Annotated in this window: 215 protein-coding genes, 1 other RNA gene, 2 pseudogenes and 1 riboswitch (2 of these 219 running past the window's edge); of the genes and pseudogenes, 36 read left to right on the top strand and 182 right to left on the bottom strand. The window is 39.8% G+C overall.

Features of this window, described 5'->3' with window-relative positions:
• Window positions 1-470, top strand: the end of a protein-coding gene (locus MPH60_RS07530; protein WP_241590319.1) for a S8 family serine peptidase. It extends 988 nt beyond the left edge of the window; the window shows 470 of its 1,458 coding nt (coding positions 989-1,458); its start codon lies off the left edge, out of view; it ends in the stop codon at window positions 468-470.
• 480 nt (window positions 471-950) lie between these two features.
• Here MPH60_RS07530 and MPH60_RS07525 read toward each other — a convergent pair whose 3' ends face one another.
• On the bottom strand, window positions 951-1,496 hold the full coding sequence (locus MPH60_RS07525) for a TetR/AcrR family transcriptional regulator (RefSeq protein ID WP_241590400.1): 546 nt from the start codon (window positions 1,494-1,496) through the stop codon (window positions 951-953).
• A gap of 184 nt (window positions 1,497-1,680) precedes the next feature.
• Between MPH60_RS07525 and MPH60_RS07520 the strand changes: the two genes are divergently transcribed.
• The 3 genes from MPH60_RS07520 (at window position 1,681) to MPH60_RS07510 (ending at window position 4,733) form a co-directional block, all read left to right on the top strand.
• A complete protein-coding gene (locus MPH60_RS07520; protein ID WP_241590318.1) occupies window positions 1,681-2,427 on the top strand; it encodes an SDR family oxidoreductase in 747 nt (248 codons plus the stop codon).
• 290 nt (window positions 2,428-2,717) lie between these two features.
• Window positions 2,718-3,890 (top strand): MFS transporter, encoded by a 1,173-nt coding sequence (locus MPH60_RS07515; RefSeq protein WP_241590317.1) that lies wholly within the window; start codon window positions 2,718-2,720, stop codon window positions 3,888-3,890.
• 135 nt (window positions 3,891-4,025) lie between these two features.
• Window positions 4,026-4,733: an SDR family oxidoreductase gene (locus MPH60_RS07510; RefSeq protein WP_241590316.1), complete on the top strand. Its 708-nt coding sequence runs from the start codon at window positions 4,026-4,028 to the stop codon at window positions 4,731-4,733.
• Between the two features lie 256 nt (window positions 4,734-4,989).
• Here MPH60_RS07510 and MPH60_RS07505 read toward each other — a convergent pair whose 3' ends face one another.
• Together MPH60_RS07505 and MPH60_RS07500 are read right to left on the bottom strand one after the other, a co-directional pair.
• The gene (locus MPH60_RS07505) at window positions 4,990-5,217 is read right to left on the bottom strand and encodes a hypothetical protein (RefSeq protein ID WP_241590315.1); all 228 of its coding nucleotides are present in this window, start codon (window positions 5,215-5,217) and stop codon (window positions 4,990-4,992) included.
• 412 nt (window positions 5,218-5,629) lie between these two features.
• Complete coding sequence (locus MPH60_RS07500) at window positions 5,630-6,574, bottom strand: sporulation protein (protein WP_241590314.1); 945 nt, start codon at window positions 6,572-6,574, stop codon at window positions 5,630-5,632.
• A gap of 196 nt (window positions 6,575-6,770) precedes the next feature.
• Here MPH60_RS07500 and MPH60_RS07495 point away from each other — a divergent pair, with 196 nt between their 5' ends.
• Window positions 6,771-6,932: a hypothetical protein gene (locus MPH60_RS07495; protein WP_241590313.1), complete on the top strand. Its 162-nt coding sequence runs from the start codon at window positions 6,771-6,773 to the stop codon at window positions 6,930-6,932.
• Between the two features lie 498 nt (window positions 6,933-7,430).
• On the opposite strand, the gene MPH60_RS07490 is transcribed toward MPH60_RS07495, so the two are convergent.
• From MPH60_RS07490 to MPH60_RS07480, 3 genes are all read right to left on the bottom strand, one after another.
• Window positions 7,431-7,859 (bottom strand): MarR family winged helix-turn-helix transcriptional regulator, encoded by a 429-nt coding sequence (locus MPH60_RS07490; RefSeq protein ID WP_241590312.1) that lies wholly within the window; start codon window positions 7,857-7,859, stop codon window positions 7,431-7,433.
• A 246-nt stretch (window positions 7,860-8,105) separates the two neighbouring features.
• Window positions 8,106-8,732 carry a fumarylacetoacetate hydrolase family protein gene (locus tag MPH60_RS07485; RefSeq protein WP_241590311.1) on the bottom strand — a complete coding sequence of 209 codons (627 nt, stop codon included), beginning with the start codon at window positions 8,730-8,732 and terminating at the stop codon, window positions 8,106-8,108.
• Between the two features lie 337 nt (window positions 8,733-9,069).
• The gene (locus tag MPH60_RS07480; RefSeq protein ID WP_241590310.1) at window positions 9,070-9,495 is read right to left on the bottom strand and encodes an Lrp/AsnC family transcriptional regulator; all 426 of its coding nucleotides are present in this window, start codon (window positions 9,493-9,495) and stop codon (window positions 9,070-9,072) included.
• 117 nt (window positions 9,496-9,612) lie between these two features.
• Here MPH60_RS07480 and MPH60_RS07475 point away from each other — a divergent pair, with 117 nt between their 5' ends.
• The gene (locus tag MPH60_RS07475; RefSeq protein WP_241590309.1) at window positions 9,613-10,374 is read left to right on the top strand and encodes an MBL fold metallo-hydrolase; all 762 of its coding nucleotides are present in this window, start codon (window positions 9,613-9,615) and stop codon (window positions 10,372-10,374) included.
• Window positions 10,375-10,695: 321 nt separating this feature from the next.
• On the opposite strand, the gene MPH60_RS07470 is transcribed toward MPH60_RS07475, so the two are convergent.
• A complete protein-coding gene (locus MPH60_RS07470) occupies window positions 10,696-11,331 on the bottom strand; it encodes an FMN-dependent NADH-azoreductase (protein WP_241590308.1) in 636 nt (211 codons plus the stop codon).
• Between the two features lie 186 nt (window positions 11,332-11,517).
• Between MPH60_RS07470 and MPH60_RS07465 the strand changes: the two genes are divergently transcribed.
• Together MPH60_RS07465 and MPH60_RS07460 are read left to right on the top strand one after the other, a co-directional pair.
• The gene (locus MPH60_RS07465) at window positions 11,518-12,336 is read left to right on the top strand and encodes a histidinol-phosphatase (RefSeq protein WP_241590399.1); all 819 of its coding nucleotides are present in this window, start codon (window positions 11,518-11,520) and stop codon (window positions 12,334-12,336) included.
• A 384-nt stretch (window positions 12,337-12,720) separates the two neighbouring features.
• Entirely contained in the window at window positions 12,721-12,888 is a 168-nt protein-coding gene (locus MPH60_RS07460) for a hypothetical protein (RefSeq protein WP_241590307.1), read from the top strand.
• A 207-nt stretch (window positions 12,889-13,095) separates the two neighbouring features.
• Here the strand turns inward: MPH60_RS07460 and MPH60_RS07455 are convergent, their stop codons facing one another.
• The 16 genes from MPH60_RS07455 to MPH60_RS27710 form a co-directional block, all read right to left on the bottom strand.
• Complete coding sequence (locus tag MPH60_RS07455) at window positions 13,096-17,028, bottom strand: TIM-barrel domain-containing protein (RefSeq protein WP_241590306.1); 3,933 nt, start codon at window positions 17,026-17,028, stop codon at window positions 13,096-13,098.
• Between the two features lie 287 nt (window positions 17,029-17,315).
• A complete protein-coding gene (gene nagA / locus MPH60_RS07450; protein ID WP_241590305.1) occupies window positions 17,316-18,464 on the bottom strand; it encodes an N-acetylglucosamine-6-phosphate deacetylase in 1,149 nt (382 codons plus the stop codon).
• A gap of 25 nt (window positions 18,465-18,489) precedes the next feature.
• A complete protein-coding gene (locus MPH60_RS07445) occupies window positions 18,490-18,906 on the bottom strand; it encodes a PTS sugar transporter subunit IIA (RefSeq protein WP_241590304.1) in 417 nt (138 codons plus the stop codon).
• A 45-nt stretch (window positions 18,907-18,951) separates the two neighbouring features.
• Window positions 18,952-19,767 carry a PTS system mannose/fructose/sorbose family transporter subunit IID gene (locus tag MPH60_RS07440; RefSeq protein ID WP_241590303.1) on the bottom strand — a complete coding sequence of 272 codons (816 nt, stop codon included), beginning with the start codon at window positions 19,765-19,767 and terminating at the stop codon, window positions 18,952-18,954.
• Window positions 19,757-20,533 (bottom strand): PTS N-acetylgalactosamine transporter subunit IIC, encoded by a 777-nt coding sequence (gene agaW / locus MPH60_RS07435; RefSeq protein WP_241590302.1) that lies wholly within the window; start codon window positions 20,531-20,533, stop codon window positions 19,757-19,759. Before agaW ends, MPH60_RS07440 begins: the two co-directional genes overlap by 11 nt.
• Window positions 20,534-20,574: 41 nt before the next feature.
• Window positions 20,575-21,054, bottom strand: a complete 480-nt coding sequence (gene agaV / locus MPH60_RS07430; RefSeq protein WP_241590301.1) for a PTS N-acetylgalactosamine transporter subunit IIB — start codon at window positions 21,052-21,054, stop codon at window positions 20,575-20,577.
• A gap of 829 nt (window positions 21,055-21,883) precedes the next feature.
• Complete coding sequence (gene lacD, locus MPH60_RS07425; protein WP_241590300.1) at window positions 21,884-22,870, bottom strand: tagatose-bisphosphate aldolase; 987 nt, start codon at window positions 22,868-22,870, stop codon at window positions 21,884-21,886.
• Between the two features lie 13 nt (window positions 22,871-22,883).
• A complete protein-coding gene (gene lacC / locus MPH60_RS07420) occupies window positions 22,884-23,819 on the bottom strand; it encodes a tagatose-6-phosphate kinase (RefSeq protein WP_241590299.1) in 936 nt (311 codons plus the stop codon).
• Window positions 23,820-24,135: 316 nt separating this feature from the next.
• Window positions 24,136-25,302: an SIS domain-containing protein gene (locus tag MPH60_RS07415; RefSeq protein ID WP_241590298.1), complete on the bottom strand. Its 1,167-nt coding sequence runs from the start codon at window positions 25,300-25,302 to the stop codon at window positions 24,136-24,138.
• A gap of 19 nt (window positions 25,303-25,321) precedes the next feature.
• The gene (locus MPH60_RS07410; RefSeq protein ID WP_241590297.1) at window positions 25,322-26,224 is read right to left on the bottom strand and encodes an ROK family protein; all 903 of its coding nucleotides are present in this window, start codon (window positions 26,222-26,224) and stop codon (window positions 25,322-25,324) included.
• Window positions 26,225-26,595: 371 nt separating this feature from the next.
• Complete coding sequence (locus MPH60_RS07405) at window positions 26,596-27,354, bottom strand: carbohydrate ABC transporter permease (protein ID WP_241590398.1); 759 nt, start codon at window positions 27,352-27,354, stop codon at window positions 26,596-26,598.
• An 89-nt stretch (window positions 27,355-27,443) separates the two neighbouring features.
• Window positions 27,444-28,391, bottom strand: coding sequence for a carbohydrate ABC transporter permease (locus MPH60_RS07400; RefSeq protein ID WP_241590296.1), 948 nt, complete (start codon window positions 28,389-28,391; stop codon window positions 27,444-27,446).
• A 57-nt stretch (window positions 28,392-28,448) separates the two neighbouring features.
• On the bottom strand, window positions 28,449-29,693 hold the full coding sequence (locus MPH60_RS07395; RefSeq protein WP_241590295.1) for an ABC transporter substrate-binding protein: 1,245 nt from the start codon (window positions 29,691-29,693) through the stop codon (window positions 28,449-28,451).
• Between the two features lie 279 nt (window positions 29,694-29,972).
• Window positions 29,973-31,250, bottom strand: coding sequence for a Gfo/Idh/MocA family protein (locus MPH60_RS07390; protein WP_241590294.1), 1,278 nt, complete (start codon window positions 31,248-31,250; stop codon window positions 29,973-29,975).
• 85 nt (window positions 31,251-31,335) lie between these two features.
• Window positions 31,336-32,385 carry a LacI family DNA-binding transcriptional regulator gene (locus MPH60_RS07385; RefSeq protein ID WP_241590293.1) on the bottom strand — a complete coding sequence of 350 codons (1,050 nt, stop codon included), beginning with the start codon at window positions 32,383-32,385 and terminating at the stop codon, window positions 31,336-31,338.
• Window positions 32,386-32,800: 415 nt separating this feature from the next.
• The gene (locus tag MPH60_RS27710) at window positions 32,801-33,532 is read right to left on the bottom strand and encodes a GntR family transcriptional regulator (RefSeq protein WP_272492808.1); all 732 of its coding nucleotides are present in this window, start codon (window positions 33,530-33,532) and stop codon (window positions 32,801-32,803) included.
• A 525-nt stretch (window positions 33,533-34,057) separates the two neighbouring features.
• Here MPH60_RS27710 and MPH60_RS07370 point away from each other — a divergent pair.
• Complete coding sequence (locus MPH60_RS07370) at window positions 34,058-34,219, top strand: hypothetical protein (RefSeq protein ID WP_241590292.1); 162 nt, start codon at window positions 34,058-34,060, stop codon at window positions 34,217-34,219.
• A 226-nt stretch (window positions 34,220-34,445) separates the two neighbouring features.
• Window positions 34,446-35,066 carry an NAD(P)-dependent oxidoreductase gene (locus MPH60_RS07365; protein WP_241590291.1) on the top strand — a complete coding sequence of 207 codons (621 nt, stop codon included), beginning with the start codon at window positions 34,446-34,448 and terminating at the stop codon, window positions 35,064-35,066.
• Between the two features lie 200 nt (window positions 35,067-35,266).
• Here MPH60_RS07365 and MPH60_RS07360 read toward each other — a convergent pair whose 3' ends face one another.
• The gene (locus MPH60_RS07360) at window positions 35,267-36,007 is read right to left on the bottom strand and encodes a VCBS repeat-containing protein (protein WP_241590396.1); all 741 of its coding nucleotides are present in this window, start codon (window positions 36,005-36,007) and stop codon (window positions 35,267-35,269) included.
• 426 nt (window positions 36,008-36,433) lie between these two features.
• Here MPH60_RS07360 and MPH60_RS07355 point away from each other — a divergent pair, with 426 nt between their 5' ends.
• Both MPH60_RS07355 and MPH60_RS07350 read left to right on the top strand, forming a co-directional pair.
• On the top strand, window positions 36,434-37,015 hold the full coding sequence (locus tag MPH60_RS07355; RefSeq protein ID WP_241590290.1) for a TetR/AcrR family transcriptional regulator: 582 nt from the start codon (window positions 36,434-36,436) through the stop codon (window positions 37,013-37,015).
• 25 nt (window positions 37,016-37,040) lie between these two features.
• Window positions 37,041-38,243 (top strand): MFS transporter, encoded by a 1,203-nt coding sequence (locus tag MPH60_RS07350; protein WP_241590289.1) that lies wholly within the window; start codon window positions 37,041-37,043, stop codon window positions 38,241-38,243.
• Window positions 38,244-38,408: 165 nt separating this feature from the next.
• On the opposite strand, the gene MPH60_RS07345 is transcribed toward MPH60_RS07350, so the two are convergent.
• The 10 genes from MPH60_RS07345 to murQ all read right to left on the bottom strand — a co-directional run bounded on the left by MPH60_RS07345 (window position 38,409) and on the right by murQ (window position 46,910).
• Window positions 38,409-39,137, bottom strand: a complete 729-nt coding sequence (locus MPH60_RS07345) for a GntR family transcriptional regulator (RefSeq protein WP_241590288.1) — start codon at window positions 39,135-39,137, stop codon at window positions 38,409-38,411.
• A gap of 115 nt (window positions 39,138-39,252) precedes the next feature.
• Complete coding sequence (locus MPH60_RS07340) at window positions 39,253-40,119, bottom strand: MurR/RpiR family transcriptional regulator (protein WP_241590287.1); 867 nt, start codon at window positions 40,117-40,119, stop codon at window positions 39,253-39,255.
• Between the two features lie 25 nt (window positions 40,120-40,144).
• Window positions 40,145-41,041, bottom strand: coding sequence for an N-acetylglucosamine kinase (locus MPH60_RS07335; protein ID WP_241590286.1), 897 nt, complete (start codon window positions 41,039-41,041; stop codon window positions 40,145-40,147).
• A gap of 51 nt (window positions 41,042-41,092) precedes the next feature.
• A complete protein-coding gene (locus MPH60_RS07330; protein ID WP_241590285.1) occupies window positions 41,093-42,178 on the bottom strand; it encodes a DUF871 domain-containing protein in 1,086 nt (361 codons plus the stop codon).
• Between the two features lie 15 nt (window positions 42,179-42,193).
• Complete coding sequence (locus tag MPH60_RS07325) at window positions 42,194-42,523, bottom strand: PTS lactose/cellobiose transporter subunit IIA (RefSeq protein WP_241590284.1); 330 nt, start codon at window positions 42,521-42,523, stop codon at window positions 42,194-42,196.
• Window positions 42,524-42,603: 80 nt separating this feature from the next.
• Complete coding sequence (locus MPH60_RS07320) at window positions 42,604-43,950, bottom strand: 6-phospho-beta-glucosidase (protein ID WP_272492807.1); 1,347 nt, start codon at window positions 43,948-43,950, stop codon at window positions 42,604-42,606.
• A 35-nt stretch (window positions 43,951-43,985) separates the two neighbouring features.
• The gene (locus tag MPH60_RS07315; RefSeq protein WP_241590282.1) at window positions 43,986-44,270 is read right to left on the bottom strand and encodes a hypothetical protein; all 285 of its coding nucleotides are present in this window, start codon (window positions 44,268-44,270) and stop codon (window positions 43,986-43,988) included.
• A gap of 70 nt (window positions 44,271-44,340) precedes the next feature.
• On the bottom strand, window positions 44,341-45,630 hold the full coding sequence (locus MPH60_RS07310) for a PTS sugar transporter subunit IIC (protein ID WP_241590281.1): 1,290 nt from the start codon (window positions 45,628-45,630) through the stop codon (window positions 44,341-44,343).
• Window positions 45,631-45,679: 49 nt separating this feature from the next.
• On the bottom strand, window positions 45,680-45,985 hold the full coding sequence (locus MPH60_RS07305; protein ID WP_241590280.1) for a PTS sugar transporter subunit IIB: 306 nt from the start codon (window positions 45,983-45,985) through the stop codon (window positions 45,680-45,682).
• Window positions 45,986-46,025: 40 nt separating this feature from the next.
• Window positions 46,026-46,910 carry an N-acetylmuramic acid 6-phosphate etherase gene (murQ, locus tag MPH60_RS07300; protein ID WP_241590279.1) on the bottom strand — a complete coding sequence of 295 codons (885 nt, stop codon included), beginning with the start codon at window positions 46,908-46,910 and terminating at the stop codon, window positions 46,026-46,028.
• Between the two features lie 336 nt (window positions 46,911-47,246).
• On the opposite strand from murQ, the gene MPH60_RS07295 reads away from it, so the two are divergent.
• Window positions 47,247-48,857 (top strand): glycoside hydrolase family 10 protein, encoded by a 1,611-nt coding sequence (locus tag MPH60_RS07295; protein ID WP_405389557.1) that lies wholly within the window; start codon window positions 47,247-47,249, stop codon window positions 48,855-48,857.
• Between the two features lie 116 nt (window positions 48,858-48,973).
• Window positions 48,974-50,146 (top strand): anhydro-N-acetylmuramic acid kinase AnmK, encoded by a 1,173-nt coding sequence (anmK, locus tag MPH60_RS07290; RefSeq protein ID WP_241590278.1) that lies wholly within the window; start codon window positions 48,974-48,976, stop codon window positions 50,144-50,146.
• A 94-nt stretch (window positions 50,147-50,240) separates the two neighbouring features.
• On the opposite strand, the gene MPH60_RS07285 is transcribed toward anmK, so the two are convergent.
• From MPH60_RS07285 to MPH60_RS07240, 10 genes are all read right to left on the bottom strand, one after another.
• Complete coding sequence (locus MPH60_RS07285; protein ID WP_241590277.1) at window positions 50,241-51,680, bottom strand: NAD-dependent succinate-semialdehyde dehydrogenase; 1,440 nt, start codon at window positions 51,678-51,680, stop codon at window positions 50,241-50,243.
• Window positions 51,677-53,065 (bottom strand): DUF3360 domain-containing protein, encoded by a 1,389-nt coding sequence (locus MPH60_RS07280; RefSeq protein ID WP_241590276.1) that lies wholly within the window; start codon window positions 53,063-53,065, stop codon window positions 51,677-51,679. The genes MPH60_RS07285 and MPH60_RS07280 overlap by 4 nt, the downstream gene beginning before the upstream one ends.
• A 14-nt stretch (window positions 53,066-53,079) precedes the next feature.
• Window positions 53,080-54,231, bottom strand: coding sequence for an iron-containing alcohol dehydrogenase (locus tag MPH60_RS07275; RefSeq protein ID WP_241590275.1), 1,152 nt, complete (start codon window positions 54,229-54,231; stop codon window positions 53,080-53,082).
• A 133-nt stretch (window positions 54,232-54,364) separates the two neighbouring features.
• Window positions 54,365-55,969 (bottom strand): sigma-54 interaction domain-containing protein, encoded by a 1,605-nt coding sequence (locus tag MPH60_RS07270; RefSeq protein WP_241590274.1) that lies wholly within the window; start codon window positions 55,967-55,969, stop codon window positions 54,365-54,367.
• A gap of 688 nt (window positions 55,970-56,657) precedes the next feature.
• Complete coding sequence (locus MPH60_RS07265) at window positions 56,658-58,151, bottom strand: aldehyde dehydrogenase family protein (RefSeq protein ID WP_241590273.1); 1,494 nt, start codon at window positions 58,149-58,151, stop codon at window positions 56,658-56,660.
• Between the two features lie 51 nt (window positions 58,152-58,202).
• Complete coding sequence (locus tag MPH60_RS07260) at window positions 58,203-59,168, bottom strand: PDR/VanB family oxidoreductase (protein ID WP_241590272.1); 966 nt, start codon at window positions 59,166-59,168, stop codon at window positions 58,203-58,205.
• A 5-nt stretch (window positions 59,169-59,173) separates the two neighbouring features.
• A complete protein-coding gene (locus MPH60_RS07255; protein WP_241590271.1) occupies window positions 59,174-59,692 on the bottom strand; it encodes a hypothetical protein in 519 nt (172 codons plus the stop codon).
• Window positions 59,693-59,703: 11 nt separating this feature from the next.
• Complete coding sequence (locus MPH60_RS07250; RefSeq protein ID WP_241590270.1) at window positions 59,704-60,693, bottom strand: heme-dependent oxidative N-demethylase family protein; 990 nt, start codon at window positions 60,691-60,693, stop codon at window positions 59,704-59,706.
• 47 nt (window positions 60,694-60,740) lie between these two features.
• Window positions 60,741-62,153, bottom strand: coding sequence for a purine-cytosine permease family protein (locus MPH60_RS07245; protein ID WP_241590269.1), 1,413 nt, complete (start codon window positions 62,151-62,153; stop codon window positions 60,741-60,743).
• An 82-nt stretch (window positions 62,154-62,235) separates the two neighbouring features.
• Window positions 62,236-62,466, bottom strand: coding sequence for a hypothetical protein (locus MPH60_RS07240; protein ID WP_241590268.1), 231 nt, complete (start codon window positions 62,464-62,466; stop codon window positions 62,236-62,238).
• A gap of 169 nt (window positions 62,467-62,635) precedes the next feature.
• Between MPH60_RS07240 and MPH60_RS07235 the strand changes: the two genes are divergently transcribed.
• Window positions 62,636-64,471 (top strand): sigma 54-interacting transcriptional regulator, encoded by a 1,836-nt coding sequence (locus MPH60_RS07235; protein ID WP_241590267.1) that lies wholly within the window; start codon window positions 62,636-62,638, stop codon window positions 64,469-64,471.
• 147 nt (window positions 64,472-64,618) lie between these two features.
• Here MPH60_RS07235 and MPH60_RS07230 read toward each other — a convergent pair whose 3' ends face one another.
• The 7 genes and pseudogenes from MPH60_RS07230 to MPH60_RS07200 form a co-directional block, all read right to left on the bottom strand.
• On the bottom strand, window positions 64,619-64,957 hold the full coding sequence (locus MPH60_RS07230; protein WP_241590266.1) for a VOC family protein: 339 nt from the start codon (window positions 64,955-64,957) through the stop codon (window positions 64,619-64,621).
• Window positions 64,958-65,183: 226 nt separating this feature from the next.
• Window positions 65,184-66,599 carry an amino acid permease gene (locus MPH60_RS07225; RefSeq protein WP_241590265.1) on the bottom strand — a complete coding sequence of 472 codons (1,416 nt, stop codon included), beginning with the start codon at window positions 66,597-66,599 and terminating at the stop codon, window positions 65,184-65,186.
• Window positions 66,600-66,650: 51 nt separating this feature from the next.
• Window positions 66,651-67,412: a dimethylarginine dimethylaminohydrolase family protein gene (locus MPH60_RS07220; protein ID WP_241590264.1), complete on the bottom strand. Its 762-nt coding sequence runs from the start codon at window positions 67,410-67,412 to the stop codon at window positions 66,651-66,653.
• Window positions 67,413-67,589: 177 nt separating this feature from the next.
• A complete protein-coding gene (locus MPH60_RS07215; RefSeq protein WP_241590263.1) occupies window positions 67,590-68,777 on the bottom strand; it encodes an amidohydrolase in 1,188 nt (395 codons plus the stop codon).
• A 38-nt stretch (window positions 68,778-68,815) separates the two neighbouring features.
• The gene (locus MPH60_RS07210) at window positions 68,816-70,159 is read right to left on the bottom strand and encodes a YfcC family protein (RefSeq protein WP_241590394.1); all 1,344 of its coding nucleotides are present in this window, start codon (window positions 70,157-70,159) and stop codon (window positions 68,816-68,818) included.
• Between the two features lie 163 nt (window positions 70,160-70,322).
• Window positions 70,323-71,938, bottom strand: a pseudogene (locus MPH60_RS07205) (M20/M25/M40 family metallo-hydrolase).
• A gap of 256 nt (window positions 71,939-72,194) precedes the next feature.
• Complete coding sequence (locus tag MPH60_RS07200; protein WP_241590393.1) at window positions 72,195-73,058, bottom strand: dimethylarginine dimethylaminohydrolase family protein; 864 nt, start codon at window positions 73,056-73,058, stop codon at window positions 72,195-72,197.
• Between the two features lie 175 nt (window positions 73,059-73,233).
• On the opposite strand from MPH60_RS07200, the gene MPH60_RS07195 reads away from it, so the two are divergent.
• Window positions 73,234-73,974, top strand: coding sequence for an IclR family transcriptional regulator (locus MPH60_RS07195; RefSeq protein ID WP_241590262.1), 741 nt, complete (start codon window positions 73,234-73,236; stop codon window positions 73,972-73,974).
• Window positions 73,975-74,049: 75 nt separating this feature from the next.
• Here MPH60_RS07195 and MPH60_RS07190 read toward each other — a convergent pair whose 3' ends face one another.
• From MPH60_RS07190 to MPH60_RS07175, 4 genes are all read right to left on the bottom strand, one after another.
• Window positions 74,050-74,298 carry a hypothetical protein gene (locus tag MPH60_RS07190; RefSeq protein WP_241590261.1) on the bottom strand — a complete coding sequence of 83 codons (249 nt, stop codon included), beginning with the start codon at window positions 74,296-74,298 and terminating at the stop codon, window positions 74,050-74,052.
• Between the two features lie 17 nt (window positions 74,299-74,315).
• A complete protein-coding gene (locus MPH60_RS07185) occupies window positions 74,316-74,606 on the bottom strand; it encodes an SAV0927 family protein (protein WP_137019970.1) in 291 nt (96 codons plus the stop codon).
• Window positions 74,607-74,640: 34 nt separating this feature from the next.
• Window positions 74,641-75,918 carry a Glu/Leu/Phe/Val family dehydrogenase gene (locus tag MPH60_RS07180; protein ID WP_241590260.1) on the bottom strand — a complete coding sequence of 426 codons (1,278 nt, stop codon included), beginning with the start codon at window positions 75,916-75,918 and terminating at the stop codon, window positions 74,641-74,643.
• A 351-nt stretch (window positions 75,919-76,269) separates the two neighbouring features.
• Window positions 76,270-77,616 carry an APC family permease gene (locus tag MPH60_RS07175; RefSeq protein ID WP_336275392.1) on the bottom strand — a complete coding sequence of 449 codons (1,347 nt, stop codon included), beginning with the start codon at window positions 77,614-77,616 and terminating at the stop codon, window positions 76,270-76,272.
• A gap of 422 nt (window positions 77,617-78,038) precedes the next feature.
• Here MPH60_RS07175 and speB point away from each other — a divergent pair, with 422 nt between their 5' ends.
• The gene (gene speB / locus MPH60_RS07170) at window positions 78,039-79,007 is read left to right on the top strand and encodes an agmatinase (protein WP_241590259.1); all 969 of its coding nucleotides are present in this window, start codon (window positions 78,039-78,041) and stop codon (window positions 79,005-79,007) included.
• A gap of 230 nt (window positions 79,008-79,237) precedes the next feature.
• Here speB and MPH60_RS07165 read toward each other — a convergent pair whose 3' ends face one another.
• Window positions 79,238-80,302 (bottom strand): M14 family zinc carboxypeptidase, encoded by a 1,065-nt coding sequence (locus MPH60_RS07165; RefSeq protein WP_241590258.1) that lies wholly within the window; start codon window positions 80,300-80,302, stop codon window positions 79,238-79,240.
• 244 nt (window positions 80,303-80,546) lie between these two features.
• Window positions 80,547-81,740, bottom strand: a complete 1,194-nt coding sequence (locus MPH60_RS07160; RefSeq protein WP_241590257.1) for a M14 family zinc carboxypeptidase — start codon at window positions 81,738-81,740, stop codon at window positions 80,547-80,549.
• Between the two features lie 250 nt (window positions 81,741-81,990).
• On the opposite strand from MPH60_RS07160, the gene MPH60_RS07155 reads away from it, so the two are divergent.
• A complete protein-coding gene (locus MPH60_RS07155; RefSeq protein WP_241590256.1) occupies window positions 81,991-82,749 on the top strand; it encodes a GntR family transcriptional regulator in 759 nt (252 codons plus the stop codon).
• A 42-nt stretch (window positions 82,750-82,791) separates the two neighbouring features.
• Here MPH60_RS07155 and MPH60_RS07150 read toward each other — a convergent pair whose 3' ends face one another.
• The 10 genes from MPH60_RS07150 to MPH60_RS07105 all read right to left on the bottom strand — a co-directional run bounded on the left by MPH60_RS07150 (window position 82,792) and on the right by MPH60_RS07105 (window position 93,353).
• Window positions 82,792-83,628 (bottom strand): PfkB family carbohydrate kinase, encoded by an 837-nt coding sequence (locus tag MPH60_RS07150; RefSeq protein WP_241590255.1) that lies wholly within the window; start codon window positions 83,626-83,628, stop codon window positions 82,792-82,794.
• 17 nt (window positions 83,629-83,645) lie between these two features.
• Complete coding sequence (locus tag MPH60_RS07145) at window positions 83,646-84,452, bottom strand: carbohydrate ABC transporter permease (RefSeq protein WP_241590391.1); 807 nt, start codon at window positions 84,450-84,452, stop codon at window positions 83,646-83,648.
• 86 nt (window positions 84,453-84,538) lie between these two features.
• Entirely contained in the window at window positions 84,539-85,417 is an 879-nt protein-coding gene (locus tag MPH60_RS07140) for a carbohydrate ABC transporter permease (RefSeq protein WP_241590254.1), read from the bottom strand.
• 41 nt (window positions 85,418-85,458) lie between these two features.
• Window positions 85,459-86,745: an ABC transporter substrate-binding protein gene (locus MPH60_RS07135; RefSeq protein ID WP_241590253.1), complete on the bottom strand. Its 1,287-nt coding sequence runs from the start codon at window positions 86,743-86,745 to the stop codon at window positions 85,459-85,461.
• A 116-nt stretch (window positions 86,746-86,861) separates the two neighbouring features.
• Window positions 86,862-87,848: an SIS domain-containing protein gene (locus tag MPH60_RS07130; RefSeq protein WP_241590252.1), complete on the bottom strand. Its 987-nt coding sequence runs from the start codon at window positions 87,846-87,848 to the stop codon at window positions 86,862-86,864.
• Between the two features lie 221 nt (window positions 87,849-88,069).
• Complete coding sequence (locus tag MPH60_RS07125) at window positions 88,070-89,155, bottom strand: GerAB/ArcD/ProY family transporter (RefSeq protein ID WP_241590251.1); 1,086 nt, start codon at window positions 89,153-89,155, stop codon at window positions 88,070-88,072.
• 13 nt (window positions 89,156-89,168) lie between these two features.
• Window positions 89,169-89,402, bottom strand: coding sequence for a hypothetical protein (locus MPH60_RS07120; RefSeq protein ID WP_241590250.1), 234 nt, complete (start codon window positions 89,400-89,402; stop codon window positions 89,169-89,171).
• A gap of 6 nt (window positions 89,403-89,408) precedes the next feature.
• Window positions 89,409-90,596, bottom strand: a complete 1,188-nt coding sequence (locus MPH60_RS07115) for a Ger(x)C family spore germination protein (RefSeq protein WP_241590249.1) — start codon at window positions 90,594-90,596, stop codon at window positions 89,409-89,411.
• A gap of 25 nt (window positions 90,597-90,621) precedes the next feature.
• Window positions 90,622-92,310, bottom strand: coding sequence for a spore germination protein (locus MPH60_RS07110; protein ID WP_241590248.1), 1,689 nt, complete (start codon window positions 92,308-92,310; stop codon window positions 90,622-90,624).
• 689 nt (window positions 92,311-92,999) lie between these two features.
• Entirely contained in the window at window positions 93,000-93,353 is a 354-nt protein-coding gene (locus MPH60_RS07105) for a GNAT family N-acetyltransferase (protein WP_241590247.1), read from the bottom strand.
• Between the two features lie 1,111 nt (window positions 93,354-94,464).
• On the opposite strand from MPH60_RS07105, the pseudogene MPH60_RS07100 reads away from it, so the two are divergent.
• The 3 genes and pseudogenes from MPH60_RS07100 to MPH60_RS07090 all read left to right on the top strand — a co-directional run.
• A pseudogene (locus MPH60_RS07100) lies at window positions 94,465-94,788 on the top strand (GerAB/ArcD/ProY family transporter); the annotation flags it as partial.
• 93 nt (window positions 94,789-94,881) lie between these two features.
• Window positions 94,882-95,448, top strand: a complete 567-nt coding sequence (locus tag MPH60_RS07095) for a membrane-spanning protein (RefSeq protein ID WP_241590245.1) — start codon at window positions 94,882-94,884, stop codon at window positions 95,446-95,448.
• Between the two features lie 17 nt (window positions 95,449-95,465).
• Entirely contained in the window at window positions 95,466-96,041 is a 576-nt protein-coding gene (locus MPH60_RS07090; RefSeq protein ID WP_241590244.1) for a hypothetical protein, read from the top strand.
• 293 nt (window positions 96,042-96,334) lie between these two features.
• Here the strand turns inward: MPH60_RS07090 and MPH60_RS07085 are convergent, their stop codons facing one another.
• Both MPH60_RS07085 and MPH60_RS07080 read right to left on the bottom strand, forming a co-directional pair.
• Entirely contained in the window at window positions 96,335-96,805 is a 471-nt protein-coding gene (locus MPH60_RS07085; protein WP_241590243.1) for a hypothetical protein, read from the bottom strand.
• Window positions 96,795-97,175 carry a hypothetical protein gene (locus tag MPH60_RS07080; protein ID WP_241590242.1) on the bottom strand — a complete coding sequence of 127 codons (381 nt, stop codon included), beginning with the start codon at window positions 97,173-97,175 and terminating at the stop codon, window positions 96,795-96,797. Before MPH60_RS07080 ends, MPH60_RS07085 begins: the two co-directional genes overlap by 11 nt.
• Window positions 97,176-97,635: 460 nt before the next feature.
• On the opposite strand from MPH60_RS07080, the gene MPH60_RS07075 reads away from it, so the two are divergent.
• Complete coding sequence (locus MPH60_RS07075) at window positions 97,636-98,082, top strand: DUF5392 family protein (RefSeq protein WP_241590241.1); 447 nt, start codon at window positions 97,636-97,638, stop codon at window positions 98,080-98,082.
• A 162-nt stretch (window positions 98,083-98,244) separates the two neighbouring features.
• Here MPH60_RS07075 and MPH60_RS07070 read toward each other — a convergent pair whose 3' ends face one another.
• From MPH60_RS07070 to hmpA, 13 genes are all read right to left on the bottom strand, one after another.
• The gene (locus tag MPH60_RS07070) at window positions 98,245-99,276 is read right to left on the bottom strand and encodes an aromatic ring-hydroxylating oxygenase subunit alpha (protein WP_241590240.1); all 1,032 of its coding nucleotides are present in this window, start codon (window positions 99,274-99,276) and stop codon (window positions 98,245-98,247) included.
• Between the two features lie 63 nt (window positions 99,277-99,339).
• On the bottom strand, window positions 99,340-100,782 hold the full coding sequence (locus tag MPH60_RS07065) for an aldehyde dehydrogenase family protein (RefSeq protein ID WP_241590239.1): 1,443 nt from the start codon (window positions 100,780-100,782) through the stop codon (window positions 99,340-99,342).
• 135 nt (window positions 100,783-100,917) lie between these two features.
• Window positions 100,918-102,348 carry an amino acid permease gene (locus MPH60_RS07060; protein ID WP_241590238.1) on the bottom strand — a complete coding sequence of 477 codons (1,431 nt, stop codon included), beginning with the start codon at window positions 102,346-102,348 and terminating at the stop codon, window positions 100,918-100,920.
• 69 nt (window positions 102,349-102,417) lie between these two features.
• Entirely contained in the window at window positions 102,418-103,587 is a 1,170-nt protein-coding gene (locus MPH60_RS07055) for a Glu/Leu/Phe/Val family dehydrogenase (protein ID WP_241590237.1), read from the bottom strand.
• A gap of 55 nt (window positions 103,588-103,642) precedes the next feature.
• Window positions 103,643-105,307, bottom strand: coding sequence for a thiamine pyrophosphate-dependent enzyme (locus MPH60_RS07050; RefSeq protein WP_241590236.1), 1,665 nt, complete (start codon window positions 105,305-105,307; stop codon window positions 103,643-103,645).
• Window positions 105,308-105,386: 79 nt separating this feature from the next.
• A complete protein-coding gene (locus tag MPH60_RS07045; RefSeq protein WP_241590235.1) occupies window positions 105,387-106,880 on the bottom strand; it encodes a sodium:solute symporter family protein in 1,494 nt (497 codons plus the stop codon).
• The gene (locus MPH60_RS07040) at window positions 106,880-107,071 is read right to left on the bottom strand and encodes a DUF3311 domain-containing protein (protein ID WP_034307824.1); all 192 of its coding nucleotides are present in this window, start codon (window positions 107,069-107,071) and stop codon (window positions 106,880-106,882) included. Before MPH60_RS07040 ends, MPH60_RS07045 begins: the two co-directional genes overlap by 1 nt.
• An 86-nt stretch (window positions 107,072-107,157) precedes the next feature.
• The gene (locus tag MPH60_RS07035; RefSeq protein ID WP_241590234.1) at window positions 107,158-108,132 is read right to left on the bottom strand and encodes a hydroxyacid dehydrogenase; all 975 of its coding nucleotides are present in this window, start codon (window positions 108,130-108,132) and stop codon (window positions 107,158-107,160) included.
• Window positions 108,133-108,318: 186 nt separating this feature from the next.
• Window positions 108,319-110,253 (bottom strand): sigma 54-interacting transcriptional regulator, encoded by a 1,935-nt coding sequence (locus MPH60_RS07030; RefSeq protein WP_241590233.1) that lies wholly within the window; start codon window positions 110,251-110,253, stop codon window positions 108,319-108,321.
• Window positions 110,254-110,928: 675 nt separating this feature from the next.
• On the bottom strand, window positions 110,929-111,363 hold the full coding sequence (locus MPH60_RS07025) for a general stress protein (RefSeq protein ID WP_241590232.1): 435 nt from the start codon (window positions 111,361-111,363) through the stop codon (window positions 110,929-110,931).
• Window positions 111,364-111,443: 80 nt separating this feature from the next.
• A complete protein-coding gene (locus tag MPH60_RS07020) occupies window positions 111,444-112,691 on the bottom strand; it encodes a glutamate-5-semialdehyde dehydrogenase (RefSeq protein ID WP_241590231.1) in 1,248 nt (415 codons plus the stop codon).
• 37 nt (window positions 112,692-112,728) lie between these two features.
• On the bottom strand, window positions 112,729-113,817 hold the full coding sequence (proB, locus tag MPH60_RS07015; RefSeq protein WP_241590230.1) for a glutamate 5-kinase: 1,089 nt from the start codon (window positions 113,815-113,817) through the stop codon (window positions 112,729-112,731).
• Window positions 113,818-114,151: 334 nt separating this feature from the next.
• Window positions 114,152-115,360 (bottom strand): NO-inducible flavohemoprotein, encoded by a 1,209-nt coding sequence (gene hmpA / locus MPH60_RS07010; protein WP_241590229.1) that lies wholly within the window; start codon window positions 115,358-115,360, stop codon window positions 114,152-114,154.
• A gap of 170 nt (window positions 115,361-115,530) precedes the next feature.
• Between hmpA and MPH60_RS07005 the strand changes: the two genes are divergently transcribed.
• Window positions 115,531-115,995 (top strand): RrF2 family transcriptional regulator, encoded by a 465-nt coding sequence (locus MPH60_RS07005; protein ID WP_241590228.1) that lies wholly within the window; start codon window positions 115,531-115,533, stop codon window positions 115,993-115,995.
• Between the two features lie 15 nt (window positions 115,996-116,010).
• Here MPH60_RS07005 and MPH60_RS07000 read toward each other — a convergent pair whose 3' ends face one another.
• The 3 genes from MPH60_RS07000 to MPH60_RS06990 form a co-directional block, all read right to left on the bottom strand.
• Window positions 116,011-116,988, bottom strand: a complete 978-nt coding sequence (locus MPH60_RS07000; RefSeq protein ID WP_241590227.1) for an HD-GYP domain-containing protein — start codon at window positions 116,986-116,988, stop codon at window positions 116,011-116,013.
• Between the two features lie 85 nt (window positions 116,989-117,073).
• On the bottom strand, window positions 117,074-117,259 hold the full coding sequence (locus MPH60_RS06995; protein ID WP_241590226.1) for a zinc-finger domain-containing protein: 186 nt from the start codon (window positions 117,257-117,259) through the stop codon (window positions 117,074-117,076).
• A 5-nt stretch (window positions 117,260-117,264) separates the two neighbouring features.
• Window positions 117,265-117,936, bottom strand: a complete 672-nt coding sequence (locus tag MPH60_RS06990; RefSeq protein WP_241590225.1) for a reverse transcriptase-like protein — start codon at window positions 117,934-117,936, stop codon at window positions 117,265-117,267.
• 220 nt (window positions 117,937-118,156) lie between these two features.
• On the opposite strand from MPH60_RS06990, the gene MPH60_RS06985 reads away from it, so the two are divergent.
• Both MPH60_RS06985 and MPH60_RS06980 read left to right on the top strand, forming a co-directional pair.
• Window positions 118,157-118,570: a reverse transcriptase-like protein gene (locus MPH60_RS06985; RefSeq protein WP_230176921.1), complete on the top strand. Its 414-nt coding sequence runs from the start codon at window positions 118,157-118,159 to the stop codon at window positions 118,568-118,570.
• Window positions 118,554-119,462: a DMT family transporter gene (locus MPH60_RS06980; RefSeq protein ID WP_241590224.1), complete on the top strand. Its 909-nt coding sequence runs from the start codon at window positions 118,554-118,556 to the stop codon at window positions 119,460-119,462. The genes MPH60_RS06985 and MPH60_RS06980 overlap by 17 nt, the downstream gene beginning before the upstream one ends.
• Window positions 119,463-119,506: 44 nt before the next feature.
• Here the strand turns inward: MPH60_RS06980 and MPH60_RS06975 are convergent, their stop codons facing one another.
• The 8 genes from MPH60_RS06975 to MPH60_RS06940 all read right to left on the bottom strand — a co-directional run bounded on the left by MPH60_RS06975 (window position 119,507) and on the right by MPH60_RS06940 (window position 128,968).
• The gene (locus MPH60_RS06975; RefSeq protein WP_228467451.1) at window positions 119,507-119,788 is read right to left on the bottom strand and encodes a DUF6123 family protein; all 282 of its coding nucleotides are present in this window, start codon (window positions 119,786-119,788) and stop codon (window positions 119,507-119,509) included.
• 769 nt (window positions 119,789-120,557) lie between these two features.
• Complete coding sequence (locus MPH60_RS06970) at window positions 120,558-121,433, bottom strand: 5'-3' exonuclease (RefSeq protein WP_241590390.1); 876 nt, start codon at window positions 121,431-121,433, stop codon at window positions 120,558-120,560.
• A gap of 85 nt (window positions 121,434-121,518) precedes the next feature.
• Window positions 121,519-122,346: a sulfurtransferase gene (locus MPH60_RS06965; protein ID WP_241590223.1), complete on the bottom strand. Its 828-nt coding sequence runs from the start codon at window positions 122,344-122,346 to the stop codon at window positions 121,519-121,521.
• Between the two features lie 12 nt (window positions 122,347-122,358).
• Window positions 122,359-123,120, bottom strand: coding sequence for a DNA polymerase beta superfamily protein (locus tag MPH60_RS06960; RefSeq protein ID WP_241590222.1), 762 nt, complete (start codon window positions 123,118-123,120; stop codon window positions 122,359-122,361).
• A gap of 15 nt (window positions 123,121-123,135) precedes the next feature.
• Complete coding sequence (locus MPH60_RS06955; RefSeq protein ID WP_241590221.1) at window positions 123,136-126,849, bottom strand: dynamin family protein; 3,714 nt, start codon at window positions 126,847-126,849, stop codon at window positions 123,136-123,138.
• A gap of 192 nt (window positions 126,850-127,041) precedes the next feature.
• Window positions 127,042-127,200 carry a hypothetical protein gene (locus MPH60_RS06950; protein ID WP_241590220.1) on the bottom strand — a complete coding sequence of 53 codons (159 nt, stop codon included), beginning with the start codon at window positions 127,198-127,200 and terminating at the stop codon, window positions 127,042-127,044.
• A 149-nt stretch (window positions 127,201-127,349) separates the two neighbouring features.
• A complete protein-coding gene (locus MPH60_RS06945; protein ID WP_241590219.1) occupies window positions 127,350-127,880 on the bottom strand; it encodes an isoprenylcysteine carboxyl methyltransferase family protein in 531 nt (176 codons plus the stop codon).
• Window positions 127,880-128,968, bottom strand: coding sequence for a type III polyketide synthase (locus MPH60_RS06940; RefSeq protein ID WP_241590218.1), 1,089 nt, complete (start codon window positions 128,966-128,968; stop codon window positions 127,880-127,882). Before MPH60_RS06940 ends, MPH60_RS06945 begins: the two co-directional genes overlap by 1 nt.
• 325 nt (window positions 128,969-129,293) lie before the next feature.
• Between MPH60_RS06940 and MPH60_RS06935 the strand changes: the two genes are divergently transcribed.
• Entirely contained in the window at window positions 129,294-129,575 is a 282-nt protein-coding gene (locus MPH60_RS06935; protein ID WP_241590389.1) for a chemotaxis protein CheC, read from the top strand.
• A gap of 377 nt (window positions 129,576-129,952) precedes the next feature.
• Here the strand turns inward: MPH60_RS06935 and MPH60_RS06930 are convergent, their stop codons facing one another.
• The 13 genes from MPH60_RS06930 to MPH60_RS06870 all read right to left on the bottom strand — a co-directional run bounded on the left by MPH60_RS06930 (window position 129,953) and on the right by MPH60_RS06870 (window position 145,314).
• The gene (locus MPH60_RS06930; protein ID WP_241590217.1) at window positions 129,953-131,266 is read right to left on the bottom strand and encodes a nucleobase:cation symporter-2 family protein; all 1,314 of its coding nucleotides are present in this window, start codon (window positions 131,264-131,266) and stop codon (window positions 129,953-129,955) included.
• Window positions 131,259-131,858, bottom strand: a complete 600-nt coding sequence (locus MPH60_RS06925; protein WP_241590216.1) for a xanthine phosphoribosyltransferase — start codon at window positions 131,856-131,858, stop codon at window positions 131,259-131,261. Before MPH60_RS06925 ends, MPH60_RS06930 begins: the two co-directional genes overlap by 8 nt.
• A 162-nt stretch (window positions 131,859-132,020) precedes the next feature.
• Window positions 132,021-132,122, bottom strand: a riboswitch (purine riboswitch).
• Between the two features lie 248 nt (window positions 132,123-132,370).
• Window positions 132,371-133,888 (bottom strand): carboxypeptidase M32, encoded by a 1,518-nt coding sequence (locus tag MPH60_RS06920; protein ID WP_241590215.1) that lies wholly within the window; start codon window positions 133,886-133,888, stop codon window positions 132,371-132,373.
• Window positions 133,889-134,021: 133 nt separating this feature from the next.
• Window positions 134,022-135,938 carry an ATP-dependent DNA helicase gene (locus MPH60_RS06915; protein ID WP_405389533.1) on the bottom strand — a complete coding sequence of 639 codons (1,917 nt, stop codon included), beginning with the start codon at window positions 135,936-135,938 and terminating at the stop codon, window positions 134,022-134,024.
• Between the two features lie 211 nt (window positions 135,939-136,149).
• Window positions 136,150-136,350, bottom strand: coding sequence for a cold-shock protein (locus MPH60_RS06910; protein WP_034307871.1), 201 nt, complete (start codon window positions 136,348-136,350; stop codon window positions 136,150-136,152).
• Window positions 136,351-136,543: 193 nt separating this feature from the next.
• On the bottom strand, window positions 136,544-137,692 hold the full coding sequence (locus tag MPH60_RS06905; RefSeq protein WP_101222366.1) for a THUMP domain-containing class I SAM-dependent RNA methyltransferase: 1,149 nt from the start codon (window positions 137,690-137,692) through the stop codon (window positions 136,544-136,546).
• A gap of 559 nt (window positions 137,693-138,251) precedes the next feature.
• Window positions 138,252-138,641: RNase P RNA component class B (gene rnpB / locus MPH60_RS06900), an RNA gene on the bottom strand.
• An 81-nt stretch (window positions 138,642-138,722) separates the two neighbouring features.
• Entirely contained in the window at window positions 138,723-139,034 is a 312-nt protein-coding gene (gene gpsB, locus MPH60_RS06895) for a cell division regulator GpsB (RefSeq protein ID WP_061463822.1), read from the bottom strand.
• Window positions 139,035-139,237: 203 nt separating this feature from the next.
• Entirely contained in the window at window positions 139,238-139,789 is a 552-nt protein-coding gene (locus MPH60_RS06890; protein ID WP_241590213.1) for a DUF1273 domain-containing protein, read from the bottom strand.
• A gap of 65 nt (window positions 139,790-139,854) precedes the next feature.
• Window positions 139,855-140,406, bottom strand: a complete 552-nt coding sequence (locus MPH60_RS06885) for a CotD family spore coat protein (protein WP_241590212.1) — start codon at window positions 140,404-140,406, stop codon at window positions 139,855-139,857.
• A gap of 429 nt (window positions 140,407-140,835) precedes the next feature.
• A complete protein-coding gene (locus MPH60_RS06880; RefSeq protein WP_241590211.1) occupies window positions 140,836-142,116 on the bottom strand; it encodes a ribonuclease H-like domain-containing protein in 1,281 nt (426 codons plus the stop codon).
• A gap of 36 nt (window positions 142,117-142,152) precedes the next feature.
• Window positions 142,153-144,429, bottom strand: a complete 2,277-nt coding sequence (locus MPH60_RS06875; protein ID WP_241590210.1) for a DEAD/DEAH box helicase — start codon at window positions 144,427-144,429, stop codon at window positions 142,153-142,155.
• Between the two features lie 120 nt (window positions 144,430-144,549).
• Window positions 144,550-145,314 (bottom strand): alpha/beta fold hydrolase, encoded by a 765-nt coding sequence (locus MPH60_RS06870; protein WP_241590209.1) that lies wholly within the window; start codon window positions 145,312-145,314, stop codon window positions 144,550-144,552.
• A gap of 141 nt (window positions 145,315-145,455) precedes the next feature.
• Here MPH60_RS06870 and MPH60_RS06865 point away from each other — a divergent pair, with 141 nt between their 5' ends.
• On the top strand, window positions 145,456-145,905 hold the full coding sequence (locus MPH60_RS06865; protein ID WP_241590208.1) for an Hsp20/alpha crystallin family protein: 450 nt from the start codon (window positions 145,456-145,458) through the stop codon (window positions 145,903-145,905).
• A 69-nt stretch (window positions 145,906-145,974) separates the two neighbouring features.
• On the opposite strand, the gene MPH60_RS06860 is transcribed toward MPH60_RS06865, so the two are convergent.
• The 4 genes from MPH60_RS06860 to MPH60_RS06845 all read right to left on the bottom strand — a co-directional run bounded on the left by MPH60_RS06860 (window position 145,975) and on the right by MPH60_RS06845 (window position 148,654).
• Window positions 145,975-146,559, bottom strand: coding sequence for a YppG family protein (locus MPH60_RS06860; protein ID WP_241590207.1), 585 nt, complete (start codon window positions 146,557-146,559; stop codon window positions 145,975-145,977).
• Window positions 146,560-146,636: 77 nt separating this feature from the next.
• Window positions 146,637-147,005 (bottom strand): YppE family protein, encoded by a 369-nt coding sequence (locus MPH60_RS06855; RefSeq protein ID WP_241590206.1) that lies wholly within the window; start codon window positions 147,003-147,005, stop codon window positions 146,637-146,639.
• A 69-nt stretch (window positions 147,006-147,074) separates the two neighbouring features.
• Entirely contained in the window at window positions 147,075-147,350 is a 276-nt protein-coding gene (locus tag MPH60_RS06850) for a hypothetical protein (protein ID WP_241590205.1), read from the bottom strand.
• Window positions 147,351-147,706: 356 nt separating this feature from the next.
• Window positions 147,707-148,654: a DUF2515 family protein gene (locus MPH60_RS06845; protein WP_241590204.1), complete on the bottom strand. Its 948-nt coding sequence runs from the start codon at window positions 148,652-148,654 to the stop codon at window positions 147,707-147,709.
• Window positions 148,655-148,796: 142 nt separating this feature from the next.
• Here MPH60_RS06845 and recU point away from each other — a divergent pair, with 142 nt between their 5' ends.
• Together recU and MPH60_RS06835 are read left to right on the top strand one after the other, a co-directional pair.
• The gene (recU, locus tag MPH60_RS06840) at window positions 148,797-149,408 is read left to right on the top strand and encodes a Holliday junction resolvase RecU (protein ID WP_241590203.1); all 612 of its coding nucleotides are present in this window, start codon (window positions 148,797-148,799) and stop codon (window positions 149,406-149,408) included.
• 27 nt (window positions 149,409-149,435) lie between these two features.
• On the top strand, window positions 149,436-152,174 hold the full coding sequence (locus MPH60_RS06835; protein ID WP_241590202.1) for a PBP1A family penicillin-binding protein: 2,739 nt from the start codon (window positions 149,436-149,438) through the stop codon (window positions 152,172-152,174).
• Window positions 152,175-152,212: 38 nt separating this feature from the next.
• Here MPH60_RS06835 and MPH60_RS06830 read toward each other — a convergent pair whose 3' ends face one another.
• From MPH60_RS06830 to MPH60_RS06805, 6 genes are all read right to left on the bottom strand, one after another.
• The gene (locus MPH60_RS06830; RefSeq protein WP_241590201.1) at window positions 152,213-152,752 is read right to left on the bottom strand and encodes a YpoC family protein; all 540 of its coding nucleotides are present in this window, start codon (window positions 152,750-152,752) and stop codon (window positions 152,213-152,215) included.
• Complete coding sequence (gene nth / locus MPH60_RS06825) at window positions 152,749-153,405, bottom strand: endonuclease III (RefSeq protein WP_241590200.1); 657 nt, start codon at window positions 153,403-153,405, stop codon at window positions 152,749-152,751. Before nth ends, MPH60_RS06830 begins: the two co-directional genes overlap by 4 nt.
• Window positions 153,406-153,427: 22 nt before the next feature.
• Window positions 153,428-154,123 carry a DnaD domain-containing protein gene (locus MPH60_RS06820; RefSeq protein ID WP_241590199.1) on the bottom strand — a complete coding sequence of 232 codons (696 nt, stop codon included), beginning with the start codon at window positions 154,121-154,123 and terminating at the stop codon, window positions 153,428-153,430.
• 116 nt (window positions 154,124-154,239) lie between these two features.
• Window positions 154,240-155,532 carry an asparagine--tRNA ligase gene (asnS, locus tag MPH60_RS06815; protein ID WP_241590198.1) on the bottom strand — a complete coding sequence of 431 codons (1,293 nt, stop codon included), beginning with the start codon at window positions 155,530-155,532 and terminating at the stop codon, window positions 154,240-154,242.
• 248 nt (window positions 155,533-155,780) lie between these two features.
• A complete protein-coding gene (locus tag MPH60_RS06810) occupies window positions 155,781-157,640 on the bottom strand; it encodes a XylR N-terminal domain-containing protein (protein WP_241590197.1) in 1,860 nt (619 codons plus the stop codon).
• Between the two features lie 152 nt (window positions 157,641-157,792).
• Window positions 157,793-159,325 carry a 4-hydroxyphenylacetate 3-hydroxylase family protein gene (locus MPH60_RS06805; RefSeq protein ID WP_241590196.1) on the bottom strand — a complete coding sequence of 511 codons (1,533 nt, stop codon included), beginning with the start codon at window positions 159,323-159,325 and terminating at the stop codon, window positions 157,793-157,795.
• A gap of 204 nt (window positions 159,326-159,529) precedes the next feature.
• Between MPH60_RS06805 and MPH60_RS06800 the strand changes: the two genes are divergently transcribed.
• From MPH60_RS06800 to MPH60_RS06790, 3 genes are read left to right on the top strand one after another with little or no spacing between them, the layout of a single operon-like run.
• Window positions 159,530-160,318 carry a fumarylacetoacetate hydrolase family protein gene (locus tag MPH60_RS06800; protein WP_241590195.1) on the top strand — a complete coding sequence of 263 codons (789 nt, stop codon included), beginning with the start codon at window positions 159,530-159,532 and terminating at the stop codon, window positions 160,316-160,318.
• Window positions 160,315-161,115, top strand: a complete 801-nt coding sequence (locus tag MPH60_RS06795; RefSeq protein WP_241590194.1) for a fumarylacetoacetate hydrolase family protein — start codon at window positions 160,315-160,317, stop codon at window positions 161,113-161,115. The genes MPH60_RS06800 and MPH60_RS06795 overlap by 4 nt, the downstream gene beginning before the upstream one ends.
• 4 nt (window positions 161,116-161,119) lie before the next feature.
• Window positions 161,120-161,506, top strand: coding sequence for a 5-carboxymethyl-2-hydroxymuconate Delta-isomerase (locus MPH60_RS06790; protein ID WP_241590193.1), 387 nt, complete (start codon window positions 161,120-161,122; stop codon window positions 161,504-161,506).
• Between the two features lie 77 nt (window positions 161,507-161,583).
• Here the strand turns inward: MPH60_RS06790 and hpaB are convergent, their stop codons facing one another.
• A complete protein-coding gene (gene hpaB, locus MPH60_RS06785) occupies window positions 161,584-163,056 on the bottom strand; it encodes a 4-hydroxyphenylacetate 3-monooxygenase, oxygenase component (protein WP_241590192.1) in 1,473 nt (490 codons plus the stop codon).
• A gap of 162 nt (window positions 163,057-163,218) precedes the next feature.
• On the opposite strand from hpaB, the gene MPH60_RS06780 reads away from it, so the two are divergent.
• Entirely contained in the window at window positions 163,219-164,088 is an 870-nt protein-coding gene (locus tag MPH60_RS06780; protein WP_241590191.1) for a LysR family transcriptional regulator, read from the top strand.
• A gap of 152 nt (window positions 164,089-164,240) precedes the next feature.
• Here the strand turns inward: MPH60_RS06780 and MPH60_RS06775 are convergent, their stop codons facing one another.
• The 20 genes from MPH60_RS06775 to MPH60_RS06680 form a co-directional block, all read right to left on the bottom strand.
• A complete protein-coding gene (locus MPH60_RS06775) occupies window positions 164,241-165,806 on the bottom strand; it encodes a solute symporter family protein (RefSeq protein ID WP_241590190.1) in 1,566 nt (521 codons plus the stop codon).
• A 3-nt stretch (window positions 165,807-165,809) separates the two neighbouring features.
• A complete protein-coding gene (locus tag MPH60_RS06770) occupies window positions 165,810-166,148 on the bottom strand; it encodes a DUF485 domain-containing protein (protein ID WP_241590189.1) in 339 nt (112 codons plus the stop codon).
• A 459-nt stretch (window positions 166,149-166,607) separates the two neighbouring features.
• Complete coding sequence (gene hpaD / locus MPH60_RS06765; RefSeq protein ID WP_241590188.1) at window positions 166,608-167,591, bottom strand: 3,4-dihydroxyphenylacetate 2,3-dioxygenase; 984 nt, start codon at window positions 167,589-167,591, stop codon at window positions 166,608-166,610.
• A gap of 30 nt (window positions 167,592-167,621) precedes the next feature.
• A complete protein-coding gene (gene hpaE, locus MPH60_RS06760; RefSeq protein WP_241590187.1) occupies window positions 167,622-169,136 on the bottom strand; it encodes a 5-carboxymethyl-2-hydroxymuconate semialdehyde dehydrogenase in 1,515 nt (504 codons plus the stop codon).
• A 79-nt stretch (window positions 169,137-169,215) separates the two neighbouring features.
• Window positions 169,216-170,133: a 2,4-dihydroxyhept-2-ene-1,7-dioic acid aldolase gene (gene hpaI, locus MPH60_RS06755; protein WP_241590186.1), complete on the bottom strand. Its 918-nt coding sequence runs from the start codon at window positions 170,131-170,133 to the stop codon at window positions 169,216-169,218.
• 108 nt (window positions 170,134-170,241) lie between these two features.
• The gene (locus MPH60_RS06750) at window positions 170,242-170,919 is read right to left on the bottom strand and encodes a GntR family transcriptional regulator (protein ID WP_241590185.1); all 678 of its coding nucleotides are present in this window, start codon (window positions 170,917-170,919) and stop codon (window positions 170,242-170,244) included.
• A gap of 252 nt (window positions 170,920-171,171) precedes the next feature.
• Entirely contained in the window at window positions 171,172-172,356 is a 1,185-nt protein-coding gene (locus tag MPH60_RS06745) for a pyridoxal phosphate-dependent aminotransferase (protein WP_241590184.1), read from the bottom strand.
• A gap of 18 nt (window positions 172,357-172,374) precedes the next feature.
• Window positions 172,375-172,851: a cell wall elongation regulator TseB-like domain-containing protein gene (locus tag MPH60_RS06740; protein ID WP_241590183.1), complete on the bottom strand. Its 477-nt coding sequence runs from the start codon at window positions 172,849-172,851 to the stop codon at window positions 172,375-172,377.
• Between the two features lie 18 nt (window positions 172,852-172,869).
• A complete protein-coding gene (locus MPH60_RS06735) occupies window positions 172,870-173,040 on the bottom strand; it encodes a YpmA family protein (RefSeq protein WP_064505144.1) in 171 nt (56 codons plus the stop codon).
• Between the two features lie 156 nt (window positions 173,041-173,196).
• Window positions 173,197-175,977, bottom strand: coding sequence for an ATP-dependent DNA helicase DinG (gene dinG / locus MPH60_RS06730; RefSeq protein ID WP_241590182.1), 2,781 nt, complete (start codon window positions 175,975-175,977; stop codon window positions 173,197-173,199).
• 161 nt (window positions 175,978-176,138) lie between these two features.
• On the bottom strand, window positions 176,139-176,522 hold the full coding sequence (gene panD / locus MPH60_RS06725) for an aspartate 1-decarboxylase (protein WP_241590181.1): 384 nt from the start codon (window positions 176,520-176,522) through the stop codon (window positions 176,139-176,141).
• A 25-nt stretch (window positions 176,523-176,547) separates the two neighbouring features.
• Window positions 176,548-177,396: a pantoate--beta-alanine ligase gene (gene panC / locus MPH60_RS06720; protein ID WP_241590180.1), complete on the bottom strand. Its 849-nt coding sequence runs from the start codon at window positions 177,394-177,396 to the stop codon at window positions 176,548-176,550.
• Window positions 177,393-178,229, bottom strand: coding sequence for a 3-methyl-2-oxobutanoate hydroxymethyltransferase (panB, locus tag MPH60_RS06715; RefSeq protein ID WP_241590179.1), 837 nt, complete (start codon window positions 178,227-178,229; stop codon window positions 177,393-177,395). The genes panC and panB overlap by 4 nt, the downstream gene beginning before the upstream one ends.
• 343 nt (window positions 178,230-178,572) lie before the next feature.
• Window positions 178,573-179,553 carry a biotin--[acetyl-CoA-carboxylase] ligase gene (locus MPH60_RS06710; protein ID WP_241590178.1) on the bottom strand — a complete coding sequence of 327 codons (981 nt, stop codon included), beginning with the start codon at window positions 179,551-179,553 and terminating at the stop codon, window positions 178,573-178,575.
• Window positions 179,538-180,722 carry a CCA tRNA nucleotidyltransferase gene (locus tag MPH60_RS06705; protein ID WP_241590177.1) on the bottom strand — a complete coding sequence of 395 codons (1,185 nt, stop codon included), beginning with the start codon at window positions 180,720-180,722 and terminating at the stop codon, window positions 179,538-179,540. Before MPH60_RS06705 ends, MPH60_RS06710 begins: the two co-directional genes overlap by 16 nt.
• Before the next feature lie 13 nt (window positions 180,723-180,735).
• Window positions 180,736-181,875, bottom strand: coding sequence for an N-acetyl-alpha-D-glucosaminyl L-malate synthase BshA (gene bshA / locus MPH60_RS06700; RefSeq protein WP_241590176.1), 1,140 nt, complete (start codon window positions 181,873-181,875; stop codon window positions 180,736-180,738).
• A gap of 4 nt (window positions 181,876-181,879) precedes the next feature.
• Entirely contained in the window at window positions 181,880-182,593 is a 714-nt protein-coding gene (bshB1, locus tag MPH60_RS06695) for a bacillithiol biosynthesis deacetylase BshB1 (RefSeq protein WP_241590175.1), read from the bottom strand.
• Window positions 182,577-183,002 carry a methylglyoxal synthase gene (locus MPH60_RS06690; RefSeq protein ID WP_137015992.1) on the bottom strand — a complete coding sequence of 142 codons (426 nt, stop codon included), beginning with the start codon at window positions 183,000-183,002 and terminating at the stop codon, window positions 182,577-182,579. The genes bshB1 and MPH60_RS06690 overlap by 17 nt, the downstream gene beginning before the upstream one ends.
• Before the next feature lie 18 nt (window positions 183,003-183,020).
• Entirely contained in the window at window positions 183,021-183,821 is an 801-nt protein-coding gene (gene dapB / locus MPH60_RS06685; protein WP_137015994.1) for a 4-hydroxy-tetrahydrodipicolinate reductase, read from the bottom strand.
• A complete protein-coding gene (locus tag MPH60_RS06680; RefSeq protein ID WP_241590388.1) occupies window positions 183,814-184,173 on the bottom strand; it encodes a nucleotide pyrophosphohydrolase in 360 nt (119 codons plus the stop codon). Before MPH60_RS06680 ends, dapB begins: the two co-directional genes overlap by 8 nt.
• A gap of 166 nt (window positions 184,174-184,339) precedes the next feature.
• Between MPH60_RS06680 and MPH60_RS06675 the strand changes: the two genes are divergently transcribed.
• Window positions 184,340-185,212, top strand: a complete 873-nt coding sequence (locus MPH60_RS06675) for a YitT family protein (RefSeq protein WP_241590174.1) — start codon at window positions 184,340-184,342, stop codon at window positions 185,210-185,212.
• Window positions 185,213-185,319: 107 nt separating this feature from the next.
• On the opposite strand, the gene MPH60_RS06670 is transcribed toward MPH60_RS06675, so the two are convergent.
• The 28 genes from MPH60_RS06670 to MPH60_RS06535 form a co-directional block, all read right to left on the bottom strand.
• Window positions 185,320-185,994, bottom strand: a complete 675-nt coding sequence (locus tag MPH60_RS06670) for a zinc metallopeptidase (RefSeq protein ID WP_241590173.1) — start codon at window positions 185,992-185,994, stop codon at window positions 185,320-185,322.
• An 85-nt stretch (window positions 185,995-186,079) separates the two neighbouring features.
• Window positions 186,080-186,865, bottom strand: a complete 786-nt coding sequence (ypjB, locus tag MPH60_RS06665; protein ID WP_241590172.1) for a sporulation protein YpjB — start codon at window positions 186,863-186,865, stop codon at window positions 186,080-186,082.
• A gap of 118 nt (window positions 186,866-186,983) precedes the next feature.
• Window positions 186,984-187,580, bottom strand: coding sequence for a DUF1405 domain-containing protein (locus MPH60_RS06660; protein ID WP_241590171.1), 597 nt, complete (start codon window positions 187,578-187,580; stop codon window positions 186,984-186,986).
• 176 nt (window positions 187,581-187,756) lie between these two features.
• Complete coding sequence (locus MPH60_RS06655; RefSeq protein ID WP_241590170.1) at window positions 187,757-188,524, bottom strand: menaquinol-cytochrome c reductase cytochrome b/c subunit; 768 nt, start codon at window positions 188,522-188,524, stop codon at window positions 187,757-187,759.
• A 56-nt stretch (window positions 188,525-188,580) separates the two neighbouring features.
• Window positions 188,581-189,255: a menaquinol-cytochrome c reductase cytochrome b subunit gene (gene qcrB / locus MPH60_RS06650; RefSeq protein WP_034307974.1), complete on the bottom strand. Its 675-nt coding sequence runs from the start codon at window positions 189,253-189,255 to the stop codon at window positions 188,581-188,583.
• A gap of 3 nt (window positions 189,256-189,258) precedes the next feature.
• The gene (locus MPH60_RS06645) at window positions 189,259-189,765 is read right to left on the bottom strand and encodes a ubiquinol-cytochrome c reductase iron-sulfur subunit (protein ID WP_057276295.1); all 507 of its coding nucleotides are present in this window, start codon (window positions 189,763-189,765) and stop codon (window positions 189,259-189,261) included.
• 160 nt (window positions 189,766-189,925) lie between these two features.
• Entirely contained in the window at window positions 189,926-190,387 is a 462-nt protein-coding gene (locus MPH60_RS06640; RefSeq protein ID WP_241590169.1) for a YpiF family protein, read from the bottom strand.
• A gap of 162 nt (window positions 190,388-190,549) precedes the next feature.
• Window positions 190,550-191,101, bottom strand: coding sequence for a ReoY family proteolytic degradation factor (locus MPH60_RS06635; protein ID WP_241590168.1), 552 nt, complete (start codon window positions 191,099-191,101; stop codon window positions 190,550-190,552).
• Window positions 191,102-191,142: 41 nt separating this feature from the next.
• Window positions 191,143-192,414: a tetratricopeptide repeat protein gene (locus MPH60_RS06630; protein WP_241590167.1), complete on the bottom strand. Its 1,272-nt coding sequence runs from the start codon at window positions 192,412-192,414 to the stop codon at window positions 191,143-191,145.
• Between the two features lie 369 nt (window positions 192,415-192,783).
• Entirely contained in the window at window positions 192,784-194,070 is a 1,287-nt protein-coding gene (aroA, locus tag MPH60_RS06625; protein WP_241615811.1) for a 3-phosphoshikimate 1-carboxyvinyltransferase, read from the bottom strand.
• A 23-nt stretch (window positions 194,071-194,093) separates the two neighbouring features.
• The gene (locus MPH60_RS06620) at window positions 194,094-195,197 is read right to left on the bottom strand and encodes a prephenate dehydrogenase (protein WP_241592121.1); all 1,104 of its coding nucleotides are present in this window, start codon (window positions 195,195-195,197) and stop codon (window positions 194,094-194,096) included.
• 47 nt (window positions 195,198-195,244) lie between these two features.
• Window positions 195,245-196,357, bottom strand: coding sequence for a histidinol-phosphate transaminase (gene hisC, locus MPH60_RS06615; protein ID WP_241592123.1), 1,113 nt, complete (start codon window positions 196,355-196,357; stop codon window positions 195,245-195,247).
• A gap of 81 nt (window positions 196,358-196,438) precedes the next feature.
• Complete coding sequence (gene aroH / locus MPH60_RS06610) at window positions 196,439-196,807, bottom strand: chorismate mutase (protein WP_241592125.1); 369 nt, start codon at window positions 196,805-196,807, stop codon at window positions 196,439-196,441.
• A 25-nt stretch (window positions 196,808-196,832) separates the two neighbouring features.
• Window positions 196,833-197,912: a 3-dehydroquinate synthase gene (gene aroB, locus MPH60_RS06605; protein ID WP_241592134.1), complete on the bottom strand. Its 1,080-nt coding sequence runs from the start codon at window positions 197,910-197,912 to the stop codon at window positions 196,833-196,835.
• 3 nt (window positions 197,913-197,915) lie between these two features.
• Entirely contained in the window at window positions 197,916-199,088 is a 1,173-nt protein-coding gene (aroC, locus tag MPH60_RS06600; protein WP_241592135.1) for a chorismate synthase, read from the bottom strand.
• Window positions 199,089-199,342: 254 nt separating this feature from the next.
• On the bottom strand, window positions 199,343-200,116 hold the full coding sequence (locus MPH60_RS06595) for a CheR family methyltransferase (protein ID WP_241592137.1): 774 nt from the start codon (window positions 200,114-200,116) through the stop codon (window positions 199,343-199,345).
• A 188-nt stretch (window positions 200,117-200,304) separates the two neighbouring features.
• A complete protein-coding gene (gene ndk, locus MPH60_RS06590) occupies window positions 200,305-200,751 on the bottom strand; it encodes a nucleoside-diphosphate kinase (protein ID WP_034308008.1) in 447 nt (148 codons plus the stop codon).
• A 96-nt stretch (window positions 200,752-200,847) separates the two neighbouring features.
• The gene (hepT, locus tag MPH60_RS06585) at window positions 200,848-201,810 is read right to left on the bottom strand and encodes a heptaprenyl diphosphate synthase component II (protein WP_241592139.1); all 963 of its coding nucleotides are present in this window, start codon (window positions 201,808-201,810) and stop codon (window positions 200,848-200,850) included.
• A 34-nt stretch (window positions 201,811-201,844) separates the two neighbouring features.
• Entirely contained in the window at window positions 201,845-202,555 is a 711-nt protein-coding gene (locus MPH60_RS06580) for a demethylmenaquinone methyltransferase (RefSeq protein ID WP_241592141.1), read from the bottom strand.
• 3 nt (window positions 202,556-202,558) lie between these two features.
• Window positions 202,559-203,389, bottom strand: a complete 831-nt coding sequence (locus MPH60_RS06575; RefSeq protein WP_241592143.1) for a heptaprenyl diphosphate synthase component 1 — start codon at window positions 203,387-203,389, stop codon at window positions 202,559-202,561.
• Window positions 203,390-203,637: 248 nt separating this feature from the next.
• Window positions 203,638-203,886, bottom strand: coding sequence for a trp RNA-binding attenuation protein MtrB (gene mtrB, locus MPH60_RS06570; RefSeq protein ID WP_137016024.1), 249 nt, complete (start codon window positions 203,884-203,886; stop codon window positions 203,638-203,640).
• A 20-nt stretch (window positions 203,887-203,906) separates the two neighbouring features.
• Entirely contained in the window at window positions 203,907-204,473 is a 567-nt protein-coding gene (gene folE, locus MPH60_RS06565) for a GTP cyclohydrolase I FolE (RefSeq protein WP_063233209.1), read from the bottom strand.
• Between the two features lie 299 nt (window positions 204,474-204,772).
• On the bottom strand, window positions 204,773-205,045 hold the full coding sequence (locus MPH60_RS06560) for an HU family DNA-binding protein (protein WP_034308023.1): 273 nt from the start codon (window positions 205,043-205,045) through the stop codon (window positions 204,773-204,775).
• Window positions 205,046-205,547: 502 nt separating this feature from the next.
• Window positions 205,548-207,026, bottom strand: coding sequence for a stage IV sporulation protein A (gene spoIVA / locus MPH60_RS06555; RefSeq protein WP_101222423.1), 1,479 nt, complete (start codon window positions 207,024-207,026; stop codon window positions 205,548-205,550).
• A gap of 232 nt (window positions 207,027-207,258) precedes the next feature.
• Complete coding sequence (locus tag MPH60_RS06550; protein WP_387545586.1) at window positions 207,259-207,984, bottom strand: hypothetical protein; 726 nt, start codon at window positions 207,982-207,984, stop codon at window positions 207,259-207,261.
• A 13-nt stretch (window positions 207,985-207,997) separates the two neighbouring features.
• Complete coding sequence (locus MPH60_RS06545; protein WP_101222425.1) at window positions 207,998-208,195, bottom strand: DUF2768 domain-containing protein; 198 nt, start codon at window positions 208,193-208,195, stop codon at window positions 207,998-208,000.
• Window positions 208,196-208,773: 578 nt separating this feature from the next.
• Window positions 208,774-210,147 carry a putrescine aminotransferase gene (locus MPH60_RS06540; protein ID WP_241592145.1) on the bottom strand — a complete coding sequence of 458 codons (1,374 nt, stop codon included), beginning with the start codon at window positions 210,145-210,147 and terminating at the stop codon, window positions 208,774-208,776.
• Between the two features lie 301 nt (window positions 210,148-210,448).
• Window positions 210,449-212,554 carry a sigma 54-interacting transcriptional regulator gene (locus MPH60_RS06535; RefSeq protein ID WP_241592146.1) on the bottom strand — a complete coding sequence of 702 codons (2,106 nt, stop codon included), beginning with the start codon at window positions 212,552-212,554 and terminating at the stop codon, window positions 210,449-210,451.
• A gap of 224 nt (window positions 212,555-212,778) precedes the next feature.
• Here MPH60_RS06535 and MPH60_RS06530 point away from each other — a divergent pair, with 224 nt between their 5' ends.
• Entirely contained in the window at window positions 212,779-212,934 is a 156-nt protein-coding gene (locus MPH60_RS06530; RefSeq protein ID WP_241592148.1) for a hypothetical protein, read from the top strand.
• 128 nt (window positions 212,935-213,062) lie between these two features.
• Here the strand turns inward: MPH60_RS06530 and MPH60_RS06525 are convergent, their stop codons facing one another.
• The 4 genes from MPH60_RS06525 to MPH60_RS06510 form a co-directional block, all read right to left on the bottom strand.
• Window positions 213,063-214,400 (bottom strand): APC family permease, encoded by a 1,338-nt coding sequence (locus MPH60_RS06525; RefSeq protein WP_241592150.1) that lies wholly within the window; start codon window positions 214,398-214,400, stop codon window positions 213,063-213,065.
• 379 nt (window positions 214,401-214,779) lie between these two features.
• Entirely contained in the window at window positions 214,780-215,832 is a 1,053-nt protein-coding gene (locus MPH60_RS06520) for an NAD(P)H-dependent glycerol-3-phosphate dehydrogenase (RefSeq protein ID WP_241592152.1), read from the bottom strand.
• A 16-nt stretch (window positions 215,833-215,848) separates the two neighbouring features.
• Window positions 215,849-217,159 carry a ribosome biogenesis GTPase Der gene (gene der / locus MPH60_RS06515; RefSeq protein WP_241592154.1) on the bottom strand — a complete coding sequence of 437 codons (1,311 nt, stop codon included), beginning with the start codon at window positions 217,157-217,159 and terminating at the stop codon, window positions 215,849-215,851.
• Between the two features lie 470 nt (window positions 217,160-217,629).
• Window positions 217,630-218,241: a YphA family membrane protein gene (locus tag MPH60_RS06510; RefSeq protein ID WP_241592156.1), complete on the bottom strand. Its 612-nt coding sequence runs from the start codon at window positions 218,239-218,241 to the stop codon at window positions 217,630-217,632.
• 110 nt (window positions 218,242-218,351) lie between these two features.
• Between MPH60_RS06510 and MPH60_RS06505 the strand changes: the two genes are divergently transcribed.
• Entirely contained in the window at window positions 218,352-218,483 is a 132-nt protein-coding gene (locus MPH60_RS06505) for a YpzI family protein (RefSeq protein ID WP_101222431.1), read from the top strand.
• Between the two features lie 65 nt (window positions 218,484-218,548).
• Here the strand turns inward: MPH60_RS06505 and fni are convergent, their stop codons facing one another.
• The 13 genes from fni to MPH60_RS06440 form a co-directional block, all read right to left on the bottom strand.
• Window positions 218,549-219,595, bottom strand: a complete 1,047-nt coding sequence (fni, locus tag MPH60_RS06500; RefSeq protein WP_241592158.1) for a type 2 isopentenyl-diphosphate Delta-isomerase — start codon at window positions 219,593-219,595, stop codon at window positions 218,549-218,551.
• Between the two features lie 19 nt (window positions 219,596-219,614).
• The gene (gene rpsA, locus MPH60_RS06495; protein WP_241592167.1) at window positions 219,615-220,754 is read right to left on the bottom strand and encodes a 30S ribosomal protein S1; all 1,140 of its coding nucleotides are present in this window, start codon (window positions 220,752-220,754) and stop codon (window positions 219,615-219,617) included.
• A 214-nt stretch (window positions 220,755-220,968) separates the two neighbouring features.
• Window positions 220,969-221,556 (bottom strand): lysophospholipid acyltransferase family protein, encoded by a 588-nt coding sequence (locus tag MPH60_RS06490; RefSeq protein ID WP_241592169.1) that lies wholly within the window; start codon window positions 221,554-221,556, stop codon window positions 220,969-220,971.
• Window positions 221,553-222,227, bottom strand: a complete 675-nt coding sequence (gene cmk / locus MPH60_RS06485) for a (d)CMP kinase (RefSeq protein ID WP_241592171.1) — start codon at window positions 222,225-222,227, stop codon at window positions 221,553-221,555. Before cmk ends, MPH60_RS06490 begins: the two co-directional genes overlap by 4 nt.
• 334 nt (window positions 222,228-222,561) lie before the next feature.
• Window positions 222,562-222,747 carry a YpfB family protein gene (locus MPH60_RS06480; protein WP_241592172.1) on the bottom strand — a complete coding sequence of 62 codons (186 nt, stop codon included), beginning with the start codon at window positions 222,745-222,747 and terminating at the stop codon, window positions 222,562-222,564.
• A gap of 66 nt (window positions 222,748-222,813) precedes the next feature.
• Window positions 222,814-223,473, bottom strand: a complete 660-nt coding sequence (locus MPH60_RS06475) for a flagellar brake protein (protein WP_241592174.1) — start codon at window positions 223,471-223,473, stop codon at window positions 222,814-222,816.
• A gap of 161 nt (window positions 223,474-223,634) precedes the next feature.
• Window positions 223,635-224,990, bottom strand: a complete 1,356-nt coding sequence (gene ypeB, locus MPH60_RS06470) for a germination protein YpeB (RefSeq protein WP_241592176.1) — start codon at window positions 224,988-224,990, stop codon at window positions 223,635-223,637.
• Between the two features lie 14 nt (window positions 224,991-225,004).
• Window positions 225,005-225,844 carry a spore cortex-lytic enzyme gene (gene sleB, locus MPH60_RS06465; RefSeq protein WP_241592178.1) on the bottom strand — a complete coding sequence of 280 codons (840 nt, stop codon included), beginning with the start codon at window positions 225,842-225,844 and terminating at the stop codon, window positions 225,005-225,007.
• A 125-nt stretch (window positions 225,845-225,969) separates the two neighbouring features.
• Window positions 225,970-226,656, bottom strand: a complete 687-nt coding sequence (gene prsW / locus MPH60_RS06460; RefSeq protein ID WP_241592185.1) for a glutamic-type intramembrane protease PrsW — start codon at window positions 226,654-226,656, stop codon at window positions 225,970-225,972.
• Between the two features lie 97 nt (window positions 226,657-226,753).
• Window positions 226,754-227,719 (bottom strand): asparaginase, encoded by a 966-nt coding sequence (locus MPH60_RS06455; RefSeq protein ID WP_241592187.1) that lies wholly within the window; start codon window positions 227,717-227,719, stop codon window positions 226,754-226,756.
• A gap of 26 nt (window positions 227,720-227,745) precedes the next feature.
• The gene (locus tag MPH60_RS06450; protein WP_241592196.1) at window positions 227,746-228,714 is read right to left on the bottom strand and encodes a YpdA family putative bacillithiol disulfide reductase; all 969 of its coding nucleotides are present in this window, start codon (window positions 228,712-228,714) and stop codon (window positions 227,746-227,748) included.
• Window positions 228,715-228,866: 152 nt separating this feature from the next.
• Window positions 228,867-230,144, bottom strand: coding sequence for a Glu/Leu/Phe/Val family dehydrogenase (locus MPH60_RS06445; RefSeq protein ID WP_048681753.1), 1,278 nt, complete (start codon window positions 230,142-230,144; stop codon window positions 228,867-228,869).
• Window positions 230,145-230,410: 266 nt separating this feature from the next.
• Window positions 230,411-230,686 carry the final stretch of a genetic competence negative regulator gene (locus MPH60_RS06440; RefSeq protein WP_241592198.1) on the bottom strand. The gene runs 300 nt beyond the window's last position, so 276 of the gene's 576 nt are visible here — the last part of the coding sequence; the start codon falls outside the window, past its right edge; the stop codon is at window positions 230,411-230,413.

Below are 230,686 nucleotides of genomic sequence, written 5' to 3'. Positions count from 1 at the left end.
TGTATGAACCATATGGAATGAGCGTGAAAGGGCCTGCAACTGTGGTTCCAGCACAAATGCCAGGAGTTATTAATGTGTCTGCCTCCACAAAATGGTCCACCCAACAGCTTGCTTTCTACTCTAATTATGGAAACAGTGCCATTGACGTGGCAGCACCTGGAGGAGATTACGGGCCTAAATATGCAGAAACCAATGATCCTGCGGCAGCTGATCCTAGTAACTTAATCCTAAGTACTTGGCCTACCTATTTAGGTACTTCATATGAGTTTAATGCTGGCACTTCTATGGCCACTCCTCAAGTAGCTGGAATTGCAGGAGTTATTAAGGCAGCTCATCCGGAGTATAAACCTGCCCAAGTAACAGCACGTATTAAGCAAACAGCTCTTGACTATGGAAAGAATGGACAAGATGCTTTATTTGGTTCAGGAGAAGCAAATGCTTATAGAGCATTAGAAAATATAAAGAAGTAGCTTATGTTTCTAAATAAAATGAAATATTAAAAGTACTAGGAAAGATCTTGATTAGAATCTGCAACACGAACAGTAATTGGGAAAAATATATTCATAACAAATAAAGGCTTCTTTGCGCACCAAAAAAACGATATGCCCTAAATATAAAAAAACAGAAGCACATAAAATGCGTGACGCCATATTCTAATTAACACAACTCACCAGTTAAATTTCATCCCTACTTAATTGTTGGGATTTTTTTGTTTTATCTTCATTACAATTTTTAGTCCACGTACAAAAACATTTTCCAATTTGTGTTATGGAACGATCCTGCCCGATCGTTCCATAAGAAAAAGCTGCCTTAAAGACAGCTCTGATCTAAAGCTAACGCATCGGTTAGTTTAAGTGCAACCCTAAACATACAACTATATTTGAAGAGCGAAGGAGACATTATCCTTCTTCTTCCTTAATAAATAAGAGAGAGTTTTCATGCAATAGAATCTATAAAATCCTCTCTAATAAATCCCCCACTTTTTCTGCCATTTGCTCTGGTGGATAAGGCATGCCATTTTTTAGCCACCATTCCACTACACCTACGTAAGCATTTGCAACAAATTCGACAACTATATCTTCGCTTTGACCAAAATTTTTTCCTTTTGTTATATCGACGTCTTTTTTGAACTCTTCGATATTATGCTGAACAAACCGGCTGCGAAAGTACGGAGCTCCTTCACTCGCCAACATCGTCGAAAAAAATAAATAATTACTTTCAAGATATTCCATGCAGTGTACAGTCGATTCAATCCAATCCATTTCAGCTTCCGACTCACAAAGGTTAACCATGTTATTGATATGTTCTTCTATGATCTTATCCAATAGATCAAATTTATCCAAGTAATGAAGATAAACAGTTGCACGGTTAATATTTGCCCTGTCAGCAATATCCTGAATGGTAATGCTATCGAAATTTTTTTCTGACATCAATTCAAGAAATGCTTTTTTAATTGCATCTTGAGTTCTAACAATTCTTCTATCCACTTTTGCCATGTTATTAACACCATACTTTCCCTGAGATAGTCGACAATTTTTGTTGATTTGTTGTTTAAACATCAAAACTGCTTAAATTAACGATTTATATGCCTTGTTTTGTTTATATTTATATTTTAAATTATAGACAGATGTCGAGAAAACATCAATTGTAGTTTTATTTTACATGAAAGGATGAAACGAAATGACAATTGAAAACAAAGTAGTTATAATCACTGGCGCTTCTTCTGGAATTGGTGAAGCAACTGCAAAATTATTGGCCAGTAAAGGTGCTAAAGTTGTTTTGGGCGCTCGTCGCGAAGACAAATTAAAAGCATTGACTGAGGAAATTCAAAAAGCTGGCGGACAAGCAGCTTATCGCGTCACAGATGTTGTTAATCCAGATGATAGTCAGCAGCTAGTTCAACAAGCTAAAGACACTTTTGGTGGTGTCGATGTAATCTTCTTGAACGCTGGAATAATGCCTAATTCACCGCTTTCCGAATTAAAAACTGACGAATGGAACAGTATGGTTGACGTTAATATTAAAGGTGTATTGAATGGTATCGCAGCAGTATTGCCAACATTCACATCGCAAAAGTCTGGACATATCATCACTACTTCATCAGTAGCTGGGCTTAAAGCCTACCCAGGCGGTGCAGTTTATGGCGCAACAAAGTGGGCTGTTCGTGATTTAATGGAAGTTTTGCGTATGGAATCTGCCCAAGAAGGTACTAACATCCGCACAGCAACTATTTATCCAGCAGCGATCCACACCGAATTGTTGGATACGATTACTGATAAGAATATTTCAGAAGGTATGACTGCGTTGTATGAACAATATGGTATTGCACCTGATCGAGTTGCCAATATTGTGGCATTCGCTATCGATCAGCCAGAAGATACGAACATTAATGAGTTTACACTTGGACCAACAAGTCAACCTTGGTAATAATAACAAGATGAGATAAAACTAAGAGCTATTCATTTTCTAAAGCTTAGGCTGTCGAGTTGAACTCGACAGCTTGGCACATATACTTTGAAATTTATTCAGAGACAGAACAAAGTGGAATTCAAAAAATTATAGTTTAAAAGGGCTGGATATTAATGGAGAAAAAAGCTAAATGGATACTGTTATCGCTCATTGAAAAAGTTATTTAAATGATATAGGTAAAAGTCTTAAATAGCTCCCCTTTACACAACTATAAAATGACACTGTACTGAAAGAAGGAGATCCATTTTATGACTAAACGAAATAACTTGCTGATTTTCATATTGACCATAGGAGTTTTCGGCATCATAAACACCGAAATGGGAGTTATTGGGTTAATGCCTTCCATTTCCGATCACTTCAATGTCAGCATAGCAAAAGCAGGATTGCTTGTGAGTCTTTTTGCTCTTACTATTGCTGTATCTGGTCCTACGATGCCGTTATTATTTTCCGGAATAAATCGTAAGAAGGTCATGTTACTTGTATTAGGAGTTTTCGTTATTGGAAACATTGTATCCATATTTACATCTAATTTTACCATTCTATTAATTGCTCGTATTATTCCAGCCTTTTTTCATCCAATTTATTGTTCTTTGGCATTTACAGTAGCTGCTTCCTCAGTAAGTAAAGAAGAAGCTCCAAAAGCTGTTTCTAAAGTATTTATAGGAGTATCTGCAGGTATGGTAGCCGGCGTACCGATCGCAAATTTTATTGATAGTTCCGTTTCGTATGAAATGGCGATGGCATTCTTTGCTATTGTTAATGCTATTGTATTCATTGCTACATTGATTTTTGTACCATCTATGCCTGTTAAAGAAAGACTTTCTTATGGTACACAACTTTCCGTATTAAAAAAACCTATAATATGGCTTTCCATCGTGACTGTCATTTTATTAAACTCCGCTATATTTGGGGTTTATAGTTATTTTGCTGAATATCTGAAAATAGTAACGAATATGTCCCCGAATACCATAAGTTTAACGTTACTTGTCTTCGGTGGGGCCAGTATTATCGGAAACATTGTCGCAGGAAATTTACTTACTCATAATGCCATGAAGTCTGTAGTATCTTTTCCTTTGTTATTGGGTGCTGTTTACATCATTTTATTCTTCACAGGACAGTTTACCGTACCTATGGAAATTATAACTTTATTTTGGGGAATATTAGCTGGAGGAATAATGGCAAATATAAATCAATATTTGATTGCGTCTTCAGCTCCCGAAGCGCCTGATTTCGCCAATGGCTTATTTATATCATCCTGTAACGTAGGAACAACAATTGGTGCAGCTGCAGGCGGGTTATTTATATCAGAACTGGGTACACAATATGTCGTATTAGTAGGAATCCTATCATTGATACTAAGTTTGGTAACTATCTTACTTAGAAACTTCATGTTTACTCCTGCACAACAACTATCTAGATAAAAAGTAAATTTATAAGAGTTCTATGTTCATTATTGCTTTATTTTCCCTGCCCTTCTTTCTTTTATTAAATTTCTAGGGTGTAGAAAAATTCTACTCTGGCCCAAGATTAATAGCCGAAAAAAAGGAGGATATTTAATGTCTAAGAATATAAAAGTTACACTTGTCACTGGCGGGAACCGAGGAATTGGATATGAGCTGGTCAAACAATTGGCCATGAATGGTTTTAAGGTCATTTTGACATGCCGGGATCCAGAAATGGGTCATGATAGTACGCAAAAACTTAAGGAGTCAAATCTTGACGTGTCGTTTCTGGTTATGGATGTAGACAATCAAGAAAGCATCCATCAAGCTGCGGTAACTGTAAATGAGCAATATGGAAGAATAGACGTATTGATTAATAATGCTGGCGTGTATTTGGATGAGAATAAAGATTTAGTGTCTATGGACGCTTCCATCCTGGAGAAAACAATGGAAACCAATTTCTTTGGAGTTTACCATGTGATCCGTTCCTTTATTCCCCTCATGGAAAAGCAAGGATATGGGAGAATTATTAATGTTTCCTCAGAATACGGGGCGATGAGCGAAATGTCATATCCAGGAGTAGGCGCTTATAAAATGTCTAAATTTGCCCTGAATGGATTGACACGATTGGTAGCTGCAGAAATCAAAGGTGATATCAAAATAAATGCGGTCGATCCGGGATGGGTAAGTACAGATATGGGTGGATCATCTGCTCCAAGAACACCCAAGCAAGCAGCTGAGTCTATCCTGTGGTTAGCAACTATTGGACCTGAAGGACCTAATGGTGGTTTTTTTAGAGATGGAAAACGAATCGATTGGTAACATTACAAGTATAAACATATTATTCTTTGTTTAAGTGTCGTTGATACAATAAATACCTTCTTCGCTATGCTACCCCGTTAGTTGCATAAAGAAAAAGCTGCCCTAAAGACAGCTCCGGACTTGAGCTAACTCTATAGCTATATCATCAAGTTCATTGTTCGTTATATCAGGAATTATTCTTTGTACCAATTTATCTCTAATGTAGGCAATAATTTGTTCATTTAGAAAATGACCAAAAAAGATCTAGTACAAATGACTAGATTCTTTTTTTAATTTCTTCCCTTAATGATTCAATGATAGTACCTGATAAATTTGCTGGAAGAGATGAATTATCCTCAAAAACCCATGTATTAATTACTTCAAAATCATCTTTTTTAAAAGTAATGCTATAATCTTTATGTTTGTGAGTAAAATCAGCTGTAACCGATTCTTCACCATCAAACTCGTCATCAATAATCATATTTTTTATTTCATATGGCTTCACGATGTAATCTCCTTTTTATCATTCTTGTATATAGAATTGGCCTTATATGATTGTTTATTCATTTTTTTTATGCCAAATCAAAAACCGAAGGGGGATATTCAGGAGATGATCGCTTTACTACGGTGAAGAATGGAGATTTCAAGCTGTTGATAAAACCTGTCTTAATATAGGACTATTAATAGGCAAAAAAACTACGGTTTAGAGGAAAATCGGAGCATATGTAAAAAGAAGCAAGTTGCACTAGTAAATGTGCCCTCCTGGCAAAACAACATTAAAACAAGCGTTACTTACTGATCAAAGTAAATAACGCTTGTCTACCAATCCTTACCTAAGTAATGATTAGTGGGTACTTTTTCTTTTCTACAAAAAAACAAACTAATAATTGTTAACACTGGACTATCTAATGGCTTACTTAGGATTCCCCATCCTCACTATCAAAAAATGAATCAAATCCTCCATCAAAATCTTCTGCTGCTTCTTCAAACATTTCCCCAACATCAAAACCATCCATCATCTCAGTAAATAACATCGAACCTAAAACACCTACTGCTAATCCACCAACCATTCCAGGTATAGCGTTTCCTAATTGGGAAGCGCGACCATGATGATGGTTTGTGGAATAAGAGAACGGCTGTGTAAAAGCATAAGGCTGATCTATAGTTTCCGATATATACTTTCCAAGTAGTTTATGAAGATCGGCTTCATGCTCGAGAACATCCTGATTTAAATAAAACTCACGTTTTGCTTCAATTTCCTTATAGCCGCTTTTACAGTCAACTTCCATCCAGACCCGGATACCTGATTCTTCATTGGCAAACCTCATTTCAACTTCATTTACTTGTCCCATGAAATGTTGAGTGGGAAAAAAAGCGAATTCCTGTCCATATTGGTCGAGTTTACCCGAGTTTGCTGTCTCGCGGAAACCTAATTGAGACATTGCATTAAAAATGGATGAGATAGATTTCTGGGATTGGATGACCAGCCGGTCTACATCTTTACGATCAACTCCGCCCTCAATATCAAGATGTGTATCCAGATAGTATGAAACAGTTCCTCTTGAAATAGGTATATCCGTAGGCAGTACGTAATGAAACGGAATGACCTTACGCTCTTTGGGGTGAATACAATCTCGATTAGCTAATGGTATATGGGCAACTTCCTTAGAAACGCTTCCTTGTTTTAATACGACATTCATCATCAACCGGATAGTCAATTGATTGATTTTCTGTTCCACTTCACCACCTTGAATGACTACCTCCCCTTGGATGCTTTCTCCAGCTTGATAATTACGATTATCATATTGTAAATCTACACTTGCTGCGCCTTTTCCTAAGCTTGCTAATATTTTTTTGAACATGCTTCCTCTTCCCTTCGTAAAACCTCTATTAGTATTTATATGTAAAATGGGGCGTAATAAGAAAGAACAAGAAATCTATTTGGATTTCATGAGATTTCTTAATTATCCCTGATAGTATTACGTCGAAAAATGAAATTGGTTTCAAATGATTTTATCGCAGTAGGTGATCTACATATGATAATGGAGTACATTATCTTTGTTCAGAAGCTGGGGTGATGGACGATTGGACTTTACTTTTCATGAATTAGATGATGAACCAAAGGATGTTCCACTGACCGAATACAGCAAGTTAGGGTCACCCATTGAAAGACTGTTGTATAATGGATTGGTGATGAAGGGCTATTATTTACAAACATAAGTGAAATTTGGTTCTTATCGAATTAGCCTTTGATAAACCTTTTATCGATTGAATGTGGTGGAATGGTGTATCACTCTTCACCAGCGCAAAAAAGGGACATGTGAAAGAAAGTACTTATTTGAGGAACAAGGATATAAAGTGGGGCGACATTTTATAGATTATTGTTTATTTAGGTGAAATCCAGCAACTGTACGACGAAGCATATATAGAGAGGGTTTAATTTTCACTCAAAAAAATGCAAGGGGCTAGCTATTTTGAAATGGTCAAATTCCCGATTCCCCATTACTTTATAGCCATGGCCTCTAATTTATCCTCGCTGGTCAAACAAACCCCTTTTATCCCCTTTAATGCATGCGCTTACATTCAACTTCGGATAAACACCTCTCTATTTCTCATCAGATCCGATTTTAATTACCTTACTGGGCTAAAGGGATATTCCTATCCAAGATATATAGAAATAACCGACTTCCCTTATTACTTAATAGATATGAACCCATATTATAATTTCTGGATTAATGATTGTAATTCCTCTTGAAGGTTTCCTTTTGAAAGAGCAGAGTGCAGAATTTCGTGAACAGTATGTAAGGAAATTTGTAGTTTTTCTTCTCCTACTGTAGTTAAACGTGTGTAGATACCTCTACGATCATCTTCACATATATGCCTTTGTAATACGCCGCAGCTTTTTGCTTCCAGCCTGCCTACCAGCCTTGATATAGCACTTTGGCTTAATCCTACCATCTCCTGTAATTGTTGTAGCCTCAATTGTTTATCGCTTGTTTTCGATAAAAAGTAAAGAACGTAAAACTCTTTTAACGACAGGTTATGATTTTTTTGCAAAGCACTTTCCAGCTCATTCGTAATGCTCATTTGAATACTAGTAAGAGATAGCCAATTATCTAAGTACTTCTTTTCTTGGTTGTTTTTCATGCATTCCACCCTGTTCTATCCTATATAATTAAAATATGGCATTTAATTGATTTTCATAAGTGTTCTAAAATACTTCAAAACCGGAATTCGATGGTCAAGCTCATTTGAAAGAGTGCTTGCCATATCGGCCGTTCCATATATGTTATCCATATATGTTATATGGTTCTTCTCATTTTAGACGAGTTTCTTCTTTTTGTCTAAGTTTGAGTTATTCCATAAAAAAAACAGTCAAATGACTGCTTTTATTTAGCGCATTGTAACTGAACAGGATCCTATTTCATTTCCACCCCAGTTAAGTGAAAGCTTGTCTTGATCGGAAAGAGGACCGACGCCGCTTGGAGTACCGGTAAAAATGATATCTCCTTTTCCAAGCCCAAAATGCTCTGCTGTAAATTCTATAATGGTTTGCAAATCAAAAAGTAAGTCTTTAATATTTCCGACTTGTACACGCTCACCATTTTTTAAAAGGGAAAAATCTGATTGTTCACATTCTTCAACACCTGGAAACGGAATAAAATCACTTACAACTGCCGAATTTTTGAATCCTTTAGCCAAAAGCCAAGGATGCTGTTTTTGTTTTAACTGTGATTGAACATCTCTAAGTGTTAAATCCAACCCAATGGCCATGGCATCTACTATTTCATCTACTTTCATGCCTGACTCGTACTGTTTTGCGATATGTATGACAAGTTCAGTTTCAAAATGAACGGAACCCTGATTACTCGGCAACGTGATGGACTGTCCATTAGCTTCCACAAGCGAATGAGTCGGTTTTGAAAATAAAAAAGGGGAAGTTGGTATTTCATTATTCAACTCTTTTGCATGCAAGGCATAGTTTCGACCTACACAATAGATATTTTTAATGTCTTTCATTATTAAACTCACTCTCTTCTTAATAAATTTAATGCTTCGAAAAATAGATGTTTTAATAGTCTCCCAAATTACATTTTGTAAATAAAAAAAACTCTAATTTAAATACAGTTTATATTTTTCTGAGTTTTTATACAACCGTTATACTTATAATAAAGAAATCCAGCCCCACTTATTTTCCTGTTCGTAAAATAAGTGGGGCTGGATTTTTTAAACCTTTGATGGAACATACTATTTGTGGTGACTTCCCTTCTTTCTCCTTTATTTAGTTTTTAAACTTTGTTTTCTTAAAACACACAAAACACCGTCCTATTATTCGGGCGGTGTTCAAAATCGTTGTTTAAGTATTAATAGATGCCCTATTGATTACAATCGATAATTTGTAATTCGCATGCTTGTTTAAGTTCCCCAAAAATTCATCTAATGCTTCATTAGACGGAAATTTACATTCGAGAAGGTAACAACCATCTCCACTGATTTTGTAGTTATTTATTATGTATTGTTTCTGTGCTTTTAAGAACGTCAGATAAGGTTGATGATAAGTGCTTTGTATGATGATTGTAATAAAAGCATGTATGAAACATCCTAATTTAACTTGATTAACTTGAATGGTATACCCCTCAATCACTCCATTTTCCTCTAATTTAGCAACTCTAGATGCAGCTGCTTGACCAGTCAAATGGACTTTCTCCCCCAATTCTTTCATCGTGATTCGACTGTTTTTGGATAGTTCATTTAAGATACCCGCATCCGTATTATCTATCATTTATTCAAATCCTTTCAATTATCAAGTCAAATGGCCAAAAGACTTGATTTTATATATGTATTTGGTAATTGGCCATAGTATAAACTATATGCAGATCAAAGAAAAGGAGAGATAAAGATGAATGTAAAACAAATTAGAAATGCCACACTCGTTGTTGAATATGCAGGCAAAAAGTTTTTAATAGATCCGATGTTAGCTGAAAAAGGTACATACCCACCTTTCCCAAATTCATCAAGACAAGATCAATATAATCCTTTAGTTAGTTTACCAACATCAATAGAAAATATCATTCATGATATTGATGTCGTCATTGTCACTCACCTGCATTTAGACCACTTTGATGATGTGGCTAAAGAAGTATTGCCGAAAGATATCAAAATGTTTGTCCAAAACGAAGAAGATGCCACAGAAGTTGAAAAAGCTGGTTTCAAAAATGTTGAAGTATTACATGAAGATACTGCCCTTGAAGGCATTCAATTAATAAAAACAAAAGGCGAGCATGGAAGAGGAGAAATATTAAAACTTGCTGGTTTAGTATGTGGGGTGGTCTTCAAGCACTCAAATGAAAAAACGTTATATATAGCAGGAGATACGGTATGGTATGACGCAATCCAAGAAGTCATAGATTTACACAAACCTGACATCATTGTTGTAAACGGTGGAAATAATCAATTCTTTGAAGGCGGTTCTCTCGTCATGGGAAAAGAGGATATCTATGAAGTGTACAAGGCAGCCCCTAACGCAAAAATTATTGTAGTCCATATGGAAGCCGTCAACCACTGGGAATTATCAAGAGAAGAATTAAAACGCTTTATAGATGAAAAAGAAATTTCTTCTACTATTTCAGTACCAGATGATGGTGAATCTTACACATTATAATTGTTCGTTGTTGTAAGAGAGCTTCATGGGACCCTTTAATGGGTCTTTTTTAGTTTCTTCTTATATCTAAGTATTGATCTATTTTTTCATAATAGTGGAAAATCCTATAATCTCTCCCTTTCTATCATTGACACTACCCTACCAGCTATTTTCATTAAAAAGAAATTCATTAGGGATCACAAAAGTAACATTTTGAGCACAATATTTATTACGAAGGCACCGCTTTAACAACTGGCCGGCTAATTAAAACCGATTGTTGAAGTAAGTATTAATCCACATATAACCATTTAAAAAGAGCCAACAAATAGTTGGCCCTTTGATTTAAAAAGTAGAAGCTAAATCTTTTGATCGTGCTATTGCATTTTCTTTTATTTCTTGTGCTTTGTCAGGCATTGCTGCATGCCCTTCAACGAATATACCTTCAAAGGAAGGCACTCCGAAGAATTGCATAATGATATTTAGATAACGGTGACCCATTTCCAATTCAGCTGCCGGTCCTTCTGAATAAATACCGCCACGAGCTTGAATATGCAGGGCTTTCTTATCAGTTAAAAGACCAACTGGGCCTTGTTCGGTGTATTTGAATGATTTACCTGCAACAGCTACGGAATCAATATATGCTTTTAATACTGGCGGGAATGAAAAATTCCATAAAGGTGTTACAAATATATATTTATCGGCAGCTATAAATTGCTCACATAACTCTGAAAGTCGACTTACTTTTGCTTTCTCTTCCGACGAGAGTTCTTCAAAGCCCTTCCCAGATTGAAGTTTCCCCCAACCGCTGAAAACATCCACATCAATTTCAGGAATATTTTCTTTATAAAGGTCAATATTCACAATTTCATGACTAGGATTTACTTCTTTATACGTGTCAATAAATGCTTTTCCAACAGCCATACTGTAAGATTGTTTATCATCATGAGGATGAGCCGTGATGTACAATACCTTTGTCATTTTATATCTTCCCTTTCTTTTTAACATAATTAATCATTCTAGTTTGTCTAGGGAATTCAACATATATACAACTACTCGGGGCATTTTTATTTAAGGTATAAATCTTCTTTCAATTCGTGGGAAAGAGTGTGATTTTTGGATATGATAAAACAAGAATATCTGATTCATTTTAGGAGGCCTAAGGAAATGACGAATTCAATAAAATTTGATCTGCACACTCACCATCAACGCTGTGGACATGCTATCGGCACAATTGAGGACTATGTAAAGCAAGCCATTGAGTACGGGTTGCAATATATTGGGATTTCTGATCATTCTCCATATTTCTACAGCGAAGACGACCATCTCTACCCAACTATTGCAATGGCAAAAAGTGAACTTGTCCCCTATATTGAAGAAGTACTTCGCTTAAAAGAGAAATATGAAGGTAACATTCATGTGTTATTAGGAATGGAAAGTGATTTTTTCCCTGATCACATTGAAGTCTACCGTAATCAATATCTTTTACACCCTTTTGACTACATAATTGGATCTGTTCATTATGTTCAAGACATTAGCATTTTTAAAAGAGGGCGTTGGAATGGTTTGACCTCTAAAGAACAGTCAAGAATAAAGGATGAATACTATGATTTAATCCAGAAATCTGCCAAAAGCGGAGTGTTTCAAATCTTAGGCCATATTGATGCAATGAAAGGGTTTTATCCAGCCTTTTCATCCATTGAAACAGACAGTATTGAAAAAACGTTAAAAATCATTAGTCAAGAAGATATCGCCATTGAAATCAATACCTCTGGTAAAACAAAAGATTGCGGCGGGTGGTACCCAGCAGATGACATTTTAGAACGAGCTCTTTTCTATAATGTGAAGGTAACATTTGGATCAGATTCACATACACCTGAGCGTATTTGCGATGAATTTGAACAAGTTCAAAAAAGACTAAAGGAAATTGGCTTTTCTGAGTGGGCTTACTTTGTTAACAAGCAAAGGATTCTCACACCACTTTGATCTTCTTAGCCAATAGGAATAGAACTTGTCCAATCGCTTGAGTATCCAGTAACTATGTGTATCGTAGGAATGGATGTTCAACCCTTTTGCTACTAAGAAGGGCGATGCACAAAAAATTCGTGTACAGGTATCGGTTATGATCCTGCTTCGAATCTCATTACACCCCCTCATCTGATCAAAGAATCGGTACCAATCTTTTTTATGAACATAAAATAATCATTAAGCATTCTGTAATAAAAATTTCAGCGCGATTGCTTACAAGTTCTTACCCGTTCATTTCAACTAATCCCAGTCATCATCATATTTTTTTAGCATAAAATCAAAATATTTAGGGAATTATTAACTTACCATTCGTTAATCTTATAAAAAGGAGTTGATTTGGGTATGATTGATAACCCATTGCAAAAAGAGAATGACGAAAATTCTGTAGAGTCAGTTGAACGTAAGGATGTTTTCAACTCTTCAATAGGGCGATCCGAAGCCCCTCCAATAACTCCGTCAAAAGATCCTGAATTCGATCTTTTTGGCACAGTATTAAACGGGTATCTTTGACTTATACTTCCTTATTCAATATACCTTCATCAGAACATGTGAATGATATTAAAGCATTAGACTTCAAGACCTACAACATTATAAATCCCTATAAAAAGGCACATATTAGTCACGTCTAATATGTGCTCTCCTTATATTAAATTCAAGTGCCCTTTTCTCGATTTAGGCTAGTGTACCTAAATAATAATAATTCATTGGCCTCTTCGGTTAGTCTATCTCACCTGGTTCTTCACCTGGAATTAACACTTCTCCAATTTTATCAATTGAGTCAAAAGCTGTATTAACCAGTAAGGACCTTGTTATTGGCATATCAAAATCAATATCTTTTTTAGCCTTGAGCCTAATGGTGGCTAATGTATTTTTACCCTCTAATGTTTGTTGAGATCCTTTATGGGAAAATGCCGCCATAATCCGTTGCTCTGTATTTCCTATACCTGCAAGTATTGAGTAATTTAACATACCTTTAGTTACATTGGTTGGTTGAACAATACTTGAATCACATGTACCATCTGGTTGGCATTCCTTGACCAATTCATACTTATTCGGATCTAACTTCAGCTCTAAATTAAAGGCATTGATATCCTTTAATCCGACTCCAATTATTTCCACTGAAAATTCTTCTCCTGCCTTTAACTGTTGTTTATTAGGTCTAATATCTAGTAAACCAGCAATTGGCCTACCAGTTGGTATAAGTGGTGTTTTTCCTAGTTGTCCTGCTACATACATTAAATCATAAGCATCTATTACCCCATTGTAATTAATATCAACCTTTGATACTTGATCCCATGCTGTATCTGTTGTATCAACACCCATGTAGCTAGCAAAGAATAGTAAATCTTCATCATCAAGTGCACCATTTGGTATATTTTCACCTACAACCGTTCCTACTGTTTTATCTTTTTTATATGGTCTAAATTCTTGAGCGGAACCAAATTTTCCTACAGCATCAGTAATTGTCAACTTGATGTATCTAGCTGTCACGTTATCGTCAAAGGAAATGGTTTTAACATCTTTATTTCTTTCAAATGTTCCATTAGTGACAATATTTTTATATGCTTTACCATCTAAACTGACATCTAAATTATATTTTAAGATAGTTCCATTTCCAGCATCAGGTCTAGGAAGATACTCTAACTTATCTAATTGGAAAGCTAACTTCATATCAATTTCATAGGTATGAGGCAATACATTGCCATTAGACCATTCAGTATGCCATAAAGTATTATCGTCACCATCTACAGCTTTAGACCCTTCACTGCCCGGTTGTTCACTACTTGCTTTTGCTGTCATATTCTTAGGTACGTTTCGATACCGATCAAGCTTTGTTCTAGCCTTAACTTCATCACTCCAATTTGATACTCCCTTTGAGTTTGCTGCCCTAACTCTGTAAGAATATTCTGTATCAGCTGTTAATCCTGAATGAATATAGAAAGGTACTTGTTCACTATCGGTTGCCTTAAACACATTTGTATAGATTACACCATTAATCAATAAATCATAAGTATTCTTACCATCAACTTCATCCCAATTTAATTTGATACTTTTATCCGTAATATTTTCATCTGTTGCTCCCAGGCCTGTCGGAACATTTGGTACAGCTTCATCCACTACATCCTTAACTTGGGTATTATTGAAACCTTCTACCATCAATTTAATGGCATTAGCTGAAACATTGGTTTTCTGAACCTTAACATAAAGTTTAGGTGATGTAGTTATCTTCGTTTTTTCAAATTCTGAACCCTTTGTGGAATATTTATTAAAGGATGGATTTTCATTAAAGAAATACACATTATCAGAACTTTTGTATTCTTCTTCAGTTGTGACTTTTCTTAATACAACATCTTTACCTCCAACTTTAACAGATACTTTCTTTGGATTTTTACGTGTATTTACAATGAATTCTGTACCTCTATTCCTAACTATGCCAGTATATCCTTTTCCTTTTGCCTTCCCAACAGTAATAACAGCCCTTTCACCTTTAACATCTGAGGTGATATTGGTTCTAGTGTTTTTATCCTTTTTATATTCATTGGTTTTCCCATCATCTTCATATAATGTGAATTTTGATTTACCAGATGGGTATACGTCAAATATTCTATTATCAGAGCCATCCAATTGATTAATAGAATTGTTTTCAGGAGACATTGGAATAATAGCACCAGCCTTAACAAATACAGGGGTCTTCCATAATGGAGCACTAACATTATTGATGACTGAACCACCCTTGTACTGATCACCTGAAAAATAATCGATCCAAGTTTGTTTCTCATCAGGAAGATAAATTCCGTTTCTTACACCGGCTGTATGATCATTTTCATTATATACTGGTGCCACTAATAAATTGGGTCCCCACATATATTGATATTGTGTTTCTGTACCATACGTATATGGATCATTAGGATATTCTAACATCATCCCTCTAATCATAGGCATGGATTTTGATGTTGATTCTTCTGCAATCGTATATATATACGGCATCATTTGCGCTTTCAATTTTAGATACATTCTATTAATGGAAGCATATGGTTCACCATAATTCCAAGGATTTTTCGATTTACTATAATCGTCACCTGAAGATGCCCATCCATCCATATCTATTTGAATAGGAGTGAATGCCTTCCATTGGTAATCTCGTGTCTGGATGACTTTATCTCCCCCAAATATACCATCCATATCCGAACCTACATTTGGATTTCCTGATAAGCCTGCTCCAATGTAAGTTGGGATATGCATTCTTATATATTCCCAATCTCCGCCATATTGGTCACCAGACCATAATGATGCATAACGTTGCGTACCTGCCCATCCATCAAGAGAAATTACGAAAGGACGTGCTCCTTGAGAGTTTTCAGCTTTTTGTATTCCTTCTGCCGCTTGACGTGTTGCATTTAAAGCCATAGAATATCCTTGTCCAACCCATGCAACATCAGTCTTTATTGCTCTTACACCAGCTTGAACTTCTCCGTCAAGGTCTCTGCGTAAAGGGCTATCCTCTGGTAAACTAGGATCTGGATATAGATTACTTTGTGTCCATAAGCCTACCTCAACATCTTTCGCATTAGCTTCTTCGACAAAACTCTTTAGATTGTCTATTCCGCCATAACCGCAACCATACCCATCATTTGGTAAAAACCAACCTAGAGGCATATCATTATTACCATATTCATTTAGATTATTTAGTCCATTATTTAATAGTGTTCTTTGGTCCTTATGACCATTATGAGTTCCATTAAAACAATCCGCCTTCCCTAAATAAAACCCATATTTCGGCATAAGAGCAGCTTTACCGGTTAATTCAGTATATTCACCAATGATTTCTGGAATCGAATCTTCTACAAAATAATAAGCATCAAATCTTTTTTCATTATGAGAAAAGCTGGCTGTCTTAGAAAAATTATAAACTCCTGGCTTAAACGTATTACGCATCACACCATATCCTTCAGTACTTAAATAAAATGGAACTGGACTAGAAGCAGCACCTGCATCCCATCCACCACCAATCGCAATATTTATTGAAGTGTTTCGATGTGAATAGTATCCATTTTGTTGTCCGCCACCATAAAAATATTCATTATCTTTCGTTGCAAGAGTTTGTAATGTTTTTTCATCATTATATTTAAGCGGCTCTTTTTCACTCCAAAGAACTTTGGATTTAGTTTTATCATATAAGCTCATCTTTGAAGTTGCTATTTCAATTCTTAACTCTAAAGATTTTGTAGAAATCTTATAAAAATTAGCATCGTTTTTATTAACCTTGATATTTATTTTTCCGTATTCTTTATTGTAATCGCTCACATTTTTGTCAATTATCCTTGTGACGTGATCAGGTTTATTCGGAGTCGGATATTCTGGAAAGTCTCCTGCTGGGTCCAAGTGCAATCTAAATAAGTTATCCTTAAGGAAACTTATTTTTATTTTTTCACCTGTTGAAAAATCAAGATATACATCATTTCCGTCTTTTATGATTTTCGTTACTTTGCCAATTTTTTTAAACGTTTCATTAGCTGCAGTCGAACTATTTACGCTAATATCGTCCGAGGCCTTACCTGTTAAAGGAACTATTATTAACCCTATAATGACTATTAAAAACAAGCTTGCGATTTTTTTATAATTATTAATATTCTTCATTTTTCTTTTCAACAAAATATACCTCCCTTACAAATATTAATTAATCTCTTATGTTTTGCTTTTTTACGACTAACTGCTAAACCTTCAAAGTCAGGTTCGGTAATGGTCCATTTCCGGTGAAAAACTAGAAACCAACAAAAAAGGTATTACCCCACGAACATTTAATAATAGTATCTTATTAAATATTTACCATAATGGTAGTCATTGCTTGTTAAATCTCCCCCCCATTAAAATCCAGTCGCTGCAATACCTTCTTCCGGTTAAACCGCAGCGTATTTTTTAATAGCATCTTCTTCATTTCAACTTCTTCTATACCTCACTACACCATCAACAGCTGTGGCTTGAACATCTAACTTCTCATTCAGGACTACGTAATCAGCTATTTTCCCGCTTGATAGGCTACCGAACTTCTTATCTTTTCCTATGCTTGCTGCTGGTGATAATGAAGCACTGTGCCATATTTTGTACAGCGGTTCACTGCTCCAACTTTTTAAATTTTTCACGCCATCTATTAGTTTCAAAGTGCTGCCAGCCAATGATCCTGTTTCTGTGCGAGCTATGCCATCTTTCATTACAACAGTGAATTCACCTAGTTGATATTCTCCATCAGGCATTAACCCTGCACGCATACAGTCCGTAATTAGTACAAGCTTGTCCCCTTTAACGCGTAATGCCAATGTTGCAATGTCAGGATGTACATGAAAACCATCACAAATTAATTCAGCAAATGTGTTAGGATTCATTAATGCCGCTCCTACCGCACCTGGGTTACGATGATGTAATCCTGACATGCCATTAAATAAATGGACAAAGGTTTGGGCACCCGCATTAATAGCCCTCTTACAGCAATCATGACTTGCGGCCGTATGTGCTATGCAGACAAATACACCTTCTTTACTAACATTACTAATAAACTCTAATGTGTTGTCCCGTTCAGGAGCCAGGGCAATTTTTACAATAGTTCCTTCTGAAAGCCTCTTATATTCTTGAAATTCCTCATAATCTGGATCCCGAAAATAAATGGAATTTTGTGCCCCTTTATGTTGTTCAGAAAAATAGGGGCCTTCCAAAAAAATACCTTCTGATTGTGCACCAGGCAGTCCTTGTCTGACCGCTTCCGTTATCGCTACAATAGCTTGATTCAAATCTCTTTTAGACGATGTCAATGTTGTTGGTAAGAAACGCGTAACACCAAGTTGTAAAATTGCTTTAGAGATTTCCTGAACTGCTTCCGTAGTTCCGTCCATTATGTCATAACCTTTGATTCCATGAATATGAGTGTCAAATAAACCCGGCGCAATTATATATCCGCTCCAATCGACCACATCGGAATCTGAGGGAACCGTTTCTGAAAATCCACCAAATAATCCATTACTTACTTGCAAATATCCACCTAGCTTTTCTTCATTCTCCATTAAATATCGTTCTGCTTTGATATAATATTTCACTTTGTATCCGCTTCCTTTTTTACATTTATATTCCGGCTACATCCTCTTCTATTTGTTTCTGTATTTTTTTAAATTCCATTATATTTTCTTTACCATCTTTTAGCATTTTTTCGATAAATGCTTCAAGGCTGAGTTCTCGGTGAAATAGTCCGCTCAACAACATAGGTAAGTTTGTTCCAGCTATTACTCGAATATTATCTTTACATGATGCAATTGTAGAGCACACATTAAATGGAGTTCCACCCGCCAAGTCTGTAAAACATACAACTCCTGCTCCTGTTTCTACATTGTCAATAGCTTTTGAAACAGCTTGCTCTAATATTGATACATCTTCTTCAAACGGAATAACCTCTACTTGCTTTACCTCTCCCGCAATTAACTGAACCGACTCCAACATTCCAGTTGGAAAAGAACCATGTCCTGTCAGCACAATTCCAATCATATATTTCATCCTCTCTTTTCAGTAGTTTGTGTTAAGATATTAAAATTATAAAATATTAAAGTATGATCCTATTAAACCGACTACGACTGTTAGGCCAATTAACATTAACGGAGAACGCCCCTTTTTAAGTAACCAGTACATTAGTATCGTATATACTAACGGCAGCATTGCTGGCATGATCATATCTAATACATCTGTTTGGATATTTAATTTTGCTTCTCCAGATTTCCAAACATATTCAACTTTAAATGCAACATAAGTGGCAATTAATCCACCAACAACTGTCAAACCTACAATTGATGCAGCACGGGAAACGAATTTTGTACCATCCTTTAATTTCACAATTGCTTTAACACCTGTTTTATATCCATAGTTCATTAATCCGAATCTGACACCAAAGTGAATAATATTAAATGAGATTAAAAATACGATTGGTCCAAGGGGGTTCCCCTCTACCGCTAATGAAGCACCAATACCCGCTGTAATCGGTAGTAAAGTAAGGTAAAACAATGCATCCCCTATACCACCAAGTGGCCCCATCATTGCAACACGAATGCCACGAATAGCCTCTCTATCTTCTTTCTTTTGTTCCATTGCTAAAATCACACCCATAATAAATGTTACTAAAAACGGATGTGTATTAAAGAATTCCATATGGTCTTTCATTGATTTACTTAAATCTTTTTTATTTTTATGGATATGCCTTAGACCTGGTAAAATGGAGTAAAGCCATCCAGCCGACTGCATACGTTCGTAGTTGAAAGATGCTTGTAATAGTAAAGAGCGCCATACTAAGTTTCGTAATTGCTTTTGTTGTAAATCCTGAGCTTCAGTTACATCTTCATATTTATTAGATGCCATCAGTGATTTCCTCCTCACTAGGCTGAAATTTATCTGGACCTTGCTTTTCTTTGTTTTGGTAAAAATCATACAATGCGATTGCCAAACCAATTAATGCAATTGCCAGAATTGGCATTTTTAAATAAGCTGCTGCAACAAACCCTATAATAAAGAACATGATATATTCGACTTTCATCATAATTTTCAATAACATTGCAAATCCAATTGCTGGCATAATCCCTCCAGCAATGGACAATCCTCCAATAATCCATTGTGGCACTGTTTCAACAAACCCTGATGCTTTTTCTGCTCCAAAGTAAATGGGTAAAAACGCAATAACTGCATAGAATGTAAACAGAATTAACAAGCCTAAATAGTTTATCCGTTCAATACCTTTATAATTTGCTTCTAGTGCATATTGATCGGCTTTGTGCATCATTGGTGCAAATACTGTGAAAAATAAGGTAATTAACCCTTGTACAGCTACAGCAAACGGAATGGCCACCCCAACTGCAACTTTTGGGTCCTGACCAGCGATAATACCAAAAGCTGTCCCAATTACTCCTCCTATAACAACATTCGGCGGTTGTGCACCAGCAAGTGGCACCATCCCCATCCAAATTAACTCCAAAGTTCCTCCAACTATCAAACCAGTCTGAACATCCCCTAAAATTAGACCAACTACAAGCCCCGTAACGACCGGACGGTGAATATGGGTTAATCCATTAAATAGATCGACACCGATAATCCCTGCCCATAAAGCAATTAATAATGCTTCAAATAACATAGGTTATCCCCCCAATGAATTTACGTTCGTCCATTATTTTTTTAAAATAAATCTAATATATTTAGTCCCTTTTCGCTTGGCACTCTTCTTAAATCTAACTTCACACCTAATTCGCCCAGACGTTTAAAAGCAGCGATATCTTTTTCATCAACAGATACAGTAGATGAAATCTGTTTTTTCCCTTCTTCATAATGCATATTTCCAATATTCAACTGATCCATTGGGACCCCGCCTTCCTTTAGCGCCAATGCATCGTGCACATCTTTAACAACTAAGAATATTTTTTGACGAGGAGAGGCTTTATGAATGACGTCAATCGTTTTTTGTAATGAAAAATAGCGTGATTGAATAACATCAGGCAATACCATATCCATTAAATTTTGTTGAATTTCATCTGTGGATACCTTGTCGTTCGCAACGACAATTAAGTTTGCCCCCAAATGATTGACCCATGTAACCCCCACTTGTCCATGTATTAAACGATTATCAATTCTGGTTAATAAAATATTAGGAGCTGACATTAAGCTTCTTCCTCTCATAAATGGAATTTTTTTCAACATTTTAAGTTTATTTGGAGAAAACCGATTTGCCTTGACTTTTTCTTAGGTAGTGCTTTAAGGAAATAATACAAAACAGCGCAATGTGAAAATCACTTTGAAAATGTATAGGTTCCTCATAATCTCTTTGTATAAGTAACCCGTGGCATAAATAATTCATTTAAAATTGATTTCGGACCATTACGAAAGCCTAGTGATGAACCATGAATCGTGACAACTTGACCAGCATTTAGTTCAAGCATCTTCAATGCTGCTTCGTATGTAAGCTGCCCTAGTATATGCCCAGTCCTAAATAATACGAGCTAAGGCAAAGTCTAAAATTTCCTCAATACTGCCTGTTATAGAATCGATAAAACGCCCAGCGGTACAAAAAATTATCCTTATCTTCCGAAAGCGTTTCCACAGAAACTAAATAAAAGTCAGCCAATGAAAAAGAAAGGCTGGGTGGTGCAGACCCCGGATTTTGTTGAGGTTTTCATAAAAAACTGTTTAACTGAATAAGGAATGGTTGCCAGACCGTTCACAATTTTGCTTGAATAAATTTCTTTTTCATCAAAATTACCTTCTATAATCCCTGAGCACACGCAGTTTCAATCATTTCCTTGAGTAACTCAGGGATTTCACGGTAAGCCCTTCTGGCAGCTTCCACTTCGTCAATCTACATGCAGACAACAGGGTTTGATTTGAGGGCATTGGACCTTACCACTCAATTAATTGTTGAACCAGTGATGAATCACTTTTTTCACCTCTAATTCCTGTCTTCATTAAACGTCACGATGCTTAAATCGAAGTATTATTGTACTTTCTCGAACCAGGAACTGGCTGTCTCTTTTAATACTACATTCAGTTCTTCAATATTTCTTTTACCTGTATCTTGTAACCAGGCACGTCCTGCTTGTTCTCCACTTTTAGCAAATGATGCCACACCATCTTTCCAGGTTGCCCGGCCGCATAACACACCATTAAAGGTTGAACCGGATTTTTTGGCAAATTTCAATGTTTCTTGGAAAAGTTTTGCACTTACTCCTGCACTTAAGAAGATAAACGGCAGTTCTGTTGCTTCACTCTGTTCATTGAAAAGAAAGGCAGCTTCTTCTTTACTGTAAACAATTTCGCCTTCTGCATAACCTTCCACAAAGTTCATATCTACCGGAACTTCAACTTTCAACACATCAACTTGATATTGAGGTTTGGAGAACTCCTTCATGGCCCTTATCACTTTATTCGGTTTCACTTTTGCGTACTCTTTACTTTTCACATCATTATTTCCAGCATCATAAGTGACAATTTCCAAGAAAAATGGAAGATCTTCAGACGCACACTCGGATCCAACACGTTCCATATAGACATGCTTATAGTTATTGATTTTCTCTTCTTCATCTACATCATAATAAAGTAAGAATTTGATAGCATCAGCACCGGACTCCTTTAGACGTTTTACTGAATATTCAGGTAATAAATCAGGCAACCGGCCCACTTCTGACGCATCGTAACCGGTTTTTTCATAGGCCACTAATAAACCTGCGTTCTTATCACGGACCTTTGCTGCCGGCAGACCATATTCTGGGTCCAAAAGAATAGCGGTTGCAAACGGTGTTAATTCCTTAGAAACCAATTCTTTAAAACGGATAATACCTTCGTCTACCACTTGATTTGCTTCGCCAGACGCAATCATTTTTTTCAATGAGCCACGTTGATCGATGGCTAATGCTCCAATCACGCCATTTTCATCTGATAAACGTTTAAGAGCTTCTAACTTATTTTTGGTGAAATCTAACATTTGCATTCTCCTATCAATCTATTTTTTCAACTTTTACTAAATCAAAGTACTGTTTAAATTTGTTTAAATTAATAAAACCGGTTACGGCTTCCATTGTATTTAACATTCCTGTGGTCATAGCCGTTTTCAGTACAGACTCCACCGTTTGATTTCGGTTCAATGCCACAGCTAACCCAGCAATGGTCGCATCTCCGGAACCTACAGGATTGACCACATCTATTTTTGGAATCGTAACCTGATAATAATCGTCCCCTTGCCTGACAAAGGCACCTTTATCACCCATGGACACAACAATCCACTCAATACCCTTAAAAATGTCATGGTTTAACGTTTGTTTCAAATCGATGATTCCAGCTTCAGCTTCGAAGCCAAACAGCTGAGACAATTCCGCAGCATTAGGCTTGATGGCAAATGGTTTTTTCTCATGTTTCAAGACTTGTTTTAAAGCTTCCCCTGACGTATCAACAACCACAGGCTTTCCCTTATTAGAACAGATTTCAACCATTTTAAGATAAAAGTGAGTTGGTAACCCTTTCGGTAAACTTCCTGAAATCGTAACAAGTGAAGCAGTTGTGAGCAGACATTCGAATTTTTCTAAAAAAGCTTTCCCTTCTTCTTTGGATAACGTCGGTCCAGATTCTAATATTTCTGTTTGCTTTCCCTCATGAAGAATGGCGATACAATTTCGTGATTCTTTTTTGATTCTTAAAAAGTCATTAGGAATATTGCTTTCATTTAATTCCTGAACAATGTAATCACCAATCGTTCCGCCTAACACACCTGTCGACAAGACCTCTTCTTCCAATTGTGCGATCACTCGGGCAACATTCAAGCCCTTTCCACCAGCCGTTTTTCGTACCGTTTCCACCCGATTGACAACATCAATCTTGAATCGATCAACCGGATAAGAAATATCGACCGATGGATTCATTGTTACAGCTAAAATCATCGTAATCACTCTTTCTAGTTGTTGTTTAGGCTTAATAACAACAAACACATTTCATATAAGTCGGATTAAATCAAGCTCAGGATTAACCACATTAAAGTCTGCAATTTTCCCATATTCGTTAAGCAAGTGGTTTCTGCAGCAGTGGCATTACATCATGGCTGATCATCAGGCCTTAATAAATATCGAATTCTCCATCTTTGTTTTCCAGACAAACAGGGGGCTACCATCTATTCCTCAAGTCATCTGCAAAAATAAATGTCGACATGCGTCTTTCCCCTTATTCTAAATACCACTTAAGCGTTCAGTTACATATTATTTACTCATATTCGTATACGGTTACGCCCTTCACTACACGGTTAACCGTTCCTGTCGGTGAAGGCGTATCCGGTGTATTACCGACTTTTACGGAAGCTAGGAGTGAAACAGTTTGCCCTATCATGACAAAAGGTAATGCCAGGTAAACATCAGGTATGGATTGAGCATCTCTGCTAAATAAAAACGTATTCCCAACAAAACTGGTTGTGCCATCGACTTCGATGGAACAAATGTAGTTGGCCATGTTATCTCGCTGCAATTCGTTTAACATATCCAAATCATATTGACGTGTATAAGGGTGATTAGAAACAAAAACGAAAACTAACGTTTTTTCATTGACAAATGATTTAGGCCCGTGCCGGAAACCCAATGGCGAATCAAATGCTGTAACAATTTTACCCGCTGTTAGCTCTAATACTTTTAACTGCGACTCTCTCGCTAAGCCTTCTAAACTTCCTGAGCCCAGATAAATGATCCGGTCAAAATCACGATCGATGATTTTTTGGATATCTTCTTCTCTACGAATAACACTTTCACCCAATTGGCGAATCGTTTGGACAATTGACCCTTTTTTCTCCAATGGCAGCGGATCAAAAACAAGTAATGTTGTTAGCGTCATGCAGGAGTAGCTGCCGGTCATGGCAAATCCTTGATCATTGGCTCTTTCGGGCATCAATAACAAAAGATTGTGTTCATCACCTTTTGCCCTTTTCGCCAACTCGCCATCATTAGCACAAGTAATCGTTAACTGGTAGAAGTTCGTTACAATTCGTTCAGCTAATTCAACTGCTGCAACACTTTCAGGGCTATTGCCGCTTCGAGCAAATGAAACCAACAAGGTTGGAAAATTTTCATTTAAAAATTCATAAGGGTTTGACACCAAATCGGTAGTCGGAACACTCAGCAATTCCCACTTTTTTTCATCCACTTTTCCTTTCAAATAAGGTGTGACCGTATCACCGACATAGGCAGATGTTCCAGCACCTGTAAAAATGACACGTATTCGTTCGTGTTGCTCAGCCAGTTTTTGCAAAAAGTCTTGAATCTCTACGTGTTTCTTTGTATACAATAAATAGGTCTCATCCCATAAAACGGGTTGTTGCTTAATTTCCTCTGTAGTAATCGATGCACCCAGCGATACTAATTTTTCTTTATCAAGTGTAAACATCTCCAACACTTCTCCTTTTTTATAATCTCTCGAATACTCGCAACCCTGCACCAACTACGCCATTATCCTGCTTCAATGTGCTGATGCTCATTTGGTCTAAAATGTGTTGTTGTTCAGGTAATTGGTAGCTTTTTAGCTTTTCCTTCATTAATTTAAGCAGAAAAGGATTGTTTACGATGACACTGCCTCCGAAAACGATTTTATGTGGATCCAATAAACAGGTAATCGTATAAAGTCCTTGAGCTAAGTTGTCAGTCACTTCTTCAATGATAGGTATATATTCACAATCCCCATTTGCATAGCCTGCCAAGACTTCTTTAGTGGAAATTTTATCCACTTGCAATTCCTTTTCTGCCAACTTTTCGATGGCAGGTCCAGCAGCCACTTTTTCTAATCGCTTATTTCCCTTGTCTGCCTTAGAAAATACCGGTATCAACCCAAGTTCCCCAGCGAATCCGGCCCCTCTGAAAAATGAACCATTTTGAATGATGGAACAGGAGATTCCAGTACTAATAGTCACATAGACAAATGTCTCATTCCGCTTTACCTGAGCTGCCTTCCACTCGGCAAATGCCGCCATATAGACATCATTATCAATACTTATCTGTTCGAGTCCGAATTGCTCCCGTAAACGGGCAGTGATGGGGAACTGTTTCCAAGGTAAATTGTTTTGAAAAATGGCAGTGCCATTTTCACAATCCACTTTACCTGGTACACCCACACCAATGCCCTCAATGTCACCTAAGGAAAATGATGATATTTCCAGTACTTTTTCCACTGCTTCTAAAACTCTGGCAAACATTTTTTCCCGATCTGAAGGATCACTTTTTACATCCACGCGCTTTAGCAATTCTCCCGATTCCGTAATGATACCAGCTGCAATTTTTGTCCCTCCAATGTCAATGCCGATTGCCCTTTTCATTTTCCTGCACCTCTTATTCCTATCCATCGTCTACTTTTTGAATAGTGATTCTCAACATTTCATAAACTTTTTCCCACTTCCGCAAATAGTCAATTCTTTCAGATTCTCATATCCGCTTACATGATTGGGTTGTTGGTACAAGTTTTGTTTAATAAAAACTCATAGCTAAAATACTATGAGTTTGTTAAAACGTAAATTCAAAATAAATGTGTTTACAATAAGTGTGCCTGCCAAAAACTGGACATACAATCTATACTTATTTATTTTACACTACCGTTACTTGTTGGGTCAACCCAACATATATCAATATGCTACAATTAATTTAGATTTAGGTAAACGTTAGCCTTATTGAATCTTGTATATTTTTCTATTTATTTTCCGCCTGTTACTGCAATTCCTTCAATAAATTGTTTTTGCAAGAAGATAAATAAAATCAGCATTGGCAGTATCGCTAAAAAGGAGCCTGCCATAAGTATAGGATAGTTTGTTAAATATTGACCTTGGAGTGATGACAATCCGACAGAAAGTGTCATTGCTTCAGGAGAACTATTTACGATCATTGGCCACATCAATTCATTCCAGCTCCAAAGAGTAGTAAAAATACCCAAAGCAAGCAAACCAGGTTTGGCGAGTGGAAGCATTATTTTCCAGTAAATTTGGAAATGGTTACAGCCATCAAGCCTAGCTGCCTCTTCTAGTTCTTTTGGAAGCCCCATAAAGAATTGCCTTAGCAGGAACGTACCGAATGCACTAAAAAGACCTGGGACTATTACCGCCTGTAATGTATTTAACCATCCAAGTTCTACCATAATCATATATTGCGGGAGTAAAAACACTTGCCCTGGTACCATTAATACCGATAAAGCCAACATAAACAGAATATTCCTGCCAGGAAATTCAATCCGGGCAAATGCATAGGCGGCTAACGAACATAAAAATAGCTGGCCTGCTGTCCGGACGACCGTAATTATAAAGGTATTGAACATAAATTTGAAAAAAGGCAGAAGTCCAAAAACCTCTATATAGTTCCCCCATTGGAAATCCTTCGGAATTATTACAGGCGGAACATGAATAGACTCAGCATAAGTTTTTAATGAGGTTAAGATCATCCATAAAAAAGGCATGACCATTGCCACTGCTCCTACAATAAGGGCGAGATGGATAAGGAATGTCTTACTTGTAACAAACTGTCTTGTTCTTTCCAATGGTTCTCCCTCCTTTAGTCATAATGGACCCATTTCTTCTGTAAGACCATTTGGATTGCAGTGATAATCAGAATAACGATTAATAATAGAACAGCGATTGCTGCTGCATAACCCTTATCGTTTAAAACGAAAGCGTGCTGATAGAATAAATAAACAACAGATTGTGTGCTTTCCAAGGCTGTACTACTTTTTCCAACCATCATGAAAATCAAATCAAACACCTGAAAAGCTCCAATTAGAGAAGTGATGCTTACAAAGAAAATAACTGGAGAGAGCAGTGGCAGTGTGATTTTAAAGAACACACTGATTGGGCCTGCTCCATCCATTTCCGCTGCTTCATAATACGACTTTGGAATCCCTTGTAGTCCGGAAAGGAAAATGACCATGTTATAACCAATTCCACTCCAGATTGCTACCACAATAATAGAATACAAGGCAATTTTCGGATCACTTACCCACTGTGGACCCTTGATCCCAAATAATGATAAAAGATAGTTTAGTAGTCCATAATCAGAATTATAAAGCCATTTCCAAACCATTGCGATGGCAGCAGGCATAGTAATTACGGGTAAGAAATATAATGTGCGATAAACGGAAGTCCCTTTAATTTTCTGATTTAGGAGTACCGCTATTAGAATAGAGAAGAAAATCCCGACTGGGACTGTAATAATAATATAAATCCCCGTATTCTTAAACGATTTAATAAGGTTAGTGTCCTCGAGCATCCGTTTATAGTTATCTATCCCCGTCCACTCATATTGTCCAAATGCTCCCCATTCGGTGAAACTAAAGTAAAAGGTCTGAATGATAGGCCACAGGTAAAAAATGAACAAACCTAACATGGTAGGAGCAATCATGAGATAAGCCCAAAAGAAGTCTGAACTTTTCCTTGTCTTCGGTAAGTTAGAAACCTTAAGTTTTGTATTCGTTTTGACTTCAACCTGTAAAGGATGTTCCTTCACTGCATTCACTCCTTTTAAGGAAAGAAGAGAAGGATCATCTTCTCTTCTTCATTTTTTCTATTTCTTGGATAGCGCCTCATTTGCCTTTTCTGTTAACTCTTTTACAGCGTCCTCTACACTTTCTTCTTCGCTCCAAACCTTTTTAAGAACGTCCGTTTCATACTGCCAAATCTCTCCTGTTCTTTCCACACTAGGCAGTGGAACAGAATAATCGACACCATCAATAAAGGCTTGAAGATTGATATTTGGAACGGCTTGTACCCAAGCATCTTGTGTATCATTATAAGCTGGAATAACCGTTCCTGTTTTTGCAAATATTTCTGCTGCTTCTTTAGAGCCTAGGAACTGGACAAACTTCCATGAAGCATCTTTATGCTTTGTGTTAGCCGCAATTACATTGGCTAGCCCATGAATAGCAACCGCGCGCTGTTTTCCTTTTGGTACTACAGCAACATCTATATCAGGATTATTTTTATACTCCTGTACCATCCAAGGACCATCAAACATCATCGCTACTTTTCCTGAAGAGAATAATTCAGAAGCAGCTGTTTCTGTCATTTGAGCTTGTGTAGGAGATAATCCCTCCTTAATGAAACTAATATTATAATTAAGTGCATCAATGGACTCCGGTTGATCAAAACCTACAGATTTGCCATCGTCTGAAATAATATAACCGCCATTTTGCCAAATAAAATCATAATAGCCACCTTGGTTGCCCATTAATGCAGCATAACCCCAAATACCTTTGTCTTTATTTGTCAGCTTTTTAGCGACTTCCTTTAACTTATTCCAATCCCAAGTGTCATCAGGATATGGCACACCTGCTTCATCAAAGATTTTTTTGTTATACCATAAGCCTGTTGTATCAAAGTCTTTTGGAATACCAAATATTTCTCCTTTAACTGTATATAGATCAATTAAAGATTTCGGATAATTATCTAAGCCATAGTTTTCTTTTTTTGCAAGGTCAGTAAGTGGGAGGATTACCTTTCCTTCTGCATACTTCTCAACATGGGCACCATTCATCCACATAACATCTGGCAACGCCGCGCCAGTTGCAGCAGTTTCAAGTTTTTGAAAATACTGGCCATAAGGAGTGATTTCCTTTTTCACTTTAATGTCCGGATATTTTTCGTTAAATAATTTGATTACTTCATCTATGGCAGTGACTTGCTTCTTATCCCAAAATCCATAAGTAATTTCAACTTTTCCGTCGCCTGATGCAGTATCATCATTACTACATCCGGCTAATCCTATTAGTCCTACAATCACGGTTATAAGCATTATTAGCCATTTTTTCATCATATTACCTTCTTTCAAATAAAGTTAAGTAAATACTCCTAAAACATGAATGGTTTTATGACAACCCCCCCCATGATAACCCTTACATTTATTTCATCCATTAAAACTTTTTCACTGCATTACTGAGAAATACGTACGAATGCGATTTGTATAGGGCTTACCACCTCCACTAAATAAAAAGGCACGGAAATTAAAAACAGGATGTGAACAAATTTTCATTATATGAATCTAAACTCCAAAGAAAATGGGAGATGGTACATCTCTCTTAATATAGGGAAACTACTTACCTGTTGGTTTTTCTTTTAAACTATTATAATAATCGTCAATATTAATGGATTGCCCCTGTTTTAACCTTGACTCTTCAGCAGCAAATGCCATTAGGTGACTTCTTACTGAAGCAAGTGCGGAAGAAACGCTATCTTGTTCATTTCCAAATTGAATTTCTCTCAAGAAAGTTCTAATGATGCTGTTATCCCCACCACCATGTCCACCAATGGGATTGTCAAATTTTATTACCATTTCATGTTTGGTGAGAAAATTAAAAATCGAAATACTATTTTCCTCCATATTCCCACGTATTTCTCCTTTTGTTCCCATTATTTGAACAATACGAGTTTGCTCCCTTGTGAATCCGCACATACTAAACGTCGCTGTTGCTCCGCCCTCGAATTCCATATTTACAACTTGATGATCCACCACATTATTATCTGAGCGATATACGCATTTACCAAATGGAGTTTCATTCAATGCTTTTATTATTCCTTCATTTGTATAGTCTTCTGTAAATTTTCTTGCCCATCCTTTTCCTTCACCAAGATAATACCTTCCAGCATGAAATGGACATTCATGTTCAACAGGACAGCCATCTAAGCATCTCTTCGGAGCTCCAATTGGTGCATGATCTTCCTTAAAATGCATAAGCGAACCATATGAACTAATGCGTTTACATTCCTTGTCTATCACAAAAGAAATAATATCCATATCATGACATGATTTTTGCAGAATCATCGGACTTGTTCTTTCTTTATTATTCCAATTACCACGTACAAAGCTATGCGACATATGCATCACTTCTACATTTTCATTTAATTGCAGAGATACTACCTCTCCAATTTCCCCTGTGGAAATGACCTTTTTAATCGTTGCCCAAAATTCTGTATACCTCAATACATGGCATATTGTAAGATTTCGTTTATACTTTTCGGCTGCTTGTTCCATCGCTATGCATTCCATTGGATCTGGAGACATAGGCTTTTCCAACAGAACATGATAACCCAGTTCCAATGCTTTCATGGTCGGTTTAAAGTGATGGCGATCAAGTGTACATATTATAGCTATATCAGCAATTTTTCTTCCTGGATTGAATGCATCTTCCCACGACTCATAACTATTTTCATTAGAAATATTATGTTCTTGTTGAAATTTAATCCTTCTTTCTTTATTCGGCTCAGCTACACCTATGATCTTTAATTCATTAGGATAATCAATGGCATAAGGAGCATAAGCTCTGCCCCCCCTGTCACCTGCTCCGATTATAATTGCTGTCATTTGGTTCATGGTATAATCTCCCATCTTCCGTTTTTCCGATCATTTTCCTGATTTAATCCAAACGTTTTCCTACAATTTTTTAAAAAAGAACCTCTTAGGTTCGTTTTATGTTAGATGATTCCCGAAAGACTAATTCAAATGGCAATATGATTTTTATCGGAAGTGTAATCTTCCCTTCTACCATTTCCATAATGGTTTTAGCTGCAATTCTTCCCATTTCATATTTAGGGATTTCTACCGTCGAAAGCTGTGGAGACGAATATTTACCCATTTCAATATTATCAACCCCAAAAAAGGCGATATCCTCTGGAATTCTAAGTTTATTTTCTCTGACAGCTCTCATGGCAGGTATGGCCATCAAGTCACTCGCACAAACCATTGCTGTTGGTAAATGCAATGGATCTCTTTTAATCAAAGTTTTCATTTTCTCATAACTATTTTCCATTTTCCACTGTGTATTCATGACCCATTCAGGTTGGATGGCTAGCCCGGCATCTTCCATCTCATTTTGAAAACCTTTAAAACGATGTTCGGCATACAAATCTTCAAACGTTTCATTAACACCCCCGCCAATAAAACCTATTTCCTGGTGACCTTGCTTAACTAAATACTGAACCACCATTCTAATGGATTCCTGGCGATCGTAGTCTACAATCGCTATATTTTTATCTGTATAAAAAAAGTCCAATCCTACTATAGGTATATTTTGTTGAATGTATTCGATAATGCTGTCATTAATCTTATCGATAAGAAGCAGTCCTTCAATCCCCAAATCATGTATAGTCTTAAGAAGTAGCGACTCGTTTTCAAGTTCATCCCTGGTTATACTAATCAAGTTGTAATCATTATCTGTCAATACATCACGAATACCTGTATAAATATTTGCAAAGTAAGGGTTAATTTCCGCTTGTTTTGGATTGGCCACCCATCCAATTTTCATTGTTCTTATGTTATTCTTCCCTTGCTTGCTAGCAACCAAATTTCGAGCATGCTGATTTGGTTTATACCCTAACTCCTTAACAGCTTCCCAAATTTTAGCTTTTGTTTCCTGGTTTACATTTCGAGTCTGATCATTTTGAATTACTCTCGAAACAGTAGAAATAGAGACACCTACATGTTCAGCAATATCCTTTAATCTAATCACGAATAAAACACCTCTTAATTATGTACTTAAGCGCTTTCTTATAAAGGATAGCAAAAATCTGTATCCTTTATAAGGAAAACTTTGAATATTTATAATGTTTTTAAGAGTAGTTTTATTTTGTTTCAGAGCATACTCATTTTCCCTTGAAAGTTAATGGGTTGTAGGTACAAGTTAGATCAAAAAAAATTCCGATAAACCGTTTTGTCGACATCACTTATATTTAACAGAAGATTATGACTAATATAAATATATACTCCCGACAGTTAACCTGTCAACCCAACAACTTAAATAAATAAAAAAATCCAATTCCCTTATCTTGTATTGTACTATTTTTCTTATCTCTCATGTTAATTGTTTTTTGTATAAGTTGAACTAAAAAAAACTCATAGACACTATGCTATGAGTTTTTCAACTTTTATGTTAGTTCCGTGTAGAAGCGGCAGCGATCGCCTCGTACAATGGATATACAAAATTCAATAGGCATTCCATTGGTATCATAGGCTGTTCGTTCAAGCAACAGTGCCGGACGGCCGACTTCCGTTTGAAGGTACTCACTTTCTTCAGGACGAATGAGGACGGGTTCAAATGCCTCTTTTGCTCTGGATACTACGATATTAAATTGTTGTGAAAATAAATCATATAATGAAATTTCCCCAACTTTTTTAAGTTGCTCCGTATCTGATACCACGTTTTTCGGGATGAAAGATGATTCCAAAATATATGGCTCATCGTTGGCACACCGAAGGCGTTTCATTTCAATGACATTCTCATCTTCTCCAAGCAGCAGCGCTTCCCTGATTTTTGCCGTTGATTTAACTTCCTCTATTTTAAGGATGATATCTTTAGGGTTCATTCCCTTTTCTTTTAATACTTTGCTAAAGCTGTAAAAGCCCATCAATGACTGTTGCAATTTTGGTTTTGCCACGAAGGTACCTTTTCCTTGAATTCGGTATAGGATGCCTTCCTGTACGAGCTCCTCAATTGCTTTTTTTGCTGTGTTCCGGCTCACACCGAATTGGTCCATTAATTGATTTTCAGATGGGATTTTGTCTCCATGCGTCCAATTCCCCTTTTCAATAGAACCCTTCAGCCTCTCCATTAATTGGTGATAAAGTGGAATTACACTGTCATGCTGCAGTGGTTTCATTATAATAAGCCTACCTTCCATCCATACTAACATTCCTATAATAAATTATATCATCGACACTTATAGTGTCAACCCAACAAGTGCCGTTTGCTTAGCAGTATTGCAGCCTCATTATTTTTATTTCCTATTATTTTTGGTGATGTATTGTAGGAATAGCACGTGGTATCTTTTATTGTTATTTGGGTGATTGGCATGTTGCTATGATTGCTGATTATAATTACTCTCTTGATTTCCATTCGTTTAAAAACGATTGCAAAAGATAAAAGTAAGTTTTTCGCATTTCGAAATTAAATTAATGAAATGCCTATCGGTACTCTTATTAACTGCCTGCCCCTTTGGTAACATAAGAAAAAAGGTTGCAACAGCAACCTCCCTTTGAAGTAAGCCCTCTCTTTCATGAAATAGCTGAAGCTGGTCTGTTTTAATTCCCCGGGGTCGCCTTTTCAAATCTTACACATTATTGGATTTCATATTGAATCAATTGTTCATACTAAATAAAAAATAACTGTTCAAGAAGGAGTTTATATGCCAAAAGAAAAAAATAATCCAGCTCAGCCAAAAAGTCAGGTTAGTCGATTAAACGACGTGATGGAAGTGGATACAGATGTCAATGAAGATCCTATTCGGGAAAAATTATTGGACGATTCCGTTGATGCTTTTCTAAAATCGAAAGAAGGACAGGAATAAGCGGAATTGTGGTCGCTAATGTCTTGTTTAAGAAATGTTGTTATTCTAAAATTGGGCCCTCATTAAGCTTTTGAGCGGCCCATTTTGTATTTTCATCAACGTCCATTTTCCCTAACAGCAAGACCCTGAATGATGATGTCTTAATGCACTAACGTTTTTCATTAGTCGAAAATGGCGTTACAATGTTAGTGGAATGATTGTATTCGCAAAAAGGAGGTTCGTTTCCATGAATATTTTAATTTTGGGTGCAACTGGACGGGTTGGCGGTCAATTAGTTACTTATAGTCTGCATGATAGGCATCATGTTACAGTTTTAGTTCGCACTCCAGAGAAGATGGGAATAAACAATGACAATTTAACCATCATTCAAGGTAATGTTTTAAATAAAACTGATATCGTTCGTGCCATGCATGGGGTTGATGTTGTTATTAGTGCACTGAATACCGATGGGACAACCACTTTATCAGCAAGTATGCCCCTGATTATCGAAGCAATGGAAAACGAGGGTATTCAACGAATTATTACCATTGGAACAGCAGGAATCCTGCAAAGCAGAATAACCCCAAATACTCTGCGTTATCAGTCTAGTGAATCAAAGCAAAAATCTACCCGCGCAGCGAAAGATCATCATGAAGTTTACGATATGCTTAAACAATCAACACTTCAATGGACGATTGTCTGTCCTACGTACCTGCCCGATGGAGAAAGTGTTGGTATATATCGTGTAGAAGGTGACTTTTTGCCGGAGAATGGGGTTGAAATATCCGTGCCGGATACAGCTGAATTTGCATTCAGCCAAATAAAAAGTAGCGATTATTTAAAATCACGTGTAGGCATTGCCTACTAATGGCACCAATTATTGATACTCCCCTTTGAAAAAATTTGTTTAATCTTAGATGAAGTAAAGAAACCATTTCGTCCTTTTAAAGCCGGTACAATGATCGTAATTGCACACAGTCAGCTGAACCATTGCCAAGAATATTTTCCGGTTTCATTAGGGCGAAGATTTCGCCCTTACCTTGTTCATGAACCTTCTATTCCATTATGCTATAATTCCCCTCCAAAAATAGCCACATTCTGCCTGTCATGAGCAAAAGCCAGCCCGTTCCATTTCAATACGGTCTGTACAAATCCCAGTGAGTCGGCATTGTATCTCCCTGCAATCCTCTGATATGCTTCAAGCTCATATATGCCATCCCTATTGTAATCAACCGGATATAAACCCGATAAAGGATTGACCCATCCTTCTATCGGCGCCTTCAGTACACCATCCTTGTTATATATTTCAGCTAAATAGTCCTTATCCTTATAAGTAAGGTCAAGAATGTACCTTTCTTTTAGGTAAGTACTGTTCACCTTTGCTTTGTAATGGTTTTCATAATTCACATCGTATTTATAGGTTTCATTGAATGTATCTGAATTAAAAATGGTCATGAGTTGACCGTTAAGATATGCAAAAACATACGCATAAATCGAACCACCGCTTCCTCCTGTATCAATGACCACTAAAATGTCATCCCTCTTATTACCTGTGAAATCCCCAAGAAAAATGGTTGGATTATATCCTCCGTTATTTTTCATGGAAACTTGTTGATATTGATGAGTCCTCCCATTTTGGATAACCAAAGTTATATTCCTCCAAAAGGGGCTATCAGGGGTTTTGTTTGCCGTTAGAAAAACATTGTCCTTTATCCCGTCCCCATCAATATCGCCTTGCTTTGAGGTCACTATGATTGGTCTGTTGGAGTTCAATTGTCTTGAAAGAACGGTTTGGAGGTTCAGTTGCATGTCTTGCAGTTCCTGTCTTGAAGGATAAGGGTTTGGAAACGCCAAGGCGATATCAATCGTTTGCATTGCTTCACTAGTTAACCCGGCCCTGCTTTGAGTCTCAGCCAAACAGTACCAATAATAAGGATGATTCGTTTCTTGTATTTTTGTGTAATAGTAATGAATCACTTTTCTGATGTCATACGTATCCAACTTCATCCCACCTGTCTCTTTATTATCCATAAAGAATTATATGCGGGAATTTTGTAAAAAGCCTTGAGTGCATATCCATTGCTGTAAGAACAATATTGTACTTCTCAAAATATATCGTCTAATTATGATTGATATCTGGGCATAATACCTTTTAATAAACAAATTCGCTTGCATAAATTTATTTAATTTGCTATTATAACTGACGAACGTTCGTTAAATTATGAGGTGATATTATTGAAAAGTAATGAAATTAAGGACGCCGCTCTAAAATATTTTACGATTCATGGTTATGAAGGAGCGTCGCTTTCTCAAATAGCTGAAGAAGTCGGCATGAAAAAGCAATCCATTTACGCTCATTTTAAAGGGAAGGATGATCTTTTTCTGCAAGTTTTACGTGATGCGAAAGAGACGGAGCTATCTTCGAAACTCCAATATTTCAGTAAAGTTGATTCTAAAAATCCTGAAAATGATTTATATGGATTCCTACAATTGGTCATCGATCTTTTCCAAGAAAATGAGCATATAAAGTTTTGGCTGCGTATGTCCTTTTTTCCGCCAGCGCATCTTGAAAAAGAAATCGGGCAGGAAGTGATAGATATCGAGGAAAAAGTGCAGGCGATTCTTGAATGTAAATTCCATGATTGGATCAAAGCCAAATTAATCGTCGAAGATGAAGCCATAACGCCAACCTATGCTTTCTTGGGAGTTGTGGATTCCATTTTGCTTGAGCTTGTATACGGTAATGATGAGAAACGGCTGAAGGATAAATTAGCAGCCTCTTGGAAAGTCTTTTGGAGAGGTATTTCACAAGAATGATTCACAAAGAAAGTGGTGTTAAAACATGAATAAACCAATTAAAGAACAAAAGGCGGTATTAATTATTCTTCTAAGCAATATATTCATTGCTTTTCTGGGAATTGGACTCATCATCCCCGTTATGCCGTCATTTATGAATATCATGCATTTATCAGGAAGTACGATGGGCTATCTGGTTGCCGTATTTGCTGTTTCACAGCTTGTTATGTCACCATTCGCAGGTCGTTGGGTTGACCGTTATGGCAGAAAGAAAATCATCATCATCGGCTTATTCCTTTTTGGTGTTTCAGAACTTATCTTCGGTGTAGGGACGAACGTATCCGTATTCTATTTATCAAGAATCCTTGGGGGAATCAGTGCTGCCTTCATCATGCCAGGTGTTACGGCATATGTTGCAGATATTACATCCGTTCAGGAAAGGCCAAAAGCAATGGGCTATATTTCAGCCGCCATTAGCTTGGGCTTTATAATAGGACCCGGGATCGGTGGCTTTGTTGCAGAATATGGTATACGCTTGCCCTTCTTCCTTGCGGCGGCCATTGCTTTTATAGCATGCCTTTCATCAATATTCATTTTAAAAGAGCCGATGACAAAGGAACAGCTGGCAAAGGTTTCTGCTAATACAAAGCAAACAAACTTTATGGACGATTTAAAAAAATCATTAAACCCAATTTACTTTATTGCGTTCATCATTGTATTTGTACTCGCTTTTGGCTTATCAGCCTATGAAACTGTGTTTAGCCTATTCTCTGATCATAAATTCGGTTTCACGCCGAAGGATATTGCCATTATCATTACAATAAGCTCTATTTTCGGAGTGGTTGTGCAGGTATTTATGTTTGGAAAGCTGGTAGATATTCTCGGCGAAAAGAAGCTTATCCAATTATGTTTAATCGTCGGTGCCATTTTTGCGGTAGCGTCCACTATGATTTCTAGCTTTTTGGCAGTACTAGTGGTAACTTGCTTCATATTCCTTGCATTTGACCTGCTTCGTCCGGCATTGACGACATTTTTATCAAAAGCTGCCGGGAAAGAACAAGGATTCGTTGCTGGAATGAACTCCACCTATACGAGCTTAGGGAATATCGCCGGGCCATCCATGGGAGGATTGCTTTTTGATGTAAACATCCACTACCCTTATCTTTTCGCTGCTGTCATTATCGTCATTGGCCTTGGCATTACAGTCATATGGAAAGAAAATCGATTGACAGAAAGCTTAGCGAAATAATTAAGTCCCGGATCGTTATTTGTATCTTTCCTTTTGGGCTGGAAAACTCCTAAACTTGAAAAATGATATTCTACTAAAAAACCCCCCTTGTCCATATTTGGCAAGGGGGTTAACTTTTCCAGATAAATTAGATGTGCGTTGGATTCTTACTACTATTTTTTTTGCTCATGACAACCGCTCCAAATTGATTTTGAATGTATATCGATCTGCCCGATAGACAGATCTGACAAGCCCAAGTGGTTGATTATTGGTATCCAGGGTACTTCTTCGTTCAATCAGCAATACAGGGGCACCTTCGACTACCTCGAGCATTTCCGCCTCTTTTTTTTGAGCAATGGCGGCTTCAATTACCTGGTCATGCTGAATTTTTAAGCCAAACGTTTTTTCTACATAGTCATGAATGGAGGTTACGGCTATTTCTTCCGTTAGATCCAGGGCAAGATCTTTTGAGATAAATAGCCTTTCATATGCCATCGGCAACCGATCAGCAAGCCTAACACGTTTCAGCTCGAAAATAGGAGCTCCTGCTTCAACTTCAAGCTTTGCGGCAAGATCATGATTTGCCTTGACCTCCGTAAAACTGATAACTCGTGTACTTGGTTCAAGTCCTCTTGAAATCATATCCTTCGAAAAGCTTGATAATCCTTGAAAGGGCCGCTCCAATTTTTGTTGGGCAACGAATGTTCCTTTTCCGCGCTGCCTATATAAATAACCTCCATTCACTAGGTTAGAAATGGCCTGTCTCACCGTCATCCTGCTAATTCCATATTTTTCTGTGTATTCTTTTTCTGAAGGAATCATCTCTCCTGGCACCAATTCAAGATTTTGAATCGCTCCTTTAATCTCTTCTTCAAGTTGATGATAAATGGGACTGGGAGAATTCTTTTGGATCATTCAGCGTACATCTTCCTTTCATCATGATGAAATTTCACAAAACATCCTGATTGGTAACATACCGTTCATCAACCTTATTCATGCCTATGAACACGATAAGATATGACTCGCCTTCCTAAGTATCCAAATTCCTTTTTGTGAATTTCAATACCGATTCCCTTGAACGTTCAATTTCATTTTTATTTTCATTATAGAATTTCGAAACATATGCATAGAATATGATGCTGACCGTTAGAAATTGTGCAAAAAGCGAACTTGTTGCAGCACTTCGGAATTTTGCCTCCGGTGCACGTACATGATTTAGGGACATATCAACTTTTTTAGTTAGCCCATTGTTCCCCAATCGCGATAAACCTATTGTTTTTATGCCATATGCTTTAGCAATATCAACGAGTTCCAGGACTTCTTCAGTTTCGCCACTATTTGAAATACAGAAAAAAACGGTATTCTTTGCTGATGCAGCGAGTGCAGTGGCCGTAATATGCGGATCTTGATTGGCACTTACAATCTTTCCTAACCGTAACCATTTCTGTGTAATATCTTCTGCAACAAGCCATGACGCCCCTAAACCATACACATAAATTACATCTGCACTCCTCATGGTTTCAATAATATTGTCAAGAACGGTCTCATCCAAATAATGTGCCGTTTCTTGTATAGCTTGAACAGAGTTGGACACTATTTTATTTTTAATGGACGCTATTGTTTCATTAGGCTCTATGTCATGGAAACCTTTCTTCTCCGGTTGGGAAATCAATGATGATAGGGAAACCTTCAGTTCTGAAAAACTGTTAACTTTTATAGAATGGCAGAATCTCGTTACGGCCGAACTGCTGGCATTGGCATGGTCAGCTAATTCATGTATCGTCATTCTTATAATGTCGTTTGGATTATCTAAGATATATTGGGCAATTTTCCTTTCTGAATTAGGCAACTGGTTTAATAAACTTTCAATTCTCAATAAAATATTTTCAACGTGCATATGGTTTACTCTCCTTGATCTATACTTACTTTATCTGCTTCATGGCTATGTAGTAACAACCCAAGGTAGCTGATACGTCATCCAAAACAAATTTCACATTTGGTTTTTCAAGTTTAATATGATTGATGAAAGAGCTTTGCACCAATAGTATATTTGTCAAGATGCTACCTTTTACTGCAATTGTAACATTCTCACCTAACTTTAACTTCTTGATAACCTCAAGCGTTTGTTTTGAAAGGTGGTACCCGGCCTGATTCAGAATATTTTGTGAGAAACCATCGCCCTTATCCGCATGTTGGACAATTAGGGGAACAAACGCGGCAATCTCGGATTTCGTGGCAGAATAAATGAATTTCTTCAGTTCCGTTACACTATGAAGCCCAAGTTTTTTAAGTATTGTCTCGGTTAAATGGCTATATTCATATCCCTCATCCTCTTCTTTCGTCATTTTTATAAAAGCCTGCATGGCAATCCAATAGCCACTTCCTTCATCCCCAAGGATGTGTCCCCAGCCACCAGCCGATTTCTCGATTCCTTTATGGATGCCGATACTTACAGATCCAGTTCCGGATATGGTCAAAATGCCATCATTTCCTTTAAGCAAAGCAGCATGAGCAATAATTGCATCATTTACAATGGTGAACGGGGCCTTAAATGCCCTGCTTAATGCACTTTTTATACCCTGCGGATTTTCAACTCCTCCATACCCGGCCAGTCCTAAGCAAATGTAATGGCAGCTTCCAACGTTAATGGGCATTACGCATTCTTCAATTGCCTGAATAATGTTAGCGATGGCTTTTTTTTCATTAATAAGCAGGTTTCCAAACCCCGCTATGCCTTCACTAATTTTATTACCATCCAAATCATAAGCCACTGCTTCAGTTTTAGTGCCTCCGCCGTCAACTCCGATAATATAATTCATATTATTCTCCTATTCAGTAAAAAAGGAAGGAATATCACCTTCCTTCCCTAATCAATTAATATTGAATTGGAATTTCCCCCATGGTTCCAAATAATCGAGAAGAAAAATTTCCTCTTCTGTTATTCGGCCAACTACATTCGTTTTCCCCGAATTCTTCATTTCCTTTAACGCAATCTGCAATTCCCCTTTATATTGTCCATAGAGCTCATTTTCAATTAATATATCACCGCGCCTAATATCAGGCGTATATGTTGGTTTAAATTCTTCGCTCTTATATTTCACACGTGATTGAGTCGAGCGAATTAAATAATCGGAAACATCTCCACGGTAAAAATGGAATTCTTCCAATACTATTTTTTTCTCTAATGCTGTAATGGTTTCGTGAAGGTTAACATTAAATGTTAACAGACCGCTGTTTAACAGGCTAAGCTGCTTCAATTCATCTTCAGATGCGTAAGCATTTGCAATGATTACATCATCAATCAACCCTGTCGCATACAAATGTTTCGCTTGTGTTGTAATGGGCAATTCCCGGTGCATTTCTAAAGTACATAATCCTTCCGTTACAGGCCAAGGACCGTACGTTGCTGCATGTGAGCTGATGAATGCTGCCGTGCGGATATTATGCTTTTTGAATGACTCACAGCATTTTATAAAATGAGGATAGCTCAAACCTGCATAGCGATGAGGATAGAAGTTATGCGATCCGACTAAATTCTCTTTATTTGGTTTGTAATCGATAATATTTTCTAAATATTTTGTTGCATTGCTCATATTTATTTCAATTTTGAGACCATATGGATTATGTGTCATAATCGACTCTTCGTTACCTGTAAAGCCCATGTCCAACCTGATCCCATACGCACCTAATTCTGCAAAAAACGATAAGTCATTATAAGAAATGCCTAGCGAACCGAATACTCGGGGAGCAATATCGACCATCACTTCCATATTCAATTGATTGGCATAACGAATCGTTTCTTTAAATTCTTTTAAAATCTTCTCTTTGTCTCCTTCGACAGATAGCAAGCAAGTAAAGATCTTTTTGAATCCATATTTGTGTGCAAGTGCAATGTATTCCATGTCTTTTTCAACGGTTGAATGCTCTGGATAGATTGATATACCGAGTTTACCCATTATTTAATCACCTCTTTAGTGTTGTGGAGCTAGCTTTTTTACAATGCGAATCATATGTTCAATTAGCTTTTGTTCACTCATTGCCGTCATCAAGTGATCCTGAGCATGAATCATCAATAAAGTTTTCTCACTTGGAACTCCATTCAATTCTGCTTGAATCAGTTTGGTTTGTGTTTTATGGGCCAAGTTCAATTCTTCCTGCCCCTGTTTAATTAGTTGATCTGCACTTTCAAAATTGAATTCTTCCGCTTCTTTCAATGCGTCGAATGCTAAACTTCTCGCATTTCCGGCATGTGATATTATTTCAAAAATCTCCATTTCGTTATTATTCAATTCAGTTGACATATCATTACACTCCTATTTTAAGTTAGATTTTGAAGGTTCATTGGATTACTGTAATCCAGATTTACTGTTTAAAACACCATTCACTTGATGTTAGGTACAGCATTTTGACTGAAGAATCGTGGTAAGTATTCTTCATGCGCCTTTAAAAGTTTTTGCAAAACCATTTCCGCCAGGTCATCACTTGGAATAAGCGGGTTAATCGTTAAAGCCAATAACGCTTTATCATAAGAACCTGTAACGGCTGCCTCAGCACCAATTCTTTCAAATGATTTGATTTGTTGAATTAAGCCATGCACTTGTATGGGTAATTTACCCAAAGACAGAGGAATTGGTCCATTTTTAGTGACGATACAGCTTACTTCTACTGCTGAATCATAATCTATATCAGTAAGGGATCCTTTGTTTTGTACATTTAGCACTTGAATGTCTTTTTTATCATTATAAATAGAAGAAATGACGTTACACGCTGCATCGCTATAGTAAGCTCCACCGCGCTGTTCTAATTGTGGAGGCTTGATGTCAAGGGTTTCATCCTTGTATAGGTCAAACAAACCTTCTTCTAATTTTTTCACAATTTCAGCTCGAGTTTTTCCTGATTTGAAAGCTTCCAACTCTTCTTCTAAAATCGTTTTCGTTTTGTAATAATAGCGATGGTACGGGCAAGGCACCACTCCTAAAGATTTCAAAAACCTTCTGTTCCAGGCCAATGGGGCAATATTCTTCATCGTCAGCTGAATTTCAGGATTGCCAAGCATTTCAAGCACTTTATCTGTGACTTCTTGATCATCAACGAACACATGCATCCCGTATACCATATGGTTTAACCCGGCAAAATCTATGTGCACTCTCTTCATATCAACACCAAGCATGTTAGAAATAGACATGTGCATATTAAACGGAACATTGCATACCCCAATGACTTTTTTATGCTTGCTGTAGCGGAGAAGGGCTTCCGTTACCATCCCTGCTGGGTTTGTGAAATTAATTAACCAAGCATCAGGGCAGAACTCCTGCATTTCTTCTGCAATTTCCAGAAGAATGGGGATTGTTCGTAATGCTTTGGACAATCCTCCTGCACCGTTTGTTTCTTGACCAATTAATCCTAATTCCAATGGGATGCGCTCGTCCTTGATTCGTGCATCAAGTAAACCCACTCTCATTTGCGTCGTGACAAAATCTGCATTTTGCAAGGCTTGACGGCGGTCTAACGTTAGATGTATTTCCATTGGAAGTCCTGCTTTTTCAACCATGCGTTTTGCCAAGGTTCCTACAATCTCCAGTTTTTCTTTTCCTGCTTCAATATCCACTAACCACAGTTCCCTAATTGGCAACTCATCATATCGATTAATAAAACCTTCTATTAATTCTGGTGTATAACTAGAGCCTCCACCAATTGTGGCAATCTTCAACCCTTTTTTCATTTCCATTCCCCTACCATCTCATAGTTAGCTAATCTGAATTTTCATTTATAGATTATTGCATAGCAAACCAGTGCGCTCACCGCTAATAAAGACAAGAATAATAGTGATGCATGTTTCTTGTTTTTAAACTTACCTTCAACAAAACAAACAACCATCGTCAATCCTGCGCTTATGGCAAAGGTATTTCCCAAGTACAGTGATAATTGTTTATTTATCTCAAAGGCCTCCATTAATCCGTTAAAGATAAAATTAAAAACAAGAATGAAGCTAAAAAATAGAAAGGCACTTTTGTAACTAAAAAAGTGAATTCTGGATGTTGAATTCATATCCTTTCCCCCCCTCAATTTATAAAAGGAGTTTGGAGCAATTAGTCCCAAACTCCCTTTTAGGTATACCTTATAAAGCGATATTTTGATTATCCGTTGTTTCTACCACATTTTCCTGCGCTAAAAGCTTTTTATCGTACATCTTAAAGAATGGCAGATAAATAAGGACCGAAATTGTTAAATTCACCATCACGAGAACAACCGCTCTCCAATCACCGCCTGTTGAAAGGTAGGCACCTATTGGAGCAGGCAATGTCCAGGGAACCATTACATATGTCGGGTTCACAAGTCCGATGGACGTTGCTATATAAGCAAGTGTCGCACCAATTAGCGGTGTAATGATAAATGGAATAATAAGTACCGGGTTCAATACAATCGGCATCCCAAAGATAACAGGTTCATTGATGTTAAAAATGCTTGGCACAATTGTTGCTTTCCCCATTGCTTTACTATAGGTAGACTTTGCCGTTAAGAGCATGGCTATTACTAAACCCAATGTTGCACCAGATCCACCAATCCAAATAAACCATTGGAAGAACGTTTCAGGAGCTATGTGGGGAATTGCCTTTCCAGCTGCAACTGCTGCCGAGTTATTCCCTAAGTATACTTCCCATACCGGACGAGCTACGGCACCTACTACCGATACGCCATGAATACCAAATGACCAAAAGAATGTAATCAAAAATACTGGAATTAATACACCTGGCAATGTATCGCCTGCACTGATGAGTGGTGCAACCGCTTTATCAACAAGTGAATGTAAATCAACAGCAAAAACGACTGTAATTAAAGTCATAACAAGCAGTACAATTGAAACTGGTATTAATGCTTCAAATGAACGGGCTACTGAGGTTGGAACAGAATCCGGCATTTTAATTGTGATATTTTTTGTCTTACAAAGACGTAAAATTTCGACAGCAAAAATGGATACAAGCATTCCTACAAAAAGACCATGGCCTCCGAGATTTGTCATTGGCAAAACAAACCCCACATCATCCATCATCTTTACACCAATTGTGAACAAGAAGGCTGCTAATGATAGTAAACCTCCAGATAGCGGATCAAGTTTATAGCTTTGAGATAAACTGTAGCCTATACCAAAAGTAATATATAGCGTCATGATAAACATCGTTAATCGATATGGTATTAATATTTCAGCTATATGTTTTGCAGACCATTCACCTAATGCAGTATCTGCTGCAACGGGCGGAAATGCAATGATCAAGAATAAGCTGCCAAAGATGATGAACGGTAACGCAGAAACCACACCATCCCGAATTGCGCGTAAATGTTTTTGCTCAGACAATTTAGCCATAGGTGTTGAAAGATTATTTTCTAAAAAAGCTACAAACTTGTCCATTCGTGTTTTCCCCTTTTACGTTTAGTGAAAAGAAATAGTAATTAGTTTATTATTTTGCTAGTTCCGTTACCAGTTTTAGTAGTTTAGGTCCGCCAAGAGGGCTGTAAGCTTGGGCTGGAATGGCTTCACATGGGACACCCGCTTCCTCCGCCGATGCCTTAAAGCCATCGAAACGATGTTTGACTTGCGGAGCTACCATTGCAACATCCCAGCCATTTCGTACTTCTGCATCAAATTCTTGAGTGCCGACTGCCAAAACTTCTATGTTTACACCCTGTTTTTCCCCTTCCTTTTTTAAAGCGCTTACAACGATTGCACTAGACATTCCACCTGAGCATACGAATAATACCTTCATTCTTTGTTCCTCCAATTTTTTTATTTTTTTATAAAAAGCGTTAAATCGTTTTTCTAATGAATCCTTGTGCTTTCACTAAACGATTTGAGGCTTCTTCATATGATACATTCGTTAATATCATGACAATTGCAATTTTAGGCTGGGCATGTGCCTTTTTTAAAAATTCATCTGCAATATCATAGCTACAGTCAGTAGCATCCATGATAATACGTTTTGCACGTTCAACCAGTTTTTCATTCGTCAACTGTAAATCTACCATTAAATTACCATAAACTTTTCCAACTCCAACCATTGATGCGGTGGAAAGCATGTTGCATACTAACTTTTGCGATGTTCCAGCTTTTAAACGTGTAGAACCCGTCAGGACTTCAGGCCCGTTTACAACTTCGATCGCAACTTTTGCAATCTTACCTATCTCAGAACCTTTGTTACAGCTTATCGACACAGTTCCTGCACCAACTTGATTGGCATATTCCAATCCAGCAATAACATATGGGGTGCGTCCACTAGCTGCAATGCCCACTACGACGTCCCTGTTTGTCAACTCGATTTTTTTCAAATCTTCAGGTCCTAGTTCAAAACTGTCTTCAGCACCTTCAACCGCCTTAATGAAAGCCTTTTCCCCACCAGCTATAAGACCCACTACTTCACTCGGATCGGTATTGAATGTTGGGGGACACTCTACTGCATCCAATAAGCCGATGCGCCCGCTTGTTCCTGCACCCATGTAAATTAATCTGCCATTCTTTTTCATGGCTTCGACGATCATCTCCACGGCTTTAGAAATTTGCGGAAGTTCTTTTTTTACACAATGGGCAACTTTAATGTCTTCTTCGTTCATCACTTCTAAAAATTCCAGTGTTCCCATTTCATCTAAACTCATGGTCTTTTCATTACGACGCTCTGTCGTTAAATGCTCAAGCATACATATCATCCTTTTTTATTTCAGTGGTGAAAGTGGTGAAACTTTATTAGCTATAGAGAATATATCACTATTAAAAATTAATTTCAATATTGTATGTACATTTTTAAAATTTAATTTTAAAATAAAAGTAAGATACCTAAACTGATTGATTGTTAGCTTTCTACTAAAACTAAAAATGTAAACCGACTGGCCATTTCATGAACCAACCCTACAATTCTTTTTATTGTAAGATCTTATCTCACTATTCATAGATGACAAATTCATATATTCATTATTTGTTAACGCTTACAAATAATTAAATATAAATTTAAGTAATGAAATGAGGTTGTACTATTGATGAATGAAAGAATTACAAAGAAAAAACTTGGTTCATTGGCTCTAGCCGCTTTGATGGGAGGATCACTTCTCCTTCCTGCTGATTCGAATGCAAATGCAGAATCAGGGGCAATTCCTCAAGCAACGACTTATGTAAAACAGGAACTTCGCGCAACTTGGATTGCAAGTGTGTTGAATATTGACTGGCCGTCCAAACCTGGTTTATCCATATCATCACAGAAAGAAGAATTCATTAAATATTTGGATGAACAAAAAGCGATGGGAATGAATGCTGTCGTTATGCAAATTAAACCTACTGCTGATGCTTTTTATCCGTCTGAGTACGGACTCTGGTCAAAATATTTAACAGGAGTCCAAGGAAAAGATCCCGGGTATGACCCTCTAGCATTCATGGTAGAAGCAGCACATGAGCGTAATATGGAATTTCATGCGTGGTTTAACCCTTACCGCATTACTATGCCTTTAGGTAAAACAGCAGAAAAATCGGATATTGATAATCTTCCAGAATCTCACCCTGCCAGAAAGCACCCGGATTGGGTCATACCCTATGGACAACAATTGTACTTTGACCCAGGCATTCCTGGCGTACAACGGTTTGTGATCGATGGAATAATGGAAGTTGTTAAGAATTATGATATTGATGCAGTCCATATGGACGATTATTTCTATCCTTACAAGATAGCAGGAGTACCTTTCCCAGATGAAACATCCTATCAAAAATATGGAGCAGATCGATTTACAAATGTTGAAGATTGGCGCAGAGATAATGTAAATAACCTTGTTAAGAATATAAATGAAGAAATCAAGGCAGAAAAATCATATGTGAAGTTTGGTATAAGTCCATTTGGAGTTTGGCGTAACAAAGCAGTTGATCCCACAGGATCTGACACTGCGGCTGGACAAACGAATTATGATGATTTATATGCGGATACCAGAACGTGGATCAATAATGGATACATTGATTATATTGCCCCTCAATTGTATTGGAATATAGGATTGCCAGTAGCTGACTATGCCAAACTTCTTGATTGGTGGACAAAAGAAGTCGAAAGTAAAAATGTTCAGCTCTATATTGGACAAGGAGACTATAAAATTAATACAGAGTCCAACGGTGTGCAAAACTGGTTCAATCCTGAAGAAATGCCAAACCAGTTAAAACTGAATCGAACATATAAGGAATTTGATGGAAGCATGCATTTCAGTGCCAAAGATTTACGGAAAAACCCCCTTGGGATAGCGGATCGGTTAAGCGAGGATATTTATAAGCATCCCGCTTTGGTTCCAGCCATGCCTTGGATTGATGATCATGCACCAAAGGCTCCAAAGGTAAGCAAGGCCATACAATCAGGAGATGGAATACAATTTGAAATTCAGGATCATAAGCAATCAGATGCATCTTATTATGCCATTTATCGTTTTGATGGGAAGAAAAAAGGAAACATTGAAGATTCAACGAACTTACTTGCCACAGTGCATAAAGAAAATACAAGTCAATTGTTTAATGATGGCAGTGTAGAAAAAGGAAGGACTTACACATATGTTGTGACTGCCTTAGACCGTACCCACAATGAAAGCAAACAAACTAAACAGATTTATATAAAAGTAAAATGATTTTCAAGAAATAGCTTTATAGCTTAGTGGTACATCTAAGTGAAAACTGGTAGCATACACTGTTGCATATGATGCTAAATTAGAATTATAAAAGAATTGAAGTAGGTGGAATGACGATGTACATAGTTGGATTGATGTCCGGAACATCACTGGATGGAATTGATGCTGCACTTGTTCAGGTGAATAATAGTGGACTCAAGACTGAAATGGAAATGATTGAGTTCATGACATGCCCTTTTCCAAAAGATATTGAAAAAGAAATTATGCAGTCTTTATCTGCAGATACATCCAATGTGCAGTTAATATGCAGTTTGAATTTTAAATTAGGAAAATTATTTGCCAATGCGGTAAAGGAAGTCTGTCATAAAGCTGGACTTCCTATAAATAAACTGGATCTTATTGGATCCCATGGACAAACCATTTACCACCAGCCTTTAAAAGAACAAAATTATATACCCTCCACTTTGCAAATTGGGGAAGCTGCAGTAATTGCTCACGATACAAACACACTTGTAATCTCTAATTTCCGTACGATGGACATGGCTGCTGGTGGACAAGGAGCTCCTCTTGTTCCTTTTACCGAATACATTCTTTATAGAAGTGAAACGAAGGGAAGGTTACTTCAAAACATAGGGGGCATTGGAAATGTAACCGTCTTACCCAAGCAAGCATCTCTGAAAGACATGTATGCCTTTGATACAGGGCCTGGGAATATGATCATTGATGAAGTATGCCGTCAATTGTTCCATATAAACTACGACGAAGGTGGTAACATAGCTAAGCAAGGACAAATTAATGACGAACTTTTATCTTATTGTATCAGCCATCCATATATTATGAGCCCTCCGCCAAAATCAACGGGCAGGGAATTATTTGGCAAGCAATATGTAGTAAAACTATTAAAAATGTTTGAATCACTTCCCAGTCATGATATTTTAGCAACAGTAACGATGTTTACAGCAAAGTCGATTGTGGAGAACTATCGAAATTTCATCTTTCCAAAAACCAATATTGAAGAAGTGATTATTGGCGGCGGTGGCAGCTATAACAAAACGTTATTAACCATGATTCAATCACAGCTTGGAAATTCTATTCAAGTTTTGACTCAAGAAGAGTTGGGATACTCTTCTGAAGCGAAAGAAGCGGTAGCCTTTGCATTACTTGCAAATGAGACTTTCCATGGTAATACAAGTAACGTCCCCAAGGCTACCGGTGCTGACTTCGATGTCATCCTTGGAAACATGACCTTCCCTCCTTCATATCTGAAGGAGTATAAAAATAATGTTTAACCATTAACAAAAGAGTGGAAGGCACATCGTATTTGATGTGCCTTCCACTCTTTTTGTTAATGCCTGAAGAATCATCGCCGACTCTTCTGTTTTTTTATTGGCCAAGCTGCATGGATACATACTTCACTTCTAAATATTCATCCATGCCATAGTGTCCCCCTTCCCTGCCTAAACCACTTTCCTTCATTCCTCCAAATGGTGCTTGGGCAGTCGATGGAGCACTGTCATTAATACCGACAATCCCATATTCAAGAGCATCCGAGTAGGCAACTGCCTTATTTAATGACTCTGTATACACATAAGCTGCCAAGCCAAAATTCGTGTTATTGGCTCGATCTATCGCTTCTTGATCGGTTTTGAATGTAGTGACTGGCGCAATTGGCCCAAACGTTTCTTCCTGCATGCATAGCATTTCATCCGTGACATTGGAAAGTATGGCTGGTGTGATAAAATGGCCTTGTTTTTCATCGACTTTTGAGGTGTTATGGATGATAGCCCCTTTACTTGCAGCATCCTCTAATTGAAGCTGAACTTTTTTTACTGCGGCTCCATCTATCAATGGACCAAGATCGGTTCCTTCCATTCCATTTCCAACCTTCAACGTTAAAACGGCTTCTTCAAAAGCTTGTAAAAACGGCTGTTCGATTGTCTCATGGACAAATATTCGATTCGCACAAATACATGTTTGTCCAGCATTCCTGAATTTCGATTGAATTAAACCATTTACAGCTTCTTCGATATTCGCATCCTCAGCAATGATGAACGGAGCCAATCCACCGAGTTCGAGCGAGACCTTTTTTACTGTTTCTGCGGCTTTTTTCATTAGATGTTTCCCTACAGGAGTGGACCCGGTAAATGTGATCTTTTTAACACGTGAATCATTCATCCACACGTCTGATACGTCTCCCGGTTTCTGTGTAGTTACTATATTTATCACACCTGCAGGAATGCCAGCTTCATGGGCACTTTCAACTAATAGCAAAGCGGTCAAAGGCGTTTGTTCCGCGGGTTTGATGACCACGGTACATCCTGCGGCAAGAGCTGGCGCCACTTTCCTCGTGATCATGGCTGCAGGAAAATTCCACGGGGTAATGGCAGCAACGACACCTACTGCCTGCTTTTGCACTAAAATACGCTTTGAAGCAACGGAGGCTGGAATGATTTCCCCATAGTTGCGCTTTGCTTCTTCAGCGTACCATTTCACGAAACTTGAAGCATATTTCATTTCACCTTTTGCCTCTGCTAATGGCTTTCCTTGTTCCAATGTCATGATCGTTGCGATTTCATCCAGCCTGTCCTCAATGATCGCATACCACTTCTCAAGTAATTCCGCCCTATGATAGGCACTGGTTTTCGACCAAGTCAGAAAGGCAGCTTGAGCTGCATCAACTGCAGCCTTTGCCTCTTTTTCGTTAGCGTCCGGAACATAGCCCACAGGCTCCAATGTTGCTGGATTTTCCACTACAAAATGACTTTCTGTATGAATAGGTGCGCCGTTTATATAAATTGGCCATTTTTCCACTACTTTTTTCATCCTGCTTTAATCTCCTCTTCTTCTTCGTGATCTGTAAAAGTCTTATCATTCTCTCCTTTGAAAAAGTCCTTGCCATATAAAAGGGCACATAATAGAATTCCTGCTGCAAACGCCATTCCAGCACCCTTTATAACAAGGATGGCAGCAACGACCCCTGCAATTCCCAGGTCGCGTTGGCTCTTCGCCTGCATCACGCCTACGCGTACGCTAACATATCCTTGAACCAAAAGCGTTAAGGCCAAGGCCACACCGAGAATTGGTTCCACCAAGCTGACTACCGGCAATAAAAATAACCCTGTATTCGTACCCCAACGGAACGAGCCGGCTCCGCCGAAGAAAGAATTCATGGCTTTCTTGCCATTCTTGAACCGTTCCACAACCACGACCTGCATGGCTGCCCACAGCGGACCGCACATTGTTATATCAGGTCCAATAAAACTCATGATCACATTTCGGCCGCCAAAAATTAAATGAGCTCTGTTTGGATTATAGTCCACTTTTTCATCTTCCCTGACCTCATCAGATTCAGAAAGCAGCGCTTTCGTTTTGAGCACATCCCCGAATACGACTAAATAAGTAGCAAAAACAGCTGGAATCGCACTTAAAAAGAAGGTCAAGGCAGGAAAACCTAAACCGAAAACAGTATAGTCTGTCCAAAGCGTAGCAAAATCCGGACTGCTGAATCCCCATTGGATATCAGGCCATTTTGCTTCTCCAAAAATAGGGGCTACAAAGACCGCAAGCAAGATTGCTGGCAATATCCCTAAATTGCCTATGAATATCCAAACTTTATTCCGCATTTTCAATTTTCCAAAACTTTTCGAGAAAAGCAGGTAAAAGGCAAAGCCGATACAAATGCTTATTGTATAAGGAAATAAATCAAACTTTCCACCTACTTCAAAAATGGAGACGACAGCTCCAATACCAGCTCCTAAAATAATGCCTGATTTGATTGCGTTCGGCACCAATCGCACGACCTTACTGGCAAGTCCGGTCATTCCTAGCAATATCGATAAAATACCTAATGTTAGTTGAAATGCAACGAGTGCATAGACCCGATCAGGTCCTTCGGGAAATTGCCCGACGAACAATACAAGCAATGGAACCGCAGGTGTAATCCAACCCGGTATAACTGGGTCCCCGAGTAAATGATGTGCCAAATACAATAATCCATTCAAGACTACGACGGCTAGAGCCACATCAAAAGGCATACCCAGATGATCTGCAAGCAGTGTAATCGCCCCAAGATCAACTGCACACATCAATAATCCTTGAACATAGTCAGGCCACTCAAAACGATAATGGACAAATGGCAGTCTAATTTTAAAAGGTCCCGCAGGTATATACGATGTCTCTTCTCCATAGCGACGGTTTTTCCATTTCATATTATTTCCTCCACTTAAAAGCCATAGGCTGAACGGTAAATTTTTTCGATATCCCGGACGTTTAATGCACGGGGATTATTGCGAAGTAAACGGACTTGTTTGATGGCCTCGGCAGCCATTTCACTTAAAGCCGATTCCGGAATGTCAAATTCACTTAGTGACTGTGGTATATCAACATAACGGCATATTCTGGTCATCGCTTCTATAGCCTTATCCGCTGCCTCATCATCATTTAAATGATTGACTTTCTCTCCAAGTGCTTCAGCAATGTCACGGAACCTTTCCAAACATGCAATTTTATTCCACTTCATGACAAATGGCAGTAATAATGAATTGCTGACTCCATGTGATAAATGGAAGCGGCCTCCAAGAGGATAAGCTAAGGCATGAACAGCTCCAACACCGGCATTTCCAAAAGCTAACCCTGCCATTAGGCTACCAGTGATCATCGCTTCCCTTGCTTCCAGATTATCTGGTGCAGCATAAGCCTTTGGTAAATTTTTTGCGATTAACTTCATGGCCCCAATTGCCAAAGCATCCGTAACGGGAGAAGCAAATTTGGAAATATAAGCTTCGACCGCATGAACAAGTGCATCCACTCCGCTCGCAGCAGTCACACTTGGCGGGCAAGTCAGCGTCATGACGGGCGATACAATCGCTACATCCGGTAAAAGATACGGACTTACAATTCCCTTCTTAACCTGTTCTTTTTTGTCCGATAAAATCGAAATATTCGTCACTTCTGACCCGGTTCCTGCCGTCGTCGGTATGGCTATTAAAGGTAGACCCGGAACTTCAATCAAGTTCGTACCGAAATATGTCTCGATGCTGCCTGAATTCGTAGCCATGACGGAAGAGGCTTTCGCAATATCCATCGCACTTCCACCGCCTACCGCAATCAGTCCATCATGTTTTCCATCCTTGATTGACCGTACACATTGCTCAACGATTTCAATTTCCGGCTCTGGATTCACATCCGAAAAAATACCACATTCTGTAGAAAGTAAATCCTCAACCCTCTGCACAACCCCAGCACCCACTAAAACTTTATCTGTAACTATCAACGGATTCTTCATCCCTAATCGCGTAACCTCATCAGTCAGCTGCTGTAAAGAATCTGCTCCTGTCACCAATTTGTTAGCCATAGAAAAAATAGAAATATTCATGGTTATCTCCCCTTTCATATGTTTACTAATGCAGGAATCATGCCAAAGTGTGAAAACGCTTAATTCATAAGGGGGATGACCTTTTTGTCATGGGTGACAGTATAAATAATGAGTAGAAATCAAATCAAAAAACCTAATTCGATTCGTTTTCTAATCGCATGTGAAATTTTTTCATTTTTTGCACCAAAGCGCTTTGACTGATATCCAATGAGATGGCAGCGGCCCTTGTAGTCCCATACTTCTTCATCGCATTCAATATCAGGGAACGCTCTAGTTCGGAAACGGCTTCCTTCAAAGAATGTGTTGTCGGTTTTTTTGATAAGACCGGCTGGATGAAAGATGGTAAATTAGGCAAATCAATCGTATCATCATAAGTCGTGACGACCAGCCGCTCTGCAAGACTCGCAAGCTCACGTATATTGCCAGGCCACGAATAGTTCGTCAGCCATTCATAGCATTCCGGTGTCATCTTTTTCTTTTCATTATATTTTTCATTGAATTTTTTTAAATACATTTCTAAAAGCGGGATCGTTTCTTCCTTTCGCTGGCGTAAAGGCGGGACTTCAAAGGAAACGATATTAAGCCGGTAATAAAGATCTTCGCGGAAAGATCCTTCTTGCACGAGGGAGGCCAGATCGCGATGGGTGGCTGTAATTAACCTGACATCCACTTCTTTCATTTCGGTGGAGCCTACTCTCATAAACTTGTTTTCTTCTACCACTTTCAAAAGTTTTACCTGTAGCTCTAAAGGTAAATCCCCAATTTCGTCCAAAAATAACGTGCCACCATTCACTTTCTCGAAAATCCCCATTTTCCCATTCTTAAGGGATCCGGTAAATGCCCCTGGTTCATATCCAAAAAGTTCAGATTCCACCAAGTTCGCCGGTATGGCCCCGCAATTTAATTCAAGGAAGATTTTTTCCTTCCTGGAGCTTTTGGCATGTATGTACTTGGCGATTAAACTCTTCCCTACTCCCGTTTCCCCCTGTAACAAGATCTTCGCATCCGTTTTAGCTACTTTATCTGCCAGTTTAAATAAGGGAGTTGTAGAAGGCCCAATGATTATTTCTTGTAAATTGACCTGTTCCGAGCCAGGCAATAATTGAGAAATAGGTTGGAAAGATAGCTTTTGGCTGTCGATCGTGTACTTCATCCGGATTAATTCGGTAATATCTCTTACACTATTTATGACAAATATGACTTCATTCTGTGGCGATAGAATCGGTGTGGCCGATACGATAATCTTTCTTCCATTTCGAATTCTTTGTGTCAAGGTAACTTGATTCTTCGTCAGGATTGAGTCCAATGAAGCAGAAACCGATATCATACCCTGCTCAATTAAATAACTCATCGGTTTTCCGATGATTTCCTCTTCCCTTATTCCGGTAATACGCTGATAAGCTTGATTGATGAATAATGTCGTTCCAGCACCATCCGTGATATATACGCCATCATACAGGGCATTAAATACTACCCTGCATAAATCACTCTCAAAGAATGCTTGAAATTGTTCATAGGGTATTGAATAATTACGTAAATTTTGAAGCGGTGCATTCACAGTAATGAAATGAGAAATGGGCTTTGTCAAATCACTCTGCTGCACTGCCGCAGATAACGCCTCAATAGTCAAAAATCCAATGAAATCCTCTGAATCATCCAAAACTTCCACTTCAGTGCTTCCTATCGGGAAACATGATATCGCTTCCTCCACTGTCATATCCGAATAAAACTTAGTCATCAATCTTCACTCCTAACCTGATCCCTTTATGATACTATGTATAAATGCTACACCGGTAAAACAAATCAATCCATATATGCTATTTCTGATTACAGCGATAAATATGCATCGGAATGACACTAATATCATACCAATGGTGTTTTTTATGCTCAAATCCATTTCCACTCACTAAAGGAAAACTCCCCCTTTTGTTGTTTAGGAACAAAACTGCGCAAAAGCTAATTCCTTTGGATGCTCAACTCTCCGTTATTTAAAAGCTTAAGAGCAATTTTTTGAGGGTTTTAAAAAGTTTCTCTGCCAAAAAACCTAATCCGTATTTGGATTAGGTTTCATTTGTAAAATCTGATTGTTGGTTGCTTTCCACTCCAGGCACTCGCTTTCCGCGGGCGGCCCGGGAGCCTCCTCGGCGCTCTTTGCGCCTGCGAGGGCTCCCCTAGACGCGCTTTTCCCGCAGAGCCTCGTACCTTTCTCTCCAATTGATAGGACTCTTTTAGTAGGATTAGAGCTTAAGGTGATGAGGATGCTTTTTATACATGATTCTATTCAGCGAGATCAACTTGAAATGATTATTTTAGCCAATGAATCTGCCATTTATTAACCTTGGACAAAATTTCAAAAGGGTGCGGAATTTTTTACTTCCGCCCCCTTTTATTATGGTAAGTTGTTTGTTTCTTCTCTAATCATATGATTATTTTGGGAACCAGCCGACAGGTTTTACATCGAGATTAATGTTGATTTGCTTAATTTCCTGGTATTCATCCAAGCCGTATTTTCCTAAACTGCGTCCAATCCCGCTCTGTTTGTAACCGCCCCATGGCGCCTCGACATATGTTGGATGATAGTCATTCACCCATGTGATGCCTGCCCGCACTTTCTTGATCACTCGCAATCCTTTTGCGCCATCGTTAGTGAAGACGCCGCCTGCAAGGCCGTAGTCTGTATCATTTGCAAGTTTAATAGCTTCTTCTTCATCTTTAAACTTTTGAATGACAACGACCGGTCCGAAAATTTCCTCTTGTACGATGCGCATGTCAGACGTTACATCTGTGAATACAGTCGGTGCAATGAAGTATCCTTTGTCAAGGTCTTCATCTACAAGACGGTAACCGCCAGCTGCAAGTGTCGCACCTTCCTGTTTGCCGATTTCAATATAGTTCAAAATGCTATTCATTTGCGCTTCGCTGACAATTGCCCCCATGTTGCTGTCTTCCGCAAGTCCAGGTCCTACTTTGATTTTATTTGCGCGTTCCACATAGCGTCTTACATATTCATCATAAATACTTTCCTCAACCAGGATGCGGCTGCCTGATGAACATACTTGGCCTGCACCGAAAAAGATGCCGAATAATCCGTAATCGACGGCCGTTTCTAAATCTGCATCTGCAAAAACGATGTTAGGTGATTTACCGCCAAGCTCAAGGGAAATTTTCTTTAAGTTGCCCGCGGCCGCCCTCATGATTGTTCGGCCAACATCAGTACTTCCTGTAAATGAAACAATGTCAACATCCTTGCTTTCTGCAATGGTTTGACCGACAACAGTGCCGCGGCCCATCACCATATTAGCAACACCTTTAGGAATGCCTACTTCCTCCAGGATTTCAAATAATTTCATGGCTGTAACAGGTGTCACTTCAGCCGGTTTATATACAATGGTGTTACCTGCCGCAAGGGCCGGTGCGATTTTCCAGACACTCATTAGAAGAGGGAAATTCCAAGGTACAATCAAACCGGCTACACCTACTGGCTCACGGACAACCATCGCTTGTACTGGAGCGGGAACTTGATAAGTTTCCCCTTCTGGATGAAGGACCAACCCTGCGTAGTAACGGAAACACGCGGCGGCATCAGCAATATCGAAACCTGCCTCTGCTTTAAGTTTCCCATTGTCCATTGTTTCAAGAGTCGTTAACTCTTCCGCACGTTCATCAATTTTATCAGCGATTTTATATAGGTAGGAAGCACGCTCCTGTGCTGTCAGGCCTGACCAGATTCCACTTTCAAAAGCTGCCTTCGCAACGGAGATTGCCCTTTCTGTATCTTCCTTGGTGGCACGCGGAGCCCTTGCAATGACTTCCTGTGTTGCGGGATTGATTACCGGAATTACTTCATTTGAAGATGAGGTCTGCCACTTACCGTCGATGTAATTTTTAAGCTCTATAACTGCTGTTTCTAAAATTGTCATGTTTTTTGCCTCCGGTTTTCTTTATTTTTATTGTAAGCCTGTACGGAATCGTTAAAGCTTTATAACTAGTCTGTCGTCCTTCGCACGTGAGCAGCATGTCAGGATTGACTTACGTGATTGACGGTTTTGTTCGCTAAGGAAGAAATCCCGGTGATCCACTTCACCTTCTGCCACATCTACTTCACAACTTCCGCACCCGCCCACTTTACAAGAATAAGGTGCTTCAATTCCTTCCCTTAAAAGCGCATCAAGCAGTGTTTCGCCTTCCTGAACGTGGATGGACCGATCGCTGTCTGTAAGGTCGACAATGAAAGGATTTTTCGGCCCATCATTTTTTGTCGCAAATAATTCGAAGTGGATCGCATGTTCCGGATAACCATAGGAACTGGCAGCTTTTCGATACTCTTGAACCATCTCGATTGGTCCGCAAAAATATACATGCGTGCCAATGCGATGATCCTTCATCGTCTCAGGCGTCATTCTGCGTTGGTCTTCCGCCTGTGAAAAATAAAAGGTGCATTGATCAGGATATTTGGCTTTCAACAGATCATAAAAAGCACATAATTCCGGTGTGCGTGCTGCATAATGGAGTTCGAAGGTTTGGCCTTCGGCAGCCATGTCTTCCATCATTGCCAGAAATGGTGTGATGCCGATTCCAGCTGCATAAAAAGCATGATGCTTTGCTCGAAAGCTAAGAGGGAAGTTGTTTTTAGGGAAACTGACTTCCAACCTGGAATCTAACTGTACATGATCATGCCAGAAAGCGGAACCTCCGCGTGACGCCTCATCTCGCCGAATGGAAATGGCATATTTTTTACGGTCCCTTGGGTTGCTGATAAGGGAGTATTCTCTCTCGAATATCGTATCCCCGGCCGGCATGAATGTGGTCAAATGCGAACCGCCTGTAAAAGCAGGCAATGGTTTTCCATCAACTGGTATCAACTCGAATTGTTTTACGAATGGAGTTTCTTGAATGATCTTGTTTACTTTCATTTGAATATTTCCTACTACCCGCATGATGATCAGCTCCCTACTTCTTCTTTTCCGATTGGGATGAATGGGTAACCAATATAACCTTCCCGTACTATGGAATAAAAAGGTCCTATTTCAAGACTTGCTCTGCAATGGTCACATTCTGCAATCTCTGCTTCTTCTGCGACTTCCGACACTTCAAAACATTTCATGCAATATACGTACCGCCGTTTAGCTCCGATAATCACCGTCTGGATCTCAGCTTCAGATAGACCAGCTTCCACCCCGAGCGAGAAGATCATTACGGCATTGTTCCATGCAGCCGCAATATAAAATTGGGTGCCCATCTTTTGTGCCAAGATGAATCTATTAATCTCCTCTTTATCTTCCATTCCATTAATGGAAAGACATTCAACAGGCACTGTTCCTGCGATTTCAGAAGTGAAACGTTTCGCCTTTTCATATCCAGCTTGATCGGAAATGACGACAAACTTTCTTCGTTCATTCCGAGGAGTAAATTGATTTACGATCGTAATGGATTTATCAAACAGTACTGGACTATTGTACATGCCCTATCCTCCTACTTTTTGTTTAGATTCGCTTTTTGTTTTTCATCAATCCGCTTCAAATATTCGACCGATTGCGGAAGGAAAGGGGCAATTCCTTTGTATTCAGCCATAGGTTCCGGAATATCCTGCAATACGCTATATGTCAGATCAAACCACTCCTGGCGTAATGTTAAATCCTCCAGTGGCAGGAACTGTGTATTCAATACGAAAAGAATGGCGTTGCTTCGCGGCATGTTATAAAATTTTTGCTCTTCAACACGCAAACGAACCAGTTCACCTGCATTTTCCGGTGTTATCTCAGAACGTTGCGGTCCCCACACATCCATCGTTTCATAGTTGACATCCCAACGGTCCGCCATCAGGTTCCAGTTGATGCGTGTCCATGGCTTTCCAGGCTCAATGGATAATAAAAACTTACGAACGCGATCTGCCAGTTCATCGCCTTTCCGCGATACAAATGGAACGGGTGCATGGATCTCATCAAAGGACATGCCTTTATTCCAGTTAGCTGAGAAGAGTGCGGCGTATGAAACTTGCCCCACTTCCAAATAGAAATTACTATCGCGATGTACCATTAAAACAAAATCATTGTGGAAATGGCGGCCTATATAATCAAGCGGCTCATTTGGAAGCGTGCTGGCATCGCCATACACGAATGAATCGGATTCCCCGAAAATGTGGTTCTTGAAAGTCCAGTTGTCTCCATCTTTAATGACCTCGAAATGCTCCGGATAACGATCAGTTGCCATGTCGATTAGCATCTCCAACACTTCCCATTGCATTTCCATCGTGTGTGAAAAAGATTGAAACCTTATATTCGGCTGTTCTTGAAGGAGACGACGCTTCGTTTCCACTTGAAGTCTGTATTCTGGTGTAACTTCAATACAGTTAACGTTTGAGAGTTTTTTCAAGTCGTTTGAATAACGATAGTTACCTGAAGTGAATGGAAATGGGAATGTATCTAAATCTGTTGTTTTGAAATCTAAACTTTGTGTAAACATTGAACAATCTCCTCTCGTTCCCTAGATTCTTTAAAGTGAGTTTTTATCTATTTAGCTTCCTTTAATTCCACCGATGGACGCTCCATGTCAACTTCAAAACGGAAAATGTATTTAGATGAAACATAGTAGGTGACTAAAGCGACAAAGTATGTTGGAATTCCGGCAGCTGTATGAAGGAAAAAGTCACTTGCTTCAAAAGTCAATGGATTATAGAGTGCCCAGTAAACGATCGTTCCGATAACCACCGTGAGAACGGCCGACGGGTTAATGCCTTTCCAATAGGTATAAGAGCCTTGCGTGTCATACAAATCCCTTATTGAAATGCGTTGGCGCTTTACAAAAAAGTAATCTGCAACGACAATCCCGCCAAGAACAGCCATAATAAAAGAAATGACAGCAATGAATGAACCAAAGGCATCGTAGAACGTTGAGCTTAGAAGTAAGAATATAGTCGGTACGGTTGTTCCCATCGCAATCATCCATGACTTTTTCGGGAATACAGTTTTAAAGCTGACAGCTTGTGAGTACATAAGGAATATGGCTGCACCGACATTCCCTACCGAAAGTAAAATCAAGCCAATGAATCCGCCCCAACTTCCTGCGATGGAAAACATCCAATCAGAAGGATTAAGTGAACCAGCGACTAATGCAGCAAGGGCCCCGACTAACGCGGCGATACTGACAATGATTCCATAGCTGTAGAAGCCCGCTTTAAATGCTCCTCCTTCCGTTTTAGATAAACGGCTGTATTGGCCAAGGTACGGAAGCCATGAAAAGCCGAGACCGATGTTTAACTCCAGGGCTGTCGCAAATGAACGAGAAGTCGTTTCAAATGGCTCAGAAGGAAGTATATGAGCAACTTCCGTGAATCCCTGTCCAAACAAGACTATTGCAAGAAGGCCAAACATGAGAACCATAAAAACCGGAACGGCTACTGCGGTATATTTTTGAATCGCTACCGGTCCCCTCACCGTTACAAGGAATGCACAGATGAAGAGCAAAATCGAGAAAAACGGCGCTCCCGTTGCTTGGCTTGAAAAAAGCGCGGGCATCCCCATCCAATTAGCCGCCTCTGCCAACGCCTGGCCGGACATAAAAAGCGCAATGGAAATATAGCCGAGAGTTAAAATAAGAAAAACAAAGAAAAAGATATTCGATCCTAAATACCCAAGTGAACTTCGAAACCCTACAAAGGTATCAATGCCATAACGCGCAAAATAAAGGGTAATGGGAACAATCAACAGCATAGGGAAGGCATTACCGAATAAAATCGCTGCAAGTGACTGCTTCGCGTCAAGCATTGTACCTGTATATCCACCAGTTAACAGCCCAAAAGATGAGAGGCCAATAACAACTTGAACTAAAATTAAATCCCGAAGGTTAAAAATCCGGTCATTTTTACTTGCCGGTAAAAACCCAAAGGCCACATCCTTTGAAATGGAGGAATTCTCTTTGCTCACACGCTTCTCTCCCAACTATAGAATAATGATTGTAATACTTGGAATAAGGCTGATATAGTTCTGGGTGATTGAAACAACTACATTAGACAAGTGAATAGATTAGGTAGACGATGATTAAAATCATGAAAAAAATAGAACCTGTCGCATCCTTCCATTTCATTTTGTCGATTTTCACGGCTTCTTCCTGCTCATACGCATTGATCCGCTCATTCAAATCTGAATATAGATTTTTAATAAAGGGATCTTCTGAATTGATATTCTGTTGAAACTGATTCTCTTTATTCAAAATCGCTTCTCCCTCCTTTGCAATCATGCTTTCCAGTCCCTTCTCTTTACTTTAATGCAATAAACATGCCAATCAGAAAACACCATGCTTACAGCGTTTTCAAAAGGAAGAATATTCATTTTTGAAACTATTGAACAATTGTGAAATTTCTGTAATATAAAAACTAGGAAGTTATTTGAAAGGCAGGTAGACATAAATGGACCACTTCACCTCTGCACTCTTGTCTATTTACGATCAGCTTATCGTGACAGATAAAAATGGCACCATTCTGAAATCGACCGGAAAAGGGAATTCCTTATTCCAAACAGTCAAATCCGCTAATGTCGGCGGTTCCATCAGAGATGTTGAACAAGATTTATTTGCTACAAACTTGGCAGAAGAGATAATGGGCAAAAATGAAAAAAGATCTTTCATGCAGTCCTCGTGGCAGGGTCCAGAGCTGCTGATGACGGCATACCCGATTGAATCCGGTGCATGGGTTTGGGCCTTCAAAGAAATTAAAGACTCTTATCCAGATACATCAAGGGGGCAATCGGGGCCTTTGTTGGAATCGAAGAAGCCATCATTTCCATTTGTGATCCGCAGTAAACCGATGCTTGATGTCCTGCATAAAATGCAAATGGTTTCTGATGTCAGCGCAACAGTCCTTTTATTGGGGGAATCCGGTGTAGGAAAGGAAATAGCCGCCAGGGCCATACATAATATGAGTAACAGAAGCGACGGTCCGTTTATACCTGTCAATTGCGGCGCCATCCCGGAAAACCTGATTGAAAGCGAACTTTTTGGCTACGTAGAAGGGGCTTTTACCAGCGCACGGAAAGACGGCGCCAAAGGGAAATTCACACTCGCCCATAAAGGCATCTTATTCTTGGATGAGGTTGGCGAGTTACCGCTTAATGTTCAAGTAAAACTGCTTCGCGTCCTTCAGGAACGCGTTGTCACACCAATTGGAAGTACGACATCACACCCTGTTGACATTCAAGTGATTGCCGCAACAAATAAATCGCTCGAAAAAATGGTGAAAAAAGGTGAATTCCGAGAAGACTTATATTATCGTCTTCATGTCGTGCCCATCCATCTTCCGCCGCTTAGGAATCGTGTAGATGAAATCCCCCACCTGGTTCATTTTTTTTTACAAAAGTACAATACACTTTACAATCGAAAGGTAGCTTTCACACCGGATGCACTCGACTTGCTATGTATCTATCAATGGCCCGGCAACGTGCGCGAACTTGAGAATACAGTTGAAAGGCTTGTGATTACTAGCGGAATACCGGAAGTGGATGTTGCGTTGATTAGAGAAGTGCTCCCTTTTAAAGGACCCAACAAACCCACTTTACTACCTGCTATCGATTTTCTAATGCCTTTGCAGGAAGCAGTCGACCTTGTGGAGGAACAGCTGATCAACATGGCGATGGAACAATACAAATCATTAAAACTAGCAGCAAAGGTATTGGAAGTCAGCCAGCCGACGATGAGCAGGAAATATAAAAAATTACGAAATAAAATTGAAGAGGCAAGCTTTTCACCAGTGGATAAACGGGCCATTTTAGAAGAACAAATAAACCAGCGGCTTCGATCCATTGCCGTTGTAACCGCAGCTATCATTCCAGCTGAAGAGGTTATCAGTCTACAAAAAAATATGAACCGGCAAACTTCCTATAACCAGAAATTAAAACAAAAACTGACCATGATTCAAGAAAAGGAAGGTGTAATTGAATGGGTCTTTATATTTATCATGACGGAGGATGGACGTCTGATTCACCTCGTTGCAGATAAAGGCTTTGTAATTGAACCGGGGGAAGAATATTTAGGCCCCCCGGAAATGGTTAATGTCGCATACCAGGCGTTTAATGGTAAAGCTGGTGTGACACCCATATACGAAGACAGGTACGGTGAGTGGAAAACAAGCTTTGCGCCAATCATTGATGATGACGGCAATATCGTTGCTATTGTAGGATGTGATTACAGCAAAGCCTATTTCAATTCGGAAATGCAACGTCTCCGTAAGCAACTCAATATACATGTTTGATTTAAGGATGAAGTCCTGCAGTGATTCTATTAAACCGACTGAATACTAGAGTAAAAAAAAGAAAAGCTGATTACAGGAGCCGTCTTGAACGGTCTTTTGCAGTCAGCTTTTTCGTTAGGGTTTACGATTTTTCTCCAAGGTAACTCGTTAACACAATACTTCCACATTAAATCCTCCGGGCGCTTCTACGTAGAAAGTATATCTGTGTAAGTGTTGTGGGGGTTTTACCTTGAATCCATCATCCTTCAACTTCTGATTGATCCTGTTAACTTGTTCTTCATTTTCTTGTATGAATCCAACATGAAATGTCTTGGGGTATTGTACATCGCTTCCTTTCATTAGAGTCAATATGGAACCATCATCATCTTTCATTGCGGCGAACCCATCTCCACGACTTCCTGCACATGTCAGTCCAAAATATGTTTCTAAAAACTCACGTGAAGCCGTAACATCATTAACTGTTAAATTAATATGATTGATCTTCATTGCTTCCCCCGATTTTACTATTATTGTTTTCTTTCCGTCCCTCCGTAAAAAAGTTAATTTTCCGCAGACTTGTTAATCCCCCCTTCCTATTTTGTAAGGTATTCCTTCTTTTTCTTAAAAATGTCAGTATTATCCTTCCGATTCAGTAAATAATCATCCAAGTTACCGCAATTACAAGATTAAAAGGCCAGCCAGTAAAAACTGGCTGGCCTTCGGTGTAACTCCATTACAATAATTTTTCATTTTCATAGTTAGTGTTTGACTCTACTTTCTTGGCCAATTTAAATTTATAGAATAATATACAGGCTATCAAAAATCCTATCCCATAAAACAATCCGACTCGTTGAGTAGGATCAAAGGCAAGGAATACTAGAATCAGCAAACAAAAGCCTAAACAAAACAACGGGACAAATGGGTAAAATGGTACTATGTATTGTAAATCTTCCGTTTTACCACCCGCTTTTATAAACTTCCTTCTAAACATATATTGCGATAAAGCAATCCCCATCCAAGAGATCGTGACGGAAATTCCCGCTATGGACATAAGTATCACGAACACAGTATCGGCCGCAATGAAGCTGGTCAATAACGATAGAAGCGAAAAGCATATCGTAAAAAGAAGGGCATTCAATGGCACTTTCCTTTTGGACAATAGACCAAACACCTTAGGTGCCATTCCATCATGGGCCATCGACCAAAGCAAACGCGTGGAAGCATACAGACATGAATTCCCCACGGAAAGAATGGCTGTCAAAATAATGAAATTCATGATACTTGCTGCATATGGTATCCCCGCTATCTTCATTAAAGTTACAAAAGGACTTTCCAATAAGCCTAATTCCGAAGAAGGGAATATGGCGGAAAGGATGATAATGGACGAAATGTAAAAAACAATGATTCTAAATAGTACGTTTCGAATGGCTTTAGGGATGTTCTCTTCAGGTTTTTCACTTTCCCCTGCCGCTATTCCTATTAGTTCTGAGCCTTGATAAGAAAATATCACATTCATCATTGTCACAAAGATAATTGTAATGCCTCCTGCTGGAAAAAGACCAGAAGGTGCCAAATTCTCAAAAAATGGGGTTGGACGATCAGATAAAGAGACAAAACCAAAGATGCCAGCGATTCCAATCAAGATAAACAAAATCACTGCAACGATTTTAATTCCTGCGAACCAATATTCCGCCTCTGCAAAACCTCTTGTCGTTAATGCATTCAATGTAAATAAAAGCACTATGAACACAGCACACCAAATCCAGGTAGGACTATGGGGGAACCATTGTTTCATCAATATTCCTGCTGCCGTAAACTCAACTCCTGCAGTTGCTGCTGAGCCTACAAAATACATCCATCCTAGAGAGAAACCAGCGGAAGGCCCAATATATTCGGCAGCATATTTTTGGAATGATCCAGTAACCGGCATATGAACGGCTAGCTCGCCAAGGCAGACCATGACCATATACAAAATAAGTCCGCCGGCTAGATAACCGATCAAGGCTCCTCCTGCCCCCGCTTGGTTAATTGTATAGCCTGCATTTAAAAATAGGCCTGTACCAATTACGCCGCCAAGTGAAAGCATAAATAAATGGCGTCTTTTCATTGAGCGTTGCAGCTGATCATTATTCTCCAGTCCATACCCCATATAATCACATCCTTATCATATCTATTAGCCTATGCCTTCTCACAAACCATCTTAGAACCTCAATGAAAGACAACTAAGGCCGCCATCTTGTTTTTGAAATTCCGACATTTCCACTTCAATCACTGTGTATCCCAAATCTTCAATTTTCTTCTTTGTACCTTCAAACCCTTTCGGGACAATAACGCAATCGTTCATTCTGACGCAGTTACCCGAATATTCTTCTTCCTCTTTTACGATGATTTGATTAAAGCTAGAAAAAGCCTCGTGATTAATGAATTCCCCGGCCACTAATAAATTATTGTCTCCCAGGTAATTGACACCCGTTTTTAAATGAAAGAATTTCTTAAGGGGAATGATGGTCGTATCATAACCATACTTACTCATGATATCTTTGAACTGCAAAGCACCTGCTTCATTCGTTCTGGTTGAAAGGCCAACATAGAAGTGATTTTCAACTTGCATTACATCTCCGCCATCTAACATACCTGGTGATTGAATATATTCGATCGTTTCATAAAAGTCCTTTAAAACTTCTTTCATTTCATTAATCTCACCATTACGGCTATCTGCACCAGGATTGGTTACAAGTGCACATTTCGGGGTCAATACTGCAGTATCTTCTACAAACGTAGAATCAGGGTATCTTTCATCCGATTCGAGAATGGTCACTTTCACACCGCAGCGTTTTAATGCTTCTACATAAGCCTTGTGCTGTACAAGCGCTTTTTCATAATCCGGGTTTCCTAAATCCGATGTTGTTAAGCCATTTACAAAACTTTTACCAATCTTTCTTACAATCGCGTGGTTAAACATATATATTCCTCCTAATTAGGTAGTTTATCTTATTAAAATGTGGATTACCTTTTTGCTCCTGCTGTACTTTAAATGAAGTTTCTTTTATTCCGGAAGCGGAAATTATAGATAGAGAGAAGAGACAACCAAATCCCTCTATTAAACTATAACGGGTGCCTCTTCTTAGCCCATGCTTTCTCAATTATTTGAATGACTGCACAATTTATCCGCTATTCCTACAAAATATCTTACTCCATACCCTAGAGCCTTCTCATCGATTTTAAATTTAGGATGGTGTAAAGGATAAGCTTTTCCAAACTCATCATTATGGACCCCTAGAAATTGCATCGAAGAGGGAACGATTTCTGAAAAAGCCGAAAAATCTTCTGTTCCAAACATGGGATCATCAACCTTGATGATGTTATTCTCTTCAAAAATACCTTCCATGACCGTTTTTGAAATATCAACAGCAGCTTTATCATTTACCACTGCTGGATACCCTAAATACCAAGTTATTTCACATTTTGCCCCATGCGCCTCCGAAATCCCCTTAACGATTCGCTCAAGATGCTCCCTTGCTTTCACTCGGCTATCAGAGTCCAAGGAACGAATGGTACCTCCGATTTCCGCATATTCTGGTATGACATTGAGCGCACTTCCGGAATGGAACTGAGTGACTGAAATGACTGGTGTCCTAAGTGCTGAAATTTTCCTGGAGACGATATGTTGAATATTCGTCGTAATTTCTGCACCAATGATCAGCGGATCTACCGTTAATTCCGGAGTCGACGCATGACCGCCCTGACCTATAATTTTAATTTCAAAATCATCGGCTGCAGCACAGAATACCCCTTCCCTTAAACATATTGTTCCTGTTCCTTCATAAGGAGTAACATGCAGTGCAAATGCATAATCCACTCCTTCCATGACCCCTTTTGTTACCAATTCCTGAGCTCCCCCTGGCAGTACTTCCTCTGCGTGTTGGAAAATAAACCTGATTTCTCCATCAATCGCATCTTTTTTTCCGGAGAGGACTTTAGCAGCACCTAATAACATCGCAGCATGTGCATCATGTCCGCAGGCATGCATAACCCCAGGATTTTTTGATTTGAATTCAATTTCTGCTTCCTCTTCAATCGGGAGAGCATCAATATCTGCACGAAAAGATATGATATTCGATTTTCGGGCAGATTTTTGAGTTCCTTTAAGAACAGCTAAAACGCTCGTTTCAGTTGGTCTCGTCACTTCCAATCCTGAAAAGGTTTTTAATTTCCTGTAGATAAATTCAGAAGTCTGGTGCTCCTGATAGGAGAGCTCCGGATTTTCGTGAAAATGACGTCTCCATGAAATCACTTCATCCACAACCGTCTCCTGTACTTTCTTCATCATAAACGCCTCCTATTAGTGCCAATATTCAGTTTTTTCTAAAAAGGGCCATACTGCATGCTTTGAGCAATGATCAAAAAGATAATCGCTATGGCAAATTGAATCAGTAGATATGGAAACACCCATTTTACCCATTTTGTAAATGAAATGCCTGCCACTGCCAATCCAGCCAATAGCACTCCAGAAGTCGGAAATATCATATTCGAAATCCCATCCCCTAATTGGAAAGCTAACACTGCCGTTTGTCTTGTCACACCCATTAAATCCGCTAATGGAGCCATGATCGGCATCGTCAATGCAGCTTGCCCACTTCCGGATGGCACAATGAAGTTAAGAAATAATTGGACTATGAACATTCCGATTGCATTTATGGCGGGAGGAAGTTGTTCAACCAATCCTGCAGCATAATATAAAATGGTGTCCAGCAATCCGCCGCTTGTAATGATGACTAGGATTGTCTGCGCAACTCCTATTATCAATGCCCCAGAAACCATATCGCCTGCTCCTGAAATAAAACCATTAGCCATCTTGGATGGAGTTAAGCCTCCAATTATGCCCATAATGATTGCGCTTAATAAAAACAAGCCGCCAATTTCGCTTATATACCAGCCTAATTTAATGACTCCATATACTAATAGGATGAAATTCACCAATAAAATAATTAAAGCGGCGCTATGTCTTTTATTTATCCTAAAGTTTTTATCAAAATGTGCATGATCTTCACGCCTGAATTTCCCATACTCTCCCAGTTCAGGGTTTCTTTTAACCTTCATTGCATGGAAATAGATGTACAATACTGTAACGACATAAAACACTGCAAGAAGGGCGATACGCAATCCCATTCCCGAATACATAGGTAGTTCTGCAATGCTTTGGGCAACTCCTACATTAAAAGGGTTCGTAATGCCCGAAATGAATCCAGTCGCCAATGTTCCAAGGATGACGATCGCAAAACCCGTAAGTGCATCAAAGCCTAATGCTATCGTCATCGGAACAATGATTGCGATATAAACTAATGCATCTTCAGCAGAGCCAATCAGTGTCCCTAATGAAGCGAAGATCAATACCATCAACGGAATAAGCAATTTCTCTTTTGTTCCGAATCGAACAGCCACAAACTTAATGAAAGAATTCAGTGCTCCTGTTGCCTGCATGATTCCCAATGCTCCGCCAAACAAAAAGACGAACAAGATAATTGATGCTCCTTCAATCATCCCTGCGTGAATGCTGCTGAACATTTCCAATAATCCCACTGGTGTTGATTCAACGAATTCAAAGGAAGTGGGATCGACTACACTTCGGCCATCCTTTTCAATTCTTTCATATTGGCCTGCAGGTAAGATATAGGTTAAAACCGTCACGATTACAATTACGATAAACATTAAGACAAAAGGATTAATCCCTTTTTCCGGTAACTCCGTTAGTTGGTTAAGTGGCTTATTATTCTGATTAAGCGGCTCGGAAGTGATTGGACCATTAGGCAGGTCATTCATATAAATACCCCCAGTTAAAGTTTTATATTAATCCAGTTTCCCAGTCGGACCATCACTTCTCAACCAAACACTTAAACATACTCTTTACCAACTTCTCCAGCATAACGGGCGTATGGACGAAGGCACTCTCGATGTGAAGGCGCTCAGTACGCTGGTGGGCATCCTTGCCGAATGGACCCACATTAAGTACGGGTGCCTGAAGTTTTTGCATATCAGCAAAAGGAATGCTGTAAGTATCGCCCCAGACTGGTGTATTTTTTTCAAAAGCCGTCCAGCCATCAGACTCATCACTATATTGAACATAGCTTAAATCGCAAAGGCCATTAAAATAATGAATTTGACTGACTTCTTCATCAAGCAGGCTGGCAGTTTCCTTCATTAATTTCACAGATTCCATGATAAGCGGATCTTCGGACGTATTGACGGCTGGATAATATGGCGGTGCGAACAGCAATACAATGGCGGGTGAAAGCTCCTGACATTGTATCATCAATTTTTCAGCGATCCGCACTGATTTTTCCCGCTCATCCAAATCCATGTTTCCTTTAACTTCACTCTTTATTTGCTCAACAAAATTGCCGCCAAATTTGCCCTCGGCATATGAAAGTAACTTTTCGTAGCGCAATACTTGTACTTCGCCTACACCCTCAATTTGTTCACGCAGACATAGAGCTTTATAAGATTCATTGCATTTCATCGCTGCTTCGTTTGCAACCTGCTCGAATAGATCCATTATTTCTGCAGCTGTTCTTTTCATAATGAACACATTATAAAGCGCGGCTGCCCGATAAGGTGTCTGTGTTGAATATTGTAGTTTTAGATCTTTTTGCTGAAGCGATACTGGTAAAGGTGTTTCCTCGCCAAGATCACTTTCCAGAAAAAGAGTGTTCCACTCCATGAGCTGTGTGAGGAACGAGGCTATATATTAGCCGTTATGCCCTTTAATGGCTCACCTACATGAGTTTCTTTCCCATAAAAAAGGGCAGCGGGCATGATTTTCCCCAAAGTTCCGGAATAAATATAATGTCTATTATCACCCGGCTTCTGTGAAAAGGACGGTTCACTATTAAGAAACATTTTATAGGAAAGGCTATATTTATCACGTAAAGTCACAAGTTCTTTAACTGCAGCCCTCATTCCGGCAGAATTCACTTCCTCATCCGGAACCGTTAACAGAAGGAGATTGATCGGCCATTGTTCAATGCTTGCCTTTTCGATGATAGCCATATGAAGGGCAAGCCCCATTTTCATATCCATCGTACCTCTGCCAAACAAGTACTTTCCTGATTCAAGATCAAGGCGCGCTTCTTCCGGCAGATCACCTTTCCGGTCATGAAGTTTTTTAGTAAGCTCCTCTGGCTGAAAAGCAAAAGTCTCAAGATCGCCGTATTCTTCAGTATGAACCGTATCAAAATGGCTGATTAATACAACGGTCTCCTTGCTATCGGGATGTTTGTAAAAGGCATTGACAAAATTTCTCCCTAAATCAGCCTCGTGAAGCGATAAGTACTCCGGATTCCTTTTAAAATATTCAAGTTCCCTCAATTTCTCTTGTACCTTATAAGGAAACGTGCGTTCCCCAACTGTAAGAGTCCGGCTTTCCCAGCTAACAAGTTCACATAGTAAAGCACGGAGCGTTTCTGGAGTACCCCATAGTAATTGACTCATTGAAATCCCCTTTCCGATTTTCATCAAATATTAGATTCCCGATATATAAAACCGCAGTCACAAACAGCTCAATCCACCGTCCTGATCTTGTAACTCCGATTCAATTGTCGGGCCGCCTCTTCATATCCCTTCGGAATGATCACAAAGTCATTTTTCCAAAGCTTCCACGTAAGACGCATCTGTTTCATTACTTTTTCATAATCAGGCTTGCAAGGGCGGGGCCGGACATAGCTTTTTCCTGGTGTTTTTACAAGTATCATTTAATATTTGTACGTACCACCGGGCAGGTTAAACAGGTTGGACCGCCAGTGCCTTTGTAACTGATTTCAGTTCCTTTGTATTCATAAACCGTTGCTCCGGCCTCAAGAAGCTGCTGCTTCGTGTAAGCGTTACCAGAAGATATTACGCAAACACGCGGAGCTATGGCAAGCACATTGCAGCCCAAGTTCAAGTACTCATCAACCGGCACTTCGATAAGCTCAATGCCTCGTTCAATAAGCAGTTTTCTGAAAAAGACAGGCATAAGGCGGGAATGGACTACAGCTAAATCATGGTCGACCAGGCTGATGAAAGACATAAGATGGAGACACTCTCCCTCTCCTTGATCATGCGGCAGCTGAACTACGATGAAATCATCCACAAGATGTGCGGTCATTTCCTTTAATTGCCGAATGGCTTCTGCGTTTGTACGATAACCATGTCCGACAACCAGGGTTTTATCATCCAGCCAAATGATATCACCGCCATCCGCGACCGCATCACCCGTTAAATACCCAATAATCGGGATGTTCTTTTCCTTACAAAATTCCTTGTATACATTAGCTTCAGGCTGCCTCAATTCTTTGCCTGACTTTAAAATAATGGCCCCTTGGCTTGTGAATTTGACCGGGTCATGCGCATATAAGGAGTCAATCCCGACTACCGAAGATGCTGGCAAATAATCGATGTTTGGAACATATTTCTCCAAAATGGAAATAAAGTCACCATACTCTGTTAGCGCTTCGTTAAAATCCGGCTCTTCCGCAAAGTTGAAGTTCCGCCATGCTTGGCTTAAATGCTCTTGACTAATAAAAGCTTCTTTCGGATGTTTTACAATGACACGTTCCAAAGGTTTGTACATGGACGAACAATATGTCACTGCCTCTCCCTCCTTTTCCGCATAACGGAAAACGTTTCCGCTAATAGGAATTTTTCTTTTATTATAAAATCAAATTTGGTATACTGTCAATATGTTTTAAATATTCAAATAAATTAGCATTTTATTTAACTTGGAATGAAAGATAGGTGGTTTGTTTATGCAATCGATTGATCGTGCCATGAACGTTATAAAGGTGCTGGTTTCCAATTCATCGGAAAACTGGCTGTCTATTACGGAACTTTCTCAAGAATGTGATCTTCCTGTCAGCTCCATGCATCGTTTGTTAAAAGCGATGTCCTCGCATGGATTAATCCAACAGGACGGGCAATCCAAACAATATGGTTTGGGGAATATTTGGCTCGAATACGGTTTGCGTATGTATGACAAAATGGATTACATCAGTCAAATAAGGCCTGAACTGGAAAGGCTGATGAACAAGGTGGAGGAAAGCGTTTACCTTAGCCAGCCAATCGGAATGGAATCACTCGTTATCGAACGAATCGACAGTGAAAAAAGCCAAATCCGGGTTTATGACCAGCTTGGCTCACGTGTACCTATGCATATCGGGGCTGCCAATAAAGCTATGCTCGCCTATATGCCATATAATCAAGTGAAAAAAATAGTAGATGCTCTTCTGCCAGCACAAGAAAGAGCAGCTTTTTGGGATATATTGCAAGAGACTAAAATGAAGGGACATGGAATCAGTCACAGTGAAAGAACAGAGGGAACATGTTCTGTTGCCGTGCCTATATTGAACCATTTTGGGGAAGTTCACGGTGCGGTGAGCATTGGTTTTGTCAGCTTTAACCTGACAGAAGAAAGACTTGATTTCCTCATAAAGAATGTAATGGAAACGGGCAATCGGGTTTCTGCAAAATTGGGGTATAGGGGACCTTGAATAAGAGAGCAGCGGAGGACTATCTAATAAGCCGAAAAAGAAGATGAATCATTTCATCTTCTTTTCGTTTTTATATTAATCGCTGCCGGTCACGAATAAATCTTCCCTGAAATAGGCAAGGACCTCGCCGGCCACCACAGGTTCACCCTCCAATACCTCCAATGATTCTATCTTTCCGCTGACACCAATATCAATGATTTCCACACATCCATCTGCCTTCTTAATCTGAAATAATTGTTCCCATTCGTAAAACCTGGAATCTTTGGATATTGCAATTTTTTCAATCCTGCCATCACAAGGGCTTAGAATCACATCAACGTACATTTACATCATTCCTTCCTTCAATATTCTTCAAAATGAAATGGGGTTTGTAACACTAACTTGAGAAAGTTTTGGAACTCAGGTATATCTTCTTGTTCAATGCCCAGGGTCGGAGCCCAGTACTGATCTAAATTAATATCATTGGCACAAAGCAGGATCATTCTTCCGCTTTGCATGGAAGTCACCATTGCTTTACCGAAAAACTGGCCCGAATATACAATGGTCACATCATATCTATAATCTTGTGACAATAAGCAATAATGATGAATAGCCTGGTTTTCTTTATTTTCGGAAAGAATATCAAAATTCAACGGCTTGCCTCCTTTCTTGTATGCCATAATTCGTTCAGAACCTGACCCATCCTCGAAGCTGGGATGCTTCAGCTATTTTGCGAATCCCTTCAATGTAAGCCGCCACTTTCATGTTCACGGAATATTTTTGTGAAGTATGGTAGACATTCAAAAAGCTGGCCGTTATCTTTTCCTTCAATCGTTCATCCACAAGCTCTTCCGTCCAGTAATAACCTTGGTTGTTCTGGCACCATTCAAAATACGAGACGATAACCCCTCCTGAATTCGCCAAAATATCCGGGACTAGCACTATACCTTTATCATCAAGAATATTGATTGCTTCCTTTGTAGTCGGACCATTTGCTGCTTCAATCAGGATTTCACATTTTAATCGTGTTGCATTATCTTTATTCACCACTCCGCTGATGGCTGCAGGAATCAGCACATCACACTCTTTTTCCAATAATTCTTGATTGGATAACGAAGCTTTGTATAAGTTCGAAACGACCCCAAACGAGTCCCTGTTCTCCAAAAGGTAAGGAATGTCCAAGCCATTCGGATCATATAAACCTCCAAGCTCATCCGCTATTCCGACAACCTTAGCCCCCATTTCATGTAAATACATGGCCAAATGACTGCCAACATTCCCGAATCCCTGAATGATTACCCGCATGCCTTCAATAGGAATCCCCTTTAAATCACATATCATTTGAAGTGTGTATAATACTCCCTTGGAAGTGGCCTTTTCCCTGCCCTTCGATCCCCCTAACCTCAGAGGCTTTCCTGTAATGAAGCCGGGTGAATCGAATTCCCTGATGTGATCGTATTCATCCAGCATCCAGGCCATGATTTGTGAATTCGTATACATATCAGGTGCCGGGATATCTTTTGTAGGTCCCACTATTTGACTTACTGCCCTGACATACCCTCTGCTTAATCGTTCAAGCTCAGATGAACTCATCTGTCTGGGATCACACACAATGCCGCCTTTCGCCCCTCCATACGGAAGATCGGTTATTCCGCATTTCAAGCTCATCCACCCGGCCAATGCCTTAACTTCTTCGGGAGTGACATCCGGGTGAAACCGAATCCCCCCTTTAGTTGGACCGGCTGCATCATTATGTTGAGCCCGATACCCTTGAAACATCCTTGTCTCCCCATTATCCATTTGAATAGGAATACAGACTTCCAGAAAACGCATTGGCGCTTTTAGAAAATCAAAAACCTGATCTGGATAGTTCAAAACATGAATCGCTTCTTTTAAGATATCCTGGAATTCTTGCAGTGGATTATCCAATTGACGTTTTTCTATTACCTTAATTTTCTCTGACATTTTAGCACCTCACTTATATTCTTATAACTTATTAAGCAACTTCCGTGCCAGCTTTGAGGATATTATATGGATAGCCATATACCGCCATTTTCCAATCATCATCATCAGGAAATATGTATTAATTCATAAGCAATTCAGATTTGCATATATAAACAGTAAAGATTAAAGACATAAAAAAATGCATCTTTTTTAGGATGCGTCTCTTAAACGGTGCACACCGAGAGAATACCGAAGTATATTGAATAAATAGTTTTAATAAACCCTCAAAAAAACTGTAGACAAACTTGATTTTCATCGAGTTTGTCTACAGTCGGACGCATCCTTATCGGATGCGTTTTTTCTTGGAAAATCTCATAGCTGAATTTCTTCAACTTGGTATTGAGGCGGAGCCTTCCGGAATGCCTTTGTGATATATAATAGATAACAAAAACCAATAATGAACCAACTTGTCCCCATTATTAGGGAACTTGCCTCAAGGTTGATCCAAAGAATGCCAATTGCTATCGCTCCAATTAAAGGCATAATTAAGTATTGAATACACCCCTTTATCGTTCGATGCTTCTTTTCCCGAATGATAAAATGGCTGATCACTGACAGGTTTACAAAGGTAAATGCCATTAAGGCACCAAAGTTGATCAGTGACGTTGCTGTCACTAAATCAAAGAATAAAGCCGACAATGAAATGACACCAACTATGAGTACATTAATGGCTGGTGTCTTCCACTTAGGGTGAATAAATCCAATCCATTTTTCCGGAAACACTTTATCACGGCCCATAACGTACAAAAGACGGGAAACGCTGGCATGCGATGCTAAGCCCGAGGCTAGCGTATTGACAAAAGTCGTACAAAGAAAAATGGATTGAAATAGCTTCCCGCCTACATAAAGGGCGATTTCCGGTAATGCAGCATCGGGTTCCTTAAAACGGGATATATCCGGAAAAAAGAGCTGAATAAAGAAAGATGCGGTAATGAAGATGATTCCACCCCAAAGTGCAGTTAAAAATATCGCTTTTGGAATCGTTTTTTTCGGATCCGGCGTTTCCTCAGATAGTGTCGTTACTGCATCAAATCCCAAAAAGGAAAAACAAAGGATCGTGGCCCCGGTTATAATGGCCGAGAAGTCCATTCCTTCTTTTACGAAAGGCATTATTGTAAACACTTCTCCTGTTCCTTCTCCATTATTCAAACCTTTGACAACAAGAATGATGAAAACTGCCATGATGGCAATCTGAATTAAAACAAAAAGCGCATTAAAGTTAGCAAGTACATTGACGCTCCTGAGATTGAGAATGGTGACGATTGCTACGAACAATACTACCCAAATCCATGTAGGAACTCCTGGAAATAATGCTGTCAGATAAATTTTGGTTAACAATGCATTTACCATAGGTAAAAACAAATAGTCTAACAACGAAGACCATCCTACCAAGAATCCTAAATGAGGGTTTATGGCCTTTTGCGTATAAGTGTAGGCAGAACCTGCAGCAGGAAAAACCTTTACAAGTTTTCCATAGCTGGCAGCTGTAAAAAGCATCCCCACCAATGCAACGATATAGGCAGTCGGCACATGGCCGCCCGTAATCCCAGATACAATGCCGAATGTATCAAATACGACCATGGGGGTCATATAGGCTAATCCCATCATAACGATTTGCCATAATTTCAGTGATCTTTTCAATGTAACCTCATTTTCCACCTATCATTCCTCCTTGAAACCGCTTTCAAATCAGTAAGTTCAATTTCTTAACTTGATAAATCACCATGCCTCCCTCTTTTTTAAAAGTTTTTATCTGTATACCTAAATGCAATTTCCGTGCCAAATGATTTCGGTTTACTTCGTCAAAGGAAAAACGCCTAAAATGCTACTTAATTCCTGTATTCTTAATGGCAAATGATTGATTTATAGAATTGAAGTCTTTCAGCATCGCTTCCATCGACGATTCAATTTTCCATAAATTATTCGCCTTTGCATACCAAAGCCTTTCTTATCTGGTAAAAACCCTCATTAAATCACCTACTGTGTCTTGGCATGATAATTGCAAGATTAATCATCTATAGGAATTCATTTATTTGAGTTTCAAAACTATTATCGTTATAAGAAAATGGAGGAATGGAAAAATGAAATATCCTTTATCACCTGATGTTAAACCAGAGTTTTGTACGACAGGATCATTTATGCGCTTACCTTCTACAAGAGAGAATGCCAAATTGGCAGTGGTAGGTATGCCTTTTGATACAGCTGCTTCATTCAGGGTAGGAGCCCGGTTTGCTCCACAGGCAGTCCGCCAAGCATCCATGACGTTGTTTCCTTATCATCCCATTCACAAGGTATTTCCGTTTGACGAATGTAATGCAATTGATATTGGCGATGTTTCAGTGATTCCCCATAATATACATCGAAGCTATGAGTTAATTGAAAAGGCTATGTCAGACCTGATGAAAAACGGGATCATTCCAATAGGCATCGGAGGAGATCATTCAGTAACATTGGCTAATCTAAGAGCAGCCGCAAAAATACACGGTCCTGTTGCACTTCTTCATTTTGATTCACATACAGATACCTGGGATACTTATTATGATGAAAAATACTGGCATGGTTCCCCGTTTATCCGTGCATATGAGGAAGGCTTGCTCCAAACGGATAAAGTTTTTCAAATTGGCATCAGAGGTACCCTCAATCATCCAGGAGATATAGATTCAAGTACAGATCTAGGCTACAATGTTATAACTACGCCCGAGCTGAAGAAGAGAGGAATCGAAGATGTGGTGAAGGAAGTCAAGAAAACCATTGGGGATACTCCATGTTTCTTGACCTTTGATATTGATTTTGTTGATCCATCCTGCGCTCCTGGAACTGGCACATTGGAGGTCGGCGGTCTAAATAGCTTTGAAACCCTAGAGATGATACGCTCTCTGCAAGGATTCAACTTTATTGGGTTCGATCTGGTGGAAGTCCTCCCGCCGTATGATCCAACACAAATTACTTCACTATTGGCAGCCACCATCATTCATGACTTTGCCAGTTTAGTAGCCTTACAACTAAAAGAAGAACAAAAAAAGGAGAACTCAACCGAAAAAAGCTTATAGGAGCAAACACCAACAATTAATGAAGGGACATATCAGGTCCAAACTGTAATCGTTCAAAAGACATCTGCTTTTAGTGAAAGCAGATGCCTTTTTTTTATGTAATCTTTTATCTTGTCCTGCTATTTCCTCTATAGATCATTTCATATAGTCTGATGAACAAGTTCAAGCTGCTATCGGTGCAGGAAAATAAAAAAACACATCCCATCTGAAAGAATGGAATGTGTCTCATTTTATTCGTCCGATTCTATCCCGGGACGATTGTATTGTGTTGGCAGGGTGTCCCAAAAGCTTGCATCAGCAGTTTCAATTGAATCATCGGCAATAGCTCTGACAGCTGCATCCAAAGTGGTTACTGTTTGCTTTATTAGATAGCCATTACTTTTTTGTCCAAGCGCTACTGACTCGATATTGTGGTCCGACATACCTCGCATCTCAAAGAGCAGTGTGGCAATATCATAACGAACGGCTGCACCATTACGGCCTATATTTTCTCCAGAGCCGCCATCATACCTGCCAATATGCCCCCAACCAGTTGGTTCAATGGAGTTATATACAACAGCACCCAGTTTTTTTGACGCTTCTAATACTTCAGGCTTTACGTTTGCGTTTGTAGGATAAAGAATTGAACCTGAAACAAGTTCACCGTCTGTTTCGCTTAGCGTCCCTTGGTGATGTAAATCTATCATGTAGTCTATATCGTATTTCGCAAATACATTTTCGTGTAACGCCTTTACCTCCAGTTGCATGGAATCAGTTTTTTTATCATGCTCACGGTTTAAGTCGATCCCATTTGCATTTGCCCGTGTTAGATGCCGATCGCCTTTTGCTAAATAGTCATCAAGAGGGAAATTAACATCTCCCATGGCCCCATCTGCGTTTAACATGGGAATGATCAGTATATTAACATTTTCCAGAATACCCTTAGTCTTGTTCGTGCCTAGATGTTTAATGAATTCGAGTGCACCTTCAGTAGTCAGTTGTTCATTTCCATGCTGTTGGGTTAAAAATAGTATAGTAGGATTCTTAGGATTTGAGATGTACTTCGCTAGGTGAATATCCCTCCCTTTTACCGTTTTCCCGATTACTTCCAGTGCCAGCCTTTCTTGTTTTGCATCCTGCGTTTCAAGATAGCTTACCAGGCTTTCATATGTATGAAGATTTGAAGTTGTCACTTGTCCATTTCCAGCACTGGGGCCATTTCCAACCGCTCCGACTGGCAGCGCAACAGCTGTTACTGCGCTTAAGGTCATTAAACTAGATAATGAAACTGATAGGACTTTCTTTTTAAAATTCAATAAAAACCCTCCTTATCATTTAATTACTAAAAAACAACTATTACTAATATTCTGACATTTTTACTACTTTATGTTAATAGTGAAAAATAACTATGTTTCCAAATAAAATATAACTTGAAAGGAATTACTTATACAAAGCGATATTCAAATATTCGCGATGAAGAAAAACCAGGCGGACACCCGTCTGGTTACTTCAATCTAGTCTGGAAGTGGATAAAAATATCATTTCCTCACTAAATATTTATTATTGCCTGCCCTCCGTCAGTGGAATTGTCTCGTATTGTTCCGGATTGATTTTATATACAGAGCCATCTGTAACTCCATCAATTATTCCATATAACCCTCTTTCAACTGCTTTAATGAGCATGCCTTTTTTCTTTTGGCCAAAGGACTGTGTTTGGCCTCTAACTTCAAAGAGCACTGTCCCACTTCCGTTTAAAGCAAAGGCTCCTAAAGCCGTTCCAGGAAGGTTTTGGTTTTGCGGATATAAGGATATATTTCCATATGGAGAATTACCTTGTACTTTCATAGCATTATATACCGCTACATTCAATTGTCTGGAAAAATCATAATTATAGTTTTTTGCATATTTGGCATAAGCTTGTCCTGAAGATGAGCGTGGATCTGGAACAAATTGAGCGGAAATCGAGTATGTGACTAAATCATCCGTTCCATCAATTTCATAATAGGGAGCTTGGTGATGCAAGTCCACGAAAACCTCCACCTTTCCGTATTGCTTCAGGAGAGACTTGTAAACATCACGTGTTGTTTGTGATTCAGGTGTTATGAACCAGCCAGGGGTGGATGATTTTCCAGGGAAGTCTTTAGCTTGGGGAATATAATTCAAATCAGGATTAAAGTCACGATTGACATCGAAACCAGGTTGGGACTGATAATCGAATGATTCATTTTTGTATGTATAATAGTTCCAAGATGGACTCGCTCCTGCTAACTGTGGAAACTGATTCACGACCTCTGCCCAGGTCATATCATTTCCCCGACGGTCCAATTCAGCAGCATCCGGATTCATTTTAGGCAAAGCGACAAGGGTAATTTCATTACGAATTTTCTCCGCTTCAGGAGAGTTGGTCCCCAAAAACTTCAAGATATTCAAGATGGCATCCGTACCCGTTTTCTCATTTCCATGGATCTCACTTTGAATGAAAACGACTTTGTCTCCAGTTCCCACGGTTGCTTTATAGATTTCTCTATTTCTATTGGAATATCCAGCTACATCCACTTTTACTTTACCTTGGCTATCACTCGCAATTTGTTCTAGCTTTTTACCTAGTTCAGCATGATCTGTAAAACCTGAAACCGAATAAGTTTGTTGAATGGGTGTTCCCGGGGATGTTTCATTAGCTGCAAATGTTGGTGCAGCAATACCCGCCGATAAAACGGCAACTCCTAGAGTTGAAATAATTTTCCTGTTTTTCATATTACAACAATCACTCCCTTAAAATATTTTTCTATCTCATTATACAAAACGGGAAAGTAGAAATATGTTGGATTTTGATGTCGTATTATGGCTATTTTATGATTCGGGCAACCACTTTAACTTCCACGCTAAAAGATCCATGACATTTTCATCGAGGATTGTAGTTGCTCGCGGTCTGTCGAATCGATGATTTGTACTATAACATCACATTACGTTATAATAAAAGGAAAAATACAAGAAAGGGGAAAATATGAAACTCAACACTAATAGTTCTACGCCATTATATATGCAATTAAAGCAATCTATCATCGAAGACATAAACAAAGGGATTTACTCTTCTGGCGAAAGATTGCCAACCGAAACAGATTTATGCGACATATATGGAGTAAGTCGCATTACTGTAAGAAAAGCTGTTTTGGATCTGGTGGAAGAGGGGCTGCTAATACGCCAACAGGGAAAGGGAACTTTTGTCCAATACCCTAAAGTAAAAAGGGAATTATTCGCTGTAAATGGTCATGCTGAATATATGTCAGAATTAGGGAAAATACCTCAAACTAAAATCCTTTCATTTGGGATACTGCCTGCACCGGCTAATATTTCTAAATCCTTGGAGATTACTCCTGAAAGTGATGTTCTTGAATTACAACGGATCTTATACTATGATAATCAACCTCTCACCTTAGAAATTTCACATTATTCCTTAAAGATTCTGCCAAATTTAAATCAACATGTCCATAACTCTGTTTCCATGTATGATATCATAAAGCATAAATATAATATAACGCCTGTTCATAACACGAAACTTTTAAATATGGTATTGGCAAATGCAGATGAAGCAAAATATTTAGAATGCGAAGTGGGAGATCCCCTTTTCAAAGTGGAGAAAGTGGCATATGACGCTAAAAAGCAGCCTATCCATTCATCCTTCCTATACTATCCTGCTAATCGCGTGACCTTTACGATTGATAGTTCAATATCGCAAGAAAAAGGTAACGAATCCCACTCCTAATCCGGGATCTCGTTACCTTTATTCATTCATCCATGCATCATTTTAAACCATCATATGATCAGGATTATATACTTTGCCATACCCAAAAGCACCATAATCCTGACAGGTTTGGGAGGCGACCAATGCTCCTTTATGTAAAGCTTTATATACATCTTGCCCTTGGACGTACGAAGAGAGAAAACCGGCAATAAAGGAATCTCCCGCCCCCAACGTATCTACAACTTCAGTTTGGATAATAGCTTGTTCATATATTTGATTTTCAATTGATAAAAGTGCTCCCTTTTCCCCACGAGTAACACATATTACCTTTGTGCCGAACGAATGAACCTTTTGAATCAGTGCATTGCACTCTGCCTCGTTTAAATTGCTTCCGGAAAAAAATGCATAATTCACAAAGGGACAAACCTTTTGTAAATAGTGATCCTCTTGATTTGTCGAAAAATCAAAAGAAATGTCAATAAATCGGCTTAATATTGGAAGGTTATGCTCTATACGGCTATATACACTTGTATGAAGAAGGTCGTGTTGCCGAATATAATCCAAATCATTGTCATTCAGTACAATCCCCAATCTGGATTGAATTCCCCCTTTATTGGAACCAATAAAAATTCGGTCACCGTCCTTATCCAACGCGACGACTGCCATACCATTCTCTCCTACTGCTTGTCTTACTCTACTAATCTCTATCTTCTCCTTTTGCAATACCTCTAACACATGGTCTGCTGCCCCGTCATTTCCTACAATGCCAATATATGAAGATTGCTCATCATTTAAACGATTGCACAATACTGCCACGTTTAATGAATTGCCGCCAGGATATATCTTTCCTTGATCTTTATAAAAATCTACTACGTTATCTCCAATTCCAATTAATTTCATGCCTGTTCCCCCTGTTATCATTTTACACTTCCACTAGCAATTCCACGGATAAAGTACTTCTGCATGAATAAAAATAAAATGACGATTGGTGCCGCTGAAATCGTTAATCCAGAAAGTAACACTCCCCAATCGGTTTGCAGTGCATCTCGAAATTGCATTAAACCGGCAGGTATCGTACGTAAACTGTCATCGTCTATAAAGATGATCGCGAACATGAATTCATTCCATGTATAGTAAGCTGTTAAAATTGTCGTTGTTAATAAAATAGGCTTACTCATAGGAATGAAAATTCTAAAAAGGATTCCAAGGTTTGTGCATCCATCCAACCGGGCAGCCTCTTCCAGTTCTTTCGGAATGGACAGGAAGTAGGCCCGAATCAACAGGATGGTTAGCGGAATTCTATATGCTACATAAGGTAAAATTAACGCCCAATGGGTGTTATATATACCTAACTTCTGAATGATATTATACAATGGGATCAGGCTTACTTGGGGAGATAGCATCAACCCCCCTAAGCATATGACCAAAATGAAAGCCTTTCCACGAAAATCAAAGCGAGATAATCCGTAGGCACCTAACGCACTTACTAATACCGTTAAAATACAGGTCAAACCCGTAACCATGACACTATTTAAAAAGTAGGAAGAAATCCCACTATTCCAGGCTGTTACATAATTTTCAAACAACCATGTATGAGGAAGGGACCAACTATGGTTGAAAATTTCCTCTGTGCTTTTAAAAGAACTGATGACCATCCATAATAAGGGATAGGCAACAACAAGAAAGTATGCGATCAAGCCTGCATAGACTAGCGCTACTCTCATATTGGAGTCTTTTCTTTTCCTTGCATATTTTAGATTTTTCACAACTAATTCCGGTACTCTGATCGTTGATTTAGGCATCTCCATTATTAGTCCTCCTTTCCTGTTTTAAATATTTTCATTTGAACAAGAGAAATAAGTAACGTAATAATTAAGATAACCGTTGCAATGGCTGAAGCATATCCCATCATATCTTTAGAAAAAGCCGTTTTATATAAATAGGTGCTTAGGACTTCGGAAGAAGTTCCCGGCCCCCCTCCGGTTAAGATATATGGCTCATTAAACACTGTAAAAGCACCTGTCAGTGTTAAGATTACGGCTACAAATGTCATTTCCTTCGTTTCTGGAACCGTAATGTGAAAAAACGTTTTTATTTTATTCGCTCCATCCATTTCAGCTGCTTCATATAGCTCAGGTGAAATTTTTTGAATGGCTACGATATATAACATGGCTATATAACCAATCGATTGCCACTGTGAGACAGCAATGACTGCATAGATTGCCGTATCACTATCGCCCAACCATGGCAGTGCTAAATTATTCAATCCAATCATTTTAAGAAACTGATTTAACAACCCCACTTCCGGGTTGTAAAAGAATGAAAACAGCAACGCTATGACTGTCATTGAAACGACGACTGGTAAGAAATAGACTGTACGAAAGATGGGTGAAAATTTACGGATTAATTTATCTTCTAAAACTGCTGCAACAATTAACCCTCCAAATACCTGGAAAACAATTGAAATGACTGCATAAAGAATATTGTTTTTTAAAGCTTCATAAAATACGGGATCTTTAAACAAAGTAAAGTAGTTGTCCAACCCTACAAATGCTTTATTTGGTGAAAAAGTACTCCAATTATACAGACTGTCGCCAATATTCTGGAAAATGGGGATATAAACTAGCAGTAAAAAAACTAATGCTGGAAGAAGATATAGATAAGGTACAAATTTATCGAGTTTTATCATTAAAAGATCACTCCCTTAATAAAACGGAAAAATGATTTCCCTTATTTCCCCGCTTCGATTCTAACAGTATCGGCAGCTTTTTGAACATCACGCATGATTTGTTTAGGTGTTTTATCTCCATTTAACATCATTTGTGCTCCTGTTAAATAGGCATCTGCAATACGCGCATCAATACTCATGTCAAACCATGGGGCCATTTCCTTGGCGTTCAATATACTTTGAACCGCTTCCAGCTGTTCCGGGGAAGAATTATTTTCATTTACTGTACCTTCAACTGCACTATACTTGCCCACATCAGTGACTAGTTTCTCTCCCATCTGTTGAGTGGTTAAAAACTTTAAAAACTCCATCGCCTCTTTAGGATGCTTTGTCTTGGAAGAAATCATAAAGCCCTCAGGAGATCCCGTTAGATTCGTTTGATTACCCTTTCCGCCTTCCACCTCAGGGAAGTTAAACATTCCAAGTTCAAACTTAGTGGGTCCAAACAGCTTGATTTCTGCCGTTTCTGCATAAAACATAGGTGCTTTGCCATTTGAAAATTGCTGCCTAGCATATTCGTGATCTATTGAATTCGTATTCTCATTAAAATAAGGTAACAACTCTTGGAATTTTTCAAGCGCTTTTATGTAGTCGTCATCCTTGAATTTTCCGGTTTTTCGATTATAATCCATTGTCAGCACTTCCGGTCTAACAAGGCGTTGATTCAACGTGCCCAAATAATGTGAAATTGTCCAAGTATCTTGACTGCCGAATTGAAGGGCTGTGTAGTTATTCTTTTTTAACACTTTTAACACGTCAATTAATTCATTCCAGGTTTTAGGTGGGTTTATGTTCATTTTTTCGAAGACATCCTTGTTATAGAAAAACATTTTTCCATCCATTGTTACAGGGACACCATACACCTTATTATTAAATGTATACGGTTTGACTTGGGATGGAACGAGTTGAGAAGACCATTCCGGATCGTTTTCATAATAAGAAGTTAAATCCAAAGCTTTATTCCCTCGCACAAACTGACTGGCAAATTCATCACTCCATGAGAAATAAACATCAGGTGGATTATTTGTACCAGTCATTACTTTAATTTTGTCTTTATACGAATCGTTTAGCACTGCTTCGGTTTTAATATTGATATCGGGGTTTTGTTTTTCAAATTCTTTTACAACTTCATTAAAGTAAGTTTTTTCCGGTTCTTTTGGCCACCTATGGAAAAATGTTATGGTTGTTTTTCCAACATCTGATTCTGAAGATGTTTTTTCACCAGAACATCCCCCTAGCATTAAAGATAAACTTAAAAATGATGCGATTATAAGTTTTGTTTTTCTCATGAATACCCTCCTTTTTATAAATGCTTTTATCATCAGGAAATTATACTATAATGTTATAAAACATTATAGTATAATTCGTAAATAAAATATACAGAATATTAAGTTTTCTCTAGCTATTAGTATTCTACTTTCCACATATAACGCCTTTTGCTTAAAGGATGATTACGCGCTTCCGCTAATTCTTCTGCATATTGGCGCAATACACGATTTAAGATAAGCGGTGCAATATATCCTTTTACTTCTTCATCGATACCATCAAGATCATACTTTTTTGCATCTAGCACCGTTAGCTTTTTGCCATAACGCTGAGAAAAGGATAACGCTCTTTCTTCTAATGGTCTTGTTTCATCCAATCCCAATAGAATGATAAACGGTACATTTTCGTCAATAATTTCGAATGGTCCATGAAAGTACTCGCCAGCATGAATGGCATGTGAGTGTATCCATTGCATTTCCATTAAGATACAAATACTAAAAGAATAGGCTGTCCCGTAGTTGGAACCGCTAGCCATTGTATAGATAACAGGTTCTTTTGCATGAGATTGCGCAAATAATCTTGCATTAGAAGCTTCTTGCACCAGGGCTTTTTCATACACTGGCTGTAAATTCTCTAAACTTGATACTAGTTTTCCAAACTTTTCATTGTTTTCCGCTATATGAAGTACACCAAAAACTAGCTGATATAAAACACTCAGGTTTGTATCAAAGGCGTTTACACCGTTACCCCATTCATATTTAATGAAAAGATCCGCATTTTGGGCTAATGGTGATCCTGTTTCGTTCGTTAATGCCACTGTAAACGCACCTTTACTTTTTGCAAACTTAGCCGCTTCTGCCGTTTCGGGAGTTGTTCCAGACATAGAGCATAAAATTACTAAGGATTCCTTCCCTAATTGTTGTGGATTACGATGTATAAACTCATTTGAACTATATAGATCGGAAGTTATATTTTCAGCTTCACGATCCAGTATATACTTAGCTGAATACATGATGGCAGAAGATCCCCCGCATGCTACAAAATAAATATTGTTAATTTTCCTACCCTTTAATTGATCCAATACTGTTTTTACATTACTTTTTACATTAATAACCGATTTACTCATTTTCCCACTCCTTTAATATTTGATATACAACATTATGTAATGTTATATATTGTTATATTAAATCATGAGCTTTCTTTCGTCAATGTATTTGTCAGAATATTTTACTTATTACTTTTCCTTGAGTCAGTCAGCCACTATATCTCAGTTCTTTTCCCATCAAGCTTTTCATTTGTTTAGAGATGTACTGAACGTCCACTTAATCATCCAATGTGATACACTTCTTACTTTTTTCTGATTTTCCCAACCATTAATAATAACAATGGCAGAATAAAACAAATCGTTAAGGATAATGGTGTCCAAGCTGTAGCCATAAAGTTTTGATAATGCACGATATCGGGATGCGAAAAGATGGTAAAAGTGAAAATTAGAAAAGCTAATGGGAATAGAAGGATTTTGTAATTTTTTAATCCTAGCAATTGAGCTATTCCTAAAGCGAGTCCATAAAAGCATATGGTCAACTTAAAATACTCTGTAAAAACCCAAATGAAGGCCACGATGACCTCGACCCTTTCAAAAAAATTACCGATGCTTATCCTCATCCCCAATTTATAAGAAGGATAGGTCAATCTCGCTGTATTTTCAGCACCCAATACGAGGATACTGAAAATGATCACTAAGAAAAGAGCGCCGCCACCTAAAATAGTCCCTAAATAAAAGTTTTTCTTCACATTAGCCTTTTCGTTTACAAATGGAGTGATCATTAAAAAGAAAACAAGCTGAACATAAGGCAATGCTAAAGAGTGATATGATCCCCTCAATATCGGTTTCATGCCTTCTTCAAATATAGGTTGCAAATTTTCGATTTTGATATCCGGGATAAGAAATACGAATAATATGAAAAGAAGCAGTACAAGCCAAGGAAAAAAGATTAATGCAGTCCGGCAGATAACTTCCAATCCTAGCCGTGCACCAAATAAGCTTGTTAATATAAACAAGATCATGATCATTTCCATAGGTGTCTCAACCAGAACCTGTGTTGAAAAAAAATTCCCAATTTCACTAAGTAACGCTGAAGAAAGGTAATATAAATATAATAGGAATAGGATCGCAGAGAGCTTCCCAATCCATTTCCCAAATATTTTTTCATTAACTTCTATATAAGTCATGGATGGGTAAAGTGATCCGAGCCGGGTAAATAAGAAAACGAAACATAAACCGATGAGAGTAGCTAAGATATAGGCAATCCAGCCATCCTGTTTCGCTAAAGAGACAAGTACGGAAGGTAAAGTAAGTATCGCTCCTCCTATGGTGAATATGATGACCATTATAAGAAATTCACCAGAGCTGATTTTTCCTTTTTCGAGCATATTCGATACCTCCCTAGGATAAAATGCGATCCATGAAATGAGCGAGTGGACTATATATTTTCGTTATCCAATCTATAGGAGTGGGTATGGTAATATCCTTGATAATTAAAATACTCAACGTCATGCCAACTAAAAGCAATGAAATGAAAATGACCATTTCCTTCCAGTATTTCTTTTTGATAAGGGGCGGTATTTCAAAAAATGAAATAATAGCTCCAGTACACACTGTTCCAATAATTGCCCACATTGATCTTTACTCCTCGATTTCTTTTTGGAAGGATTCTGATATGGTGCCTAAATTGCGAATCTTTGCTTCAACGGTTACATTTACGTCCAAATTTGCGAATTCCTGATCCCAATTTCCTTCTAAACGTTTCCATGCTTTAGGGTCGGTTCTATGAATTTCTTCACCAAAACCGAAGATGTCACTTTGATACTTCTCTTGAAGCGTCTTTATCGATCCTTCTATTTTATCTTTAACGTCTTTTGCGTATCTTTTATTCAATTCTTCGATTTTTTCGGGTTTGGTTAAATCGATTGTGCATTCTACTTCACCTATGCTCCCTTCTGACGTGACATTTATATCAATTTTCGGATTTCCTTTTTCCATTTCCCCCTTGATTTTCGTTTTTGAACTAGTCGTGTTGACCGTAATTTGCTCACCTTCACATGGAATATTTACCGCAGTGGACTTCACATGATCTGTAATGTAACTAACACCTTTACTGTCGTTCCTGTTTAACCAGCCGACAAGTTTATCCTTCTTGAATACTCCAAGATAATCCAAGCGCAAGCCGGACTTCGGAGAAATATCTTGTGCATTCGTAACATTGCTTCCTGATTCGGGATCACCATAAACGATAATGCCCGTTAGCATGGCCTGTCTGCCTTTGCTGACGATACTGCTGACCAGCTCATCCAAGGTGACCGTCCTTGTCGGCGCCCATCTTCTCTCTGAATTTTCCAAGGAGTCAAAAACTTTATTTGCCGGTATTTTTTCAAGAGCCGTTTGCACATTAAGCGTCTCATAAGCAGTTGCCCCCTTCGCAACGGTCATATAGAAATCAGAACGCAACTCCTTTTGCCGGGAAAGGACATCCAGAGGTTTTGCAATTCCTGCCCTGGCCATTTCTTCACCAAAGACAATTTCACGAAGATGTGCGACATATAACCTCCTTGGTACATCAGTTGATAGGCTTCTAAGGGCTTCAAAAATGGTTTTTCCACTCTTCCTGAAGGTTACAACTTCCGTGCGGCCAGATCGGGCATCACCTGCCAGCTCACTCGAATTTAGAACTTGGACGGTTACAAGATACCCATCTTCCGTTTTATCAATTCCCATGGCAGTAACGATGGCAAGTTCGTTCAACTCAATGCTGCTCCAACAGCCGGATAAACAAATTATAGGTAACATTAAAAATAGCTTTAGCATTTTTTTCATCGTAAACCCTCATAATCTCATCAATTTATCTAGGTGGTTTAGGAGAACTTACTTCTCCTCTGTCTGTATCATTTTTACTGATCAAACGAGGCCGCTTTAATAATGACCAATGCGGCATGCGAATGATGTTGTCTTTTTGATCTTGTAAAATGAATGGTGCATTTGGAGCTAAATAGGGTAAACCAAAAGATCGTATGCTACTTAAATGCAGGACCATCACGATCAGCCCCAAAATGATCCCATATAACCCAAATGTAGCGGCAAGGATCATAAACAAGAATCGAAGCATCCGAAAAGCCATGGCCATACTATTGGCTGGGAACACAAAGCTGCAGATGGCTGTTAAGGACACGATGATAACCATTGTTGCTGAAACGAACCCTGCTTCGACAGCAGCCTGTCCAATAACTAATGCACCTACGATGGAAATGGATGAACCGATTGCCCTAGGCATCCTCACACCTGCCTCACGCAAGATTTCAAATACTACCTCCATCAGCATCGCCTCTACAAAAGCTGGAAAAGGAACACCCTCTCGCTGTGAGGCTAGACTAATGAGTAAAGGAGTAGGAAGCATTTCTTGATGAAAGGTTGAGACAGCAATATAAAGTGAAGGTGTAAGCAAAGCAAGGAAAAAGGATAAGTACCGTAATACTCGAATTAATGTTGCAATGTCTGCCCGTTGATAATAGTCTTCACTGGACTGGAAAAAATGCACCATCAGTGCTGGAACGATAAGGACAAACGGAGTTCCATCAATCAGTATCGCAATCCTTCCTTCTAAAATAGCAGCGGATACAGCATCAGGACGTTCCGTATTATAAACGGTTGGAAAAGGAGTGTATACTTCATCCTGAATAAGCTCTTCAATGTAACCACTTTCAAGAATCGCATCTATATTGATCCGATTTAACCGGCTTTGCAATTCTGAAACCGTTTTATCATCGGCAACACCTTTTAAATACATAATCGCTACGTCTGTTTGCGTTTTTTCTCCAATCTGTTTTGTTTCAAGCCATAGGTTAGGATCTTTTATTCTCCGTCGTATTAAAGCGGTATTTGTTCGCAGCGTTTCAGTGAAGCCATCCTTTGGTCCTCTTACTACCGTTTGGGAGGAAGGTTCCTGAACTCCGCGATCGGCCCAATCTCTTGATCCGAGTGCCATTCCTTTTGGGGAGCCGTCCATCAATAACATCGTGTCTCCCGATAAAACATGGTTAAAAAGCTTTTGAAAATCATTTATTTCCACTATTCCCCCAACAGGAAGAATATGTGATTTTATCATTTCAAAACAGTCAGTGTGATTAAGGACCGCTACGTCCAACTCCGAATTCCGTATTTCAACCATCAAAGTGTCGAGGATGAAGTCTTGGATGGAAGCTGAATCCGTTAATCCATCTGTATAAACGACGCCTAATTTAATTTGCCCATTTTTACCTGCTTGAAAATCCCTTATAACTATATCTGAACTATTTCCTACCATTTTCTTAATATGATCTAAATTAAATTGAAGGTCAGAAGAGATAAGTTTTGTTTCATGTTTTTTTGAGTCTTTATTTCGGTTTTGGGCTTGAACCGGTTTTTGGTTTTGATTTTTAGTTTTGCTGGAGTTTGGATTTTTGCTTTGCTTTAGGTCTGCTTCTTGTTTTTTACTTTTCACTGATTGTTTATCTTCAATTAATTTCCTCAATGGGATAGGAACTCGAGATTTCAATGCTAACCCCCTCATAACCAAAAGCCTGTTAAAATTATGTTTTCACCCTGGCTGCAATTATATCCAGCTAAGTAAAATATATTGCAATTAATTTTCAAGAGTAAAATTCAATGAAAGGTTGCTGAAGATGCCTCGGATATGAACCTTTTGGGACCTGCTTTTTCTACAAATTAAATGACATTAGCCACTTCCTCCATCCTTTCAAACTCGGTAACAACCTCTCTTTTGGAGTCAATACAGTAGGTATAACATCCAACCCTCGATACAGGCTTTTTCCGATGAAACTGCCTTAAGGCAATTTTTTATATTACTTGTCTTTTATTACTCTTCAACTTTCTTGCCTCTAGCGACAGTTTCCTCATCTAACCGTTTATAGGCATCCTGAAGCACAACTAATCAAATTTATTGGAAGTAATGTTCAAGTATCCTATGAGTAAATGCATAGATTGCCAATATTCGCATAATCTATCAACATTTTCGTGAGGGAACGATTTTAATTTTTGCTTATTGGATCAAAGTGGAATGAAATGGGATGGTTTTAGGGGCACGTAAAAAGATAAATGAAGAAAAACCCTGCAGAGATTTCTCTCCACAGAGTTTCAATATGCTTTCAACTAATTTTTTGTGTAGGCACCTTGCCTTTGAATAGGCGAATGGCGACGGACTATATATGGTAACAAACCACGAATTCAAGATTCCAATGTAATATATTCAGCCCCCTGGTCTTTTGCCCAATTATGTATATAATTTAGCAGATTATATCCAAGGCCACTAGGACGATGATTTACATCAGTAACCAAATCGTGCACATAAACATAGCGTTCATTATATGAATCTTCACGCCAGCTAATGCCCGCTAAAGCTACGATGCTCGTATCATGATATAAAGCAAATAACTTTTTCCCCTCCTTACGCATATCATTTAATAATTCTAGATATTCCTTAAAAGTCAAATCAGTACGCAACTGACTTAATATGGGATAAGCCTGTAAAAATTGATGTTCTACAGTTAACTCTACTATATTTTCCACTGGTATTTTCATAGTTATATTCCCCTAACTTTTTTAAGTTTAATGGCTTCGCCTTCCCTTTATGAATCCAGATTAACTTTCTGACATATAACCAAGGCAAATTAAACACCAAATTAATGTTTTTTCAATAATTGTGTGTCTAACGGTTTCCCTTTTTTCTCCTTTCTCCATATTTATTAAATATACACACATAGATATACACATAAATAATATGCAAGAATCGCGCCAACTCAAAGCTAATACAAATCGTTATTTTGTTGTATTTTTACCTTAATTAACGGAACAAAGCAGGCTAATCAGAAAACCTCACCAAATGATGATTTGATGAAAAATATTAGGTATCAGTTAAATCAAATATTCAGTTCCTAAACATTATGATGTGGGGGAATTTAAATACTTTCTCTTGGAGCATTAGGAGAAGCTACATAATGGAAGTGGGACAAGTAAAATTATTCTGCCATGTTTTTTTCCGTTATTCACCCATCAGTCGTTTATAAATTATTTTCCTATGTGTTTGACAATTAAATATTTTGTCTCGGATTTGAGAAATACCATACACACTTTAGATAAGGAGGTTTACACTTATTTAAAAATACAGGTTGTTTATTTTCGATTTTGATTCCGGAATAAGAAATAGGCTCTTTTCGTAAAGATTTGTTGTTTTTAAAACAAAACGATTTAAGGTTGATTGGAGCGGAAGAGCGAGCATCTGGAGGGGAAATCAACCACACCGCACTACTTGGTAACTAGCAACAAAGTATACGAAAACAGCCAAGAAATAAGAACAATACAAAAAGCAGCAACATTTAGCCCAAATAGTGAAATGGGAATGGATTTCCGAAGAAAAGCCTGACGATTCAAAATTAATTTCCGTGTGAATAGCTTGAACATGAATAGCCAAAACTATGGAGTATTAAGAAGGAATGAACAAACATAAAGGTGAAAAATAATGCCTGGTTATTTTACATAATCCTTCTCCTTTAGCTGGTTTTGCAAAGCAGGATGCGTCGCTTGCTGCATTATTTGGGACAGGAATCGCATTAATTTTTGTATGGTTCTACATCAGGGTTGGAAATTTATATCCTGGTATCCCATTAGATCAAATAAATGAAAAGGTTTCGGTAAGTTAGTAGGAAAGATGATCAATTTCACATTTTTTATTTGGTCTTTTACAACTGCTGCCGAGACTATTTACTATGCAGGGAATTTCATTGAAACTTTTTGGATGCCCGATACTCCACTTGCAGCATTAAATATATTGTTAGCTGCAGTTGTGATCTTTACAGTTCGACTTGATATTGAAACTTTTACACGCACGTTGGAAATATTATTCATACCTGTATTAATATTACTGACTATTTTTTTTGTATCGATTATTCCTCAAGCCAATATCCAAAACATTCAATTTAAAAACACCATTAATAAGAACCATGGCAGCCAACAATGATGATAACCAAAACGATTAAAAGAACAACATAAAAATATTCCAGAAGTCCGAAATTGTCGGGGTTAATGAATATTTACGAATGAGGTGAGTATATTGAAACATAAAATAATCATCATTTTAAGTCTGGTTTTTATAGCATTCATGACTGGCTTACTCATCTTTTACCTCATAAAAGATGATTCTTCCCGATGGATGGTAGCCCTTGGGGGAATATTTGTAAGTGCCTTGCCCATTTTATTACTGTTTGTTAAAAATAATCCTTTTAACATTCCAATCATAATCGGTTACTATGTTTTTATTTTCTGTACGACATTTTTAGGGTCAATCGCGAATTTTTATGTAGATTTTAAATGGTGGGACTCTGGCCTTCACTTCTACAAAGGCATTTTCGTGTCTTTTGTTGGAATTGCTCTTTATAAACAATTCATTCCTCAAAAAGCGAGAAAAGATGTTTCAAGGTGGATCACCTTTCTTTTTGTTCTCTCACTTTCAGTCATTGCCACAGTTCTTTGGGAAATATATGAGTTCGTAGGAGATCTCACTTTTACTCATACCATGCAGCGAGGCGGTAACAAAGACACCATGTACGATATAATTTTCGGTCTTACGGGCGGGCTGCTTATCTCCATTTATTCTATTGTACAAAAATCAAAATTATAATTTATAGAGGTATTCATATGAATCGTAAACTAGTTATTTCATTAAGTTCAGTGTATGTACTTTTCATGGCAGCTTTATCTATTTTTTACTATACAGACGATGAAACTTTCAAGTCACTCGTTTCGATAGGCGGTGTGGTATGTGGAGCAATCCCCCTTTTATTGGCCCTATTTACCAAGCTTCAATTCAATCTGCCAATTATCATCTCCTATTTAATCTTCTTATTCGCTTCACAATATTTAGGATCTATTTTAGGCTGGTATGGACTGGGATGGTGGGATACACTCTTACATTTACTAAGCGGTTCCCTTCTAGCTTTTACGGGAATTGCTTTATATGAACGATTGGTATACAGAAATGCAGGCAAAGAGATATCCCCTTGGTTTGTCTTTTTGTTTACCCTCTCCTTCTCAGCACTTGGTGGTGTCATTTGGGAGATTTACGAATTTAGTTCTGATCAATTATTCGGAATGACACTGCAAGGAGGAGGAAATAAAGATACAATGATAGATTTAATCGCAGATACTATTGGAGGTCTTATCATTGCAGTGTGGGCCGGAGTGCGGACAACGATTAAGTTAAAGAAAACATAAAAAAAATTTCAGTTGATTGAAGAAATCCGCTCCCTTCCGCCGACTGTCTGCCATGCCTCCTCCGAGGCAAAGGTCTCCGAGGTCTCGGCTAGCCAGTTATTCTGCAGGTGTTTCGCAAATTTCTTCAATCTAAAGAGGGTTTCATCCGTATAAACAAAGTTGATTGCGGGAAAAGCGAATGCATGGAGACAACGTTCATTGTACAAACCATAAAAAGACTGTAGACAAACTCGATTTTCATCAAGTTTGTCTACAGTCTGAAGCGACCCTCATATCGATGGTCGTTTTTATGTTCATTTAAATATGATGGAAATTATTTTATCCGTCGTCATCGCACTATCTACGACATACGTTCCAGGTCGTAATCCGTTGGCCTTGCCTTTCTTTTCAACCGCGTCGAAAAAATCATTGGCATTTTTAATGACTTTTGCCTTTTGCAGGTTTTTCCCCACATCGATGCTTGTCGAGCCTTTAGACACAGTAAGAACTGTACGGTATATGATTTTTTCTGATGGTTCTTTTACCGTTTCTTTTTCCGCTTCCGCTTTATCTTTAACCGACTGTGCTTCAGCAATTTGATCTTCCCATTCTTTTTCGGAATGGATGACATACCCTTCTGCAGCCAGAGACTCTTTCATTTCATCTTCTGATGGTTTCTCTGATGTGCCGGTCGCTTCTCCTGGACCAAAGAAGTACACTGCACCGCATAAGCCTGCTGCAACAACAAGGCCTCCGGCAAAGCTGCGCATTGATTTAGATGTCATTGGCCACATTTCTCCTTTCATTCTTCGTTTTTATGTAAGGAGTAAGCATGCTTTCAATTTCTTCTTCCGGCTGTTTTGTCTTCAGTGCGATGCTTTCAAATGAATAGCCTCGCTTATGTAGGTCGAGTACTTCACGCAACAAGTTTCGCTTTTCGGAAGACATTGCCAGAACGCCTGCCTCTTGCACCGTAATTTCAGCATCTATCTCGATGTTCCTGATTTTTTCCTGTAATACATTCATTTCATCTCCAAAAGTGATAGCAAGCTGTTCCAATTGACTGTCCACTTTTGCAGAATCCTTTTTAATAAACGATAAAATGAACAGTAATACTGCTGCAGCAAACAAAATGATCAGAGCCCATTCCATCATTTTATGTCCCTCCTTAATCTTTGAATCTAATATCTCGCTTTCTAATTATATATTGATTTGTTCCAAAACTCGATTTAAAAGTACTAAATACCACAATAGTCACGTATTTATGACAAAAAAAGGCGCGACAAATCCAACCATTACTATTAATAATCAAAAAACGAAAAATGCGGCTTCCATTTGAGGACTATTTTACCATAATCCATTCATTATTAATAGCATTGTTAGTGTATGAAGGCAACATACTGCCAGAACGCTGTCTAACTGGGATTTCAAACGTATAAATGGCATTCTTATTCACATCACTGCTTGTCCTTTTCCCTTTAATAGAGTCCAAGGGTTATATTAAATGACAAACACGTTTCCAAACGATAAGATATATATTAAGGTTCCTTTTCCTGTTTCATTGAATAGGTACGATTTTTCAGTGCCATTTTTGAACAATATTAAGGAGGATACAATGAATATTAAAATAAATAATATACCCAGTTTCATGCAGGCCGAAATCGAACAACTTCAATCAAAATTATCCCCCTTGTTGAAGAAAAATATGAAATACGGTTTTTTTTCGACGGTGATGATAGGCTTTTCCATCATTAATCTTTTTTTCCTTTTATTTAAGAACGAATCTTTACCCATCTCGAAAATCGCACTTGGTATTTATGCTTTGGTGGGAGCTGTAGGGTTTGCCTTATTAAAAGAAAACAAACATAACCAAAAAGAAATAGTGAAGATGAGTCAAAAATATATGTTGGATAGAATCAAAAAAAGCAGCTATTTAACAGATGCCAGAAAAAGTAATTACTTTAAAAGAGTAAACGAGCATCCGCTTACTGCCATGAATGTTTTTTTTGAGTTTCTTGCTGAAGAACAACAATGGAAGAACAATTCCTCACACCCGGAATAATATCGGTTGAAATAAGCAAAAAACTCAGCACTAAAAAACAACTCAACCAGTGTGATCCTAAACTGCCGGACCACACTGGTTGGTTGCTTAGGCTATTAAATTCAAAAATTCTCTGTTTCACGTTTCTTTATTAAGTGCATTCCATCGGCAACAGCACAGTTGTTAGTTCTGGAGCTTTTTATCAATAAGTTCATGAAAATAGACTGCAGCATGTTCAGTTGGAGAAAAGATACCATTTGTAAATGCCTCGGAACTTAATCCTTTTTGCAGTTTTTCCACTAGTTCAAAATCTTCCTGCCGTACTTGATCAACAAATTTAAAATATTCTTCTTTTTCTATGGTTGTTTTTTCATTGAGGGAATAATCACGATAAATACCTAACGACGTCACGGCATCAACAGGAATTACTTGGATGGTATTCACATTCCCGTCTCCTGGATAAACGTTAATCATCATATTTGGCCAAACCCAATAAAAACGCGCTTGGTCACCTTCGCCATTCTTACTTGCTGTCATATATTGATAGGTGAATTTGTCATGTGTCGTTGTGCAAAAGTTTGATAAATCAAAGGATTTTGCAAAGCCAGGATGAGCAATGGAACAATGATCACATTCAAGGTAATTGTCAACAACGGCTTTCCAATTAGCTTTTACTACACGCCTGGTTTCCCTAACTAGTTTCAGTGAATCAAAGAAGGGATACTCTTTCATTTCCTCTAAAAATTCCTGATATGCTTCTGCCATAGAAGGTGCATTTTTATCTAGATTGACAAAAATCATGGCATTCTGAACTTCTAAGCGAATGGATTTCATACAGCTGTGTATTCCCAGTTCATTCGTTTTAAAATTAGGGGCTCTATGCACACTTCCATCTAATTTGAACGTCCACCCATGGTATCCGCATTGTAAAATTTTCTTATTTCCTTTATCGGAGTTTTCTACTTTCATTCCGCGATGAGGGCAAATATTGTAAAAAGCACGCAGTTCACCATCAGTACCGTGAGAAACGATAATAGGCTCTCCTGCGATGTCTATTGTCATGAAATCGCCTACTTTTTCAACTTGGCTTGCATGCCCAGCTAATATCCAACTCTTTCTAAAGATTTTTTTTCTTTCTTCATTGAATACCTCTGGTTCGACATACCGTGAATAAGGGAGTGTAGGGCTGAACTGAACATTTTCTTTAATAGACATATTGAAAATCCCTCCTGATTATCATCTAATTTAAAAGTTTATAAATGCTTGGTACCATTTTAGTTATACCCGATCCATATAGACTGTCTTGACCTCTGTATAGAATTCAACGGCACTCTTCCCTTGTTCACGGCTGCCTGTACTTGAATTTTTACATCCGCCAAATGGCATTTGCGGTTCGGTTCCAGCTGTTTCCGAATTGACATGAACAAGCCCCACCTCCACATCTTCAATAAACCGCTGAGCCAACGTTAAATTGTTTGAACAAATTGCTGCGCTCAATCCATACTCTGTATCATTTGCCATCTTAACTGCTTCCTCATAATTTCTGGCCTTAAAAAGGGCGATGACTGGTCCGAAGATTTCATCACGTGCAATGCGGGCATGTTGTGGAACATTTTCAAAGATAGCCGGACGGACATAAAAACCGTTCGCCAATTCCTCTTCTGCCGGAACATCCCCTCCACACAACAGCGTAGCTTCTGATTTCCCAACATCGATCATTTCAAGCACGCCATCGCGTTGTGATCTAGATACAGCGGGACCGATATATGTTTCTTCTTTGAGCGGGTCGCCCACTTTTAATTCTTTCGTACGCGTGACAAGCCGTTCCCGGAATACATCATAAATTCCTTCTTCCACAATCACCCGGCTAGTGGCTGTGCATTTTTGCCCTGTGGATTTAAAAGCTCCTCCTATCGCTATTTCCACTGCTTTTTCAAGGTCAGCATCAGCAAGGACGACAAGCGGGTTTTTCCCTCCCATTTCCGCTTGCACTTTCTTTCCATGCTCAATGGCTTGTTTTTGAATCTGCTGGCCTACTTGATTCGAGCCGGTAAAAGAAATGGCCTTCACATCTGGGTGTTCCACTAACGCAGCACCAATGACGGAACCCCTACCGAATACACAATTGATGACACCAGACGGTAGACCCGCCTCATCAAATGCTTTCATCACATGATAGACTGACTTAGGTGTGAGATCAGCCGGCTTAATCACGACTGTATTCCCGTAAACCAGGGCCGGCGCCAATTTCCATACAGGGATGGCGATAGGAAAGTTCCATGGTGTAATCAACCCCACCGGACCTAGCGGGGTACGGGTAGTGTATAAAAATGTATGGGCATTTGCTGAAGGAATTACTTCCCCGATTGGCTGCCGGGCTTCAGCAGCATAATATTCAAGTATGCTGGCAGCACGATTGGCTTCCCCCATCCCTTCCAAGAATGTTTTCCCTTCTTCCTTTATCAAATCTTGACCTACTTCCTGAATATTTTTTTTCAAAATATCTGCTGCTTTCTGCAAGTATGAAGCCCGTTGCTGAAAAGACAGCTTTTTCCAAGTTGGAAATGAATTTTTTGCGGCTGCCACTGCATCATGTAAATCAGCCTCAGCACTTGATGGAAATTCCCCTAAATTTTCACCATTATGGGGACTAAGATTTTCCTTATACTCCCCTGTAGTGGGTTCTTTCCATTTTCCATTAATATAATTTAAGTAACGCATACGATTTCCTCCGTATTCTATTTTTCTACTTTTATATAATAGGTTTACTTATAACCGGAAACTTCTAAATGGATACTTCAACGATTTCTGCATACCCGAACGTTTTCTCTTTTTCTTGCATATTAAGAATAATCACTATTGAATAAAATCAGTGGGCTGTTCATTTGTTAAGGCTGCCACCTCCACTTTCCTTCTCGCATATCTAAAATAGTAAAATATATAGCAAGCAACGACGAAACCTAATCCCCAATACAACGAAGTTCGCTGGGTCGGATCATAAGCGGTGAACACGAAAATACCAAGACACATAATGATGCAGAGAATCGGGGCAAACGGGAAAAAAGGTACTCTAAACTTCAGATTTTCAACCTTTCCGCCTGCTCTGATATACTGCTTACGGAATCTGTACTGTGCGAACGCAATCGCCATCCAAGTCAGCACCCCTCCAACCCCGCTTATGGAAAGTAGCACAACGAATAACGTTTCTTCCGCTACTACACTAGTAAGTAAAGAAAGCAAGGCAAAGACCATGGTGACGAGTAATGCGTTAAATGGTACACCGCGCCGGTTGAGCTTTCCAAATGCAGAATGTGCCATACCGTTTTGAGAAAGGGAGAAAAGGATCCTTGTACAAGCAAACAGACCCGTGTTTCCTACAGAGAGGACCGCCGTCAAAATTACGAAATTCATAATGTCAGCTGCATAAGGAATGCCTACCATTTCAAACACGGTAACAAATGGGCTTTCCAGTACGCCAACTTCTTTCCAAGGAACGATGGCCGATAGAACAAAGATTGCTAGTACATAGAAAAGCAGTACACGTATTACGATATTTCGAATCGCTCTCGGAATGCTTTTTTGCGGGTTTTCCGTCTCTCCTGCTGCAACCCCCATGATTTCCGATCCCTGGAAAGCATATACGACTGTCATCATCGATATGAACACACCCGTGAACCCTGTAGGGAATAGTCCATCTCCTATAAAATTGGAAAAGAACGGGGCAGGCTGTGCATCCTCCATATGAATCAATCCAAACATCGCTGCAGCACCGATAATTATGAATAGAATGACGGCAAGTACTTTAATCCCGGAGAACCAATACTCTGTCTCAGCGAAACTTCTAGTTGTTAATGCATTTATCGTGAATAAAAGTACCGTAAATATCACACACCATATCCATACTGGTGTGTCGGGAAACCATCTGGTCATGAGCAAACCGGCCGCTACAAATTCCAGGCCAACGTAAAGAGCCCAGCTCAGCCAGTAAATCCAGCCAATGACAAATCCAGTGGCTGGACCGATAAATTTCGTTGCATGGACCTGAAAGGATCCGGATACCGGCATCACTACCGATAATTCACCGAGACAAATCATCGCCAAGTACATTAATAAACCTCCGACCAAATAGGCAACAATCGCTCCTAAGGGTCCAGCTTCACCGATTGCATATCCTGAGCCCAGGAAAAGACCTGTTCCAATTACCCCACCTAAGGAAAGCATGAATAAATGTCTACTCTTCATTGAACGTTGTAATTCTTTTGGCTGATTTTCATGTTCCGTTTGCATGAATTCCCCCCCGTTTCTTATCGATAAACTGCCTGAACACTTTTATGATTAACACAAGTTAACGAGGTTTCACGATAACGCTTCGGAAGGCACTGAATATTCTGGAAGGCCGCTGATTGTCGGTTTAAATATTTCATAAGCTACTTCTCTTTGATATTTTTTTTGTTTTTTAGCTTGTGTAAACAAATGATACGTATTTTTCCTGCATAGTTTTTCTATATCCTCAACGACTGCTTGTGGATTTGGTTTAACTAGTCCGAAAATAACCGCATCATAAAATCTTATCGCCCCAAGGTTGGCAACGAAATCATTGACAACATCTATTCCTCTCTGTTTTATGATTTCGTCTCCCTCTGAAGAAAGGGGAATGTTTGCCGCCTCAACGATCAAGCTCGCTTTTACGCTTTTGGCATTGGATATGTGGATGACATCCTCCAATGCGGACGGAATTAAAATGTCGCAATCTATATCGAGCCATTCCGTGTTTGGCCTTACATCATAATGCGGTTCAAAAAAGTCTTTATCCATTTCCCCGTACATATTCTTATGATCAATAAGCTTTTGGACATCCAATCCTTCCTCACACGTAACCAAAAGGGCTGCATCGGAAATTCCCACAACTTTATAACCTAACTGGGACATTTTCAATGCGCAGCTTGCCCCTACACAGCCGAATCCTTGAATGACGACTCTCGCTCCACCTTTTCCGCTTTTAAATTTCCATGCCTCATCTGCGGAAAAAGCCACGCCATAGCCTGTTACGACATCGTTTAAAAACAACCCGTCGATTTTTGTCGTCAACAGTTCATCGAAGTCTTTTATCCCTTGCAGAACATTCGGATTCTGCTTCATTGATTTCGTTAGGGGGATATCAATGCCAAATTCATTAAATATTTTGAGCACATCTTCATATTTGGTACCTAAATCACTGCCTAACGATACCCCTATATCTATATAAGGCATCATCGCAATCAGAAATCTTCTTAACACTGCATAAGCGTCTGGCGCTTTATAGTCATAGGCAATGCCCGCTTTACAACCGCCAGTCGTCTCAGACTCACAGGCTACATACTTATAAGCCATAGCCTCGGCCAACCTCTCGACTTCTTCTCTTGTAACCGTTGGGTGCATTCTAGTACCGCCGCCTGTGTATCCTTTGACAAAGTTATGGACGACCAGCCAGCCTTTAGCATTTGTTTCCGTATCATTCCATTCCACGACTAAATATGGTTTTAACAACTATGAAACCTCCCTTAAATACTTTCTTTTTATTGGTTCCTGCTAACTTCAAATATTAATTGTTCGACACTAGCTTTTCGTGGACTTCCTTCTTGTCTTGGCCTACAGATAGAATCTTTGGATTTACTGCAACTTCAATTACAGCAGGCAGCCCTGAAGCAATCGCCCTTTGCAGTGCTGGCGCAAAATCACTATTTTTTTCAACTTTTTCACCATGTGCTCCAAATAAGCGAGCCAATTCGGCAAAATCAGGATTAGACAAGTCAGTTCCAACGACCCGATTTGGAAAATGCCTTTCTTGATGTACACGAATTGTTCCGTAAATATTGTTGTTCACAACAATTGATATAGTCGGAATTTTATACCTTACAGCGGTTTCAATCTCTTGGAGAGTCATCATAAAACCGCCATCTCCTGAAATAGAAACAACATGTTTGTGAGGCTGCGCCAACTTTGCCCCAATAGCAGCAGGCAGCCCATAACCCATCGCACCCGACGTTGGCCCCACGTATGTGTTTTCTTGTTCAAAACGATAATATCTGGATAGCCATCCAAAAAAGTTTCCTGCATCATTTGTAATGATGGAATCCTTCGGCAGACCGACGGCAAGATCATGCATCAATCCGTCCATATCCACGAATTCTTCTGTATAGTCGGCCTTTGGTTCAGAAAATTCCATATATTCATCGTGCAATTTCTTCAAATGATCCTCGCTTGAAATAAAAGATTCTGATTCTGACGTTAGTAATGCTTGTTCCAAGAAGCTCTTGGCATCTGCTTCAATGGCAAGGGAAGGAGCATACACTTTACCGAAAATTTCTGGACAAATATCCACATGGATCAATTTTGTATTTTTAGAAAGCAAGGTGTAATCTTGAGTTCCTACTTGAGAGAATCGCGTCCCTAATGCCAAAACTACATCTGCATCACGGATTGCATCAAGTAAATATTGAGGTGTCCCAAACCCAAGCCATCCTGCATAGCAAGGATGTGAGTTCGGAAACGCATCAAATCGACGGAAAGCTGTAACTACCGGAAGTTTCATTGTCTCCACAAATTGTACAAGCAACCTGTTGGCCTTAGCATGAATCACACCTCCGCCTGCAATCAATACGGGGCGCTTTGCGTTTCGTATCATATCCATCGCCTGCTTCACATCTTCCATATGTGGTCGAGGAGGAAGCGGGCGATAAGAAGGATTCAAGTTCAACTCGGCCTCATCTTCTAACATGTCATGCGGCAAAGCCACTAATACAGGTCCCGGGCGACCCGATCGCGCAATATGGAAAGCCCGTTGCAATAATTCCGGAATTCTTTCCACACGATCGATCTCTACCGTCCATTTACATAAATGACTGAAAAAACCCGTCAAATTCACTTCCTGAAATGCTTCCTTCTCTTTAAAAGGGCGTTCGACTTGGCCAATTAGCGCAACCAAAGGGGTTGAATCTTGAGCAGCAGTATGAATACCGATAGCTAAGTTTGTAGCCCCCACTCCACGCGTTGCCATACAAACTCCTACCTCCCCTGATGCCTTGGCATACCCTTCCGCCATAAAAGAGGCACCTCCTTCATGCCTGGCGGAAATAAGTTCTATTTCAGGATGTTGATATAGTGCATCCATTACACTAAGATAACTTTCACCTGGTACACAAAAAGCTTTCTTTACCCCTTCTATCGCCATTACTTCTACGACTGCTCTTCCTCCACTGACTTTCATAATCAAGCCTCCCGCTTTCAAGTACGTGTTTTTGTTCTCGTAATTTATGATTATATTAATATTGAACTCATTCCCACTATCATTTAATAAGTTTTTCCATTCCGGAAACTTGTTTTTCCTCTTCCAACCGAATTGGCGTTTTTCTAGTAACGGCACTCACTCCCAAAGTTACTGCAATGTTTACGAATAATACAGCTAACCCTACATCAAGATCTTGTATTCCTTGCGGTAGAGATGGAAATAAAGTTGCAAGCGTCGTACCTGATGTAGTCGAGTATATGACAAGTAGGATTCCAACGATCATTCCGGCAAAAGCTCCTTGAACGGTAACAGGATTATTTTTCCACAGACTGAAAAATAGTGCTGGAAACAACTGTGCCATGAAGCTATATGCCATAAGATATAACGTGAAAATCGACTCCCCGCCATTGAACGTAAAATATAGAGTCACTATAGAAATGACAGGTACTAACATTCTGCTCAATCTTTGAAGCTGTTCATCTGATGTATTCGGCTTCCATACCTTATATACATTTTTTGAAAGGATTGTGGCCGTAGCCGTCAACACGAGTGAACTGGGTATTAGGGCGGCCATCGCTCCTGATGCTCCAATTACTCCGACAAACCAGGGATCAAATGACATCTTCGCCATTTTAAATAAAGCTAAGTCTGCTTCTGCTCCCTGTAAATTCGGAACTTGGAGAATCGCAGAAAAACCAATAAATAAAGAAAAAATGATGATTACTTGATAAATTGGCATAATCCCAGCATTCCAACGGAGTGATTTTGGACTTTTTGCAGAGAACACTCCCGCTAACATATGAGGAAACATATAGAATGCCAGTGCGGTCATGATCGTAGCTGAAATAAACCAAGAGATACTCAAACCTTGTTCCGGGAATATCAATAAACCTTGTTTTACTGTATTGATTTCTTCAAACATCGGCTGTATACCACCGTAATAATGAAGTGGAAAATAAATACCCATAAAGACGACAACAGCCAATATCATGATATCTTTAATGACCGCGGTCCACGCTACGCCATGCATTCCAGAAGCAGTTACATAAATTGTGATCGCAATTACACCAACTACTATAGCCACATTTGGAGAGATGGACCCATAGGAGGTTTCCGAAACGATAATACCTAACCCTTTCAACTGCATGATCAGATATGGAATAATTGAAATGACGCTAATTACCGCCACAAGAACACCTAAAGCCGGACTGTTGTACTTTTTGTCATAAAAATCAGATTGAGAAATGACATTATTTTTTTTTGCATACCTCCAAATAGGCGGCAACAGCCAATATGCGATTACAAAATAGAAGCAATTGAAAGCGTATAAGGCAGGAGGCATACCAGATCTATAAGCTCCGCCGCTCGCCCCCAAAAACGTATATGTCGTAAACATTTCACCTGCTATCAAGAAGAAGAGCAAAAAGCTGCCGAAGCCTCTTCCGCCTATAGCCCATTGTTCCAAACTCATATTTTTACCTTTTCGAGCTTGAAGCCCTAACCAAATACACAGAACCAGAAAGAAAAGGATAACAAGCAGGGCTTCATTCATCAGTCTTCTTCCTCCTCGGTTGCAGGATCAAGTTTATTGGCAATTATCAAAAACACTGATGTAAGACAGACCCATAATATGGCCCAAAAAAGAACGAATGGCATCCCTAACACATAAGGTTCAATTCGATTGATAACCACAAGCGAGCCAAGTGCCGGTATTGCACTTATCACATAGATTATTTTCTTCATTTGTTCACCATCCTTATCAACAAATGCCAAACTCGAATCTCACAAACCTTATTTATCAGAAAAAACAGATAATTATCACTGTATTATTACATTGACACCCCTTTAGTTAAGGGCTCGTTTACAGCCCAGTTCGGTTTCACGCCAGTAAGAACTTGTTCCACTTGCATAGCTGCATGTACAGCCATGCGTATCGAACCTTCCTTCGTCAATGCCGCATTATGAGGACTGACAATCACATTATCCATTTTAAAAAGGGGATTCCTTTTATCAGGAGGTTCAACTTCAAATACGTCTATTCCAGCTCCGGCAATCTCGCCCGATTGCAAAGCGTTTACTAAATCACTTTCCTTAACCACGCCGCCTCTGGAAGCGTTTACAAAAAAGGAGGAGGGTTTCATCCAGGAAAACTCACGGCTTCCTATTATTCCTTTTGTTGTTTTCGTTAACGGCAGATGTAGACTAATAACATCAGAGTTTCTGAATACCCATTCTAAATCTGATGCTAGCTCCAGCACAGAATTCTGGCTGGCTGTAACATAGGGGTCGTAGCCAATCACTTTCATATCGAAGCCCTCGGAAGCCTTTTTTGCCAGTATTCTACCGATTCTCCCAAGTCCAATAATCCCCAAAGTCTTGCCTTCCAAGTCCATGCCAAAAAGTTGATTACGGATAGCAAAATTCCCGCTGCGCAGCTCTTTATCAGCCAAGCTCAAGTTTTTGGACAATGATAAAATTAATGCCATTACATGTTCAGCTACAGAATTCGCATTCGCCTCTGGGGTATTTGTTACATAAATGCCACGCTCTGTAGCTGCTTCGATATCGATATTGTCCAAGCCCACTCCATACTTAGCTATCACTTTTAGGTTTTCAGCTGCTGTAATAACTTCTCTATTTATTACAGCCGTTGATCTCGTTAGTACTGCATCACACCCCTTGATTTCTTCCATAAGAATTTCTTGCGACAGATCAGACCCTACTTTAATATTAAAGCCTTTTTCTATTAAATAACTTTTCCCCTCTTTCTCAATATCTTGAGGAATATACACTAAATGACTCACATTCCCACCAACCTTTCATGTTAACCTTGAAGGAAAAATCTTTCCTACTCCATTGTTTATATACAATTATTGTGCCAACATAAAAAACAACCGTTTTTTCAAGAACGAAGCCAATTAGTTTTCAAATTAAGACATAAATAAAGTAAACAAATTGTTTCATGCTGAATTAATTTGTTTCAATTTGTTTCAATTTGTTTCAATATTCAAGTTTTTCATCTTTCTCCATAATGTTGTGCGACTCATGCCTAACTCCAAGGAAGCTTTTCCTTTATTAAAATTCACCTTCCTTAACGTTTGAACAATTCTTTCACGCTCGGATACATGTATTCCAGGTGATATATCGCTCTCTCCGTCTTGTTGCGACAGCGGAATTTTCTTTTTACTTCTATTCGGAAAATACATTTCGATATCGTACACATCAATTAATTTGGTCTTATACAGAGCACATAATCGCTCACAAAAATTTTGCAATTGGCGAATATTCCCTTCCCAATTCCCTTCACTCAGCTTTTTCATGGCACTATCCGTAATCTTGATTTGTTTTTGATCCGAATGACCTTTCCGAATAAAAGCATTCACCAATAACGGAATATCTTCTCTGCGTTCCCGAAGCGGAGGCAATACAAGGTCCAGCACACTCAAGCGATAATACAGATCCTCCCGAAAGTCATTACTTTTTACCATTTGCATGAGGTCTTTGTTCGTTGCCGACACAATTCTCACATCAACTGGAATTACTTTATCATCACCGATGCGCATGATTTCGCGCTCTTGGAGGACACGTAGCAGCCGGCTTTGCATTTTTGGGGAGATTTCCCCTATTTCATCTAAAAAAATCGTACCTCTATGGGCCAGTTCAAAAAATCCTTGCTTTCCGCCTTTCATGGCTCCCGTGAAAGCTCCTTCTGCATATCCGAAAAGCTCGCTTTCCAATAAATTTTCGGGAAGCGCCGCGCAATTAATGGCTACAAACGGGTTATTTTTCCGGTTGCTATGATTATGTATGCTTTGGGCGAATATTTCCTTGCCCGTTCCAGTTTCTCCAATTATAAGAATGTTTGAATCTACTTCACTATAACGTTGAGCTGTTTCAATCGTCCTCTTAATTTCCGAACTCCGATACAATATATCATCAAATGTGTACTTCGCCACATGTCCGCGTGAATGAAGTTTTCTAAAGAACTTCCCTTCCATCTCCTGTATGCGGGTAACATCTTGAAAGGCGACCATATCCCCCACTTTTTTACCTTTTAAAAATATCCCAACTTTTTTTACTGATAATTGAATGGATTGGTAAGCAACCGTATCTTTTTCGTATTCATCGTCGCTTAAAAGCATATTACGAAATTTCCCGGGCTTTATTATATCGTATATTGAATTTCCAATTAAGCTCCCCTTGGCAATCGATAATATCTCCTGAGCCGCCGTATTAAATACGGATATTAGCCCCTTCAAATCTATAGCAATAACCCCTTCATAGGCATAATTAAGAATCGTTTGGTAACGCTTGGTCTTCTCCTGTTCCCTTCTGCTGACAAGAGCTACTCTTTTCGCCTCAATCAACGCCTGCCGAAATGATTCCTTTCCAGTATCAACCAGAATGGCTCCCAACCCTATTTCTTCGGCATATTTACAGGTACTTAAACCACTTAACACCACCTCACAGCCATCCCTGGCTGCCAAATCCACTAAACTGACTGAGGACTCGATATCATTTAATATATAGGACTGAATTGGCAAATCAACGATATCCGAAAGGTTCTCCACGCCATAAATCATATTTAACGCACCTATGACGGCCACTTTTTTACTGCCAAAACGTGCCTTGCAATCATGCAGGGAACGAATGAGATCAATACCCTGTACTGGTATATCAACGATTGGAATGAATTCATTGCTTTCTTTTAAAAGTTTCGTGATTAATCCCCTTGAAATAATCACATCAGCATCAAGCTTCAGCTTCCCAATCTTATCGGCATCCTCAACTACCTCCTCTAGCACAAACTTCACCGAACCGTTATCATTGTTTTCCGATGCTTCCAACTTGTTGAATTCCTCAAATCTTTCAAAAGCGTCCGTAATATACCCTTTTCGAGGAACAACGAGTTTTATTTTTATCAAAATACCCACCTCCAACGTAAATCATTTTGGTTTATCGGATATAAGCTAAAAGCAACCTGTTATTTATTCTAGACCCAGTCACACAATGAATTAAAAGCTAAGAATGCCGCAAAGGTTCTCATTCAAAGCCGCAATAAGAAAGGTAATGTCTTGAGTACAATTGAGACTTTAAAAATAGGTATTCTGCATTTTATTTAGATATTAGAATTCAGAAAATGACTTTGAAAAATAAAAAACCCTTTATCGTGGGTTTTTTCATCATAAGGATTTCGATTGGGTATTTAATATGATCATTCAGGTCATCACATTAAAACTTGCTTTTGTTCAATAGAATACGCCTTTTTATATTATCATCAGTATAATGATTCTTAAGGTGAAAATCATCATGAAAAAACTTCTTTAATTTCTTAAAGTGGCATTGACATCCACTTTATTTTCCATAATTCCCCTTCCTTTCTCGGTAATAGGACTATATTCCTTTAATTCTTCATACCAATGTGGAATTCCTTTTGATTTTATCGTTAGTGACAATAAAATTAGTCTACAAACATATTAACCCCGTTCAAGAAATCCTGAACGGGGTTTTTCAATAAATATTATTTTGAGTCTTTGCGGGCATTGAGCAGTTATCAAACTTCGTAAATCTGCTCATTCAAGGTGGTTTTACTTGCGAACTTAAAAAGGATCCGCTATGACAAGGATTTTCCCTGCTTTAATATCCTCCACATATTGTTCGACTTCGGCTTCCTCCAATCCAAGATCCAATAATGGCTTTCTCAATCCGCCTGCTCCCGATGCTGCCCCGGCTGCGGCTCCGCCAAAAGTGGCGAAAATCGGTCCTGCTGCCAATATCGGTCCAATGCCTGGTACAGCCAATGCACTCATTCCAATAAGCAGACCTGTTAATCCGACAGCGCCGCCGGCTGCTGCCCCGGCTACTAATCCATCAGTCTTTGCCGGGCCGACTTCCTCGGCTTCACTGGGTAATTTATCAATATTTTTTGCCACTACTGATATTTGATTGGATGTATATCCTTGTTCCTTTAAGTTTTCGACTGCTGAAGTCGCTTCATTTGCATTTTCATATATTGCTATAAACCTCTTGTCCATGGTATCTGCTCCTTTAAAAGTAATGTATTATACAATACCCTTAATTGAGTTTTAATAACCTTCCAGGAAAGATATGAATTTCATTCCCGGATTTGCCCCTGGCCGTAAATGAAGTACTTGCTTGATGTTAGGGCAGGTAAACCCATTGGTCCACGTGCATGAAGCTTTTGTGTGGAAATGCCGATTTCTGCGCCATAACCGAATTCAAAGCCGTCGGTAAAACGGGTGGAAGCATTGTGATACACTGCAGCGGCATCTACTTTATTCAAAAATGCGGAAGCGTTTTGTTCATCCCCCGTCAGGATTGCTTCAGAATGCTTAGAACCGTATCGGTTTATGTGATCAATGGCTTCGTATACACCTTTTACAGTTTTTACGCTGATTTTTAAAGCTAGGTACTCAGTTGACCAATCTTCCTCCGTAGCCGTTTTCGCTCTCGGAAAGGAGCTGCAAACCGCTTCATCTCCATATAATTCAATACCCTTTTCGTCCAGGAGTTCCAAAATACGCACTCCATTTTCTTTAAACCATTCCTCATGGATTAGAAGCCCCTCAATAGCATTGCATACGGATGGGCGCTGAGTTTTACCGTTTAAAACAATTTTCTCGACCATCGTGATATCTGCGGTCTGATCGATGAAGATGTGGCAATTGCCTGCTCCTGTTTCAAGGACGGGAACAGTGGACTCCTTAATGACCGTTTCAATTAAATTCTTTCCGCCGCGCGGAATCAAAACATCTAAATACTCATTAAGATGAAAAAGTTCCTTAGCGGTTTCACGACTCGTATCCTCGATCAACTGAACAGCTTCTAAAGGGATTTCAGTATTCTCTAATGCTTTATGAATGGAAGAGACTAGTGCCATATTGGAGTATTTTGCTGACGAGCTGCCTCTTAATAGGACCGCATTCCCCGTTTTCAAGGATAATGTAGCTGCATCGATGGTCACGTTAGGCCTTGCTTCATAAATCATCCCGATTACCCCGATCGGCACCCGTTGCTTTTTAATCAATAAACCATTCTCTTTTTCGATCGTCTCCAATTGATCCCCAATTGGATCATTTAAATCGATTAAAAGCATAATGGCCGCTGCCATGTCCTCAATACGGTTAACATTCAGCATAATTCGATCTAATATAGACTCACTGAAGCCTTTTTTCCTGCCATCTTCCAGATCCTTTTGGTTTTCCTTTATCAAAAAATCTTTATCAATAATAAGTTGTTTAGCAATTTTTCCAAGTGCCTCATTCTTCTTTTCCGTACTCAAACCGATTAGCTGATAACTGGCTTTTTTGGCTGCCTTTCCTTTCGCCGTCACTTCACTCATTTCCAAATTCCCCCTTTGCTTTCAAGAAATTGATTTTTTATGCTTTCACCCATTTATCGCGATGGATAACTTCAATGGAAGTGATTATAAGCTCGGATGTCCTCTTTCCCATCGCCTGTTTTAATTCTTCGTCGGAATAAAGGACCTCACCCCGCCCTAATAATCCATTTGCACCAAAGACTTCGACAACATCGCCCTTATTGAATACTCCTTTTATTTCATAAACTCCAGCTGGCAGAAGACTGCTGCCATTTGAAACTAAGGCCCTTTCGGCACCTTCATCAACGAAAATTTTCCCGGATACTTGTGAATGAAGGGATATCCATTGTTTGTTTTTCGTTACCGTCGTCAAGACATCATTCCCAATATACGTGCCATCACCATTGCCTTCAAGGATTGTTAGAAGTTTATCACTCCCCAAACCAGAACCGATGAATACTTTCACCCCTAGAGACAATGCAGTTTGCGCTGCAATCAGCTTCGATTTCATCCCACCGGTTCCGACATTGGATCCTGCACCTTCTGCCATTTGCAATAAATCATCCGTTATTTCGGATAGTTTTTCAAATCGTTTAGCCCCTGGATTTGTCTGTGGATTGGAATCATAAAGCCCATTAATGTCCGTTAATATAATCAAGTTGGTCGCGTGGACCAGCCCGCTTACTAAGGCGGATAGCATATCATTATCACCAAAAGTCAACTCCTCGACCGATACTGTATCATTTTCATTTATAATCGGAAGGATGCCGCGTTCAAGTAATTCCATCAATGTGGCATATGCATTTTTATATCTATCTTTTTTCGAAAAATCTTTCCTTGTTAATAAAATCTGCGCCGGAACGATTCCAAAATGCCCTAATTGTTCCATATACGATTGAATCAAAAGGCTTTGACCTACTGCTGCCGCAGCTTGTTTTCCTTTGAGAGTGACAGGTCTCGTCGGGTAGCCAAGCTTGCGAAAACCTGTCGCTACAGCACCTGATGAAACAAGGACAACTTCATGGCCCGCTTTCCTTAAAGCTGCCACTGCCTGGATATGATCGGAAAATTTATTCTGGTCGATTTCACCTTGTGTGTTGGTCAAAGAACTACTTCCTATCTTTACAACGATGCGTTTCTTTTCCATCGATTACTTCCTCCAATAAATATCTAAGACATGAAAAAAAGCCCTTTTCATCCTCGAAATAAGGACGAAAAGGGCTGCTCTCCGTGGTACCACCTTCATTGAATGCAAGTTCATGCATTCCACTTTGCCTGATAACGCCAGGGTTTGCGCCTATGTTTTGCATAGGACTCAAGAAGCAGGTTCTGCGCTTTCCTGTCGCGGGTCTTCCAGCAATTGACGCCGCTCTCTGTCACAGTGATTCTCGCATACTAATCTTCTCTCAACGTTCATTGTTTTAATATAGTATGCAAAATTATCTTCTTGATGTCAATAACATTCCTTCGATGAATGAACCTTATAGCGCCATGGCTGGGCCGAAGAATTCATAGTGAATTTTATCCGTATCTACCCCAAGTTCTTTCAAGTAAGTGATGATGGCCTTCATGAAAGGAACAGGGCCGCACACATAATAATCAGCTTCAGGTTTAACAATACTGCTCAATAATTCCTTATCAACATACCCTTGCTTTGAAAAATTCGGCAGGTTCTTATCATCCTCACTCGGATTTTTAAAGACAAAGGATAAATGATAACTGGAAAGCTTGTGGGTTAAATCTGTCAGTTCCGTTCTGAACGGCTGTAAATTGCCATTATCGGATGCGTGAATGAATTGGACATCACGCTCAGGTGTTTGTTCAGCTACTGCATGAACCATACTCATGAAAGGCGTTATGCCAACGCCTCCGCTCAAGAATACTGCCGGAGTTCGTTTTCCCAAATCAATGGTGAAATCACCAGCTGGAGCCGTTACGTCTATACTGTCACCCATCTGAATGGATTCATGCAAGTAGTTAGAGACCCTTCCATCAGGAGAGGTTCCAGGCTTTTCTTTTTTAACGGAAATCCGGAAGTAATCTTTTCCCGGAACATCAGACAAACTATACTGACGGTTGAATAAATAGCGTTCACCCGGTATCTCGATACGAACAGTAATATATTGTCCAGGAAGAAATGACGGGACTTTATCTCCATTTGCTGGCTTTAAATAAAAGGAAGTGATTACGTCACTTTCCCGTACTTTTTCCACCACTGTGAATCGTTTGAAATCAGACCATCCGCTGACCTGATTGGAAGCTTGATCGTACATTTCCTTTTCGATGCTAATGAAAACACCGGCAATGACTCCATAGGCCTCTCCCCAAGCTTGGAGGATCTCTTCTGTAGCCGAATCTTGTAACACTTCCTTGATTGCACCTAAAAGATATTCTCCAACAATAGGATAATGTTCAGCTTTAACTGCAAGGCTTCTGTGTTTTTGTGCTATTTGCTTCACAGCAGGTAAGATCGTTTCAAGCTGATCTATATGTTTAGCCGCTGCCAAAACCGTGTTGGCAAGTGCAGTTTGCTGGCGCCCCTTTTTTTGATTGGCGTGATTAAAAACATTTAACAATTCAGGATGTGCTTCGAAAAGATTTTTATAGAATACAGTTGTGATAGTTGCACCATGCACTTCTAATACGGGTACGGTTGATTTGATAACATCGATAGTTTTCTGGGATAGCATAGGTAAACCCCTCTTCATAAACAAGTATTTTAAATACATGTTTATATTAGAACTTAAATGCATTAAAAGCAATATTTTTTATACATCTTTTTAAATAATAAGTTTTCATGTTTATAAAATGTTCACATTTATGATATAGTCTAATGGGGATAGAATGTGAGGCGATAAACATGAGGTTGACGAGTTATTCCGATTACTCACTTAGAGTGTTGATTTACCTGGCTTCCCACGACCAAAGCAAATTGTCAAATATTAAAGAGATATCTGAAGTTTATCAACTGTCTAAAAATCACTTGATGAAGATCGTTCATAATCTAGGTAAATTAGGCTATATTGAGACAATACGTGGAAGAAATGGCGGTTTCCGGCTTGCAAAATCACCCGCTGAAATAAATGTAGGGGAACTGGTACGGAAAACCGAAGAAGATTTTTATTTAGTGGAATGTTTTAAAGATCACGATAACTGTGTGATTTCTCCCGTTTGTTCATTGAAATTTGTCCTTAATAATGCCTTGGATGCTTTTTTAAAGGTCCTTGATCAATATACGATTGCAGACTTCAGCGAAAATAAAGTGATGCTTAAAACTTATTTCGATTCAGTAAAGCAGAATGACGAAGAGCCCGATTTTTTATAATCGGGCTCTTTTTCATTAACCGATGATTCGTTCAATCTGCCATTCTTTTTCCATTCGCAAATCCATGATCCCTGAACTGGTTTTCAAAAGGACTTTAAGGGGATCGTATGGATTGATCATGATGATCGTCCCAATTCGTCCATTGGTAAGCGTTACTTCTTTTCCGACCAAAGTGGACATTAATCGGTTTACAAACTCCAGCAGTATTTCTGGATTGAATTTACCGAACATATCGTTGTTCATTTGCTCAATCACCTTATAAAACGGCATGGCCTGATGATATACACGATTTGAAGACATCGCATGGAATACATCGGCTATTGCGACGATTTTCGAATGATGATGGATATCTTTCTCCATCAGACCAAGTGGATAGCCTTTCCCATCTTCCCGTTCATGGTGCTGAAGGGCTGTTAAGGCAATCGATGGTGGGATTCCGGGGATATTCTTAAGTAATTCATAGCCATAGATGGGATGGCGTTTCATTTCTTCATATTCTGCCGCAGTCAGTTTACCCGGCTTTTCCAATATTCTATCCGGAATCCTTGTTTTACCCACGTCATGCAGTGTGGCTGCCAGTGTCAGCGCTGAAAGGTTTTCTTTCGATAATCCAAGCTTCATCCCTAGATAAGTGGCAATGATTCCGACACCGATATTATGCTTATACGTGTACTCGTTGTCTGCTTGCATCTCTTCGAAAAGGTAATAAACATCAGGATTCTTTGCAGCTTCTGCAATGACAGGTGCTACCTCAGCTTTAATCACTTCAACCTTTTCAAGCTGTATTTTTCCTTCTTTACGTATATCTTGAAAGATGTTTTTGATTTGAGTAGAAGCTTTGTTGATTCTTTCATGAATCCTTACTTTAGGTTGTACATGATCTTCAGTTAAAGTAGATTCTCCTTTTTTCAATTCTTCCATTATGAAATCAATTTCAGGTATGGTAAGAGGCGGATTTGCTTTATTAATCAGCTTCCCTCTTCTATTTTTCATTGCTCTCACACTTTTCTCTATTTTTTACCTATAATACCATATCCTTCATGACAATTTGTCTTAACGAAAACATTTTTTTTGGCACTTAAGGTCGGTCACTAAGTTCATTGCCCAGGCGTTTTAATTTTTCACCAACCGTACATTCTGAAATACAAAACTGATGGGCATACGTACGCCCCTTCTCTTTTCGAAAATGCTTTCGTAAAAAACAATCCTGACAAAATGAAGCGAGTACATCTTCCACTTCTTCATATATTTTTTTCCTGTTCATTGTTGTTATGGCTCCTTTGACTCAGCAATCTCTATTTTGCTGAAAATGGCTTTTCCCTGCAGTGCAAGTGTTGCAAGGCGATCAGCTTCCTGGTTTTCCTTCCGGGAAATTGGCTTGCAGACCGGAATGATCTTTAATTTATCCAGTTTCGCTTCAATACGGTCCAACCATTTATTTAAGTTTTCTTCCATACAGGGCCATTCACCGGAAAGTTGATTTAAGACAACGAGAGAATCCCCTTTAAAGACACAGCTTTGATGGTGGATCCCAAGTTCCTCCATTTGTCTGACCGCTTCATGAAAGGCCGCATATTCCGCTTCATTATTGGATTCGAATTGGTCCAATTTCACGTTTGTGCGTAACCGCCAGAACTTCTTACCTTGACGAAAATAAATCGCTACACCGAGTCCTGCCACTTTTTCATCTTTTTGATAACCGCCATCAAAAAAAACCGTCACATCCTGCGGCTCTTCCTCAACTTCCGTCAGAAGTTTCTTTAGCTCTTTCTTCGTCCATGTTGTATCGAATTCATCCTTGAATTCCACTTCTTTCAGCCTTCCTGCCTTTTCAAGATCTTCCGTAATGACCAATGCAGTCCCGGCATCCAGCCAATCCGAAACGAAATCGGCAGATGGTTTTTTTGAAGCATGATATGTCCATTGCATAATTACCTTCAAAGATTTCAGCTCCTTATCCATTCACCATTCATGCAGAACAGCCTTACAATTTTCATACCTTTTTTTCGTCATACCCTTTATAATATATTGTAAGCATTTGAATCACTCTTTTTAATTATAGTTCCCATATCAGCCTGAAATTCTCATGTTTCAATCTTATTTTATATGAAACGTTTTTTATAAAGGCATATTGACAGTTAAACTCGAGGAGGAGCATATATTGATCGAAGTGTATATTGATGGTGCCAGTGCGGGCAATCCCGGGCCGAGCGGCGCAGGTGTTTTCATAAATAATAACGGTGTGGTCGAGAGGCATTCATTTCCGCTTGGAAATATGGAAAACCATGAAGCTGAGTACCATGCTTTAATCAAAGCATTGGAGATTTGTGTAGCCAATAAGTATCAAATCGTTTCTTTCCGTACAGACTCCCAAGCCATCAACCAGGCCATTGAAAAAAGATTTGCAAAAAATAAGTATGCGATATTGCTGGAACGGGCGTTAAAGCTTTCCGACGAGCTTGAATTATTTTTCATGAAATGGATTCCAAACCTCGAAAACAAATCCGCGGATGAATTGGCAAGACGGGCCATTCGCATGAATAAGGCTGAGGAAATTCATGAACAAGACAGCTGATTTTTCGTTATTATTCGTTGTATTCATCTGGGGAGTCACTTTTGTCATGGTACAAAATGCCCTATCATTTCTTGACCCATTCACGTTTAATGCCGTCCGTTTTTTCATGGCCTTCGTTTTCTTGCTCATTCCTTATATATCGACTTTACACAAAAAGGCGAAAACGTGGAATAAGGGCCTCATTATAGCCGGGTTTCATATTGGGGTTTGGCTTTTTCTGGGATATGGACTTCAAACGATCGGATTGAATTATACGACCCCTGCGAAGACAGGCTTCATAACAGGATTAAGTGTCGTCATGGTACCTGTTTTTTCCTTGCTGCTTTTAAAACATCGGCTTTCCCGGAATACAATGATCGGTGTCGCCGCTGCAACCATTGGGCTTTATTTAATGACTTTCGCTGACCGCTCCAATTTGAATATCGGTGATTTACTGGTATTTTTATGCGCAATCAGTTTTGCCATGCAGATCATTACTACCGCCAGATATGCAAAGACCCTACCCGCTTTACCGTTGACGCTGATTCAGGTTTCGACCGTATCTTTATTATCATTTGTTTCTGCCTTCATTTTCAACGAGAATCATTCCGTCATCTTCAGCTCAGAGGTCATGTTAAAGAAGGATGTATGGACTGCTTTATTGGTTACTGCAGCCCTTGCCACGGCTTTCGCCTTTTTCGCACAAACCTACTTCCAAGCCTATACGACCCCTACAAGAGTGGCGCTGATCTTTTCAATGGAACCGGTTTTTGCTGCGTTATCCTCATACATATTGATAGGGGAAAAATTGACTACCGCCTCCATCATCGGCTGCGCATTCATTTTCTTGGGAATGATTTTCGCTGAACTGCCTGTTAAGAAAAAGAAACCGGTGACACAGGAGTTTATTTGAAAAGGCCAATAAAATAAATCGGACTTCCAGTTACGAAGTCCGATTTATTTTAGCAGCCCCTGTTCTTTTGCAAACGATACCGCTGCACTACGCGTTTCAATGCCATTTTGTTTTAAGTTTTCCAAAAAGGAAATATAAAAGCTGCCATCAAAATTCTTTTGTACCTTCAATGTCAATTCTATTGCAGCATTGACTAAAATATCACTTGCATCCGTGTATCGCTTACCAAAATAAATAAAACCAATAGCGTCATTACCAAAAGTGAATCCTTTACCCTCTAAAAAACTAACATACTCTTCAGTTGATTTCGCCACTTCTGCATCCACTCCATACTTCATGCCTTATTTTCATCTTACCGTATATCAAAGATTTTGACTATCCATTTTTCGACAAAAAAATCACCGTACAAAATAAAGGAGCTCCCATTAGGGAGGTCCCAGACTGTACAATTTGAACGTTGATTTCCACTCCAGGCACTCGCTTTCCGCGGGCGGTCCGGGAGCCTCCTCGGCGCAAGCGCCTGCGGGGTCTCCCTTCGACGCGCTTTCCCCGCAGGAGTCTCGTACCTTCCGTTCCAATCAACTTTGTTTCACCTTTTAGATAGAACCCTTTTGCCTAAAGACTTCATTGTTTTAAAATAGATTTAATATAACTTAAGGTGATAATGAGGCTGCCATTGACTTCTCTGTCATTTATGATTTGGTGAAAGATATGTATTCAGAGGTAGGACGCCCAAGTATTGTTCCAGTTATATTAGTTAAACTGACTTTCATTCAATATACGTTCGTGAAAAATTATGAACGACGCTTTATAGTTACAGACCTTAAAAGCAAAGAAAAGATTGAGCGTGTATTCGCAGATGCAAAAGAAAAGCATATGCGTTGGACTACTTTAAGGGGGTTCTTAAAAAATTGTCGATTTAGGCGATGCTACCTTTCGATGGCATTGATTTAAAGAAGGTGGCCAATTGTTTAATGGCAAGGTCCAAAATGACCTAACATAGTGGGCTAGTAGAGCCCCAATCTCTTAAATTCAGGCGAAAATTAAAGGGAATTACAAAAGGGGAGCTCCCATTTGGGAGCTCCCCTTGTTTGATTAGATCATTCGCAGTAATGTCCTGAATTCATGATCCCTAGCCAGATTTTTGACCTTCTCGCGATCATATTGATAGACCGCATCATCCAAAGAACATGAAATTGGTACATCACATTTTATTTCTGCTAGCTTTCTGGATAAATGAAGCATATCGACGGCGGATTCAATTTTAGCCCTCTGCCCATTCGTCAATGAAGCAACATTTTCAAGAATCCCTTCGATACTTTGATACTGAATCAATAATTTCAACGCTGTCTTTTCCCCTATTCCTTTAACTCCGGGATAGTTATCAGCTGTATCACCCATTAAAGCTTTTAAATCGATCATTTGTCTTGGTGTGATCCCTTTCCATTCAAAAAAGCTATCGGGATTATGCACCTCATAGTTACCATACCCTTTTTTTAACAGTAGCACGGAAATGTTTTCATCTATTAACTGAAGCATATCTTGATCGCCAGTCAATATACCCACCCGGCTACCTTGGGCAGATGCCTTGGCAATTGTCCCGATACAGTCATCCGCCTCATATCCAGAGAGCCCTATGTTAGGGATATCAAATGCTTCAACCGCTTTTTTCGCCAGGTCGAATTGAGGGATCATTTCGACTGGAGCTTCTGATCGATTAGCCTTGTATCCATCAAATAATTCATTTCTGAAGGTCTTGCTTCCCATATCCCAACACACCGCTACATGACTGGGTGAAAAGTGATTCACCGCCGTCAGCATATGCTTCAAAAAACCTTGAACGGCATTGGTTGGTATGCCTTTCGAGTTAATCATGAATTGACCAGTAACAGCCGTTGCATAAAAAGCTCTAAATAAAAGCGCCATCCCATCGACAAGCATAAAGGAAGGGTGCTGCTCGTTTTCTTTCATTAACACATTATCACCTCTATCATGATGTACTTCCATTTTAACATAACCGGCCTCTTTTTTAAGGATCGTTTAATTGGAAAAAATATTATTCAATTGGATTATCATCATAGGAGATCCAGTCACTGAAGCTGCCAATATAAATCTTCACATCATTAAAGCCCGCTTCTTTCAGGGCGATATAATTTGGAGATGCCGTTACACCTGAACCGCAGTACACAATGATTTCCTTATCATTACCGATACCTGTGAAATTCGACTGAAGATCTTCCTTCTTTTTAAAATAGCCATTTTCCAGAACGTTCGTCCACACCTTATTTACGGCACCAGGTATATGGCCGGCTTTTTTATCAATCGGCTCCTCAATTCCCTCGTAGCGTTTAGATTCCCTTGAATCGATTAAAATGACATCGTCTGGCCTATTCATTGTGTAATCCTTTACTGTTTGAAAAGAAGCAAAAACAGACTCATTTAAATCGATATGATATTCTGCTGGCACATCATTCGTTTGATTCGAGTCAATGGGATAGCCCGCATCACTCCAGGCGCGATATCCCCCGTTAAGAACAAAAACTTTCCGATGCCCAAGGTAGCTCATCAGCCACACAAACCTGGAAGCAAAAGAACCTTCGCCGCCATCATAAGCAATAAGTACCGTATCATTGGTTATTCCATTTGATTCCAGTTTACCTTTAAAGGTTTCCAGGTCAGGAAGAGGATGTCTTCCGCCATGTTCTTTAACCTGACCCGATAAGTCCTTTTCTAGATCGAAATAAACAGCGCCGGAAATATGGTCTTTTTTGTATGCCTTATACCCTGCATCAGGAGTGCCTAGCTGAAAGCGGCAGTCACAAATTCTTATATCATTGGAATTCAACAAAGGCAACAGCTCTTCTTTTTCGATTATAAAACTCATCTGTATAACCCCCTACTTCAAAATGGCCCAAATTAATTCATTAAGCTCCGTTTCCATGTTCTTCCCTTGATGAAGCCTAGTTATCTCATTCTTTAAAGAAAGTGATTTCCCTTCTAATAGCGAAAGATTCTTTTCACTTTCATTGTTGCTTATACATTCTTCCATTTGTTTTGCCTTGAATATCCGGGTCATCCCGGTTTTCAATTCTTGATCAATTGAAACCAATTCAAGTAATTCCCATACCGATAAAGGTGGCAGCGAACCCCGTTGGATGATATATTCCAAGATTAAATATGAACGGCATACTTGTACCCATATTTTTAGTTCTTTTCTTTTGGATTCCCTTGTTTTTGTCAATTGTTGAAGATTGTCGCTCATCATCCGATAATAATGATGCCCCAGTGCCTTTTTGGAATAGCAATCCGCTATTAAACCATTCATCTTCCTATAATAATCGTGATGCATAATCAACTTGATTTGCGACTGAAATAATTCAAATAAAGCAGGATTACTCTTTAAGGCAAGATGTGATGATTTAAAAAGATCCCAGCCTTCCATGTCAAATTGGCCTTCTTTCATTTGAATGACTTTAACTGGCTGACTTAAGCTGAGGTATGATCGCTTATCATTATGAACATATATAAATCGAACATCATAATCAGATAGGCCGGATGCTAAACCAAAAGAATGGCTGCCAGTAACAGCAGCCATCAAAATGGTCATATCCTCTTTCTTTTCCAGATATCTCAATCTTGAAATAAGGTTTTCTTTCATGAATGAACCTCGTTTCTATTTCGAATGCATTTTTGCCAATTCAGCTACAGCATTTTCATAATACGGTAAATCGACCGTTTCCTCCAATGCTGCACGTAAGCCTGCAAAGATATCCGATATTTCCGTCTTAAACTCTTTTTGAATCGCAAGTAACTCTTGATCGAGGACTTCATTATACATTTCGAAAATCCGCTCACCTTGTTCTTTAACATATATAAGGGCAGGTTCATCCAAACGCTTCTGAAGACCTTCGCTCATTTTCGCTTTTTCATTTTTTTCAAAGAAAGATTTTGGATTTTTAAATAGCGCCAATTCCTTTTTGAATTCCCCCGTATCCAATTGGGCAAAAGCTCCAGTAAATTCAATGGACTCCCTCTCATTAGGTTCATATGGCTGCAGTGAAAGGGTTCTTCTTACTTTTTGCATTTGCTGAAGCAAACTGCTTTGTTTCTCATTCAGTAATTTATTTACGAACATTTCCGTCCTTAGTGCCGTTGCCCGCATTTCCTGGGCAAGGTCAAAGCCTAACGCATCCAATAAGTTCTTCATCGATTGCTTGAGGACAATTTTCAGGTCGCCTCCATCATCTTTTAAAACAGCCGGATTGAACGATTCTTTGAAGAAATCATTAAACCGGAAGAAGACTCGTTGTTTACTATAGAAGGTCAATTCGTCGACTTCTTTTTTCAAACGTTGCCTTTCCGCATCCCCTTTAATGACTGAAAGGAGTTCAGAAATGGCCTGTGCCTCTTGTGAAAGGGCCTCCAGGGCATTTCGTTTCGCTTTCTCATCCTGCCTTGAAGCTGTAATTACATCTCGTAGCAGTTCTTCCGTTCTTTTTACAGCCGCTTGAGCCGATTCAATTGCAAGGCCAGTTAAATCGTTTTCTATGAAAGAATCGAATTGGCCTTGGAATTCCGAGATTCCGCTATTAGGAAGGAACGAATGCTTAAATGAACCAGGCGTTTGTTTTTCCATCAACGCTCCTTTACTCGTAAGCGGGAACAGTTTTGGAAAACGGATTCCGAAACCATTCAATTGATCTGTGACATAATCCATCACTTCGTCCAATTCGTCAGTGGTTTGTGCCAGATCGACGGCATTGACAATGAAAAACATCTTATCCATAGCGAATGAATCTTTGACACGTCCAAGTTGTATCAAGAACTCCCTGTCTGCCCGAGAGAATGGGTGATTATAATAGGTCACAAAAAGAATGGCATCCGAATTTTTAATATATTCGAAAGCTGCTCCTGTATGTCGTGCATTTATCGAATCCGCCCCAGGGGTGTCAACAAGGACCATCCCCTGCTTAGTCATTTCACAGTCATAACGTAATTCAATCAGATCAACTAGACATGACTTGGACTCTTCTGCAGCAAAACGTTTAAATCCTTCAAGATCTACCGTAACCACATTTCCTAAATCATTTTGGTACTCAGGCAGCCCTTGATGGAACGCCCTTAGAAAGGATAAATGAGTCTTCCCCTTATCGACTTCCCCCGCCTTCGCAATGATTTGACCTGCTAGTTGGAGGGCTTCATCTAGAGTCTTTGCCGATTTATCAAAAGCTGCCAAGGCAAGGCTTACATCTTCCAACAGCATCGCCTCGGTCTTTAATTTGACGGTTGCCGTTCCATGTGGATGCTCTGCATCCGAAGACATGATTTTGTTGATTGCCGCAGTTGTCGGATTTGGTGATACAGGAAGGACGCTTTCTCCCATCAACGCATTGGCGAAGGAAGATTTGCCCGCACTGAATGCACCGAAGAGGGCAACCGTGAACGTCTGCTGTTCCAAGCGATTTGCCTTCTCTTTCAATTCCTTATAAAGTGATTGAAATCCTCTCAAAGGTTGGATTAACTTGGCCGCCTGTTGTAAACTCGCTGCAGTCTCCATCAGTTTTTCTTTTCCGCGTAAATCAGCAGCATCAGCTGAAGAAACAGTCACGGAAGGTACAGCTTCCTTGTTTTCTTTATCATGATCACTTTCAATTTGTTCCTTGACGGAACTAGAATTACTTCCTTTATCGGTTTTCATGATTTTGACCGTAATATTTTTTTCCTCTTCATTCCATTGAGTTAAAAGCATATCAATATCGCGCTCATCGACTAATGATTCAGTTTGATTCGCAATGGCCTCTAATCGCTCCGTTTGGTAAACGATTTCCGCGTTCATCGCAGCAGTAACTTTAAGGGCTTCCGCAAATTCAGAATAACCTTCAAGCTCCTTATCGATGGATATGGACTGCTGTTCCACTACTCCTTCCATAACGGCAACCATATCATTTAAAAATCCTTCAGATACATCACGGGCTTTCTTTTTGATGGCTGATGCCAAATCATTCGTATAGTTTAAAACGTATTCACCCGTAATATCGACTTGTGGCCTCAAAGAATTTTTTATGTAAGATTCCGTTACCTCGATCTGAAGTGCCTGAGCCTTACCTTCAAGTGTTGAATCATGGATCTCCGCTTGATTAAGCATTTTAACGGCTAATTCTTTAAGGTGCCATTCAAGCTGGGTTTTCACCTTTTCTTGTAAATCGTTCAAAAACGCCTTGATACGTGCCTCACGTTCGGCATCCGTTTTTTTCTTGGCAAATAATAATCCCATTTTGAAGTCGGGCTGAGCCGATTCCAAGAAAGATTTACCTAGGTCCCGTGTTGCCGCGGGCATGATGTACGCACCTTTCAAAATCGTTTCTAATGCATCAGCATATTGGACCTTGATGTCCTCTATGCGTCCCGTTAATGATTTTTTTTCTTTCAACAGGCTGTCCACTTGATTCGTCAGGTGTACTCGTTCTTCATGAGGAAGTTCTGACAATACTTCAAAATCATCGGCATGCTCTTCTTCATACTGCTCCTTCAGCCAATTAAGATGCCTTTCGACAAGGGCATTAGCCGATTGCATGATGGCATCTTTGCCATCATTTAGACCTTTGCCAGCCATTTCATATATGAATTGCTTGACCACTTCTATTTCATTTTCACTATTGTTCAAGTCTCTTACCGAAGTATAAAAAATCCCATCAGGATATACATTCCAGTTCGCAAATGCTTCAGTAACGGAAAGCTTGAAGTCTTGAAAGCTAAGCTCGTTCTCATCATGCTTATCAATCATATTGATAATTAAGTATGTCGGTTTTTCAGCCTCTAACAATTCTTTCGTGAATAAGAAGTTCACCTCTGATTGAACGTGATTGTAGTCCATGACATAGAAGACAACATCAGCCAGATGCAAGGCAGATTCCGTAGAGACCCTATGTGCATCATCTGTTGAATCAATTCCTGGCGTATCCATGATCGCACATGAATCCGGCAGTGAAAAATCATTGGAGCTTATCGTTATTGCCGATACTGAGTCTCCATCCTTGGCAAATTTCTTGACCTCTTTAAAATCATAAGGTGCAGGAAATAATACGGGTGGCTGATGATGGTAAAAGACCTTGGCATAGTCTTCCCCTTTTTGGACTTTTACCGTATTTGCACTCGTTGGAATCGGACTTGAAGGCAGTACTTGATCACCAAGGAAAAAATTGATCATACTGGATTTCCCCGCTGAAAAATGCCCGCAAAAAGCAATGATGAACTCCTCATTATTCACTTTCATGATTAACTGTTTCAGTTTATCGGCATTGCCTGTATCACCTGCCGATTGAAATTTCTCATACATGGCAGTCAAAATCCCCAATTTGGACTGTTGCTTTAATGTTTCTTGAATCATGAATCCATACCCCTTAATCTATCGTCATTTTGATATTCTTATTGTAAACGATTTCGATTGTTATTCATACCATCAGCTTTATTTTTACTATATGATTCATTACAGTCCATGTTCAAAAAAAAAACCACCGATTGGTGGATTCAAGCAGTTTGATTCATATTGACTTGGAATGCAAAAAAAAAACCAGGATGTTTACCTGGTTGTAGGGGTGGGGTTAAAAGCAGCTCGGTTTTCAATTGGTGACTCGGTATAAGGTTTTACTGCCTTTGCCGGTTTTTGAATATTATTCAATACATGTATCATCACAAAACCATATGTAGCGATTGTCAATAAAATGAATACCCAAACCATTACTAACACCATCCTCTTATATATTGTTTAGCTTTTAGTTATTAGTTATTTAAATAAAATTATCGAGATCTGAATGAGAATAATTTTCATCTTCATTTAGAATCTTATCACGAACGATAATCATTTTCAATAAGAAATTAATTTTTTTATTATTTTCCCTTAAAAACCGTAGAATATTCCGTGTGTTCCTTCAATGCCTTCTCTTCCAGCGGGATTCTTACCGTCATCATCCAAACATTCAATAAACTAAAGATGATAGCAGTATAATATGCATTGAATAATAAGGAAATAACTAAAATCTCAGTTGCGACTATGATATAGTTCGGATGTTTGAAATATTTATAAGGACCTTTAATGACTACATCGGCATCAGGAACCACTATGATTTTTGTATTCCAATGTTTTCCCAATGAACGGATTGCCCAAATCCTGCCTGACTGCGCAATTAGAAACAGGGTCAGCCAAATTGGCCAAAGTCCAGACATATTCCTTTCAAGCATGATCACTTCAATAATGAGAACAATAAAAAAACTAAGATGCATTAGAACCATCCATCTGTAATGGGACTCACCGTATTCCACTGCTCCTGCAGCTTTCAGCTGTTTTTCATTTTGTTTGGCGATATATAATTCAACCAGGCGTTGTATTGCGATCAAGATAATGAAAATGGCAAAGATCATTACGTCCACCTCATTAACACAAGTTCAGATGAAAACCCAGGCCCTAATGCAGCAGCCAAGCCCAGCTCACCTTTATTCCCGCCCCTCTGCATGAACCTCTCCAGGACGTACAAAATAGTTGCTGAGGACATATTTCCAAATTCCTTCAATACTCTCATTGACTCTGCCGTCATGCTTTCATCGAATCCGAGGGCTTCGTGATAAGCATCGATTACTTTTTTGCCTCCAGGATGAGCGATGAAATCTTTTATGTCACTTAGATCGAATCCATTCTCCATTAAGAACTCTTGAACATTCGGTTTAAGCCAATCCTTGATGATTGTAGGGATATCTTTCGAAAAGATCACGAATAATCCTTGATCTTTAACATCCCAACCCATTACATCCAATGAATTCGGCATAAGCGTAGATTGAGAATCCAAAAATTGTAAATGCCTTGCCTTTTTTGAAAACTGTTCATTCGGCACTTCATCACCGCAAACCAAAATACAGCTTACTCCATCAGAAAATAAGGAAGTTCCAATTAAATTACTTTTGGAAATATCGTTCCTTTGAAATGTCAGACTGCATAACTCCACGCTTAAAACAATGACCTTCGCCGTCGGGTATGCTTGGCAATATTCAAAAGCACGTGATAGGCCGCTCGCTCCCCCTGCACAGCCAAGCCCCCAAATCGGAATCCTTTTAGTATGCGGGTTAAATGGAAGTTCATTCATTATCCTGGCATCAATGGTCGGGGTAGCAATACCCGTGCTTGAGATAAAGAAGAAAGCATCTAGCTCGTTTGCCTGCAGTTCTTCTTTTAAAAATTCTCTGTTGGCTAAGCATTTTTCTATAGCTTCTTTCCCAAACTTGACTGCCTGCTCCATATATAAATCATTACGATCGGCAAAAGAATGATCCTCTTTAAACCATTCAAGATCATTTGAAAAATACCGATTTTCCACTTGCCCATTCTTAAAGGCTTTTAGTAACCGTTCTATATTCTTAAATGATGCTCCAAATATTTCTCTCGAAAATTCCATGATCTTTTCCTGTGAGAGTAAATGTGGCAGCTTTATATGTGATGCAGATAATAAATATGGCATGATTCCACCCCTGATTATTCATGATATGGTTAATATACCCACCCGGATATCAATTATGCTTTATAGCTATTTGGTTATATTTATTGGCATTTCATAATATTTTTTCTTTTTTTCTAAACAACTAGGTAAAAATGACTATATATTTGATAAAATAAAGAACATTACCATACAAGCGGTGGAACGAAATTGGAAATCAACACAATAATCACAAAATTGTTAAATGGAATCATCGTGGCCGTTAAGTCCGTTAGTTCTTTCTTGGACATTCAAACAGGAATTCATTAGCGTCCTTATTGGCATGACAGGGGATATCCGTGTGAGAATAATGATTGGGGGGACTAACGGATGCATGGGTAAAATAGGTGAAAGCATGTTTGGCATGCCGTTAGAAGGTGAAATGCTTGAATCTTTTGCAGCAGAATTCGGTAACATGCTTGCCGGTAACATTGCCACTTCTTTAACAGATGAGGATGCATTGATTGATATTACACCGCCCACCGTCATTGTGGGCGATACCAAAATGGATAGGTTTCATGAAGCAATCCATTTACCCACTTCATTGGAAGGCGTAGGTCCTCTTCAGGTCACCTTACTGATTGAAATGTAATCACGAAACAAAAAACCCCTTACCTATAATCGGTAAGGGGCACTTTCATTCTTCCTTCTTTACTGAAGATTGATTTTGCACTTGTATAATGATATTTTGAAACTCCTCTTTTCCACACACACTGCACCTATACTCCTGGTTTAGAATGGTCCGACAATGAATACAATATTTTTTCTCCATCCCTATCACTACTTTCCTGAACATATACTATCAATATATTCAAAAAGTGAAGAGAGTTTCCTTTTATCTGACAAAATGCCAATTTCATTATCAATGATATTATTCGGCCTAAATGAAAAAATGCCCAAAATCCTTATCTCCTGAGGATTTTGGGCATTTAATGTGTGAATCTATCAAGTTAACTGAAACTATTTTGATCAGGCTACATTTCGCCCTTCAATATGCGTTTCCTTCACTTTCCCTTTTGTAGGGATGATGTTAAATACGATATTCAAGAAAATGGCTGTCAAACTTCCGGCTACGATACCGTTTTCCGTCAAGATTTTAAAGCTTTCCGGAATTTGTGCAAATAGTTCAGGAACGACCGTCACCCCAAGTCCCATACCTACTGAACAAGCGATGATCAATAAATTTTCTTGAGAAGCAAAATCCACTTTACTCAACATCTTAATTCCAGCGGCAATTACCATCCCGAACATCGCAACCATTGCTCCGCCAAGCACGGATGAAGGGATAATTGTCGTGAAAGCACCGATTTTTGGAACAAATCCTATGAAAATGAGAATGCCCGCTGTTGTGTATATGACATTCCTTGTTTTAATGCCAGACAATTGAATCAAGCCGACATTTTGTGAAAATGCTGTATACGGAAACGAATTGAACAAACCGCCAATCATGATGGCCAGACCTTCAGCACGATATCCGCGAGCTAGATCGTCTTCTGATATTTCTTTATCCGTGATTTCACCAAGGGCATAATAAACACCAGTTGATTCCACCAAGCTGACGATTGCCACCAATGTCATTGTAATGATCGCCGTGACGTTAAATGTCGGGGTTCCAAAGTAGAAAAAATGAGGCATATGCAGCCAATTGGCACTGACCACTGAGCTAAAATCTACTTTTCCAAGGAAGAAGGCCGCAAAGGTACCGACTAACAGCCCCAATAAAATAGAAATGGAACGTACGAATCCCGTCGAGAATTTATACATGAATATGATAAATAACAAAGTTCCAAAACCAAGCGCTACATTGTTCAAGTCTCCAAAATCAGCAGCTCCCTGGCCTCCACCAAGATTGTTGATGGCAACAGGAATGAGCGTAATGCCAATAATCAAAACGACCGATCCAGTGACAATGGGCGGGAAGAACCTTGCCAGTTTTCCGAAGAACTTACTAATGATAATGACAATCAATCCCGACGCCAAAATAGATCCATAAATGGAGTTGATTCCATATTGCGTACCAATTGCAATCATCGGGCTAACTGCTGTAAATGTGCAGCCTAGGACGACCGGAAGCCCAATTCCAAAGAATTTATTTTTCCACACTTGCAATAAAGTTGCTATCCCGCACATCAAAATGTCTATCGATACTAAATAAGTTAACTGCGCTGCAGTCAATCCCAGCGCCCCACCGACAATCAATGGAATGACGACTGCACCGGCATACATGGCGAGAACATGTTGTAATCCTAAGGATGCAACTTTTAATGGTGATTGATTAGACATTGACGGCTGCTCCTTCCTTATCCTCAGCGAAAGTTATTTCACCGAATTTCAACTCAGCAATTCGTGCAAGTGATTCCACTTGGAAACCTTGTTCCCTAAGATCCTTACCACCACTTTGAAATGCTTTTTCAATCACGATGCCGATTCCGGCCACTTCTGCTCCAACCTGCTTACAGATTTCCACCAAGCCCCTGGCTGCCTGTCCGACCGCAAGGAAGTCATCGATGATCAAGACCTTATCTCCAGCTTCAATATATTTATTGGAAACCGTAATGGTATTGGTTTCTTTTTTTGTAAAGGAATGAACGGACGCCGTCACTAAATCATTTGTTAAAGTAAGTGATTTACGTTTACGGGCAAAAATGAGCGGAACTTCCAATTCCAAAGCAGCCATCAAACCAGGACCAATGCCTGATGATTCAATTGTCAGCACTTTCGTGATTTCCTTGTGTTCGAAACGTTTAACGAATTCTTTACCAATTTCTTTCATTAGCATAGGATCCATTTGATGATTTAAGAATGAATCTACTTTTAAAATATCTTCTGATAAAGCTTGACCCTCGGACAAGATTTTTTCCTTTAAAAGTTGCATGAAGGTTCCTCCCAATCTTGGATGTTTATTGACCCATAAACCACACAATTATTTCCCGGCATATAAAAAAGCCCAAGAAACATTGCGGCACTTTTTTGGAGTGAAGCAATACTTCTTGGGCATGAATGAATAATGAATCAGCAAAGGCCTTCATCTACGCAACAAGATCTATTACTCACCCATAGTCGAATTATTTACGGTAATCCGGTAGAAACTTGCAGGCCATATCCCTGCTATTATACGAGTGAAACTTAATATTTTATTAATATATGAATTATACCAACGTTGGCTCTATTTGAAAAGTAATTTTTGATAAAAAACCGAACTTTAAATTAAAAAAATAAATCATTATTCGTATTATTAGAAAATTGCGAAATCACAAACCTAAATAACCTGGATTTCCTATCAAAAAAACATCATATTCCATTTTACTGGTATTATACCATGCGTTTTTGCAGCGACCATAAAAAAAAGAAGGGCTTGAGATTTAATACAAGTCCTTCTTCTATGATTCATTTGATTTTATAAACTTCTTTATATTTATTTTCAAGGTAATTTATTAAATACTGGACATTCAGGCCTTCCCCTGTCGTTTCTTTCAAAATCTCCAGCGGCTTTTTGGTTTTTCCGTATTTATGTATTTTTTCATTAAGCCATTTCCTGATTGGTTCAATATTACCAGCTTCCAACAGTTCATCGAAATCAGGCAAATCTTTAAGCATCGATTGCTTAATTTGGGCTGCATACATATATCCCAATGCATAAGAAGGGAAATAGCCAAAGCTGCCATCTGCCCAGTGTACATCTTGCAACACGCCCATTGCATCATTTTCAGGTACGATTCCCAAATAATCCTTGTATTTTTCATTCCAGACTTCCGGTAAATCCTTCACTTCAAGTTCCCCATTAAAGAGGGCCTTTTCCAGTTCATACCGAATCATAATATGTAGAGGATACGTCAGTTCATCTGCGTCAATACGGATGAGCGATGGTTTTGATTCGTTAATGCCCCGGTAAAACTCATCCAGCGTCACATCTTGGAATTGTTCGGGAGCATATTCTTTTAATAAGGAAAATTTATTTTTCCAAAAGCTATGGTTCCGTCCAATGAAGTTTTCGAAAAACAAAGATTGTGATTCATGGATCCCCATTGATGTCCCGCTATCGAGAAGTGTTCCGGTTAACTCTTCGGCGATATTCTGCTCATAAATGGCATGTCCACATTCGTGAATGGTACCAAAAATTGCCCCCCTAAAATCATTTTCATCGTATCGGGTCGTCACCCGGACATCGCCTCTATTTATTCTAATTTCAAAAGGGTGAACTGTTTCATCAAGCCTTCCAGCCTTGAAATCGTATCCTAGCTGTTTTAAAATTTCCAAGTTGAGTTGATGCTGTTTTTCTTTTGGAAATTCTTTATATAGGAACGCTGTTTCCGGTCTATGTTCGCTTTTTGCAATCTGTTTCACCAATGGAACGATCCTCGACCGAAGCTCACTGAATACGCTGTCAAGTATGTCTACAGTCATGCCTGGTTCATATATGTTTAAAAGGGTATTATATTTCGCCCCTTCATATCCCCAGTACTCTACGAACCTACGGGTATATGCTACAATTTGCTCCAGATAAGGTTGAAATAAAGAAAAATCAGCTTTTTCCCTTGCCTCTTCCCATGCACTTTCAGAACGCGATTGTAAAATGACGAATTCCTTATATTCGTTCGCTGGAATTTTCTTATTCCTTTCAAACTCTTTTTTACACTCTTGTACCATCTTATTCATCGATTCACTAAGAATGGCTTCTTCCATCGAAAGTTCTGCAATGAAGGATTCCATTTCCTTACTTGTGCTCATATTAAACACTTCGGAGGAAAGCATACCGATAACTTCGGAACGCTGCTCAACTCCCTTTTTAGGTGCACCTGTACGCAAATCCCAAAAAATTAACGCGAGAGCTTCATTATAAGCCGAGATTTTCTTTACATATTCTTTAAACTCTTTTTCTATCAGTTCTATACCCTTTTTTTTCATATTCACTGCTCCTTCCAACTACACTTTACCATATTATACAAAAGACTTTCATTTCAGAACCACTCCGATTAATAAATTCAAATAAATAAGAGCCAAGGGGTTCCCTTGGCTCTCATTTTGGATTGGGTTTTATTTAAATCGTTACAGGAAGAATGGATACAATCTTCTCTTTCACTTGTTCCGAAAGATCCTTTTCAATCAAAATCTGGACGGTTCCCGTATCATTGCTCGTCCTGATCAAACGCCCTATTCCCTGACGCAATCGAAGGAGCATGTATGGAAGATCCACTTCTTCGAATGAATCGGTAACCGAGTTACGTTTGGCTTCGAAAACCGGATCGCGAGGCGGGAATGGAAGCGAGTGTATCACTACATTTTGTAATGAAGGTCCTGGAACATCGAGACCTTCCCATAAATGATAGGAGAAAAGGACAGATTGCTCATCCTCTTGGAACTTCTTAACAAGCTCACTGATTTCCGCTTCCCCTTCAAAATAAAATGGATAAGATGATATTGGGCAGTTTTCCTTGAACCATTGCAATTCTTCTTTTGAATGGAATAACACTAGTGTTCGACCTTCATTTTCCTCAATTGTCTTCATTGTATATTGAAGTTTTGCCAATTGATCTCCATTATCGAAGGCCGGCATGTTCATTTTCATGACTTCATCGTAATCAAATGGTGATTCAACGGAAAAGCTGTCATACTTTTCTATCCCTAAACTATCTGCAATATATTGGAAGGATTTATTATCCGATAATGTTGCCGATGAAAAAATGTAAGGGATTTTTTTCGAGAATACTTGTTCAGACAAGATATCCTGCACAAGCCTTGGCATGATGACCAATGTTTTGGTCATTTCATTTTCTTCAAACCAGGAAACCGCCTGTTCATCCTTCACAAATAGAGAAAGAGAGTAGCCCAGCTGCTCTAAATACTCTTCCGTCACTTTTAAATCATAATCATTGATCGTGTACATTTCCGCTTCAAAAACAAGGTTCTCCTCTAACTCTTCAACCTTTTTATGAAGCTTTTGGGCAAAGCTTGTTATTTCTTTTGACATCGGGATTTCATAACGATTAGATCCGCTGACATGTATCGCTTTTTCATCCAACAAATCAAAAAATTCTTCATTGATATCAATTAAGTCCTCGATGATGTATAAGGTTTCTTCACGAACCTGATTGGCTGTTAGCAATTCCAGAACCGAAGCAAGGGTTTGTTCCCCAACTTTATAAGTTAAAGCCTTTTGAGCAGCAAATTCCAAAAGATGACCTTCATCAAAGACAACGCAGCTATGATCAGGCAGTAATGGTAACTGTCCTTCACGCTTACGCTTTTCCTTAGTCCATACATGCTCCATGAAGAAGTCATGTGAACAAATGATCAAATCACTTGATTTTCGGTAATGGTCCCGTGATAGGGTTTGCCCACAACGATGGCGTTTATCACAAGTAAAACAGTTTTGAAGCTGATCCCAGCCAACTTTAGACCAGTCTTCATCATTTAAATATGGATACTGTTTACGGTCCCCATATGCTGTATAGGCGTTCATGGATGAGTTATCATGAACAAACTTGGGAAGTTCATCATAGAGCTGATCTATCCCCTCTGAATCCTCATGATTCACAGCATAATCCAATTTCTTAAGACATACATATTGATCGTGATATTTGGCAAGCCGAACATCCACTTCAATACCTAAAGCATTCTTGATTTTTTGGATGTCGCCTTCCTCTTTGACAAGCTGTTCAATCAACGTTTCATCTGCACATGAAATAATTGCCGGTTTATTCGTATATCTCGCATAACAAATCGCATATAGTAAATAGACCAAAGTCTTACCGGTCCCTACCCCTGCTTCAGCAAAACTTACATTTTTTTCTTTAAAGGCTTTTTCTAACTGAAAAGCCATGAAGATTTGTTCGTCACGCAGCTCAAATCCTTTTTCGGGAAGAATATCGTAAAAAACATCACCGATCCATTCTGAAAGCTTATCGTAAAAAGAATCTTCCTTTGTTACCGAAAAAGGCAGTGTTTTAAGCATCATGGTCTCCCCTTTTATCTATCATCAGTATATAGAATTCGAATCATTATTATCTTAGGCAAAAGTATATTATCCTTTATTTCACATTAGTAGTCAAGATATTTACCTATTATCTGAATGAAAGGTAATATGTATGTATGCTGTCTGGTTGCCCGATTCGTAAAATAAAAGACAGGCTCCAAGAGAGCCTGTCTGTAAATAATATAGGGTTGAATTAAGCTTTGTTTACGTTTGATGCTTGTGGTCCACGTTGACCTTGTTCTACATCAAATGTAACGTCTTGGCCTTCTTCAAGTGTTTTGAAACCTTCGCCTTGGATAGCTGAGAAATGTACGAATACATCGTCTCCACCTTCACGTTCGATGAATCCAAAACCTTTTTCTGCGTTAAACCATTTTACTTTACCTTGTTCCATTTTTGTTGCCTCCTAGTGTGTTCTCCACACATTATATTACTATCCTTGCTCAAAAGAATATTAAGGTATTCCTTAAATCTGAACAAAAATAATTCATTATTAGAATAACAGAAAAGGAAATGATAAGCAAGACTGGAACCTATTATGAATAAATCGTCCTGACTAGCAAAATCCTCCATTATATTCTACCTACTCATTCACCTTGAGGCTGCCTTGGCGGCCTTTTCCCCCAATATTGATAAAGGTCGGCACGAATGAAACCATTGAACAATTTCCTTTTTTTCGTTGCAGGCTTACCGTAATGCTGTTCGAAGTCAGGATTGGAGGTAATCATGTATACCGACCATGTATCAAGCTTCTTGAAGGCCTGGCCCATTTCCCTATACATCTGCTCTACCGCTTTTTTCTCACCAAGACGTTCTCCATAAGGAGGGTTCCCGACAATGACACCATACTCTTTCTTGGTCGAGATATCCCTCACCTGCATTTGTTTGAATTCAATTAGATCACCAAGACCTGCTTCAAAACTATTCGCTTTAGCTATATCGACCATTCGATGGTCAATATCACAACCGGTTATGTCCAAGTATTGATCATAGTCAGCTAAATCTTCAGCCTCAATCCGCGCTTCATCCCAAACCTTGCTGTCCATCCATGACCAAGTTTCGGAAACGAATTCCCTATTAAACCCAGGTGCTATATTCTGCCCAATTAAGGCCGCCTCGATGGGAATCGTTCCAGATCCACAAAATGGATCTATGAACGGTTTATCCGGTTTCCAATTGGTAAGCATGATTAACGCAGCCGCCAATGTTTCTTTTAGGGGCGCCTCTCCCTGCCCTGTACGATAACCCCGTTTATGCAAACCTGCACCTGAAGTGTCTATGGTAAGTGTCACTACATCTTTTAAAATAGACACTTCAATTTTAAACAAAGGTCCTGTCTCCGCAAACCAAGATACTTGCTTATATTTACTTTTCAATCTATCAACAATCGCCTTTTTGACAATCGCCTGACAATCAGGGACACTGTATAGCTTTGACTTAACGGATTTTCCACTCACGGGGAACTCGACATCGGCTGATAAGAAATCCTCCCAATTCAGGGCCTTTGTTTTTTCAAACAACTCATCAAATGAATATGCTTTGAATTCCGCGACTTTAATTTTCACCCTATCGGCACTGCGCAGCCATAAATTAGAACGGGCAATGGCGGATTGATCCCCTTTATAGGTGATTTTACCATTTTCGACTTGACAATCGTAACCAAGATCCCGCACTTCCTTGGCAACAATTGATTCCAATCCCATTGCTGATGTTGCAATTATATCGAATTGTTTCATTAATCCTGCACCTTCTTTCCATTAATCCAAATCAATGGCACTTTTTCCCGAATTTCTTTCATTTATGTATTTAGAATCAGGCATTGATTTTTTACATGTAAACCTTATGGTCCACCGCGTTTTTATATTTCAATTAGCCGATCATGCAGCGTATTATAGCTTTACTCAATTATCCAAGCACCTTAAATACACATTGCAATTAAAAAATCCAACCAATTATGTATGCTTCCCATCCATTATCCTGAAGTTTGAAGTTCTGTCTTGATCCCTTCATTTTAGGGCAAGCAGAAGCGTTAAGGAACCTTTATAAATAGGATACCCAGAATCAAAGAAATGCTTAACATTCCAAAACTATTTTTAAAAACGTTACCGACAGACTTCATTTAAGCCATTTTCCTAATCATTTGAACGCAATGCCAAGTTTTAAGTTTAACACAGCCGTGTTTCGGAAAACGAAAAATAAATGGAAATGCCCAATCTTTTTATAATAGAGCATTCTCCATAAACAAAAACTCCCCTTTTAAAAGGAGAGTTGTGCTTTTGGTGTTATATGATAACGTTCTGTAAGCCATGTTTTGTTCCTCAGTACTGCAAGCGACTCGCGTCTCGTACTTCGGCGGTAATCATCTATCTACAGAAGCAAGTGCTTCTGTCCTTCTCCTCGTTCAATTCCAAGGAAGAAAGCGCCCCTACCATTAATTTGGGTTTCTCGCTCGTGGGGTTTACCTCGTTCCACCCTTTACATTTCTGTAAAGGCTCCGTCACTGTGGCACTTTTATAGGTATTCATGCCATATCCAAAAGGACTTAGGCATTTTCCCAGCCGTCAGCAATCCAAGATTGCTGCCCAAGCTTATTTTTTCGCCAGGCACGAACACTACGGACATCGCAGTCCGTGCGAGCATGGACTTTCCTCTACTGCATAAATGCAGCAGCAATTACCCAAACGTTAACATAACATAATTGATTATACTCCATTATTCACGAAAACACAATACCAAAATCATTTTCACTTTTTACAATGCAAAATCTCAGTCAAAAAGCTTGTTACCAAAAACGTGCTTTTCCAAGTTGGATAACCGTTTAAGGATGTCAAAGTTAGTGGTTCCCGGAGTGGCACTTGGAGCAGGTTGATTTGGACGTTTTGTACTCTCTTCGGCTTGTTTTTTCAATTTAAGATTTTCTTGTTTTAGATCTTCAATTTCCTGATGGAACACTTCATAATCTTTAATGATCAGATCCAGGAATTGATCCACATCTTCAGGTTTATACCCGCGCATGGCTGTTTTAAAATCTTTTTCAAGAATATCTTTAGCCGTTAATTTTATCTTATCGGATAGCATAAGACTTCACCTCAATACTTTCGCCAATACAATCGACTTTTTATTATTTTTTCAAATCTGCTTGTGTTTGTCAACGAAACACCATTTTGTAAGCTTACTGTTTCAGAGAACGATATGTAATCCCATTAAATCTGTATCTAAATTTCATCATAATATGATTATGCTTTAGAAACAACTTTTAATCCATAATTATTTTCACTCCATCATTCTTCGGACCAGTTGGCTTCTTCCGCAGCCAGTTGCAGATCATCAAAGTTTATCTGAAAGATGGGGTATGGCTGTGTTTCCGCCTTTTTCATCGCCTCGAAATAAGGATATCGGGCTGATCCTTCTTTTTCAGCTTCGAAAATGATGAGCATGGCATCGCTTTTATGGACCATATACCTATTTTTGGTTTTCAGCTGTTGTGGCCCTTCATATGGTTTGTTGAAAATGGACTCAACAAAATCGGCACGGTCCAATATGGATCGGTAGTAATCTTGATTCGTCTCGTTCCATGACTCTTCCTGATTCAGGAAAGGAGTAAGCACCCCTAATTTAAGCTGATGATATTCTTTCTTTAATTCGAACACCACTTCGGCACCCCATAGTTCCGTACCCAACTGACCTGAGATGATCACCCATTCCAGCCCGTCTTCCACCAATGGCATGAGACGTTCCTTCATCGCTTTCTTTATATATTTTACGGCTTCATGGTCATTTTTGAATATCCCGAATTCAAAAGCTTTGTAGCCCGTCATATACAAAACCTTCATCGCTTGGCTAATCTCCTTTTAATATGATTAAATAAGAAAACAAGGGCTTAATAAGCCCTTATTTTTTAGTATCCGAAATGCTTAGGCGGACAGCATGGGTTTTGCGGCGGCCTTCCACAAATCAAGTGTTGATTATAGCACTCGTTCACCACGGATTGAGTATGCGGGAAATAATGCTTATACGTGTTCACATGTTTATTGACATTTGTAGTATGAGATGGATGAACGACAGGGATCACTGTGTTCGATACATTCGTATTGACATATTGCTGTGTTGGAGAGACTTGCGCTGGGGCAACTTGAGTTGGAGATGTTTGTGTTGGACCATATTGCGCTGGAGACACAGCCGTTGGCATTGGATTAGAGTAAGCCCCCATTACATTGTTAGAGTTTTTACCAGTAGACGCTCCCATTACATTGGAGTTTTTACCAGTTGATGCGCCCATTACTCCAGGTGCGTTCCCGTATGCTCCCATTACATTGGATGCTCCCATTACGTTGTTGGATGCTCCCATTACATTGTTGGATGCTCCCATTACGTTGTTAGATGCGCCCATTACATTGTTGGATGCTCCCATTACATTGGGGTTATTTCCTCCACAATTACGAAAATACATTTATAATACGTCCCCTTTCATCATGATAAGTTTAGTCTTACCATTACAGACTATGAAAAAAAGGGGATACGTGTACTGATGAAATAACCTATTTATACAGAATAAGTATAAAACGATGATGGCTGTCAATAAGTACACTATCATTATTATATCTGGCTAACCTTCAAATGAAATGAGGAATTTTCTATAAAAAGGAATAGAGACTGTCTTTTAATGAAGTAAACAAAACTATCGTTAAACATAGGACTACAAAAAATAGAAATAAAGTCGTTTTATACATTTCTCCGCTCCGCTTTCACCTTAATTTTATATGATGTAAAGGCATGAAATGAACGCTTCGGAATTCCACCCTCAACTCTTTCCATTTTACACACAATAGTTGAAGGCTACAATAATTGTATACATATTTTTTATTTTCGGCCTTTTGCACTAAAAAAAGTTTCTTGGTCCTTTATATACGGAAATATCCTTTGATTCCTCTTTCTTTTCAAGCCGCCGGATCCTCTTTTCCAATTCCAACTGTTTTTTTTCCAGGGCCGTCCCTTCCCTAACCATCTCTTGATGTGCGATTATCGAACATCTTAGAGCATGACCGACGTCCTTAAATTGATGTTCGTATAATTTTGCACATTCAATCTGTGCCTGTATCCTAATTTGCACATTCCCTTTTAAGGCGACTTCCTTCCAAATTTCCAAAGCTTCATCGAATTGTTTTTGTTTCTTTTTCTGGAAGGCTAATGCATGGCCAGCTAATATCCGATCTTTCTCATTACCCGCTTCCAATATTTTTTGATAGGTCTCAACTGACTCCTCTTTTTTCCCCAAATAAGCAAGCCATCGTGCAATTTCCATGGACTCTTCCGTATATCCATCGATTTGGAGGATTTTTCGGGATAAATGAATATACAAAGTGATCAGTGATAAGATATCCAATTCATTATGCTTCATGATCCCAAACAGGATTTCCGGATTCTTCCTCTCAACAAAATCAAAATAAATCATCGGTGCCAAATATCCAGGAATATCATCCTCCCTATGTACACCTAGAATATCTGTTTCGACAGCTGATAATTTCACTCGTTCCAATTTGTTTCTCCATAGTCGTCTTGAAGCATGATACAAATCGAAATGTCCGAATTCCGGTAGTTTTGGTACATGTTCCTTTATCAAGGTATGTCTCGTTTTCAGCTGGGGCCAATCAAAGGATTTACCATTATATGTGACAAGCGTTTCGTAATTGATGTTTTCCAGAAAGCTTTGATATAGCGGTATTTCACTTCCAGGCTGCGGAAGGATATGTTGCTTCACGACTACTTCTTCACCTTCTAAATAGGCATACCCTAGTAAAAAAATGGTATTGCCTGCTCCGCCTCCTAGCCCTGTCGTTTCCGTATCGAAGAAAAACAGATCTTCACTTTTAACGCCCCTGGCGGAGAGTGGATGCTCCAATGAAGTTTGATTCCACTCTTTTACGACCTTTTTCAGCTCGGAAAATTCATATAACCCGTGTTTGTGATTTATAGGGTAGCGGACTTCCCTAATGAAACAATAATCACCGTCGAAATGAAAGGAATCGGTATCGTTCTCCTGCCACTTTTCAAAGTAAGGAATTTCTTCATTCACTGCCTGGTCATTTTCTTCTACAGGAGAAGGATGTTTCCCCAGGTTCATATGCGTTTTCATACGGTTCAATTTATTTTTTAAAGACATGAAATTACACCTCTTTTCATCTATCACTGCAATCTATTACTGTTTTTGCTTACAAAATTGACCTAATAATTGTTTGGCATCACTCTTGGCTGTTTTCGTTGCGGATTCCGTACCGATACAGGAAGGACAGCCGCTTTCACAAGTGCAATTATCGATCATTGATATTGTTTCCAGGAGAATGACTTCAGAATTTTCATATACTTTATCACTTAGCCCTATGCCTCCCGGATAACTATCATAGATAAAGATGGTCGGTTTTTCATTATGCGCTGCCTTCACCTGCGGATAAACATGAATATCATGCGGATCGCACATTACATATAGCGGAATCATGTAATTAAGCGCATGCGACGCACCTACCATTCCTTGTTCTATTCGATTTTCGTCCCACTTAAATATATCAGGATCCATGGAAAGCATGGCCGAACTCGTGTGCAGTTCCATCTCAGGGAGACTGATTGGACCTGAACCAATATTTTCATGAGTTTCGAATTTGATTTTTTTGAAGATCGTGGGCATCGCCCGGATTGCGACATCACCAAAAGCAGCTGCTGTGGAAGCGAAAGTTCGCTGTTTATCGACTTCCAATACAGACAATTGGACAGCAAGGTTAGCATCGGTATAATAGTCCACATTGACTTCACGTACATAAGCCTTCTTTTCATCCCAATCAAGTTCTTCCACCTGAAATTGAATTCCCTGGTGCAAATAAATGGCTTCATCGTGAAGAAGGGTCATTGCACTGAACGTATCCATTTCCCCTATGACCCGATTAACCGGTGCATTCGTTTGGTCGATGATCACGACATTTTCCTGTGCCGCTGAGCGCAGGCTGATATTGCTTGCGGGAAAAGCATCATTCATCCAATGCCATTTGTCCCCATTTAGGTGTAAGACCCTTTCTTCCGTAAGGAATTCAAGAACGTCCATAATCTCTGTTTTCCCAAAAGTATCGCCTTTTTTAAATGGCAGCTCATATGCTGCACATTTTACATGATCAACCAAGATCAAAAGATTATCCGGATTGATTCTTGCAGTTTCTGGATTTCTGGTAAAGAAATAATCGGGATGCTGTACGATATATTGATCAAGGGCACTGGAACTGCCGACCATGATGATCAATGCTTCACCATGCCTTCTTCCTGCCCGACCAGCCTGCTGCCAGGCACTCGATATGGATCCAGGGTAACCGGTCATAATGCAAACCTGAAGCTGGCCGATATCGACACCCAACTCAAGTGCATTTGTGGAAACCACCCCATAAATGGAACCATCCCTGAGGCCTTGTTCAATTTCCCTACGCTGTGTTGGCAGATATCCGCCGCGATAGCCCCTGATCGATTTTGGCCCCAATTGCTTTGACACAAGTTCCTGTAAATACGTCAATAGAATTTCCACTCGAACCCTGCTTCGCGCAAAAACGATGGTTTGTATTTTATTTTTCAAAAATTCATTTGCCAGCTTTCTTACTTCCAAAACCGCACTCCTTCGAATGTTGAGCGGTTTATTGACTATTGGGGGATTATAAAATACAAAATGCTTTTTCCCACTTGGTGCTCCGTTATTATCGATAAGGACCATTTGTTTTTCCGTAAGCTCTTCAGCTAACTCTTTTGGGTTATTGATCGTAGCGGAAGTACAGATGAATACAGGGTCGCTTCCATAAAACTTGCAGATCCTTTTTAACCTTCTTATGACGTTGGCTGTATGACTTCCGAAAACGCCGCGGTAAATATGAAGTTCATCAATGACCACATACTTCAAGTTTTCAAACAAAGAGACCCATTTCGTGTGATGGGGCAGGATTCCGGAATGGAGCATATCAGGATTGGTGATCACGATGTGCCCGGCCTGGCGAATTTTTTGCCTGATGTTTGAAGGTGTGTCCCCGTCGTATGTATAACTATTTATCTTAGCATCCATTTCATCGATCATTTCATTCAATTCGCTTTTTTGGTCATAGCTCAGCGCTTTTGTCGGAAATATATAAAGCGCCCTGGTTTTTTCATTTTCCAGTATTTTTTGAAGAACCGGCAAATTATAGCATAATGTTTTACCAGAAGCTGTTGGTGTGACCGCCACAAGACTATTTCCACTGACAGCAGTATTAAATGCAGTTGCCTGATGGGTGTACAACCCATTAATCCCCCGTATTTCAAGAGCATGCTTGATCTTATCATTCATTGAATCGGGAAAAGGGACATGTTTTGCCTCCTTCGCTTCAATTACTTGCCAATGTACGATGTTATCTTTAAAATCGTCATTTGTTTTTAAATCCTTAATAACTTCTTGTAAATTTTTTCGCAGTTTCATATAACCACCTCATACTCCTATTCTACCGAATGAACGTTCTATGCAAAAGGGAAACTATTTCCTATTCAAAAAAAAAGCTGGAAACGGCAACATCCCGTATCCAGCTCGGTCTTTTATCATTTAATTCTTTTCGACATAGCGAATGATTTCTTCGAGTAGTTTGCTTGGAGCTTCCAGCATTCCCATATGGCCGCTGCCCTTAAGAATGACTTCATGGATATGGCTCCCTTTTACAGAAAAGGTTTTTTCAACGGGAATGAGCTTATCCTCTTCGCCTGCAACCAATAAGACAGGCAACTTCGTATCTTTGAGTACATGATTTCTGTCTATTCTGTTCCTCATGGCATGTAAAGACCCTATCGCACCGCTTTCACTTGTTTTATAGCCGATTTCCTTAGTTTGTTCAATATTGGAATCTTCGGGATTAGCGAAAAGCTTTGGTATAAGTCCGTCAATGAAAGCAGGAATTCCCTCACTTTTGATTTTCTCGACAGATTTCAAACGCCCAGCCTTCCCAGTCTCATCGTCCGGCAAAGCTGTAGAATGTACCAATGAAAAACCAGACAATTTCCCAGGAAACCTTTCTGCGAACGCCAAGGTGATATATCCCCCAAGCGAATGACCAAACATATATACCTTTCCGATTTCCAGTTCGTCCAGTAGTGACGCAATATCAGCAGCCAAATCTTCAATCGAGAAAGATTCCCCCATTACTTCACTTGCACCATGCCCCCGTAAATCAACGGCAATAACCCGGTATTCACCCTTTAATTCTGCAATGATGTCACTCCAATATTCATGGCTTCCGCAAAATCCATGAATAAACAACAATGTGTCTTTTCCTTTCCCGGTATCTATGTAGGAAAGCTTGCTATTATCTGTCATATAAATCCCTCATTTCCTTTTCTAATCATTCAATAACGTTATTCCCTATAGACCTTTATCTGAAACCCAACAGTGCATTCACATTTCTTAATTCCTTACATAGCCTATAGGCAAAGGAATTTTTTAGAAAGGAGCACCGTGATGACCTCTTCTGAAAATAATAATAATCGGAGAAAAGAACCCTTTACCCATTTCATTAACAAAATGGATCGGCTGTTTTCCGAAAGGCCTCCTAAAGGCATGCTGCAATCTCTTGACGATTTCTTCGGTTCCGCGAAAGAACGCAGCTTTCCCGTTGATGTTCACGAAACGCATTCAGAATATACCCTTACCGCCACTTTGCCTGGAATTGCACGCAGCCAAATATCCATTGATGTACTGGCCCATGCCGTAACCATAACTGCAAAGCAAGTAGATAGAAGACATAAAAATCAAGGAATGTTTCAAAAAGAAGTTTCAGCAGGCACTCTTTCAAGAACCATTTCCTTTCCAAAACCCATTGATGAAGCAAAAGTCATTGCTCGACATCGCGATGGCATCCTCACGCTTCAGCTACCCAAAATCAGGGGGAATCGGATTGAAATCCATTAGAAATGAATAAAAGCAGACTTAAAAAAGTGGCTGGGTCACTTGTAAGTCTGCTTTTCCTTTATTCACCATCTAAGCTTTAAAGAAGCCCCCTACTCCTTTGACCATTGAAGATACTTGAGAAACTGTATTCATCATTTGTCCAGCTGTATTCATCATCTTCGTTATATCCATCGAGCCATCTTGTGTTTTGAATTGATTCATGACCGATTTGAAACCAGACGGCTGGGGTTTTTGCATGAACTGCTGCTTAGGATATGGATTATGAGCCTGCTGCTGACCTTGCGGAGGTCTTTTAGCTGGCTGTAACGGATTGGCGAACGGGCTAAAAGCTTGCGGCTGCTGATTGGACTGGATTGGCTGCATTTGTGCCATTGGCTGCATCACACTGCTGCCCGGATAAGCTCCCACAGGCATCGCCTGCTGCTGGACTGCTTGGAATGGATGATAGGCCGCTTGCTGATAAGGATCATGATATGGTGTCATATAGCCCCCTGTATCCTGGAGATGATATGGATACATAAATGGTTGTTCATGATTATGATTATTGGGCGGAGGATACGGCATTGGCTGCTGGTACCCTCCCCAATATTCCGTCATTGATTGAGGAAACTGTCCTTGATTTGGGGAGATTTGGTTAAAACCGGATCTCATCATGTCAATGAGCCCTCCTCTTTTTTCATTACATGGTTCTGATAATATATGAAAAAAGGGGTAATAAAGTGTAGGTATTTTTATGATAAAATCCGATTGATTTCCGTTCTTACATTATTAAGGATGAATTCCACCGATTGAACATGGCTTTTAAATCGCTTATAACTTGTTTTAGGAAAAAATGCCTGTACGGCCACATCAGAAAGGTTATGGGCGGTTTGTTCGATTTGCTCGGGGAAAAGATGCCTAAATTCGGTTTCTTTCATCCACTTCTTCATTCCGGTTTCCCATTCGATGCATGCGGTCCTTACCTGGTCTGCAAACGGCTTGACTTCCGAAAAAAAATCCTTTTCCTTTCCTTCCTTCCGTACACCCTCATAGATATCATCCGCTTGGTTCGTAAATTTTATTAATTGTTCCGTTAATAGCTGCAGTTTTTCTTTTTGCACAATATATTCCTCCGCACAATTGTTTCCCTTATTATAATCCAGTTCATTATAAAATGATATTCCTCTGGCTTATACGTGCAATTCAGTGAGAACATTGTGCTTTATTATTGTTTTTTTCGGGGCAATGGAAAAGGAATGGTTTACAGCTTCAGCATTTACCCAATAATCCTCGGCTTTCTCAATGGCTTCCTGGGCTTCGTTAACTAATGTATATTGCTCCGCCCATAGTTTGCACCGCACTGTATTGACAGTTTCCCCATATGAAATTTCCAAACGATCCAGGCTGGTACTAATATCAGCTATCATCCTTAATATCTCCTCTGTAGCGACACTTTTATTGACCATGCTGATCCCTCCCATTCTTTACCTGTACTATTCTTTTTTTTATCAGAAAGCCCTTCATGACTGACAAAACTAGAAGGGAATCGGCAAAGAAAGTGCAATTCACTTAATTTATTATGCCCTTCGACAACAATGGCAGAATGAAGAATGGAGTTTTAAACAAGAATACAGACAGGAGGTGATTTTATGCAGTCGAATGAAAGCAGACAGCAAAAAAACGAAAAACGACAAAAGCCGCCCACTAAAAAGGCTGGAACGGGAAACCCGAAGCTTAGCGGAGAAAACCGCCCCTCTACGTAAGACATAAATACTGACCGATAAAACAGGGAAGGCTTACACGACGCCTTCCCTGTTTGCTATTATAATATCCAACTTTTGATCATTGCTGCCGTATGCAGCTGCTTTTGTTTATGGTCATACCAATTGGTCAAATGCGGGTTTTCTTCCCATTTGGGCTCAATGAACCATTTTTTTTTAACCTTTTTTTTCTTATCCCATTGCTCTGTCATCCCTGCTTGATGATGAATCACTGGATATACTCCCCTTAGCATCGGGGTTTCACGGTACCTAGGATTTTTTCGATATTGTTCATAATCATATCTGGCCCCCGTTGGTTCTGTCCTGCTGGAAAATTCATAGAATAGCGGAAACAAATCTTCAGAAAATAAAAGGCCGGCCAACCTTTTCCCCAATTCAATCCTTTTATCGATATTTCTAAAATGCGAAACGGACGAGCCATACAGTTCTCCATTACAAGTAGGAAATAAAACGGTGCTAAAATGCATCCAGTCCTGCAGGAAAAACAATAGAGAATGAAATACGAAAGATTGTTTTTTAATAACCGGTTCTTCTATGATGTTTTGTTCATTTATGATAAGCGCAGTGACTAATTTTTCACGATTTCCATGTTTCCAAAAGGAATACCATTCGTTCGTCATGAATTTGGTAATAAAAAAATAATGACATAAGTGAAACAAAGGACGTTCATACTTCGTCGAATAATGATAGAGAAGCAATTGCGGATAAGCATCTTGGAATATTCTCCAGTTGGCTTCTTCATATGTCAGGAATAAGTGACGCCTGTATTTCAGGCCAAGCAAATGGGAAAACCAAATCCCTTCGAGATCACACATATTCCAGCCTGCATTTCTAGAAACCATCCCCGCTAAAAAAGACCATTGTATTTCGGGATGCATTTTGAAAAATCGTTCATATGCCTTTGTCCTTGATATATTATCCCTATTCCCTTTAGCGGTTTGAGCTTTTATGGAATGTAGCAATTGCTTTTCCGTCTTTAATAATCGCATCTATGTGTCCGCCTTTCTATAGCGATGAATTGTGACATATAGTTGTACATAAATGCTATCGTTCTAAGAAACAATTCTTTTTATTCACATTTTGGATTCTTTTTTTGCTAATATAGATAAGTGAAAAAAAGGAGGGGTAAAAGTGGCATTTCATTATCCCAACGGACGAAGATTTGTACCGCAGGCTATGGAAGAAAAGAAAAGCCCACTTAAAAAAATCAGTTACAGCAACCGGGGAAAAACATTGGAAGACGATTTGAACGAAACCAATCAGTATTATTTAGCACACGGCATTGCCGTCATCCATAAAAAACCGACACCCATTCAAATTGTCGATGTCCACTATCCGAAAAGAAGTGCTGCAGTCATTAAAGAAGCTTATTTCAAACAAGCATCGACCACCGATTACAATGGTGTTTATAAAGGAAAGTACATTGATTTTGAGGCAAAGGAAACGAAAAACAGCAGTTCGTTCCCTCTGAAGAATTTTCATGACCATCAAATTGAACATATGAAACAAATCGTTCAGCATGATGGAATTGCATTTGTAATCATTCGGTTTTCAGCAATGGATGATATATATGTAATGAGTTCTGAACAACTGAGTTATTATTGGCAGAGAATGAAAGAAGGCGGGCGCAAATCTATAACTCTTCAAGAGGTTGAAAACAGTTCACGAAAGATTACTCTTGGCTTTCAACCGAGAATTGACTATATTAAAGTAGTAGATTCGCTCATCGCAGAAAATTTTTAGTTTTTTTAGAAAGGCAGGTTAGCTGTAATGGCTGAAAAATATAATACTAGAGAAGAACGCCGAAAGCAGGGGCAGACTCAAAAAAAGGGACAGAATAAAGGTCCTAAAAAGCCAACAAATATGCTTAAGCGAATTTTCCTTATACTTGTTACAATCGGAATAATAGGCCTTGTTGCCGGAGGAGCGGCAATGGCTTACTTTATAAGCGACGCTCCAAAACTCGACGAAAAGCTTTTGAAAGATCCAGTCACATCCAAGATTCTCGATGAAAATGGTAAATTGCTAGCTGAAATCGGAAAGGAAAACCGGGATTATGTAAATTATGAAGACATACCCGATCTTGTCGAAGAAGCTTTCCTGGCAACGGAAGATTCACGATTCTATGAACACCATGGTGTAGACTTCTTACGTCTGGGCAGTGCCGTCATAGCCAACTTCAAAAACGGGTTTGGCTCAGAGGGTGCAAGTACATTGACCCAGCAGGTTATCAAGCGTTCTTATTTAACACCTGATAAGACCATCAAAAGGAAAGTCCAGGAAATGTGGCTATCCATTCAGCTTGAAAGAAAATATACAAAAGAAGAAATTTTTGAAATGTATGTGAATAAGATTTTCTTTGCAAACCGCGCAAACGGGATCTTAACTGCATCGCAAACTTATTATGGAAAAGATCTAAACGAATTAAAATTGAACGAAGCGGCCATGCTTGTAGGATTACCGCAAAGTCCAAGCAGGTATGACCCGTATAAATACCCTGAACGTGCGAAAGAACGCCGTGATATTGTCCTTCACTTAATGAATAAACATGGATATATCACCGAAACGGAAATGAAAAATGCACAAAGCATCGATATAACAGAGGGACTTCAAGAAATCGATAAGAGTCAAATCGATACGACGGCATATGATGCATTCATCGATTTGGTAATTGAGGAAGTCGGGGATATGGGTGACTATAACGTCTTTACAGATGGTTTGGAAATCCAAACGACAATAGATAAAGATGCCCAAGAATATGTCTATAACATGTTGAACAGTGATGAAATCATCAATTATCCAAGTAAAGACCTCCAAGCCGGAGTCACATTACTCGATACAGAAACTGGTGAAATCAAAGCAGTGGGCGGCGGCAGGAACACGACGGTTAAACGCGGCTGGAATTATGCAACGGATGCCAAGCGATCACCTGGTTCGACCATTAAGCCTATTCTGGATTATGGTCCTGCCGTAGAATATTTAAATTGGTCCACCTATCATCAAATCAAGGATGAGGAATACAGTTACAGTGATGGAACACCGCTTAAAAATGCTTCCGGACGACATTATGGTACTGTAACCACTCGTGAAGCACTTGCTCGGTCATTAAATATCCCTGCCTTAAAAACGCTTCAAGCAGTCGGATTGGACCGTGCACGTGATTTTGCCACTGACCTTGGGATTCCTTTTGACAAGGAAATCACCGAATCGGCAGCATTGGGCGGCGGTAAGGATGTTTCTACACTCGAACTTGCCGGGGCCTACAGTTCATTCGGAAACAACGGTATTTATAATGAGCCGCATAGTGTTAAAAAGATTGTCTTACGTGATAAAACAACCATTAAAAACAAGACGGAATCAAAACCAGTCATGAAAGATTCCACAGCTTTCATCGTGACGGATATGTTGAAAAGCGTCATGAAAGAACCTTTTGGAACAGGAAGATTAGCCAATATACCTAGTCTCCCTGTAGCCGGTAAAACGGGTTCAACCAATTTCACGCCTGAACAGCGTGCAAAGCACAACATCCCTTCTTCCGGTGTAAAAGATAGCTGGATGGCAGGTTATACAACCAATTATACTGTCGCGGTTTGGGCTGGTTATGATAATGCATCTGGTGAGAAAATGGAATATCTGGGTGAATCATCTCAGAGGATCCCTAAATCCATCTTTAAGAATTTAATGGAACATATGGCTCAATCAAAAGAAACGAAAGACTTCGATCAACCTGACAGTGTTGTGAAGGTTGGAGTCATCAAAGGTTCGAATCCAGCTGTTAAAGCCAATGAATACACACCAAGCAGTAAAATCACTTATGAATATTATGTTAAAGGTCACGAACCAACACAAGTGACGACAGAATATGAAAAAATCGACACACCTGGCATTAACGCTTCTTACAATCAGGAAAGCAATGAAATCAATCTATCATGGTCATATCCTAAAGGAAATGGGAATACCCAATTCGAGGTTAAGATGTCCGTTGATGGCGGAGCAGAGAGCGTATTAAAAAAATCGAAAGATACTAGTTTAACGATCCCTAATCCAACCCCTGGTAGTAAATATACTTTCTCAGTGGTAGCTTTAGTGGATAACCAACAAAGTGATCCTGCGAGTACATCAGTCAAAATACCTACTGAAGCGGAAGTCCCTGAGGATACTGAGGACGAGGAGATTGAAGATCCGGCCGAAGGTGAAGATTTGGAACAAGAACCGCCTGCTGAAGGCGAAGAAGATAAGCAAGACGAAGACAAAAATAACAATGGTGAAAACGGCAATAATGGCAATGACGAAAATAACGGAAACAACGGCAATAATGGTAATGGCAACAATGATAATAATGGTAACGGTAATGGCAACAACACTGATGATGGAAATGGCAATAATGGTGGTGATGAGGACGTCGAAGGCGGGGATGATGCCACTGACCCTGGAACGGTAGAAGAGGAAAAACCAGTGGAGAACCCTGACCCTAACCCGGACCCAGATCCAAACAAAGATACGGAATAAAATATAAAGATTGACTAAAAAACGTCTAAGCTAAAAGCTTAGACGTTTTTTTGGCTGTTCTTATTTTTGATCACGAACTTCACATATTGTTTTTCAAATTCTCGGAACAACTCACTAAGTTGTCTATATGAATGAAAAAAGGCGGGTCTAGCAAGGATGAAAGAAAGCCTTTCAGCAAGGTTCACCGGAATATGGGTAAAGGATTCTATTTTTGCCCGGAAATCACTCAATACCACTGGCTTTCCATGCATCCAGAAGACTGCGGTTAAAAATAAACCGATTCCTTGCTTCATGAGTCCCAAAGTCTGTCCCACTTTTCGCTCGGAAAATAGCAAACTGCATTCCGAATCAATTCCCTTCCATTTTTCCAGAAGTTCCTTTATATGCAATGGCCCCTTAGTCCAAGGAGTATATGCCTTTACATTATTATAATAAAGTACCTCATACGGGAAAGCCTCAAATGGGATCGTTCCACTCCAACCTGTAAAACCCTCTTTTTCCAAGATGGTTTTCTTTTCCGGAAAAAACAAAGGGTGGTCCAATTCTTCAGGGACTTTCAATGATATGGAATGGGTCAATTGGCTTCTTTCCTTTTCATTCTTTTTTTTCCTTCACGGCATAATTCAAGAAGCGGGCAGGTTTCACATCTTGGTGACTGGGCCTTGCAATGATAGCGTCCAAAGAATATCAGGCGGTGATGCGTAACGGACCATTCATCCTTTGGTATCTTAGCCATCAACGTTTTCTCAACATCGAGGACACTATCCTTCCAACGGCATAACCCAAGGCGCTTGGAAACACGCTCTACATGGGTATCCACAGCAATCGCAGGCACATTAAAAGCAACGGATACGACTACATTCGCCGTCTTTCTGCCAACGCCAGGCAATTTAACAAGCTCATCACGATCACTGGGAACTTCCTTACCGTATTCTTCGATCAGCATGCGCGACAACTTTTGTATATTCTTAGCCTTGTTACGAAACAAACCGATTGAGCGAATATCATTTTCCAGCTCTTCTATCGGAACGCTTATGTAATCCTCAGGCGTTTTATATTTTTGAAATAAATCCTTCGTTACTTTATTGACTAATACATCCGTACACTGAGCTGACAGGGCAACAGCAATCACCAATTCAAATGGATTGGAGTGATTCAGCTCACAATGGGCATCCGGAAACATTTCCCCCATCGTATCCAGACAATATCGAATTTGAGCTTTATTCAACATATTGGTTCTCCTTCAATTTACATTACTGCTCGAGCCAGTTATAGAAAGGCACATCTTTCAATGGTCGTGCATTTTCCGTCTTTCGGTCCCTCTTTTGGTGAACTCTAAATTTTTGTCCTTGCTCCCTTGCCTGTTCCAAGGTTTTGATTCCATTCTTTTTCCACTCGAATAAAATTCGATCAATATATCGGAAATTCAATTTTCCGGATATGACAGACTCCCTCAGGGCTGACTTAATGATTTCGGGTTGATGGTCATCCTCCATCCACATTGCCAATGTCTCGCATTCATATGGAGATAACGGGCGGCCGAACTCCTGTTCAAAAATCGTATAAAGGCTCTCCCCCGCTTTTTGGCTTTCAGCAGACTCTGTCTGTTTCAAAGTTTTCAAGAAACAGTCCATCATTTTTTCATAAAGTGGAGACAACGAGTATTTTTCCTGTCCGATTTCTTGGCTCTCCTCAACCATCATTTCAATAAATCCCCTTTGGACCAAACGCTGAATCAAGAATAGACATTCCGTTTCCTGCAATGTCATTCGGTCAGAAAGTTGGGATGGTGCAGGAAAATGGTTACCTTTATCTATGAAGCTTTGCAATTGTAATAAAAGGACCATTTCTTGTTCATTTAGTCCCATTGTACTATAGTTAGTCAGCAAAAAGGATGGAATCGTTATCGTTCCTTCCTTAAACCACGCATATAAATGTTCTTTATTCATGTTTTTGGACACCTCTGGTTAAGTATAACATGAATACGGCTCCCCGAATAAGTTTATAATTTTAACAAAAAACGGTTATCTGCCAAATATGGCAAGATAACCGCTTCATTACGGAATCAAGGATATAATCGATTTAATAGGCGTGGGAACGGGATGGTTTCACGGACATGCTCGACTCCACTGATCCATGCAACGGTGCGTTCTAATCCCAAACCGAAGCCTGAATGCGGTACAGAGCCATATTTTCTTAATTCCATATACCATTTGTAAGCATCCTCGCTCAAGCCATGCTCATTGATTCTCTGCTCAAGCAATGCCTGATCATGAATCCGCTCTGAACCGCCAATTATTTCTCCATATCCTTCTGGAGCGATCAAATCGGCACAAAGAACGACTTCTTCCCTGTCTGGGTCTGGCTGCATATAAAAAGGTTTGATTTTAGTTGGGTAATGAGTTATGAAAACGGGCTTATCATAACTTTCCGCTATCGCAGTTTCGTGCGGAGCCCCAAAATCATCACCCCATTGGATATCATCAAATCCTTGTTCATGAAGGAACTTAATGGCTTCATCATATGTAATACGCGGGAAAGGAGCTTGAATTTGTTCAAGCTTCGCTATGTCACGGCCCAGTGTATTCAACTCAAGCTGACAGTTTTTCAATACGGATTGGACGATTGAAGAAACGAATTGCTCCTGAACCTCCAGGTTTTCTTTAAATTCGATAAAAGCCATTTCTGGTTCAATCATCCAGAACTCGATTAAATGTCGTCTTGTTTTGGATTTTTCTGCCCTGAAGGTAGGTCCAAATGAAAATACCTTCCCTAGTGCCATGGCAGCCGCTTCCATATAGAGCTGACCACTTTGTGAAAGGTATGCATCCTCATCAAAGTACTTGGTCGCGAACAATTCACTCGTTCCCTCTGGTGCGCTTCCAGTTAAAATTGGGGGATCTACTTTAACGAAACCTTCTTCATTAAAGAATTCATATGTAGCACGGATTATTTCATTCCGGATCTTCATGACTGCATGCTGACGTTTTGAACGCAGCCACAAATGGCGGTTATCCATTAAGAATTCAGGACCATGCGCTTTAGGTGTAATGGGATAATCCAATGATTCATGGATGATTTCAATATCTTTCACCTGTAGTTCAAAACCGAACGGCGAGCGTTCATCCTTTTGAATGACTCCCGTTACATACAAGGATGACTCTTGCGAAACCGATTTCGCACGAGCGAAAATTTCTTCACCCACATCAGCTTTCACGACCACACCTTGAATGAAACCAGAGCCATCACGGATTTGAAGGAAAGCAATTTTCCCACTGGAACGTTTGCTGGCAAGCCAGCCTCCAATGGTAACTTCTTGATCGACGAATTTGCTAGCATCTTTTATTGTAATTTTCACGGAATTTACCTCCAAAAATAGCTTAACTTACTAAGGATTTTACTCTACTTATTATACCCATAGCCCTGCTTACAAGCAAATAAATCAATTGAAGCGAACTACATGCCTTTTCACTCTTATTATGTTTTGGAGTGTACCCGCCAGATTATATGGTAGATTACTTTTCACTATCTCCCAAGCTCATTACAGTTAAGTCATCATGGTATATGTATCATTCAATTCTATTTTCAACAAAGAATTGAATCCTATCAACCAATGGAAATCATATTCGCCTTTAACAGGGTTTCAAATGATGCATATAATTGAAAAGCACTTTTAGGATTTCTTATTTGGCAGGAAAGCAGCTCTTCAAGTCTTTTGATCCGATACCGTAAACCACTCATTGAAATGTTCAATTCTTTCATACTGCATTCAAGATTTCCACCGCATTGCAGAAATACATAAAGCGTTTTCAATAATTCATTCATTTTTGGGTCATCTTTCATCAATAAAGGCCCCAGCATTTTTTCGGCTTTTTGCAGCACCGCTGGAGTACTCCCCGTATGCATTAAAATGGATAGCAGATCCACTTCTTCAAATTTGATAACATCCCGAGTTCCTTCATTCATATTCAATGCAGTTAAAGCTTCTTGAAAAACCTCCTGAGCCCGTTCTAATTCATCACTAATTGTGCCAAGCCCCATTTTAAAGTTATATCCGCTGAAAACAGTATATAAGTGATTGATGCATTCCTTGGTGCGAAGTTGAAATTCATTTCCCGGACTCAGCGGTATGAGCAATACGATATTACCATCCCTTAAGGCTGTTAAGACAACTTGTTTCCGCTTTTTAAAGAAACTATAAATCTCTTCGATGATTTTCTGCTGAATGAAATAGTCATTCTCTGTCCCCGGATCGGGGGATAAACCATAGCCAAGCACCGCAATGGTGAAAGGATGATCCAATGAAGCGTCTAAATACATGCTTTTTTTGATTATTTCTTCTCTGGAAGAAAACTCTCCATTTAATATTTGTTCAAGGAATAAACCTTTTACCCTTTCGAGGGCTTCAAAACTGCTTTTCTCATTTAAGAGGAATAAGGAACCGGTCATGGACACCCTTTCAAGAATCATTCGATTGATTTCCAGGTTCATTTTTCCTTCGACCAAATCCGATTGCGCAAAAACACAATAGCCATAAGTTTTATTTTGTAACGTAATGGGAGTATAAAGCAGCTCCATCCCATCTTTTACGATTCTTCCAGTCTCCAATGTTACAGGACCATTTTCCCTCATTAGTTTGAGCTGATTCCTGACTTCCCTTACCTTCCCTTTGTGAAATCCAGCATGATAAACCTGATTGCTATTGAAGTTCTCCATCAACAAAGGTATTTTCGTTTTCTGATAAACCGTCCTCACTATCGATTGAAGGTTTCTTCCGTTAATTAACTCTTCTGTCAGCAAATGATGAATATCCATCACTTTTGATAAACTATTGCGTTCCTCCAGCAGCTTTTCATATGTCACCGCAAGCTCTTGAACAATCGGTTTGCTTTTATAATATTTCAATTCATCCTGAATCTCCATGCCCCATAAATGTATCGATTTACCTTCGTATCTACACTCTGAATGCCCAGCTCCCTTACAGGCTCTTTCCTTAAAAATCACTTCATGACCGCAGACCGTTGAATAAAATCCACTTGCATAACCCGTCAATGTATAACAGATTGGCTTTTCCCCGATGCCTGTCTGGGTGATATGTTCCTCTGCCTCATAAGAATTCACCCAAACCCCTTCCACCTTTACAGAATGTACATCCGTTTGATTATTCATTGATAATTCCAGTTTTTTAGTATGAACTTTTGTATACCCCTGCAGCATATGTAAGATGGGACCTTGCCTCAGTATTTCCTTAACCGTTGACAAATTCCCTTTTAGTGCCTTTTTAGCATCATTGACTCCGATATTCCAGCCATAACGTATTAAAAAAGACTTCATTCTTTCAAATCCAATATTCTCAATCAAGTCTTTTCTTAGGGTACCGAAGATTGAAGAGGAAGTCAGGATCATCCTCTCATCATTCAAATGAATTTCTCCTTCGTCATTCTTTAGATTCAAAAGATTCGTCATGATTCCCCCCGGCTTTCCTTTTACATAATATTATACTTTTTCCACACCTTGCCTATCAAGAAAAAATGTAAACGCATTCATATCATGCATTGGTGGAAAAGCCGGCGGGAGTCCGATACAAACCATTCTTTTTCACGTTTTTCCTGCTCAGATTAATTCATTCGGAGCCGGATCAAATCAGCATCAACACCTTCATCTTCATTTATCCACTTATCGTTTGTCCAGCCATGAAGGTCATAATCGTCCATTGCCAAGTCCACAAAAGCTTTGAATTTAGCCGATTGTCCATTTGAATCTGCCATTTTCATGGTTTCTAGCCTAATATTTTCATGGTTACCCGCATAATTGATTTCATATAATTCATTCCTGCCACCAAATTCAGTTCCGATGGAATCCCATATAAGTTTCATCAGTTTTACCCTTTCCACTGCCGAAACCCCGCCTGAACCCTTATAATATTTATCTAGATACGGACGGACCTCAGGGTTTAAAAAATCCTTGGAGCTTGATGGGAGCTGAATGAGATTACCTGCTACAACCTGTTCAAATATCTGTTTTACCTTTGGCCATACCATAGGTGCCAACACCCTATATGCAGTTGCGTATGTGCTATTGGGCAGAACAGTGCCATTCGGCCCTTCCATAGGATCTGTAGCCATCGCTGTCGAAATTGCCCAAAACATATTCCTGTAAGCAAGCACTTCCCCGATATTGGCTTGTACTCCCCTAAATTGATTCGTTCCTGCCATTTCCGTAGCCTTCATCAGAAGCCCAGCCATAAAGTCCAATTTCACCGCATAGCGTGTACAGCCATGAAATGTATATCTGTTCATCCATCCAGTCTTGGATCTAAATCCATTGGCAATTTCCACATTATTATAGGCGAATACATTCTCCCATGGGATGAAAACATGATCAAGGACGATTACTGCGTCATTTTCGTCGAACCGACTTGAAAGCGGGTAATCGAAAGGAGTGCCTCTCTTGGAAGCCGTTTCCTCAAAAGACTGTCTGCTGATCATTTTTAATCCAGGGGCATTCATCGGCACAAAGAAAATCAATGCATGGCTTCTATCTCCTTCCCCAAGATCGACAGGAGAATAATTCGCGACAAAATTATAATTCGTAAGAGCTGCAGAAGTACCAACCATTTTGGCGCCGCTTACGATTATTCCATCATCCCGTTCTTCTACGGTTCGCACAAAAACCTCTTTATTTTCATGCAGCGGTTTATTCCTATCCATTGCCGGATTTATAATTGTATGGTTACAGAAGGGAACATCCCTTGTGGTTTTTTCATACCATCTTTTCGCATTACCTTCAAATCCTTTATAAAAATCGCTATACGGTCCCAATGACCCTGTAAAGGCAGCTTTATAATCAGGCGTGCGACCCATGAAACCATAGCTCAATTTTGACCATTGCGCTATGGCATCCCTTGCTTCAAGCAGCTCTGTTCCGTTCTTTGAAGCCTTGAAAAACTTATGGGTAGTATGGCCTTCATCTGTCTTAGCTGTTAAAATCCGTGCACTAACCGGATCATGGAGAGCATCATACAGTTGGGCAATTGACCTGGCAGAATTACGATATGCCGGGTGTGTCGTCACATCATTTACCTTATCGCCGTTCAAAAATACCGTTCTTCCATCACGTAAACTTTCTAAATACTCTTTGCCATTCATCATCGGAACATCCCCCATTCACATTCTTTCAATTTGAATTCCTAGCTTCATACTAACTAAATGTTCAAGGCATTTTTCTATTGAAACACCTCTTTTTTCTAACATTTTTTGTCTAATTATACTGAATAATCTAAATATGTTGAACTTAAGCAAAAAATCATATACGATATCATATATGATTAATAAAAAATCAAGGGGTGAGTGTCCATGACAAAAGCAAGAGTGAAGCTCATTAAGTCAGAATATTCAGAAGAAGTAGAAATACTGTCGAACCGCTACATATTAATGAATGGTGATAAGTATGAGGTATCACAAATCAAGTTGGATAACCCTATCTCAGGAACGGTATATGGAACATTATTAAACTATAAAGGATCATTGGAAGCATTAAAGGGAAAGATCGACCTTCCTCCCTATAATGAACCTCCTAAAGGGCCGATCCTTTATATTAAACCTAGAAACACGTTTTCTTCTTTTTCAAATCCAGTTCCGCTTCCAAACAGCATACCTGAATTGGAAATCGGGGCCGCACTTGGAATTGTAATCGGTAAAACGGCCACAAGAGTCAAGAAAGAATATGCATTGGATTATATAGAAGGATTTACGATTGCCAATGATATCAGCATTCCTCATGAAAGCTTTTTCCGTCCTGCGATCCGTCATAAAGCCCGTGATGGATTTTGCCCGATCGGTCCCTGGGTCGTATCCAAGGAATCGATATCCAACCCCGATTCTTTAGGAATCCGTGTATATATAAATGGAGAACTAAAGCAAGAAAATTCAACGTCAAATTTAATTCGCTCCATATCCCGCCTTATTGAGGATGTAACAGACTTCATGACATTGAGTACAGGTGACGTCCTTCTAGTTGGAGTTCCAGAGAATGCACCGCTGGCAAAAGCCAATGATCATGTCAGAATAGAAATTGATGAAATCGGATATTTGGAAAATACTATCATTTCCGAGGAAAAACTATCACTGGAGGGGATTTTATGAAGAGCGCACGTGTAGCCTATGCAGGTGCCGTACATCCAGCAATTGAATATCATGGCCAGCTCCAATTGGCGGATGGCCGGATTGTCAATGAGCAGGATGTTGTCTGGCTTCCCCCAGTGGAACCACGAACTGTCTTCGCACTTGGCTTGAATTATGCAGACCATGCGAAGGAGCTTGCTTTTAAAGCCCCAGAAGAACCCCTTGCGTTCTTAAAAGGCCCCAATACCTTTATCGGCCACCGGGGACAGACAAGACGGCCTGCTGATGCAGCTTTTATGCATTATGAATGTGAACTGGCAGTGGTCATAGGTAAAAAGGCGAAGAGCATTAAAAAGGAAGAAGCCTTTAAGTATGTATGTGGATATACGATTGCAAATGATTATGCAATACGGGATTATCTGGAGAATTACTACCGACCAAACTTAAAGGTCAAAAATCGCGATACCTGTACCCCCATTGGGCCTTGGCTTGTCGATGCCGAGGATATTCCAGATCCTTCGAATCTTGCCATCAAAACTTACGTCAACGGAAAATTGACTCAGCAAGGCAACACGAAAGACATGATTTTCGGCATTGCTGATTTAATTGAATATTTTAGCAGCTTCATGACATTGAGCCCAGGCGATATCATATTGACAGGCACACCTGAAGGATTGGCGGATACTGCTGTAGGCGATGAAATCATCACTGAAATTGAAGGTATCGGAAAACTCGTCAACACAATAGTCGGTGACGATATTTTTACCGAAAGCGGGGTTAGGCCGCATCTAAAATCCATAATTAATGGAAGGGACTGATCACATGCCTCATATCATTATTGAATATACGGATAATATCAAAGATGAAATCCAGATTGACAGCTTATTAAGGAAGGTGAATGATGTACTGATATCCTATCCTTCCATCTTTCCAATTGGCGGCATTCGATCGCGGGCCATTGAATTGAATCATTATCGTGTTGCCGATGGTACAGAGGATGATGCCTTTATTCATGCCACCTTAAAAATTGGCGCTGGACGTAAAGACAGTGATAAAACCAAAGTATGTGAGCACCTTTTCGAAACGATTGAATCCCATTTGGCTTCCCTCTTTTCAAAAAGATATCTTGCCCTCTCCATGGAACTTACGGAATTCAGTGATTTTGGAACATATAAGAAGAATAATATCCATAATCGATATAATAAATGAATAAGCTTTCATATTAAAGGCCTTCCTCATCATCGGGAAGGGCTTTAATATGAAATGTTTTGCCAATACTGCCGGGCTCAGTTGATTTCGGCAAGGTTTTCAGTACGGTTCAGGAACTCCTTGACACGATCCACATATTCCTGTTTATCATAGCCGTTATATAAAGCGCTCGCCATACGGACCGGATCTCCAAAAAAGAATCGTTCGTACAGGGTTTGCCTGGATCCAAATGAACTCATGCATACATCCCATGCGAGACGATACAATTTGACCCTGTCATGGGCTCCGCCATTCGCTGCTTGAAGATATTTATCCAAATCCGGTCGAAGCTCCGAATTGAAATCGGCTTCATTTGGAATCGCCATTAAGCCGCTAGCTCCAAGAAGCTGCATTATTTCACTGAATCTAGGGTAAATTTTCGGATAATAATTACGGGCTATGTTTAATGGTGTAAAATCAGGTGTCATCATTCCCCATTTATCCAAATTCGCGTTTGCCTCCGAAGCTGTTATGAAAGCCTTTAGCGTTTCAAGCGCCATGATGACTTCCGAGATTTTCTCCTGAACATGCTGGTATTGCCCGATATTGATGGTTTCCGCCATAAGCTGCAAAATCCCCAAAATGAACTCGGTTTTGGCGATATTCTTCGCTACCACCTGATGGGTCATATGAACAACTGCATTGCTTTCATTATAAGCCTGGTTGCAAATGCCGACATCCCCATATGCAAATACCCGATTCCAAGGAACGACTACATCATCAAAAACGATAATCGTATCCATCTCCTCAAATCGTGAACCAAGTGGATGGTCAAAATGTGATTTGCCATAGTCGAATGATTCACGACAGATGAATTTCAACCCCGGTGTATTATTTGGTATCGAGAATGCGAATGCATAAGGGTTTTCTTCTTCTGATTGTTTTAACAATGTCGAAGGGAAAACCATGATTTCATCCGTTATTCCTCCTTGTGTAGCTAATAATCTGGCTCCCTTAATAATAAGCCCTTCTGAATTCTTGCCAGCAATTCTTGCAGCAATGTAAGGATCCGGAAGCTTTGCGGCACTAACTCCCCTATTAACCTGTGGTTGAATCAAGGTATGTGTCAACGACAAATCCTTTTCCCGGCAGAGCTCATAATAATCCTTCATATTTTTTGCAAATGCCGAATCCTGAGTGCCGAACATATCCGCTGCAGTACCGTACGCCATCATCCCGCTGTTGATATAATCAGGGGAACGTCCCATCATTCCATTATTATGCCTTGCCCATTCTTGAATCATCTTCCTCCTTTTTTCAAGGTCTTCCTTAGTCCGCGGCTGCATGAATGAGGTCCCTACTCTTTCGTTTGAAGTTGGTGAAATATAAGTCATGAGGTCATTTTTCGCGGAATCATGCTGCAAATCATATAATTCGGCCTGTGTTTTCATGACCCCTTTAAAAGCTGGGTGTTGGCTGATCTTATCTTTTACTTGCTCCCCATTGATCCATACATTCGCCTTTGCCTTGTCTACCCTATCGATATATTCTTTACCTGTTTTAGCCGGCATAATGACATCCCCCTTAGTTCAATTTAATGAAGCGCTTACAATTAAATAAATTCCAAATATTGAATTAATTCCTATAACAAAATATACCATGTGTTATGATATATATATAATACTTAAAAAATTCAATATGTATATGTTAATCATATGTATGAGGTGTATATAATGGACATCCGGCAGTTAAAATATTTTGTGACAATCGTTCAGGAAGAGCAAGTAACCAAAGCCGCAAAAAAATTACATATGGCTCAACCGCCTCTTAGCCAGCAACTTAAATTAATGGAAATGGAAATCGGTGAAAAACTTTTCGATCGGAACGGAAAGAAACTTGAACTCACTGAAACTGGCAAGGTCCTTTATAAAAAGGCTGAAGCTCTCTTAAACCAGTTTGAAGAATCACTACTGGAAGTGAAGGAAGTCAGTAAAGGGGTAAAGGGCACTCTTTCCATAGGGTCAGTAAAAACTTGCTTTTCTTACATTCCGCAAAGGATGAGGACCTTTAGAGTTAAATACCCTGACATACGATTCAAGTTAATGGAAGGTGATACGTTCCGATTGACAGAAGGCTTAATAAACAGGGAAATCGAGTTGGCCATTGTACGGCTTCCTATTAACGGTAAGCAATTCTCATCGATTAGCCTTCCGCCGGAGGGTTTTGTGCTTGTCACCCCAAAAAATTGGGATATCCCAGACTCCATCGAATTCAAACAAATTAAAGAATATCCCCTCTTATTGCTGCATAGGGTTAGCGGTCAAGGTACTTACGAACTAATAGTGGATGAATGTTTAAGACATGGATTCGAACCTACGATTGTATGTGAATGTCCTGATGCCGCAATGATCTTATCTTTAGTGAAGGAAGGAATAGGCGCTACCATCATGCCACGCACCACATCCAAATCGTTTTCAACCCAGGGGATAAAAATTGTCGAATTGATAGATTGTGAAGTACAATCCGAAGCCGCCCTTATTTGGCTCGAAGAACGCTATCTTTCCAAAGGCGCCGTCAAATTTCTAGAAACATTTTCTGAATGAATGCCCAGTTATCCTTGAAATTAGTGCACCTTTGTTCGATTTTTTTATCCATTGTAAAGAAAAAAGCAACTCATCAGGAGATGGCTGCTTTTTCTAATCCATTCACAAGTGCGTTGACCGGCGCTTTATTTCTAGGCACGCTTTTACATCATTCAATGTCGCAAAACACCCTTAACATCATGACCGGTATTGGACTTTACGAGTATTTCATTATAATTGTCTTTTGCAACCGTTCTCAAACCAGTCGTGCGATTACCGATCAAGGCACCCAAATAGCAGGCGAGGAATCCAAGCGGAATGGAAACGATTCCTGGTGAATTCAAAGGAAAAATCGGGTCACCTGTCATGATGGTTGCCCCGGGGACCGGGTTCCAGACATTTGGACTTAATGCCACTAGCAAAAGTGTACCAAAAAGACCTGTCATCATACCGACTATTGCACCGGTTTTATTGAATTTTTTCCAATAGATGGTGAGAAGGATGACTGGCAAATTCGAACTGGCTGCCAATGTAAAAGCAATCGATGCCAGAAACGCTACATTGAATTCCTGAAGACCTAATGATAAAACGATTGCAAGTGCAGTCACACCAACGGAAGCCCATCTTGCCATCGTCATTTGCTGTTTTTCCGTCGCTTTTCCATCTTTTAATATCTCATTATAAAAATCATGTGAAAATGCCGTAGCACCTGTTAAAACGATTCCCGCAACTACTGCGAGTATCGTTGCGAAGGAAACGGCCGCAATAAAGGCGAATAAGATGTCCCCGCCCACAAGTTGGGCCAATAATGGTGCAGCCATGTTACCCGCCGGATTAGCGGCCATGATATTCGATGTTCCAACCAACTTCGCAGCACCGAATCCGAGAAAAATGACCATGATATGAAAAGCACCCATAATCCACATCACCCAAACAACAGACTTCCTTGCCACTTGTGCATTCGGGACAGTCAAAAAACGTATTAAAATGTGCGGTAGACCTGCCGTTCCCAGAATTAGGCCCAGAGACAAGGAAGCTGCATCCCACCCACTGGCATATTTAATACCTGCCTTCAGGTAATCTGCACCCATGGGTGTCGCTGTTTTCATTTCCGTAAAAATTCCAATGAAACTATAATTCAACTTCCACATGACGATCATGAATAATATAAACACTCCGCCAATCAGCAGGATGGCTTTAATGATCTGCACCCAGCTCGTCGCCGTCATCCCCCCAAATAGAACAAATACCAACATGACAATACCTACGATGATGACAGAGGTATTATACGGGATGTCCAAAAGCAATTTAAATAAAGCGCCTGCCGCAACAAGTTGACCCAGCATGTACATGACTGATATCACCAAGGTATTAAAAGCGGTCACTCCCCGGACCTGTTTATATTTAAACCTTGTAGTCACCATATCAGCCAATGTGTATTTTCCTAAGTTCCTTAATGGTTCAGCCACCAGGAATAACACGACAAGAAATGAAACAAGGGCACCGTACATCAGGAAGAATCCATCATACCCCGTTAAGGAAAATGCTCCAATCAACCCTAAAAATGTGGAAGCCGACATAAAATCCCCGGCCAATGCAAGTCCATTTTGCCTAGCGGTCAAACCGCCCCCAGCCGTATAAAATGAGCCTGCCGTTTTTGTTTTTTTGGAAGCGAAATACGTAATGAAAAGAGTGCCTATCGACATTAGTGCAAAGAGAATAATAACTGTCCAATTCATGCTTCAAAGCCCTTCTTTCTCGATGATTTCATTTATTTGTTCATCGATTTTTTCTGATTTCCTTACATATACGCTGCAAACCCATACAGACATAACTGTAATGGAGACACCGTACACCCAAGCCCATGTTATGTCCCCAGTGAAAGGGTGATCCAGGATATCTGTGTAAAAAACCAAGAAGGGCAAAAGCAGGGAATATCCCATAAAGAATATCGTAGAAGGGATGACGAATTTCTTTTTATCGGAAAGCATATTCTGAAACTCTTTGGAGGCAACAATCCTTTCATAATCCACTTTATTTGTTTGTTCCGATTCTTGAAGGTTTTTTTCCAACCGAACCATATCTTAACACCTCTTCAGATATTTATTTTTCAAATAGTATTGAGCCTCTCCATTGTCAGAAATCACCAAAAAAATCCAAACAACTCATCTGCACAAAGAAGGTCTAAGCCCATCCCTAAGCTTTCCGTACGCATTTTGTCTAGCCGGGACAATTACAGATAGGGCAGCAGTTAGTTCCCACTGCTGCCCTGTCCCAGACCATATCTTTTAGAAGATTTGCACTTTCACAATAGACTTGGCTCGCATATCCTTCAACCGTTTCCGCTTATTTATACTTTCACGTTTCAAATGATAGCCATATTCATCTTCCAGTTTTCCAACACCTATTCACCAATTCTTAAAAGGTGACAATTGGTCTTGGAAAAGGTATATATGCACAAGTGCCCATCCAAATGACCATGTGAAGTTAATGCATGTTATGCCGAAACACTCGATCATTCATCCTTGAATCCGCTTTTTTCAGATGATGAATTCAGGCTTGCTTTTTGCCAGAATCGGTTCTTTAAGAGGAACTTCTTCACCTGATATTATATCAAGAACAGCAGAAGCCTCATCAAACCATGAATCCGGTGCTTTGGCTCCCCAGAATGTCTGGCGTCTTGGATCATTCAAATCCCAATGAATCGGTTCGGTATCCGGGTCAGATGTTAAGTAATCCCCATTGTATAATTCGATTCTGTGACCGTCCGGGTCTCTTAAATATAGGAAGAATGCATTGGATAGGCCATGCCGTCCGGGTCCGCGTTCGATGGACTGTGCATATCCAAGTGATGCCAGTACATCACAGGCATGGATAATTGCAAGGGGGTCAGGCAAAAAGAAGCCTACATGATGAAGTCTTGGGCCGATTCCGTTCATGAATGCCTGGTCATGGACGGTTTGCTTTCTATGTAGCCACGTTGCCCATAATTGGCCCGACTCATCCACTGTATCTTCCGAGCAGGCAAAACCTAATTCTTTCACATAAAAATCATAGGCTTTTTGCACATTTGTTACATTACAATTCACATGATCGATCCTTTGGACCCTTGAACCCCTATGCATATCGAATCGTTGCAGCATTCTCTCTGCTTTATCCATTTTGCTGAAAAATTCGATTGGCAATCCGGAAATATCCTGTACTCGGAGCGATTTGCCTAGTGCATGCTGTGTTCCTTCCTGCATCCACTTCATTTTCATTCCCTTGGACAGAAAGAAAGATTCCAATTCTTCAAGGTCTTCCTCTTTTTCAACCTTGTATCCTATCGCTTCAACGCTTGGCTTTTCTGCCTTTTGCAAGATAAGCGAGTGATGATGCGCTTCCTCTAAACCACGTAAATATATGTGATCATTCGTTCTTTCCGTTTCAATAAAACCTAAAGCATCCACATAAAAGGCTCTGGATCTATCTAAATCCGTTACATTAAGTATTGTTCTCGCAACACGAATAATAGAAAAATTCATAGTAATCTCCCCTTCTTTATGACACCCGGATTAGTTTTCAGCAGAAGAAACGGCATTTCGTTTTACGTCCCCAAATTTCGGAATGTGATGTTCTCCAATTGCTACGTGGATAACTTGGGTTTCCGTATAGAATTCAAAGCTATAATGTCCACCTTCACGTCCTACCCCACTATATTTCGATCCTCCAAACGGTATCCGCAAATCCCTGACGTTTTGGGAATTCACCCAGACCATCCCGCTATCGACGGCTTGAGCAAATCTATGTCCTCGTTTCATATCATTTGTCCATACATAAGCAGCTAGCCCGTACTTTACATCATTGGCCATTTTCAGTACTTCCTCTTCAGTCTTGAAAGGAATGACTGCCATGACTGGCCCAAAAATCTCTTCTTGTGCCACCGTCATATCATTTGTACAGTTCAAGAGAAGCGTCGGGGCAATATAATTCCCTTCCTTGAACGCACTTGGTATAGCACCGCTTACAATTTCCGCCCCTTCATCTTTTGCTATATCCAGATATCGGGAGACATTATTAAAATGGGTACGATGGATCAGAGGTCCGATTTCCGTTTCTGGATCCATTGGATTTCCAATTTTGATAGAATGAACACGTTCCTTCAATTCTGCAACAAACTGGTCTATTATCGATTCATGGACAAATAATCTGGAATTGGCTGTGCAGCGCTCCCCATTGAATGAATAGATTCCCCATACCACTGAATCCAGGGCCTTTTCTAGATCGGCATCTTCAAAAATGACGGCTGGTGATTTCCCTCCAAGCTCCATGGAAAAACGTTTCATTGTATCTGCACCATTTTTAATGATTTCAGCGCCGGTTGTCGTTTCTCCGGTAAAGGATATCAATTGGACTTCAGGATGGGCAACCAAGGACGCCCCTGCTGTCTCCCCAAAACCGTGAACGATATTAAATACTCCCTTTGGCAGACCGGATTGATCAATGATTTGTGCTAATTTATTGGCAGTCAAGGGGGACCACTCCGCCGGTTTAAGGACACATGTATTACCTGTAGCCAGGGCCGGGGCGATTTTCCAGGTTTCTAACATGAAAGGCGCATTCCAAGGGGTGATTAATCCTGCCACTCCTATCGATTTATGAATCGTATAATTGATGAAAGTGTCATCCACTTGATATGACTCTCCTATTAGCCTGCTCTTCACCATTTCAGAATAAAAACGGAAATTCTCCGCTCCCCTTGCCGCTTGTTTTTTTGTCTGGCTAATCGGCAACCCTGTATCAAGTGATTCCAGAAAGGAAATTTCTTCGGCATTCTCTTCAATTAAATCAGCAATCCTATTAATGTACTTTAGTCTTTCTTCCACTTTCATGGTTCTCCATGGGCCATTATCGAATGCAGCTCTTGCGGCAGCGACCGCTTGATCAATATCCTCTTTAAATCCTTCTGCCACGTTATTGATTGCTTGATTATTAAAAGGGCTAAGATTTTCAAATGTTTTACCTGAGATACCATCGACAAATTGACCATTGATGTAATGCTTGACATTTTGCACCGGAAAGGTTTGCATGAATACATCCTCCTCTAAAAATTAATTCGGGAAGATGACAAAAATCGTTTGGATTTGTGTAATCTTCCCAATTTAGCAATTATGACTGGATTATTTGGTCAATCAATCCGTATGATTGAAGGGTTTCACGCAGTTCTTTTGCCAACGGCTCCGAAGGCGGTCCCATAGGAGGCCGTAATGCAGGATTGATTTTCCCCATCATCCCCATCGCAGCTTTTAAGGGTCCTGGATTCGTTTCTTTAAACAAAACATCATTCAATGGCATTAATTTGTAATGAAGGTCAAGTGCCTTTTCCACATCACCCTCCACCCAATGGTTATAAATTTCCGCCACTTCTTTAGGTGTGATATTGGCTGTCGCACTAATATGTCCTGCCCCTCCAATGGCCAACATCGGATAGCATAATAATTCGATGCCCGAATATAAGAGAAAATCCCTTCCGCAATTTAATAAGACACGGTTCACATGTTCAAAATCTTTATTAGATTCCTTTACTCCAATTATATTTTCACAATCTTCAGCAAGGCGTGCCAATGTCTTCACTTCCAAATTCGTTGCGGTTCTTCCGGGAATGTTATAAACGATAAGCGGGATATCAACTGAATCGGCCACCGTCTTAAAGTGATTGTAAAGTGCCTGTTGATTCGGCTTATTGTAATAAGGAACGATGACTAAAGCAGCATCAGCCCCCATTTCCTGTGCCCTTTTAGTCAAATGCAATGTTTCTTTCTGATTGGCAGATCCAGTACCTGGTGCAACCGGAACACGTGCTTTTGCTGTTTTGATTGCCGTTTCCATCACTAATTCACGTTCCTCAATCGTTAGAGAACTCGGCTCGCCGGTAGTCCCGCATACCGAGATTCCATGGGAACCGCTTTCAATATGCCAGTTTACTAGATTTTCAATTGCCTTTACATCCACTTCCATCTTGTCATCAAACGGAGTGATAATTGGAGCGATGGATCCTCTTAAACGACTTTTGATTTCCTCGTACATTTTTTCTACCGCCCTTTCGTTATTTGAATATTCGGAATAATTAACATAAAAAATCGGCCTTGCTTTTATGAATAATCGATCGACTATTATAAAACAAGGCCTGGGTCATCAAAGTGCCTGATCGTGATTAGTTTCCGACCTCTGCTTGAATGTACTGATGGCATTCAATTTATGCTTTCTCACCAGTGATTCAATTTCTTCAAAAGATGCTTTTTCCTTTAAAAGCTTTATGATGCTTTCATGTTCGCGAATCGATTGGACTGCACGTTGCGGTACCATGGTGAACATGGACTTTCTGACTCTATTCATTCTTTGTTGCGCCTGTTTAATTTCCTCTTTTAAAAAGGAATTTCCGCACTTTTCATAAATTTGCTCATGAAAACATTCGTTTAACTTACCAAACAGCTCCAATTCAAAGTTATGGAGGGCTTTTTCCATTTCTTTGTTTAAATTAATCAGATTTTCAAAATCATCATCTTTCATCGTTAAAGAACTGAGGGCAGCTGCATATCCTTCAAGCAAAGATAGAACAGATAGAGTTTCAATGTATTCGCTCTCATTAATGCTTGTAACCACTGCTCCACTATAAGGCTTATATTGAATGAGGCCGTCGGATTCCAGTTGTCTGATCGCTTCCCTGACAGGAATCGGACTTAAACTTAGTTCTTTTGCCGTTTGATCGATAATGATCCGCTGTCCAGAACCATATGTTCCATCCAAAATTAATTTACGAAGGTGCTCATAAGCTATTTGTTTTTTACTGGGTGTTTTGTTTTTCTCTTCCATATTTTCATCATATATGAAATCATATATGATTGCAATCGGTTTTTATTAAAAATCATATATGATTTTTATTTTTCTTTAAAAGCTTGTTTAATGAACTGTTTCTCCGAAGACAAAAAACATAAAGGGGGGCAAATAATCCATCTTTTAGTGAAATGAGCCAAATGCTTTTCATGTCCACTTCCCGAATGGATCCTATCAAAAAAAAACCTGCAGACCCTGATGTAGCCAGGTAGTCTGCAGGTTATTAAAAAATTATGCCATTTTTGATTTAACGAATGATTGTATTCTTTCAACTGCAGCTTCCAACAGCTCAAGTGAAGTTGCATAAGAGAGTCTGATGTTATCAGGTGCACCGAACCCTGAACCTGGAATAACAGCCACTTGAGCTTCTTCCAGCAACGCAGTCGTAAAATCTTCGACATTGCTGTACCCTGTTAATTCAACTGCACGTTTAACGTTCGGGAATAAATAAAATGCACCTTGTGGTTTAATGCAGCTTATGCCCGGAATTTCAACCAGTTTATCATATATCTTATTCAAACGGCCTTCAAATGCCTGACGCATTTCTTCAACAGGTTCTTGTGTACCTTCATAAGCGGCAATCGCACCATATTGAGCAGTTGTGGTAGGATTTGATGTGCTATGGCTGGCAAGGTTCGTCATTGCTTTAATGATGGACTCTTCTCCGACTGCATAACCAATTCTCCAGCCAGTCATCGAATGCGATTTAGATACACCATTGATGATGATCGTTTGCTTTTTCAATTCAGGTGAAATCTCTGCAATGGATGTATGTTTAGCATTTCCATAAACCAATTTTTCGTAAATTTCGTCGGAAACGATCAAGATATCATGAGCAAGGCAAACTTCCCCGATAGCCGCCAATTCTTCCCTGGAATAAAGCATGCCCGTAGGATTGCTTGGCGAGTTGATGATAACCGCTTTCGTTTTTTCGGTGATTGCTTGTTCTAATTGTTCTTTTGTGATTTTATATTGATTTTCTTCTTTACCGACTACATAAACCGGCTTTCCGTCAGCAAGCTTGATTTGCTCAGGATAGCTTACCCAATATGGTATCGGAACAATGACTTCATCTTCTTCATCCAGGATAGCTTGAAACAATGTGTAAAGCGCGTGCTTTGCACCTGAGCCAACTACAATTTCAGACGGTTTGTAATCCAAGCCTTGATCACGCTTCAATTTAGCCGCAATTGCTTCTTTTAGCTTCGGAAGACCAGCGGATGGCGTGTATTTAGTTTGACCTTCATTCATGGAAAGAAGTGCTGCATCTATGATATGTTGGGGTGTATTATAATCTGGTTCACCAGCACCCAAACCAATTATATCCAGACCTTGGGCCTTAAGCTCCTTTGCTTTTGCCGTAATGGCCAATGTTGTTGATGGCGTTAATGACTGAACCCGGTTCGCTAATTTCATTTTAATTAATCCTCCATTCTAAATGCTTCGATAATACTTTAGCCATTCCCCAGTTTTAAAATCATAATAGTCATAGTTAAAACGCTCGGATTCATCAAGATACGTTACTTCCCAAAGCGGAACGTTCTTTTCCATGCCTAGCTTAACCGAAATGATTTTTTGGGGATGAAGATTTTCTTTGACAATGTTTAAAATCTCTTTTTTCGATTTACCATCTTTAAAGTTTTCCACTACTATTTCTTTCTTCTTGTCCTCAGGAAGCCAGACTATTTTTTTAGTCCCTTTTTCTCCCTTACCAATGATGACGGAGTATGAATCCTGCCCATTATAAAGGTAGAATTCTTCCATGGTCACAAGGCCGCCCTCTTCCTTCGCCTTTTTAAAAGCCTCATTACCAGCCTCTTTTTTAGGCTGCAACGCTTTAATATATGCCCCGCTGACAAATCCGATAAAACAAAGGACCAAGATGGAAGCAATAATCAACCATTTTTTCAAAGCTGCTTTTCCCTCTTTCTATGTACGATAAATTGTAAATATCGCTTTTTCTTGATCTTCGGAATCCAATGCGAGACCGAACATTAAATCGTCTTTTTTCAATGTTCGGTTCAAGGAATCCACAATTTTATACAGATCAGGAGAATGTTGCAACCTGACTGTTGAAATTACTTCGATTTTACTTTCCATGAAAACGCCCCTCCATTTTTATAAATTGTCAACAACCACTGGTATGAATAGGATTTGAAGGCTTTACCACCTATCACATTATACCAGTTCAAAGGTTATTTTTCTTTATAAATTCATAAAAATTCATTTTAGATTAATGAAAAATCTAACGATTCTTTAAATCCAATTCTCTATCATTTCAGCCATTTCTGTTATTGAGGCTTGGTGCCAGTCCACTTCAGGAATGGCCTTTTGAAATTCAGTTCCATATTTAGCAGTGATGATGCGGCGATCAAGAATAACCAAAATGCCTTTATCTTCTGGCGTCCGTATAAGCCTGCCGAATCCTTGCCGGAACCTTAACAGGGCTTCAGGTAAAGAATACGCAGAGAAAGGATTACGCCCTTGCTTCTCGAGAAGTTGGCATTTTGCAGCTGTCACTGGTTCATCCGGTGGCGAAAATGGCAGCCTGACAATGATTAAACAAGATAAATCCTCGCCTGGGATATCGACGCCTTCCCATAGGCTGGTTGTCCCAAACAGGACGGCTTTCTCGAAGTTTTGGAAATTCCTGAGGAGCCTCATCCGGCTTCCGCCAGAAATCCCCTGTGCAAACAGGGTGAACTCATCCAGGACCCCACTGTCTTTGATGGAATGATAGGTCGCCCGCAGCATTTCATGCGAGGTGAATAAGACCATCATCCTCCCTTTCGCCGCTTGAGCGGCAGCAATAATATGGTTTGCCGCGGTTTCGGAGAATTCCTCCACTGATAAGCAATTGATATCTGGTAGATCATTTGGAACCAGAACCTTTACGAGTTCCTTATAAGGAAAGGGTGAAGGAAAACTTGCTGTCTGCATTGACTCATTCTCTAAACCGAGTTGTTCTTTAAAATACTTAAATGAATCCTTCACCACGAGGGTTGCCGATGTCATGACCACACTTTTTTGGCGCCCGAAATAGGAATCCCATAGCCGTTTGCTTCCTGCAATCGGCTGAACCGTCAAAGTCACCCCATGCTGGGGTGCTGCATTCGTATAATCAAGCCAATAAATATTTTCTTCATGCGGCTTGATGAAAAATTCATGCAAGGAGTCCCTGGTATCCTGTAAATGTCCTAACAGCACCTCGATATCATTCAAGTGAAATAATGAATTTTTTCCTAAGGGGGACTCATTATTCAATAAAAGAGTTAATCTTTTTTCTAACTCCGTGATGATGTATCCTAATAAATCCACCAATCGCTCAGCGACCAGGATCGCTTTACCCCATCTTCCATCATCTATTTTGAACGAAAGCCGTTTCGGACTCATGGAACGCGAAAGTTTTTCCGCCTGATTGGAAATGTAATAAAAAAGCTGTTCGAATTCATAGGAAAAATCACTAAGCTTTTGATCTAATTCATGCGTGGACTTCCCATCTGCCAGTCCATTATTTAAGAGCATCCTGTCCAATTTATATAATAATTGCTTTTGATCTGACGTCCCTAGTCTGTTCAAAACCGTCTTTACCGAAATGTAATTAAGCCTGCTCCCAAGCTGTTTAGATGCCGCCTGTTCCAAATGGTGTGCTTCATCGAGTATCAAATACCCTTTTTTGGGAATCAAGGCATCTTCTGTAAGCAGATCCGTCATTAAAAATGAATGGTTAGTAATGATGATATCCGCCTTGCCCGCTGTTCTTTTTGCCCGTTCAAAAAAATCCAATTCAAGCCAGGGCTGTTTTAATCCGGCGTATGTAAGACCATCACTTTGAAGCCTGTTCCAAAATAGCTGACCGCCGCTTGTAAGATTCAATTCATCTTTATCGCCTGTTACGGTTTCAGTAAGCCAAACCAATATCTGCATTTTCGTTAATGCCGTTTCATAATTATCTTCCTTCTCACGCAATGCCCTTTCGAACTTTGCCAGGCTTAAATAATTACTTCTCCCCTTTAGCAGAACAGCTTGAAAGGTAAAGGGAAGTATTTTTTTAAGTTTGGGAACCTCGTTTTGAAGTAGTTGATCCTGTAGCTGAAGCGTGTATGTCGAAACGACGACAGGTTTTTGATGCTTTTTTGAAAAATAGACGGCCGGAAGCAGATAGCCTATGGATTTCCCAATACCTGTCCCAGCTTCAATGATTGCATCCTGGCTGGATTCGAAGGAATGGTGAATCATGTTCATCATATCAAGTTGTCCGCTTCTTGCTTCAAAGGAAGGGTATGCACATTGAAGCATGGCTATTTTTTTCTCATCATCGAGCGGAAATTCCGCCCCCGTGTCTTCTTGATCACTTTCGTCTTCGGCCTTTTTAAATGCAAGGCCCCTATAAGTAATGAGATCAGGTGAATGGACTTCTGCTTTAGCAAGTTTGCTTGCAATGCAAGCATCTATCAATTCGGAAATCTCACTTTGTAAGGAATATGATAATCGATATAACTGTTTAAGTGTCATCACTGGAAGATTCATCAGCTTTTTTTTCAGTTCCAACAATAATAAAGCGGTCGCATATGCATCACTATCCGCTTGATGGGGCCTGGAATGATCCAGGTTTTCTTCTTTAGCCAGCTGGTGCAGCTTATATCCATCGGATGTTGGTTTTAATATTTTCGCTAACTCCACTGTATCAAGGGTGGAACCATAAAACGGCTCAAATCCGCATCTTACCAGTTCTTCCTGTAGAAAAGATAAATCAAATAAAACATTATGGGCAACAAAACAAGCCCCTTCTATAAGCCGGGCAATATTTTCTGCAACATCTTCAAAGTCAGGTGCATTTTTTACCGTCTCGTTGCTTATTCCGGTCAATTCCTCAATAAACAAGGAAATTTCCTGTCCAGGGTGGATATATGTCGAGTATTCATCCACAATCTGGTCATTTTCGATGACCACGCCAGCAAATTGAATAATCCTATCCCCTTTTTTCGGAGAATTCCCTGTTGTTTCCAAATCGACCACTACATATCGTTGCATCATGAATTGTACACCTCAAACTTCACTTTCTCCACTTCCTGATGGAATTCTCTTATCTTTTTTATACCATAATAATCGTAATAAAGGAAACAAGCGGTTCATCAAAGAACGAAAAGGGCCGGCACCTGTATGCATGATCCATGCATATTGTGCCGGCCCTCCGCTTACATGACTGTAGCTGCAGGTTCGTTTGAAATGAGATCAATGATTTTGTTATTTTCATCCATGATCGCAACTTTTGGTTTATGATCCCGCAGTTTATCCTCTGAAACCATCACATAAGAAATGATTATCACGATGTCATCCGGCTGCACCAGTCTTGCTGCCGCTCCGTTCAAACACACGACACCGCTGCCCCGTTCACCCGCAATCACATACGTTTCAAGTCGTGCACCATTATTATTATTCACGATGGCGACTTTTTCATTAGGCAGAATACCAACCGCATCAATTATGTCTTCATCAATCGTAATGCTGCCTACATAGTTCAAATTAGCCTCAGTTACCCTTGCACGGTGGATTTTTCCATTCATCATCGTTCGAAACATCTCAATTCCCCCTGATCTTCATGAATTATTCTGCATATAAAGTGATATTATCAATTAGTCTTGCATGCTTGAACTTTACAGCCATTGCAATGATGATATTTCCAGCCAGCGATTCAAGCGGTTTAAGTTCAGGGTATTGATAGACTTCAATATAGTCGATCACTCCACTTGTGTTGGCACCAATATGTTCACTTACTATAGCCGTGACGGTTGCTGCATTTCTTTCACCTGATTCAACCGCCTCTTTGGCCTTCAATAAACTTTGGTACAGCTCTTTAGCCTCCAAGCGCTCCTGATCTGATAGGTTCACATTTCGCGAGCTCTTCGCTAACCCATCTTCTTCACGTACGGTATCTACAGCAATAAGCTGGATAGGGAAATTAAAGTCTTTGATCAATCCATCTATCACGGCGACTTGCTGGGCATCTTTCTTACCAAAGTAAGCTCTATCAGGAAGAATGATATTGAAGAATTTCGTTAACACTGTCGCAACACCATCAAAGTGTCCAGGCCTTTGTCTGCCGCATAAAACATCCGTCCTGCTTTGGACAACAACCTTTACGGATGGTTCTTCACCGTACATTTCGTGGACGGTTGGATAGAAGAGATAATCAACTCCGCCATTGGCTGCGACTTTTTCATCCCGTTCCAAATCCCGCGGATATGTTTCAAAATCCTCATTGGGTCCAAATTGCGTCGGATTGACAAAAATACTCATTACCACAATGTCATTTTCTTTGCGCGCCTTTTCCAAAAGGGTTGCATGCCCCTCATGTAAAAACCCCATTGTCGCTACATAGCCAATGCTTTTGTTCTTGTTTTTTTCCTCTCTAAGTGCCAATTGCAAATCAGCTGCTGATGTAAATGTTTTCATCTTTTGCCTCCATAAAGTTCAGAAAGCTGCTCTTCCTTCATCGTGAATGTATGTTTCTCCGACGGAAAAACTTTAGATTTCACTTCATTCACGAAGCTTGTAATCGATTGGCCAATCAGTTCATTGGCATCTCCATAAACTTTTACGAATTTCGCCAGCCGGTCTACGCCATACTTGATGACATCATGGTAAACGAGGACTTGACCATCCGTTTCAGCACCTGCCCCAATTCCAATCGTTGGAATGACAAGGTTCCGTGTGACGAGTTCCCCCACTTGATATGGAACACATTCAAAGACTACTGCCATCGCCCCCGCCGCTTCACACTTTCTCGCATCTTCCAATAGCCGTGCTGCACTTTCGGCATCTTTTCCTTGCACTTTATATCCGCCCAGAACGCCGACTGATTGAGGAGTCAATCCAAGATGGGCTACAACAGGGATGCCCGCCTTGGTCAATGCTGATATTTTTTCAACAACATCATCCGCTCCCTCAAGCTTTACGGCATCCGCATGACCTTCCTGCATGATCCTGGCTGCATTTTTGAGTGTTTCATCCATAGATAGGTGATAGCTCATAAATGGCATATCCGTCACGACAAATGTATTGGGTGCCCCTCGTTTTACTGCCTTTGTATGATGGATCATGTCGTTCACCGTAACTGGAATCGTTGACTCATATCCCAATACGACCATTCCTAAAGAATCTCCGACTAAAATCATGTCTACACCTGATTGTTCGGCTAACTTTGCTGACGGGTAATCATAAGCCGTCAGCATGACAATTTTCTCTTGATTTTGTTTCATTTTCAAAAAATCTCCGGACAATTTCATTACGTTTCCTCCTTTTGATGGAGGAGATGAAAACATCAGCGAAAACTGGTGTCTATACATTCATGCGCAAAAAAAGGACTGACTAAAAAAGTATCTGTTTTACTACGAAAAATGGCTGAAAAAGCCACATATCGATCAATAAACAGCACTTATCTTTTTAGTCAATCCCTTTGTCTCATCAGAAGTTTCATCCCTCCGTCCCCGTCCAGTTCTCTGGATCAAGGCAGATTTTCAAATAAATTTGGTATTCATGGGGGTGCAGTTCACATGAGATACTGCCCACTTGCATTATATCAAGCCAAATTGAAAATTTCTATTTAATTTTCACGAATTTGACAAAAATCTACTGAATTTCAATATCTGCAGAATATATCGAATGTACGGTTCCTTTGCCGTCTTCAAGAAGTAAAACGCCTGAATCCGTTATGCCCAACGCTTTTCCGACAATCGTATCATTAACGGTACTGGCTTTGATTACCTGTCCAAGACTGATCGCATAACTCTCCCATAAATCCTTTATTGGCATGAAGCCTCGATCTAAATAGAGTTCGTACAAATTTTCCAGACGAAACAATGCTCGCTGAATGACCTTGGACCTTGAAACCGTCCCTCCACTTTCTATAAGAAGGGAAGACGCCTTTTCCTGCAGATCTTCAGGAAAATCCTCCAATTGCTGATTGATATTCATTCCAATTCCGATAATGACAGAATGAATCCTATCTGATTCAGCCTGCATCTCGGTTAGAATGCCCACCACTTTCTTGCGATTCACCAAAATATCATTCGGCCACTTTATTTGCGGCTTCAATTCAGTGGTATCCTCTATAGCCTGAGCAACAGCGACCGCTGCCAATAATGTAAGCTGAGGAGCCTCATGAATCGGGATTTTCGGTCTTAAGATGAGACTCATCCATATGCCGCTGAATTTTGGGGAATGCCAAGATCTCATTAGCCTTCCTTTTCCGGATAACTGCTCCTCGGCAACGACGAGGGTCCCCTCCTGAACGCCTTCATTTGCGAGTTGATGCGCAATTTTTTGCGTGGATTCTACAGTTTCCTGATAGTGAATCATCTTGCCGATCGTTTTTGTTTCCAAGCCAAGCTGTATTTCGCTCTCGGAGACTTTTTCCGGCGCTGATATGATCCGGTAGCCTTTTTTCCTTACAGCTTCAACATTATACCCTTCACTGCGCAGGTCTTCTATATGCTTCCAGACAGCTGTGCGCGAACAGCCGATGTATTCAGCAATTTCCTGACCGGATATAAACGCACCATCCGCTTTTGAGAGGGCTTCCATCAGCTTTGTTCTTAACTCAGATTGCATTTCACCAGCCACCTCTTTATTTCTTCTTTATCATTACTTAATTCTTCATTCAAGACAGCTTTCAATATTTTTTCCAAGTATTCCTTGACCCATGGACCTGGCTTTTCTTGTTGCCAATTCAATAAATCCGTCCCCGTAACGGCAAGATCCGACATTTGTTTAATAATAAGTCCATTGTAGCTTTGATGTGCATTCTCCTCCGCATCCGATACATTACCGCCAGTCATCGCCGCCCTGACTTTTGCAGCTTGTACAAATACGTCATGTCCTGCATGAAATACATCGATGGCTGATGGATCCTCTTTCTTCACTAGCTGTATCGTACGTTGAACGTTTCGTATGCTTTTCATTGGCAGCTTCCATTCCCTCATAGCTTCTTCCAGTTCCTGATCCTTTGTGTGAACCATGATTATAGACCATATTTCTGCCACTTTTAGCTGATGAAGCGGCAGGTTCAATAATTCCATTAAATGATCCTTTTTACTGGAGAATAGAGGCAGGTATTGATATAAACCGCTTTCCAGCAAGAGTGAAAAAGCCCTTACTTTATTGGAGCCTGCCAATAGTTTCTCAAATTCAACCAGGATTCTTTCGACAGCAATTTCACTGATGATCTGGGCATTATCTTTAAGGGAATCAAAGGTTTCTTTATCCAGTACAAAATCAAGTTGACTGACGAATCTTAATGCACGCATCATTCTCAATGCATCCTCATGAAACCTTTCATGCGGGTTGCCAACCGTGATGATCCTTTTTCCAGCCAAATCTCGCTTACCATTAAATGGATCGATGATCTTACCGGTCTTATCCATTGCCATTGCATTCATCGTAAAATCTCTTCTTTGCAAATCCTCAGTCAAAGAACGGACAAATTGTACAGCATCGGGTCTGCGAAAGTCCGAATACCCGCTTTCCGTTCTGAACGTCGTAATTTCGTATGTACCCGTATCCGTAATGACGAGCACTGTTCCGTGGTCAATCCCGATATCAGCCGTATTAGGAAAAATTCTTTTGATTTCCTGGGGTGTTGCGGAAGTGGCGATGTCCACATCGTTAATGGGCCTGCCAAGGATATAATCCCTTACAGAGCCGCCAACGAAATAAGCCTCGTATCCTGCTTCTTCAATCAATTCCAGAATGGGTACTGATTTTAAGAATAACCGATCCATCAGCATCCCCTCCCTATTCCATGGATTTACCTTCAAGTGCTTGAATGTAGATGGCTTCATACTCAGCCATAATCGTATCACTGTGAAATTCAGTATTGGCCCTTTCCAGCGCAGCTTCAGAAAAGCGTTTATGTAAAACCGGGTCGCTTAAAAGTCCAATCGCTTTTTCAGCAACCATTTTGACATCTCCCAATTCACAAATATAACCAGTCTCCCCGTCAACGATGACTTCAGGAATTCCCCCGATATTTGTCCCAATACAAGGAACTCCACATGCCATCGCCTCGAGCAGCACAAGTCCGAAACTCTCTTTTTCCGATAACAGGAATATCAAATCACTGATTGAATATAATTCGGCAAGGTTATCCTGCTTACCCAGAAACAAGACCGAATCATCGATCCCAAGATCATTAGCCAATTTCAAAACGGTTGTCACTTCCGGCCCATCCCCTACGAGCAGAAGCTTTGCAGGCGTTTTCTTTTGGGTTAAATAAAACGCCTGGATGACGTCTTTCACTCGCTTGACCGAACGGAAATTCGAAACATGTATGATCACTTTTTCATCTTCCCTGATTCCGTATTCATCCTTAAGGTAATCGGAATTTGATTTATGGTACTCTCTTTCATCAATAAAATTATAAACGGTTTTGATTTCCTTATCCGGCGCGATTAATTCGTGCGTTTGCTGAACAAGGGAATTAGATACTCCTGTAACGACATCTGATTGCTCTATGCCGAATTTAATCAAATTGGTCAATGAGGGATCATGGCCCAAAACGGTGATATCCGTACCATGAAGTGTAGTTACGATCTTTACTTCATTTCCTGACATCTGCTTTGCAAGGATCGCACAAACAGCATGTGGAATGGCATAATGAACGTGAAGGATATCTAATTTCTCCCGTTTTACGACATCCGCCATCTTGCTCGCAAGCGCCAGGTCATATGGTGGATATTGAAAGACTGAATATGAGTTCACTTCAACTTGGTGATAAAAAATATTACAGTACATTTTATTCAGGCGAAAAGGGATGCTTGAAGAAATGAAATGTATCTCATGTCCTTTTTCTGCAAGCATCTTACCTAATTCAGTTGCTACGACACCAGAACCCCCAACTGTAGGGTAACAGGTAATTCCAATTTTTAATTTCATAAGATTATTTTTCTCCTAACAAGTCGGCATCGATCAGTAACGGTTTTTTAGTCATGAATCCCTCCGCATAGGCGAGACCCACTTCTTTTCCGAACATCCGCTCCCGTGCCTCGACAGTCTCGATATAGCCATTCACCAGCGGTGTTTCTACAGATACTTGACTTTCTTCGAATTGGCTGCGGTATGCCCTAAGGCTATCCAGCTTTTTCGATATTGTGGAGCTGATGTCCACGACAAAGTCCGGTTTGTGAAACCCATTGATCATATAATAGTACATATTTTGGACACGATGAGAATCAAGGCCTGCTTCTTCCATATACTTTCTTACTCCTGCCGAAAAAACTGCTTCCTCCACCAATTTGGCACAGTTACCATGATCGGGATGGCGATCTTCCAAAAATGGTGCAAATACAAGTGCAGGCTTATATTGGCGAATGACCGTAATGATTTGATTTATGTATTCCGCTTTCATGTATAGGCCCCGGTCGGGTAAATCAAGGGAAATCCTCTTCACCCCAAGGATTTCAGCAGCCTTATTCGCTTCCTCTTGCCGCAATGGAACGGTTCCATTGGATGACATTTCAGCTTTTGTCAAATCACAAATGACAATTTCCCTGCCTTGTTGCACATATTTGGCGATCGTGCCACCCATACCGATTTCAACATCATCCGCATGTGCGCCGAAAGCCAGAATATCTATATTACTTTTGTTTATCATTTATCTCACCTTGTTTTTGCCGTAGTTTTAGCCAGTCCATATACCCATGCTTCAAACCTTGTATCAGCACTTCTGCCGTGCCCATATTTGTCGCCAAGGGAATTTCATAAACATCTGATAGGCGTATAAGCGCCGATACATCTGGTTCATGTGGCTGTGATGTCAATGGATCGCGGAAAAAAAGGACCATGTCCATTTCTCCGCGCGCGATCATTGCACCTATTTCCTGATCCCCGCCAAGAGGTCCTGAATGAAAACGATGGACTGGCAGCGATACTTCTTCCATGATCCTTTTCCCGGTCGTTCCTGTAGCATATAATTCATGCTGCTCAAATACATCTTTATAGGCTGTTACAAATTGAATGATATCTTCTTTTTTCATATCATGGGCAATTAAGGCAATTTTCATCGTAAATCCTCCCGATCCCTATTCAATAATATTTTCCAGGCCGTATACAAGAACATCCAATTTCATGACGGTATCGACAGCAAGTTTGACTCCTGACATGAAGGAAGCTCGATTAAAGGAATCATGCCGAACCGTCAATAACTCTCCATCACTTCCGAAAAGCACTTGTTGATGGGCAACCAATCCAGGTAGCCGGACACTGTGGATATGCATGCCATCCACATTTGCACCTCTTGCCCCCTGAATGGTTTCTTTTTCATTAGGGTGCCCCTGTTGTTTCGTTTCACGGACGGCAGCAATCATGTCTGCCGTTTTGGAAGCAGTTCCAGAAGGTGCATCCAGTTTTTGATCATGGTGCATTTCTATAATTTCCACATCCGGGAAGTACTTTGCGGCCATTTGGGAAAACTTCATCATCAAAATGGCTCCGATTGCAAAGTTTGGAGCGATGATGCAGCCAATGCCCTTTTCTTTTGTTAATGAATCCAGCTTCGCTAAATCTTCCTTAGTAAAACCAGTCGTTCCCACTACAGGGCGGATGCCATGATTAAGTGCCGTTTCGGTATGAAGCATCCCCACTTCGGGTGTCGTCAAATCGATCAATACGTCCGCTTTTACGGAAGAAAAGCATTCATTTATATCCGAAAAAACCGGTGCTTCAATGCCGTGAAAACCTTCTATTGCGGAGAGGCTTTCCCCGTTATGCTTGCGATCTATGACAGCTGCCAATTCAAACCCTTCTGTCCTATGTACAAGCTTCACCGCTTCATTTCCCATTCTGCCACGTGGACCAGCTACTATAACTTTCACTTTACTCATCTTTACCTTCCCCCTCCAAATATTCTTCTTTTCTTGTCCATCTATCTTTATCACGGGTTGTGAACTTTTCCATGACCAAATCATGCGAGTTTTGAAGGTCAATCCCTAAAGAATTGGCAAAACAAATCAACACAAAAAGCATGTCCCCCAATTCCGCTTCAATCGTATTCTCTTCTTCTGTTGCCTTCTTTGGTTTTTCACCATGGTAATGATTGACTTCCCTAGCCAACTCCCCAAGTTCTTCAGACATACGGGCCAGCATGGCCAGAGGGCTGAAATATCCTTCTTTAAATTGTCCTATGTATTGGTCGACCTCCGCTTGCATTTGTTGGATCGTCTTATGCTTTTCCATATAGTCACCCATTCTTGATTTCGTTTTCAAACATCATACCTTCTCCATGTTAGCTAAAAGTGAAACAGATGACAACAGATACGTTCGCGAATCAAAATTGCCCATAGTTGGTTAATTAGTTATAATAAGTAAATTAATGAAATGTAAACCTTTGGAGGTATGGGACATGCTTTTGGGCTTAAAATTGAAAAATATCATCTTCATCCTTTTTGGGGCTGGAATCTTCGCTTTCGGCCTCGTGCATTTTAACATGCAGAACAACTTGGCCGAAGGCGGATTCACCGGTCTCACATTGATTATATATCAACTTATCGGGATAAATCCTTCTTATTCTAATTTGATTTTGAATATTCCCTTATTTTTAATAGGGTGGAAATATCTAGGGCGCACATCTTTCTTATATACGATTATCGGAACGGTTGGCCTCTCCGTTTGGCTATGGGTTTTCGAGAGATACGAAATCGAAATCGATCTCGGAAACGATTTGATGCTGGTGGCATTGTTTGCCGGGGTATCTGTTGGTGTCGGGCTGGGCATCATCTTTCGTTACGGCGGGACAACAGGCGGAGTGGATATCATTGCCCGTTTTGCCCATCGTTACTTAGGAGTGGGCATGGGACGGACGATGTTCATCTTTGATGCCGTCGTCATTGGCCTGTCCATCCTTACCTACCTTGATTACCGTGAAGCGATGTATACCCTCGTTGCCGTATTTATAGGTGCCAGAGTAATCGACTTTATGCAAGAAGGAGCCTATGCTGCTAGAGGTGCAATGATCATTAGTGATAAAAACATGGAAATTGCAGAAAAAATCATGAATGATATGGAACGGGGCGTAACTGTATTAAGGGGTTATGGATCCTTTACACGCAATGATCGGGAAGTACTCTATTGTGTTGTCGGGAAAAATGAGTTAGTCCGCTTAAAAAATGCCATAACATCGGTGGACCCTCATGCATTTGTATCAGTAAGTGAAGTTCATGATGTATTGGGTGAGGGCTTTACCCTTGATGAGAACAAGAATCCCATTGAAAGGTAATCCATTGATTAATTTTGCCCTGTCTACCTGCATTTTATTAGCAATGTGCAGCAAAATCTCTTTAAAACGAAAAAGGACCCCATCCCAAGATGGAGTCCTTTTTCCAATTAATCTTCTTCCCTCATCCCTGTATACATAAGCAGAAGACGAACTAATTCCAGTACGGCTACAAGAGCGGCAGCAACATAAGTCATCGCAGCAGCACTTAATACTTTTTTCGTTTCCCGTTCTTCATCATTCCGGATGACCCCAGCGGAAACGAGTTGATCCATAGCCCTAGAAGAAGCATTGAATTCAACCGGCAGTGTTATCACTTGGAACAATACAGCGGCTGACATAAATACGATACCCGCCAAAAGCAAATTAGGAAGTGAAGCTAGCATCCCGATTAAAATCAAAATCCAAGATATGTTAGAGCCAAAATTAGCTACCGGTACTAATGCATGGCGGAAACGCAAGAATGCATATGCTTCTTTATCTTGAATCGCATGTCCAACTTCATGGGCTGCAACAGCTACGCCGGCAACTGAATGGCCGTGATAGTTATCCGTTGATAAACGCACCGTTTTATCCCTTGGGTCATAATGATCCGAAAGCATTCCAGGTGTCTCTTCGACCCTGACATTGAACAGTCCATTTTGATCCAAAATGGCACGAGCCGTCTCAGCACCATTCATTCCGGAAGAGGCCGATACCTTTGAATATTTTTTATACGTGCTTTTCACTTTCATTTGTGCAAAAATCGGGATTAAAATAATAATCGCCAAATAAATGAAATACATGGTATCCTCCTATAACTCTTATTACCCTTAATTCTATGGATTGAAGGCAACCGTGTCAAATATAGTGTTCTCTACCCGTGTCTTTTTAATCATTAGGCTCTTTCCTTGGTTTTTCCCTATCCCCTTTATATTTTCTCCAGCCTACATAAGAAAGCGTCATGATTATGATTGAGCCTGTCGAAATGATGACCCACCAAAGGGAAGGATCTGCATCATCTTCACCCATATCATCAAAAATGGAGGTTAGTTCGTTTTGCAACGCATCCAGTTCCTCTTGATTATCTCCATCACTGATTACCTCCGGGCGGTATTGGTTGATGTATTGAATCCTCGTGTCCAGCTGCTGCATCGTTTCTTTGGAAAGGTCGACTTTCAAGCTTGGATATATCATTTCATATTGTGATAGGAATAAGTTCAATTGGCTATTGAATGTAATGGTGTCTTGTTTGATGGCAGCATTCTTTGTCTGCTGGAAAGAATTCATCATTTGATCCTCCATCTCTGTCCAAAGTGGCTGATGAGTAGACTTGACTGCATCAACAACAAGCCGGAACTTTGTGACAGAATTAACCTTTTCGGAATCTCCCTTGTTCATATCCTTTATTGTCATCAACGCTTCATTATGAGCTACAGTGATAATTCGAAGTTCGTCCATGTCAAGGATCTGCTCTTTCGCTGTATCTTTTAAAAACCGGTCAGAAAAAAACGTCAGCATCTTTTCCGAATCTTCATATCGCTTCAACTTGGTCATTTCCAAGGCTCTATCGGAAATGTCATCTAATTGCTCCAAACTTGAAGAGGATTCTGCATAGACAGGGAAATGTAAGACGATAAATAAAACAGCAATGGTTAATATGAATTTTTTCAACATGCTACTCGTCCCTCCTCATATCTCTACTAAAACGATATGAAAGAAAAAACATGAGTAGACCTCGTTCAACATAAAAAAGTTAACCATACTTTTACAAAGGTGCATATGAGTTAACTTTTTAAGAAATGAAGGACAGGGTGAACCGCTTTTTTCTATATCCAAAGTACCAGCCGACAAAAATGGAAAGTATGCTGAGCCAAAAAGTGAAATAACCGATCGAGTCCATATATACCAATAAATCACGGTATATTGGCATCATTTCAAAAACATAGTCGATTATGTCATTATGTATGGTCCAAATCCCTGCCGCTATCAAATGCCAAGGTTTTATTCGATAAAATGGTGCATATAATACCCCTTGAATCGCCATCCCCAAATGAGAAGCCATTAACATATAACCTTCCCAAGGCAATGAACCTGTTGTCACGAAGGTCATCAAATTCATTACAACTGCCCATATCCCATATTTGAATAGTGTCATTATCGCCAACGCTTCCATAAGTCCGAAATTCCTTCTTAACAGGAACCCCAATAAAACAAATACAAAAAACAGGCTAGCTGTCGGACTGTCCGGTACAAATGCCAAAAAAATTGCAGGAGTGTTTTCCAATTGACTGCCATACCAATAATATCCATAGGCAGTTCCGAATATATTTATTATTAATAGCAAAACGAGCATTTGCCGATTTGCAAGCCAACTGTAGATAACATTCATTCTTTTACCCTCACTAACATTCTCATGTATTCTCATTTTACAGCCCATCAACCACAAAACCAAGCATTCATTTCAATTTCTTCTCAATTACACTTCAATTTACCAATAAAAAAAGCCGACAACCGTAGTCGTCAGCTTCATTTGCAGCATATGAAAGAAAATGCTGTGGATGCTATTTATTTTGCTGATAAACCAGATACAAATTCAGCTAATGTTGCCAATTCTTCATCTGTACCTTTGAACATGCCGGCTGGCATAGCGCCCTGGCCTTTGACTGCGATTTTAGAGATTTCTTCTGGGCTCAAGCCAGTGTCAATTAAGCTTGGTGCTCCTGCTCCACCAGTTAACTCTGCCCCGTGACAGCTAATACAGCCACTGGAATCCATCAGTTTATACCCATCGCTCTCTTTATCAATATCTGCACCTTCCACGATCGCTCCTTGTTTCTTGGAAGCTTCCCAATCGTGGTGGGCTGCAGACTCCCATGTTAAATAGAAAACGCCAGCCATTGCCAAGAGCATGAAACCTACAGCAAAAGGTCGTTTTGCCGGGCTCCGCTCTGGTCCACGATCTAAAAATGGTGCCAAGAGCAAAGCTCCAAAAGCCAAACCAGGTATTACTAGAGCCCCGATTGCATTATAAGGGCCTGAAGCATAGGTATACTTAAGTAATTGGTAAAGGAATAGGAAATACCAGTCTGGCAGCGGAATATACGCTGTATCTGTAGGATCTGCTATCCTTTCCAATGGAGACGGATGAGCGATTGTCAGGCATAGATAACCTACAAGAAATACAGCTCCTACCATCCATTCTTTTAAAAGGAAATTAGGCCAAAATGCTTCAGTTTTCCCAGGATATTCTGAATAATCTTTCGGAATATTCGGTTTACGGTCCGCGGAGATACGCGAGTCACCTACGAATTTCATACCTTTCCCACGATGCATTGAACAATTCCCCTCCTTTATGAAAAGGTTTATTTGGTTCTTGGTTCACCATTCTTTTATAGTGGACCTGAAATACCTTGTTTTCGGATCATCAGGAAATGAGCCGCTAGTAAAGCAAATAATGCTGCAGGCAGGAAGAATACATGAATGGCAAAGAATCGTGTCAATGTCTGTGCTCCAACGATCGTTGGATCTCCTGCTATCAATGTCTTGAGTGCCGGTCCCATCAATGGTACCGATTCGACAATTGTCAAAGTAACCTTCGTTGCGAATAGCGCTTTCATATCCCATGGCAATAAATAACCAGTCAAGCCTAATGCCAGCATGATGAAGAAAATCAGTACGCCGACCATCCAGTTCAATTCACGCGGTTTTTTGTAAGCTCCCTGGAAGAAGACACGAAGAGTATGTAAAAACATCATAACGATAACTAGACTTGCTCCCCAGTGATGCATACCACGGACAATTTGACCGAAGGCAACTTCATTTTGTAAATAATAAACAGATTCCCAAGCGTTTTTAATGTCTGGGACATAGTACATCGTCAAGAACATGCCTGACAAGATTTGGATGACCGTAATAAAGAAAGTTAACCCACCAAAACAATATACGAATGCAGAAAAATGATGTGCGGGGTTAACATGTTCAGGAACCTCATGGTCAGCAATATCCCGCCATAACGGCGTAATATCTAAACGCTCGTCCACCCAGTCATATAACTTTGTTAGCAATGTTTACGCCTCCCCATGCGGTTTTAGTTGACCCAAATAAAGTATTCCATCTTTTTCTTTCGTGTCAAAGACATCCAATGGTGAAACCGGCGGTGTCCCTTTCACATTCACTCCATCTTTCGTATACCTGCCATAATGGCAAGGACAGAAAAATTGATTCGGATTAGTCTTATCCGTATTCCAGCCTACCGTACAGCCTAAATGTTTACAGATTGGAGATAAAGCAACGATCTTACCATCATCCGTTTTGTAAACCCAAGCTGTATTTGTTTCTTCAGACTCATACCACCCATCGACCTGTTTAAAACTAAAGTCGACACGGGTTGGTTCGGTAGTCAGTTCACCTACCTTCTGTTTAGTTGCAACGTAATCCCCGCCTTTATCTGCTGATAATACAGGATCAATTGCAAACCTAACCATAGGCATCAACATACCGGCCGCCATAAATCCACCAACGCCAGTAAGTGTGTAATTAAGGAATTGACGTCGTGAAACATTATGCTTGCTCATGCGTTTTCCCCCCCTCTATTACTATACTGAGAGCCCAAAGGACCAATAAATAGCGACACTATAAAACTAGGACATTTCCATGATATCTCAATAATTTACCAAGGTCAATATTTGTAAAACCCAAAAGGTGGCAACTATGTGTCAAATAATGCGAAAAATCCTACTTTTTTTCATTTTTCCAATTATAAGAGAAAATATCAAGGATTTGGATGACTTGCTGGTGAATCATTTCCCTCGCTTGTTCGATTTCAAGCCCTTCCAGCGGGATGGCAGGAATCCATACTAAATTATTTTCTAATTCCCGCTCCTCCTTTTTCCACTCAAAATCCGATGTAAGAAAAAAAACATGCTCGAAATTATTTTCTTTCACTTCATCGGCCCAACGTTTTAATCGCTCAACCTTATCCAATTCATCACTTAAATAATGAAATGTTGGCAATAAAAGAATTCTTCCTTTCATCTGCTTTTCAATTTCCAAGCTTAAAATGGTAAGAAACTCATTCATTGAGCCCGTTTGCTTCATTTGTCCTCGAAAAGATAGGGGAACCAAAGGAATCAAAACGGTATCCACATACTCTTTTGACTGCATATACATGTCAAGATCTTTTGCTGTCCACTTCATGTTTTTTCTTCACTCCCGATTTTTTAAATCAACTCCTTATCATTTTACCATTATTTTTATAACATCTTTACCATATACCCATAGTCTTTACAAAAATGTGGATTTTATCAATGTTTTATAAAAAATAAAAACCTTTCCTGATTACGGAAAGGTCAATTTATTTCATCCAAGTACTTTTAATTGATTCAATTGTTCGGTTAAGTTCTTAAATGCTAGTTCATCATGCTTATCAAGGGCTTCATCGATTTCCTTAAGCAAACGGTCCCTTTGAAAATACAACATGCTTCTTTCCAAAAATTGTTCAGCAAGCAGCTGGTCTTTTTCATTCGACGCCGTTGATTTCGGCATGAAGGGGTTGTTCTCGAGTACCGCTGCATATTGATAGGAAGAATAAGACGATTTAAAATTAAGCTGAATATAAATGTCTTCATCCCGATTTAAACGGATATCATGAAAAGATTTCTCTGCATCGGTTGTCATGATGTTGGACTTATAGAACCTGAAAGGGACTTCATCCACACAATGTGTCGACATAATCAGTCCACGTGGGCAATATTGTGCATTTTCTACAAAATGAACCTTTTTCATTAGTTGATCATGACTCATTAAATAATTCAAAATCCACACACATTCTCTTCGTTTCAGTTGATAATGATTTAAAAACCACCGAATAAAATCCTTCTTCTCATTCACAGAAACAGGGGCAGCCACCATGAATTCCCTCCTCTGTCTAGATTTAGTTTCGTTTCACTTATCTACATTTCATCTGCGCTTTCACCTAGCCGCTCCAATATCATCGCATACTCATCATTCGCCGGGTTCATCTCAAGGAGCTTATTAAATACTTCTCTAGATGTGGCTCTGTCTCCTTCTTCAATTAAAAAGAAACCATAATCTTCAAGGAAATCTTGATTGTTCTTGAATGAATTATATGCTTGATGATAGCTGGTTAATGACTCTTTAAATTGTTCAGTATGCTGATATGATACAGCAGCTATCCATTCAAACTGCGGATCATCCTCTCCATATCGCCTTACTTCACCAATACACTCCAATACATCTTCATACCTTTCGTGGTGCATATACAATTTCAAGAGGGTAAGTGCAGCTTCGAGGTATCCCGGATCAATGGCCAGTGCTTCTTTAAATAGATTTTCCGCCTCTTCATCAAGCCCGCTTTTCAAGGCAATTTTTCCACCGAAGAAGTAAAGTTCCTTATTGAATTCATCAGCCTTGATTCCTTCTTTAACTGTTTTCAAGGCATTTTCCAGATCTTCAAGATGTTCATAACTCTTTGCCAGGTACAAATATAAAGAATGGTATTCATGATCTAATTCTTTCAGTTCAATGAACTTTCGTACGGCTGTGTCATAAAGACCGGCCTGAAAAGCTGTAAATGCATATTCAAATAGGGTATTGATTTCAAGTCCATCCTTTAAGGCCTTTTCAAAGTGCGGAAGGGCCTCCTCGAACTTCCCCGAACTGCTTAATGCTTCAGCAAGCCTCTGATTGACATTAACACCAGCGATTTCTTGTTCTTGTTCCAAAACCTTTATGTAATTTGCAATGGCTTCCTGATCCCTTCCTTGATGAAAGAACAGTTCAGCTAGTGCAAAATCAATGATGATCTCATCTGGAAGCATTTCTTTGGCCTGCAGTAATTTCCTTTCGCTGACCTCGTCCATCCCCTGTAATTGATACAGGTCCGCTTCCAAAAGCAAAGCACTTGGATATACTTCATCATCTGCACTTACTTTTTCAAGCATCAGCATCGCTTCATCTTCCTGGTCCATGTCAATCAGGATTTCCGCCAACGAAACAATTAATTCTCCTTCATCGGGATAGAGTTGCAGCAGATGTTCAAAAAGATCCTTTGCCTCCTCCGCAAAACCAAGCTGGAGCATTTCTTCGGCCAGCAACAATATGTCCTCTGCTGACTCTGATGATTTAATTCGATTTATATGTTTAAGAGCTTCTGTTAATTCCCCTTTTTTTAAATGCTGTATAACTTGTTCCACTGTGTTCATTGTTGAATCCTTCCTTTTGCATGATAGACTTGATCCTTAGTCATACACACTCACGCCATAATGTAACATACTCTGCCATTAAGAACAAAATACCATATAATCGCAAGATGTATAGTAAACAGTATTCATTAGTTTACCATACTGTAGCCCTGTATTCCATTGATGAAGTCCCCTCCCATTCTCATTAAAAAAAGGTTACTAGTTAATTCTCCACTCTATGGTAAATCTCCTTTTTGATCATGAACACCATTTTCATTTATTTTCATGATCAATACGGGTATAAAAAGTCCGAATGTTAGCGCTTTCAACACTTTTCAGGATTTAAAAAAAGTTTACAGACCAAATAAGGTATGTAAACTTTTTTTATATTCACTTTATCAATTGCGTCAAATGCCCAAAAAATTGTGGATATGATACATCTATGGCATCAGGGTCAGCAAGTTCCACTTCCCCATCCGTTATCAAAGCCGCTACAGCAAGCATCATCCCGATACGATGGTCCCCATGGCTTGTAACCTTACCACCATTCAAGGCTTTACGTCCTTTGATGATCAATCCGTCTGCTGTCGGGGTAATATCTGCGCCCAGGACGGACAGCTCATTTGCAACAGTATCAATTCGATTCGTCTCTTTCACTTTAAGTTCTGCTGCATCCTTGATTGTCGTTATCCCTTCAGCCTGTGTTGCCAAAAGTGCAATTACCGGTATTTCATCGATGAGACGCGGAATTAAATCACCGCTGATGGTCGTTCCCTTTAGCCGGGAGCTTCTGACAGTGATGTCTCCTGCAGGCTCACCCTCGGTCGTCTTCTTCTCTATCGTAATATCCGCCCCCATCGATTTCATGACTTCGATGATTCCAGTCCTTGTCGGATTAAGGCCGACATTCTTTAATACCACTTCACTATTTTCCGTAATCGCTGCAGCCACCATGAAGAAAGCCGCTGAAGAAATATCACCCGGCACATGGATGTTAGTTCCTTTGAAGACTTGATTTCCGCTTACTTTAATCGTTTGACCGTCCTTTTCGATTTTCCCGCCAAACTCTTGGATCATTCGTTCTGTATGATCACGGGTCTCTTCCGGTTCGATAATGACCGTTTCACCTTCTGCCTGTAAACCAGCCAAAATTATCGCTGATTTCACCTGCGCACTTGCCACAGGCAATTCATAGCGAAAACCTTGTAATTTGCCTCCTCTTATGAAGAGCGGGGTGTATTCGGCTCCTTTGCGGCCATCAATGATCGCTCCCATCTGGCGAAGAGGGTTTACTACCCGGGTCATTGGACGTTTGGCTATCGATTCGTCACCTGCCAAAACGGCCGAAAATTCCTGTCCTGCCAAAATGCCCATCATTAACCTGATCGTGGTACCAGAATTTCCGACATCCAGCACTGATTCAGGTTCAGTTAATCCTTTAAAACCTTTGCCTGCAATTTTGACGTGCTGGCCATCTTGTTCAATATGGACTCCGAGCTGCTTAAAACAGGAAATCGTACTTAAACAATCCGCTCCTGGAAGAAAATTAGTGACTGTCGTTTCCCCCTCGGCAAGGGCTCCGAACATTATCGAACGATGGGAGATCGACTTATCTCCAGGTATGGCAATCGAACCACGTAATGTTTGGATGTTCGTTTGTAATTTTTTTGTATTCATAAAACCATCCTTCCCTATTAATATTATGCCAGGATCGTTTCATAATCTGTATGTCTTGAAATACACTCCGAAGCTTTAATGCGATCAACATCCGTTTGGAAGCTGATGACCAGCACACCGTATATCTCTTCCCTGGTTTCAATGATCCTTATGTTTGTAATGCTGATCCCTTCCTGTGCCAAATATCCGGTAATCTCAGAAATTATTCCGGCATAATCCGGTATATCGATATATAAATCATAAAACGCTGGTATAGCGCCTTTCGCAGATGTTGGCAAATCATCCCTAAAAATCTTGGCATCGGTAAAGAATCGAAGGATTTCTTCACTATCTTCATTCGCGACCAGACCTTTTATATGCTCCATTTCATTCAGCCAATCATTCATTAATTCAAGTAGCACATCCCGGTTATGTAACAAAATGTCACGCCACATTTCCGGACTGCTTGAAGCAATTCTTGTAATATCTCGAAACCCACCTGCCGCAAGCCTTGAAATCAACTTATTTTCCTTACTGTAATTTTCTGCTTGCTTAACGAGCCCCGATGCGACAATATGCGGAAAATGACTTATGACCCCAGTCAGCTTATCATGTGTGGCAGGACTTACAACCAGAAAGTTCGCTCGTGTCCCTTGCAGCCATCCTTTCAGCTGCTCAACTTTTTCTTCTTCGATGGAATCTCCGGGAGTAAGCAAATAAAATGCATGTTCGAATAAATGCAATTTGGCTGCCGCAGCACCGCTTTTATGGGAACCAGCCATAGGGTGCCCCCCGATGAAGGCCACCCCTTTATCTATCAATGGTTTTGCTGCCTTAACGACTGTATCCTTAGTACTCCCTGCATCCGATATGAGGACATCACTTTTTAAATCCATTTCAGCTAATTGAGCTAAAATCTTCACGGTTTCATTGACAGGCACAGCAAGTAGAATCAAATCAGCATCACATGCTCCCGCTTCCAATGATGATACAGAATCATCAATGATCCCTAATAGCATCGATAGTTGAATATTCTTTTCACTTAGGTCCGTACCAACAATCACGGCTTCAGGATGTGCATGGCGTACAGCCATGGCCAATGATCCGCCAATTAGACCTAGACCTATTACGAAAACCTTACCCTTCACTCTTCTCTCCCCCGCATCTTTTGTGCTCCTCTAGGTTTGATGAAACGTTAAAGCAGCGAATCAGAAGGTGCCTCAACTTCATTCAAAAAAGTTTTAATAGCGTTAATCATTCCTTCATTTTCTTCCGTAGAACCAACCGTAACCCTTAGGCTGTTAGGAAAACCGAAAGATTTCCCCGACCTTGCAATGTATCCGCGCTCAAGCAAATATTGAAACACCACATCGGCATCCTGTTTAAAATGGATAAAGATGAAATTACCTTGTGACGGGTAATAAACTAAATTTTCCTTATTGCAAAATTCATAGTACTGCTTGAGCCCTTTTTGATTTTCTTCCTTGCATTTTTCAATGAAGGCTTGATCTTCCAAAGCGACGATAGCAATATTCTGTGCGAATGTGTTGACATTGAATGGTTCCCGGGATGGATCTAGTTTCTGGATGATATCCTCATCCGCCAATCCGTACCCTACCCTAAAACTGGCAAGTCCATAGATTTTTGAGAATGTCCGGAGTATGATCAAATTTTTATATTTATTAATCCATTGATTCGTTCTCGGATAATCCTCAGCCGTTGCATATTCACAATAAGCTTCATCCAAAACGATAAGTACATCTTCCGGCACTTTTTCAATGAATGATAATAAGTCCTGTTCCGAAATGTATTTACCCGTTGGATTATTTGGTGTACAAAGCCAGACAACTGCTGTTTTTTCATCTATGACTTTAAGCATTCCTTCTAGATCATGAGCACCATCGATATGAGGAACTTCCCTGATTTCCGCACCTTCTAGCGTAGCATTATGGCGATACTGTGAAAAAGTGCCTGTTGCCATGACCGTATTCTTTCCAGCTCCCAATAGGCTTCGGGAGATGATTTGAATGTTCTCATCAGATCCATTTCCAAAAATAAGCTGAGTTTCTTTTACACCTGTATGTTTTGCAACAGCTTCCCTTAGCATCGTTGCATACCCATCTGGATAGATCGCAAACGAATGTGTTGAATTCCTAACGGACTCCTTTACTTTTTCCGAACAGCCGAAAGGATTTTCATTTGAAGCTAATTTCGTGATTTTTTCCAACCCGTATAATTTTTTCACTTCATCAGTGGATTTTCCCGGTTGATAAGACTTCAAGGAAAGGACCGCTTCATTCCATTTCATGTCAATCACCTCTATATTTTTATCACTTTAAAGTAAGAAAGTGTGAGAATAGTATATCATATTCATAGATTTAAAATCATCTTATATTTGCTTTGTCAAATCTGGCCGTAATACCGTAGCCCCTGCCTGGTATACATGCTTTATCTCTTTTTGAGATTTCGTCGTATTTACATGGATCATGACCCGAATGCAAAATGGCAAGGAATTGCTGACCGGTATTTCTTTCATGCAAGTAACCGGTACATAAGTCCAGCCTTCGAATTTCCTCAAGGCTTTGGCAGGGAAGACAGAACGAATCTCTTCCGTAGCAGAAAAAAACACAGAAGCAACCATTTCGGGATCAATCTCGTTGACCTGAATGATCTCTGCCATCAACTTTTCGGCAGCTGAAATCACTTCCATTTCCGTGTCTCTTTCTACAGTAGTGGCACCCCTTATTCCTCTTATCACACATAGTCCCCCCTTCTCCTGAACTCTATATCATATCCGCCATTTCCTCTATCAGCTCGGAGTCGGCTATATCCATTAATAGCGGTGACCCCACTTCGTTTAGCAGGACAAAAGTAGCTGAATCATTGACCGATTTTTTGTCTGTTTTCATTAATTCAAGCAGCATTGCATGTTCAAGCCTGGTTGGAATCGTTATTTGATAACCTAAAGAAGATACCCAGCTAATAAACTCATCCAGTTTAAAATCGAGATCCACTCTCTTTCTGCTCAATTTGAGGGCATAGATCATCCCGATTAAAATGGATTCCCCATGCGTAAAGTTTCCGTACCCCATTGAACCTTCCACTGCATGTCCGAGCGTATGACCAAAATTCAAATAGGCACGAATGCCGTTTTCCTTCTCATCCTCTTCGACAATTTTAGCTTTAATTCCAATCCCTTTTGTAATCATTGTCAGGAATTGCTCATCCGTTATATCATTCAAATCAACAATATTCGACTTTAACCATAGATAAAACTCATTATCGGCTATCAATGAATGTTTAATGACTTCCGCAAAACCTGACCTTAATTCTTTAAGGGGCAGAGTTTTTAAAAATTCAAGATCATAAATCACCGCTTCAGGTTGATGAAAGGCCCCAATCATATTTTTCCCTAGCGGGTGATTGATGGCAACCTTGCCGCCCACTGCACTATCGTGGGCGAGTAAAGTCGTCGGAACCTGTATAAATGGAATCCCTCTCATAAAAGTAGCCGCAACGAATCCAGCCAAATCACCTACTGCACCACCGCCAAGGGCGATAATCAATGATTTGCGATTAATCTGTTGAGTTAAGCAGAAGCTTTGGCATTCATAAAACACATCGAATGTTTTAGCATGCTCCCCTTCTGGCACTACATGGTGCAGGACAGGTTTCCCCGTCTTGATCAGGGCGTTTTTCACGGTCTGCAAATGAAGTGCCGCCACTTTCTCATCAGTTATGATCAGAATCTTGTTTAGATGATTTAATTCATGTGATATTAATTCGGGCAATTCATTTATTGCCTTCTTGCCAATTAAAACCGGATAATGCTTGGAAGCCGTTTTTATTTGGATGGATTCCATGATTTAAAACCCCTTTACTTCTTCCCGATATGATCTTATGTATTCCGCTAATTGCTCATAACGATCTGAAGGGAATTGATCAACGATGGCAGCCGCCAGTTCCCATGCCACTACCGCCTCAGCAACCACTGCTGCTGCAGGAACCGCACAACTATCGGAACGTTCGACACTTGCTTCAAACACTTCCTTCGTATCAATATCAACGCTTTTCAAAGGTTTATATAAAGTGGGGATCGGCTTCATCACACCGCGTACAACTATCGGCATTCCAGTTGTCATACCGCCTTCAAAACCGCCAAGGCGATTGGTTTTCCGGTAATAGCCCTGTTCTTCGTCCCATGCGATTTCATCATGGACATCACTGCCAAATAGATGGGCAGCTTCAAATCCAAGACCTATTTCCACCCCTTTAAATGCATTGATGCTCATTATCGCTGCGGCCAGTTTTGCATCAAGTTTACGGTCATAATGCACATAACTTCCTACACCCACCGGCATTCCTTCTACAATGACTTCAACGATGCCGCCGATGGAGTCTCCTTTTTGTTTCGCTTCATCAATTGCATCCTTCATCTGCTGTTCTACGTTCTTGTCAAAACATCTAACAGAAGATTCTTCTGTTACTTGTTGCAATTGCTGAATACTATCGTATTTTGGCGGTTCTGCCTTCACTCCGCCAATTTCCAAAACATGAGATGCCACTTCTATCCCCAATAAAGACAATAGCTTTTTAGCGACAGCCCCTGCTGCCACCCTTACTGTCGTTTCACGGGCTGAAGAGCGTTCCAGAACATTTCTTAAATCGCGGTGCCCATATTTAATCCCGCCGTTCAAGTCGGCATGACCAGGACGTGGCCGGGTGATTTTACGTTTAATTTCTTCAGCTTCCTCTTCTGAAAGCCCTTCGCTTCCCATAATCTTTGTCCAATGCTTCCAGTCATCGTTCTCGACCACTAAAGCAACCGGTGAACCGAGTGTGTAGCCATGTCTGATTCCCGAAGAAATAAAAGCCTGATCTTTCTCGATCTGCATCCTTCTTCCACGTCCATGCCCTTTTTGCCGGCGTCCTAATTCTTGATTGATATCCTCTTTCGAAATCGGCATTCCTGCCGGTAATCCTTCAATGATAGTAGTCAGTTGCGGACCATGTGATTCTCCCGCTGTTAAATATCTCATCTTCCAGCCCCCTTTTAGCACTTTAAAGTGTATATGTATCAATATACCACAATTTTATGAAATGTGGGTATATGTAAAACGTAAAAACCATATTGTTTGAATTTAATCACTTTTCTTTCTATTTTACAAGTACTTAAACATTTTCGATATAGTTTATTCTTTCAAATTAGAGTTCTACTGGAATGGCTAGTACACGGCAAACGAAAAGGGACTGAATGCGCACGTGCAGAATCAGTCCCTTTTTTCTAAAGTATTTACTTTTTTTTATAAAAAAATGTGTCGATCGTTTCAAATTGATATTTAGCTGGGGTGAATATTTGCTCTGTACTTCCTACAAAAAATACCCCGCCGCTATTTAGCGATGCACTAAATTTATCATATAATAAATTCTTTGCTTCTTCCGTGAAATAAATTAAAACATTGCGGCAAACGATTAAATCGAACCCTTGGTCGAATCGGTCAGCAAGAAGGTTTTGCTTTTTAAATGTCACCCTTCTCTTGATTTCATCATCGACACGATAAAAATCCGCTTTTTTTTCAAAGTATTTCCTTTTAATTTCCTCAGGCACTTCATTTAAGGAACGTTCAGGATACATTCCCAATTTCGCTCTCGCCAATACATTTTCATCGAGATCCGTCGCCAATATTTCTATCTGGCTAAGCGGGACCAGATTGGATAATATCATGGCAATCGTATATGGTTCCTCGCCAGTTGAGCAGGCAGCACTCCAAATTTTCAACTTTTTTTTGCTTTTTAATAACCCAGGCAGGATTTTTCGCTCCAACACTTCCCACCTTTTTGCATTTCTATAAAATTCGGAAACGTTGATTGTCATTCTATCCAAAAACTCATTTAAAACACCGGAATTGGTTTGAATGTCTTTGTAGTATTCACGAAATGAATGATATCCTCTTTTTTCATATAGAGATGTTAGTCGCCTTTTCATTTGCCCTTCCTTATATAATGCCAAATCAATACCTGTCAGCATTTTGATATTACGAATAAACTCTTCATATTCTTGAGGCATTCCCACGACTCCCCTGCACAAAATTATTTTAAGTGGTTCTTCCCTTTATATATATCGGAGAGTGCCATTTTTTCTTTAAACTAAAATGATCCTTTACGTTGCTGCATGAAACTAAAAAAGCCATTAAAAAAAGCGGGTTCCATCGCATAATGACGATGGAACCCGCTTTTTTAAAGAGATCTTATTAATTAATAAACCCACTCGTTAACAAGTTTAGAGTACTCAACAAGTTCTTCTTCTTTGAAGAATAATCCGATTTCACGTACAGCGCTTTCAGCCGAATCAGATCCGTGAATGATGTTTTTGCCGACAGTTACGGCAAAATCGCCACGAATTGTTGCTGCTGCTGCATCTTTAGGGTTAGTTGCACCCATCATTTGACGTGCAGTAGCGATAACGTTTTCACCTTCCCAAACCATTGCGAAGACAGGACCTGAAGTAATGAAGTCCACTAGTTCGCCAAAGAAAGGACGTTCTTTGTGCTCGCCATAATGCTGCTCAGCCAATTCTTGAGAAATGACCATTAATTTTGCTCCTGCAAGAAGGAAGCCTTTCTTTTCAAAACGGGAAACGATTTCACCGATTAGATTGCGTTGAACGCCGTCAGGCTTAACCATTAAAAATGTTCTTTCCATGAATGTCACTCCTAATATGTATCATTGTTATTTGCCTATATAAGGCAATACTTTTAGAATATTACCATTGTTTGATGAGTTTCGCAACTCCCATTATCAAAACTTTCTTTTTCCGATATTTTTCGCGATATCCGATAAAGTTTTTCTAGCTTTAATGGCAGGAAGACCTTTCAACTCAGTAAAAGCCTTTTCTAAATACATATCACTGATCCTCGCTGCCTTTTCAATGGCACCGGAAGTTTTTATCGCATGAATTATATGGGACATTTCCTCGTTTGGCGTATCTTCCCGAACTGTTTCGATAAGCTTTTTTAACTTTGGATCTTCCATAGCAATCAATACGGGTAAAGTGATATTACCTTGAATCAAATCACTGCCGGCTGGTTTCCCAAGCTCTTCTTCCGAAGCAGTAAAATCCAAAATATCATCGGTGATTTGATAAGACATACCGACATAATATCCGAATTTAAATAGCTTTTGGTGAATTCTCTCTTCAACACCCGCTGAAATGGCTCCCAACTGGCAGCTGGATGCAATGAGCAATGCCGTTTTCCGTTTGATCCTTCTAAAGTATATCCGCCAATTCTGTTCGAAATTGTATTTATCTTTTATTTGTTCAATCTCTCCAAGGCATAGTTCAACCATAGTATCAGCGAGAATTTGATGCGCCAGCGGAGACTCGATAACCGCCATCATTTCCAGTGCACGAGCAAAAATGAAGTCGCCTGTGTACATGGCGACACGATTATCCCATTTTGATTTAATGGTAGCAGATCCCCTGCGTAAATCCGCATCATCCACAACATCATCATGCACAAGGGAAGCGGTATGAATCAGTTCCAAAGTCGCCGCGACATGCTTTACGACATGAATATCATAGTTGCCAAACTTCGCACCCAATAGGACGAATACCGGACGGATCCGTTTTCCACCGGATTGCAGCAAATGCAGGGAAGCTTCCCTTAAAACCGTGGAATCCGCTTCGATTGCGGCTTCCAGTTCTTTTTCTATTAATTGCAAATCTGCATTCAAAAATGAATACATCATTTTAAATTTCATACATTCCACCCAGCTTTGTCCATTGCTATAATGCTTATTTTGAAGGCTTGTACCCAAAATGCGTTGCTGCTACCCCACCGAAATGGGCCTTATAACTGACATTTTCCATTCCCGCCTGCTTGAACATGCTTTCAAGCTTTTTCATGCCGGGGAAATCCCGAGCTGATTCCTGCAGCCATGAGTATTCGCTATAGCTTTTTGCGAATAATTTGCCGAACATGGGCATGATGAAACGGAAATAAAAATAATAGCCCTGTTTAAAGCCAAGCATCGTAGGCTGTGAAGTATCCAGGCAGACGATCATTCCACCCGGCTTGGCTACCCGGTTTAACTCTTTAAGCACTTTCATGTAATCGGGGACATTCCGCAGCCCGAAACCGATCGTGACATAATCAAAGCTATTATCCTCAAAAGGAAGCTCCATTGCATTCCCATGCATTAGGGACACTTGCTCCAGATTGAGTTCATTTACCTTTTGTTCGCCGATTTTCAGCATGTTCTTACTAAAATCCAGACCAACAACCTTTCCTTCTGGTCCTACTTCACTAGCAAGGGCAATGGTCCAGTCCGCTGTTCCACAGCATACATCCAGTGCATGGGCGCCTTTTGGGACATTCATGATGGCCATTGTAGCCTTCCGCCATTTAAGATGCTGTTTAAAGCTGATGAGGGAATTCATCTTGTCATAATTTCCGTAGATCTTTTCAAAGACATGATGAACTTTTTGCTCTTTAGACTGCTCCATGATTCACCCTTCTTTCACATATGAATTTGCAATACTCTCTGTTTGTTCCAAGACGGCCTTCACTCTTTCCAGAAGTTCATCATCCACCTTTGCCAGCTTCCGCATCGAGCACTGTACGGATTGCCTGGCATCTATCAGGCACTTGTCGAATTGGGTGCGTACCTGTTCTTCTTTTTCCGAAATGGTCACTTCCCCGCCAATCGAGTCATCGAGAGGCATTCCCCTTAGGACATCAAACACTATCGATTGCCCCGACTCCATATAACTGTTCTTCTCGGCATGCAACCGTTTTAAAAGCAGCAGATCTTCGGCTATTTCTATCCAGGCAGGCTCATTATAGTAATCCGCCAGTTTATGAATCAGCGAAGCCTCGATCGCTTTGATCGTCATTAAAAGCGTTGGGACATCATTAATGGACCCTTGCTGGTAAAGAATGATTTTATTGTCATTTATTTTTTTTATCGCGCTCGAAAGTAAACGGATCATATCAACATTACCTACACTGGCAAGCACTTGATAATATAAGCCACTATAGTAATCACCGGCAAGCACTTGTAATTGACGATTTTTCAATACCTCGGGCAACTCGGTTCCTTCTCCTGAATTCGAAACGATTTCATGGGTATCCAGAGCTATTTGCACTAACATGGTTGAAATGATGTATTGATTTCGTTTTTCGCTTAAAACGTCCAAATCGTTAAACAATCCCCAAAGCAATATCAGTTTATCTTCGTCCAAGCTTGGCTTTTGTATATACTTCAATAAATATGGATGTTGAGCTTTCGTTTCTATTAACCGCTTTAATTGCCTTATGTCGTCCGTTATGTTTAACAATTGAGATCACCCTTGCATCCCCGAAAGATAATTTTTTTCATACATATTGGTTTCTGTCTGTGTAAAATACACATTATTATACCATAAAAACAATCAGATGAAATGGTCAACGTTTATAAAATGAAACTTCCAAAGGTAAGGAAACCATCGTCTTTTGCTCTTCAAAAAAATGGATGCGGGAAATTTACAGCTTGTTAAACGTGATATCAGATGATTGATTTACTAATTAACCAAGTATTGAGAAGCTATCATTTCTCAGGTGAATTCTTTTTGGAGTCACTTTCTATCTCTCCGAATGGAGTATAGACTTTTGCATGGCCCCTGATTTTAATTGCCGAGGTATGTTCCGTGAATTGTGCGATCATCACCTCTCCTGAGTCTAGTTTTTCGGAGTGGTGAAACTTGGTGTCCGTTCCCCTTGTCAACCCGATGACATTCACACTATCCTCAATGGCTTTGATTACGACAAAATCATTCAAGATCTTTTTTTCATTCATTTTTTCCTGCCCCCATGTCCTTAGTCTTTAATGAATGCCAGCACTTCAGCTCTAGTACGATGATCCTTCGCAAACGTTCCCCTTACAGCTGATGTCACTGTTTTAGATCCAGGTTTTTTTACACCTCGCATGGTCATGCACATATGTTCAGCCTCTACTACAACCATTACACCATGAGGCTCGAGCTTTTCCATTATCGAGTCAGCAACTGTGGAAGTGATGCGCTCTTGAAGTTGCGGACGCTTCGATACAGCCTCAACTGCCCGTGCTAATTTACTTAAGCCAGTCACTTTTCCGTTTTTCGGAATATATGCTACATGGGCTTTCCCATAAAAAGGGACTAAATGATGTTCACATACTGAGTAAAATGGAATATCCTTTACAAGTACGAGTTCTTCATGGTCCTCACCAAAAACAGTGTCGAAATATTCCTTTGGATCCTGATTAAGACCAGAGAAAATTTCTTCATACATTCTGGCTACACGGCCAGGGGTATCCAGCAGTCCTTCCCTCGTTGGGTCTTCCCCTACAGCCTCAAGAAGCATTTTAACCGCTTCTTCCAATTTGGCATGATCAACATTAGCCATTTTTTGTACCTCCTAAAAAATCAATAATATTATGTATTCAGATAAAAAATCCAAAGTGCGTTGCACCCGGATATCCATAATTGCAATTATTAAAGAAGACCCATACATTGAGCCCTTGAACGGCAGTTTCGCCAGAAGCTTTTTTGGATGGGCATTTCCTTGTGACGGATTAACCCTCTGCAGCGTTTCTAAAATATTCACTGTCTTTTATATTATCACAGATGGAATTTAAGAAGCAAAAAAAGGGCCGCGTTTTCACGCGGCCCTTTTCGGTTAAGCACCCGTATGTAATGGTAGAATTACTTCACTGCATCTTTCAGCGCTTTACCGGGTTTGAAAGCTGGCACTTTGCTAGCTGCAATTTCGATTTCGTCACCAGTTTGTGGGTTACGGCCTTTACGAGCCGCACGTTCACGGACTTCAAAGTTACCAAAACCAATCAATTGGACTTTATCACCGTTTTTTAGAGCTTCTAAGATTGTATCAAAAACAGCATCAACAGCTTTTGTAGCGTCTTTCTTAGAAATTTCAGTTGCTGTAACAACTTCATTAATTAATTCTGTTTTGTTCATGCCATTCACCTCCTCCCAAAAGGAATCTTTATAAAAAATCATTATTACAACACTATAATAGTGATTTGATATTAGCTTCGGTCCAAAACTTTTCATTCCCTGGCAATCAAGGATCACCAAGCCGAATTCATTTCCAAATAATTCATCCAGAAATTTATAAATAGGTTGAAATCGCTGTTATAACGCGTTTTCTGTATGTAGATTATCACAAATCCTATTAGCTTAGCAAGGGAATTCAAAAAATAATGGGAATCTTTTCATTAATAATTGTATATATTATAAATTTTGTCTTTCGCTATTCATCATTTCCCTTTTTTATAGAAATTAAACTTATTATATTGCTGAAAATCGCTTAACCACAGGGTTTTTTCAAGATTATACTAAAAAACAGCAGATTATTTCAAATTTTAGCGTTCAATATGATATTTTTATTGTGATTTTGAGTATTTCGCATGCAAAAAGACCAATCCATAAATGGAGTTGGTCCAGCTTTTCAACGTTTTTATAAGATGATGGCAATCAATCCCCCGCTGCCCTCATTAATAATCCTTTCCAGTGTTTCTTTCAATTTGTAGCGGGCATTGTCAGGCATCATAGCTAATTTCACCTGTATGCCTTCCCTTACATAGGAACTTAGGCTTCTGCCAAAAATATCTGAGTTCCAAATGGAAAGTGGATTGTCTTCGAAATCCTGCATCAGATACCGGACTAATTCTTCACTTTGCTTTTCAGTACCGATGATTGGCGAGAATTCGGATTCGACATCGACCTTGATCATATGGATGGAAGGAGCTACGGCTTTTAACCTGACACCGAACCTGGCTCCCTGACGGATGATTTCCGGTTCATCAAGACTCATATCGTTAAGGGAAGGGGCTGCGACACCATATCCTGTTTGTTTGACCATTCTCAATGCATCAGCCACCTGATCATACTCTGCTTTGGCATACGCAAAGTCCTGCATTAAAGATAATAGATGATCCTTGCCCCGAATCTCCACACCGACAATTTCCTTCAGGATATCATCATAGAGTTCATCAGGGGCGTATAGGTCGATCTCTGCAACACCCTGCCCCATCTCAATGCCTGCAAGTGCTGCACGGTCAATGAACTCGAATTCATTGAAATGACCGACTACACGATCTACATCCCTCAGGCGTTTGATGTCCTTGACTGTCTCTTTAACCGCTTCCTGGTAACTTTCCCTTAACCAATGATCCTCGCGCAGAACCATTACCCAGCTCGGAAGATTTACATTGACCTCGAGAACTGGGAATTCGTACAAGGCCTCGCGGAGGACGCTGTAAACATCCGATTCCCGCATTCCTTCGACACTCATCGCCAATACAGGGATATCATACTTTTCCTGCAAGGATTCCTTCAGGGCTATCGTATTCGGGTGGTGAGGCTGAACGGAATTGACAATCATGATAAATGGCTTGCCAACCTCCTTCAATTCTTCGACAACCCTTTCCTCGGCCTCTAAATAATCACTTCGCGGAATTTCTCCTATCGACCCATCTGTCGTAACGACCACGCCTAATGTGGAATGATCCTGAATTACTTTGCGAGTACCGATCTCAGCCGCTTCATTGAACGGAATCGGCTCTTCATACCAAGGCGTGTGAATCATACGGGGACCATTTTCATCTTCATACCCTTTAGCCCCAGGTATTGTATAACCGACACAATCGACTAAACGAATATTCACGTCGAGACCTTCAGCTACTTGAATCGATGCTGCCTGGTTCGGTACGAATTTGGGTTCCGTCGTCATGATCGTCTTTCCAGCAGCACTTTGAGGCAATTCATCCTGTGCCCTTGCGCGGTCCGCTTCTGACGGAATATTCGGAATGACGACTAGCTCCATGAATTTTTTAATAAATGTGGATTTCCCCGTCCTGACGGCACCGACCACCCCCAAATATATGTCGCCACCGGTCCGTTCAGCTATATCTTTAAAAATATCTACCTTTTCCAAGGTATCCCCTCCCGAATTAGAGTTTTGGGATTTCGTTTATCCATTTGCATTTATTTAGGACATTATATATCTATGATGTTGTCCTAAAAATTTATTCCAATTATTTCCCTGGTTCAATCCCTTCCTCCACCAGAAATTTTATATAAGGGTTGTTATTTTAAAAGTAAGATGAAATAAAGATAAAAGAAATAACCCTTCCCCTACAATATATTTTGCAGAAGAAGGGTTATGCCTAATTTGTAAGGAATATTGGTTTTTTTGTTTTTTCATCAATTGTATATGGCAATGAATAGGCAGGGACGAACTCCGAACTCTGCACCAGCAGTTCACGGATATCTTCACCTGGCTTCATTTCCCCCTCATGCTTCTTCAATGCCTCCATTAAATCCGGGGTATAATCAACAAAAATACTGCCTTGACCATCAACTACGAGATATAAGTCTTTTTGTGAAAATGGACTCGTGACCGTCGGAGCTTCCTTCAGGCCCATTTTTTCATAATCAAGCGTGAAGACGTTATCGGATAACCTTTCCTTAAATGGCGGGTATCCGTTGCTTTGCTGATAGGCAGTCAATCTCAAGGAAACATCCTGTATCTTCTGCGCCATCCTGACATCCAACAGCTTTACGGTCGGATCATTTTCAGCATTAACGAGGATGTATTGAAAGACGCCTCCTGATTCAAATGCATTGTCCGGCGGTTCAGCCATATACCTCGGTGAAATCTTTGAAAATTTTATGACATATTTTTGATAAATCGGTGTACCTGCATCTTTTGTAACGATGGGCAATATGCCCCCTTCATCTTTCTGAAATTGATCCACTGCACTTTGGACGGATTGTATTTGCTCTTTATAAGGCAATTGGTTTTGCATTTTTTGCTTCTCCGGATATAAGCAGCCAGATAATGATACAGAGATGCAAAATAAACATAATATTTTGAAAAAATTTCTCATCATTTCTCCTCACCTATCAAGTGGTTGGCCCGCTAAGAACAACGATCAGGATGATCAAGCCGGCCAGAATCATAAGTATGTATGCGATAATTGCTGTCAAGACTCTCCAAAAACCTTTTAATTTATAGCGGCTTAAGTAGATTAGAAATATAGAGATAATCATAAAACCCATTGCTATAAAGGATATCCACATTTTTTGCAGAGCAGGTGTCATATCTTCATCACTCCTTTTTCCAGAAATTATTATAACATACCAAATTACGTTAAAGGAATTAAATCCTTGTCCAATCTGTGTAATTCCCGTTATCATGACTCATTTTCATGAAAAAAATATAAAACGAAAATAAGTATAGTAAGTAATTTCCATACTTCCTCCATCCAAGCAACAAAAAAACAGCCCAAAGGATGTTTCAGTTTATAAAAAAACTGAAAATAATTGAGTTTGTTTAAAGTTTTTTAAGGCGTTTGAAATTTGACCGCTGATTGGAACGTAGGACACTCGCTTTCCGTGGGCGGTCCGGGAGCCTCCTCGACGTTATTAGCGCCTGCGAGGCCTCCCTTGGATCCGCTTTCCCCTTAGGAGTCTCGTTACACCCGCTCCAATCAACTTTGTTTTAACAGGAAGATAAGCTCTTTAATTAAAGGATGATACCTGAGGATGAGGATACCTATGATCAGCTTGAGATGTTTACCAAAAAAAAAAAATCAAAAAGGTTTCGGAATGAGAACATTCCGAAACCTTTTTATCTAAAGTCTCTATCAGCCCAAAGGCTGTTTTTCTGCTTTTTTAAATTAAGATTGAAGCGTCGGCAAGACCTCTTTAAACGCTTTAATGACTGTATCGACTTCATCCAACTGAATAGTCAATGAAGGCTCAATCCTGATTGTTTTGGAATTGATAAGCGTACCTGCCACCAAGATGCCTTTATCAAAGAGGGCTTTTGAGAATTCATAACCCACTTCATCTTTATGGAACTCAATGCCAATCATCAATCCTTGGCCGCGGATTTCCAAAACCTTATCTTTGTGCTCAGCAGCCACTTCCCTTAACCCATTTAAGAAGTATTCACCAACTTCTGCAGCACGCTGCGGTAAGTTTTCTTCCAAAAGTACGTCGATCGTCGCAATCGCCGCAGCACAAGCGAGTGGATTTCCTCCAAATGTGGTTGTGTGCATGAATGGATTGTCGAACCAGCTTTTAAACACTTTCTCATTGGCTACGACAGCGCCTGCAGGCATTACTCCGCCGCCAAATGCTTTCGCTAAACAAATAATGTCCGGAACAACATCATATAGCTCAGAAGCGAACATTTTACCTGTCCGTCCCATTCCTGTTTGCACTTCATCCAAGATCAATAACGCATCATATTCGTCACACAATGCCCGAACCTGCTTTAAATAATCTTGCGGAGGAAGAATGACCCCTCCTTCACCTTGAATAGGCTCCAACAGCACAGCAGCAACATCTTCACCGACCAATGCACAACTTTCAAACGTTTTTCTCATCATATCCACATCACCGAATGGTACATGACGCACACCTGGTACCAATGGGATGAACGGTTTTCTGAACATGCCCTTTGCCGTTGCAGATAGGGAACCAAGGCTTTTCCCATGAAATGATTTTGTCGTGGAAATGATCGTGAATCGGTCACTGTACATTTTAGCCAGCTTTAGTGCAGCCTCCACGCTCTCGGTACCGCTGTTCGTAAAGAACGAGTATTTTAGATCTCCCGGTGTGATTTCGGCAAGGATCTTGGCAAGCATTGCACGTAATGGGTCAAGTAAGTCCTGGCTATGAAGGGCTTGTCTTTGCAATTGATCGGTTACGGCCTTTACTACCTTAGGGTTACGATGGCCAACATTATAAATACCAAAGCCACCTAAACAATCAATATATTTTTTCCCATTTACATCCGTAAAACAGGAATCTTGATCGGACCACTCCACCGAAGCGAATTGCGTGTCTTTAGTGACCGTCTTCCGATATTCCAAAAATCCAGGGTTTACATGGTTACGGAAATTCTCGACCGTTTCTCTTGTTACCCACTGCGCGTCTTCTTTTGAAATTTCTTTTTGCTCGATTAATTGAAGCACTTTTTTAATATAATCTTGAGTTGCTGATTGGTTAGCTTGAGTATTTTTACTTTCTACGTTAATTGACATTTTATAAGCTCCTTTTTTTATAACTTTAGTGGATGGTTAATTGAAATTGCTTCTTTTATGAAACTTTGATGCTTACCTCCCTTTTTTCTTATACTTACTAATCAAGCAAGAACCATGCCAAGTTAATTAACCAATAAAACCGCATTCTTTTTGATAAATCACGCTTAAATTATGCATATTTGCATACCAATATTTCAATTTGCATAATCATCCTTGTAAATCATAAAAAACCTTCCAAATGCTCTTATAAAAATAAAAGCCGTTGACAAGTGATTTTTTATCACTCGGCAACGGCTTTTATTCAATATGCATTTTTTTCGATTTTCTTACTCTGTTCAGCTAACACTTTTTGATACTTCCTGCTCACTGACGATTGACTTATCCCGAGCGCTTTTGCCGCTTTGGTCGTAGTTTTATACTGTTTCATGGCAAGCATGATCAGTTGCTCTTCGACATGATCCTGTGCTTCCTGCAGCGGAAGGATTCTCGTAATGATGGGTTTCGATTGTTTAAAGTCACTGCCAACAGGTATGAACCTTTGAATGAAATCAGCATCAATCATCTCTTCATCCGCAGAAACAACTAATCTTTCAATCATGTTCTGTAATTCACGGATATTCCCCGGCCAAGTATAGACTTCCAGTATATTCAACGCATCTGGGGAAAAGTGGTAATTTCGCTGATACCTTTCATTCAGTTTTTGCAGGAAATGAAAGGCTAGCGGCGGTATATCCTCCGGCCTTTCCCTTAAAGGTGGCACATGTATGGGTATGACGTTTAATCTATAGAATAAATCTTCTCTGAACGTCCCCATCTCGACCATTTTTTCCAGACTCTTATTCGTGGCCGCAACAATTTGAACATCAATGGAAATGGGTGTAGTGCTGCCAATCGGAATCACTTCCTGTTCCTGGAGGACCCGAAGCAGCTTGACTTGCAGGTGTATGGGCATGTCACCCACTTCATCAAGAAATAAAACTCCTTTATTAGCCTGCTGAAAGTATCCTACCTTCCCATTTTTATCCGCTCCTGTAAAGGAACCCTTTGTATAACCAAACAATTCACTTTCGAGAAGGTTTTCCGGAATCGCCCCGCAATTTATCTTAAGGAAAGGCTGCTTGGACCGCCTGCCCATTTTATGAATGGCTTCGGCTATCACTTCTTTACCCACTCCCGACTCCCCGTTGATCAATACAGTTGATGAGAAATGAGCGATTTTCTTGACTTGGCTGATTATCTGCTCCATTTTAGGACTTGCAAAAACCAGCTCTTTATAAAATTGATCCTGTTTTTTGAATGAATCCAGTTCTTTCCTCATTTCATTTAATTCCGATTTCAATTGTGTCGTTTCCGTTATATCCCTTGATGCAATGACTATTCGATCTATATCCCCTTTTTCATTGAATACAGGGGTGCCGACGGAAAGGACTTTCTTATTCATTTTCGTATCTTGGACAATCGATACTTTCTTTTTTTGTTCAAGGACTAACCGGGTGACCGAAGGATTAAAAATCCCTTCATCTTCTAATTGCAAAAGATTCTTTCCGATATAATCTTTTAAATTCTTCCCCCAGAATCCTGAGATGATGCTGTCACTATAACGCAGCAGCTCTCCTTTTTGATTGACTACAAGTATTTCATCATAGATATTCGCTAAAATGGCATTCAAGTCTTTATTCGAGCTTTTTATCAATTCTATTTCCATGGCCATTTCCTCAACCATCGGTAAATCCTGAACGATGATGATCAGGCCTTCGACTTCTTTTTCATGGTTCAGAATCGGGCTATAGTCGACAAGCACACTCATGACATCAGTAATCTCCAACTGATTCAGAATACTGCTCCCGCTGGCAAACACGCTATGTATATGCTGCTTATTGAAGATGTCCGCAGCCGGTTCATTTAGGACTTGTTCAGAAGGCTTTTTTATCATCTTCAAGCCTGATTCATTGAAGTTCACTATATTTTTATCTTTATCAGCTACAAAAATCCCCATAGGAATGGAGGTTAAAATCACATTTAGCAGGTCTAAATTTTGTTTGCTGTCCTGCTTGAATAATTCTGCTAACACATCTTCCCTTTTTACATAACCGGTAAGCAGGCCATCATCCGTTTTTATAAGCACGATAGGTTCTCCGATAATTTGAAACAGAAGCGGCAAGGATATGTTAGGGGTTAATTTACAGACATTATCAATCGAAAAAGCATACTGTAAAAGCTGATCGACTGTCGTTATATTTTCATTTGACGGGAGGTCATCCATGCGGATATACGCAAACACTTGATTTTCCTTCATAAGAAAGAAGAAAGGTTCCTGTATCTCATGAATTTTTTGGTCTGACAATGTAGGCTGATCAATTGTTATAGTTATGAATGGTCTTATTTTATCATCCGGAATAGATAACACAGTTTCACTCTCCTTTTGTAACCTAACCTATATTTTATCACAATTCTGAATTGCTAGATAAAAAAATAACATGTACGATTACTCGTATCCAGCATTTACCTTTATCCATTCCACAACAAAAGGGTCCTTTAACGGACCCTTTTGAAACCTGCTATGCACTCTTGACTTATTTTATAAAGGACCGTTCAGCTTTTCTTATTATTCCTGATCAAGATAATAAGACGATGAATATAACCATGAAATGCAGCCATAGTACAGAACCAGTCGGTTTCACCACCATGATATCGATAACCGTCACAATAATCAGTAAATTCAGCACCCGTGTAGAAGCCGGTGCAAAAGGAATGGCTGCCGAAAAGGATAAAGCTGAAAACAAGTAATGGACCATTGTAATAAGCGCTAAATCACTGTTGCTAATTTCTTGTACAAAAAAACGAATAGAAAGAGCGACCTTTTCATTTTCTCATCAAGCCATATAAACCTCTTTCGTTCATGAAGTGAGTAAATTCTACTGTGCCTCTTCAAAACGGAATAGCGGAGGGGATTCCGTAAACCACTTTGTCCGATACAGAAGATAACCAATCCCCATTACCGCCCATACAATTCCTAGGATCAATGAACTTGTCTCGAGATTAAGCCAAAGGATGAAGACCGATGCAGCACCTAAAACCGGGGACAGAATAGTTGAAAGAAACCCTTTAATCGTTCTGAAGCTTTTGTTTCTTATTGAATGGACGATTACACAAATATTCACGAAAGTAAAAGCAATTAATGCCCCAAAGTTTATGAGGGAAGTGGCGGTAACCAAATCAAGGAATAAGGCAACCAATGATATGGACCCGACAAATATGACATTAAAAAATGGCGTGTTGTATTTGGGGTGGACAAACCCAAATAGTTTTTTCGGGATCATTTGGTCACGTCCCATGACATATAGCAACCTAGAAACACTAGCATGGGATGCAAGCCCGGAGGCAAGTGTACCGCATAAAGTTCCTGCAAGAAAGAAGGCTTGAAATAACTTCCCGCCCACAAAAAGGGCAATTTCCGGAGAAGCTGCTTCTGGATCGCTAAAGCGGGAAACATCCGGGAAAAATAACTGTGTAAAGAATGATGCCGTCACAAATAAAACCCCTCCGATAAGGGCGGTCAAAAAGATGGCCCGGGGAACCGTTTTAGCTGGATTCGGTGTTTCTTCCGATAAAGTAGTGACAGCGTCAAACCCCAAGAAAGAAAAACACAGGATTGTAGCACCAGTTATGAGCGTCGACATTTCCATATGATGCCCGAAGAGTGGCTGAACCGATAAGACCTCTCCAGTCCCTTCTCCACCCATGACCCCTTTGATGACAAGCGCCACGAATATAACGATCACCAACATTTGAAAAAAAACAAGGAAGCTATTAAAGTTGGCGGCAAAATTAACATTGAATAAGTTAATGCCTGTCATTAAAAGGACAAATGCCACCACCCATATCCACGGGTACACCTCCGGAAAAAGAGCGGTTAAGTATATTTTTGTTAATATGCCATTCACCATCGGTAAAAATAAATAATCAAGTAACGAAGACCACCCGACAAGGAAGCCTAAATGTGGATTGATCGTTTTTTGTGTATAAGTATAGGATGAACCTGCCTGCGGATAAATTTTTACCATTTTCCCATAACTGGCGGCAGTAAACAACATCGCTAAAAGAGCAATGACATAAGCGGTTGGCACATGCCCCCCCGTTTTTTCGGAAACTATCCCAAATGTATCAAAAACAACCATCGGCGTCATATATCCAACACCAAGCAATACGATATGCCACAAGTTTAAAGACCTTTTCAGATTACCTGTTTGCATGTATCATTCCCCTTCCTTTTTTAGCGAGAAAAGATAACCAACTTTTCTGGCCTCCCCTATAATTCTTTGGTCATATTACACCTCGCAATTTTCATACCAAAAAAAAATAGTCGATTTATAACAAAAAACAAGGAAATATGGAGAACGCTTTATGCAAATTTGAATAACCTATTCAATTATTCATAAGAGAACAGATGATTTTTTGCCCATAAAAAAAGCAGAAGATATTGGATATCTTCTGCTCATTTGACTAAATCCCCCGTGCCGAGGTCAAATTACTAGTTTACTTTCGTTGCATTGTATGCTGATACACGGCAAGGCGCATCATCAAATGCCTAATTTAATGAAATTCTTTTATGAAAATCAACAGATTCGGATTTCAATCCTGCTGTCTGCTATCCAAAATATTATAAAGTTCTTCCATCTCATTCGTTTTTGAACGATTCATCAAGAGGTCAACTGCCTTTTTCACTTCTTCCCCATTGAATAAAACATCGTACAGGGCTTCAGTGATCGGCATGTTCACTTCGTACTTTTGAGCCAGTTGATAGGCGGCTTTAGTGGTTCTGACACCTTCAACGACCATACCCATGTTTTCTAAAACTTCTTCAAGATTTTGCCCTTTTCCAAGCATATTCCCAGCTCTCCAATTACGGGAATGTACGCTTGTACAAGTGACGATCAAGTCGCCAATCCCAGCTAAACCTGAAAACGTAAGCGGGTTAGCCCCCATGGCCACCCCTAGACGGGATATTTCAGCCAATCCTCGTGTCATTAATGCAGCCTTGGCATTATCCCCATAGCCTAAACCATCCGTAATTCCGGCAGCCAATGCAATGATGTTCTTTAATGCCCCTCCGATTTCAACACCAATCAAGTCCGGATTTGTATACACACGGAAATTATTATTGATGAAGATGTCCTGAACCCTTTCGGCAGCTTTCATATTCTTTGAAGAAACGGCGACTGTTGTCGGGTGACGTAGACTGACTTCTTCAGCATGACTCGGTCCTGAAAGAACCACTATATCTTTAAGCCAATCCGCCGAAGAGACTTCTTCAATCATTTCCGATATACGAAGCAGGGAATCAGGTTCAATCCCCTTACTCACATGAACGATTGTCAATGGCTTATCATGAGCCTCTTCAATCTGACCAAGCACTTCCCGGTAGGCTTTGGTCGGCACAGCCAAAATGATTATTTCAATCCCGACCAATGCTTCCTTAATCGAAGAATAACCTTTAATCCCCAAAGGCAATTCAATCCCAGGCAAGTATTTTTCATTCGTATGATTTTGATTTATTTCATTGATTTGTTTCTGATTATGTCCCCACAATCTCACTTCATGCTGGTTATCAGCGATCACGAGCGCTAAGGCAGTTCCCCAGCTCCCTGCTCCGATCACTGCGATACTTTCTTTATCTTTCACCATGGTATAACCACCTTTACTATTTTCTCTGGCGTCCAAAAATTCGTATTGGTGTTCCTTCAAAACCAAAGGCATCCCTAATTCGATTTTCTAAAAATCTCTCATATGAGAAATGCAATAACTCCGGATCGTTAACGAATACAACGAAAGTTGGCGGCTTGATCGCTACCTGAGTCGTATAATAAATTTTCAAACGGTTGCCATTATGTGTCGGTGTCGGATTCATCGCCACGGCATCCATGACCACTTCATTCAATACATTTGTCTGAACCCGGATAGCATGATTCTCACTAGCCTGATCAATGACCGGTATTAAGGTATGTGTCCGTTTTTTCGTTAAGGCAGAAAGATAAATGATTGGTGCATAATCCAAGAATAGGAAATGGGCACGGATTTTTTCTTCAAAATCCTTCATCGTTTTTTCATCTTTTTCGATGGCATCCCACTTATTGACGACGATGATGACCGCCCTACCCGCTTCATGGGCATATCCGGCAATTTTTTTATCCTGCTCACGAATACCTTCTTCAGCGTTCAAGACCACAAGAACAACGTCTGAACGTTCAATTGCCCTTAATGCACGAAGTACGCTATATTTTTCCGTGCTTTCATACACTTTACCTTTTTTCCTCATCCCTGCTGTATCAATAATGACATATTCTTTGCCATTGTACTTATACGGAGAGTCAATCGCGTCACGAGTCGTACCTTCAATATCGCTTACAATGACACGTTCTTCACCTAACAAAGCATTGACCAGAGATGATTTACCTACGTTCGGTCTTCCAATCAAACTGAATTTAATGACATCATCACCATAATCCTGGCCAGTGAAATTAGGGAAATGTTTAGCCGCTTCATCAAGAAGGTCACCTAGACCAAGCCCATGGGACCCGGATATCGGGAATGGATCGCCAAAACCTAATGCATAGAAATCATAAATTTGATCCTTCATTTCTGGGTTATCTACTTTATTTACTGCAAGGACAACTGGCTTTCTCGATTTATAGAGAATCTTAGCGACTTCTTCATCAGCAGCCGTTACCCCTTCACGACCATTCGTCATAAAAATTATCACATCAGCTTCATCGATGGCAATTTCAGCCTGCTGGCGAATTTGTTCAAGGAACGGCTCGTCACCGATATCAATTCCACCTGTATCAATAATGTTAAAATCATGTGTCAACCATTCACCAGAACTATAAATCCTGTCCCGGGTCACTCCAGGAACGTCTTCGACAATCGAAACCCGTTCTCCAACTATTCTATTAAAGATTGTCGATTTTCCCACGTTCGGACGACCGACTATCGCAATTACCGGTTTTGGCATTGCTATTCACCCTTTCTGCTACTATATCTCTGTCAAAGTCACGAAATTCATGAATGCATTTATACGGTTGCTTTGCATTATTGATTTTCATTATTTCCTTTTAAAGGAAAGAGCTGTATCCATCATCATTTAAAGGAATCTTTTATCAGTAAGAGAATTCGAAACTGATGTTCAGTTAAATGTATCAAGTATTCACTGGCAGTTTGTCCACTTGACGCCCCAGTTCCTGAGGTGACATGAAGCTGACCCCTCTGCATGCTCAAACTTGATTATAAACAGCCCAAAAAAATGAAGAAAGCTTCGACATACGGCTTCCTTTTTAATTGTTTAGAGCATTTTACGATTATCTACAGACCTCTAACTATCCTATAGTAACAAATTTCTCGCCAATCAACAATGATTGTATGAATAAAAGCCTTCTAATTCCAGTTTGCACCATTTGAAAAATAATTCATCATTCTCTTCATTGATTAAAACTCTCTTCCTTGTTTTGATAAAAGTCTCGATTGAGATATTGAATAAATGTATTGGCCAGCCAGTTCCAACATTCTCCACAGTATGTTTGCGCCCAAAACCAGCACTGCATTATCATGCCAGGCGTAAGCTAGGGCCACATAAGGTAAAGAGTGGTAAACAAGCAATCCAGAATATATGATATCTCCCATCATCATCCCAATTAAAAGGACGAACAATCGATGTTTCCAATTTTTAAAAAGTAAAAGGATAAGATAATTCAGGAAAATACACAAAAGATAAGTCGGTTTCATGATGAGCCATATCGGATCAAGCAAAGAAAAAAGTTGAAAACTGGCATAAGCAAGAGTGATAATAAGACTTCCGCTAATAAGTTCCATCATCTTGATGATGGATTTCTTCCTAATATACACACACAGAATAAAGAAAATATACGGCCCGCTCAAATGTACGGAAACCAAGGGAGCATCCAGTTTATAGCCAGCTAAAACCATAACGGCTAATAGATGAAATAGAAAATCAAAACGAAAGGGAACCGTTTTAGGAATAAAATACATGACAATGACCCAAACTATCCATGAAATCCAATAAAATATTATTCCATCCATGCAGTGCCCCCCTTTTAGGAACATTATGGCTTGTTTATTCAAAGTATAAACGTATAGCACGGCATTTAATGAGGAAACTTCCTCCTACCATTAGAAAAGGAGGTGTAAACATGGGAAAAGATCGGCAAGAGAAGAAATTGAAAGAAAGTAAACGGGTGGAGTCCGACAGGGACCAATCACTGGAGCATAAAGGGGCAACTAGAATGGAAAGCCCTGAAGAGGCTCGAAAAAGGAATAGTTAAGTCCATCACTGAACAAAAAGAAGCATCTCAATCCGTTTCAATTGAGATGCTTCTTTTTCTGGTCATCATTTAGCATATGCCGAACAATCAATGCCTCTTTGAGATAGCCAATGATAGGTATTGCCCTTGATGACTAATTTTGATTTCCTTAGCTCTGAGATATTACCGCAACCGAGTGCAGTCATGATGATCTTTAAATCTTCATGTATGTAATTTATTTCTTTAATCAGTTTTTCCAGGCCCAACTCTTTATAGAGCTTGAGGAAATGACCGGCCAAACCGACACCTTTCGCTCCTAATGCCAGGCTTTTTGAAATTTCCAGAGGACTTTGAATGCCGCCTGATCCAATGACTGATACCTGTGGTGAAACATTAACTGCTTCGACAATCGAAGCGGCTGTCGGTATCCCCCATTCATTGAAATATCCGAGTATTTTTGCGCGTCTCTCATTCTCGATTTTAGCAAAATTCGTTCCGCCAAACCCGCCTACATCAATGATCGAAACACCAATAGAATGTAATTGCTGGACCGTTTCCATACTCATCCCAAATCCAACCTCTTTTACGATGACAGGGATTCCGATCGTTCGGTTGATTTTTTCAATTCTCGATAGGGTACCGGCAAATCCCCTGTCCCCTTCAGGCATCGTCAATTCTTGAATGACATTGATATGAATCTGAAGGGCATTTGCCCCGATCATATCACTAGCCCTCTTAGCCTGTTCGACTGTTGCTTCGCCACCAAGATTACCAATCAACACACCATTAGGATTTTCCCGCCTTACAACTTTAAAAGAAGCCTGCTGGCTAGAATCCTTGATGGCTGCCATTTGTGATCCGACCGCCATGGCGATTCCTGTTTCCCGAGCAGCAATGGCTAGGTCACCATTCAGTTTTTCGGTTTCAGGGCCTCCGCCTCCGGTCATGGCATTTATGAAAATTGGCGAACTTAATTCAAGTCCGCCAACTTCTGCTGTGAGGTTCACATTATTCAAGGAAATACCTGGTAAGCTTTGGTGAATAAACGAAATATCTTCTAGTCCGGTTTTATGCTGCTGCCCTGTCTTTAGCGCAAATTCTATATGATCTAATTTTCGTTGTTTTCTCTCCAAGGCCATCACCATTATTATCTTATTTTAGTTTTTTCAATTGATCACCGATCATTTCACCTAGCTGAAAACCCTTCGATTCTTCTGGAATCTCATAATCCGATGTATTGTAATTGGCTTGAGGTTCTTCAAGTTCCTTAATGCTCAATGATAGACGCTGATCCGTTTCATTGACTTCCAGCACTTTCACTTCGACAGACTGGCCTTCTTTAAGCACTTCTTGCGGTGTGGCAATATGTTTGTGGGAAATCTGGGAAATATGAACAAGCCCTTCCACCCCTGGAAAAATCTCCACGAATGCACCGAAAGAAACAAGTCGTTTGACGATACCTTCCAGTGTAGTGCCTTTGGCCGCTTTTTCTGCAATGCCTGCCCAAGGTCCCGGAAGTGTATCTTTAATGGAAAGAGAGATCCTTTCATTATCACGATCGATGGATAGTACTTTAACTTGCACTTTATCCCCTTCGGAAACGACATCGGATGCCTTGTCTACATGCTGATGGGAAAGTTGGGAAATGTGGACAAGACCGTCTACGCCCCCAATATCCACGAATGCACCAAAATCGGTAATCCTTTGGACCACGCCTTCAAGCACTTGCCCGCTTTCAATCTTATCCAAAACGTTTGCTTTTTGCTTTTCCTTTTGTTCTTGGACGACAGCCCGATGCGAGAGGATTAAGCGATTCTTGTCTTTCTCAAGCTCAACGATCTTGAATGTTAAAGTTTTGTTTTTGTAATCAGAAAAATCTTCAACGAAATAGTCTTCTACTAGAGAAGCCGGAACAAAACCACGTACGCCTAGATCTACAACAAGCCCGCCTTTGACGACATCTTTAACTTCAGCCTCAAATACGTCTCCATTTTCAAATTTCAATTCCAGGTCATCCCATGCTTTAAGAGCGTCAATTTTACGTTTTGATAGAATGAGAGCTTCTTCTTCGACCTTAATGACTTCCAGCTCCAATTCATCACCTTCCGAAACGGCATCTGACGCCTTTTCGACATGAAGGCTTGAAAGCTCACTGATTGGTATGATTCCATCAGTCTTGCTGTTTTCCACATCGACAATGACCTGTTTTTCTTCTACCTTTGAAACGGTTGCTTTAACTTGATCCCCAACTTTGTAATTGTTCACTTCTACCTGGTTCATATCTTCTGTCATTACTAACTCCTCCTTAACCCATGACTGATCAGCAAATTTCCTCTTCATCGGCCACATATTTTATTTAAAGTGGTTCAATAAAAACACTTTCCTACTAAAGATAAAAACAGTTTTTTTAGAGTAATAAAGTTATATTCCTTATTATCGGCAATAAGGAACAATACCCTTATTTTATAAATTCTAACAAAATCAGAAAATTGTCAAGTATGAAGGACTATTTATGCTCGGAAATCAATTTCCCAATTTGGTCCATGATGATTTTGGTAGCTTCATCGGCTGATATTTTCTGTTCGCGATATTCAGTAAAATTTATTGGCGGACCGTAAACGACCTTCAACGGACGCAAAAATTTATATGGGCCGATGATTGCACAAGGTATGATAACGGCATCAGACCGCAAAGCGAAAAATCCAGCACCCGCCAAACCTTCTCCCAATTCACCAGTCTTGCTTCTCGTTCCCTCGGGAAACAGACCAATCGCCTTGCCTTCCTTCAAAAGCTTTAAACCTTTTCTCAGGGATTCCCGATCGCTATTGCCCCGCTTCACGGGAAATGCATTTACTCTGGGTAATATACCCTTTAAAACAGGTGCTTGAAACAACTCTTCTTTCGCCATGAAATGAATATCCCTTGGAGATGTCATTCCAACTATTGGCGGATCCAAATTATCAATATGATTGGCACAGATCAATACTCCGCCCTCTTTAGGGATATGTTCCTTTCCGAGCGCTTTAACCCTAAACGAAGGCGTTAAAACGCCTTTTACGATGTTCTTGGCAAATGTGTAAAAATCCAATGTCATCTTTTCCTCTCTTCTATTAAAGACATGATACTTTCTGCAACTTCCTGAATCGATAATGAAGTCGTATCGATTTCGATAGCATCCGCAGCCTTTTTCAGTGGCGATACCTCGCGTTCCGAGTCCAGCTTGTCCCTTGTTGCAATTTCCTCCCTTAACTTTTCGATATCTGAAGGAAAACCTTTCAATATATTTTCCTGATGCCTCCGCTGTGCCCTTTCATCCACAGATGCGATAAGAAAGACCTTTACTTCGGCGTTAGGTAAAACATGCGTACCAATATCCCTGCCATCCATGACGACACCGCCATTTTCACCAAAGATTTGCTGCCTGCGAACCAATTCTTCCCGGATGCTTCGGTGCTTTGCCACTTCCGAAACGGAACCAGTCACTTCATTATTCCTGATTTGTGCTGTCACGTCCTCATTATCCAAGAACACCAACTGTCCATTTTCACTTGGTCTTAATTCGATTTCCGTATTGATGAGAACTTCTGATAATGCTTGTTCATCATCAAGAAGAATCTTTTGATTAAGGGCCTTATAGGTAAGGGCCCTATACATTGCACCTGTATCCACATATATGTAATTGAACTTTTCTGCAACAATTTTAGCAACCGTGCTTTTTCCAGCAGCAGCTGGTCCATCGATTGCGACTGATAATTTTTTTTCCATAAATCCTCCCAAGAATCCTACAATCATGCTGATTATTTAATACCCTTTCATTTTATCACAACTAGCGGGAAAATCATTAATAAAAGGGATGTGTAGGTTCAAAATCACCTATCTTCTTTTTTTATCACTACAGCCGTCAATGGTTATCCTTTTTTTGAAAAATTTTCATACAAAAAAGCGGATCACCGCATCAGACTGTTTACAATACAAAGAAAAACGAGTTGCAGTATTTTCATTAAATTCTTCAATCTGGTAGGGTTTTTTCCATATAAAAAAATATATTTCACTTTTAAATCACGGTTCGTATGAGATTCCTCATCTCATTTTGCCGCTTTTACTTATCGGTCCCATTGAATGTTTCAATGATTTTCGTATAATTATTGCTGGTGACACCTTCATATCTCGAGAGCTTGGTCAAATCAAAGATTTGATCCTCCCTGCTCAAAAGGAACTGGAAAAAAAATAAGCAGGCCAATTGAATGATGATCACTTTAATTAATAGTCTTTCAACTGTTTTCATAAGCCGCACCCTCCATCTGTTTATATTAGCAGTATGGATGGAATCGCTGTTTTTCATTCAATCATGTTAAGCGTGCAAGCCTTTTTTCTTTAATTCGACCTGCTTTTCAAATATAAATCTCATTAATGTCTGTACATCATTTTTTGTAGGATCAAGAAATTGGACGTGCAGCAGCATATTTCCATGCTCTTTTTCCGTTACGCGAATGACTTTGCTTTTTAACCTTAAATAATGAATCTCACCTGATTTAAGCGTGAGCGCCATCCAGAGGTATAAGCGGGAAACCGATTGTATATCAGTGCCTTTTAAAAGCCTTATGGAAGCTCCGCCTGCACTTATATCCTCTGTTAATGCGCGAAAAGGGGAAAACTCGGAATGTTCTGGATGAATGGCCGTATCCAGGGTTACATCCAGGCGCACGTATTGCCTCCGTTGGATTTTCACAAACGTTTCTGCTTCAGGCAGCAAAATTTGCATCATGGGTATTCTACCTTTCACTTTTCCTAGCACTTCAGAATCAAATACATAAACAGCCTGCTCTTCATTGGAAAATGTGACGTTCAACTGTGTCCCATCCATAAGGAATGCAGTTTTACCAGTCTCTAAATTGATGGGAAAGTCAGTATAAACGCAACCCTGTCCCATTTCGACAACCATACAATTGAACTTTTCCTTCTGTGATGAGTATTTCGGTTCGAGCATTAATATATCACCAATTTTAAACATCGTTATCCACGTCCTTCGATAGAAAGGAAACTACATACTATTACCCATTAATTCCCCATATTATCCAATAATCATTTACGTTATTATGTCATGAAATAAGAAAAAGGGAAAGTGACTAAGCACATTTCCCTACAACTAATGATTCATGACTACAGTTAAGATTAAATTAAATTCTCGTATATCGGTTCGGAATTCTTTAATTTTTCCACTTTTTCTTCTTGACCGGTATCTGCATTAATGAAAATACGGTAGGTATCATCTTTAATCGTACCAAGAAATTCATAACATAGAACTTCTTCCCCAATATCATTGGTGATTAACGCCTTTCCTTCTTCCATTATTTTTACATTACTGTTGATTTTGTCCTTAGCTTCTTTCTCGGATATGTTCGGATCCGCTAATTCCCTGGTTTTATGTGATTTTAAATACTCGTCGGCTGAAAATCCTATAATGGATCCATCATCCAAGGCGACTTTGACCTTGACTGAATCCGGATAAATCTTGACGCCATTTTCTGATGTCACGAAATTCAATAATGCGATATTATCGTACTGAGCACTTTCAAATAATTCAAGTGAACTGAAATCATGTTCCTTTAAAAATTCTTCGGCTTTTGTATAGGCTTGATTCAAATCAATATTTGTTTTGTTCACGTCCCTATTATTGATATACCAGATAGGGTAACCGCCTTTTTTTGTCAAATCCATATTCAATTCGGTATCGGAATCTTTATCGAGAATGCTCACACTATAAAATCCATAATCGGAACCTTTTCCGTTTTCCTCCACATTCACCTGCAGATTTCTGCTTTTTGAGTGTGCATAGTTTTTTGCTGTCGCAATGGCTTCTTTTTTTGTTATGGTTTCACCTTGCAAATTTTTAAAGTTTTCATCCCTCTGTTGTGCAGATGTAAAAGTAGGATTCATCTCATTCGTTTCGCCGTACCCAGATACTTTTTTCTCCACCGTCTTTAATCCGTCGATGATCGTGTTATCCGAATTTTCTTTCCCTGATGCAAGAGCCATTTCGACATCCATCCATCTTAAATTGTTTTTCAGGACTAGATACTGCACTTTTCTTAACTCGCCCTGGATGTCCCCAGCCTGTGTGTACAAGGATTGTAGAGTCGCATATTCCTTATCATTCAATGGTTCTTTTTCAAGGTCTCGTACGGCTGTTTTATAACTGAAGTCTGCAATTTTCGATAAAAATTCTTCTGTCTTATTAAAAGGAAGCAAGGTCAATGGCAACTGCCCGACATCACTTTGGGCTTCGGAAGTGATGCGCCAAACATCTGTTAAAGCCGGGCTTAATGAATAACGTGAATTCATGGCCAAAGTACTGCCGACCTTATCATGTAATATATCCACTTGATAGCTTAAATCATGAAAGGCTCGCTGATACGTATTTTCCGCGTTGATTAATACAGCATTTTTTTCCTTATGTTCTTGATAGCCCCAAAATGCAGTTCCCGCAACAACTACAACGAGCAGGGCAATCACTATATTCCTGATCATTTTCCTTCACCTCTTTACTTACAAAAGATATGTTTTCCGATTCTTTTAATTTGTTCCCTTGACCAAATCCATTTGCTTGTTGCCGTATCGGGGTTAAAATAATATTCTGCATTTCCGCTTGGATCCCACCCATTGATAGCATCCACCACAGCTTCTTTTGCCCTTTCGTTCGGTGTCAGCCAAATCTGTCCATCCGCAACAGCCGTAAAGGCCCCAGGTTCAAAAATCACACCCGAAATGGTATTAGGAAAAGCAGCACTTTCCACTCTATTCAGTATTACTGCCGCAACGGCAACCTGACCTGTATATGGCTCCCCCCGTGCCTCTCCATAAACGGCATTGGCCATCAGCTGTATATCGTTTTGAGAATATCCGCCTGGAAGATTGGCTGATGTCGTTGTTTTGGAAGGAGCTTTTCCGGAAGCGGCGCCTCCAGACGCAGTTCCATTTCCTTTCGCCTTTACCTGTTTTTCAATGGGGACTCCCCCATAATAGGTGAACTCGTTCCCTTTATTGATCTGTTCGTGAACAAATTGTTTATTGAAATTAGAGGCATTCGCCAACTTCTGTTTTGTTGTAGTCCCTGCCAAACCATCAATTGGAAGCCCGAAATCTTGTTGAAAGTTTCGAAGTGCCCAATAAGTGCCCCATCCATAGGCTCCGTCAATCTTTCCATTATAGTAACCGATGTTTTGCAGGCGTGCCTGCAGTTCAATTACATCATCTCCAACCGCACCTTTTTGAATGATTTGGTTCGAAAAGGCATTTGTTCTTGTTTCCGGGTAAATTCCGAAACAAATAGTTATACACGAAAACAGCAAAAGCCATTTCCATTTTGACGAAATTCCTTTCATCAAAAACACTCCTCTTTTTCTTGAATTAATGTAATTCTATTTTCTTCTTTACTGGCTTTTTTATTCCAAACATAAAAAAAACGGAGCGGGCAAAATATGCCAGCACTCCGTTTTTAGAGTATTCTTCACTTGCTAAGGAATTGATTTTGAGAAACTTTTTCTGCATGAAAGTCAGACAGCAAACGTGCTTTTTTCACTTTTTTCATGCCCAACCACCATAGATAAATCATGAATGGCATGATAAAGTACACCCAAAATTTTTGGGAAACTAAAATATAATCGTAAACTCCATGTAACGAAATTGGTATGATCAATGCCAATGATAAATAGACCCTATTATTCGAAGCTGAAAATTTCGCCTTGCCCAAATAATATCCCATGATCACACCGAATAAAGCGTGACTGGATACAGGGAGAACGGCCCTGAGAAAAGCATGTTCCACCCCGTTGGCCAACAGGTACAAAATATTCTCCATTGTAGCGAAACCAAGGGAGACTGCAGCTCCGTAAACAATCCCATCATACGGCTCATCGAATGCTACATGCTGATAGATAACATAAATGAGTATGAACCACTTGAAGAATTCCTCAAGCAGTGCAGCCCATAAAAAAGCATTCGCTAAATCGGTATTCAAGATATGTTCGGTTTCGAGCACATACTGTATGAACATAATCGGCAATACAAGAAAGACACCGAATAAGAATGTTTTGACCACAACCGATATCGGTTCGGTTTCATATTGATCTTTCAAATAAAAATAGCTCAGTAGCGCCAATCCAGGCGCAATGGCAGCTGACAACATGACCAGCATTAGCTGACCCTCTTTTCATCTTCGTTTCCTTAATCGTACCATGGAATGAAGAAAAACTGAATCCAAGAATCAAGTCTTCCAAATTTTATTTAATCCTTCAGTACTTAAAGAATGTTTCATCTATAGTGTTTTCACTTGCCAGAATGACAGCTAACTTAATTCGGGCCTTCTTGCTGTCATAGTCAGCGCCTAATATCACACCGCGCTGTTTTAAATCAAATGCGCTGCCTTCATAATCATATGCTGGGTAAACTTTTCCTTCTTCCGCACTGGTAGTCATGATGACCGTTATGCCTTTATCGATTGCAGCTTGTATCGAAGTTACCATTACAGGGGTAACCTGTCCCCTTCCTACACCCTCGAGGACGATGCCTTTCGCACCGTTTGCAACCGCGGCATCAATGAAGAGGCCATCAGATCCGGTATGGCACTTGATGATATCCACCCTTGGAATGCGATCCTGTATATCAAAACACTCCCTATGTAATGGCTTTTGATAAATGCTGACGACATCATTATCAATTATCCCCAAATATCCATAACCAAATGATACGAACCCCTGCAAATTGGAAGCATGTACTTTTTTGACATACTTGGCTGAATAGATCCGCTCATTAAAAACGACAACTACGCCGACGTCCCTAATAAGATCACTCGCAGCGCATAATATCGAATTCCTTAGATTGGAATATACATCGGTGCCCACCTCTTGAGGAGAACGTTGAGAGCCGGTTATTACGATGGGACGTTGATCCTTTATCGTGACATCAAGGAAATAAGCCGTTTCCTCAAGTGTATCTGTACCGTGGGTCACGACGATTCCCGTGACATCAGGATCTTCCAATTCCTTTTGAATGGTTGATTTAAGCTGTTCCATTTTCTCAAAGGACATGGACATGCTTGAGATCTGGAAAAGATCAACCACTTTAACCTCGATATCGGTGGGTAATTCGCAAAGTGATGCCAACTCATGGCCAGTCAATGCACCAGAGGCCAGCATACCATTCATAGTTTCTTTACTGGCAATAGTCCCACCAGTCGTTATTAATGATATTTTTCCCATACGGCCCAGCTCCTTATATATATTATTCACTTTTCTTTCAAAGCCAAATGATTAGCAATCAATCCACCATGGAACCTGCCGTTCTCGATGAAGATTTCGTTCGCATTATTTCCAGCAGCCAGAACTCCTGCTATATAAACACCTTTAACGTTCGTCTCCATCGTTTCCTCGTTATATGCGGGCCTTCCAGTCTCCTTATCAATAGTAATGCCCATTGAAGCTAAAAATGAATGGTCAGGATGGTATCCAGTCATAGCAAATACAAAATCATTTTTAATGACTTTTTCCTCATCACCTACACGATAGATAACGCTGTCTTCCGTTATCCTGTCAACATTCGCATTAAACTCCATCTTGATCGTTCCATTGCGGACCAATGATTCGAATTCAGGAAGGATCCAAGGTTTGATACTTGGAGAGTAATCCGATCCTCTATAAAGGACAGAGACCCTTGCTCCTGATTTGACCAATTCAAGAGCTGCATCCACACTTGAGTTTTTGCCACCGACGACGGCAACATCACTATTAAAGTATGGGTGGCCCTCCTTGAAGTAATGAAACACTTTAGGAAGCTGTTCACCCGGTATGCACATATAGTTCGGATGATCATAGTAACCGGTCGATACGATCACATGCAGAGCTGTATAGTCACTCTTTGATGTTTTGACTAAAAACTTCCCATCTTCACGCTTTTCCACTTTTTCCACTTTTTCGAATTTGTTAATCCGCAATTCTTTCCTTCTGACTACCTCCCTATAATAGGCTAGCGCCTGATTGCGGACCGGTTTACGGTTTTCAATTATAAAAGCGACATCACCAATCTCCAGTTTTTCACTCGAACTGAAAAATGTTTGATGTGTCGGATAACGGTAAATGGAATCAACCACATTGCCTTTTTCAATAATCAGGGACTGTATTCCCACTTCTTTAAGAGCAATTGCAGCAGCCAATCCACAAGGGCCCCCACCTATAATAATGACTTCTTCAACATTCATCTTTATTCCACTGCCTTTCCATGCACTATGTAATTCGTTCGTCTAAATAATAAAAACTCCTATCAATACATGATAGGAGTTTTTACAAATCATTTCAATGATAAAGCAATGAACATGATTTTAACTATAAATTTATACATGATTTGAATCTTTTAGATCCAACCACGGAAGCGAGAAGCTTCAGCCATTTTTCTTACGCCAATCATATAGGCAGCTAGGCGCATATCTACACGTCTTGATTGTGCAAGTTCATAGATGTTATTAAAGGATTTCACAAGGATTTTTTCCAGCTTTTCGTCCACTTCTTCTTCAGACCAGTAATATCCTTGGTTATTTTGTACCCATTCGAAGTAAGAAACCGTTACACCACCAGCAGAAGCAAGGACATCAGGAACAAGAAGGATTCCGCGATCCGTTAGGATTTGTGTCGCTTCTATTGTTGTTGGTCCGTTAGCTGCCTCGACAACGATCGATGCTTTGATATCAGCAGCATTTTCTTCAGTGATTTGGTTTTCAATTGCGGCTGGAACTAGAATATCACATTCCAATTCAAGCAGTTCTTTATTTGAAATTGTGCTTTTAAACAATTTCGTTACGGTTCCGAAACTATCTCTACGATCGAGAAGATAATCGATATCCAAGCCTTCAGGATCATGAAGAGCTCCATATGCATCCGAAATCCCAATAACTTTGGCACCTGCGTCATGCATGAATTTAGCTAAGAAACTACCGGCGTTACCAAAACCTTGAATGACGACCCGTGCCCCTTTAATATCGATGCCGCGTTTCTTGGCAGCTTCATTGATACAAATCGTTACACCCTTGGCAGTGGCTGATTCACGGCCATGGGAACCACCAAGCACTAGCGGTTTACCCGTAATGAATCCTGGCGAGTTGAATTCATCCATACGGCTGTATTCGTCCATCATCCAAGCCATGATTTGAGAGTTTGTGAACACATCAGGTGCCGGGATATCTTTAGTCGGCCCAACGATTTGGCTAATTGCGCGAACATAGCCCCGGCTCAGCCTTTCAAGCTCACGGAACGACATATTACGAGGATCACATACGATACCGCCTTTACCCCCGCCGTATGGCAAATCAACGATGCCGCATTTCAAACTCATCCAAATGGATAATGCCTTGACTTCACGTTCCGTTACATTAGGGTGAAAACGGATACCACCTTTTGTAGGCCCAACAGCATCGTTATGCTGTGCACGGTAACCTGTGAAAATTTTAACCGAACCATCATCCATGCGGACCGGTATCTTCACCGTTAATAAACGCAATGGTTCCTTCAACAGCTCAAAAACTTCTTCAGGGTAACCTAGTTTATCCAAGGCTTTATGTATTACAGTTTGGGTAGACCTCAGTACGTCGTGTTTTTCTTCTTCATTTACATGGCTATTGCCTTTTGCCGATTCCATTAAAAGTACCTCCTAGAAAATCTCCATATATAAAATTATAATGTACAAATAGTCCTCTTCATGGCTAGTATACACCTTCGTTACATTAATGCAAGAGTAAAAATGGGAATTTAAAAGTTGGAAATATTCTAAAAATGAAAACGTTATCATATCAACTGTTTGCTTACTCTTTTAGCGTATATTTTCTTTGGCAGAAAGTTGAGACAAAAAAGGCAAACCGCATAGTTTTTACCAAAATGTGGTTGCCTCGTCTCATTTGTTTTACTTCAGCTAAAGTGTGTGAGCAAAACATGGATCGCTTCATTTTCGATTATACATGTTCCGTATTCATTGATGCGGCTGAGTGTCAATGTAGATGCATGGCCATACTCAGCCGCTAAAGATATGACCGTGTCATACGTCGTGTCTTTAACATTTTCGATAAGTAAATAGTATCTTCCCTCAAAATGATAAAGAGTACTCTTAAGCAAACCTTGAAAAGATAATCTATGAGATAATTGGACGATATCTTCAAAGTCATTGAAAGCATACAGAATATGGGG

The organism is Peribacillus sp. Aquil_B1 (assembly GCF_022603275.1).
GTDB lineage: Bacteria > Bacillota > Bacilli > Bacillales > DSM-1321 > Peribacillus.
The sequence above is the reverse complement of the archived record's forward strand: the minus strand, read 5'-3'. Positions and strand labels throughout refer to the sequence as shown.

What these genes read in the sequence shown, in the direction of transcription:
- MPH60_RS07525 (WP_241590400.1), bottom strand. Translation starts at nt 1,496, where the DNA reads ATGGCAAAAGTGGATAGAAGAATTGTTAGAACTCAAGATGCAATTAAA.
- MPH60_RS07520 (WP_241590318.1), top strand. Translation starts at nt 1,681, where the DNA reads ATGACAATTGAAAACAAAGTAGTTATAATCACTGGCGCTTCTTCTGGA.
- MPH60_RS07515 (WP_241590317.1), top strand. Translation starts at nt 2,718, where the DNA reads ATGACTAAACGAAATAACTTGCTGATTTTCATATTGACCATAGGAGTT.
- MPH60_RS07510 (WP_241590316.1), top strand. Translation starts at nt 4,026, where the DNA reads ATGTCTAAGAATATAAAAGTTACACTTGTCACTGGCGGGAACCGAGGA.
- MPH60_RS07500 (WP_241590314.1), bottom strand. Translation starts at nt 6,574, where the DNA reads ATGTTCAAAAAAATATTAGCAAGCTTAGGAAAAGGCGCAGCAAGTGTA.
- MPH60_RS07490 (WP_241590312.1), bottom strand. Translation starts at nt 7,859, where the DNA reads ATGAAAAACAACCAAGAAAAGAAGTACTTAGATAATTGGCTATCTCTT.
- MPH60_RS07485 (WP_241590311.1), bottom strand. Translation starts at nt 8,732, where the DNA reads ATGAAAGACATTAAAAATATCTATTGTGTAGGTCGAAACTATGCCTTG.
- MPH60_RS07480 (WP_241590310.1), bottom strand. Translation starts at nt 9,495, where the DNA reads ATGATAGATAATACGGATGCGGGTATCTTAAATGAACTATCCAAAAAC.
- MPH60_RS07475 (WP_241590309.1), top strand. Translation starts at nt 9,613, where the DNA reads ATGAATGTAAAACAAATTAGAAATGCCACACTCGTTGTTGAATATGCA.
- MPH60_RS07470 (WP_241590308.1), bottom strand. Translation starts at nt 11,331, where the DNA reads ATGACAAAGGTATTGTACATCACGGCTCATCCTCATGATGATAAACAA.
- MPH60_RS07465 (WP_241590399.1), top strand. Translation starts at nt 11,518, where the DNA reads ATGACGAATTCAATAAAATTTGATCTGCACACTCACCATCAACGCTGT.
- MPH60_RS07460 (WP_241590307.1), top strand. Translation starts at nt 12,721, where the DNA reads ATGATTGATAACCCATTGCAAAAAGAGAATGACGAAAATTCTGTAGAG.
- MPH60_RS07445 (WP_241590304.1), bottom strand. Translation starts at nt 18,906, where the DNA reads ATGATTGGAATTGTGCTGACAGGACATGGTTCTTTTCCAACTGGAATG.
- MPH60_RS07440 (WP_241590303.1), bottom strand. Translation starts at nt 19,767, where the DNA reads ATGGCATCTAATAAATATGAAGATGTAACTGAAGCTCAGGATTTACAA.
- agaW (WP_241590302.1), bottom strand. Translation starts at nt 20,533, where the DNA reads ATGTTATTTGAAGCATTATTAATTGCTTTATGGGCAGGGATTATCGGT.
- agaV (WP_241590301.1), bottom strand. Translation starts at nt 21,054, where the DNA reads ATGTCAGCTCCTAATATTTTATTAACCAGAATTGATAATCGTTTAATA.
- lacD (WP_241590300.1), bottom strand. Translation starts at nt 22,870, where the DNA reads ATGTTAGATTTCACCAAAAATAAGTTAGAAGCTCTTAAACGTTTATCA.
- lacC (WP_241590299.1), bottom strand. Translation starts at nt 23,819, where the DNA reads ATGATTTTAGCTGTAACAATGAATCCATCGGTCGATATTTCTTATCCG.
- MPH60_RS07415 (WP_241590298.1), bottom strand. Translation starts at nt 25,302, where the DNA reads ATGTTTACACTTGATAAAGAAAAATTAGTATCGCTGGGTGCATCGATT.
- MPH60_RS07410 (WP_241590297.1), bottom strand. Translation starts at nt 26,224, where the DNA reads ATGAAAAGGGCAATCGGCATTGACATTGGAGGGACAAAAATTGCAGCT.
- MPH60_RS07405 (WP_241590398.1), bottom strand. Translation starts at nt 27,354, where the DNA reads ATGGTCATGCCTTTTTTATGGATGATCTTAACCTCATTAAAAACTTAT.
- MPH60_RS07395 (WP_241590295.1), bottom strand. Translation starts at nt 29,693, where the DNA reads ATGAAAAAATGGCTAATAATGCTTATAACCGTGATTGTAGGACTAATA.
- MPH60_RS07390 (WP_241590294.1), bottom strand. Translation starts at nt 31,250, where the DNA reads ATGAACCAAATGACAGCAATTATAATCGGAGCAGGTGACAGGGGGGGC.
- MPH60_RS27710 (WP_272492808.1), bottom strand. Translation starts at nt 33,532, where the DNA reads ATGAAACCACTGCAGCATGACAGTGTAATTCCACTTTATCACCAATTA.
- MPH60_RS07370 (WP_241590292.1), top strand. Translation starts at nt 34,058, where the DNA reads ATGCCAAAAGAAAAAAATAATCCAGCTCAGCCAAAAAGTCAGGTTAGT.
- MPH60_RS07365 (WP_241590291.1), top strand. Translation starts at nt 34,446, where the DNA reads ATGAATATTTTAATTTTGGGTGCAACTGGACGGGTTGGCGGTCAATTA.
- MPH60_RS07360 (WP_241590396.1), bottom strand. Translation starts at nt 36,007, where the DNA reads ATGCAACTGAACCTCCAAACCGTTCTTTCAAGACAATTGAACTCCAAC.
- MPH60_RS07350 (WP_241590289.1), top strand. Translation starts at nt 37,041, where the DNA reads ATGAATAAACCAATTAAAGAACAAAAGGCGGTATTAATTATTCTTCTA.
- MPH60_RS07345 (WP_241590288.1), bottom strand. Translation starts at nt 39,137, where the DNA reads ATGATCCAAAAGAATTCTCCCAGTCCCATTTATCATCAACTTGAAGAA.
- MPH60_RS07340 (WP_241590287.1), bottom strand. Translation starts at nt 40,119, where the DNA reads ATGCACGTTGAAAATATTTTATTGAGAATTGAAAGTTTATTAAACCAG.
- MPH60_RS07335 (WP_241590286.1), bottom strand. Translation starts at nt 41,041, where the DNA reads ATGAATTATATTATCGGAGTTGACGGCGGAGGCACTAAAACTGAAGCA.
- MPH60_RS07330 (WP_241590285.1), bottom strand. Translation starts at nt 42,178, where the DNA reads ATGGGTAAACTCGGTATATCAATCTATCCAGAGCATTCAACCGTTGAA.
- MPH60_RS07325 (WP_241590284.1), bottom strand. Translation starts at nt 42,523, where the DNA reads ATGTCAACTGAATTGAATAATAACGAAATGGAGATTTTTGAAATAATA.
- MPH60_RS07320 (WP_272492807.1), bottom strand. Translation starts at nt 43,950, where the DNA reads ATGGAAATGAAAAAAGGGTTGAAGATTGCCACAATTGGTGGAGGCTCT.
- MPH60_RS07315 (WP_241590282.1), bottom strand. Translation starts at nt 44,270, where the DNA reads ATGAATTCAACATCCAGAATTCACTTTTTTAGTTACAAAAGTGCCTTT.
- MPH60_RS07310 (WP_241590281.1), bottom strand. Translation starts at nt 45,630, where the DNA reads ATGGACAAGTTTGTAGCTTTTTTAGAAAATAATCTTTCAACACCTATG.
- MPH60_RS07305 (WP_241590280.1), bottom strand. Translation starts at nt 45,985, where the DNA reads ATGAAGGTATTATTCGTATGCTCAGGTGGAATGTCTAGTGCAATCGTT.
- murQ (WP_241590279.1), bottom strand. Translation starts at nt 46,910, where the DNA reads ATGCTTGAGCATTTAACGACAGAGCGTCGTAATGAAAAGACCATGAGT.
- MPH60_RS07295 (WP_405389557.1), top strand. Translation starts at nt 47,247, where the DNA reads ATGAATGAAAGAATTACAAAGAAAAAACTTGGTTCATTGGCTCTAGCC.
- anmK (WP_241590278.1), top strand. Translation starts at nt 48,974, where the DNA reads ATGTACATAGTTGGATTGATGTCCGGAACATCACTGGATGGAATTGAT.
- MPH60_RS07285 (WP_241590277.1), bottom strand. Translation starts at nt 51,680, where the DNA reads ATGAAAAAAGTAGTGGAAAAATGGCCAATTTATATAAACGGCGCACCT.
- MPH60_RS07280 (WP_241590276.1), bottom strand. Translation starts at nt 53,065, where the DNA reads ATGAAATGGAAAAACCGTCGCTATGGAGAAGAGACATCGTATATACCT.
- MPH60_RS07275 (WP_241590275.1), bottom strand. Translation starts at nt 54,231, where the DNA reads ATGAATATTTCTATTTTTTCTATGGCTAACAAATTGGTGACAGGAGCA.
- MPH60_RS07270 (WP_241590274.1), bottom strand. Translation starts at nt 55,969, where the DNA reads ATGACTAAGTTTTATTCGGATATGACAGTGGAGGAAGCGATATCATGT.
- MPH60_RS07265 (WP_241590273.1), bottom strand. Translation starts at nt 58,151, where the DNA reads ATGACAATTTTAGAAACAGCAGTTATAGAGCTTAAAAATTACATCGAC.
- MPH60_RS07260 (WP_241590272.1), bottom strand. Translation starts at nt 59,168, where the DNA reads ATGCGGGTAGTAGGAAATATTCAAATGAAAGTAAACAAGATCATTCAA.
- MPH60_RS07255 (WP_241590271.1), bottom strand. Translation starts at nt 59,692, where the DNA reads ATGTACAATAGTCCAGTACTGTTTGATAAATCCATTACGATCGTAAAT.
- MPH60_RS07250 (WP_241590270.1), bottom strand. Translation starts at nt 60,693, where the DNA reads ATGTTTACACAAAGTTTAGATTTCAAAACAACAGATTTAGATACATTC.
- MPH60_RS07240 (WP_241590268.1), bottom strand. Translation starts at nt 62,466, where the DNA reads ATGATTGCAAAGGAGGGAGAAGCGATTTTGAATAAAGAGAATCAGTTT.
- MPH60_RS07235 (WP_241590267.1), top strand. Translation starts at nt 62,636, where the DNA reads ATGGACCACTTCACCTCTGCACTCTTGTCTATTTACGATCAGCTTATC.
- MPH60_RS07230 (WP_241590266.1), bottom strand. Translation starts at nt 64,957, where the DNA reads ATGAAGATCAATCATATTAATTTAACAGTTAATGATGTTACGGCTTCA.
- MPH60_RS07225 (WP_241590265.1), bottom strand. Translation starts at nt 66,599, where the DNA reads ATGGGGTATGGACTGGAGAATAATGATCAGCTGCAACGCTCAATGAAA.
- MPH60_RS07220 (WP_241590264.1), bottom strand. Translation starts at nt 67,412, where the DNA reads ATGTTTAACCACGCGATTGTAAGAAAGATTGGTAAAAGTTTTGTAAAT.
- MPH60_RS07215 (WP_241590263.1), bottom strand. Translation starts at nt 68,777, where the DNA reads ATGAAGAAAGTACAGGAGACGGTTGTGGATGAAGTGATTTCATGGAGA.
- MPH60_RS07210 (WP_241590394.1), bottom strand. Translation starts at nt 70,159, where the DNA reads ATGTTTATCGTAATTGTAATCGTGACGGTTTTAACCTATATCTTACCT.
- MPH60_RS07200 (WP_241590393.1), bottom strand. Translation starts at nt 73,058, where the DNA reads ATGTACAAACCTTTGGAACGTGTCATTGTAAAACATCCGAAAGAAGCT.
- MPH60_RS07195 (WP_241590262.1), top strand. Translation starts at nt 73,234, where the DNA reads ATGCAATCGATTGATCGTGCCATGAACGTTATAAAGGTGCTGGTTTCC.
- MPH60_RS07190 (WP_241590261.1), bottom strand. Translation starts at nt 74,298, where the DNA reads ATGTACGTTGATGTGATTCTAAGCCCTTGTGATGGCAGGATTGAAAAA.
- MPH60_RS07180 (WP_241590260.1), bottom strand. Translation starts at nt 75,918, where the DNA reads ATGTCAGAGAAAATTAAGGTAATAGAAAAACGTCAATTGGATAATCCA.
- speB (WP_241590259.1), top strand. Translation starts at nt 78,039, where the DNA reads ATGAAATATCCTTTATCACCTGATGTTAAACCAGAGTTTTGTACGACA.
- MPH60_RS07160 (WP_241590257.1), bottom strand. Translation starts at nt 81,740, where the DNA reads ATGAAAAACAGGAAAATTATTTCAACTCTAGGAGTTGCCGTTTTATCG.
- MPH60_RS07155 (WP_241590256.1), top strand. Translation starts at nt 81,991, where the DNA reads ATGAAACTCAACACTAATAGTTCTACGCCATTATATATGCAATTAAAG.
- MPH60_RS07150 (WP_241590255.1), bottom strand. Translation starts at nt 83,628, where the DNA reads ATGAAATTAATTGGAATTGGAGATAACGTAGTAGATTTTTATAAAGAT.
- MPH60_RS07145 (WP_241590391.1), bottom strand. Translation starts at nt 84,452, where the DNA reads ATGAGAGTAGCGCTAGTCTATGCAGGCTTGATCGCATACTTTCTTGTT.
- MPH60_RS07140 (WP_241590254.1), bottom strand. Translation starts at nt 85,417, where the DNA reads ATGATAAAACTCGATAAATTTGTACCTTATCTATATCTTCTTCCAGCA.
- MPH60_RS07135 (WP_241590253.1), bottom strand. Translation starts at nt 86,745, where the DNA reads ATGAGAAAAACAAAACTTATAATCGCATCATTTTTAAGTTTATCTTTA.
- MPH60_RS07130 (WP_241590252.1), bottom strand. Translation starts at nt 87,848, where the DNA reads ATGAGTAAATCGGTTATTAATGTAAAAAGTAATGTAAAAACAGTATTG.
- MPH60_RS07125 (WP_241590251.1), bottom strand. Translation starts at nt 89,155, where the DNA reads ATGCTCGAAAAAGGAAAAATCAGCTCTGGTGAATTTCTTATAATGGTC.
- MPH60_RS07120 (WP_241590250.1), bottom strand. Translation starts at nt 89,402, where the DNA reads ATGTGGGCAATTATTGGAACAGTGTGTACTGGAGCTATTATTTCATTT.
- MPH60_RS07115 (WP_241590249.1), bottom strand. Translation starts at nt 90,596, where the DNA reads ATGAAAAAAATGCTAAAGCTATTTTTAATGTTACCTATAATTTGTTTA.
- MPH60_RS07105 (WP_241590247.1), bottom strand. Translation starts at nt 93,353, where the DNA reads ATGAAAATACCAGTGGAAAATATAGTAGAGTTAACTGTAGAACATCAA.
- MPH60_RS07090 (WP_241590244.1), top strand. Translation starts at nt 95,466, where the DNA reads ATGAATCGTAAACTAGTTATTTCATTAAGTTCAGTGTATGTACTTTTC.
- MPH60_RS07085 (WP_241590243.1), bottom strand. Translation starts at nt 96,805, where the DNA reads ATGACATCTAAATCAATGCGCAGCTTTGCCGGAGGCCTTGTTGTTGCA.
- MPH60_RS07080 (WP_241590242.1), bottom strand. Translation starts at nt 97,175, where the DNA reads ATGATGGAATGGGCTCTGATCATTTTGTTTGCTGCAGCAGTATTACTG.
- MPH60_RS07075 (WP_241590241.1), top strand. Translation starts at nt 97,636, where the DNA reads ATGAATATTAAAATAAATAATATACCCAGTTTCATGCAGGCCGAAATC.
- MPH60_RS07070 (WP_241590240.1), bottom strand. Translation starts at nt 99,276, where the DNA reads ATGTCTATTAAAGAAAATGTTCAGTTCAGCCCTACACTCCCTTATTCA.
- MPH60_RS07065 (WP_241590239.1), bottom strand. Translation starts at nt 100,782, where the DNA reads ATGCGTTACTTAAATTATATTAATGGAAAATGGAAAGAACCCACTACA.
- MPH60_RS07060 (WP_241590238.1), bottom strand. Translation starts at nt 102,348, where the DNA reads ATGCAAACGGAACATGAAAATCAGCCAAAAGAATTACAACGTTCAATG.
- MPH60_RS07050 (WP_241590236.1), bottom strand. Translation starts at nt 105,307, where the DNA reads ATGAAAGTCAGTGGAGGAAGAGCAGTCGTAGAAGTAATGGCGATAGAA.
- MPH60_RS07045 (WP_241590235.1), bottom strand. Translation starts at nt 106,880, where the DNA reads ATGAATGAAGCCCTGCTTGTTATCCTTTTCTTTCTGGTTCTGTGTATT.
- MPH60_RS07040 (WP_034307824.1), bottom strand. Translation starts at nt 107,071, where the DNA reads ATGAAGAAAATAATCTATGTGATAAGTGCAATACCGGCACTTGGCTCG.
- MPH60_RS07025 (WP_241590232.1), bottom strand. Translation starts at nt 111,363, where the DNA reads ATGGACAAGAGGTTTATAGCAATATATGAAAATGCAAATGAAGCGACT.
- MPH60_RS07020 (WP_241590231.1), bottom strand. Translation starts at nt 112,691, where the DNA reads ATGAGTGAAGTGACGGCGAAAGGAAAGGCAGCCAAAAAAGCCAGTTAT.
- proB (WP_241590230.1), bottom strand. Translation starts at nt 113,817, where the DNA reads ATGGAAAAGAAACGCATCGTTGTAAAGATAGGAAGTAGTTCTTTGACC.
- hmpA (WP_241590229.1), bottom strand. Translation starts at nt 115,360, where the DNA reads ATGCTATCCCAGAAAACTATCGATGTTATCAAATCAACCGTACCCGTA.
- MPH60_RS07005 (WP_241590228.1), top strand. Translation starts at nt 115,531, where the DNA reads ATGAGGTTGACGAGTTATTCCGATTACTCACTTAGAGTGTTGATTTAC.
- MPH60_RS07000 (WP_241590227.1), bottom strand. Translation starts at nt 116,988, where the DNA reads ATGAAAAATAGAAGAGGGAAGCTGATTAATAAAGCAAATCCGCCTCTT.
- MPH60_RS06995 (WP_241590226.1), bottom strand. Translation starts at nt 117,259, where the DNA reads ATGAACAGGAAAAAAATATATGAAGAAGTGGAAGATGTACTCGCTTCA.
- MPH60_RS06980 (WP_241590224.1), top strand. Translation starts at nt 118,554, where the DNA reads ATGAACAAGACAGCTGATTTTTCGTTATTATTCGTTGTATTCATCTGG.
- MPH60_RS06970 (WP_241590390.1), bottom strand. Translation starts at nt 121,433, where the DNA reads ATGAAAGAAAACGAGCAGCACCCTTCCTTTATGCTTGTCGATGGGATG.
- MPH60_RS06965 (WP_241590223.1), bottom strand. Translation starts at nt 122,346, where the DNA reads ATGAGTTTTATAATCGAAAAAGAAGAGCTGTTGCCTTTGTTGAATTCC.
- MPH60_RS06960 (WP_241590222.1), bottom strand. Translation starts at nt 123,120, where the DNA reads ATGAAAGAAAACCTTATTTCAAGATTGAGATATCTGGAAAAGAAAGAG.
- MPH60_RS06955 (WP_241590221.1), bottom strand. Translation starts at nt 126,849, where the DNA reads ATGATTCAAGAAACATTAAAGCAACAGTCCAAATTGGGGATTTTGACT.
- MPH60_RS06950 (WP_241590220.1), bottom strand. Translation starts at nt 127,200, where the DNA reads ATGGTTTGGGTATTCATTTTATTGACAATCGCTACATATGGTTTTGTG.
- MPH60_RS06945 (WP_241590219.1), bottom strand. Translation starts at nt 127,880, where the DNA reads ATGATCTTTGCCATTTTCATTATCTTGATCGCAATACAACGCCTGGTT.
- MPH60_RS06940 (WP_241590218.1), bottom strand. Translation starts at nt 128,968, where the DNA reads ATGCCATATTTATTATCTGCATCACATATAAAGCTGCCACATTTACTC.
- MPH60_RS06935 (WP_241590389.1), top strand. Translation starts at nt 129,294, where the DNA reads ATGATTGGGGGGACTAACGGATGCATGGGTAAAATAGGTGAAAGCATG.
- MPH60_RS06930 (WP_241590217.1), bottom strand. Translation starts at nt 131,266, where the DNA reads ATGTCTAATCAATCACCATTAAAAGTTGCATCCTTAGGATTACAACAT.
- MPH60_RS06925 (WP_241590216.1), bottom strand. Translation starts at nt 131,858, where the DNA reads ATGCAACTTTTAAAGGAAAAAATCTTGTCCGAGGGTCAAGCTTTATCA.
- MPH60_RS06920 (WP_241590215.1), bottom strand. Translation starts at nt 133,888, where the DNA reads ATGAAAAAAAAGGGTATAGAACTGATAGAAAAAGAGTTTAAAGAATAT.
- MPH60_RS06915 (WP_405389533.1), bottom strand. Translation starts at nt 135,938, where the DNA reads ATGATGCTTAAAACACTGCCTTTTTCGGTAACAAAGGAAGATTCTTTT.
- MPH60_RS06910 (WP_034307871.1), bottom strand. Translation starts at nt 136,350, where the DNA reads ATGGAACAAGGTAAAGTAAAATGGTTTAACGCAGAAAAAGGTTTTGGA.
- MPH60_RS06905 (WP_101222366.1), bottom strand. Translation starts at nt 137,692, where the DNA reads ATGAAACAATTCGATATAATTGCAACATCAGCAATGGGATTGGAATCA.
- gpsB (WP_061463822.1), bottom strand. Translation starts at nt 139,034, where the DNA reads ATGCTATCCGATAAGATAAAATTAACGGCTAAAGATATTCTTGAAAAA.
- MPH60_RS06890 (WP_241590213.1), bottom strand. Translation starts at nt 139,789, where the DNA reads ATGAAGGTTTTGTATATGACGGGCTACAAAGCTTTTGAATTCGGGATA.
- MPH60_RS06885 (WP_241590212.1), bottom strand. Translation starts at nt 140,406, where the DNA reads ATGTATTTTCGTAATTGTGGAGGAAATAACCCCAATGTAATGGGAGCA.
- MPH60_RS06880 (WP_241590211.1), bottom strand. Translation starts at nt 142,116, where the DNA reads ATGTCTTTAAAAAATAAATTGAACCGTATGAAAACGCATATGAACCTG.
- MPH60_RS06875 (WP_241590210.1), bottom strand. Translation starts at nt 144,429, where the DNA reads ATGAAACTGCGAAAAAATTTACAAGAAGTTATTAAGGATTTAAAAACA.
- MPH60_RS06870 (WP_241590209.1), bottom strand. Translation starts at nt 145,314, where the DNA reads ATGACAGATAATAGCAAGCTTTCCTACATAGATACCGGGAAAGGAAAA.
- MPH60_RS06865 (WP_241590208.1), top strand. Translation starts at nt 145,456, where the DNA reads ATGACCTCTTCTGAAAATAATAATAATCGGAGAAAAGAACCCTTTACC.
- MPH60_RS06860 (WP_241590207.1), bottom strand. Translation starts at nt 146,559, where the DNA reads ATGATGAGATCCGGTTTTAACCAAATCTCCCCAAATCAAGGACAGTTT.
- MPH60_RS06850 (WP_241590205.1), bottom strand. Translation starts at nt 147,350, where the DNA reads ATGGTCAATAAAAGTGTCGCTACAGAGGAGATATTAAGGATGATAGCT.
- MPH60_RS06845 (WP_241590204.1), bottom strand. Translation starts at nt 148,654, where the DNA reads ATGCGATTATTAAAGACGGAAAAGCAATTGCTACATTCCATAAAAGCT.
- MPH60_RS06835 (WP_241590202.1), top strand. Translation starts at nt 149,436, where the DNA reads ATGGCTGAAAAATATAATACTAGAGAAGAACGCCGAAAGCAGGGGCAG.
- nth (WP_241590200.1), bottom strand. Translation starts at nt 153,405, where the DNA reads ATGTTGAATAAAGCTCAAATTCGATATTGTCTGGATACGATGGGGGAA.
- MPH60_RS06820 (WP_241590199.1), bottom strand. Translation starts at nt 154,123, where the DNA reads ATGAATAAAGAACATTTATATGCGTGGTTTAAGGAAGGAACGATAACG.
- MPH60_RS06810 (WP_241590197.1), bottom strand. Translation starts at nt 157,640, where the DNA reads ATGACGAATCTTTTGAATCTAAAGAATGACGAAGGAGAAATTCATTTG.
- MPH60_RS06805 (WP_241590196.1), bottom strand. Translation starts at nt 159,325, where the DNA reads ATGATGAATGGCAAAGAGTATTTAGAAAGTTTACGTGATGGAAGAACG.
- MPH60_RS06800 (WP_241590195.1), top strand. Translation starts at nt 159,530, where the DNA reads ATGACAAAAGCAAGAGTGAAGCTCATTAAGTCAGAATATTCAGAAGAA.
- MPH60_RS06795 (WP_241590194.1), top strand. Translation starts at nt 160,315, where the DNA reads ATGAAGAGCGCACGTGTAGCCTATGCAGGTGCCGTACATCCAGCAATT.
- MPH60_RS06790 (WP_241590193.1), top strand. Translation starts at nt 161,120, where the DNA reads ATGCCTCATATCATTATTGAATATACGGATAATATCAAAGATGAAATC.
- hpaB (WP_241590192.1), bottom strand. Translation starts at nt 163,056, where the DNA reads ATGCCGGCTAAAACAGGTAAAGAATATATCGATAGGGTAGACAAGGCA.
- MPH60_RS06780 (WP_241590191.1), top strand. Translation starts at nt 163,219, where the DNA reads ATGGACATCCGGCAGTTAAAATATTTTGTGACAATCGTTCAGGAAGAG.
- MPH60_RS06775 (WP_241590190.1), bottom strand. Translation starts at nt 165,806, where the DNA reads ATGAATTGGACAGTTATTATTCTCTTTGCACTAATGTCGATAGGCACT.
- MPH60_RS06770 (WP_241590189.1), bottom strand. Translation starts at nt 166,148, where the DNA reads ATGGTTCGGTTGGAAAAAAACCTTCAAGAATCGGAACAAACAAATAAA.
- hpaD (WP_241590188.1), bottom strand. Translation starts at nt 167,591, where the DNA reads ATGAATTTTTCTATTATTCGTGTTGCGAGAACAATACTTAATGTAACG.
- hpaE (WP_241590187.1), bottom strand. Translation starts at nt 169,136, where the DNA reads ATGCAAACCTTTCCGGTGCAAAATGTCAAGCATTACATCAATGGTCAA.
- hpaI (WP_241590186.1), bottom strand. Translation starts at nt 170,133, where the DNA reads ATGTACGAGGAAATCAAAAGTCGTTTAAGAGGATCCATCGCTCCAATT.
- MPH60_RS06750 (WP_241590185.1), bottom strand. Translation starts at nt 170,919, where the DNA reads ATGGAAGAGAAAAACAAAACACCCAGTAAAAAACAAATAGCTTATGAG.
- MPH60_RS06745 (WP_241590184.1), bottom strand. Translation starts at nt 172,356, where the DNA reads ATGAAATTAGCGAACCGGGTTCAGTCATTAACGCCATCAACAACATTG.
- MPH60_RS06735 (WP_064505144.1), bottom strand. Translation starts at nt 173,040, where the DNA reads ATGGAAAGTAAAATCGAAGTAATTTCAACAGTCAGGTTGCAACATTCT.
- dinG (WP_241590182.1), bottom strand. Translation starts at nt 175,977, where the DNA reads ATGATGCAACGATATGTAGTGGTCGATTTGGAAACAACAGGGAATTCT.
- panD (WP_241590181.1), bottom strand. Translation starts at nt 176,522, where the DNA reads ATGTTTCGAACGATGATGAATGGAAAAATCCACCGTGCAAGGGTAACT.
- panC (WP_241590180.1), bottom strand. Translation starts at nt 177,396, where the DNA reads ATGAAAACATTTACATCAGCAGCTGATTTGCAATTGGCACTTAGAGAG.
- panB (WP_241590179.1), bottom strand. Translation starts at nt 178,229, where the DNA reads ATGAAATTGTCCGGAGATTTTTTGAAAATGAAACAAAATCAAGAGAAA.
- MPH60_RS06710 (WP_241590178.1), bottom strand. Translation starts at nt 179,553, where the DNA reads ATGCAATCTGAGTTAAGAACAAAGCTGATGGAAGCCCTCTCAAAAGCG.
- MPH60_RS06705 (WP_241590177.1), bottom strand. Translation starts at nt 180,722, where the DNA reads ATGGATCGGTTATTCTTAAAATCAGTACCCATTCTGGAATTGATTGAA.
- bshA (WP_241590176.1), bottom strand. Translation starts at nt 181,875, where the DNA reads ATGAAATTAAAAATTGGAATTACCTGTTACCCTACAGTTGGGGGTTCT.
- bshB1 (WP_241590175.1), bottom strand. Translation starts at nt 182,593, where the DNA reads ATGATAAACAAAAGTAATATAGATATTCTGGCTTTCGGCGCACATGCG.
- MPH60_RS06690 (WP_137015992.1), bottom strand. Translation starts at nt 183,002, where the DNA reads ATGAAAATTGCCTTAATTGCCCATGATATGAAAAAAGAAGATATCATT.
- dapB (WP_137015994.1), bottom strand. Translation starts at nt 183,821, where the DNA reads ATGAGTAAAGTGAAAGTTATAGTAGCTGGTCCACGTGGCAGAATGGGA.
- MPH60_RS06680 (WP_241590388.1), bottom strand. Translation starts at nt 184,173, where the DNA reads ATGGAAAAGCATAAGACGATCCAACAAATGCAAGCGGAGGTCGACCAA.
- MPH60_RS06675 (WP_241590174.1), top strand. Translation starts at nt 184,340, where the DNA reads ATGCTTTTGGGCTTAAAATTGAAAAATATCATCTTCATCCTTTTTGGG.
- MPH60_RS06670 (WP_241590173.1), bottom strand. Translation starts at nt 185,994, where the DNA reads ATGTATTTCATTTATTTGGCGATTATTATTTTAATCCCGATTTTTGCA.
- ypjB (WP_241590172.1), bottom strand. Translation starts at nt 186,865, where the DNA reads ATGTTGAAAAAATTCATATTAACCATTGCTGTTTTATTTATCGTCTTA.
- MPH60_RS06660 (WP_241590171.1), bottom strand. Translation starts at nt 187,580, where the DNA reads ATGAATGTTATCTACAGTTGGCTTGCAAATCGGCAAATGCTCGTTTTG.
- MPH60_RS06655 (WP_241590170.1), bottom strand. Translation starts at nt 188,524, where the DNA reads ATGCATCGTGGGAAAGGTATGAAATTCGTAGGTGACTCGCGTATCTCC.
- MPH60_RS06645 (WP_057276295.1), bottom strand. Translation starts at nt 189,765, where the DNA reads ATGAGCAAGCATAATGTTTCACGACGTCAATTCCTTAATTACACACTT.
- MPH60_RS06640 (WP_241590169.1), bottom strand. Translation starts at nt 190,387, where the DNA reads ATGAAGTGGACAGCAAAAGATCTTGACATGTATATGCAGTCAAAAGAG.
- MPH60_RS06635 (WP_241590168.1), bottom strand. Translation starts at nt 191,101, where the DNA reads ATGGTGGCTGCCCCTGTTTCTGTGAATGAGAAGAAGGATTTTATTCGG.
- MPH60_RS06630 (WP_241590167.1), bottom strand. Translation starts at nt 192,414, where the DNA reads ATGAACACAGTGGAACAAGTTATACAGCATTTAAAAAAAGGGGAATTA.
- aroA (WP_241615811.1), bottom strand. Translation starts at nt 194,070, where the DNA reads ATGAATACAAAAAAATTACAAACGAACATCCAAACATTACGTGGTTCG.
- hisC (WP_241592123.1), bottom strand. Translation starts at nt 196,357, where the DNA reads ATGAAATGGAATGAAGCGGTCCTTTCCTTGAAGTCTTATCAACCGGGA.
- aroB (WP_241592134.1), bottom strand. Translation starts at nt 197,912, where the DNA reads ATGGAATCCATCCAAATAAAAACGGCTTCCAAGCATTATCCGGTTTTA.
- aroC (WP_241592135.1), bottom strand. Translation starts at nt 199,088, where the DNA reads ATGAGATATTTAACAGCGGGAGAATCACATGGTCCGCAACTGACTACT.
- MPH60_RS06595 (WP_241592137.1), bottom strand. Translation starts at nt 200,116, where the DNA reads ATGCCTCAAGAATATGAAGAGTTTATTCGTAATATCAAAATGCTGACA.
- ndk (WP_034308008.1), bottom strand. Translation starts at nt 200,751, where the DNA reads ATGGAAAGAACATTTTTAATGGTTAAGCCTGACGGCGTTCAACGCAAT.
- hepT (WP_241592139.1), bottom strand. Translation starts at nt 201,810, where the DNA reads ATGAAATTTAAAATGATGTATTCATTTTTGAATGCAGATTTGCAATTA.
- MPH60_RS06580 (WP_241592141.1), bottom strand. Translation starts at nt 202,555, where the DNA reads ATGGAGCAGTCTAAAGAGCAAAAAGTTCATCATGTCTTTGAAAAGATC.
- mtrB (WP_137016024.1), bottom strand. Translation starts at nt 203,886, where the DNA reads ATGAATGAAAAAAAGATCTTGAATGATTTTGTCGTAATCAAAGCCATT.
- folE (WP_063233209.1), bottom strand. Translation starts at nt 204,473, where the DNA reads ATGGCTAATGTTGATCATGCCAAATTGGAAGAAGCGGTTAAAATGCTT.
- MPH60_RS06560 (WP_034308023.1), bottom strand. Translation starts at nt 205,045, where the DNA reads ATGAACAAAACAGAATTAATTAATGAAGTTGTTACAGCAACTGAAATT.
- MPH60_RS06550 (WP_387545586.1), bottom strand. Translation starts at nt 207,984, where the DNA reads ATGATGAGAAATTTTTTCAAAATATTATGTTTATTTTGCATCTCTGTA.
- MPH60_RS06545 (WP_101222425.1), bottom strand. Translation starts at nt 208,195, where the DNA reads ATGACACCTGCTCTGCAAAAAATGTGGATATCCTTTATAGCAATGGGT.
- MPH60_RS06540 (WP_241592145.1), bottom strand. Translation starts at nt 210,147, where the DNA reads ATGTCAATTAACGTAGAAAGTAAAAATACTCAAGCTAACCAATCAGCA.
- MPH60_RS06530 (WP_241592148.1), top strand. Translation starts at nt 212,779, where the DNA reads ATGAATATAACCATGAAATGCAGCCATAGTACAGAACCAGTCGGTTTC.
- MPH60_RS06525 (WP_241592150.1), bottom strand. Translation starts at nt 214,400, where the DNA reads ATGCAAACAGGTAATCTGAAAAGGTCTTTAAACTTGTGGCATATCGTA.
- MPH60_RS06520 (WP_241592152.1), bottom strand. Translation starts at nt 215,832, where the DNA reads ATGGTGAAAGATAAAGAAAGTATCGCAGTGATCGGAGCAGGGAGCTGG.
- der (WP_241592154.1), bottom strand. Translation starts at nt 217,159, where the DNA reads ATGCCAAAACCGGTAATTGCGATAGTCGGTCGTCCGAACGTGGGAAAA.
- MPH60_RS06510 (WP_241592156.1), bottom strand. Translation starts at nt 218,241, where the DNA reads ATGGATGGAATAATATTTTATTGGATTTCATGGATAGTTTGGGTCATT.
- MPH60_RS06505 (WP_101222431.1), top strand. Translation starts at nt 218,352, where the DNA reads ATGGGAAAAGATCGGCAAGAGAAGAAATTGAAAGAAAGTAAACGGGTG.
- rpsA (WP_241592167.1), bottom strand. Translation starts at nt 220,754, where the DNA reads ATGACAGAAGATATGAACCAGGTAGAAGTGAACAATTACAAAGTTGGG.
- MPH60_RS06490 (WP_241592169.1), bottom strand. Translation starts at nt 221,556, where the DNA reads ATGACATTGGATTTTTACACATTTGCCAAGAACATCGTAAAAGGCGTT.
- cmk (WP_241592171.1), bottom strand. Translation starts at nt 222,227, where the DNA reads ATGGAAAAAAAATTATCAGTCGCAATCGATGGACCAGCTGCTGCTGGA.
- MPH60_RS06480 (WP_241592172.1), bottom strand. Translation starts at nt 222,747, where the DNA reads ATGAAAACAGTTGAAAGACTATTAATTAAAGTGATCATCATTCAATTG.
- MPH60_RS06475 (WP_241592174.1), bottom strand. Translation starts at nt 223,473, where the DNA reads ATGTTTAAAATTGGTGATATATTAATGCTCGAACCGAAATACTCATCA.
- ypeB (WP_241592176.1), bottom strand. Translation starts at nt 224,990, where the DNA reads ATGATCAGGAATATAGTGATTGCCCTGCTCGTTGTAGTTGTTGCGGGA.
- sleB (WP_241592178.1), bottom strand. Translation starts at nt 225,844, where the DNA reads ATGAAAGGAATTTCGTCAAAATGGAAATGGCTTTTGCTGTTTTCGTGT.
- prsW (WP_241592185.1), bottom strand. Translation starts at nt 226,656, where the DNA reads ATGCTGGTCATGTTGTCAGCTGCCATTGCGCCTGGATTGGCGCTACTG.
- MPH60_RS06455 (WP_241592187.1), bottom strand. Translation starts at nt 227,719, where the DNA reads ATGGGAAAAATATCATTAATAACGACTGGTGGGACTATTGCCAGTAAA.
- MPH60_RS06450 (WP_241592196.1), bottom strand. Translation starts at nt 228,714, where the DNA reads ATGAATGTTGAAGAAGTCATTATTATAGGTGGGGGCCCTTGTGGATTG.
- MPH60_RS06445 (WP_048681753.1), bottom strand. Translation starts at nt 230,144, where the DNA reads ATGGAATCGGCAAAAGGCAATAGCCATGTAAATGAAGAAGAAAAACAC.